Origin of the sequence: Geodermatophilus bullaregiensis, from assembly GCF_016907675.1 — a bacterium.
In the GTDB taxonomy this organism is placed as follows: Bacteria; Actinomycetota; Actinomycetes; order Mycobacteriales; family Geodermatophilaceae; genus Geodermatophilus; species Geodermatophilus bullaregiensis.
In genome coordinates this window covers 631,128-858,582 of sequence record NZ_JAFBCJ010000001.1, presented here as the reverse complement: position 1 = coordinate 858,582, position 227,455 = coordinate 631,128, and the positions used below count along the sequence as shown (strand labels likewise).

At 75.9% G+C, this 227,455-nt stretch carries 212 protein-coding genes, 2 pseudogenes and 3 riboswitches (2 of these 217 only partly in view); of the genes and pseudogenes, 127 read left to right on the top strand and 87 right to left on the bottom strand.

The window, feature by feature from the left end; translation table 11 throughout:
* A protein-coding gene (helR, locus tag JOD57_RS03970) for an RNA polymerase recycling motor ATPase HelR (protein ID WP_204690705.1) crosses the window boundary here: on the top strand, positions 1-1,068 show its 3' portion. Its footprint begins 1,080 nt before the window's first position; the window shows 1,068 of its 2,148 coding nt (coding positions 1,081-2,148); the start codon falls outside the window, past its left edge; its stop codon occupies positions 1,066-1,068.
* 80 nt (positions 1,069-1,148) lie between these two features.
* Here the strand turns inward: helR and JOD57_RS03965 are convergent, their stop codons facing one another.
* Together JOD57_RS03965 and JOD57_RS03960 are read right to left on the bottom strand one after the other, a co-directional pair.
* Positions 1,149-1,583, bottom strand: a complete 435-nt coding sequence (locus tag JOD57_RS03965; protein ID WP_204690704.1) for a nucleotidyltransferase domain-containing protein — start codon at positions 1,581-1,583, stop codon at positions 1,149-1,151.
* A gap of 118 nt (positions 1,584-1,701) precedes the next feature.
* Complete coding sequence (locus tag JOD57_RS03960) at positions 1,702-2,175, bottom strand: SRPBCC domain-containing protein (protein ID WP_204690703.1); 474 nt, start codon at positions 2,173-2,175, stop codon at positions 1,702-1,704.
* A 215-nt stretch (positions 2,176-2,390) separates the two neighbouring features.
* Here JOD57_RS03960 and JOD57_RS03955 point away from each other — a divergent pair, with 215 nt between their 5' ends.
* Positions 2,391-2,876, top strand: a complete 486-nt coding sequence (locus tag JOD57_RS03955) for a hypothetical protein (protein WP_204690702.1) — start codon at positions 2,391-2,393, stop codon at positions 2,874-2,876.
* A 92-nt stretch (positions 2,877-2,968) separates the two neighbouring features.
* On the opposite strand, the gene JOD57_RS03950 is transcribed toward JOD57_RS03955, so the two are convergent.
* The gene (locus JOD57_RS03950) at positions 2,969-3,622 is read right to left on the bottom strand and encodes a hypothetical protein (protein ID WP_204690701.1); all 654 of its coding nucleotides are present in this window, start codon (positions 3,620-3,622) and stop codon (positions 2,969-2,971) included.
* 206 nt (positions 3,623-3,828) lie between these two features.
* Positions 3,829-4,596: a DUF6544 family protein gene (locus tag JOD57_RS03945; protein ID WP_204690700.1), complete on the bottom strand. Its 768-nt coding sequence runs from the start codon at positions 4,594-4,596 to the stop codon at positions 3,829-3,831.
* A 191-nt stretch (positions 4,597-4,787) separates the two neighbouring features.
* Here JOD57_RS03945 and JOD57_RS03940 point away from each other — a divergent pair, with 191 nt between their 5' ends.
* The gene (locus JOD57_RS03940; protein ID WP_204690699.1) at positions 4,788-6,239 is read left to right on the top strand and encodes a 3' terminal RNA ribose 2'-O-methyltransferase Hen1; all 1,452 of its coding nucleotides are present in this window, start codon (positions 4,788-4,790) and stop codon (positions 6,237-6,239) included.
* The gene (locus JOD57_RS03935) at positions 6,236-8,767 is read left to right on the top strand and encodes a polynucleotide kinase-phosphatase (protein ID WP_204690698.1); all 2,532 of its coding nucleotides are present in this window, start codon (positions 6,236-6,238) and stop codon (positions 8,765-8,767) included. The genes JOD57_RS03940 and JOD57_RS03935 overlap by 4 nt, the downstream gene beginning before the upstream one ends.
* Before the next feature lie 317 nt (positions 8,768-9,084).
* Here the strand turns inward: JOD57_RS03935 and JOD57_RS27195 are convergent.
* Positions 9,085-9,276: pseudogene (locus tag JOD57_RS27195) on the bottom strand (hypothetical protein); the annotation flags it as partial.
* Between JOD57_RS27195 and JOD57_RS03930 the strand changes: the two are divergent.
* Positions 9,275-9,436: a hypothetical protein gene (locus JOD57_RS03930; protein WP_204695056.1), complete on the top strand. Its 162-nt coding sequence runs from the start codon at positions 9,275-9,277 to the stop codon at positions 9,434-9,436. The pseudogene JOD57_RS27195 and the gene JOD57_RS03930 overlap by 2 nt on opposite strands.
* Positions 9,437-9,569: 133 nt before the next feature.
* On the opposite strand, the gene JOD57_RS03925 is transcribed toward JOD57_RS03930, so the two are convergent.
* Positions 9,570-10,178, bottom strand: coding sequence for a GPP34 family phosphoprotein (locus JOD57_RS03925; protein ID WP_204690697.1), 609 nt, complete (start codon positions 10,176-10,178; stop codon positions 9,570-9,572).
* Between the two features lie 159 nt (positions 10,179-10,337).
* Here JOD57_RS03925 and JOD57_RS03920 point away from each other — a divergent pair, with 159 nt between their 5' ends.
* From JOD57_RS03920 to JOD57_RS03910, 3 genes are all read left to right on the top strand, one after another.
* Positions 10,338-10,937 (top strand): hypothetical protein, encoded by a 600-nt coding sequence (locus tag JOD57_RS03920; RefSeq protein ID WP_204690696.1) that lies wholly within the window; start codon positions 10,338-10,340, stop codon positions 10,935-10,937.
* A gap of 187 nt (positions 10,938-11,124) precedes the next feature.
* Positions 11,125-11,883: a hypothetical protein gene (locus JOD57_RS03915; RefSeq protein WP_204690695.1), complete on the top strand. Its 759-nt coding sequence runs from the start codon at positions 11,125-11,127 to the stop codon at positions 11,881-11,883.
* Complete coding sequence (locus JOD57_RS03910; protein ID WP_204690694.1) at positions 11,883-12,722, top strand: alpha/beta fold hydrolase; 840 nt, start codon at positions 11,883-11,885, stop codon at positions 12,720-12,722. Before JOD57_RS03915 ends, JOD57_RS03910 begins: the two co-directional genes overlap by 1 nt.
* Positions 12,723-12,803: 81 nt before the next feature.
* On the opposite strand, the gene JOD57_RS03905 is transcribed toward JOD57_RS03910, so the two are convergent.
* Both JOD57_RS03905 and JOD57_RS03900 read right to left on the bottom strand, forming a co-directional pair.
* Complete coding sequence (locus JOD57_RS03905; protein ID WP_204690693.1) at positions 12,804-13,130, bottom strand: hypothetical protein; 327 nt, start codon at positions 13,128-13,130, stop codon at positions 12,804-12,806.
* Positions 13,131-13,150: 20 nt separating this feature from the next.
* Positions 13,151-14,020, bottom strand: coding sequence for an alpha/beta fold hydrolase (locus tag JOD57_RS03900; RefSeq protein WP_204690692.1), 870 nt, complete (start codon positions 14,018-14,020; stop codon positions 13,151-13,153).
* A 240-nt stretch (positions 14,021-14,260) separates the two neighbouring features.
* On the opposite strand from JOD57_RS03900, the gene JOD57_RS03895 reads away from it, so the two are divergent.
* The 9 genes from JOD57_RS03895 (at position 14,261) to JOD57_RS03855 (ending at position 22,081) form a co-directional block, all read left to right on the top strand.
* A complete protein-coding gene (locus JOD57_RS03895) occupies positions 14,261-14,932 on the top strand; it encodes a prepilin peptidase (protein ID WP_204690691.1) in 672 nt (223 codons plus the stop codon).
* A 183-nt stretch (positions 14,933-15,115) separates the two neighbouring features.
* Complete coding sequence (locus JOD57_RS03890; RefSeq protein ID WP_204690690.1) at positions 15,116-15,325, top strand: Flp family type IVb pilin; 210 nt, start codon at positions 15,116-15,118, stop codon at positions 15,323-15,325.
* A 95-nt stretch (positions 15,326-15,420) separates the two neighbouring features.
* The gene (locus tag JOD57_RS03885) at positions 15,421-15,807 is read left to right on the top strand and encodes a TadE/TadG family type IV pilus assembly protein (RefSeq protein ID WP_204690689.1); all 387 of its coding nucleotides are present in this window, start codon (positions 15,421-15,423) and stop codon (positions 15,805-15,807) included.
* Positions 15,795-16,766: a pilus assembly protein TadG-related protein gene (locus JOD57_RS03880; protein ID WP_307824443.1), complete on the top strand. Its 972-nt coding sequence runs from the start codon at positions 15,795-15,797 to the stop codon at positions 16,764-16,766. Before JOD57_RS03885 ends, JOD57_RS03880 begins: the two co-directional genes overlap by 13 nt.
* Before the next feature lie 8 nt (positions 16,767-16,774).
* Complete coding sequence (gene cpaB, locus JOD57_RS03875; protein ID WP_204690688.1) at positions 16,775-17,521, top strand: Flp pilus assembly protein CpaB; 747 nt, start codon at positions 16,775-16,777, stop codon at positions 17,519-17,521.
* Positions 17,518-18,708 carry a CpaE/TadZ family protein gene (locus JOD57_RS03870; RefSeq protein ID WP_204690687.1) on the top strand — a complete coding sequence of 397 codons (1,191 nt, stop codon included), beginning with the start codon at positions 17,518-17,520 and terminating at the stop codon, positions 18,706-18,708. Before cpaB ends, JOD57_RS03870 begins: the two co-directional genes overlap by 4 nt.
* 60 nt (positions 18,709-18,768) lie before the next feature.
* Positions 18,769-20,244, top strand: coding sequence for a TadA family conjugal transfer-associated ATPase (locus tag JOD57_RS03865; RefSeq protein ID WP_204690686.1), 1,476 nt, complete (start codon positions 18,769-18,771; stop codon positions 20,242-20,244).
* Entirely contained in the window at positions 20,241-21,182 is a 942-nt protein-coding gene (locus tag JOD57_RS03860) for a type II secretion system F family protein (protein WP_204690685.1), read from the top strand. Before JOD57_RS03865 ends, JOD57_RS03860 begins: the two co-directional genes overlap by 4 nt.
* On the top strand, positions 21,182-22,081 hold the full coding sequence (locus tag JOD57_RS03855) for a type II secretion system F family protein (protein WP_204690684.1): 900 nt from the start codon (positions 21,182-21,184) through the stop codon (positions 22,079-22,081). The genes JOD57_RS03860 and JOD57_RS03855 overlap by 1 nt, the downstream gene beginning before the upstream one ends.
* A 117-nt stretch (positions 22,082-22,198) precedes the next feature.
* Here JOD57_RS03855 and JOD57_RS03850 read toward each other — a convergent pair whose 3' ends face one another.
* Positions 22,199-22,543: a DUF8129 domain-containing protein gene (locus JOD57_RS03850; protein ID WP_204690683.1), complete on the bottom strand. Its 345-nt coding sequence runs from the start codon at positions 22,541-22,543 to the stop codon at positions 22,199-22,201.
* A gap of 139 nt (positions 22,544-22,682) precedes the next feature.
* Here JOD57_RS03850 and JOD57_RS03845 point away from each other — a divergent pair, with 139 nt between their 5' ends.
* The 6 genes and pseudogenes from JOD57_RS03845 to JOD57_RS03820 all read left to right on the top strand — a co-directional run.
* Positions 22,683-23,816 carry a baeRF2 domain-containing protein gene (locus JOD57_RS03845; protein WP_204690682.1) on the top strand — a complete coding sequence of 378 codons (1,134 nt, stop codon included), beginning with the start codon at positions 22,683-22,685 and terminating at the stop codon, positions 23,814-23,816.
* Positions 23,817-23,829: 13 nt separating this feature from the next.
* A complete protein-coding gene (locus tag JOD57_RS03840) occupies positions 23,830-24,087 on the top strand; it encodes a DUF2795 domain-containing protein (protein WP_204690681.1) in 258 nt (85 codons plus the stop codon).
* Positions 24,088-24,097: 10 nt separating this feature from the next.
* Positions 24,098-24,328 carry a hypothetical protein gene (locus JOD57_RS03835; protein ID WP_204690680.1) on the top strand — a complete coding sequence of 77 codons (231 nt, stop codon included), beginning with the start codon at positions 24,098-24,100 and terminating at the stop codon, positions 24,326-24,328.
* A 44-nt stretch (positions 24,329-24,372) separates the two neighbouring features.
* Entirely contained in the window at positions 24,373-24,732 is a 360-nt protein-coding gene (locus tag JOD57_RS03830; RefSeq protein ID WP_239568108.1) for an acyl-CoA thioesterase, read from the top strand.
* 111 nt (positions 24,733-24,843) lie between these two features.
* On the top strand, positions 24,844-25,404 hold the full coding sequence (locus tag JOD57_RS03825; protein WP_307824442.1) for a ChaB family protein: 561 nt from the start codon (positions 24,844-24,846) through the stop codon (positions 25,402-25,404).
* A 72-nt stretch (positions 25,405-25,476) separates the two neighbouring features.
* Positions 25,477-26,445: pseudogene (locus JOD57_RS03820) on the top strand (SDR family oxidoreductase); the annotation flags it as partial.
* A 1-nt stretch (position 26,446) separates the two neighbouring features.
* Here JOD57_RS03820 and JOD57_RS03815 read toward each other — a convergent pair.
* Together JOD57_RS03815 and JOD57_RS03810 are read right to left on the bottom strand one after the other, a co-directional pair.
* On the bottom strand, positions 26,447-27,763 hold the full coding sequence (locus JOD57_RS03815; protein ID WP_204690678.1) for a M24 family metallopeptidase: 1,317 nt from the start codon (positions 27,761-27,763) through the stop codon (positions 26,447-26,449).
* A gap of 54 nt (positions 27,764-27,817) precedes the next feature.
* Positions 27,818-29,029, bottom strand: coding sequence for a GGDEF domain-containing protein (locus tag JOD57_RS03810; protein ID WP_307824441.1), 1,212 nt, complete (start codon positions 29,027-29,029; stop codon positions 27,818-27,820).
* 149 nt (positions 29,030-29,178) lie between these two features.
* Here JOD57_RS03810 and JOD57_RS03805 point away from each other — a divergent pair, with 149 nt between their 5' ends.
* From JOD57_RS03805 to JOD57_RS03790, 4 genes are all read left to right on the top strand, one after another.
* A complete protein-coding gene (locus JOD57_RS03805; protein WP_204690677.1) occupies positions 29,179-29,649 on the top strand; it encodes a cupin domain-containing protein in 471 nt (156 codons plus the stop codon).
* Between the two features lie 56 nt (positions 29,650-29,705).
* The gene (locus JOD57_RS03800) at positions 29,706-29,891 is read left to right on the top strand and encodes a hypothetical protein (RefSeq protein ID WP_204690676.1); all 186 of its coding nucleotides are present in this window, start codon (positions 29,706-29,708) and stop codon (positions 29,889-29,891) included.
* A gap of 86 nt (positions 29,892-29,977) precedes the next feature.
* The gene (npdG, locus tag JOD57_RS03795) at positions 29,978-30,670 is read left to right on the top strand and encodes an NADPH-dependent F420 reductase (RefSeq protein WP_204690675.1); all 693 of its coding nucleotides are present in this window, start codon (positions 29,978-29,980) and stop codon (positions 30,668-30,670) included.
* Between the two features lie 132 nt (positions 30,671-30,802).
* Positions 30,803-31,195 carry a DUF2784 domain-containing protein gene (locus JOD57_RS03790; protein ID WP_204690674.1) on the top strand — a complete coding sequence of 131 codons (393 nt, stop codon included), beginning with the start codon at positions 30,803-30,805 and terminating at the stop codon, positions 31,193-31,195.
* Between the two features lie 79 nt (positions 31,196-31,274).
* Here JOD57_RS03790 and panB read toward each other — a convergent pair whose 3' ends face one another.
* Together panB and JOD57_RS03780 are read right to left on the bottom strand one after the other, a co-directional pair.
* Positions 31,275-32,105 carry a 3-methyl-2-oxobutanoate hydroxymethyltransferase gene (gene panB / locus JOD57_RS03785; protein WP_204690673.1) on the bottom strand — a complete coding sequence of 277 codons (831 nt, stop codon included), beginning with the start codon at positions 32,103-32,105 and terminating at the stop codon, positions 31,275-31,277.
* Positions 32,102-33,943 (bottom strand): NAD+ synthase, encoded by a 1,842-nt coding sequence (locus tag JOD57_RS03780; RefSeq protein ID WP_204690672.1) that lies wholly within the window; start codon positions 33,941-33,943, stop codon positions 32,102-32,104. The genes panB and JOD57_RS03780 overlap by 4 nt, the downstream gene beginning before the upstream one ends.
* A gap of 82 nt (positions 33,944-34,025) precedes the next feature.
* On the opposite strand from JOD57_RS03780, the gene JOD57_RS03775 reads away from it, so the two are divergent.
* Complete coding sequence (locus JOD57_RS03775; protein ID WP_204690671.1) at positions 34,026-34,445, top strand: DUF4345 family protein; 420 nt, start codon at positions 34,026-34,028, stop codon at positions 34,443-34,445.
* Here JOD57_RS03775 and JOD57_RS03770 read toward each other — a convergent pair.
* Positions 34,435-35,316 carry a slipin family protein gene (locus JOD57_RS03770; protein ID WP_307824440.1) on the bottom strand — a complete coding sequence of 294 codons (882 nt, stop codon included), beginning with the start codon at positions 35,314-35,316 and terminating at the stop codon, positions 34,435-34,437. The two genes, JOD57_RS03775 and JOD57_RS03770, sit on opposite strands and share 11 nt — an antisense overlap.
* 334 nt (positions 35,317-35,650) lie before the next feature.
* Positions 35,651-36,685: a universal stress protein gene (locus JOD57_RS03765; protein ID WP_204690670.1), complete on the bottom strand. Its 1,035-nt coding sequence runs from the start codon at positions 36,683-36,685 to the stop codon at positions 35,651-35,653.
* A gap of 102 nt (positions 36,686-36,787) precedes the next feature.
* Here JOD57_RS03765 and JOD57_RS03760 point away from each other — a divergent pair, with 102 nt between their 5' ends.
* The 5 genes from JOD57_RS03760 (at position 36,788) to JOD57_RS03740 (ending at position 43,036) form a co-directional block, all read left to right on the top strand.
* Positions 36,788-37,240: a MarR family winged helix-turn-helix transcriptional regulator gene (locus tag JOD57_RS03760; protein ID WP_204690669.1), complete on the top strand. Its 453-nt coding sequence runs from the start codon at positions 36,788-36,790 to the stop codon at positions 37,238-37,240.
* Between the two features lie 137 nt (positions 37,241-37,377).
* A complete protein-coding gene (locus JOD57_RS03755; RefSeq protein WP_204690668.1) occupies positions 37,378-38,718 on the top strand; it encodes a glutamine synthetase family protein in 1,341 nt (446 codons plus the stop codon).
* Positions 38,719-38,847: 129 nt separating this feature from the next.
* Positions 38,848-39,585: a type 1 glutamine amidotransferase gene (locus tag JOD57_RS03750; protein WP_204690667.1), complete on the top strand. Its 738-nt coding sequence runs from the start codon at positions 38,848-38,850 to the stop codon at positions 39,583-39,585.
* A gap of 4 nt (positions 39,586-39,589) precedes the next feature.
* Positions 39,590-42,682, top strand: a complete 3,093-nt coding sequence (locus tag JOD57_RS03745) for a bifunctional [glutamine synthetase] adenylyltransferase/[glutamine synthetase]-adenylyl-L-tyrosine phosphorylase (protein WP_204690666.1) — start codon at positions 39,590-39,592, stop codon at positions 42,680-42,682.
* A gap of 42 nt (positions 42,683-42,724) precedes the next feature.
* Positions 42,725-43,036 carry a CDGSH iron-sulfur domain-containing protein gene (locus JOD57_RS03740; protein ID WP_204690665.1) on the top strand — a complete coding sequence of 104 codons (312 nt, stop codon included), beginning with the start codon at positions 42,725-42,727 and terminating at the stop codon, positions 43,034-43,036.
* Between the two features lie 33 nt (positions 43,037-43,069).
* Here JOD57_RS03740 and JOD57_RS03735 read toward each other — a convergent pair whose 3' ends face one another.
* Complete coding sequence (locus JOD57_RS03735; RefSeq protein ID WP_204690664.1) at positions 43,070-44,623, bottom strand: methyl-accepting chemotaxis protein; 1,554 nt, start codon at positions 44,621-44,623, stop codon at positions 43,070-43,072.
* 101 nt (positions 44,624-44,724) lie between these two features.
* The gene (locus tag JOD57_RS03730) at positions 44,725-45,735 is read right to left on the bottom strand and encodes an iron-containing redox enzyme family protein (protein ID WP_204690663.1); all 1,011 of its coding nucleotides are present in this window, start codon (positions 45,733-45,735) and stop codon (positions 44,725-44,727) included.
* 76 nt (positions 45,736-45,811) lie between these two features.
* On the opposite strand from JOD57_RS03730, the gene JOD57_RS03725 reads away from it, so the two are divergent.
* The 5 genes from JOD57_RS03725 to JOD57_RS26670 all read left to right on the top strand — a co-directional run bounded on the left by JOD57_RS03725 (position 45,812) and on the right by JOD57_RS26670 (position 50,965).
* On the top strand, positions 45,812-46,657 hold the full coding sequence (locus JOD57_RS03725) for an SDR family oxidoreductase (protein ID WP_204690662.1): 846 nt from the start codon (positions 45,812-45,814) through the stop codon (positions 46,655-46,657).
* Positions 46,658-46,694: 37 nt separating this feature from the next.
* Positions 46,695-47,258, top strand: coding sequence for a DUF1353 domain-containing protein (locus JOD57_RS03720; protein WP_204690661.1), 564 nt, complete (start codon positions 46,695-46,697; stop codon positions 47,256-47,258).
* Positions 47,251-48,375 carry a 5-methyltetrahydropteroyltriglutamate--homocysteine S-methyltransferase gene (locus tag JOD57_RS03715; RefSeq protein ID WP_204690660.1) on the top strand — a complete coding sequence of 375 codons (1,125 nt, stop codon included), beginning with the start codon at positions 47,251-47,253 and terminating at the stop codon, positions 48,373-48,375. The genes JOD57_RS03720 and JOD57_RS03715 overlap by 8 nt, the downstream gene beginning before the upstream one ends.
* 149 nt (positions 48,376-48,524) lie before the next feature.
* Positions 48,525-50,762, top strand: coding sequence for a carbon starvation CstA family protein (locus JOD57_RS03710; RefSeq protein ID WP_204690659.1), 2,238 nt, complete (start codon positions 48,525-48,527; stop codon positions 50,760-50,762).
* Positions 50,759-50,965 (top strand): CstA-like transporter-associated (seleno)protein, encoded by a 207-nt coding sequence (locus JOD57_RS26670; protein ID WP_204690658.1) that lies wholly within the window; start codon positions 50,759-50,761, stop codon positions 50,963-50,965. Before JOD57_RS03710 ends, JOD57_RS26670 begins: the two co-directional genes overlap by 4 nt.
* A 67-nt stretch (positions 50,966-51,032) precedes the next feature.
* Here JOD57_RS26670 and JOD57_RS26070 read toward each other — a convergent pair whose 3' ends face one another.
* Positions 51,033-52,244, bottom strand: coding sequence for a LysM peptidoglycan-binding domain-containing protein (locus JOD57_RS26070; protein WP_204690657.1), 1,212 nt, complete (start codon positions 52,242-52,244; stop codon positions 51,033-51,035).
* Between the two features lies 1 nt (position 52,245).
* A riboswitch (cyclic di-AMP (ydaO/yuaA leader) is annotated at positions 52,246-52,406 on the bottom strand.
* A 356-nt stretch (positions 52,407-52,762) separates the two neighbouring features.
* On the opposite strand from JOD57_RS26070, the gene JOD57_RS03695 reads away from it, so the two are divergent.
* A complete protein-coding gene (locus tag JOD57_RS03695; RefSeq protein ID WP_239568105.1) occupies positions 52,763-53,146 on the top strand; it encodes a hypothetical protein in 384 nt (127 codons plus the stop codon).
* 37 nt (positions 53,147-53,183) lie between these two features.
* Here the strand turns inward: JOD57_RS03695 and JOD57_RS03690 are convergent, their stop codons facing one another.
* Positions 53,184-55,112, bottom strand: a complete 1,929-nt coding sequence (locus JOD57_RS03690) for a GAF domain-containing SpoIIE family protein phosphatase (protein WP_204690656.1) — start codon at positions 55,110-55,112, stop codon at positions 53,184-53,186.
* Positions 55,113-55,304: 192 nt separating this feature from the next.
* Between JOD57_RS03690 and JOD57_RS03685 the strand changes: the two genes are divergently transcribed.
* Entirely contained in the window at positions 55,305-56,285 is a 981-nt protein-coding gene (locus tag JOD57_RS03685) for an anti-sigma factor RsbA family regulatory protein (RefSeq protein WP_307824439.1), read from the top strand.
* A 27-nt stretch (positions 56,286-56,312) separates the two neighbouring features.
* Here the strand turns inward: JOD57_RS03685 and JOD57_RS03680 are convergent, their stop codons facing one another.
* The 4 genes from JOD57_RS03680 to JOD57_RS03665 all read right to left on the bottom strand — a co-directional run bounded on the left by JOD57_RS03680 (position 56,313) and on the right by JOD57_RS03665 (position 59,614).
* A complete protein-coding gene (locus JOD57_RS03680) occupies positions 56,313-57,065 on the bottom strand; it encodes a GAF and ANTAR domain-containing protein (RefSeq protein ID WP_204690655.1) in 753 nt (250 codons plus the stop codon).
* Between the two features lie 432 nt (positions 57,066-57,497).
* Positions 57,498-58,067 carry a TetR/AcrR family transcriptional regulator gene (locus JOD57_RS03675; RefSeq protein WP_204690654.1) on the bottom strand — a complete coding sequence of 190 codons (570 nt, stop codon included), beginning with the start codon at positions 58,065-58,067 and terminating at the stop codon, positions 57,498-57,500.
* On the bottom strand, positions 58,067-58,393 hold the full coding sequence (locus JOD57_RS26065) for a DMT family transporter (RefSeq protein WP_204690653.1): 327 nt from the start codon (positions 58,391-58,393) through the stop codon (positions 58,067-58,069). The genes JOD57_RS03675 and JOD57_RS26065 overlap by 1 nt, the downstream gene beginning before the upstream one ends.
* Before the next feature lie 171 nt (positions 58,394-58,564).
* On the bottom strand, positions 58,565-59,614 hold the full coding sequence (locus JOD57_RS03665) for a transglycosylase domain-containing protein (RefSeq protein ID WP_239568102.1): 1,050 nt from the start codon (positions 59,612-59,614) through the stop codon (positions 58,565-58,567).
* Between the two features lie 173 nt (positions 59,615-59,787).
* On the opposite strand from JOD57_RS03665, the gene JOD57_RS03660 reads away from it, so the two are divergent.
* From JOD57_RS03660 to JOD57_RS03650, 3 genes are all read left to right on the top strand, one after another.
* Positions 59,788-61,191 carry an MFS transporter gene (locus JOD57_RS03660; protein WP_204690652.1) on the top strand — a complete coding sequence of 468 codons (1,404 nt, stop codon included), beginning with the start codon at positions 59,788-59,790 and terminating at the stop codon, positions 61,189-61,191.
* Between the two features lie 313 nt (positions 61,192-61,504).
* On the top strand, positions 61,505-61,966 hold the full coding sequence (locus JOD57_RS03655; RefSeq protein WP_204690651.1) for an ester cyclase: 462 nt from the start codon (positions 61,505-61,507) through the stop codon (positions 61,964-61,966).
* Positions 61,967-62,343: 377 nt separating this feature from the next.
* On the top strand, positions 62,344-62,793 hold the full coding sequence (locus JOD57_RS03650) for an ester cyclase (RefSeq protein ID WP_204690650.1): 450 nt from the start codon (positions 62,344-62,346) through the stop codon (positions 62,791-62,793).
* Between the two features lie 402 nt (positions 62,794-63,195).
* Here JOD57_RS03650 and JOD57_RS03645 read toward each other — a convergent pair whose 3' ends face one another.
* A complete protein-coding gene (locus tag JOD57_RS03645) occupies positions 63,196-63,999 on the bottom strand; it encodes an IclR family transcriptional regulator (RefSeq protein ID WP_204690649.1) in 804 nt (267 codons plus the stop codon).
* A 71-nt stretch (positions 64,000-64,070) separates the two neighbouring features.
* Here JOD57_RS03645 and JOD57_RS03640 point away from each other — a divergent pair, with 71 nt between their 5' ends.
* Positions 64,071-64,943 carry a hypothetical protein gene (locus tag JOD57_RS03640; RefSeq protein ID WP_204690648.1) on the top strand — a complete coding sequence of 291 codons (873 nt, stop codon included), beginning with the start codon at positions 64,071-64,073 and terminating at the stop codon, positions 64,941-64,943.
* 479 nt (positions 64,944-65,422) lie between these two features.
* On the opposite strand, the gene glnA is transcribed toward JOD57_RS03640, so the two are convergent.
* Positions 65,423-66,856, bottom strand: a complete 1,434-nt coding sequence (glnA, locus tag JOD57_RS03635; RefSeq protein ID WP_204690647.1) for a type I glutamate--ammonia ligase — start codon at positions 66,854-66,856, stop codon at positions 65,423-65,425.
* 168 nt (positions 66,857-67,024) lie between these two features.
* On the opposite strand from glnA, the gene JOD57_RS03630 reads away from it, so the two are divergent.
* On the top strand, positions 67,025-67,447 hold the full coding sequence (locus JOD57_RS03630; RefSeq protein ID WP_204690646.1) for an RDD family protein: 423 nt from the start codon (positions 67,025-67,027) through the stop codon (positions 67,445-67,447).
* Positions 67,448-67,456: 9 nt separating this feature from the next.
* A complete protein-coding gene (locus JOD57_RS03625) occupies positions 67,457-68,014 on the top strand; it encodes a GNAT family N-acetyltransferase (protein ID WP_204690645.1) in 558 nt (185 codons plus the stop codon).
* Positions 68,015-68,131: 117 nt separating this feature from the next.
* Here JOD57_RS03625 and JOD57_RS03620 read toward each other — a convergent pair whose 3' ends face one another.
* From JOD57_RS03620 to JOD57_RS03605, 4 genes are all read right to left on the bottom strand, one after another.
* Positions 68,132-69,043 carry a DUF4191 domain-containing protein gene (locus tag JOD57_RS03620; protein WP_204690644.1) on the bottom strand — a complete coding sequence of 304 codons (912 nt, stop codon included), beginning with the start codon at positions 69,041-69,043 and terminating at the stop codon, positions 68,132-68,134.
* 54 nt (positions 69,044-69,097) lie between these two features.
* Positions 69,098-70,072 (bottom strand): lipoyl synthase, encoded by a 975-nt coding sequence (lipA, locus tag JOD57_RS03615; protein ID WP_204690643.1) that lies wholly within the window; start codon positions 70,070-70,072, stop codon positions 69,098-69,100.
* A gap of 93 nt (positions 70,073-70,165) precedes the next feature.
* A complete protein-coding gene (locus JOD57_RS03610; protein WP_204690642.1) occupies positions 70,166-71,347 on the bottom strand; it encodes a hypothetical protein in 1,182 nt (393 codons plus the stop codon).
* A gap of 123 nt (positions 71,348-71,470) precedes the next feature.
* A complete protein-coding gene (locus JOD57_RS03605) occupies positions 71,471-73,687 on the bottom strand; it encodes a putative bifunctional diguanylate cyclase/phosphodiesterase (RefSeq protein WP_307824437.1) in 2,217 nt (738 codons plus the stop codon).
* A gap of 327 nt (positions 73,688-74,014) precedes the next feature.
* Between JOD57_RS03605 and leuS the strand changes: the two genes are divergently transcribed.
* Complete coding sequence (gene leuS, locus JOD57_RS03600; RefSeq protein ID WP_204690640.1) at positions 74,015-76,906, top strand: leucine--tRNA ligase; 2,892 nt, start codon at positions 74,015-74,017, stop codon at positions 76,904-76,906.
* 35 nt (positions 76,907-76,941) lie between these two features.
* On the opposite strand, the gene JOD57_RS03595 is transcribed toward leuS, so the two are convergent.
* The 4 genes from JOD57_RS03595 to JOD57_RS03580 form a co-directional block, all read right to left on the bottom strand.
* Complete coding sequence (locus JOD57_RS03595) at positions 76,942-77,325, bottom strand: PPOX class F420-dependent oxidoreductase (RefSeq protein WP_204690639.1); 384 nt, start codon at positions 77,323-77,325, stop codon at positions 76,942-76,944.
* A gap of 10 nt (positions 77,326-77,335) precedes the next feature.
* Positions 77,336-77,995: a lipoyl(octanoyl) transferase LipB gene (gene lipB / locus JOD57_RS03590; protein ID WP_204690638.1), complete on the bottom strand. Its 660-nt coding sequence runs from the start codon at positions 77,993-77,995 to the stop codon at positions 77,336-77,338.
* A gap of 75 nt (positions 77,996-78,070) precedes the next feature.
* Positions 78,071-78,805 carry a Type 1 glutamine amidotransferase-like domain-containing protein gene (locus tag JOD57_RS03585; protein WP_204690637.1) on the bottom strand — a complete coding sequence of 245 codons (735 nt, stop codon included), beginning with the start codon at positions 78,803-78,805 and terminating at the stop codon, positions 78,071-78,073.
* Positions 78,805-80,049, bottom strand: a complete 1,245-nt coding sequence (locus JOD57_RS03580; RefSeq protein ID WP_204690636.1) for an NAD(P)/FAD-dependent oxidoreductase — start codon at positions 80,047-80,049, stop codon at positions 78,805-78,807. Before JOD57_RS03580 ends, JOD57_RS03585 begins: the two co-directional genes overlap by 1 nt.
* A 187-nt stretch (positions 80,050-80,236) precedes the next feature.
* Here JOD57_RS03580 and JOD57_RS03575 point away from each other — a divergent pair, with 187 nt between their 5' ends.
* Positions 80,237-82,030, top strand: coding sequence for a serine/threonine-protein kinase (locus JOD57_RS03575; protein WP_204690635.1), 1,794 nt, complete (start codon positions 80,237-80,239; stop codon positions 82,028-82,030).
* Positions 82,031-82,040: 10 nt separating this feature from the next.
* Here JOD57_RS03575 and JOD57_RS03570 read toward each other — a convergent pair whose 3' ends face one another.
* The 4 genes from JOD57_RS03570 to JOD57_RS03555 form a co-directional block, all read right to left on the bottom strand.
* Positions 82,041-82,952, bottom strand: coding sequence for a TIGR01777 family oxidoreductase (locus JOD57_RS03570; protein ID WP_204690634.1), 912 nt, complete (start codon positions 82,950-82,952; stop codon positions 82,041-82,043).
* A gap of 72 nt (positions 82,953-83,024) precedes the next feature.
* Complete coding sequence (gene sucB / locus JOD57_RS03565) at positions 83,025-84,941, bottom strand: 2-oxoglutarate dehydrogenase, E2 component, dihydrolipoamide succinyltransferase (protein WP_204690633.1); 1,917 nt, start codon at positions 84,939-84,941, stop codon at positions 83,025-83,027.
* Between the two features lie 48 nt (positions 84,942-84,989).
* A complete protein-coding gene (lpdA, locus tag JOD57_RS03560; protein WP_307824436.1) occupies positions 84,990-86,369 on the bottom strand; it encodes a dihydrolipoyl dehydrogenase in 1,380 nt (459 codons plus the stop codon).
* Positions 86,370-86,526: 157 nt separating this feature from the next.
* The gene (locus JOD57_RS03555) at positions 86,527-88,038 is read right to left on the bottom strand and encodes a leucyl aminopeptidase (RefSeq protein ID WP_204690631.1); all 1,512 of its coding nucleotides are present in this window, start codon (positions 88,036-88,038) and stop codon (positions 86,527-86,529) included.
* A gap of 130 nt (positions 88,039-88,168) precedes the next feature.
* Here JOD57_RS03555 and gcvT point away from each other — a divergent pair, with 130 nt between their 5' ends.
* A complete protein-coding gene (gene gcvT, locus JOD57_RS03550) occupies positions 88,169-89,278 on the top strand; it encodes a glycine cleavage system aminomethyltransferase GcvT (RefSeq protein WP_204690630.1) in 1,110 nt (369 codons plus the stop codon).
* A 20-nt stretch (positions 89,279-89,298) separates the two neighbouring features.
* Here gcvT and JOD57_RS03545 read toward each other — a convergent pair whose 3' ends face one another.
* Genes JOD57_RS03545 through JOD57_RS03530 form a run of 4 tightly spaced genes read right to left on the bottom strand, consistent with a single transcriptional unit; the run spans position 89,299 to position 91,671 of the window.
* Complete coding sequence (locus JOD57_RS03545; protein WP_204690629.1) at positions 89,299-90,435, bottom strand: YihY/virulence factor BrkB family protein; 1,137 nt, start codon at positions 90,433-90,435, stop codon at positions 89,299-89,301.
* A 32-nt stretch (positions 90,436-90,467) separates the two neighbouring features.
* The gene (locus tag JOD57_RS03540; RefSeq protein WP_204690628.1) at positions 90,468-90,743 is read right to left on the bottom strand and encodes a DUF4235 domain-containing protein; all 276 of its coding nucleotides are present in this window, start codon (positions 90,741-90,743) and stop codon (positions 90,468-90,470) included.
* Complete coding sequence (locus tag JOD57_RS03535) at positions 90,740-91,234, bottom strand: DUF3618 domain-containing protein (RefSeq protein WP_204690627.1); 495 nt, start codon at positions 91,232-91,234, stop codon at positions 90,740-90,742. The genes JOD57_RS03540 and JOD57_RS03535 overlap by 4 nt, the downstream gene beginning before the upstream one ends.
* Positions 91,231-91,671: a phage holin family protein gene (locus JOD57_RS03530; RefSeq protein WP_204690626.1), complete on the bottom strand. Its 441-nt coding sequence runs from the start codon at positions 91,669-91,671 to the stop codon at positions 91,231-91,233. Before JOD57_RS03530 ends, JOD57_RS03535 begins: the two co-directional genes overlap by 4 nt.
* A 139-nt stretch (positions 91,672-91,810) precedes the next feature.
* Between JOD57_RS03530 and JOD57_RS03525 the strand changes: the two genes are divergently transcribed.
* Positions 91,811-92,023 (top strand): hypothetical protein, encoded by a 213-nt coding sequence (locus JOD57_RS03525; protein ID WP_204690625.1) that lies wholly within the window; start codon positions 91,811-91,813, stop codon positions 92,021-92,023.
* Positions 92,024-92,063: 40 nt separating this feature from the next.
* On the opposite strand, the gene JOD57_RS03520 is transcribed toward JOD57_RS03525, so the two are convergent.
* Both JOD57_RS03520 and JOD57_RS03515 read right to left on the bottom strand, forming a co-directional pair.
* On the bottom strand, positions 92,064-93,047 hold the full coding sequence (locus JOD57_RS03520) for an aldo/keto reductase family protein (RefSeq protein ID WP_204690624.1): 984 nt from the start codon (positions 93,045-93,047) through the stop codon (positions 92,064-92,066).
* A 39-nt stretch (positions 93,048-93,086) separates the two neighbouring features.
* On the bottom strand, positions 93,087-93,695 hold the full coding sequence (locus JOD57_RS03515) for a DUF3043 domain-containing protein (RefSeq protein ID WP_204690623.1): 609 nt from the start codon (positions 93,693-93,695) through the stop codon (positions 93,087-93,089).
* A gap of 155 nt (positions 93,696-93,850) precedes the next feature.
* On the opposite strand from JOD57_RS03515, the gene JOD57_RS03510 reads away from it, so the two are divergent.
* On the top strand, positions 93,851-94,207 hold the full coding sequence (locus JOD57_RS03510; RefSeq protein ID WP_204690622.1) for a HesB/IscA family protein: 357 nt from the start codon (positions 93,851-93,853) through the stop codon (positions 94,205-94,207).
* A gap of 122 nt (positions 94,208-94,329) precedes the next feature.
* On the opposite strand, the gene asnB is transcribed toward JOD57_RS03510, so the two are convergent.
* Genes asnB through JOD57_RS03495 form a run of 3 tightly spaced genes read right to left on the bottom strand, consistent with a single transcriptional unit; the run spans position 94,330 to position 97,065 of the window.
* Positions 94,330-96,279, bottom strand: a complete 1,950-nt coding sequence (gene asnB, locus JOD57_RS03505) for an asparagine synthase (glutamine-hydrolyzing) (protein WP_204690621.1) — start codon at positions 96,277-96,279, stop codon at positions 94,330-94,332.
* Positions 96,280-96,335: 56 nt separating this feature from the next.
* Positions 96,336-96,710 (bottom strand): DUF3817 domain-containing protein, encoded by a 375-nt coding sequence (locus JOD57_RS03500; RefSeq protein WP_204690620.1) that lies wholly within the window; start codon positions 96,708-96,710, stop codon positions 96,336-96,338.
* On the bottom strand, positions 96,700-97,065 hold the full coding sequence (locus tag JOD57_RS03495; RefSeq protein ID WP_204690619.1) for a metalloprotease: 366 nt from the start codon (positions 97,063-97,065) through the stop codon (positions 96,700-96,702). The genes JOD57_RS03500 and JOD57_RS03495 overlap by 11 nt, the downstream gene beginning before the upstream one ends.
* Before the next feature lie 381 nt (positions 97,066-97,446).
* On the opposite strand from JOD57_RS03495, the gene ctaC reads away from it, so the two are divergent.
* Both ctaC and JOD57_RS03485 read left to right on the top strand, forming a co-directional pair.
* Complete coding sequence (ctaC, locus tag JOD57_RS03490) at positions 97,447-98,319, top strand: aa3-type cytochrome oxidase subunit II (protein WP_204690618.1); 873 nt, start codon at positions 97,447-97,449, stop codon at positions 98,317-98,319.
* Positions 98,320-98,374: 55 nt separating this feature from the next.
* A complete protein-coding gene (locus JOD57_RS03485) occupies positions 98,375-98,779 on the top strand; it encodes a cytochrome c oxidase subunit 4 (RefSeq protein WP_204690617.1) in 405 nt (134 codons plus the stop codon).
* Positions 98,780-99,541: 762 nt separating this feature from the next.
* Here JOD57_RS03485 and qcrB read toward each other — a convergent pair.
* The 4 genes from qcrB to ctaE are packed head-to-tail and all read right to left on the bottom strand — an operon-like array spanning position 99,542 to position 103,899.
* A complete protein-coding gene (gene qcrB / locus JOD57_RS03480) occupies positions 99,542-101,278 on the bottom strand; it encodes a cytochrome bc1 complex cytochrome b subunit (RefSeq protein WP_204690616.1) in 1,737 nt (578 codons plus the stop codon).
* Positions 101,278-102,390 (bottom strand): cytochrome bc1 complex Rieske iron-sulfur subunit, encoded by a 1,113-nt coding sequence (gene qcrA, locus JOD57_RS03475; RefSeq protein WP_204690615.1) that lies wholly within the window; start codon positions 102,388-102,390, stop codon positions 101,278-101,280. The genes qcrB and qcrA overlap by 1 nt, the downstream gene beginning before the upstream one ends.
* Entirely contained in the window at positions 102,387-103,268 is an 882-nt protein-coding gene (qcrC, locus tag JOD57_RS26060) for a cytochrome bc1 complex diheme cytochrome c subunit (RefSeq protein WP_307824434.1), read from the bottom strand. The genes qcrA and qcrC overlap by 4 nt, the downstream gene beginning before the upstream one ends.
* Positions 103,269-103,275: 7 nt before the next feature.
* Complete coding sequence (gene ctaE, locus JOD57_RS03465) at positions 103,276-103,899, bottom strand: aa3-type cytochrome oxidase subunit III (RefSeq protein ID WP_204690614.1); 624 nt, start codon at positions 103,897-103,899, stop codon at positions 103,276-103,278.
* A 145-nt stretch (positions 103,900-104,044) separates the two neighbouring features.
* Here ctaE and JOD57_RS03460 point away from each other — a divergent pair, with 145 nt between their 5' ends.
* Both JOD57_RS03460 and trpD read left to right on the top strand, forming a co-directional pair.
* Positions 104,045-104,458, top strand: a complete 414-nt coding sequence (locus tag JOD57_RS03460) for a hypothetical protein (RefSeq protein ID WP_204690613.1) — start codon at positions 104,045-104,047, stop codon at positions 104,456-104,458.
* Positions 104,455-105,510, top strand: a complete 1,056-nt coding sequence (gene trpD, locus JOD57_RS03455) for an anthranilate phosphoribosyltransferase (RefSeq protein ID WP_204690612.1) — start codon at positions 104,455-104,457, stop codon at positions 105,508-105,510. Before JOD57_RS03460 ends, trpD begins: the two co-directional genes overlap by 4 nt.
* A 27-nt stretch (positions 105,511-105,537) precedes the next feature.
* Here the strand turns inward: trpD and JOD57_RS03450 are convergent, their stop codons facing one another.
* Both JOD57_RS03450 and JOD57_RS03445 read right to left on the bottom strand, forming a co-directional pair.
* Positions 105,538-105,825 (bottom strand): Lrp/AsnC family transcriptional regulator, encoded by a 288-nt coding sequence (locus JOD57_RS03450; protein ID WP_204690611.1) that lies wholly within the window; start codon positions 105,823-105,825, stop codon positions 105,538-105,540.
* Entirely contained in the window at positions 105,822-107,714 is a 1,893-nt protein-coding gene (locus JOD57_RS03445; protein WP_204690610.1) for a DEDD exonuclease domain-containing protein, read from the bottom strand. Before JOD57_RS03445 ends, JOD57_RS03450 begins: the two co-directional genes overlap by 4 nt.
* 166 nt (positions 107,715-107,880) lie before the next feature.
* On the opposite strand from JOD57_RS03445, the gene JOD57_RS03440 reads away from it, so the two are divergent.
* The 5 genes from JOD57_RS03440 to JOD57_RS26665 all read left to right on the top strand — a co-directional run bounded on the left by JOD57_RS03440 (position 107,881) and on the right by JOD57_RS26665 (position 114,235).
* Positions 107,881-109,623 carry an NlpC/P60 family protein gene (locus JOD57_RS03440; protein ID WP_204690609.1) on the top strand — a complete coding sequence of 581 codons (1,743 nt, stop codon included), beginning with the start codon at positions 107,881-107,883 and terminating at the stop codon, positions 109,621-109,623.
* Positions 109,624-109,733: 110 nt separating this feature from the next.
* Positions 109,734-110,063 carry a hypothetical protein gene (locus JOD57_RS03435; RefSeq protein WP_204690608.1) on the top strand — a complete coding sequence of 110 codons (330 nt, stop codon included), beginning with the start codon at positions 109,734-109,736 and terminating at the stop codon, positions 110,061-110,063.
* A gap of 182 nt (positions 110,064-110,245) precedes the next feature.
* Positions 110,246-110,426: riboswitch (cyclic di-AMP (ydaO/yuaA leader) on the top strand.
* Positions 110,427-110,568: 142 nt separating this feature from the next.
* Complete coding sequence (locus JOD57_RS03430; protein WP_204690607.1) at positions 110,569-111,690, top strand: C40 family peptidase; 1,122 nt, start codon at positions 110,569-110,571, stop codon at positions 111,688-111,690.
* Positions 111,691-111,827: 137 nt separating this feature from the next.
* A complete protein-coding gene (locus JOD57_RS03425) occupies positions 111,828-113,108 on the top strand; it encodes a M48 family metalloprotease (protein ID WP_204690606.1) in 1,281 nt (426 codons plus the stop codon).
* Positions 113,105-114,235, top strand: coding sequence for a glycosyltransferase family 4 protein (locus JOD57_RS26665; RefSeq protein ID WP_204690605.1), 1,131 nt, complete (start codon positions 113,105-113,107; stop codon positions 114,233-114,235). The genes JOD57_RS03425 and JOD57_RS26665 overlap by 4 nt, the downstream gene beginning before the upstream one ends.
* A gap of 58 nt (positions 114,236-114,293) precedes the next feature.
* Here JOD57_RS26665 and JOD57_RS03415 read toward each other — a convergent pair whose 3' ends face one another.
* A complete protein-coding gene (locus tag JOD57_RS03415) occupies positions 114,294-116,087 on the bottom strand; it encodes an AMP-dependent synthetase/ligase (RefSeq protein ID WP_204690604.1) in 1,794 nt (597 codons plus the stop codon).
* A gap of 150 nt (positions 116,088-116,237) precedes the next feature.
* On the opposite strand from JOD57_RS03415, the gene JOD57_RS03410 reads away from it, so the two are divergent.
* From JOD57_RS03410 to JOD57_RS03395, 4 genes are read left to right on the top strand one after another with little or no spacing between them, the layout of a single operon-like run.
* On the top strand, positions 116,238-116,669 hold the full coding sequence (locus JOD57_RS03410) for an SRPBCC family protein (RefSeq protein ID WP_204690603.1): 432 nt from the start codon (positions 116,238-116,240) through the stop codon (positions 116,667-116,669).
* Between the two features lie 7 nt (positions 116,670-116,676).
* Positions 116,677-117,840 carry an ArsA family ATPase gene (locus JOD57_RS03405; protein ID WP_204690602.1) on the top strand — a complete coding sequence of 388 codons (1,164 nt, stop codon included), beginning with the start codon at positions 116,677-116,679 and terminating at the stop codon, positions 117,838-117,840.
* Complete coding sequence (locus tag JOD57_RS03400) at positions 117,837-118,199, top strand: hypothetical protein (RefSeq protein WP_204690601.1); 363 nt, start codon at positions 117,837-117,839, stop codon at positions 118,197-118,199. The genes JOD57_RS03405 and JOD57_RS03400 overlap by 4 nt, the downstream gene beginning before the upstream one ends.
* A complete protein-coding gene (locus JOD57_RS03395; RefSeq protein ID WP_204690600.1) occupies positions 118,200-119,180 on the top strand; it encodes an ROK family glucokinase in 981 nt (326 codons plus the stop codon).
* Between the two features lie 37 nt (positions 119,181-119,217).
* On the opposite strand, the gene JOD57_RS03390 is transcribed toward JOD57_RS03395, so the two are convergent.
* Complete coding sequence (locus JOD57_RS03390; RefSeq protein ID WP_204690599.1) at positions 119,218-119,910, bottom strand: hypothetical protein; 693 nt, start codon at positions 119,908-119,910, stop codon at positions 119,218-119,220.
* 183 nt (positions 119,911-120,093) lie between these two features.
* Between JOD57_RS03390 and JOD57_RS03385 the strand changes: the two genes are divergently transcribed.
* Both JOD57_RS03385 and JOD57_RS03380 read left to right on the top strand, forming a co-directional pair.
* Complete coding sequence (locus JOD57_RS03385) at positions 120,094-120,855, top strand: lysophospholipid acyltransferase family protein (RefSeq protein ID WP_307824432.1); 762 nt, start codon at positions 120,094-120,096, stop codon at positions 120,853-120,855.
* Positions 120,856-120,935: 80 nt separating this feature from the next.
* Complete coding sequence (locus tag JOD57_RS03380; protein WP_204690598.1) at positions 120,936-121,421, top strand: polyadenylate-specific 3'-exoribonuclease AS; 486 nt, start codon at positions 120,936-120,938, stop codon at positions 121,419-121,421.
* 68 nt (positions 121,422-121,489) lie between these two features.
* Here JOD57_RS03380 and JOD57_RS03375 read toward each other — a convergent pair whose 3' ends face one another.
* Positions 121,490-121,894, bottom strand: a complete 405-nt coding sequence (locus JOD57_RS03375; RefSeq protein ID WP_307824431.1) for a PaaI family thioesterase — start codon at positions 121,892-121,894, stop codon at positions 121,490-121,492.
* 18 nt (positions 121,895-121,912) lie between these two features.
* Positions 121,913-122,800 (bottom strand): NmrA family NAD(P)-binding protein, encoded by an 888-nt coding sequence (locus tag JOD57_RS03370; RefSeq protein WP_307824430.1) that lies wholly within the window; start codon positions 122,798-122,800, stop codon positions 121,913-121,915.
* A gap of 88 nt (positions 122,801-122,888) precedes the next feature.
* On the opposite strand from JOD57_RS03370, the gene JOD57_RS03365 reads away from it, so the two are divergent.
* Genes JOD57_RS03365 through JOD57_RS03355 form a run of 3 tightly spaced genes read left to right on the top strand, consistent with a single transcriptional unit; the run spans position 122,889 to position 126,286 of the window.
* Positions 122,889-123,914, top strand: coding sequence for an ATP-dependent 6-phosphofructokinase (locus JOD57_RS03365; RefSeq protein WP_204690596.1), 1,026 nt, complete (start codon positions 122,889-122,891; stop codon positions 123,912-123,914).
* Between the two features lie 22 nt (positions 123,915-123,936).
* On the top strand, positions 123,937-125,268 hold the full coding sequence (locus JOD57_RS03360; protein ID WP_204690595.1) for a class II 3-deoxy-7-phosphoheptulonate synthase: 1,332 nt from the start codon (positions 123,937-123,939) through the stop codon (positions 125,266-125,268).
* A complete protein-coding gene (locus JOD57_RS03355; protein WP_307824429.1) occupies positions 125,261-126,286 on the top strand; it encodes a threonine aldolase family protein in 1,026 nt (341 codons plus the stop codon). The genes JOD57_RS03360 and JOD57_RS03355 overlap by 8 nt, the downstream gene beginning before the upstream one ends.
* Before the next feature lie 74 nt (positions 126,287-126,360).
* Here JOD57_RS03355 and JOD57_RS03350 read toward each other — a convergent pair whose 3' ends face one another.
* The 3 genes from JOD57_RS03350 to JOD57_RS03340 all read right to left on the bottom strand — a co-directional run bounded on the left by JOD57_RS03350 (position 126,361) and on the right by JOD57_RS03340 (position 130,811).
* Positions 126,361-127,251 carry a deoxyribonuclease IV gene (locus tag JOD57_RS03350; protein ID WP_204690594.1) on the bottom strand — a complete coding sequence of 297 codons (891 nt, stop codon included), beginning with the start codon at positions 127,249-127,251 and terminating at the stop codon, positions 126,361-126,363.
* Entirely contained in the window at positions 127,248-129,245 is a 1,998-nt protein-coding gene (gene pknB / locus JOD57_RS03345) for a Stk1 family PASTA domain-containing Ser/Thr kinase (protein WP_204690593.1), read from the bottom strand. Before pknB ends, JOD57_RS03350 begins: the two co-directional genes overlap by 4 nt.
* A 108-nt stretch (positions 129,246-129,353) precedes the next feature.
* A complete protein-coding gene (locus JOD57_RS03340; protein ID WP_204690592.1) occupies positions 129,354-130,811 on the bottom strand; it encodes a glycine hydroxymethyltransferase in 1,458 nt (485 codons plus the stop codon).
* Between the two features lie 37 nt (positions 130,812-130,848).
* A riboswitch (ZMP/ZTP riboswitch) is annotated at positions 130,849-130,931 on the bottom strand.
* A 71-nt stretch (positions 130,932-131,002) separates the two neighbouring features.
* On the opposite strand from JOD57_RS03340, the gene JOD57_RS03335 reads away from it, so the two are divergent.
* Complete coding sequence (locus tag JOD57_RS03335) at positions 131,003-131,353, top strand: Rv2175c family DNA-binding protein (RefSeq protein WP_239568093.1); 351 nt, start codon at positions 131,003-131,005, stop codon at positions 131,351-131,353.
* On the opposite strand, the gene JOD57_RS03330 is transcribed toward JOD57_RS03335, so the two are convergent.
* From JOD57_RS03330 to JOD57_RS03320, 3 genes are read right to left on the bottom strand one after another with little or no spacing between them, the layout of a single operon-like run.
* Positions 131,350-132,267, bottom strand: coding sequence for a phytoene/squalene synthase family protein (locus tag JOD57_RS03330; RefSeq protein ID WP_204690591.1), 918 nt, complete (start codon positions 132,265-132,267; stop codon positions 131,350-131,352). The genes JOD57_RS03335 and JOD57_RS03330 overlap by 4 nt on opposite strands.
* Positions 132,264-133,754, bottom strand: coding sequence for a phytoene desaturase family protein (crtI, locus tag JOD57_RS03325; RefSeq protein WP_204690590.1), 1,491 nt, complete (start codon positions 133,752-133,754; stop codon positions 132,264-132,266). Before crtI ends, JOD57_RS03330 begins: the two co-directional genes overlap by 4 nt.
* Positions 133,755-133,756: 2 nt before the next feature.
* Entirely contained in the window at positions 133,757-134,860 is a 1,104-nt protein-coding gene (locus JOD57_RS03320) for a polyprenyl synthetase family protein (RefSeq protein ID WP_307824428.1), read from the bottom strand.
* A 204-nt stretch (positions 134,861-135,064) separates the two neighbouring features.
* Between JOD57_RS03320 and metF the strand changes: the two genes are divergently transcribed.
* On the top strand, positions 135,065-136,045 hold the full coding sequence (gene metF, locus JOD57_RS03315) for a methylenetetrahydrofolate reductase [NAD(P)H] (RefSeq protein WP_307824427.1): 981 nt from the start codon (positions 135,065-135,067) through the stop codon (positions 136,043-136,045).
* On the opposite strand, the gene JOD57_RS03310 is transcribed toward metF, so the two are convergent.
* The 3 genes from JOD57_RS03310 to JOD57_RS03300 all read right to left on the bottom strand — a co-directional run bounded on the left by JOD57_RS03310 (position 135,994) and on the right by JOD57_RS03300 (position 139,110).
* Entirely contained in the window at positions 135,994-136,872 is an 879-nt protein-coding gene (locus tag JOD57_RS03310; RefSeq protein WP_204690587.1) for a hypothetical protein, read from the bottom strand. The genes metF and JOD57_RS03310 overlap by 52 nt on opposite strands.
* 152 nt (positions 136,873-137,024) lie before the next feature.
* Complete coding sequence (locus JOD57_RS03305) at positions 137,025-137,933, bottom strand: hypothetical protein (RefSeq protein WP_204690586.1); 909 nt, start codon at positions 137,931-137,933, stop codon at positions 137,025-137,027.
* A gap of 538 nt (positions 137,934-138,471) precedes the next feature.
* Positions 138,472-139,110 carry a hypothetical protein gene (locus tag JOD57_RS03300; RefSeq protein WP_204690585.1) on the bottom strand — a complete coding sequence of 213 codons (639 nt, stop codon included), beginning with the start codon at positions 139,108-139,110 and terminating at the stop codon, positions 138,472-138,474.
* A gap of 67 nt (positions 139,111-139,177) precedes the next feature.
* On the opposite strand from JOD57_RS03300, the gene JOD57_RS03295 reads away from it, so the two are divergent.
* The 3 genes from JOD57_RS03295 to JOD57_RS03285 are packed head-to-tail and all read left to right on the top strand — an operon-like array spanning position 139,178 to position 142,007.
* Positions 139,178-140,284: a transcriptional regulator gene (locus tag JOD57_RS03295; RefSeq protein ID WP_204690584.1), complete on the top strand. Its 1,107-nt coding sequence runs from the start codon at positions 139,178-139,180 to the stop codon at positions 140,282-140,284.
* On the top strand, positions 140,281-141,198 hold the full coding sequence (locus tag JOD57_RS03290) for an ABC transporter ATP-binding protein (RefSeq protein WP_204690583.1): 918 nt from the start codon (positions 140,281-140,283) through the stop codon (positions 141,196-141,198). The genes JOD57_RS03295 and JOD57_RS03290 overlap by 4 nt, the downstream gene beginning before the upstream one ends.
* Positions 141,195-142,007 carry an ABC transporter permease gene (locus JOD57_RS03285; protein WP_204690582.1) on the top strand — a complete coding sequence of 271 codons (813 nt, stop codon included), beginning with the start codon at positions 141,195-141,197 and terminating at the stop codon, positions 142,005-142,007. The genes JOD57_RS03290 and JOD57_RS03285 overlap by 4 nt, the downstream gene beginning before the upstream one ends.
* 140 nt (positions 142,008-142,147) lie before the next feature.
* Here JOD57_RS03285 and JOD57_RS03280 read toward each other — a convergent pair whose 3' ends face one another.
* The gene (locus JOD57_RS03280) at positions 142,148-142,957 is read right to left on the bottom strand and encodes a lipase family alpha/beta hydrolase (protein WP_204690581.1); all 810 of its coding nucleotides are present in this window, start codon (positions 142,955-142,957) and stop codon (positions 142,148-142,150) included.
* Positions 142,958-143,025: 68 nt separating this feature from the next.
* On the opposite strand from JOD57_RS03280, the gene JOD57_RS03275 reads away from it, so the two are divergent.
* Together JOD57_RS03275 and JOD57_RS03270 are read left to right on the top strand one after the other, a co-directional pair.
* Positions 143,026-143,709 carry a CDP-alcohol phosphatidyltransferase family protein gene (locus JOD57_RS03275; RefSeq protein WP_204690580.1) on the top strand — a complete coding sequence of 228 codons (684 nt, stop codon included), beginning with the start codon at positions 143,026-143,028 and terminating at the stop codon, positions 143,707-143,709.
* A gap of 152 nt (positions 143,710-143,861) precedes the next feature.
* Positions 143,862-144,839 carry a carbohydrate kinase family protein gene (locus JOD57_RS03270; protein WP_204690579.1) on the top strand — a complete coding sequence of 326 codons (978 nt, stop codon included), beginning with the start codon at positions 143,862-143,864 and terminating at the stop codon, positions 144,837-144,839.
* A gap of 4 nt (positions 144,840-144,843) precedes the next feature.
* On the opposite strand, the gene JOD57_RS03265 is transcribed toward JOD57_RS03270, so the two are convergent.
* The 6 genes from JOD57_RS03265 to JOD57_RS03240 are packed head-to-tail and all read right to left on the bottom strand — an operon-like array spanning position 144,844 to position 150,250.
* Positions 144,844-145,503, bottom strand: a complete 660-nt coding sequence (locus tag JOD57_RS03265; RefSeq protein WP_307824426.1) for a flavin reductase family protein — start codon at positions 145,501-145,503, stop codon at positions 144,844-144,846.
* Between the two features lie 29 nt (positions 145,504-145,532).
* Positions 145,533-146,648, bottom strand: a complete 1,116-nt coding sequence (locus JOD57_RS03260; RefSeq protein WP_204690578.1) for a glycosyltransferase family 2 protein — start codon at positions 146,646-146,648, stop codon at positions 145,533-145,535.
* A complete protein-coding gene (locus JOD57_RS03255) occupies positions 146,645-147,472 on the bottom strand; it encodes a carotenoid biosynthesis protein (protein ID WP_204690577.1) in 828 nt (275 codons plus the stop codon). Before JOD57_RS03255 ends, JOD57_RS03260 begins: the two co-directional genes overlap by 4 nt.
* Positions 147,469-149,121: a phytoene desaturase family protein gene (locus tag JOD57_RS03250; protein WP_204690576.1), complete on the bottom strand. Its 1,653-nt coding sequence runs from the start codon at positions 149,119-149,121 to the stop codon at positions 147,469-147,471. The genes JOD57_RS03255 and JOD57_RS03250 overlap by 4 nt, the downstream gene beginning before the upstream one ends.
* 5 nt (positions 149,122-149,126) lie before the next feature.
* Positions 149,127-149,699, bottom strand: coding sequence for a GNAT family N-acetyltransferase (locus JOD57_RS03245; RefSeq protein WP_204690575.1), 573 nt, complete (start codon positions 149,697-149,699; stop codon positions 149,127-149,129).
* Between the two features lie 14 nt (positions 149,700-149,713).
* On the bottom strand, positions 149,714-150,250 hold the full coding sequence (locus JOD57_RS03240) for a YbaK/EbsC family protein (protein ID WP_204690574.1): 537 nt from the start codon (positions 150,248-150,250) through the stop codon (positions 149,714-149,716).
* Positions 150,251-150,479: 229 nt separating this feature from the next.
* On the opposite strand from JOD57_RS03240, the gene JOD57_RS03235 reads away from it, so the two are divergent.
* From JOD57_RS03235 to JOD57_RS03210, 6 genes are all read left to right on the top strand, one after another.
* Positions 150,480-150,806: a DUF6504 family protein gene (locus tag JOD57_RS03235; protein ID WP_204690573.1), complete on the top strand. Its 327-nt coding sequence runs from the start codon at positions 150,480-150,482 to the stop codon at positions 150,804-150,806.
* On the top strand, positions 150,806-151,285 hold the full coding sequence (locus tag JOD57_RS03230; RefSeq protein ID WP_204690572.1) for an SAV_6107 family HEPN domain-containing protein: 480 nt from the start codon (positions 150,806-150,808) through the stop codon (positions 151,283-151,285). The genes JOD57_RS03235 and JOD57_RS03230 overlap by 1 nt, the downstream gene beginning before the upstream one ends.
* On the top strand, positions 151,282-155,109 hold the full coding sequence (locus JOD57_RS03225) for a DNA polymerase III subunit alpha (RefSeq protein ID WP_204690571.1): 3,828 nt from the start codon (positions 151,282-151,284) through the stop codon (positions 155,107-155,109). The genes JOD57_RS03230 and JOD57_RS03225 overlap by 4 nt, the downstream gene beginning before the upstream one ends.
* A gap of 210 nt (positions 155,110-155,319) precedes the next feature.
* The gene (locus tag JOD57_RS03220) at positions 155,320-155,799 is read left to right on the top strand and encodes a VOC family protein (RefSeq protein WP_204690570.1); all 480 of its coding nucleotides are present in this window, start codon (positions 155,320-155,322) and stop codon (positions 155,797-155,799) included.
* A 168-nt stretch (positions 155,800-155,967) separates the two neighbouring features.
* Complete coding sequence (locus JOD57_RS03215) at positions 155,968-156,735, top strand: class I SAM-dependent methyltransferase (RefSeq protein WP_204690569.1); 768 nt, start codon at positions 155,968-155,970, stop codon at positions 156,733-156,735.
* A complete protein-coding gene (locus JOD57_RS03210; protein ID WP_204690568.1) occupies positions 156,732-157,913 on the top strand; it encodes an alkaline phosphatase family protein in 1,182 nt (393 codons plus the stop codon). The genes JOD57_RS03215 and JOD57_RS03210 overlap by 4 nt, the downstream gene beginning before the upstream one ends.
* Positions 157,914-157,930: 17 nt before the next feature.
* Here the strand turns inward: JOD57_RS03210 and JOD57_RS03205 are convergent, their stop codons facing one another.
* From JOD57_RS03205 to JOD57_RS03190, 4 genes are all read right to left on the bottom strand, one after another.
* A complete protein-coding gene (locus JOD57_RS03205; protein ID WP_204690567.1) occupies positions 157,931-158,845 on the bottom strand; it encodes an IS982 family transposase in 915 nt (304 codons plus the stop codon).
* A 105-nt stretch (positions 158,846-158,950) separates the two neighbouring features.
* Complete coding sequence (locus JOD57_RS03200) at positions 158,951-159,919, bottom strand: ferredoxin family protein (protein WP_307824424.1); 969 nt, start codon at positions 159,917-159,919, stop codon at positions 158,951-158,953.
* 19 nt (positions 159,920-159,938) lie between these two features.
* Entirely contained in the window at positions 159,939-161,324 is a 1,386-nt protein-coding gene (locus tag JOD57_RS03195; protein ID WP_307824423.1) for a cupin domain-containing protein, read from the bottom strand.
* Positions 161,325-161,341: 17 nt separating this feature from the next.
* Positions 161,342-161,665, bottom strand: coding sequence for a hypothetical protein (locus tag JOD57_RS03190; protein WP_204695055.1), 324 nt, complete (start codon positions 161,663-161,665; stop codon positions 161,342-161,344).
* A 207-nt stretch (positions 161,666-161,872) separates the two neighbouring features.
* Here JOD57_RS03190 and dinB point away from each other — a divergent pair, with 207 nt between their 5' ends.
* A complete protein-coding gene (gene dinB, locus JOD57_RS03185) occupies positions 161,873-163,099 on the top strand; it encodes a DNA polymerase IV (RefSeq protein WP_307824422.1) in 1,227 nt (408 codons plus the stop codon).
* Between the two features lie 123 nt (positions 163,100-163,222).
* Positions 163,223-163,624: an SCO2097 family morphological protein gene (locus JOD57_RS03180; RefSeq protein WP_204690565.1), complete on the top strand. Its 402-nt coding sequence runs from the start codon at positions 163,223-163,225 to the stop codon at positions 163,622-163,624.
* A 367-nt stretch (positions 163,625-163,991) separates the two neighbouring features.
* Here JOD57_RS03180 and JOD57_RS03175 read toward each other — a convergent pair whose 3' ends face one another.
* Genes JOD57_RS03175 through JOD57_RS03165 form a run of 3 tightly spaced genes read right to left on the bottom strand, consistent with a single transcriptional unit; the run spans position 163,992 to position 168,837 of the window.
* Positions 163,992-166,448: a transglutaminase TgpA family protein gene (locus tag JOD57_RS03175; protein WP_307824421.1), complete on the bottom strand. Its 2,457-nt coding sequence runs from the start codon at positions 166,446-166,448 to the stop codon at positions 163,992-163,994.
* A complete protein-coding gene (locus JOD57_RS03170; protein WP_204690564.1) occupies positions 166,445-167,848 on the bottom strand; it encodes a DUF58 domain-containing protein in 1,404 nt (467 codons plus the stop codon). Before JOD57_RS03170 ends, JOD57_RS03175 begins: the two co-directional genes overlap by 4 nt.
* A gap of 5 nt (positions 167,849-167,853) precedes the next feature.
* Complete coding sequence (locus tag JOD57_RS03165) at positions 167,854-168,837, bottom strand: AAA family ATPase (protein ID WP_307824420.1); 984 nt, start codon at positions 168,835-168,837, stop codon at positions 167,854-167,856.
* A 314-nt stretch (positions 168,838-169,151) separates the two neighbouring features.
* On the opposite strand from JOD57_RS03165, the gene mraZ reads away from it, so the two are divergent.
* The 18 genes from mraZ to JOD57_RS03075 all read left to right on the top strand — a co-directional run bounded on the left by mraZ (position 169,152) and on the right by JOD57_RS03075 (position 189,059).
* Positions 169,152-169,586 carry a division/cell wall cluster transcriptional repressor MraZ gene (gene mraZ, locus JOD57_RS03160; RefSeq protein ID WP_204690563.1) on the top strand — a complete coding sequence of 145 codons (435 nt, stop codon included), beginning with the start codon at positions 169,152-169,154 and terminating at the stop codon, positions 169,584-169,586.
* Positions 169,587-169,983: 397 nt separating this feature from the next.
* Positions 169,984-171,045: a 16S rRNA (cytosine(1402)-N(4))-methyltransferase RsmH gene (gene rsmH / locus JOD57_RS03155; protein WP_204690562.1), complete on the top strand. Its 1,062-nt coding sequence runs from the start codon at positions 169,984-169,986 to the stop codon at positions 171,043-171,045.
* 73 nt (positions 171,046-171,118) lie between these two features.
* Positions 171,119-171,697: a cell division protein FtsL gene (ftsL, locus tag JOD57_RS03150; RefSeq protein ID WP_204690561.1), complete on the top strand. Its 579-nt coding sequence runs from the start codon at positions 171,119-171,121 to the stop codon at positions 171,695-171,697.
* A 1-nt stretch (position 171,698) separates the two neighbouring features.
* Positions 171,699-173,744 (top strand): peptidoglycan D,D-transpeptidase FtsI family protein, encoded by a 2,046-nt coding sequence (locus tag JOD57_RS03145; protein ID WP_307824419.1) that lies wholly within the window; start codon positions 171,699-171,701, stop codon positions 173,742-173,744.
* A 154-nt stretch (positions 173,745-173,898) separates the two neighbouring features.
* A complete protein-coding gene (locus JOD57_RS03140; RefSeq protein ID WP_204690560.1) occupies positions 173,899-175,449 on the top strand; it encodes a UDP-N-acetylmuramoyl-L-alanyl-D-glutamate--2,6-diaminopimelate ligase in 1,551 nt (516 codons plus the stop codon).
* The gene (locus JOD57_RS03135) at positions 175,446-176,849 is read left to right on the top strand and encodes a UDP-N-acetylmuramoyl-tripeptide--D-alanyl-D-alanine ligase (RefSeq protein ID WP_204690559.1); all 1,404 of its coding nucleotides are present in this window, start codon (positions 175,446-175,448) and stop codon (positions 176,847-176,849) included. The genes JOD57_RS03140 and JOD57_RS03135 overlap by 4 nt, the downstream gene beginning before the upstream one ends.
* Positions 176,846-177,925 (top strand): phospho-N-acetylmuramoyl-pentapeptide-transferase, encoded by a 1,080-nt coding sequence (mraY, locus tag JOD57_RS03130; protein ID WP_204690558.1) that lies wholly within the window; start codon positions 176,846-176,848, stop codon positions 177,923-177,925. The genes JOD57_RS03135 and mraY overlap by 4 nt, the downstream gene beginning before the upstream one ends.
* Positions 177,926-178,005: 80 nt before the next feature.
* On the top strand, positions 178,006-179,553 hold the full coding sequence (gene ftsW, locus JOD57_RS26050) for a putative lipid II flippase FtsW (RefSeq protein ID WP_275582054.1): 1,548 nt from the start codon (positions 178,006-178,008) through the stop codon (positions 179,551-179,553).
* A complete protein-coding gene (murG, locus tag JOD57_RS03120) occupies positions 179,550-180,674 on the top strand; it encodes an undecaprenyldiphospho-muramoylpentapeptide beta-N-acetylglucosaminyltransferase (RefSeq protein ID WP_204690557.1) in 1,125 nt (374 codons plus the stop codon). Before ftsW ends, murG begins: the two co-directional genes overlap by 4 nt.
* A complete protein-coding gene (gene murC, locus JOD57_RS03115; protein WP_204690556.1) occupies positions 180,664-182,136 on the top strand; it encodes a UDP-N-acetylmuramate--L-alanine ligase in 1,473 nt (490 codons plus the stop codon). The genes murG and murC overlap by 11 nt, the downstream gene beginning before the upstream one ends.
* The gene (locus JOD57_RS03110) at positions 182,133-182,921 is read left to right on the top strand and encodes a cell division protein FtsQ/DivIB (protein WP_307824418.1); all 789 of its coding nucleotides are present in this window, start codon (positions 182,133-182,135) and stop codon (positions 182,919-182,921) included. The genes murC and JOD57_RS03110 overlap by 4 nt, the downstream gene beginning before the upstream one ends.
* A gap of 418 nt (positions 182,922-183,339) precedes the next feature.
* Positions 183,340-184,608: a cell division protein FtsZ gene (gene ftsZ, locus JOD57_RS03105; RefSeq protein WP_204690555.1), complete on the top strand. Its 1,269-nt coding sequence runs from the start codon at positions 183,340-183,342 to the stop codon at positions 184,606-184,608.
* A 109-nt stretch (positions 184,609-184,717) separates the two neighbouring features.
* The gene (pgeF, locus tag JOD57_RS03100; protein ID WP_204690554.1) at positions 184,718-185,449 is read left to right on the top strand and encodes a peptidoglycan editing factor PgeF; all 732 of its coding nucleotides are present in this window, start codon (positions 184,718-184,720) and stop codon (positions 185,447-185,449) included.
* A 76-nt stretch (positions 185,450-185,525) separates the two neighbouring features.
* Positions 185,526-186,284, top strand: coding sequence for a YggS family pyridoxal phosphate-dependent enzyme (locus JOD57_RS03095; RefSeq protein ID WP_204690553.1), 759 nt, complete (start codon positions 185,526-185,528; stop codon positions 186,282-186,284).
* A complete protein-coding gene (locus tag JOD57_RS27190; RefSeq protein WP_204690552.1) occupies positions 186,284-187,189 on the top strand; it encodes a cell division protein SepF in 906 nt (301 codons plus the stop codon). Before JOD57_RS03095 ends, JOD57_RS27190 begins: the two co-directional genes overlap by 1 nt.
* A gap of 72 nt (positions 187,190-187,261) precedes the next feature.
* Entirely contained in the window at positions 187,262-187,558 is a 297-nt protein-coding gene (locus JOD57_RS03085; protein WP_204690551.1) for a YggT family protein, read from the top strand.
* Between the two features lie 73 nt (positions 187,559-187,631).
* Positions 187,632-188,351, top strand: coding sequence for a DivIVA domain-containing protein (locus tag JOD57_RS03080; RefSeq protein ID WP_204690550.1), 720 nt, complete (start codon positions 187,632-187,634; stop codon positions 188,349-188,351).
* A 96-nt stretch (positions 188,352-188,447) separates the two neighbouring features.
* Positions 188,448-189,059, top strand: a complete 612-nt coding sequence (locus tag JOD57_RS03075) for a hypothetical protein (protein WP_204690549.1) — start codon at positions 188,448-188,450, stop codon at positions 189,057-189,059.
* A 64-nt stretch (positions 189,060-189,123) separates the two neighbouring features.
* Here the strand turns inward: JOD57_RS03075 and ileS are convergent, their stop codons facing one another.
* Positions 189,124-192,279, bottom strand: coding sequence for an isoleucine--tRNA ligase (gene ileS, locus JOD57_RS03070; protein WP_204690548.1), 3,156 nt, complete (start codon positions 192,277-192,279; stop codon positions 189,124-189,126).
* Positions 192,280-192,415: 136 nt separating this feature from the next.
* Between ileS and JOD57_RS03065 the strand changes: the two genes are divergently transcribed.
* Positions 192,416-193,927 (top strand): potassium/proton antiporter, encoded by a 1,512-nt coding sequence (locus JOD57_RS03065; RefSeq protein ID WP_204690547.1) that lies wholly within the window; start codon positions 192,416-192,418, stop codon positions 193,925-193,927.
* 52 nt (positions 193,928-193,979) lie between these two features.
* Here the strand turns inward: JOD57_RS03065 and mqo are convergent, their stop codons facing one another.
* Complete coding sequence (mqo, locus tag JOD57_RS03060; RefSeq protein WP_204690546.1) at positions 193,980-195,473, bottom strand: malate dehydrogenase (quinone); 1,494 nt, start codon at positions 195,471-195,473, stop codon at positions 193,980-193,982.
* A 122-nt stretch (positions 195,474-195,595) separates the two neighbouring features.
* Between mqo and lspA the strand changes: the two genes are divergently transcribed.
* From lspA to JOD57_RS03035, 5 genes are all read left to right on the top strand, one after another.
* On the top strand, positions 195,596-196,312 hold the full coding sequence (gene lspA / locus JOD57_RS03055; RefSeq protein ID WP_307824417.1) for a signal peptidase II: 717 nt from the start codon (positions 195,596-195,598) through the stop codon (positions 196,310-196,312).
* A 26-nt stretch (positions 196,313-196,338) separates the two neighbouring features.
* Entirely contained in the window at positions 196,339-197,271 is a 933-nt protein-coding gene (locus JOD57_RS03050; protein WP_307824416.1) for an RluA family pseudouridine synthase, read from the top strand.
* Between the two features lie 18 nt (positions 197,272-197,289).
* A complete protein-coding gene (locus tag JOD57_RS26655; protein WP_204690545.1) occupies positions 197,290-198,108 on the top strand; it encodes a CPBP family intramembrane glutamic endopeptidase in 819 nt (272 codons plus the stop codon).
* A gap of 314 nt (positions 198,109-198,422) precedes the next feature.
* Positions 198,423-201,995 (top strand): DNA polymerase III subunit alpha, encoded by a 3,573-nt coding sequence (dnaE, locus tag JOD57_RS03040; protein WP_307824415.1) that lies wholly within the window; start codon positions 198,423-198,425, stop codon positions 201,993-201,995.
* 22 nt (positions 201,996-202,017) lie between these two features.
* Entirely contained in the window at positions 202,018-202,710 is a 693-nt protein-coding gene (locus JOD57_RS03035; RefSeq protein WP_204690544.1) for a hypothetical protein, read from the top strand.
* A gap of 34 nt (positions 202,711-202,744) precedes the next feature.
* On the opposite strand, the gene JOD57_RS03030 is transcribed toward JOD57_RS03035, so the two are convergent.
* Entirely contained in the window at positions 202,745-203,590 is an 846-nt protein-coding gene (locus tag JOD57_RS03030) for an LON peptidase substrate-binding domain-containing protein (RefSeq protein ID WP_204690543.1), read from the bottom strand.
* A 258-nt stretch (positions 203,591-203,848) separates the two neighbouring features.
* On the opposite strand from JOD57_RS03030, the gene hisD reads away from it, so the two are divergent.
* The 5 genes from hisD to JOD57_RS03005 are packed head-to-tail and all read left to right on the top strand — an operon-like array spanning position 203,849 to position 207,611.
* A complete protein-coding gene (gene hisD / locus JOD57_RS03025) occupies positions 203,849-205,153 on the top strand; it encodes a histidinol dehydrogenase (RefSeq protein ID WP_204690542.1) in 1,305 nt (434 codons plus the stop codon).
* Positions 205,150-206,256: a histidinol-phosphate transaminase gene (locus JOD57_RS03020; RefSeq protein ID WP_204690541.1), complete on the top strand. Its 1,107-nt coding sequence runs from the start codon at positions 205,150-205,152 to the stop codon at positions 206,254-206,256. Before hisD ends, JOD57_RS03020 begins: the two co-directional genes overlap by 4 nt.
* Positions 206,257-206,261: 5 nt before the next feature.
* Positions 206,262-206,858, top strand: a complete 597-nt coding sequence (hisB, locus tag JOD57_RS03015; RefSeq protein ID WP_204690540.1) for an imidazoleglycerol-phosphate dehydratase HisB — start codon at positions 206,262-206,264, stop codon at positions 206,856-206,858.
* Positions 206,859-206,862: 4 nt separating this feature from the next.
* Positions 206,863-207,039: a hypothetical protein gene (locus JOD57_RS03010; RefSeq protein WP_204690539.1), complete on the top strand. Its 177-nt coding sequence runs from the start codon at positions 206,863-206,865 to the stop codon at positions 207,037-207,039.
* Complete coding sequence (locus JOD57_RS03005) at positions 207,039-207,611, top strand: nucleotidyltransferase family protein (protein WP_204690538.1); 573 nt, start codon at positions 207,039-207,041, stop codon at positions 207,609-207,611. Before JOD57_RS03010 ends, JOD57_RS03005 begins: the two co-directional genes overlap by 1 nt.
* A gap of 19 nt (positions 207,612-207,630) precedes the next feature.
* Here the strand turns inward: JOD57_RS03005 and JOD57_RS03000 are convergent, their stop codons facing one another.
* Positions 207,631-208,710, bottom strand: a complete 1,080-nt coding sequence (locus JOD57_RS03000; protein WP_204690537.1) for a GGDEF domain-containing protein — start codon at positions 208,708-208,710, stop codon at positions 207,631-207,633.
* 137 nt (positions 208,711-208,847) lie between these two features.
* On the opposite strand from JOD57_RS03000, the gene hisH reads away from it, so the two are divergent.
* A complete protein-coding gene (gene hisH / locus JOD57_RS02995) occupies positions 208,848-209,486 on the top strand; it encodes an imidazole glycerol phosphate synthase subunit HisH (protein WP_307824414.1) in 639 nt (212 codons plus the stop codon).
* Between the two features lies 1 nt (position 209,487).
* Here the strand turns inward: hisH and JOD57_RS02990 are convergent, their stop codons facing one another.
* A complete protein-coding gene (locus JOD57_RS02990; RefSeq protein ID WP_204690536.1) occupies positions 209,488-210,528 on the bottom strand; it encodes a molybdopterin-dependent oxidoreductase in 1,041 nt (346 codons plus the stop codon).
* A gap of 63 nt (positions 210,529-210,591) precedes the next feature.
* On the opposite strand from JOD57_RS02990, the gene JOD57_RS02985 reads away from it, so the two are divergent.
* From JOD57_RS02985 to JOD57_RS02965, 5 genes are all read left to right on the top strand, one after another.
* On the top strand, positions 210,592-212,901 hold the full coding sequence (locus JOD57_RS02985; protein ID WP_239568079.1) for a M20/M25/M40 family metallo-hydrolase: 2,310 nt from the start codon (positions 210,592-210,594) through the stop codon (positions 212,899-212,901).
* Positions 212,902-213,000: 99 nt separating this feature from the next.
* The gene (locus tag JOD57_RS02980) at positions 213,001-213,378 is read left to right on the top strand and encodes a hypothetical protein (RefSeq protein WP_204690535.1); all 378 of its coding nucleotides are present in this window, start codon (positions 213,001-213,003) and stop codon (positions 213,376-213,378) included.
* A gap of 226 nt (positions 213,379-213,604) precedes the next feature.
* Positions 213,605-214,717 carry an HNH endonuclease signature motif containing protein gene (locus JOD57_RS02975; RefSeq protein WP_204690534.1) on the top strand — a complete coding sequence of 371 codons (1,113 nt, stop codon included), beginning with the start codon at positions 213,605-213,607 and terminating at the stop codon, positions 214,715-214,717.
* Between the two features lie 227 nt (positions 214,718-214,944).
* On the top strand, positions 214,945-216,627 hold the full coding sequence (locus JOD57_RS02970) for a sensor histidine kinase (protein WP_239568076.1): 1,683 nt from the start codon (positions 214,945-214,947) through the stop codon (positions 216,625-216,627).
* Positions 216,624-217,286 (top strand): response regulator transcription factor, encoded by a 663-nt coding sequence (locus tag JOD57_RS02965; protein ID WP_204690533.1) that lies wholly within the window; start codon positions 216,624-216,626, stop codon positions 217,284-217,286. Before JOD57_RS02970 ends, JOD57_RS02965 begins: the two co-directional genes overlap by 4 nt.
* A gap of 54 nt (positions 217,287-217,340) precedes the next feature.
* On the opposite strand, the gene JOD57_RS02960 is transcribed toward JOD57_RS02965, so the two are convergent.
* Positions 217,341-218,099, bottom strand: coding sequence for an SDR family NAD(P)-dependent oxidoreductase (locus JOD57_RS02960; RefSeq protein WP_204690532.1), 759 nt, complete (start codon positions 218,097-218,099; stop codon positions 217,341-217,343).
* Between the two features lie 23 nt (positions 218,100-218,122).
* The gene (locus tag JOD57_RS02955) at positions 218,123-218,722 is read right to left on the bottom strand and encodes a nitroreductase family protein (RefSeq protein ID WP_204690531.1); all 600 of its coding nucleotides are present in this window, start codon (positions 218,720-218,722) and stop codon (positions 218,123-218,125) included.
* Positions 218,723-218,781: 59 nt separating this feature from the next.
* On the opposite strand from JOD57_RS02955, the gene priA reads away from it, so the two are divergent.
* The 3 genes from priA to hisF are packed head-to-tail and all read left to right on the top strand — an operon-like array spanning position 218,782 to position 220,693.
* Positions 218,782-219,513 carry a bifunctional 1-(5-phosphoribosyl)-5-((5-phosphoribosylamino)methylideneamino)imidazole-4-carboxamide isomerase/phosphoribosylanthranilate isomerase PriA gene (gene priA / locus JOD57_RS02950; protein WP_204690530.1) on the top strand — a complete coding sequence of 244 codons (732 nt, stop codon included), beginning with the start codon at positions 218,782-218,784 and terminating at the stop codon, positions 219,511-219,513.
* Complete coding sequence (locus JOD57_RS02945; protein ID WP_204690529.1) at positions 219,510-219,902, top strand: RidA family protein; 393 nt, start codon at positions 219,510-219,512, stop codon at positions 219,900-219,902. Before priA ends, JOD57_RS02945 begins: the two co-directional genes overlap by 4 nt.
* Positions 219,899-220,693 (top strand): imidazole glycerol phosphate synthase subunit HisF, encoded by a 795-nt coding sequence (gene hisF, locus JOD57_RS02940; protein ID WP_204690528.1) that lies wholly within the window; start codon positions 219,899-219,901, stop codon positions 220,691-220,693. Before JOD57_RS02945 ends, hisF begins: the two co-directional genes overlap by 4 nt.
* 47 nt (positions 220,694-220,740) lie before the next feature.
* Here the strand turns inward: hisF and JOD57_RS02935 are convergent, their stop codons facing one another.
* Positions 220,741-221,379, bottom strand: a complete 639-nt coding sequence (locus tag JOD57_RS02935; protein ID WP_204690527.1) for a TIGR03085 family metal-binding protein — start codon at positions 221,377-221,379, stop codon at positions 220,741-220,743.
* Positions 221,380-221,510: 131 nt separating this feature from the next.
* On the opposite strand from JOD57_RS02935, the gene JOD57_RS02930 reads away from it, so the two are divergent.
* The 5 genes from JOD57_RS02930 to JOD57_RS02910 form a co-directional block, all read left to right on the top strand.
* Complete coding sequence (locus tag JOD57_RS02930) at positions 221,511-223,286, top strand: ABC transporter ATP-binding protein (protein ID WP_307824412.1); 1,776 nt, start codon at positions 221,511-221,513, stop codon at positions 223,284-223,286.
* On the top strand, positions 223,283-225,097 hold the full coding sequence (locus JOD57_RS02925) for an ABC transporter ATP-binding protein (protein WP_307824411.1): 1,815 nt from the start codon (positions 223,283-223,285) through the stop codon (positions 225,095-225,097). The genes JOD57_RS02930 and JOD57_RS02925 overlap by 4 nt, the downstream gene beginning before the upstream one ends.
* A 130-nt stretch (positions 225,098-225,227) precedes the next feature.
* Complete coding sequence (locus tag JOD57_RS02920) at positions 225,228-225,665, top strand: hypothetical protein (protein ID WP_204690526.1); 438 nt, start codon at positions 225,228-225,230, stop codon at positions 225,663-225,665.
* Positions 225,666-225,706: 41 nt separating this feature from the next.
* A complete protein-coding gene (locus JOD57_RS02915; RefSeq protein WP_204690525.1) occupies positions 225,707-226,240 on the top strand; it encodes a hypothetical protein in 534 nt (177 codons plus the stop codon).
* Positions 226,241-226,326: 86 nt separating this feature from the next.
* Positions 226,327-227,455: the 5' portion of an FAD-binding dehydrogenase gene (locus tag JOD57_RS02910; RefSeq protein ID WP_204690524.1), read on the top strand. The gene runs 524 nt beyond the window's last position; the window shows 1,129 of its 1,653 coding nt (coding positions 1-1,129); its start codon is at positions 226,327-226,329; its stop codon lies beyond the right edge, outside the window.

Here is a 227,455-nt window from a genome sequence, read left to right as displayed (position 1 = left end):
GAGGCGCTGCTCACGATCCTGGTGGACGCGCACGACGACGACGTCGACCCCGACCTGGTCCGCAGGGCGCTGCAGCAGGACCGGCGGCTGCGCGCCACCTTCACCGCCGCGTGGCCGCTGCTGGAGGCGCCCGACGTCGTCGCGGACCTCTGGTCGGTCCCCGCCTACCTGCGGAGGTGCGCTCCATGGCTGGGCGCGGACGACGTCCGGAGGCTCCAGCGGCGGGACGCGCGCGCCTGGACGGTGTCCGACCTGCCGCTGCTGGACGCGGCACGGCAGCGGCTCGGCGACCCCGGGGCGGCCCGACGGCAGCGGCGGCACGACGCCACCGTCGCCGCCGAACGCGAGCGCATGGCCGGCGTCATCGACGAGCTGATCGCGGCCGACGACTCCGAGCTGCTGCTGATGACGAGCCTGCGCCACCAGGACCTCCGCGACGCCCTGGTCGACGAGAGCGCGCTGCCCACCGCGGACCGGGACCCGCTGGCCGGCCCGTTCGCGCACGTCGTCGTGGACGAGGCCCAGGAGCTGACCGACGCGGAGTGGCAGGTGCTGCTGCTGCGCTGCCCGTCGGGGAGCTTCACCGTCGTCGGGGACCGGGCCCAGGCCCGGAGGGGGTTTCCCGAGTCGTGGCAGGAGCGGCTCGGGCGGGTCGGGTTCGACCGGGTCCGCCTGGCCTCACTGGGCATCAACTACCGGACGCCGGAGGAGGTCATGGCGGAGGCCGAGCCGGTCATCCGGGCCGTGCTGCCGGACGCCAACGTGCCGACCTCCATCCGCAGCAGCGGGGTCCCCGTCACCCACGGGTCCGTCCCGGAGCTGCGCCCGGTCCTCGACAGCTGGCTCGCCGAGCACGCCGAGGGGGTCGCGTGCGTCATCGGGGACCCCACGTTCGAGGCGACGTCCCGCGTCCGGTCGCTGACGCCGGAGCTGTCAAAGGGGCTCGAGTTCGACCTGGTCGTCCTCGTCGACCCGGAGTCGTTCGGCACCGGCACCGAGGGAGCGGTCGACCGCTACGTCGCGATGACCCGGGCGACGCAGCGACTCGTCGTCCTCACGAGCTCCTGACGTCGGTTCCGCCTCCGAGCTCGTGCCCCGGCCTGCGACGACCGCGGGCCCGGTGCGGCCCGTCTCCCTGCGCGGCCGACTCAGGGACGCCCCTGCAGCCGAGCGGCGAGCAGCGTCAGCAGCCCGTCGGGGTCGTGGAGCACCCGCATCCCGTCGGAGACGACTCTCCGGGTGCCGCTGTCGACGGGGTCGACCGACGCCCACGCGGGCGTGCCGACGCCGAGGTCGATCTCCAGGCCGCTGCGGACAGCGAATCGCCGTTCCGTGACCGCTCCCCACTCGAGCGTCCTGACGAGTCGGACGCCGCCCAGGTCGGGTGTCCAGTCGTCGCGGTGGACGTAGTGCTCGGGCGCGCCGGTGAGCAGCACGACGTCGACGTCGGAGTCCTGATGCGGCGTGCCGTGGGCCCACGAGCCGACCAGCGCGAGGGCGCGCACGTCCACCCGTCGCCGTGCCCAGCGCGTGAGGTGCTGCAGGACCGCCGCCACCTCGGTGACGCGCTCGGGGCTGACCACCGGAGCACGGTGGGGAACGGCTGGACAGGTCACTGTCCGGTCCGCTGGTGTCGAGGCGGCTGCGTCCGCTGCGCGCAGGCCGGGTGCCGCGGAGCCGGCCCACCAGGGACAGTCCTCCTCACCCGGGACGCGGCTCCGGCGAGCCCTCGACCCGGGCCTTGAGTGCGGCGGTCATGGCGTTGAAGGCGGCCAGCCGGTGACGGTTCAGGGAGCGGATCAGCAGGGGTGCCAGCAGTCCCCGGAACTCGTCCTGCCACCACAGCCGCACACCCCCGTCGTGCTCGGTGATGGTCACGGTGACCTCGACGCTGAAGAGGCCCGGTGTGCGCAGCATGTCCAGACCGCTCCTCACCCGCAGCCGCCGGAGGGGGACCACCTCCAGGACCTTGGGACGCGGTCGCGGCTGCACGAAGGCGTTTACCGGCGGCACGGTGACCGACAGCCGACCTCCGACGACGAACGCCCCGTCGGCCCTGGTGATGAACGGGTTCCACTCCGGATAGGCAGGCAGGTCGGTCAGCACGTGCCACACCCGCTCGGGTGTGGCGTCGATGTCGACGAACGTCCTCAGCTCGGCGGTCATCGACGTCATCTCCTGATGGTGAGCGCACCGTGATCGCTCACCCTAGGACGGCCGGCCCGGTGCGCCCAGCGGCCACGGGCGGACCCGGGCGGTGACCGCCGCGCTGCGCCCCTGCGGGGGGACCGCCGCGGTCGTTGACTCCGCGGCGGTGCCGCGAGGAGCCTCCCCCCTCCGTGCAGGCCCTGGTGAGGGGGCGACGGTGCGCCCCCGGTGAGGAGGACAGCATGCAGCGCACGCGGCGCGTCGTGGCGGTCGGGACCGTGGTGGTGGCCTCAGCCCTGCTCGTCCCCGGGGCCGTGGCCAGTGCCGGCGCGGACGACCCCGGTGGAGGTCACGGCCAGGAGACCACCACCCTGGAGTTCGACGTCGAGTTCAGCCCGTTCACCCTCGTCGACCTGGGGGAGCCCGGCCTCTCGGCCGGTGACGTCATCGTCTTCGACGACGTCCTCCTCCAGGACGGCGAGCAGGTCGGTGACATGGCCGGGAGCTGCGTCGTCATCGACGCGACGCCCCTCGCCAACTGCACCGGTGCCGTCCGGTCGGGCGAGGAGGACACCATCACCTTCGCCTTCCTGAACGCGCCGCCCCCCGAGAAGGTCTTCGCCATCACCGGGGGGTCGGGGACCTACCGGACCGCGCACGGTGACGGTCTGCTCGTCGAGTTCGGGGACGACACCGGGACGCTCACCCTCGACGTGGTCAGCGGCTGAGTCGTCGACCGCCCGGTCGGCGGGGCCGGCAGCCAGGCCGTCGACCCCGCCGGGTGTCAGCGGTCGGAGCCGCTCACGCGGCTGCTGTCACCTCAGGCGTTGGTCCACTTGATGGTGACGTCGTCCTTCACCCGCTCGTCGCGGCAGCCGTTGGCGTCGGCGTCGGCGCACCAGACGACGTACTGGGTGCCCGCCGTGGTGCTGTTGTTGAAGCGGGCGTGGAACTCGAGGTCACCCGCTGCGCCGGTCATCTGGTAGCTGGACTGGAAGCAGAGGTCGTTGCGGCCGTCGCCGTTGGTGTCGCTGAGCCGTGAGTACTCGGGTCCCGCGGCGCCGTCGGGGTCGGGGCAGGCGCTGATGGAGCCGACGCCGGAGCTCTGGAAGGAGGCCGGGCCGTTCACCTTCTGGCCCTGCCGGTCGAGGAAGCAGGCGTCGTTGTGCACGTTGCGGTTCGTGGCGCCGGGGTCGCTGAGCCGCTGCCGGTCCCGCTGGTCGGGGTCGGCGCAGGAGGAGCCGCGGTCGACGTCGGGGTTCTCCGTCGGCGCCCCGGTGTCGCGGTTGACGTAGGAGGCGGCGCGGACGCCGTCGCGGCCGTCGCCGCGGTCGTAGCTGGCGCCGTAGCTCCCCCCGCTGCTGGTGCTGCCGCTGTCGCCGTCGCCGCCGTGGGCGAGTGCGAGCGGGGTCCCCAGGCCCATGGCGGCGATGCTGAAGGTGGCGATTGCTGCGGTGCGGAAGGCGAGTCGCATGACGAACTCCTCTGCTCTCGGCCGGACGGCCGGACCCGGCTGTGCGAGTCACACGGGTGTACGGGGCGCCGGTGCGATCCGTTGAACGGTCCGGGCGGTTGTCCTCGGCCGCCGCGAGCGGGTCCGCACGTCCACCGCGACCTCGGCGGGTCCACGCACGTGGTCCGGCCGGCGGGTGGTCCTGCCGCGGCCGTGCGTCCTGCCGATCAGCGGAACCGGGCTCCGGTGATCCGGGCCCGGAAGAACTCGCCCTCGGGCTGGCGGTCGGTGCCCCACCACCAGCCGGCACGCAACACCGAGCCGATGGTCACGCCACCGAAGGTGTCCTCGGCCTCGATGGCGACGCCGAAGGGATGCCGCCCGAAGGGGACGCCGTCGGGGTCGCCCCAGCGCTGCATCGTGACCTCGAGCAACCGTCCGTCGGGATCCACCCGGAACTCCGCGCGCTCCTCGTGGTCGTCGATGCGCCAGGTCACCACGGTGCGGTCCTCGTCGGCCCCGGCGGTCCAGGTGGCCGCGCGGAAGGTGGTGGGCGCCAGTGCCGTCTCACCGGCCAGGCGCCCCGCGGCACTGCGCGTGACGTCGGAGCCGGTGGCGGTCATGACGGGGACGAGCCCGCCGAGCCGCCAGTCCATCTGCCCGGAACCGGAGCTGTACCGGTCGAAGCCGGTCACCGGCAGGCCGAGGAACCGAGCCCTCGCGGCCCAGACGAACCCGCGGGGCGGAGCGAGGACCTGCCGGGCGGTGAAGGGCCGCCAGGCGCCCAGGCGGATCTCACCCCGCATGGTCAGGACCACCGACCCCCACAGCGGCGTCCCCGGTGTGATCGCGTGCACCAGCCAGCGGCGCGCCGGTTCCGGCAGGTCGGCGACCATCGACGGGTCGAACACCTCCGCCGGCTCGCCGCCGCCCGTCAGCAGCGCCCAGTCCCGGCGGACGCGGCGGGCCGCTCCTGGCACCGGCAGAGGGCTCACCCGTCCCTCCCGACACCCGTCATCCCCCGAACGCTAGTGGCCGACCCCGTCCGCCCCGGTGACACCGCCCGGCGCTCGCGGCCTCGGTCGTGGTGGGCTGGACGCAGGGCCGGGTCGGTCCGGTCGGGGCGGGGGCACCCCGAGGGTCACAACCCGGTCGACCAGCGGCTCCGGGTCGGTGACACTGCGGCGTGCTCGTCACCCTGTCCACCACGCACGTGCCCGCCACCGACCTCGGGTTCCTGCTGCACAAGAACCCCGCGCGGGCGCAGCAGGTGGAGGTCTCGACCGGCACGGCGCACGTCTTCTACCCGGAGGCGACCGACCGGCGGTGCACGGTCGCGCTGCTGCTCGAGGTGGACCCGGTCGGGCTGGTGCGCACCGCCCGCGCCGGCGGGACCGAGGGCGCGGCCCTCGCGCAGTACGTCAACGACCGGCCCTACGCCGCGTCCAGCCTGCTGGCCGTCGCACTCGGCAGGGCCTTCGCCAGCGCCCGCCGCGGCGTCAGCAGGGAGCGGCCCGGGCTGGTCGACGTCGCCCTGCCGCTGGAGGTGCACGTCCCCGCGCTGTCCTGCCGCGGCGGCGCCGAGATGGCGCAGCGCTTCTTCGTCCCGCTCGGCTGGGCGGTCGAGGCGACCCCGGTGCCGCTCGACGACCGGTTCCCCGAGTGGGGCGACTCGCGCTACGTCGACCTGCGGCTGACCGGCGACCTCCGCCTCGCCGACGCGCTCAACCACCTCTACGTCGCCCTGCCCGTGCTCGACGACGCCAAGCACCACTGGATCGGCACCGACGAGGTCGACAAGCTGCTGCGCGCCGGCGGCGGCTGGCTGGCCGGCCACCCGGACCGGGACCTCATCACGAGCCGCTACCTCAAGCACCGCGCCGCGCTGACCCGCCGGGCCATCGAGCGGCTGGCCGAGGTCGACGACGCCGAGCCCGACACCCTGGACGACGCCACCGCCCCGCCCCTCGCGGCCGCCGGCGGGCCGGCTCCCGGGGACGAGGCCACCGACCGGCCGGTGCCCCTCGCGCTGCAGCGGCACGGGGCGGTGCTCGCCGCGCTGCGCTCGGCGGGCGCCCAGCGGGTGATCGACCTCGGCTGCGGCGCCGGCGCGCTGCTGCCCGCCCTGCTGGCCGAGCCGGCGTTCACCGAGGTGCTCGGCGTCGACGTCAGCGCCCGGGCGCTGGAGGTGGCCGCGCGCCGGCTGAGGCTGGACCGCATGCCCGAGCGGCAGCGCGCCCGGGTCCGGCTGCTGCAGAGCGGCCTGACCTACACCGACGCCCGCCTGCGCGGCTACGACGCGGCGGTGCTCGTGGAGGTCGTCGAGCACCTCGACCCCGACCGGCTCCCCGCGCTCGAGCACGCGGTGTTCGGTGCCGCCGCGCCGGCGACCGTCGTCGTCACCACGCCCAACGTCGAGTACAACGTGCGCTTCGAGGGGCTGGCGGCCGGCGTGTTCCGGCACCGCGACCACCGCTTCGAGTGGACCCGCGCGGAGTTCGCCGCGTGGGCCTCCGCGGTGGGGGAGCGGTACGGGTACACCGTCCGGCTGCTCGGCGTCGGCGACGACGACCCCGAGGTCGGCCGGCCGTCGCAGATGGCCGTGTTCACCCGCGGTGCCGCGGAGGTGGCGGCATGACCGGCGCACCCCGCACCCTCGCCGTCCCCGACCTGTCCCTCGTCGTCCTGATCGGGGTGAGCGGCTCGGGCAAGAGCACCTTCGCGCGCCGGCACTTCGCGCCGACCCAGGTGCTCTCCAGTGACTTCTGCCGCGGCCTGGTGGCCGACGACGAGAACGACCAGTCGGCGACCCCGGCCGCCTTCGCGCTGCTGCACCACATCGCCGGGATCCGGCTGCGCGCCGGGCGGCTGACGGTCGTCGACGCCACCAACGTCAAGGCCGAGGACCGCGCGTCGCTGGTGCGGCTGGCGCGCGAGCACGACGTGCTGCCCGTGGCGATCGTCCTCGACGTCCCGGAGGGCGTGTGCCTGGCCCGCAACGCGGAGCGTCCGGACCGCGACCTGCCGCCCGGCGTCGTCCAGCGGCAGCGCGCCGACCTGCGGCGCGGGCTGCGGGGGCTGGGCCGCGAGGGCTTCCGCAAGGTGCACGTCCTCGGCCCGGACGACGTCGAGCGCGCCGTCGTCACCTACGAGAGGCAGTACAACGACCGGCGCGAGGACACCGGCCCGTTCGACGTGGTCGGCGACGTGCACGGCTGCCGCGAGGAGCTCGAGGACCTGCTCGGGGAGCTCGGCTACGCGCTGCGCCGCGACGAGCGGGGCCGCGCGGTCGACGCCGTCCACCCCGGGGGCCGGCGCGCGGTCTTCCTCGGCGACCTCGTCGACCGCGGTCCGGACTCACCCGGCGTGCTGCGCCTGGTCATGGGGATGGTCGCCGCGGGGCACGCGCTGTGCGTCCCCGGCAACCACGAGAACAAGCTGGTCCGCGCCCTGCGCGGCCGCGACGTCCAGGTCACGCACGGCCTGGAGCGCACGCTGGCCCAGCTCGAGGCCGAGGACGAGGACTTCCGCCGGGAGGTCGAGGCCTTCTGCGACGGCCTGGTCAGCCACTACGTGCTCGACGGCGGCGCACTGGTCGTCGCGCACGCGGGGCTCACGGAGTCGCTGCAGGGCCGGTCCAGCGCCCGGGTGCGCAGCTTCGCGCTCTACGGCGACACCACCGGGGAGACCGACGAGTTCGGCCTGCCGGTGCGCCATCCCTGGGCCAGGGAGTACCGCGGCCGCGCGATGGTGCTCTACGGGCACACCCCGGTGCCGACCCCGGAGTGGGTGAACGACACGCTCTGCCTGGACACCGGCTGCGTGTTCGGCGGCCGGCTGACCGCGCTGCGCTACCCGGAGCGGGAGCTGGTCAGCGTCGCGGCGCGGCAGACCCACTACGCGCCGGCCCGCCCGTTCCCGACCGTGGAGGACGCCGCCCCGCCGGCCGGGGCGACCCGTCCGGACGGCGTCCTGGACGTCGACGACGTGCTCGGCAAGCGCGTCGTCGAGACCCGGCTGGCCGGGCGGGTGACCGTGCGGGAGGAGAACGCCGCGGCGGCGATCGAGGTGATGAGCCGCTTCGCCGTCGCACCGGAGCAGCTGCTGTACCTGCCGCCGACGATGAGCCCCTCGGCCACGTCGACCCGGCCCGGACTGCTCGAGCACCCCGCGGAGGCGTTCGCGTACTACCGCGGCGAGGGCGTGGCGGAGGTCGTCTGCCAGGAGAAGCACATGGGCTCCCGGGCGGTGGCGCTGGTGCGGCGGGACGGCTCCGGGGTGCTGCACACCCGCACCGGCCGGTCCTTCCTCGCCGGCGACCTCGCGGCCGCGTTCTCGGCCCGGCTCTCGGCCGCGGCGCAGGAGGCCGGGTTGTTCGACGAGTGCGGCTCCGACTGGCTGCTGCTCGACGCCGAGCTGCTGCCGTGGTCGGCCAAGGCCGGCGACCTGGTCCGCAGCCAGTACGCGGCCGTCGGGGCCGCCGCGCGGACGGCGCTGCCCGCGGCCGTCGCGGCGCTGGAGGCCGCCGCGGCGCGCGGTCTGGACGTGGGGGACCTGCTCGACCGGCAGCGGCGGCGGGCGGACGACGCCGGGTCGTTCACCGAGGTCTACCGGCGCTACTGCTGGCCGACCGACGGGCTCTGCGGCGTCTCGATCGCGCCGTTCCAGGTGCTCGCCACGGCCGGCGCGACGTACGCCGACCGGCCGCACGCCTGGCACCTGTCCCTCGCCGACCGGCTGGCCGAGGCCGATCCCGGGCTGGTCCGCGCGACCCGCTCGCTGGCCGTCGACGTCACCGACCCGGCGAGCGAGGCCGCCGCGACGACGTGGTGGGAGGAGCTGACCGCGGCCGGCGGCGAGGGGATGGTCGTCAAGCCCGCGGCCAACCTCACCCGCGGCACGAAGGGGTACGTGCAGCCCGGGCTCAAGGTGCGCGGCCGCGAGTACCTGCGGCTGGTGTACGGGCCGGACTACACCGAGCCGCGGCACCTCGACCGGCTGCGCGAGCGGTTCCTCGGGCGCAAGCGCGGGCTGGCCCTGCGGGAGTACGCGCTCGGCACGGAGGGGCTGGAGCGGGCGGCCCGCGGTGAGCCGCTGTGGCGGGTGCACGAGTGCGTCTTCGCCGTCCTCGCGCTGGAGTCCGAACCGGTCGACCCGCGCCTGTGAGCCGTCACCCCTCGGCCCGGGTGGTCAGGAGTCCCCGGTGGAGAGCTTGCCGAGGTAGTCGCCGAAGGTGATGACGCCGCCCTCCTGCTGTGCCCGGCCGCGGTCGGGGGGCGGCAGCACGTCCTGCAGCGCGTCGATCCGCTTCCACGCCGGGTAGGGGGCCTCGCCGCCGCGTCGGGCACGTACGGCGAGTCGGCGGCCCGGACGTGCCGGTGGACGTAGCGGCCGCAGTTGTGGAACACCTTCTCGACGGCGGCGCGCACGACCAGGCGGGCGCCGGGCCACGCGGCGAGCAGGTCGTCGTCGGCGGAGACGCGCGCCGTCGCCTGCACCCGGACGCGGTTGGGCGTCTCCAGGTCGATGAACAGCATGCCGATCCTGGCGGAGTCGCTGATGTTGCCCATCGACAGGAACATGCCGTTGCCGTCGTAGTCGGGGAAGGCCAGCGTGCCGGGGTCGACGACCCGCACCAGGCCGGGCGGCCCGCCCTTGTAGGACACGGTCGGCATGCCGGCCGCGTCCACGGTGGCCAGGAAGAAGAAGTCCCGCGAGGCGATGAAGCCGCCGTGGGAGTCGTCGACGTGGTCGGCGACGACGGCCTGCTCGACCCGGTCGGCCAGCGCGACGCTGTCGAAGTGCTCCTGCCAGGCGCGCTGGGAGGGCGTGTAGGAGTCCACGGCTCAGGCTCCCGCACCGACGGGCGGCCCGCCCGGTGTGGCCGGCGAGTGGCGGCAAGGCCGTGTCCGGTCCCGCCGTGGTGGCTTCCCGCGCCGCGTGCACGTCGCGAGGTCCGCCGTGGCGGTCAGCCGGGGGTGCCGTCGGCGAAGGTGACCGCGCCCCGCATGGCCTGCCCGCGGGTGACCGCGCGGTCGACCTCCTCGACCACCAGGTCGACCAGCCAGCGCACCGGCCCGGTCCGGGCGAGCAGCTCCTCGGCGGGCCACTCGCGGGGCGTGCCGAGCAGGCCCAGGGTGCCCGCGATCGCGGCGAGGGCGGCGTCCGCGGGTGTCCAGTCGCGGTCCGGGAGCTCGAGCGCCCGCTCGTCCGCCGCCGTCCGCTCGGCCCGGTGGTCGTCGTAGCGCCGTCCGGGCCACCGCCGGCGCAGGACCCACGAGCCGCGGCGCAGGTGCTCGGCGGCCAGGTCCTGCTGGTCCACCGCACCGTGGCGCAGCAGCTCGGTCAGCGACGGCGCCCACCCGGCGAGGAGCCGGTCGGCCGGCGGGAAGCCGGTGGGTGCGTCGTCGACCTCGACGGCGTCGTCGGTGTCGCTGACCCGCCCCCGCAGGCCGAGGTCGACCAGCAGCGCGCCGCGCACCGCCAGGGCGGTCACCAGGTCGTCGGTCAGCCGGCCGCGGTCCAGCGCCAGGCAGGCCAGGCGCATCGACACCGAGTCGTCCCAGTCGTCGTCCACACCCGGATGGTGCCCGGAGAGCCCGGTGGGCGGGAGTCCCCGGTGACGCGTCGGTGACGGCAGGAGTGATCGACGCGAAGGTGCGGCCACCCGCGCCTACGCTCGTCCCACCGTGGGACGACGGCGTCCCCGGATGCGTCCTCGCGGAGGCGGTCGACCATGTCCCAGGTGCCCGAGGGGTTGCCGGTCCTCGGTCGAGGGAGGCACCGCAGCCCGGCGCGCGGAGCCTGCTTCCTCGAGTACACGGCCCTGCTGGCCGGTGAGCCGTTCAGCGACGCGCCCGCCTGCGTCGACGGCGAGCTCGCCGCCGTCCTGCGGCACGCCAACGACCGGCTGTCCAACGCCGACCGCCGGCGACTGGTGCCCCTCCTGGGGCGCGCCATCGGCCTCGCGGTGCCCGAGCCGCTCGCCGTCCGCCCCCGCGGACGGACCGGGCGGGCGGCGCTGCACTGGGACGTGCGCGCGCTCCCCGGGTACGCCGAGACCGTCGGCACCCTGCGCGAGACGGTCGCGCGCCGGTTCACCGCCGCCCTCGGCGTGGACGTCCCGCCGCGGGAGTGGCGCTGGTACGACTCCGGCAGGGAGCTCGACCGGCTCTTCTGGTCGGTGATGCTCGAGCCGACGCCGGTCACCACGTCCCCGGCCTGGGTGGCCCGGCTGGTGGACCGGCTGGTCCTCCTCCACGAGTGCTACGAGCAGGCGATGGACCAGCTCGGCCTCGCGCGCACGGCTCCGGACGCGGGCCTCGTCCCGTCCTGATCGGCACCCCTGCGCAACGGGCAGGAGAGCGACCGGCCGGCCGTGCCAGGATGGAGGGGTCGGCGCCGGACCCCGCCCGGGGACACCCGCCGGCCCTGGACCCGCGAGTCGGCCTCCGCCCGGCGCCGGCCCGGCAGCCCGCTGCCGGCTCCCCGCCGGAACGGGTGCCGTCCGCGCGAGGACGCGCATGACCAACCCGCCCCGACCTGCCCGGCCACCGTCCCCGTGGTCCGGCTCCCGCCACGAGACCGAGCACCGCTGGCAGCTCGACGGCGTCCGCACCCTGGACGACGTCGTCGCCGCGCTGCGCGGCCTGACCGACGAGCTGCGCGCGGCCGCCGCGGCCGGCTGGACCCTGGCCCAGCCGATGCGCGACGGCCACCTGCTCGCCACCCGGCCGTCCCGGCGGCAGCGGGCCCGCGGCGCCGTGGCCCCGCCCCCACCCGCCGGAGCCCCTCCCGTGCTGCGCTGGCGGGTGCGCCTCGTCGACGAGCCGCCGGTCACCGGCGACGACGTCCTCGACCTCGGCGCGGCCGCGCGGACGCCGGTGCTCGCCTGGACCGGGGGAGTGCTGCGGCAGGTGGACGGCCCGGCGGTGCGGCCGGGACTCCTCGGCGAGCTGGCCCCGCAGGTCTCCGCGGCCGACCTCGGGGCCCGCCGCTGGGGCGTCGCGCCGGCGCGGGTCGGGCCGGGCGCGGACCTCGTCGCCGACGGCAGCGCCCTCCACGTCCACGCCGTCGAGGACGGCGCGCTCGTCCGCACGGTCGAGGCGCTGACCTTCCGGCACGCCGCGGACCGGGCCGGGACGCTGCCCGACGCGGCGGCCGCCTACGAGCGGCTGGCCCGCGCCGCGGAGGCCGTGGCCGCCGCCGGCGGACGGCTGACCGGTGTGGACGACGGCCTGCTGCACGTCGGCTACGGCCGCGCGACGGCGGGACGGCGCTGATGCCGGCGTACCGCGGCGCCGACGGCGCGGCGCTGCACCACGACGTCCTGGGCGCGGACGCGGCGCCACCGCTGGTCGTGCTGGCCGGCGGCGCGGCCGCCCACCCGTCCTACCTCGGCGACCTGGCCGGACTGGGCGAGCGGTACCGCCTGGTCGTGCCGCACCTGCGGGGCGTCGGCCGCTCGGCCGACGCCCCGCTGACCTCGCGGTGGCAGCAGGCCGACGACGTCGACGCCCTGCGCGCCGCCCTCGGGCTCGACCGGTGCACGCTGGTCGCCCACTCGGCCGGCACCCGCCTGGCCGTGGCCTACGCCGCGCGGTACCCGCACCGCCTGGCCGCCCTCGTGCTCCTCACCCCGCCGGCCGACCACCTCGTCGACGTCCCCTCGGACGCGGCGCGGATCGCGGCCGCCCGCTCCGGCGACCCGGCGTTCCGGGCGGCGACGGCGGCGGCCGAGGAGGGCCCGGACCTCGGCAGCGACGGGGCGTTCGCCACCTGGCGCCTCGCCACCGCGGCCCTCGGGTACGCGCGCTGGGACGCGACGACGCAGGCCCACGCCGGTGCGGTGCGGTACTCCCTCGCGGCGGCCCGGGCCTTCCTCGCGGGCGAGGGACCCGCCGACCTCCTCGATCGGCTGCGCGCCGTCCACGCGCCCACGCTCGTCGTCGCGGGCGCGCAGGACGCCGTCACCGGCCTGGCCCCGGTGCTCGCGGTGGCCGACCTGTTCCCGCACGGGCGCGTCGCGGTGATCGACGACTGCGGCCACTTCCCGTGGGTCGAGCAGCCGGCTGCCTTCCGCGCGGCGGTCGACCCGTTCCTCGCCGGGTCGCCGCGGTGACCGCCCACCAGGCCGTGGGGGCGGTGTGGCCGTCAGGGCCGGCCGTGGCGACGGCGACCTCGGACGGCCGACGACCCGGCCTCAGCCGGCGAGCACCAGCCCCACGACGGCGAGCGGCAGCGCCACGAACAGGAAGACGCCCAGCGGGCCCAGCGCCGGCACGAGGTCGGGCTGGTCGGCCTCCGGTCCCAGCCCGAGGAACGCCCGGACGTCGGAGGTCCCCGCCCGGGACACCACCGATCCGCCCAGCAGGGCGAGCAGGCCGCCCACGGCGACGAGGGACAGCCCCAGCTTCGACCGGAACCCGCCGTCGGCCACCGCCGTCCACACACCGGCCGCGGCGACGGCGACGACCGCTCCACCGGCCAGCAGCACCAGCGCCTGACGCAGACCACGGACCACGTGCACGCCCGGGACCGTAGCGGCGCTCAGACCGCGGCGAGGGCCGTGAGCACCTCCCGCGGGCGCGTCCACGGCAGCGCGCCGCCCTCGCCGTCGAGCACGGTCAGCCGCGCGCCGGGGATGCGCCGCCCCAGCGCGCGACCGCGGTCGGGCGAGTGGACGGTGCTGGTGTCGTCGGCGCCGTACCAGAGGTGCACCGGCGTGCGGAGGTCCTCCGGCCGCACCGGCCAGGGCCCCAGCGCGATCCGCAGGTCCCGGGCGTAGCCGGCGGCGCCCTGGCGGAAGCCGTCCTCGAGGGCGGCGCGGACGGCGGCACCGAGCGGCGTCGTCGCGTACAGCGCGCGGTCCCGGGGCGCGGCCGTGGCCTCGATGACCTGCCACAGCCAGGCGGCGTCGGCCCGCTCGGCGACCTCCCGCTCGAAGCCGCCGGGGTCGGCGTCGACCGCGTCGAGCATCGCGGCCACCTCGGGCACCAGCAGGTGCCGCTGGGCGCGCAGGTCGTCCTGCCCGGCCACCAGCGCCACCGCGTCCAGCAGTCCCGCGCCGGCCAGCGCCACCGCGAACGGCGCCCCCTGGGAGAAACCGACGGCGAGCACGTGCCGCAGCCCCTCCGCCCCCACGAGGTGCCCGACGTCGGCGGCCCAGGTCGCGTAGGTCTTCGCCGGGTCGTGCGTGGACCGGCCGAGTCCCGGCCGGTCGAGCGCCAGCACCCGCAACCCCAGCCCGGGCAGGACGTCGGCGCCGAACCCGAGGACGCCGCTCATCCCCGCGCCCGGGCAGAACAGCACCGGCCGGCCCTCCGGCGGGCCCCACTCCGACCAGGCGAGGTCGCGGCCGTCGGGCAGCCGGACCGCGTGCGCGGCCGGGTGTCGGGGTGCCGGGGCCGCGGTGTCCACGTGTCCTCCTTGCCGGTGGCCGTCGGGTCGTCGTCAACCTCGCACCGCCGGCCCCTGCGGGGCAACGGCTCGGGAGCGGTCCTCGCCGGCCGGTGCCTCCGCCGCGCCGCGCGGTGGGGCGCCTGCGCCGTCCGTGACGACCGGGACGACGCGGGGACCGGAGCCCCGCCGGTGGACGGGGCCGGCCCCGGCGCTGTGCCACCGTGCTGGCGTGTCCGCCCGCAGCTCCCGGCCCGCCCCGTGACCGGTCCGGTGCTGGTCGTCGCGGCGGTGCTCGGTGCGGGCGCGGGTGCGCTGGTCGACCGGGCCGCGGCGCGCTTCCCGTGGCCCCGGCCGGCGACCGTCGGCGGCGTCCTCGGCGGCCGCGGGGGAGCGGCACCCCGCGGCGTCCTGGAGGGAGCGACCGCGGCCCTGTTCGTCCTCGCCGCGCTGCGCTTCGGTCCCACCGCGGAGCTGCCGGCCTGGCTGTGGTTCGCGGCCGCCGGCGTCCTGCTCGGCGTCCTCGACCTGCGCGAGCGGGTGCTGCCGAACCGGGTGCTGCTGCCCGCCACCGCCGGGGCGGTCGCGCTGCTCGCCGTCGCCGTCGTGGGGCCGGGGACCTGGCCGGACCTCCTGCGCGCCGTCACCGGGGCGGTGCTGCTCTTCTCCGTCCTCCTCGGCCTGGCGCTGCTCGCGCCGGGCCGGCTCGGCATGGGCGACGTCAAGCTGGGGGCCCTGCTGGGGCTCTACCTCGGCTGGCTGGGCTGGCCGGCCCTGGTGCTCGGGGTGCTCGCCGGGTTCGTCGTCCAGGCGGCCGCGGCCCTGGTGCTGCTCGCGCTGCGCCGGGTCGGCCTGCGCAGCGACCTGCCCTTCGGGCCGGCGCTCCTCGTCGGGACGGCGCTCGCCGCCGGGTGGCCGGCCGTCCTCGTCTGACGTCCTGATCCGGTCACCGTGCGTGACCGCAGCGGGTCCACGGTCGGCCGACGGGGTGGTCCCCGTCCTCCCATGGGGTGGCGGTCCCTCAAGTCGCCGGGCCGTCGTGGCGACAGCGTCAGCACAGCCGCGAGGGCGGGTCAGCCGACCCGTGCCAGCCGGCTCCACCCACAGGGAGTCCTCGTGCAGAACCCGTTCGCCACCCTCGTCACCCTCGTCGCCCTCGCCAAGGACCGCGTCGCGCAGGAGGAGAAGGGTGCCACCGCCGTCGAGTACGGCCTGCTGGTCGGCCTCATCGCGGTCGTGATCATCACCATCGTCGCCACCCTCGGTCAGGAGCTCGGCAGCCTCTTCCAGGACATCGTCGACGAGCTGCCCGGCACCGCCGCCTGACCGCTGCCCGCGACCGAACCGTCCGCTGCCCGGCGCAGCGGCCCCGTTCCGCACGGGGCCGCTGCGCCGGAGCGCACCCAGGGAGGAGGACCGAGATGACGATGCGGGACGAGCGCGGGGCCAGTGCCGTCGAGTTCGCGCTCATCGTGCCGCTGCTGGTCCTCCTGGTGCTCGGCATCGTGGAGTTCGGCCGCGGCTTCCAGGTGCAGGGCACGCTGTCGGCGGCCGCCCGGGAGGGCGTCCGGCTCATGGCGCTGCAGAACGACCCGGCCGCGGCCCGCGACGCCGTCCGCTCGGCCGCCTCGTCACTGGACCCGGCCGTCACCGACGCCCAGATCGTCATCACCCCGGCCAGCTGCCCCCAGGGCACCGGCTCCACGCTGGTCCGGCTGACCGTCGACTACGACATGCCCTTCCTGACCGGCTTCCTCGGCGCCTCCGTCGACCTGACCGGGACGGGGGTCATGCGGTGCGGCGGCTGACGGGGCACCCGCTCCGCCGCCTGCGGGGCCGGCTCGACGACGAGCGCGGGGCCAGCGCGGTGCTGCTGAGCCTGCTCATGGTCCCGATGCTCGGCTTCGCGGCGATCGCGGTCGACGTCGGCGCCGTGTACGCGGAGAAGTCGCGGCTGCAGGTGGCCGCCGACGCCGCCGCGCTGGCCGTGGCCCAGGACTGCGCCCGAGGCGCCTGCGGGGACGTGCGGGCCACCGCCGCCACGCTGGTGGCCGCCAACGCCGGCACGGCCACGGCCGCGCCGCCGGTGCTCTCCAGCCGCCCGACCAGCGTCACGGTCACCGGCAACCAGCCGACCGAGCACTGGTTCGCCCCGGTCCTGGGCATCGACGCGACGGCGGTCTCGGCGACGGCGACGGTGGCCTGGGGCGCTCCGGGCGGGGGGACGGCGGTGCTGCCGCTGACCTTCTCCTGGTGCGAGTTCGCCCAGCAGACCGGCGGGGGACTGCCCTCGGGCACCACCGTGCGCACCATCCGGCTGACCAAGACCTCCGGCACCACCGACTGCACCGGGCCGTCGCGCAACATCGTCCCGGGTGGCTTCGGCTACCTGGTGACCGACCCGGGCCAGTGCCGGGCCAGCAGCGCCGTGGCCGGCCGCTCGACGTCGTCCACCGGCAACAGCCCGCCGGCCGACTGCTCGACCGCGGACTTCACCCGCTGGCTGGGCCGCACCGTGCTGCTGCCGATCTTCGACGAGTTCGGGGACACCGGCAGCAACGCCTGGTACCGCGTCCACGGCTACGCGGCCTTCCGGATCACCGGCTTCCACCTCGGCGGGCAGTTCAGCACCAGCCCGCGGCCCTGCACCGGCAACGACCGCTGCATCACCGGCTACTTCACCCGCTTCGTCGAGCTCTCCGACGACTTCACCCTCGACCCCGACGCCCCCGATCTCGGCTCCGCCGTCCTCCGACTCATCCGATAGGTGTGCCCATGAGACGACTCCTCGCCGCCCTCGGGGCCCTGCTGCTGGCCTTCGTGGGCACCGTCGTGCTGGTCGCCTACGTCCGGGGCGCCGACGCCCGCGCCCTCGAGGGCGTGCAGACCGTGCAGGTCCTCGTGGTGGACCGGCCCATCCCCGCGGGGACGCCGGCCGACGAGGTCGGGGACCTGGTGCGCGCCGAGCTGCTGCCGGCGAAGGCCGCCGCCGAGGGCCGCGTCGAGGACCTCGCGGAGCTGGCCGGCCGGGTCGCCGACGTCGACCTGCAGCCGGGGGAGCAGCTGCTGGCCGCGCGCTTCAGCGACCCCGAGGACCTGCGCGAGCCCGGCACGGTCGCCGTCCCCGGGGGCGCCGAGGAGATCAGCGTCCTGCTGTCCCCCGAGCGGGCCGCCGGCGGGCGGCTGGTCGCCGGCGACACCGTCGGCGTCTACCTCTCCCTGGTCCTCCAGGACGGCACCGCCACCACCCACGCCGTGCTGCACCACGTCCTCGTGACCCGCGTCGCGGGCACCTGGACCGGCGCCACGGCCGACACCGAGAGCGCGAGCACCGACGAGGGCGACGCCGTCCCCACCGGGAGCCTGCTGGTCACCCTGGCGCTGCCCGCCCAGGACGCCGAGACCGTCGTCTTCGGCGCCGAGCACGGGACCCTCTGGCTCTCCCTCGAGCCGGCGACCGCGGACACCGGGGGCACCGGCGTCCTCACCCCGACCGACGTCTACGCCCGGGAGCAGAAGTGAGCCGCATCGTCCTCGCCGCCGCCGACCAGGAGCTGTGCGGCCGCGTGCTGGCCGCCGCCGACGGCGACGTGCACGTCCTGCCGCCCGGCCGCCTGCCGGGTGACCCCGCGCGCCTGTTCGAGCAGCTCTGGGACGGCGAGCTGCCCGACGTCCTCGTGGTGGGGCCGGACGCGGCGGCCGACGAGGCGCTGTCGCTGGCCGCCCGCCTGGACGTGCAGTGCCCGGGCATCAGCGTCGTGCTGGTGGCCCGGCCGGCGCCGGAGCTGTGGCAGGCCGCCATGCGCGCCGGCATCCGCGACCTGCTGGCGCCGGAGGCGGGGGTCGAGGACCTCCGGGCCGCGATCGAGCGGGCCGCGGCCGCCGCCACGGGCCGCCGCCGCGTCCTGCGCCCGGTGGAGGAGACCGCCCGCTACACCGGCCGGGTCATCACCGTGGCCTCGCCGAAGGGCGGCGTCGGCAAGACCACCGTGTCGACCAACCTGGCGATCGGGCTGACCGCGGCCGCGCCGCAGTCGACGGTGCTGGTCGACCTCGACGTCCAGTTCGGCGACGTCGCCTCGGCCCTGGGCCTGACCCCGGAGTACACGCTGCCCGACGCCGTCCACGGCCCGGCCAGCCAGGACACGATGGTGCTCAAGACCTTCCTCACCCAGCACCCCTCGGGCCTCTACGCCGTCTGCGGCGCGGAGTCCCCGGCGGCCGGGGACGCGGTCACCGCCGCCGACGTCAGCCAGCTGCTCGCCTCGCTCGCGCGGGAGTTCCGCTACGTCGTCGTCGACACCGCCCCGGGGCTGTCGGAGCAGACGCTGGCCGCCCTCGACCGCGCCACCGACGTGGTGATGCTCAGCAGCATGGACGTCCCGGGCGTGCGCGGCCTGCGCAAGGAGCTCGACGTCCTGCGGGAGCTGTGCATGATCCCGGCGGGCCGGCACGTGGTCATGAACCTCGCCGACCCCAAGGGCGGCCTGTCGGTGCGCGCCGTGGAGACCACCATCGGCACGGGCGTCGACGTCGTCCTGCCGCGGTCCTCGTCGGTGCCCGCCTCGACGAACCAGGGCGTCCCGCTGCTGCAGAGCGGCGGCCGGGAGCCCGTCGTCAAGGAGCTGCGCCGGCTGGTGTCCCGCTTCGCGGCGACCCCGATCGTGCGGCCCGGCCGCTACCGCGCCAAGCACCGGGCGGCGTCGTGACCTCCGCCTCCGCGCACCGGGCGGCGTCGTGACCTCCGCCTCCGCGCACCGGGCGGCGTCGTGAACCTCACCGCCCGCCTCGACGCCGCCCGCGGCCGGCACTCCGCCCCCGGTCCGGCCGCGGGGCCGGCGGCCGAGCCGCCCGACCCGGCTCCCCGCCCCGCCCTCGCCCTCTCCCGCCCGGCGGTCCCCCCGCCGCGCCCGGCTGCCGCCGGCACCGCGCCGGCCCCGGCCGCCACGGACGCCCTGGCGCGCCTCAAGGACAGGGTCGGCAAGGCGCTGTTCGAGCGCATGGGCAGCCGGATCAACTCTCCCGACCTCGGTGAGGAGCAGCTGCGGACCATCGTCCTCGGCGAGCTCGACGCCGTGGTCGAGGACGAGCGGATCCCGCTCAGTCCCGACGAGCGGCAGCGGCTGACCGCCGAGCTGGCCGACGACGTCCTGGGCTACGGACCGCTGCAGCGCCTCCTCGACGACGCGACGGTCACCGAGATCATGGTCAACGGCCCGGAGATGATCTACGTCGAGCAGCGCGGCAGGCTGGTGCGCAGCACCGCCCGGTTCACCTCCGAGGAACACCTGCGGCGGGTCATCGACCGGATCGTCTCGCGGGTGGGACGGCGCATCGACGAGTCCTCGCCGCTGGTCGACGCCCGGCTGGCCGACGGGTCCCGCGTCAACGCGGTCATCCCGCCGCTGGCCTTCAGCGGGTCGACGCTGACCATCCGCAAGTTCGCCAAGGACCCCTTCACCGTCGACGACCTGATCGGCTTCGGCACCCTCACCCCGGAGATGGCCGAGCTGCTGCGGGCCTGCGTGGAGGCCCGGCTCAACGTCATCGTCTCCGGCGGCACGGGCACCGGGAAGACGACGCTGCTCAACGTGCTGTCCTCCTTCATCCCGGAGGGCGAGCGCATCGTGACCATCGAGGACGCCGTCGAGCTGCAGCTGCAGCAGGACCACGTCGTCCGGCTGGAGTCCCGGCCGCCCAACATCGAGGGCCGGGGCGCCGTCACCATCCGCGACCTGGTGCGCAACTCGCTGCGGATGCGCCCCGACCGGATCGTGGTCGGTGAGTGCCGCGGCGGGGAGAGCCTGGACATGCTCCAGGCGATGAACACCGGCCACGACGGGTCGCTGTCGACGGTGCACGCCAACTCCCCGCGCGACGCCGTCGCCCGCCTGGAGACCCTCGTCCTGATGGCCGGCATGGACCTGCCGCTGCGGGCCATCCGCGAGCAGATCGCCTCGGCCGTCGACCTCGTCGTGCAGCTCACCCGCCTGCGGGACGGCACGCGGCGGGTCACCCACGTCACCGAGGTGCAGGGCATGGAGGGCGAGACGGTCACCCTGCAGGACGCCTTCCTGTTCGACTACTCCGCCGGGGTGGACGCCTCCGGCCGCTTCCTCGGCCGGCCGGTGTCGACCGGGGTGCGGCCGCGGTTCTCCGAGCGCTTCGCCGACCTGGGCATCGCCGTCGACCCCCGGGTCTTCGGCGTGCCGCAGCCGGTCAGGCAGCGGGGCCGGGCCGGATGACGCCGGCCCTGCTCGTCGTCGGGGTGCTCGCCGTCACCGGCGGGCTGCTGCTCCTCGTGCTCGCCGTCGTGCCGGCCGGCACCCGGCAGGTCCCGCTCAGCCGGCTCGACCCGGCGACGGCCCCGCGGGGGTCGGCGCTGGCCGGTGCCGGGGTCGCCGCCGGGGCCGCGGTCGAGCGGGTGCTGGCGCGGCGCGGGCGGCTCGCGTCGGGGACCGCGGCCCTCGAGCGGGCCGGGTCGTCGCTGTCCCTGCCCGACTTCGTCGTGCGCACCGCCCTGGCCGGGATGGGGCTCGGGCTGCTCGGCGGTCTGGCCGGCGGCCCGCTCGCCGGCCTGCTCCTGGCCGCGGCAGCCCCGCTCGGTGCCAAGGCGCTGCTGTCCTGGCGGACCGGACGGCGGCGCGCGGCCTTCGCCGACCAGCTCGACGACTCGCTGCAGCTGATGGCCAGCAGCCTGCGCGCCGGGCACAGCCTCCTGCGCGCCATCGACTCGGTCTCCCAGGAGGCCTCGGCGCCCACGTCGGAGGAGTTCGCCCGGATCGTCAACGAGACCCGGGTGGGCCGTGACCTCTCCGACGCCCTGGACGAGGTCGGTGCCCGGATGGGCAGCGACGACTTCACCTGGGTCGCCCAGGCCATCGCCATCCACCGCGAGGTCGGCGGCAACCTGGCCGAGGTGCTCGACGTGGTCGGCCGGACGATCCGCGAGCGCAACGCCATCCGCCGTCAGGTCAAGGCGCTGGCGGCGGAGGGGAAGCTCTCGGCGGTCGTGCTCATGTCGCTGCCGTTCGGCGTCAGCGGCTTCATCGCGCTGACCAACCCCGGCTACGTGTCCGCGTTCACCGAGACGCCCACCGGCCTCCTCATGCTCGGCGTCTGCGTGCTGCTGCTCGTCGTCGGCGCGTTCTGGCTCAAGAAGATGGTGCGGATCCGGTTCTGATGGACACCCTCCCCACCCCCGTCCTCGCGGCCGCCGCGGCCGTCGCGGTCGCCGTGCCCGTCCTGGGCTGGGCGCTGCTCGCCCGCCCCGGGGCGGCTGCGGCCCAGGTCCGCGATAACCTGCTGCTCGGCCTCGACGGCGCGCCGGCCGGCACCGAGGTCGGGTCGGGCCGCGGGGGCGCCACCCGGCTGGTCCGCGGTCTGACCCCGCGCGGCACCGTCGCCCGGGTCGACCGGCTGCTCGGGACCGCCGGCCGCCCGGCCGCCTGGCCGGTGGAGCGGGTGCTGACCGCGAAGCTGGTGCTCGCCGCCGTCGCCGCCGGCCTGGGGACGCTGATCGCGAGCACGCACCCCGGCGCGCTGCTCGCCCTGGTGATGACGGCCGTGACGGGAACCGCCTACTTCCTCCCGGAGCTGCTGCTGAGCAGCCGCGGCCAGGAGCGGCAGCAGGCCATCGGCCTGGAGCTGGCCGACACCCTCGACCAGATGACCATCGCCGTGGAGGCGGGGCTGGGCTTCGAGTCGGCGCTGGCGCGGGCCGGCCGCACCGGCACGGGCCCGCTGGCCGAGGAGCTGGTGCGCACGCTGCAGGACATCGCGGTCGGGCAACCCCGGCGGGAGGCCTACCTGGCGCTGGCCGAGCGCACCGGGGTCGCCGACCTGCGCCGGTTCATCCGGGCCGTCGTGCAGGCCGACGTCTACGGCGTCTCGATCGCCGACGTGCTGCGCACGCAGGCGGCCGAGATGCGGCTCAAGCGGCGGCAGCGGGCCGAGGAGAAGGCGATGCAGATCCCGGTGAAGGTCATCTTCCCGCTGGTCCTGTGCATCCTCCCGACGCTGTTGATCGTGCTGATGGGCCCCGCCGCGATGGACATCGCCACCTCCTTCGGCGGAGGCTGAGCACGTCGTCGGCCCACCGGCCGACACCGCGGCCAGGTGCCGTCCCCGGCCGGAGCCGAGCCCCACACTCCGGTCCCTGCTCGGGGGAGCCTCCGGCCCCCCGCTCCCAGGGACCGGTCAGCCGGTCGAGCGCGGCTGCGCGGGGTTGGTCGGGTCGCCCTGCGACGGCGGGTTGACCGGCGGGCCGCTGGTCGCCTCGGACACCTTCGAGCCGGTCGAGGCGGCCACCGGGTCGTCGGCGGCCGGGGCCGCCGGGTCGCCGCCGGAGGGCTCGGCACCCGCGCGCAGCGCGGTCAGCCGGTTCTCCATGGCGATGGTCACCTGCAGCCGGTCGGCGTGGGCGCGCTCGTACTCCAGGAGGGTCTGCAGGCCGGTCGCGTCCAGCGTCCGGATGCGCGAGATCAGTCCCTGCACGGGCAGGTGGTCGTAGTCGGGCAGCGGCAGCTGGTCGTGCTCGGTCATGCCGACCCGCCTACCCCCACCCCCTGGATCCGACACGGTGTGTGGCGCCCGGGCCGGTGGGTAGGCGGCCAGCGAGAGCGCGCCCCGCCGCGGGCGCCGTCCCGCTCCGACTGCCGATCGAGGAAGTGGTCCCCTCCCCATGGACGTGTCGTTCCTGGCGCCGGTCTTCGACGCCTCCGGCCCCTACGCCACCGTCTGTGCCGACGTCACCCACGTGACCGAGAGCGCCGACACCGAGCTCGACCTCCGCGTGCGCGCGATCGCCGGGAAGCTCACCGAGCAGGGCGCCCCGGAGGCCGTGGTCGAGGCCGTCCGCAGCCGGCTGCTCGAGGGCAACGAGGGGGGCGAGGCCGGCACCGTCCGCGGTCGCGCGGTCGTCGTCGCCGCGGACGGCGGCGTCGTGCTCGACCAGCAGCTGGCCGACGTCCCACGGCAGGAGGTGGCCGAGTGGGCGCCCACGCCGGACCTGCTGCCGGTCCTGCGCGCCCTGCCCGGACGGGTCCCGCACGTCGTCGTCCTCACCGACCGCACCGGCGCCGACCTCACCCTCGCCACCCTCCCCGGCCAGGCCGAGGAGGAGGAGACGGTGAAGGGCGACACCTTCCAGATCCGCAAGTTCCAGGGCGGCGGGTGGGCGCACCACCGGTACCAGCACAACACCGAGAACAAGTGGGTGCACAACGCCGACGACGTCGCCTCGCACGTCGCCTCGGTCGTCCGCCGGGCGCAGCCGCGCTTCGTGCTGCTGGCCGGGGACGTGCGGGCGCGGCAGATCCTCACCGACCGCGCCAGCGGCCTGTGGTCGGACCTCGTCGTGTCGATGGACGAGGGTGGCCGGGCCGCCGGCGCCGACCGCGAGCCGGTGGAGCGCCGGGCCGCGGAGCTGGTCGCCGAGCACGAGGCGCGCGAGGAGGCCGAGGCCGTCGAGAAGATCAGCTCCGCCGGCGCCCACGGCCTGGCCGTGACCGGCACCGCGCCGGTCGTCGAGGCGCTGCGCAAGGCGCAGGTGGAGACGCTGGTGCTCGCCGACCCGCCGGACGACGAGAAGCTGCTCGTGGGCGCCTCGCCGCTCGAGCTCGGCGTCGACCAGGGCGACATGGACGCCCTCGGCGTCCAGGAGGTGCACTCCGTGCCGGCCGAGCGGGCGCTGGTCGCCGCCGCCGTGGCCAGCACCGCCGGCGTCGTCGTCGTGCCGCGCGCGGCCATGCCAGGGGACATCCCGGTCGCGGCGATCCTGCGCTACACCGACGACTTGACCCCCACCCCCCAGTGACGGAGGCAACACCATGAGCGATCCCCACCAGGAGGGCACCCCGGCCGGCACCAGCCCGGCCGACGTCGACCGCCGTTCCGCCATCGCCGAGGTCCTCGGCAAGGAGGTGTGGCCGGCCGACCGGGACACCCTCGTCTCCCGCGCGCAGGAGTCGAACGCGACCGACCGCGTGCTGGCCGACCTGCGGCGGCTGCCCGCCGGGCAGCAGTTCGACAACGTCCAGGACGTCGCCCGGGCACTGGGCCTGGGCACCGAGCAGCAGCGGTTCTGAGGAGCACCAGGTGACCACCAACAAGGAGCCCAGCCCCGAGGCGCTGGCCAACGTCACCGAGCACAACATCGAGACCCGGGCCGACCTGCTGCCCGAGGAGTCCGGCATGAAGGGCTCGGGCATGGAGGAGGTCGCCGCCGAGATCATCCTCGCCGAGTCGGAGGAGCGGACCGTGCACCCCGACCCGGACGACGCGCAGGGCGCCCACCGGCAGTCCGCGGAGACGGCGGACCTGCCCTGAGCGCGGCGGCTGCCCCGGGCGGGCTGCACGAGCACCCGGTCCAGTTGCGCTGGTCGGACTCCGACCTCTTCGGCCACGTCAACCACGCCCGGGTGCTCGGGCTGCTCGAGGACGCGCGGCTGGCGATGGCGGACTCCTCGCCGGGCGCCGGCATCATCCTGGCGCGGCTGGAGATCGACTACCTGCGGCAGATCCACTACCGGGTGGGCGAGCACCTCACGGTGGCCAGCCGGATCACCCGGCTGGGCCGCAGCTCGATCGGGATGCGCCAGGAGCTCACCCAGGACGGCGAGGTGGCGCTGCGCGCGGAGATGGTGCTGGTCAACTTCGACTACGCCGCCGACGCCGCCCGCCCGCTGACCGAGCAGCAGCGGGCGCACTGGACGCGCTGGCAGGTGGACTGAGCGTGGTGCCGCTGCCGGTCGCGGCCGGGCACACGGTGGTCTGCCCCGACGACCTGCGCGGCTACGGCCGGTCGTCGGGGCCACCGCCCGACGACGGCCACCGTGCGCGCCGTGCTCGAGGACGACCGCGCCGGCCTGACCGTCGACCGCGCCGACGAGGAGGACGACCGCGCCACCTGCGCGGCGCTGGTGTCGTCCTCGCCGCGTGATCACCCGGCGCCGCCTGGGTACCGCCCGGTCATGCCCAAGACGACGAAGAGCGGCGACGCGAAGCAGGACGAGATCCCCAGCACGCTGCAGCGATCGGACGAGAAGGCGCAGCGCACCTGGGCCAAGACGCACGACTCCGCCGTCGAGACCTACGACGGCGACGAGCAGCGGGCGACCCGGGTGGCCTGGGCGGCGGTCAAGCACACCCACGAGAAGGTCGGCGACCACTGGGAGGAGAAGGAGGGCGGCCGCAAGGGACCGTCCGACGCCCAGGCCGCGGGCGGCGCCGACACGAACCGGGAGACCAAGGGCGGCGTCGACGCCAACGCCACCAAGGAGCACCTCATGGACGTCGCCAAGCGGCTCGACGTGCACGGCCGCTCGTCGATGACCAAGGACGAGCTCGTCGACGCCATCCAGAAGGCGAACGACCGGGAGACGCGCCAGGCCCGCGAGGGCTGAGCGCCCGGCGTTCCCCCGCGGGGTGGCGGGGGTAGGCGGACCGGCACGGCTGCTTCCCCACGTCCCGTCCGCGACCAGGTGGTCGTCGTCCTCGGTGCCTCCAGCGGCATCGGCCGGGCGGCGGCGCTGGAGTTCGCGCGGCAGGGCTGCACCCGGATCGTCGTCGCCTCCCGCGGGGAGGAGGCCCTCGGCACCCTGGTCGAGGAGCTGACGCGGAAGGGCGCGGAGGCGGTCGCCGTCCCCACCGACATCACCGACCAGGCCGCCGTCCGGGCGCTGGTCGACACCGCCGAGGCGCGCTTCGGCCGGATCGACACCTTCGTCACCGTGCCCGGCGTCGGCATCTGGGGGTCGGTCGAGCAGATCGACCTCGACGAGTTCCGCCGGGTCACCGAGGTGACCTACATCGGCCACGTGGCCGCCGCGCAGGCCGCCGTCCCGGCGCTCGAGCGCGCCGGTGGCGGCGTGCTGATCGGCATCGGCTCGGTCGAGGGCTACCGCTCCATCCCGCTGCACGCGCCGTACTCCGCGAGCAAGTTCGCGCTGCGCGCGTTCTACGACGCGCTGCGGGTGGAGCTGGCCGAGGAGCGGTCGCCGGTCGAGGTGAGCCAGATCCTGCCCGCCGGCATCGCCACGCCGTTCTTCGAGCACGCCCGCACCAAGCTCGGCGCCATGCCCAAGCCACCCCCGCCGGTGTACGCGCCCGAGCTGGTCGCCGAGGCGATCGTGCGGGCGTCGGTGCACCCGCGGCGGGAGGTCCCGGTCGGCGACGCCGCGCTGGGCTTCATCGCCGGGCAGCGGTTCAGCCCCGCCCTGACCGACGCGCTGCTGTCGCTGACCGGCCGCCAGCTGCAGACCACCGACCGGCCCGACGACGGCACCGACATCCTCGACACCCCGACCCCGGGCCCCGGCCGCGTGCGGGGTGCCTTCGCCGACCAGGTGCTCACCACCAGCCCGGTGACCCGGGTCGCCGGCGCCGTCGTGCGGCCGGGCGAGCTGCTGCTGCGGGCGATCCGCAAGCGCCCGTCGTCGACCTGACTCAGCCGCCGGGGACGAGCAGCAGCTCGCGCTGCGGGCGGCCCAGGGACGACGTCCCCTCCGCGGTGAGGACGACCGCCTCCTCGAGGCCCAGCCGCACGCACTGCCCGTCCCACTCGGGCACCGGCACGCGGACGGCCAGCTCGAGGGCGTAGACGGTGTCGGGGTGCAGCACGCGGTCGCCGTCGCCGGGGACGCCGTGCTGGTCGTCCCACCGGCCGATCGCCGGCCCCGCGCCGTGCCCGTGCACGCCGACCGGGTGGGAGTAGACCTCGGCCTGCAGCCCCTCGGCGGCCGCGGCGGCGCGGGCGTCGGCGAGCACCTCGTTGCCGGTCCGGCCGGCGCGCAGGGCGGCGGCGGTCAGCGCCTGCACCCGCGTCCCGGCCGCCCAGGCGCGCTGCAGCCCCGGCGGGGCGGCGGTCTCACCCGGCCGGAGCAGGTAGGCGCTCCGCTGCAGGTCGGTGGTCAGGCCGAGGCTGGTCAGCCCGGCGTCGCAGGTGACCAGGTCGCCGGGGGCCAGGGGCGCGCGCTGGGGCACCGCCGGGAGCTCGACGCCGCCGTCCCCGTGCGCGCGCAGCGGGACGCCGGCCCGCTGCACGGTGACCCCGGGGTGGAACCAGGGCGGGGTGCCGAGGTCGGCCATCCGCTGGTGCACCGCCCACGCCAGGTCGGCCGCGGTCGTGGCGCCGGCGGTCAGCCCGGTGGGGGAGAGGGCCTCGACCAGGACCCGGTCGGTGAGGCCGTTGAGCGCGTCGAGGGCGGCGACCTCCTCGGGCAGGCGCGTCTCCAGCCAGCCGACGACGAGGTCCTCGGCCGGCACCAGGCGCTGCGCGTAGGGGCCCAGCGCCTCGGTGAGCAGCCCGTGCTCGGCCACCGAGAGCCCGTCGGCCAGGGCACACCGCGCCGAGACGTCGACGCCGATCCGGCGCGGGTCGGCCTGCTCGACGATCCGCCGCACCGCCGCCCACTGCGCCTGCTCGCCGCCGAGGCCGTCGCCGTCCTCCGGGGTCCAGCCGGGGAGGAACTGGCCGACCGGGTAGCGCGAGACCGCGACCGGGGTGACGCCGTCGTCGCTGCGGTGCAGCACCAGGACGACCCGGCGCCGGGCCGACAGCCACGTCGCCGGCAGCAGCGTCGCGAGCACCGGGTCCTCGTTGTTCTCCCGGCCGACGACCACCCACAGGTCGATGCCGGCGCGGTCCATGAGGCCCGGCATCAGGTCGAGCAGGCGCTGGGTCAGCCACCGGTCCCGGACGTCGGCCTGCTGCCGCAGGGGCAGCGGCACCGTCCGCGTCGGGTCGGGGACGACCAGCGTCATGGGGACCAGGGAAGCAGACAACCGCCGATCCCACCGGGTGAGACGGCGGGCCGGTCAGGCGGGGTCGCGGGGCGACGGCCGCGCGCCGGACGTCCCCGGCACCGTCGGCGGGTCGAGGCGCCCGCGCGCCACACCGTCCCGCCCGGACGGGAGGTGCTCCCCGGCCGGGGTGGCGCGCGGGCGGGGCGGGCGGAAGTCGGCCACCCGGTCGCGGCCGGCCTGCTTGGCCTTGTACATGGCCGCGTCGGCGCGGTCGACCAGCCGCCACAGCGCCTCGGTGGCGTCCTCGCCGTCGACCGGGCTGGTCAGCGCGACGCCGATGGAGGCGGTGACCGCGTGCCCGTGCACGCTGCGGCTGCCGGCCACGGCGGACCGGAGGCGCTCGGCCAGGCGGCTCGCCTCGCTGGGGTCGCCGACCAGCCCGAGGACGACGAGCTCCTCGCCGCCGATGCGGGCCAGCAGGTCGCTGGGGCGCACGGTGTCGGCCAGCGCGGTGGCCACCGCCCGCAGGACCGCGTCGCCGGCGGCGTGCCCGTGGACGTCGTTGACCTGCTTGAAGTGATCGAGGTCGAGGACCATCGCGGCCACGCGCACGCCCTCGCGGCGGGCCTGCCGCCACGTGCGCGGCGCCTGGTCGACCAGGTGCCGGCGGTTGGCCAGCCCGGTGAGCGGGTCCCGCTGCGAGAGCGCCTCGGTGGCGGCCAGCAGCCGCTCGACGCGGCGGCGCAGGAGGAAGACGGCGGCGGAGGCCAGGTCCAGCATCCCGGCGTGCACGCCGACCTGGACGGCCAGTCCGAGGACGTCGGGGTAGCTGTCCGCGAGCGCGATCCAGACCGCCACCGGCGTGGCCACCATGTTGACCACGAGCATCCACGGCGCGAGGAACCAGGCCGCGACGAAGGAGGAGAAGAGCAGCATCAGCGGCGTCGCGTGGCGGACCGGGTCCTCGATGCACAGGGCGACCACCACGTAGATGAGGTCCCCGAGCAGCACCAGGCCGAAGGTCTGCCACCGGCCCACCCGTGGGCGCACCACCAGCGGCACGGCGGCCAGCAGGCAGGCGACCATCGTGACGCCGTAGGTCCAGCGCATGACGCCGTCGCGGACGACGCCGTCGATGGCCAGGTTGACCAGTCCCATCGCGCCACCGGCGACGAGCAGGACGGCGAGGGTCAGGGCGGCGACCCGGTGCTCGGGGCCGCCGGTACCGGGGACGCTCAGGGCCGACGCCGGACCGTCGGGTCCGGGGGGCCGGGCGGGGCTCACGCGCGTGAGGATGCCCCATGACCCACCGGGTCCGGGTGCTCCGCCGCGCGGAGGGCGCCCGACCTCCCCCGGGAGGGCGAGACCGCGGCGCCGAGGCGGTGGGGTCCCGGCGCCGTGTCGGCCGGCGCCGACCCTGGCAGGCTGCGGGCATGTCGCACCCCGACCCGGCACTGGTGCAGGTCCGGTCGCTGGCCGACCACCCGATGGTCGACGCCGGCCCCAACGCGCTGCGGATGGTGGCCCCCGGTGCGGTCACCGCCGGCCGCTTCGGGCTGGTCGAGTACCGGCTCGGCCCGCAGGCCTCCGGCGCGGCCCCGCACTACCACCAGACGTTCTCCGAGTCGTTCTACGTCCTCTCCGGCGAGGTCACCCTCTACGCGGGAGGGAGCTGGCAGCCGTACCGGCCCGGTGACTTCGCGCTGGCCCCCGAGTTCGGTGTGCACGGCTTCCGCAACGACTCCGACGAGCCGGCGTCCTTCCTCATCCTGTTCACCCCGGGCATCGCCCGGGAGCAGTTCTTCGCCGAGATGGCCGAGCTGCGCCGCAGCGGCCGCAGGCCCGGCCCGGAGGAGATGACCGCCTTCTACGCCCGGCACGACCAGGTGATGGTCGAGGAGTGACCCGCTCCGTCCCGGGGCACGGGTCGGGGGAACGAGGACGTCGAGGAGGTGCGCCGATGGCGCAGGGACCGTGGTTCTACTGCCTGAAGCACAACACCGTGGAGGACCGGGACGGCTGCGCCGAGCGGCACCGCCTGGGCCCCTACGACACCCGGGAGGAGGCCGAGCGCGCCCTGCAGACCGTGGCCGAGCGCAACGAGCGCCAGGACGCCGAGGACCGGGCCTGGCGGGAGGGCGACTGACCCGCGCGGCATGATCGCCGGGGTGTGCCGGGTCGGCCGGCGCCGGGGGAGGGGGCGGCGTGACCGCGGCAGCTGAGGGACGTCCGGTGGACGAGCTCGTCATCGGGGTGCTCGGCGGGACCGGGCCGCAGGGACGGGGGCTCGCCGTCCGGCTGGCCGCCGTCGGGCAGCGGGTGCTGCTCGGGTCCCGGGACGCCGACCGGGCCGGCGAGGTGGCCGCCCAGGTCGCCGGGCGCGCCACGGCCGCGGCGGGCGGCGAGGTGGCGGTGCAGGGCGGCGTCTCGGTGCAGGGCGGGTCGAACACCGACGTCGCCGGCGCCGCCGACCTGGTGGTCGTGGCCGTCCCGTTCACCGGGCACGCCGCGACGCTGGCCGGGCTGGCGGCGCCGCTGGCCGGCAAGGTCGCCGTCGACTGCGTGGTGCCGATGGGCTTCGACGAGCTGGGCGCCCACGTGCTCGACGTCCCCGAGGGGTCGGTGGCGCAGCAGGCCGCCGCGCTGCTGCCCGACTCGGCCGTCGTCGGCGCGTTCCACCACGTCTCGGCGGTGCTGCTCGAGGACCTGTCGCGGCCCACCCTCGACGGCGACGTCCTGGTGGTCGGCGACGACCGCGCCGCCACCGACACCGTGCAGGCGCTGGCCGGGCGGCTGCCGGGGATGCGCGGGGTCTACGCCGGCCGGCTGCGCAACGCCCGCCAGGTCGAGGCGCTGACGGTCAACCTGGTGTCGGTCAACCGCCGCTACAAGGCGCACGCCGGCATCCGCGTCACCGACGTCTGACCGGCGCTTGCGGTGGCCGGCCCGGACGGCGTGCGTTGAGGCCGCGTCCCGAGGCCCGCGGCGCGGCGTCAGCGCACATCGTCCGCGACCGGGTCCGTGCCCTCGGGCCGCGAGTCGGGGCAGCATGGGCGGGTGCTGCTCGCCAGCGCGGTCGCGGTCCTGCACGCGGCCGTCGTGCTGTTCGTGCTCACCGGCGCCCTGGCGGCGCTCCGGTGGCCGCGGCTGGTGCTGGCGCACGTGCCGGTGGCGCTCGCCGTCCTGGCCGTCAACCTGGCCGGCGCCCCGTGCCCGCTGACCACGCTCGAGCTCGCGCTGCGGGAGCGGGCGGGGGCACCGCCCTACGGCGACGGCTTCCTCGGCCACGTCCTGTTCGGCCCGCTCGGCCTCGACGTCGACGCGACGGGGACGCAGGTCGGCACGTACACCGTGGCGCTCGGCCTGAACGCTGTCGGCTACGGCCTGCTGGCCGCGCGCGCCGTCCGGGCGGCCCGGGACGGTGGCCGCCTCCCGCACGCGCCGCGCTGACGCGGGGACGGGTCGGCTGCTCCGCCCGCGGTGACCTGACACCGGCACCGGTCCGGCGACCGGCCGCGCAGCCGCGGCGCTAGTCGAACGAGTGCTCGGGGCCCGGGAAGACGCCGCTGCGCACCTCGTCGGCGTACTCGCGGGCCGCCCGCAGCAGCTCGCCGCGCAGGTCGGCGTACTTCTTCACGAACTTCGGCACCCGGCCGCCGTTGAGGCCGGCCATGTCCGGCCACACCAGCACCTGGGCGTCGCACTCGACGCCGGCGCCGATGCCGATGGTCGGGATGGCCAGCTCCTTGGTCACCTGCGCGGCGATCTCGGCCGGCACCATCTCCAGGACGACGGCGAACGCGCCGGCGTCCTGCACGGCGTGCGCGTCGGCCAGCAGTTGCTCGGCCCCGGCGCCGCGGCCCTGCACCCGGAACCCGCCGAGGGCGTGCTCGCTCTGCGGCGTGAACCCGACGTGCGCCATCACCGGGACGCCGTTGTCGGCCAGCATCCGGATCTGCGGGGCGACCCGCGCCCCGCCCTCGAGCTTGACCGCCTGCGCCCCGCCCTCCTTCATCATGCGGACGGCGGTGGCGAACGCGTCCTGCGGCCCGGCCTCGTAGCTGCCGAAGGGCAGGTCGGCCACGATCAGCGCCCGCTTCGTCGAGCGGGTGACCGCCTTGGTCATGAGCAGCAGGTCCTCCACGGTCACCGGCACGGTGGAGGTGTGCCCGAGGACGACGTTGCCGGCGGAGTCCCCGACCAGCAGCACCGGGATGCCGGCCTCCTCGAACACCGCGGCCGCGTAGGTGTCGTAGGCGGTGAGCATCGCCCACCGCTCGCCCCGCTCCTTGGCCTGGCGCAGGTGGTGGATGCGCACCCGTGCGGTCGACGTCCCGCCGTACAGCACCGACTCGCTCACTGCGCTGCCCCCTCGCGGACGCTGGGCAGGCTCTCCCGCCAGCGGTTGGTGATCGGGAGGCGCCGGTCGCGGCCGAACGCCTTGAGGCTGATCTTCGTCCCCGGTGCCGACTGCCGGCGCTTGAACTCCGCGACGTCGACCAGCCGCAGCACGCGGGCCACCACCTCGGGGTCGTGGCCGCGCTCGAGCAGCTGGGCCATGCCGAGGTCGCGGTCGACGTAGTCGGCGATGACCGCGTCGAGCTCCTCGTAGGAGGGCAGCGAGTCGCTGTCCTTCTGCCCGGGCGCGAGCTCGGCCGACGGCGGCTTGTCGATCGAGTTCTGCGGGATCGGCTCGGTCTCGCCGCGCTCGCGGGCGTACGCGTTGCGCCAGCGGGCCAGCTCCCACACCAGCGTCTTGGGCACGTCCTTGATCGGGGCGAACCCGCCGGCGGCGTCGCCGTAGAGCGTCGAGTACCCGACGGCGACCTCGCTCTTGTTGCTGGTGGCCAGCAGCAGGTGCCCGTGCTGGTTGGACAGCCCCATGAGCAGCGTGCCGCGCACCCGGGCCTGCAGGTTCTCCGCCGCCGTGCCCGACAGCTGCACCGAGGACTCGAACGCGTCGACCATCGGCGCGATCGGCACGGTCGAGAAGTGCAGGCCCAGGCGGCGGGCGCTGTCCTCGGCGTCGGCGATCGAGTGCTCCGAGGACCACCGCGACGGCAGGGCGACCGCGTGCACCCGGTCGGGCCCGAACGCGTCCACCGACAGCGCGGCCACCAGCGCCGAGTCGATGCCGCCGGACAGGCCGAAGACGACCGAGGGCATGCCGTTCTTGTCGATGAAGTCCCGCAGGCCCAGGACCAGCGCCCGCCAGACCTCCTCCGGGTCGCTCAGCGGCTCGGCGAGGGAGCCCGGCCGCGGCTCGAACGGCGCCACCGGCTCCTCGGAGAGGACGGTCCGGGTGACCGTCATCGGCCCGATCCGGCCCTCGCGCCGCTCCGCCGCCCGCCCGCGGTCGAGGGTGAGGTCGACGCAGAGCAGGTGCTGGACGAACTGCGGCGCGCGGGCCAGCAGCTCGCCGTCGGCGGACACGGCCAGGGAGTCGCCGTCGAAGACCAGCTCGTCCTGCCCGCCCACCTGGTTGCAGTAGACGATCGGCGCCCCGGCCTCGGCCGCGCGGCGGCGCACCAGCGGCAGGCGCAGGTCGTCCTTGGCCCGCTCGTAGGGCGAGGCGTTGGGGGAGACGACGAGGTCGACGCCGGCCTGCCCGGCCACCCCGCACGGGCCGCCCTCGACCCAGAGGTCCTCGCAGATGGTCAGCGCGACGTCGGCGCCGTGCAGCCGCACCACCGGCAGCTCGGTGCCGGGCACGAAGTAGCGCGCCTCGTCGAAGACGCCGTAGTTGGGCAGGTGCCGCTTGGCGTAGCGGGCCACCACCTGCCCGCCGTGCAGCAGGGCGGCGGCGTTGCGGGGCTGGCCGTGGCGGGGGTTGGCGTCGCCGGGCCGGTCGTCGTCGGACCCGTCGGCGGCCGGCGGGGTGTCGACGGGGGCCGGCGCCGGGCCGTGCGTGTGCGCCAGGTACCCGACCACGACGGCGAGGTCCCCGAGGCCCTGCCCGGCGAGCGTGGCCGCCAGGTCGACGAGCGCCTGCTCGCTGGCGGCGGCGAAGGACTCGCGCAGCACCAGGTCCTCGGCCGGGTAGCCGGTGAGCGTCATCTCGGGGAACACCACGAGGTGCGCGCCGTCGCCAGCGGCCCTCCGCGCCCAGTCGACGACGAGCGCGGCGTTGCCCGCCAGGTCGCCCACGCGGGTGTCGACCTGGGCCATCGCCACTCTGAGCTGCACCGGTCCACTCACGCGCCCATCCTCGTCGCCGTGCGTGGTCCCCGGCCAGACGGGACCCTGTCCGCGTGGTCACGCACGGTCCGGCATGCGCCCGATGACCCTCCGCTCCAGCCTGCGCCGGTCCGCGGCAGGGACCTACGCGGCCATCGGCCTGGTCGCCGCCCTCGCACCCACCCGGGTGCCGGCCGTCTTCGGCGGTGCAGCGCGCACGCCGGACGCGCGGACGGAGATCCGGGCGGTCTACGCGGGCATCCCGCTGGCCTTCGCGGCGTCCCTCGCCGCGGCGTCCGGCTCCGGACCCGGCGACGACGCGGTCCTGCGGACGGTGGGCCTCGCGAGCGCCGGCATGGCCGCGGCCCGGCTCGCCGGGTGCGTGGCCGAGCGCCGGCTCACTGCCTGGCCGACCGGCGCCTTCCTGACGCTGGAGACGGCGTTGGCCGTGGCGCTGCGGGCAGCTCGGCGGGCCGGGGCTGCTCCTCCTGAACGCCTCGGCCGGACGAGGGTCAGCCCGTGACCACCGGCGGGGTCGTCGTGCGCGGGGTGGGCAGCCCGTCGGCCGCGGCCGGGGTCCCGGCGTCCGTCTCCGGCGGCGTCGCCCGCTCGAGGAAGCGGAGGAGCTCCACCGGGAACGGCAGGACCAGCGTCGAGTTCTTCTCGGCGGCGACCTCGACGACGGTCTGCAGCAGCCGCAGCTGCAGCGCGGCGGGGTGTGCGGCCATCACCTCGGCGGCCTGGGCGAGCTTCTCCGACGCCTGCAGTTCGCCCTCGGCGGTGATCACCCGTGACCGGCGCTCGCGCTCGGCCTCGGCCTGGCGGGAGATCGACCGCTTCATGGACTCGGGCAGCGCGACGTCCTTGATGTCGACGCGGTCGATGTGCACGCCCCAGTCGACGGCGGGGCTGTCCAGCATCAGCTCCAGGCCCTGGTTGAGCCGCTCGCGGTTGGAGAGCAGGTCGTCGAGGTCGCTCTTGCCGATGATCGACCGCAGCGACGCCTGGGCGACCTGGGCGATCGCCGCCTGGTAGTTCTGCACGTCGACGACGACCCGCACCGGGTCGAACACCCGGTAGTAGACGACCGCGTCGACCGTGACGGTCACGTTGTCCCGGGTGATCCCGTCCTGGGCCGGGACCGGCATGGTCACGACCTGCATGCTCACCTTGTGCATGCGGTCGGCGACCGGGGCGATCAGCGTGAGCCCCGGCGTCCGCGGGTCACCGCGCAGCCGCCCGAAGCGGAGCACCACGCCCCGCTCGAACTGGGTGACGACGCGGACGCTCGCCCCCACCAGGACCAGCAGCCCGGCGAGCACGATCGCCAGGACCACGAGGATGACGTCCATCTGGGCCTCCGTCGTCCCGTCGGGTGCGGTCGGTGCGGGCACGGGGACGACGTGCCCGGCGCCGGGTGGTGCGGCCGGTGGACTCCCGCAGGCGGGACCCGGTCCCGGCTCCTCCCTCGCGACCTGCGGAGGTCCGGGTGGGCGCCGTCCACGGGGCGCGGGTGCACGACCGCGCGTCCCTGCCCGGGGGCGGCGGTTCCTCGTGGAGCGCCTGTGCCACGCGGCGTCCGCCGCGAGGACCTCGGGCTCGACGGGTGGGTGCGCGACGTCGCGCCGAGCACGGAGCTGCGCCGTGGGCCGGCCACGACCCCGAGCGCTGGGAGGAGTTCCGCCGGCGCTGCACCGCGGAGCACGACAGCGCGGTGGTGCTGCGGGACTACCTGCTGGCCCACCGGTGGGCCTCCGGCGGGGACGGCTCGGTCCGGCGGTGCACCACCGCGACCGGGCCCAGGGCCCCGTCCACCACGGCACGGCTCACCGAGCCGAACACCGCGCCCAGCCCCGCCCGCCGGCCCCGCGAGCCGACGACGACGAGCGCGGCGCCCGCGGAGCCGGCGATGAGGGCGGCGGCCGGGTCGCGGCGGACCACCTCGGTGGTGACCGGGACGTGCGGGTACCGCTCCCGCCACCGCGCGACGGCGCCGTCGACGAGCGCGTGTGCCGCGGCCTCGGTGGTGACGAGGGGGGCGGTCACCGCCTCCAGGTCGGCCGGGCAGTCCGCCGACCACGCGTGGACGGCGGTGACGCCGAGGCCCCGCCGGGAGGCGACCCGGAAGGCGAAGCCGGTGGCGGCGTCGGAGTGCCGCATGCCGTCGACGCCCACGACGACCCCCGGCGGGACCGCGTCCCGGGCGACGGCCCCGGACGGCTGCACCACCGCGACGGGGCAGTCGGCGCCGGCCGTGACCTGCAGCGTCAACGAGCCGTGCAGGAGGCGCTGGACGCCCGGCCGCCGGCCCGCGCGCCGTCGGGAACCCAGGACGAGCAGGGAGGCACCCCGGCTCTCGCGGAGGAGGACCCGGCGCGGCGAGCCCCGGATGATGCAGGCGGAGACGTCGACGTCCGCGGCGATCGCGCGCACCCGCGCCAGGGCGCCGTCCACGAGCCGTGCGGCCGCCGCCTGCTGCGTGGGCAGGCTGTCGACCGTGGGGACGAAGCCGAGCGGATCGAGCACCACCGGCGCGGAGAAGGCGTGCACGATCCGCAACGGGCGCCGCTGCCCGGCCGCCTCCGCGACCGCCCACTCCAGGGCCGGGTCCGACCCGCCGCCGGCGGTGACGCCGACGACGACGGGGGCCGACAGCCGCTGGAGTCGGCGCGCGACGGGCAGGACGGCGCGGGTGAAGGCCGGGTCCGACAGCAGTGCGGACTCCAGCTCCCGCAGGGTCCGGCGGTCCGGGTCACTGAGCACGAGCGCCTCCTCGGGGCGGTCCGCACCGGCAGCTGCATCGTAACGCGATACTCACGCCGTGGACCCGCTTCTCGCGCGGCGCATCCGTGGTCGAATGGGCCCGTGGCCCCGGAGGACGACGCGCCGGCCGGTCCGCCGTTGACCAAGCGGGAGTTCGAGGCGCTCGCCGAGTTCCGCTTCGGCATCCGCCGCTACCTGCGCTTCAGCGAGGAGACCGTGCGCCGGCACGGGCTGACGCCGCAGCAGTACCAGCTCCTGCTGGCGCTGAAGGGCTTCCCCGGCCGCGAGTGGGCCACGGTCCGCGAGCTGGCCGAGCGGCTGCAGCTGCGCCACCACAGCGTGGTCGAGCTGGTCGACCGCGCGCAGGGGCAGGACCTCGTCGCGCGGGCGGCGAACCCCGACGACGCCCGCTCCGTCCGGATCCTGCTGACCACGGAGGGCGAGCGGATCCTCGGACGGCTCAGCGCCCTGCACCGGGAGGAGCTGCGCCGTCTCGACACGGCGCTGACGCCGCCGGACTGGGGAGGGCCGGTCGCGGCCGACTCCGAGGTCTGACGGGGGTCCGCCGGGCGACACCGGCCGAGGATCCCGGGGCGACACAGCGCCGCCGGACCGTGTGCCCGGCGCGGCGACCGGGCAGGCTGTGCAGCGACGTCACACCCCGGAAACGAGCGGACCCGATCATGGCCAGCATGGACCGACAGCAGGAGTTCGTCCTGCGCACCCTCGAGGAACGCGACATCCGCTTCGTGCGGCTGTGGTTCACCGACGTCTCGGGCTACCTCAAGGCGGTCGCCGTCGCACCGGCGGAGATCGAGGCGGCCTTCGCCGAGGGCATCGGCTTCGACGGCTCGGCGATCGAGGGCTTCGCGCGCGTCTACGAGTCGGACATGCTCGCCAAGCCCGACCCCGCCACCTTCCAGGTGATGCCGTCGAGCAAGGGGCGGAGCAGCGACACCGCGCGGATGTTCTGCGACATCACGCTGCCGGACGGGTCGCCGTCGTGGGCCGATCCGCGGCACGTGCTGCGCCGGGCGCTGTCGAAGGCCGCCGAGATGGGGTTCACCTTCTACACCCACCCCGAGGTCGAGTTCTTCCTGCTCAAGGACCTGCCCACCGACGGCCGCCCGCCGGAGCCGGCCGACACCGGCGGCTACTTCGACCTGTCGACGCACAACGTGGCGCACGACTTCCGCCGCGAGGCGGTCTTCGCGCTCGAGGCGATGGGCATCTCGGTGGAGTTCAGCCACCACGAGGTGGCGCCCGGCCAGCAGGAGATCGACCTGCGCTACGCCGACGCGCTGTCGATGGCCGACAACGTGATGACGCTGCGGCACGTCGTCCGGGAGGTCGCGCTCGCCCAGGACGTGCACGCCACCTTCATGCCCAAGCCGTTCACCGAGCTGGCCGGCTCGGCGATGCACACCCACGTCTCGCTGTTCGAGGGCGACCGCAACGCCTTCCACGACGCGTCGGACCCCTCGAGGCTGTCGGCGACCGGCCGCCAGTTCGTCGCCGGGCTGCTCACCCACGCCCGCGAGTACACCGCCGTCACCAACCAGACGGTCAACTCCTACCGGCGGCTGCTGGCCGGCACCGAGGCGCCGACGGCGGCCACCTGGGGCCGGGCCAACCGCTCGGCGCTGGTGCGGCTGCCGTCGTACAAGCCGAACAAGGGCCAGTCGGCGCGGGTCGAGGTGCGCTCCCCCGACTCCGCGTGCAACCCCTACCTCACCTTCGCCGTCCTGCTGGCCGCCGGGCTGCGCGGCATCGAGAAGGGCTACGAGCTGCCGCCGGAGGCCGAGGACGACGTCTGGTCGCTCACCGACACCGAACGCCGCGCCGCCGGCTACGAGGACCTGCCGGTGTCCCTCGGCGAGGCGCTGACCGCGATGCAGGGCAGCGAGCTGGTGGCCGAGACGCTGGGCGAGCACGTCTTCGAGTTCTTCCTGCGCAACAAGTGGGAGGAGTTCAACTCCTACCGGCAGAACGTGACGCCCTTCGAGCTCAAGCGCTACCTGCCCGGGCTCTGAGGGAGCCGACGCGCCGCTCCGCGGGCGTTCCTCGTGCGCTGCGGGTGCTGCCGGACCCGCGGCGCACGAGGAACACCCCCGGTGCGGTCGTGCCGGACCGGCTGGCGAGGCGGAACTAGGCTCGGACACGTGCCGGACCGCCCCCGCCTGCTCGTCGTCGTCCCGAGCGACACCGCGCCGCCCGCCCGGCTGGGGGAGTGGCTGACGGCGGCCGGCCTCGAGCTCGACGAGCGGCACCTCGACGCCGGCGACGCCGTCCCCGCCGACCTCGCCGACCACGACGGCCTGCTGGTGACGGGCGGCCCCCAGTCGAGCCTGGACGACAACGCCACCAGCGGGCTGGGCCCGGTGCGGGCGCTGCTCGCCCGGGCGCTGGCCGACGACGCGCCGACCCTGGCCGTCTGCCTCGGTGCCCAGCTGATGGCGCAGGCCGGCGGCGGGCGGGTGCGGGTCGGCAGCGAGGGGCCCGAGGTCGGCGCCGCGCTGGTGGCCCGTCGCGACGCCGCCGAGCGCGACCCGCTGTTCGCCCCGGTCCCGCTGAGCCCGGACGTCGTCCAGTGGCACCACGACGAGATCTCCCAGCTGCCGCCGGGCGCCACCCTGCTGGCCAGCAGCCCGCTGTACGTCCACCAGGCCTTCCGAGTCGGCCGCGCCTGCTACGCGCTGCAGTTCCACGTCGAGACCAGCCCCGACGTCGTCCGCCGCTGGGCGCAGGACGACCCGGTGGGCGTCGCCGCCACCCCGTTCGACGCCGCCACCGTCGCCGAGCGCGCCGCCGCGGTGCACCCCGACGTCGAGGAGGTCTGGGCGCCGTTCGCCGGGCGCTTCGCCGACCTCGTGCGCGCTGCCCGCACGACGCGGGTCTGAGGCCGTGACCGGGACCCGGGAGGTGCCCTACCGGGCGCGGGTGCGGCTGGCCCGCTTCGGCTTCCTCGACGCCGAGAAGGCGGCCCTGCTGCTGTCGGACCCGGTGCTGGGGCTGTGGGACCTCGACCGCAACGAGCCCGCCGACCCCGAGGCCGCCCCGGTCGTCTCCGCGCTGGCCCGCGCCGGCGACCCCGACCTCGCCGTCCGCTCGCTGTCCCGCCTGGTCGAGGCGCTCGACGCCGCCGATCCCACCGGCGCCTCGGCCGCCGCGCTGCTGGCGCGGCTGCGCGGCTCGGGGGCGCTGCGCGGCCGGCTGCTGGCCGTGCTGGGCGCCAGCGCGGGCCTGGCCGACCACCTCGCCGCCCACCCCGGCGACTGGACCGTCCTCGACTCCGAGGGCCGCGGCCCCGTGCGGCCCACCGCGCAGTCGCTGGAGCGGCAGATGCTGGTGGCCGTCGGCGCCGACCCCGACGACCCGCCGTGGGGCGTCCGGCTGGGCAAGGCCGCGCCCGACGCCTCGCCGCAGCGGGTGGCGGCACTGCGGCTGGCCTACCGCCGCGCCGTCCTGTCGCTGGCCGGCCGCGACCTCGGCGAGGGCCTGTCGGCCGAGGACGTCGCCGGGGAGCTCGCCGACGTCGCCGCCGCGGTGCTCACCGCCGGGCTGGCGATCGCCGTCGCCGAGCAGCCCGGGAGCGCCGCCCCCTGCCGGCTGTCGGTGATCGGCCTGGGCAAGTGCGGCGGCCGCGAGCTGAACTACATCAGCGACGTCGACGTCGTCTTCGTCGCCGAGCCGGTCGACCCGAGCGACCCCGAGGCCCCCGCGGTGCAGAGCGCCACCCGCGTGGCCGCCGCGCTCATGCGCATCTGCCGGGAGGCCGCGTGGGAGGTCGACGCGGCGCTGCGGCCCGAGGGCAGGGCCGGCGCGCTGGTGCGCACGCTGGCCAACCACGCCGCCTACTACCGGCAGTGGGCCAGCACCTGGGAGTTCCAGGCGCTGCTCAAGATGCGGCCGGTCGCCGGCGACCCCGACCTCGGCCGGGCCTACGTCGACGAGCTGTTCCCGCTGGTGTGGCAGGCCGGCGAGCGGCCCGGCTTCGTCGGCGAGGTGCAGGCCATGCGCCGCCGCGTGGAGGAGAACATCCCGCCCGCGCAGGCCGAGCGGGAGCTCAAGCTCGGCCGCGGCGGGCTGCGCGACGTCGAGTTCGCCGTCCAGCTGCTGCAGCTGGTGCACGGCCGGGTCGACGTGCGGCTGCGCGTCGGCGGCACGCTGCCGGCGCTGGGCGCGCTGGTCGGCGGCGGCTACGTCGGCCGCGACGACGGCGCCACGCTCATCGCCTCCTACCGCTTCCTGCGCACCGTGGAGCACCGGCTGCAGCTGCTGCGGCTGCGGCGCACCCACCTGCTGCCCACCGACGAGCAGCAGCTGCGCTGGCTGGCCCGCTCGCTGGGCTACAAGCCCGACTCCCGCGGGGGAGCCGTCGACGTGCTGCGCGCCGAGCTCGCGCTGCACACCCGCGAGGTGCGCCGGCTGCACGAGAAGCTCTTCTACCGGCCGCTGCTGTCGGCCGTGGCCAAGGTGCCGCCGGAGGCCGCCTCGCTGGGCAGCAAGGCGGCCGGCGACTGGCTGCGCGCGCTCGGCTTCGCCGACCCCGACGGCGCGCTGCGGCACATGGCGGCGCTGTCCGGCGGGCTGTCGCGGTCGGCGTCGATGCAGAAGTACCTGCTGCCGGTGGTGCTGCAGACCCTCGCCGACTGCGCCGACCCCGACGCGGGGCTGCTGGCCTACCGGCAGGTGAGCGAGGCCCTCGGCGGCAACCAGTGGTACCTGCGGCTGCTGCGCGACGAGGGGCAGGTGGCCGAGCGGCTGGCCCGGCTGCTCGGCTCCAGCCAGTACGTGACCGCGCTGCTGACCCGCACCCCCGAGGCGCTGCGGATCCTCGCCGACGACGACGAGCTCGAGCCGCGCGGCGCCGAGGCCCTGGCCGGCGCGTGGCGGTCGGCCGCCGGGCGGGCGCCGGACCCGCAGGCCGGCATCCGCGTGCTGCGCGCCCTGCGCCGCACCGAGCTGCTGCGGATCGCCGCGGCCGACCTGCTCGGCCGCCTCGACGTCGTCCGGGTGGGGCAGGCGCTCACCGACGTCGCCGTCGCCACGCTGCAGGCCGGTCTCGACGTCGCGGTCTCCGCCTGGGCGCGCGAGGCCGGCACCGCCGTCGCCGACGTGCCCGTGGAGCTGGCCGTCATCGGCATGGGCCGGCTCGGCGGCGGCGAGATGGGCTACGGCTCCGACGCCGACGTGCTGTTCGTCCACCGGGCGCGCGCCGGCGCGGAGGAGGGGCGGGCGGGGCAGGCGGCCAACGCCGTCGCGCACACGCTGCGCCGGCTGCTCGGCGAGCCGGCCCCCGACCCCGCCTTCGAGGTCGACGCCGACCTGCGGCCCGAGGGCCGGCAGGGCGCGCTGGTGCGCAGCCTCGACGCCTTCCGCGAGTACTACGAGCGCTGGGTGTCGGTGTGGGAGGTGCAGGCGCTGCTGCGGGCGACGCCGGTGGCCGGCAGTCCCGGGCTGGGCGCGGACTTCGTCGAGATGGTCGACCAGATCCGCTATCCGGCCGGCGGCCTCACCGACGCGCAGGTCGCCGAGATCCGCCGCATCAAGGCGCGGGTCGAGCGCGAGCGGCTGCCCCGCGGCGCCGACCCCGCCACCCACACCAAGCTCGGCCGCGGCGGACTGGCCGACGTCGAGTGGACCGTCCAGCTCCTGCAGCTCCAGCACGCGGCCGACGTGCCCGCGCTGCGCCGGCCCTCCACCGTCGACGTGCTGGCCGAGCTGTCCGCGCACGGGCTGCTGGCGACCGAGCAGGCCGAGGCGCTGCGCGAGGCGTGGGAGCTGGCCACCCGGGCGCGCAACGCGGTCTTCCTGGTCCGGGGCCGGCCCAGCGACCAGCTGCCCCGGCCGGGCGTGGAGCTGGCCGGCGTGGCCCGGGCCAGCGGCGCCGGCCCCGACGTCGACCCCGGGCAGTTCCTCGACGACTACCGGCGCACCACCCGGCACGCCCGGACGGTGGTCGAGCAGGTCTTCTACGGCCGGCCCGCCGGCTGACGGCCGCGTGTGCGGGTCGCGCGGACGGGGCACGCTGGGGGAGTGAGCCCAGCCCTGCCCGCCGACGACCCGACCGACGAGACGCCGACCGACCCGGCGGCCGACGGCGCCGCCACCATCACGCCCTACCGCGACGGGCCGCTGATCGTGCGCGGCGACTTCCGGCTGGTCGACCAGGACGGCACCGAGATCGACCCCGGGCGCAGGACGGTGGCGCTGTGCCGCTGCGGCAAGTCCGGCATCAAGCCGTTCTGCGACGGCACCCACAAGCGCTCGGGCTTCTCCGCGCCGAGCGCGCCGAGCCGGCCGCGCCCGGCCGCGGCGATCCGCCGGCAGGGCGACCCCCCGGCCTGACGTCGGCCCCGCAGCGGGGGACGGGGTCCTCCCTCAGGTCCGGGCGTCGATGGAGCGGGCCATCCGGACCTGCTCCTCCAGGACATCGTTGATCCGCGCCTGGACGGCGTCGAGCCGGCCGATCACCTCGCTGGTGGCGTGGATGCCGGCGGTGACCTGCTCGCTGCTGGCCTGGATGCCGGCGATCTGGTCCGACACCCGCTGGGTGGCCGCGGCGGTCTCGCGGGCGAGGTCCTTCACCTCGCTGGCGACGACGGCGAACCCGCGGCCGGCCTCACCGGCCCGCGCGGCCTCGATGGTGGCGTTGAGCGCGAGCAGGTTGGTCTGGTCCGCGATGCCGGAGATGATCCGGATGACCTCGCCGATCGCCGTCGACGCCTCGCTGAGCGCCGCCACCTCGGAGGTCATCGTGGACGCCTGGGCGACGGCGTTGTCGGCCACCTGACCGGCCGCCGACGCCGCCTCGCGCAGCCGGGTGACGCTGTCGAGCAGCTCGCGCGAGCGCTGCGCGTCGGCCTCGGCCCGGCGCAGGCCCTCCAGCCGCTGGGAGACCAGCTGGGCCACGTTGCGCAGCGCCGAGGCCCGCGAGTCGGACAGGTCGATGGTCTCGGTGACGAAGAAGTCCATCGTGCCGACCACCTGGCCGCCGGCGGCGACCGGGAAGCAGACCCCGGACCGGACGCCGGCCCGCTGGGCGGCGGGGGCGCGCACGCAGTCGGTCACCTCGGCGAGGTCGCGCACGAACACCAGGTCGCGCTGGCGCCAGGCCCGGCCGGACAGGCCGACGCCCTCGGCGAAGCTGGCGGCCAGCGTCACCCGCCGGAACTCCTCGCCCGCCGAGCCCGACTCGGTCCGGAAGCGCAGCACGCCCTCGGCCTCGTCGAGCGCCCAGAACGAGCCGTAGGCCCAGCCGAAGGCGGTGCGCACGGTCTCCAGCGCGGTCCGCAGGACCGAGGCCTCGTCGGTCGCCTCGCCCAGCCGCTTGACCACGGTGGTGACCGCCTGCCGGTCGTCGACGGTCTCGCGCTGCGCCGCCGTCGCCAGCGCGGCCGCACGCATCGAGGCGAACAGCCGGTGGATGGACTCCCACTTCTCGGTCCGGGAGCCGAAGAACGGCAGCTGCCGGGTCGAGTGGTACTCGACGACCGCGGTGACCACCCCGTCGTCGACCGCGGGGATGAAGCACCCCTCCCGGACGCCGGCCGCCCACGCCGCCTGCCAGCGCGGGTCGGCACCGCGGGCCGCGGGTGCGCTCTGGAGGTGGACGGCGCGCCGCTCGCGCACCGCCTTGCCGCCGGTCGCCTCGGGGAGCCGGTCGGCGCCCGGCCAGCCGGCGCCGGCCGAGGCCGCCAGGGGCCCGGTCTCGAAGGCGAGGGTGAACGAGCCGCTCCCCGTGGGTGCCCACACGGCGCCGTAGTGCAGGCCGCAGGCCTCGGTGATCGTGCGCACCACCGCCACGTGGGCGTCCAGCGGCGTGCGCACCCCCGCGTCGAGGGCGGCGACCACCGCCTCGAGGGTCTCGATGTCGCGCGGCATCGGCGGGGGCGCCACCGCGCTCACGGGAGCCTGGTCGGTGCGCCGCCACATGGGGATCCTCCGGTCGTCGGGGACCGGCGGCGTCCCGCCGACGGTCCTGCACTCCGGTTCTTCGGCAGCGCACGACCGAACTGCAGTCGGGACGTCGTCCCTCAGGCGGCGAGCGGCGCGGTGCCCCGCAGGGCGGAGCGCCCCGCCTCCCACTCGCCCAGCAGGTGGCCGGCGGCCAGCCCGTCGAGGGCCAGCGAGCAGGCGGCGCCGAAGAGCACGTCCGCGGTCAGCGCGGGGTCCTCGGACACCAGCGAGCCGCACATGTCCACCGAGGCGATCTGCTCGTGGACGGCGTCGGCCTCCACGTGCTCGTCGTAGAAGACGGTCGTGGACTCGTCGTGCCCGAGGCGGCGCAGCCCCGCGGAGTAGCGGCGGCTGGGCTCCGACGAGGTCATCTCCACGCAGGCCAGGTGGCCCAGCGCCGCGGCGCGCCAGCGCCGGTGCAGGCCGAACAGCGACATGGTGTTCACCGACGTGAAGGCGACGGCGGGGGCGTCGTCCCACAGGGCGCCGTAGGTGGCGTCCAGGCCGAGGTCGCGCATCATCCCGGCGAACAGCTCGCTGTGCATGCGCCCGGGGGCACCGCCGCCGTACTCGTCGGCCTGGATCTCCACCATCGCCGCCTTGGCCCGGCCGTGCAGCCGCGGGATGGCGAAGGTGTGCGGATCACCCTCCTTGAGGTGGTAGACCGACCGCAGCGTCAGGTACTCGCGCCACTGCTCGGCGGTGCCGTGCCGGGCCATGTGCCGCGACAGCGACGGGCCGTCGTCGGCCGCGATCAGCGCGGTCAGCTGGGCGTCGATCGGCTCGTCCGTCGGGGTCAGGGGACCGGTCAGCTCCTGCAGGGCGGCGGTGTGCAGCCGCTCGAGGTGCGCGCGCAGCGCGAGCAGGGCGGGATCCCACTCGAGCGCGTCGTCGACGTCGTCGAACCCCCGGTAGTGCAGCTCGTAGCAGACCGCGAGCGCGAGCTGCAGGTCGTCGTCGCGCAGGGGGTCGGCGGTGGTCTCCGCCGTGCGGGCGGCCAGGTCGACGGTGGCGGGGGAGACGGCACCGGCGAGGAGGTCGTCGCGGAGGGCCGCGCTCAGGGGGCCCCGGGGCTCGGGCAGACGCATGCCCGGGGCCATGCCCCGTGCCGGCACTTCTGATGCACCGTGCACGATGTGATGCCGCGCCGGGTAAGGGGCGCCCATGGCAGACCTCCGCGACCGCGTCGTCCTCGTCACCGGCGGCAGCGCCGGCATCGGCCGCGCCACCGTGGCCCGCCTCGCCGGCGCCGGCGCGCGGGTGGTCACCTGCGCCCGGGACGGCGGCCGGCTGGCCGAGGCGGTGGCCGGCCTGCCCGGCGTCACGCCGGTGGTCGCCGACGTCGCCGACCGCACCGACCGCGAGCTGCTGGTGCGGCGGGCGGTGGAGGCCCACGGCCGCCTCGACGCCGTCGTCCTCAACGCCGGGCTGGCCCACGCGGCGCTGGTCGAGGACACCCCCGGTGAGGCCGTGGAGCGGATGGTGGCCACCAACCTCACCGGCGTCGTCGAGCTGACCCGCCTGGCGCTGCCGCACCTGCTGCGCCAGGCGGCCGGGAGCGGGCGCGGCGACGTGCTCGTGGTCAGCTCGTCGGCCGGGCTGTCCCAGGTGCCGCCGCTGACGGTCTACTCGGCCACCAAGGCCGGGGTGCAGGGCTTCGTCTCCGGGCTGCGGCGCGAGGTGACCGCGCGCGGCGTCCGCGTGCACACCGTCATGCCGGGGCCGGTGGCCACCGAGTGGATGGCCCGCGGCCACGGCTCCCCACCGGCCACCGACGCCGACGCCCGCGGCCGCCTCACCCCCGGCATCGCGGCCGAGCGGGTGGCCGCGGCGGTCACCGGGTGCCTGACGTCGTACTGGTCGCGGTCGGTGGCGGTCCCGCGCGTCATGGGCCTGGCCCGGCTCGGCGAGGTGTTCCCGGTCAACCGGGTGCTCGACCTCGTGGTGTCGCGGCAGACCGACCGCATCCGGGCGGTCTCGGCGCGCATGGTGGCGGAGCGCACCGGCTGACCGCGCGCGGACCGGCGGCGGACAGGAGGATCCCGGCGTGCCCTTCGACCCACCGTCGGCGGTCCTGCGCACCGCCGGCGCCGACGGCTGGACGCTGGTCGAGCCGCTGTCCTACGTCGGCGAGCGCGACCGCTTCGTCGTCCCCGCGGGCTTCCGCACCGACCTGGCCACCGTGCCGCGGCCGGTGCTGTGGCTGGTCCCCCGGTCGGGCCGCTACACGCTCGCGGCGGTGCTGCACGACTGGCTGTGCACCGTGGGCATCCGCACCCGCGCGGTGACCTCGCGGCAGGCCGACGGGATCTTCCGGCGGGTCATGCGCGAGGCCGGCGTGCCCGTCCTGCTGCGCTGGCTGATGTGGACCGGCGTCCGCTGGGGTGCCCTCGCCGACGCCGAGCGGCGGCCCGGCTGGTGGATCAGCGCGCCCGGCGTGCTGGCCGTCTCGCTGCTGGCCGCGCCGCTGGTGCTGCCGTCGGTGGTGCTGGTGCCCGGGCTGCTGGTCTACGCCGCCGCCGAGCGGCTGGTGTCCGGGGCGGACTGGGGACGGCCCTGGTCACGGGCTGCGCGACGCCCGCCGGACGACGAGGCTGCCGGACATGACTGACGCCTCCGGCCCGCCCTTCCGCGCCGACCACGTCGGCAGCCTGCTGCGCCCGCCCGCGCTGCTCGAGGCGCGCGACCGGCACGCCGCCGGGGAGATCGACGACGCCGAGCTGCGCGGGATCGAGGACGCCGCGATCGCCGACGTCGTCCGGCTGCAGGGCGACGTCGGCCTGCGCACCGCCACCGACGGCGAGTTCCGCCGCGCCTCGTGGCACATGGACTTCATCTACGCCATCGACGGCATCAGCAAGGTGACCGGCCAGGACATCGTCGTCCACTTCAGGAACGCCGACGGGACGATCGACTTCACCCCGGCCGGACTGCACGTGGACGGACCGCTGTCGATCGGGGAGCCGATCTTCGGCCCCGACCTGGCGTACCTGCAGTCGGTGGTGGGGGAGGGGCAGACGGCGAAGCTGACCATCCCCTCGCCGTCGATGGTCCACTACCGCGGCGGTGCCGCGGCGATCGACCCGGCCGTCTACCCCGACGAGGACGCCTTCTGGGACGCGCTGTCGGCCGCCTACGCCGCGCAGGTGCGCGGCGTCGCCGCGATGGGCTGCCGGTACCTGCAGCTCGACGACACCAGCCTGGCCTACCTCAACGACCCGGCCCAGCGCGCGGAGCTGGCCGCGCAGGGCCGCGACGCCGAGCACCAGCACGAGCGCTACATCCGCCAGATCAACGCCGCGCTGGCCGGCCGCCCGGAGAGCCTCACGGTCACCACGCACATGTGCCGGGGCAACTTCCGCTCCTCCTGGGTGGCCGAGGGCGGTTACGACTTCGTCGCCGAGGCGCTGTTCGGCGGCCTGGAGGTCGACGGGTTCTTCCTCGAGTACGACGACGCCCGCTCCGGTGGCTTCGAGCCGCTGCGCTTCGTGCCGCCGGGCAAGCGGGTCGTCCTGGGCCTGGTGACGACGAAGCGGCCGGAGCTGGAGAGCAAGGACGACCTCAAGCGGCGCATCGACGAGGCCGCGCGGTACGTGCCGCTCGAGCAGCTCGCGCTCTCGCCGCAGTGCGGGTTCTCCTCGACCGTCGAGGGCAACGCGCTCACCCGCGACGAGCAGGTCGCCAAGCTGGCGCTGGTGGTCGAGACCGCCCAGGAGGTCTGGGGCTGAGGGAACCCCCGGAGGGGCCGCCGGCGGTCACGGCCCGGTCACGAACGGGCTCCCTGCCGGGCGCTGCGGCCGGGGGCTTTGGCATGCTCCCTGCGTCCACCAGGACAGCGTCGTCCCGGGCGCTGTCCTCGCACGCAGGGAGGGCGCCCGTGTCCACCACCGTCAGAACACCGGACACCGGCGGGCAGCCTCCGGGCCCGACCGGCCGCCGTCGCCCGACGCTGAAGAGCGTCCTCGTCTGGACGGTGGTGGCCGTCGTCGGCGCCGTCGCCTGGACGGTGCTCGCGCTGTCCCGCGGCGAGACGGTCTCGGCGCTGTGGATCCTGTTCGCCGCACTCTGCTCGTACGCGATCGCCTACCGCTTCTACTCCCGGTTCATCGCCTACCGGGTGCTCAGGGTCGACGACCGGCGGGCCACACCGGCGGAGCGGCTGCACAACGGCATCGACTTCGACGTGACCGACCGGCGGGTCCTCTTCGGGCACCACTTCGCCGCGATCGCCGGCGCCGGACCGCTCGTCGGCCCGGTGCTCGCCGCGCAGATGGGTTACCTGCCGGGGACCATCTGGATCGTCGTCGGCGTCATCTTCGCCGGCGCCGTCCAGGACATGGTCGTCATGTTCTTCTCGATGCGCCGCAACGGGAAGAGCCTCGGCCAGATGGTCCGCGAGGAGATCGGGATCGTGGGCGGCATCGCGGCGCTCATCGCCGTCTTCGCCATCATGATCATCATCCTGGCGGTGCTCGCGCTCATCGTCGTCAACGCGCTCGCCGAGTCGCCGTGGGGCGTGTTCTCCATCGCCCTGACCATCCCCATCGCCCTCTTCATGGGTGTCTACCTGCGCACGATCCGTCCGGGACGGGTGTTGGAGGCCACCGCCATCGGCGTCGTCCTCCTGCTGGCGGCGGTCATCGGCGGCGGCTACGTCGAGCAGATGGGACTGGCCGAGACGCTGACGCTGTCGAAGGAGTGGCTGGTCCTCGCCCTCGTCGTCTACGGGTTCGTCGCCTCCGTGCTGCCGGTGTGGCTGCTGCTCACCCCCCGCGACTACCTGTCGACGTTCATGAAGGTCGGCGTGATCGTGCTGCTCGCCATCGGTCTGCTGCTCGCCCGGCCGGTGCTGCAGGCCGAGGCGGTGACCGACTTCGCCCGGGAGGGGACCGGCCCGGTCTTCGCCGGGTCGCTGTTCCCGTTCGTGTTCATCACCATCGCCTGCGGCGCACTGTCCGGCTTCCACGCGCTGATCTCGTCCGGGACGACGCCGAAGATGGTGGCCAAGGAGAGCCAGGTCCGCCTGATCGGCTACGGCGGCATGTTGATGGAGTCCTTCGTCGCCATCAGCGCGCTCATCGCCGCCGTCGTCATCGACCAGGGTCTGTACTTCGCGATGAACGCCCCGGCCGGTGTGACGGGCGGCACCCCGGAGACGGCGGCGGCCTACGTCACCGGGCTCGGGTTCCCCACCTCGGCGGAGGATCTCGCCGCGGCCTCGGCGGCGGTGCAGGAACCGAGCCTGATCTCGCGCACCGGCGGTGCGCCGACCCTGGCCGTGGGCATCGCCAACATCCTGTCCCAGGCGTTCGGCACCGGGATGGCGGCCTTCTGGTACCACTTCGCCATCATGTTCGAGGCGCTGTTCATCCTGACCGCCGTCGACGCCGGCACCCGGGTCGGGCGGTTCATGCTCCAGGACACGATCGGCAACGTCTGGAAGCGCTTCGGTGACCTGTCGTGGCGGCCCGCGAACATCATGGCCAGTGCGGTGGTGGTCGGGCTGTGGGGCTACATCCTCTACGTCGGGGTGACCGACCCCCTCGGCGGCGTCAACCAGCTCTTCCCGCTGTTCGGCATCGCCAACCAGCTGCTGGCCGCGATCGCGCTGACCCTGGTGACGGTGCTGCTGATCAAGCACGGGAAGGTGCGCTACGCCTGGGTCACCGCCATCCCGCTGGCCTGGGACCTCACCGTCACGATGACGGCGAGCTGGCAGAAGGTGTTCTCGGGCGACCCGAGGGTCGGCTACTTCACGCAGCGCCAGCTCTACGCCGATGCCCTGGAGCGAGGCGAACTGCTGGCACCGGCGCAGGACGTCGACCAGATGGAGCAGGTCGTCTACAACTCGACGCTCAACGGGGTGCTGCAGGCGGTGTTCGCGCTGCTGACCCTGGTCGTGGTCGTCAACTCGGTCGTCGTGATCGCCCGCGCCCTGCGGGCCGGCGGGCCGGTCCCCACCACCGAGGAGCCGGCCGTGCCGTCGTCCATCGTGGAGCCGGCGGGGCTGTTCGCCACCGCGGAGGAGAAGCGCGTGATGGCCGAGCAGGAGCGGATGGTCGGTGCGGGTGCGCGGGGCCACGGCACCTTCACGGAGGAGGGTCCGTCCCGGTGACCGCCGCCGGGACCGTCCGCGAGGCCGCCGTCCGGACCTGGCGCGGGGTGCGGTGGTACCTGCGGGAGTGCAGTGGCGAGGCCCGCTGGGACGACCACCTGCGGCACTGCGCCGAGCACGGGCACCAGCCGCTGAGCCGGCGGGAGTTCGAGCGGCGCCGCGCCGACGAGCGGGAGCGCAACCCGGTCAGCCGCTGCTGCTGAGCCGGACGACCGCGGCCCCCTGCCCACGGGTGTGGGCAGGGGGCCGCGGTCACGGAGGCCCGGGGGCTCAGGCCGTGTAGTTCACGTGCACGTGGTCGAAGTGGTTGGCCGTGACGCCGCCGCGGTCCTCCATCGGCTTCCACGAGCCGGTCGGGGAGCTGAGGATCTGCTGCTCCCAGATGAGGTAGTCCACGCCGAGCTCCTCCCAGTGGTCGACGTGGTACCGGACGATCGCGTCACCGAGGGCGGCGTCGGTCAGGACCATGTAGTCCAGCGCCAGCCCGGACGGGTGGCCGTTGGGGTCGACGGCGCTGGCGCGGGTGCCGCCGAGGGTGATCGAGGCGGCGCCGGGCACGGAGGCGACGACGGCGTCCGCGGCGGCCTGGACCTGCGGCTGGACGCTGCCGGCGCTGTTGGTGATGCGCGCGGCGGCGACGGCCGTCTGGGTGAGGGGGGTCGTCGTGGCCGACGGGGCCGACGTGCCGATGGTCGCCGTCGTGGCGGCGGGGGCCGCCTCGGCCGGAGCGGCGGCCCGGGTCGCCGGAGCGGCCTGCTCGGCGCCGGAGGTCGTCAGCACCAGTCCCGGCGTGAGGCGGTCGGGGTTGCTGCCGATGACGTCGACGTTGCGCTGGTACAGCTCGCGCCACGTCTGGCTGTGGGCGGCGGCGATCTCGCGCAGGGTGTCGCCCCGCTCGACCGTGTGGGCGCCCTCCGCGGCGTGGCGGCCGTAGGTGTCGGCGTCGTCCCAGCGGTCCTGGCCGTCCCAGGTGCCGCGGTCGTACCGGTCGCCGCGGTCGTCGTCGTCGTCCTGGCCGGTCGCCGGGGTCTCGGCCGACTGCCCGGCGGCGGTCGCCGGGGCGGCCGGCTGCTCGGCCGCGGGCGCGGCCGTCCCGGCGGCGGCCGGGGTGGTGCCCTCGGTCAGGCGCGTCCCGCACGTGGGCCAGGCGCCGATGCCCTGCCCGGCGAGGACGTTCTCGGCGATGGCGACCTGCTCGGCGGGGGTGGCCAGGTCGGCGCGGGGTGCGAGGGCGGTGCCCCCGTAGCCGGCCCAGGTCGCCTGGCTGAACTGCAGCCCGCCGTAGTAGCCGTTGCCGGTGTTGGTGCTCCAGTTCCCGCCCGACTCGCACTGGGCGACGCCGGTCCAGTCGTGGGTGGTGGCGGCGGCCGCCGCCGGGGAGCCGAGGACGCCGAGACCGACGGCGGTGGCGCCGGCTGCGACCGGGGCCTTGGCGAGGACCTTCTTGGTGCGGACGTAGCGGGGTGCGCGGTGCTTGGGCATGGTGGTCTCCGATCACCGCCGGCGAGGTGAGCTGTCGGGTTCGGGCGATCGGTGCCCGGCCGCGGAACGCGGCTTCACCCCGAGGCGCGCAGGCGTCAGAGCCCTGCCGCGCCGTGGACCTGGGTCCCCCACCCCTGCCCTGGGGATCGGTGGGAGGCAGCCGGTGGGCAGGGTTTGGCGGGCCGGTGCCACGCTCGTGTTTAGCTGAGCGCAGCCAAGAAGCTACGTTCCGTTATGGCACTTGTCGCCGTGACGCCGGTCACACCCGGTCCCCGGGTGCCGCCGGCGGTGCGGCGTGACTGGTCAGCGGCCCGTCGGTGCCCGGGTCCGTGGCGCAGGCCACGTCCGCGTCGGCGGGAGGCCCTGCCGCGCGCCGCCTGTCCGGGTCGCTCCGGGAACGCTTCGTCCCGCGCGCCCCAGGGGTGCCCCGGCGCCCCAGCAGGGGTCAGGGCGGGCGGGCGCGGTGCCGACTCTGAGAGCACGTTCCCGAGGCCTGCGGGCCCGTCCGAGGAGTGCCCATGCCGTCGTCCCACGACCCGAGCCGCCGCCTGACCGAGCTGCGCGCCGGCATGTCCGTCCTGACCAGTGCCGCCGCCGACCTCGGCGTCGGCAGCCAGACCGAGGTCCGCGTGCTGGCCGACGGCCGGCTCTGGCTGGCCGAGCAGCAGGTCGCGGTGAGCGCCGCCGACGTCTACCAGGCCGCCCGCGGGCTGGTCGCCGCCCAGCTCGACGCCATCGCGCAGGTCTCCGCCCGGCCGGTCGAGGACCACGCGCTGGCCTGGCTGGTGACGCTGCAGACCAACGAGGTCATGGTCGGCCTCGAGGACGAGGCCGCCGCGTTCGACGCCGCCCTCGACTCCCCGGCCTTCGGAACCGCTGCGCTGGAGGACGACGCCGCCTGACGCGCTCGCGGCGCCGGCACCCCGGTGGTGCCGGCGCTCAGGTCGGCACGTTGGGTCCGGCGTGCGCCGGGCGCGGCTGCTCCTCGGAGTAGGGGCGGATGGCGATCAGGGCGACGTCGTCGGCCGGCCCGCCCTCGGGGATCAGCGTGGTGACGATGCGGTCGCACAAGCCCTCGAGGTCGAGGTCGGTGCTCTCGGCGAGCAGCGCGGTCAGCCGCGCCATGCCGGTGTCGAGGTCGCGGACGGCCGAGCGTGCCGGCCCGCCGCCGGACCGGGCGGACGGGCCCGGAGCCGGGCCGGGAGCGGGCTCGTGCTGCTCCAGCAGCCCGTCCGTGTAGAGCAGCAGGGTCGAGCGCACCGGCAGGGTCAGGTGGTGCTCGGGGCGGGGCCGGTGCGGGTCGACCCCGAGGGGCAGGCCCACGCGGTCGGTGAGGACGTCGACCGTGCCGTCCGGGTGCAGCAGCAGTGGTGGCGGGTGGCCGGCCGAGCTCCAGGTGATCGAGCGGTCGACGGCGGGGCGGTCGGCGTGGAACCGCTGGACCCGCGCGACCAGCGCGGTGGCGAACACGTGGTGCCCGAGGGTGTCGCTGGCGACGTCGACCGCGGTGAGGACGTCGGCCGGACCGGCCGTCCCGGTGTGGCCGGCCATCCGCAGCATGGTGCGCAGCTGCCCCATCGTGGCCGCGGCCGTGATGTCGTGCCCGGCGACGTCGCCGATGACCAGGCTGGTGGTGCGCGCGGCGTCGAGGTAGGCGTCGTACCAGTCCCCGCCGACCAGCTGCGCGTCCTCCGCGGGCAGGTAGCGGGAGGCCAGCTGCAGGTGGTCGGGCTGGGGGAGCAGCGGCGGCAGCAGCGCGCGCTGCATGGTCTCCGACACGGCCCTCTCGAAGGAGGCGACCCGCGCGGTCTCCACCACCATGCCCGCGCGGGTCATGAGCGTCGCGACCAGCTCGCGCTCCCGCTCGCCGTAGGGCGGCGCGCCCCGCAGGCGGCCGATGGTGAGGACGGCGACCACCTCCCCGCGGCGGATCACCGGCGCGACGAGTGCGCTGCGCACGTCCAGCAGGCGGACCGCGTCCTGCTGGGCGGCGGTCAGGCCCGCCGCCTCCGGCAGGTCGATCAGCTCCACCTGCCCGGTGACCGCGACGTGCCCCGGGCCGGTGGCCTCACCGACGCGGCGGCCGGCGCGGTCGATCCACCCGCGCAGGGTCGGCAGCTCCGCCGGGTCGCGGTGCTGGGAGGCCACCGGCACGAGGCCGCCGTCGCGGCCGACGGTGCACACGTAGGCGAAGTCGCCGAGGTCGGGGACGGCGAGGGCGACCACGGCCTGCCACAGGTGGCCCGGGGCGAGGTCGGCGGTGAGCAGGTCGCTGATGCGGGCCAGCAGACCGGCCCGCTGCGCCTCGGCCCGCGCGGTGGCCCTGGCCTGCTCGGCCTCGAGGGTGGCGAGGCGGAGGGCGACCTCGCGGGAGGCGATCGCGGCCAGCTCGTCGAGCAGCTGGACGTCCTCGGCCGTCCACCGGTGCACCGTGGTGTCGACGACGCAGAAGCTGCCCAGGACTTGCCCGTCGGGCAGCCGGACGGGGAAGCCGGCCCACGCCCGCACGCCCATGCCGGTGATCGACGGGTTGCCGGCGGTGCGTTCGTCGGTGGTGACGTCGGCCAGGGCCAGCGGCTCCCCGTCGAGCACGTACTGGCAGAAGGACTGCTCGACCGCGTTCTCCGTGGGGCTCCCGGGCGGCAGGCCCTGGCTGCTCAGCCAGTAGGAGCGGGCGTCGTCCACCACGGTCATGAAGGCCAGCGGTGCGCCGGTCAGCCGCTGCGCGATCCGTGTGAGCCGGTCGAAGGACTCCTCCGCCCCGGCGTCGAGCAGCTGGGTCAGGCGCACCGCGGCCAGCCGCCCCGGGTCCGCTGCGAGGTCGCGACCCGTGGCAGGTCCACCGTCACGGGCGTCGCGGGCACTCACGCCCCCATCCTGCACGGGGCGGTGGTGGGCGACCCCGGCGCCGCCCGGACGTCCCCCCCAGATGGCCACTCTCGGCCGGTGGCCACCTCTGGCGTAGTCCGGGCCGGGACGGGTACTGAAACCCGACCGTACGGTGACGACGACGGCTCGGTCCACGGCCGGCAGACCGGTGACCACGACGGGGGAGCACGCGTGCACCTGCACGACACCGCCGACGGCGGGCACGACGAGGCCGGTGCTGCGGCGCCGGGCCTGGTGCACGATGCCCTGCTCTACGACACCGTCGAGCAGGTGGCCGCGGTCGCGGCCACCTGGCTCCGGGACGGCCTGGCCGCCGGGGACGCCGCCGTCATCGCCACCGCTCCGGAGACCACCGGTCCGCTGCGCGAGGCCACCGGCGACGACCCGCGCGTGATGGTCGTCGACCGGCACGGCCTGTACCGGTCCCGCACGCCCACGGCGATCGCGACGATCCGCCGCTTCGCCACCGAGCACGCCGCCCCCGGACGGCGCGTCCGCGTCGTCGGGGAGGTGGACTTCGGCACCACGGCCGCCGACTGGCGGGAGTGGCAGGCCTACGAGGCGGTCCTCAACACCGCCTTCGCTCCCTTGCCGCTGTGGGGGCTCTGCCTGTTCAACTCCCGGCTGCCCGAGCCGCTCGTGGCCACCGCCCGGCAGACCCACCCGCGACTGCTCGCCGCGGACGGACTGGTCGCCAACCCCGACTACGTCGACCCGGCCGCCTACCTGCGCGCCCTGCCGGTGCCCGACGAGCCGCTGGAGACGACGCCGCCGGCGCTGGCCGACGACGACGTCGCCGACTTCCCCGGTCTGCGGCACGCCGTCCGGGCGCACCTCGGCACCGTCGACGGGCCGGCCGACGTCCTCGAGGACTTCCTCATGGCCGTGGACGAGATGGTGACCAACGCCGTCCGGCACGGGAGGTCACCCGCCGGGTTGCGGCTGTGGACGGCGCCGGGCCGGGTGGTCTGCACCATCCGCGACTCCGGGCCGGGTCCCGACGACCCGTACGCCGGCTACGGACCGGCGCACGGCGAGGACCTCTCCCACGGCGGCATGGGCCTGTGGCTGGCCCGCCAGCTGTGCGACCACGTCGCCATCCGCCGCGACGAGCGGGGCAGCAGCGTGCGGCTGTCCACCCGGTGGGCCTGACCACGGAGGGCACCCGCGCCGGGTGGCTCACGCGGGCGGCGATCCCCCAGCGCCTCGCCCGTGGCCGCCACTGACGCCGTCGACGATCGCCTGTGCGATGTCCCGCAGCTTCCGGTTGGACCGCTGCGAGGCGCCCGCGAGCAGGGCGAAGGCCTCCGTGGCGTCGCAGCGGCGCTGGCTCATCAGGACGCCCTTGGCCTGTTCGATGACCGCCCGGGTCCGCATGGCGGCGTCCAGGTTCTCGGCCAGCTCGCGGGTGCTCTCGTAGAGCTGCACGTTGTGCACCGCCACGGCCGCGTAGGAGGCGAAGGCCCGGGCGGTCTCCTTGGCGGCGTCGTCGAACGCCGCCGGCCCGACCGCGTAGAGGTTCAGCGCCCCGTGGATGCCCGCCCGCACCGGCACCGGCACGGACACCGAGCTGAGGGCGCCCCGTGCCACGCAGGCCTCGGCGTAGTCGGCCCAGCGCGTCTCCTCCCGGGCGTCGGTGATCTCCCGGACCTCCTCGCCGACGGCGGCCTCCAGGCAGGGGCCGTAGCCGCGGCCGTACTGGGACTCGTCGAGGTCGAGCGCGAGCCGGCCGGTGAAGGCCGCGGTGAGGGCCTTGTCGTTGGCCACGAGGCTGACCGAGGCCTCGGCGACGCCGGGGATCACCTGCTTGGACAGCTCGGCGATCCGCTGCAGCATCGCGTCCATCGACGTGTCCGTGTAGGACAGCCGACCGAGTTCCGCGAGGGCGGCGTTGACGTCGAGGAGGCCGGACGGTCGCTGATCGGCGCTCATGGCGGGTCCGATCCGTCGGGTCCGGCCGGTCGACGGTGGTGCTCGACCCCCGGAGTGGGCCCGCCCTGGAGCGGCCCGCGGTCCGCCGGGTCGCCGTGACCCGCCAGGAGCCGTTGGTGCGGCGTCACCGCCACCGTACCCGCCGGCCCTGCCCGGGAGCGGTCCGTCGGGCGGTCCGTGCACGCCGGTGCGGCTGCAGCAGCAGGCCCGCGGCGCCGCGGCCGCGTCGTGTCCCGAGCGGCGACCGGCTCGGGCGGGTGCAGACCGCGTGCACCACCGCGCGTGGGACCCCGGTGATCGGGGCACAGAACGGGCACGGCGCGGTGAGCCGCCGGCAGCCCGGCGCGCCCAGGTCCGGCGGTTCGACAGCCAGCCGCCGGGCCGCCGGCGGCTGCACCGACCGGGCGGGACGGGACCGGCGGACCGGCGCGGTCAGCTCAGTGCCGCGGTGACCGCCTCCTCCGCGCGCCGGCGCGCCGAGCCGTCTCCCTCGACGAGTGCGGAGACCACCGACCCGTCGACGAGCGCGACCAGCGTGGTCACGTCCGCGCCGGCGTGGCCGCACCGGTCCAGCGTCTCCGTCAGCGCGGCGTCGATCCGGGCGCGGGCGCTCCGGAGGACGGGGCGCAGGGCAGGGTGTCTCCCGCAGGCGAGGAACCGCTCGTAGAGCGAGTGGAGCTCCTCGTCGCCGTGCCGCCCCGGACCCAGGACGACGTCGGCGACGAGCCTGGCCGTGGCGGCGGCCGAGCGCGCCCTCCGGGGGAGGGCGGCGACCGCCTGCTCGGCCTCCGCGACCTCGGCCCGGACCACCTGCTCGACGGCCGCGGTCCGCAGGTCGTCGAGGCTGTCGAAGTAGTAGGTGGTCGCGGCCAGCGGGAGCCCCGACGCGGAGGCGACGGCGCGGTGGGACAGCGCGTCGGGCCCGTCGGTCAGCACCAGCCGTGCGGCCGTCTCGACGATCGCGGCGCGGCGGGCCCGGCCCTTGGCCGTCAGCCCGGTCATCAGTGCGCGGCGGACGGTGCGAGCTGCAGCGCGAGCACCCCGCCGAGGATGAGCAGGATCGCCACGATCCGCACGGTCGTGACCGGGTCGCCGAGGAAGAACATCCCGACGACGGCCGTGCCGCCGGCGCCGATCCCGGTCCACACCGCGTAGGCCGTCCCGACCGGGAGTGTCTTCAGCGCCAGGGACAGGAGCGCGAAGCTGGCCGCGGCGCAGGCGATGAAGGAGACCGTCCACCACAGGCGGGTGAAGTTCTCCGACTGCTTCAACGACACCGCGAAGGCGGTCTCGAAGAGCCCGGCGACGACGACGAGGGCCCAGGCCACGTCCCACCTCCCACACGAGTGACGACCAGTACGACCGTACCAGAAGAATGAGACGGTCGTACCCGTGTCGGCGATGGCGGGAGACGCCGGTGTCCCGACCGGACTGCGACCACCGGCGCTGCCGGCCGCCGTGATCAGCTGCGCGGCCGGGGCCTCACCGGCGCAGGGTGCTCACCGCCCGCCCTCCTCGGCGATGAGCTCGGCGACCTCCTCGGGCCTCTCCGAGCAGTCGTCGTCGGTGTCCGGCTGGTCCTGGGCGAGTCCCTCGATCCCGGCGTCCTCGACCGGCTGGAAGCCCTGCGCCGCGATGTGCCGCGGGACCCGGTTCTGCGCGTTGACCACGTGCGAGCGCGACAGCCAGCCGAGGCCGTCGTCCACCTGGAAGTCCAGCCCGCCGCCGGGCGCCCGCTGGACGTGTCCCGGTGAGGGCAGCAGGCCGACCAGCTGCACGGCCTGGTCGACGGTCAGCGTGGACGGCGGGGTGTCGAAGTAGTACCAGCTGGCCGAGCAGATGCCGTAGACCCGCGGACCGAGCTGCGCGTGGTTGACGTACAGCTCGAGCATGCGACGGTCGTCGAGCACCAGCGCCAGCTCCACCGCCAGGCCGGCCTCGACCGCCTTGCGCCAGGCGCTCATCTCCTGGTTGAGGAAGAGGTTCTTCGCCACCTGCTGGGGGATGGTCGACCCGGACGGGTCCTCCTCGCCGCGCAGGTGTGCCTCGGCGCGGCCGGAGAGCTCGTCCCAGGTGAAGGCGCCGTCGCGGTAGGGGAGCGGCTGGTCCTCGTGTGCGATGACGGCGGCGAGGAAGTTGCGCGACACGTGCTCGACCGGGACCGACTGCTGGATGGCGCCCTGGTCGTTGGCCAGCATGAACGCCGTCGTCGGCGGGTCGATCCAGCGCAGGGACAGCAGGAGCAGCGCCTGCAGCAGGAAGGCGACGACCAGGATGCGGCCCGCGCGGCGCAGCCGGCGACGTCCCCGGCGCTCCGGGACGTCCGGGGGCGGGACGTCGTCCCCACGCCACCGGGTGTCCGGGCGGTGCGGCGCCTGCGGAGGAGGGGTCCCAGGGGTGGGCGGGGGAGCAGCCCACGGGTCCTCGTGGTGCCGGAGCCCGTCGTCGTCGGCCGCCGGCCGCGACGTGCTCCGGGCGGGCGACCGGTCGGTCCACTGCTGCTCGGGCGGGGAGTCGCCGGGCGGGCGGCGACGCGGCGCGAAGGGCATGCGGTGCTGTCCTCCCGGGACCGACGGACCGGGTCCCCAGGGTACGGCGGGGGTGCTCGTCGACGGGCCGGCGCGCGGTCGGCGCGTTCTCGCCAGCGTTTGCCGGCACCGCACCGCACCCATAGCCTGCCAGCGAGGTCGATGGCGCCCCTGCGATGGCGACAGGAACTGCGATGACGACTCAGCGAAGCGAGACCCCTGCGCTCGACCCCCGGTCGCTGCGCAGACTCATGGCCGCGGGGCTCATCGGGAGCTCGATCGAGTGGTACGACTTCTTCATCTACGCCACGGCGGCGGCGTTGGTGTTCGGGGAGCTGTTCTTCCCCAACGCCTCCCCGCTCGTCGGCACGTTGCTGGCCTTCAGCACCTTCTGGGCCGGCTTCATCGCCCGTCCCATCGGCGGTCTGGTGTTCGGCCACTTCGGGGACAAGGTCGGCCGCAAGCCGGCGCTCGTCACGTGCCTGGTCCTGATGGGGTCGGCGACCTTCCTCATCGGCCTGCTGCCCACGGCCGACTCGATCGGCGTGCTCGCACCGATCGCGCTGGTCACGCTGCGCTTCCTGCAGGGCATCGCGGTCGGCGGACAGTGGGGCGGGGTCATCCTCCTGCTCACCGAGAACGCCGGGCGGGACCGCCAGGGGCGGGCGGGCACCTTCGGGCAGATGGGCGTCCCCCTCGGCGTCATCTTGGGCAACGTCGTCTTCCTGGTGGTGAGCGCCACGGTGAGCGCCGAGGCCTTCGTGTCCTGGGGATGGCGCATCCCGTTCCTGGCCAGCGCCGTGCTGCTGCCCGTGGTCATGTTCATCCAGCTGCGGGTCGAGGACACCCCGGTCTTCCGTCAGCTGCAGGAACGCCACGGCCACGCTCCCGAGGCCCAGGTGGCGCAGGCGCCGATCATGGAGGTCGTGCGCAAGCACCGCCGGCCGGTGCTGCTGGGCGCGGGACTGCTGTTCGGCACCAACGCGATCTTCTACATCAGCATCGCCGGAGTGCTCGACTACGCCACCCGCGACCTCGGCGTCGACCGCGACGAGCTGCTCGCCATCACGCTCGCCGCCTCGGCGATCTCCGTCTTCGTCATCTACTTCAGCGGGGTGGCGTCGGACCGGATAGGCCGCCGGCCCCCGATCCTGCTGGGCGCGGCGGTCATCGCCCTCTGGGCGTTCCCGTTCTTCTGGCTCATCGACACCGCGTCGCTGCCCCTGATCTTCCTGGCGCTCGTCGGCGGGCTGATCGGGTCCTCCCTCACCTACGGCCCCCTGGCCGCCTACCTGGCCGAGCTGTTCGAGCCGCGGATCCGCTACTCGGGGGCCTCGTTGGCCTACCAGCTGGCCGCCATCCTCGTGAGCGGGGCCACCCCGTTCCTCATGACCGCGCTGCTGGCGGCCACGGGCACCTCGGCCTCGGTGTCGGCCTACATCTGCCTCATGGGCGTGATCACGTTCGTCTCGGCGTTCGTGCTGCGCGAGACCCGCACCAAGGACGAGATCCGCGGCGGGCCGGGTGCCGGCACGAGCAGGACGGAGTCGACGACCGGGGTGGCCCCGTCCGACCCGCGGCCCAGCGCCGGACGCTGAGGGACGGTCGCGCCGCCCGGCCGGCCGTGACGGGTCACCGCCCGCTGCGGGGACCGTCGGAACGGCTGGACGGCGAGGCGGCTGCACGAGCTACCGGTCCACGGTCCCGCCGTCCCGACCTGACGGCCCTGCAGCGGGGACCACGACCGCCGCTTCGGGCTCGTCCAACCGCGCTCGACGGCACCGTCCCGCTGTCGCGCCTGCGAGGTCCCTGGGCGGCCGGCCCGAGCCGGGGCCGGACGACCCTGGCTCCCCCCGTCGGTCCGAGGGGAGCATGAGGGCGTCGCGGACGCTCGAACGAAGGAGTCGTGCCATGACCCAGAGCACGAGCTCGACGGTCTCGAAGGACCGGGCGCGTGAGGCGATGATCCGCTTCATGGCCGCCTGGGAGCAGGGCGACGTGTCGGCCGTGGACGAGGTCTTCGCCGAGGACGTCACGTACCACGGGCCTCCGTTCCCCGACATGGGCCGGACCGAGCTGCGGGAGTTCATCACCGGGTTCCGCACCGGCTTCACCGAGATCCACGTCCAGGTGCACGAGCACGTCGTCGACGGGACCACCTCGGTGCACCGCTGGACGGCCGAGGCCGTGCTCTCCGGGACGACGCAGCTGCTACCGGGGGTGGACCCGACCGGGAACCGCACGTCCGCCGAGGGCGCGCACGTCCTGCACTGGTCCGGGGACAGGGTGTCCGAGGCCTGGCACCTCGGCGACTGGCTCGGCTGGCTGACGAAGGCCGGCGTGCTGCCACCCATCGCGGGGACGAGCGCCTGAGTGCCGGGTCGTCGCACCGGTGCGTGGGTGGTCGGCGGACGCGGATGAGCGGTGGACCGCAAGCCGGGCCAGCTCGGTCGACAGATCCAGGCCGAGTCCGTACACCCGACGACGGTTGGACACCTGATGGCGCAGGACGACGCGACGACCAATCGTTCCCGGGCCACGAGGTCTGAGCCGCGATGACGCGGTGAGGGTCTCCGAGCCGCTCGACGCCCAGCCGGTCCCGCGGGTGGAGGCGTTATCGCAGCGGCGACGCTGCTGCGGTCACGCTGCTCAGCGGCGCCGACGTCCTACCGGTGGTGGCGTGCTCGAGCCCGATGGCCTCGTGGTGCCCGCGAACTGGCTTGTCGTCTCTCCACGAGAGGTTCGTGATCGTGAACGGTGGCTTCGAGCGGACCAAGGCACTGGTCCAGGGTCTGGAGCAGGCCATGAACACGCGTCAGCTGGACCTCCTCGACGAGGTACTCGCCCCGGACTTCGTGCGCCATTGTGAGGCGACTCCGGATGTCGACGTCAGGACCCTGGAGCAGTTCAAGGACTTCCTCAGACAGAACACGCAGTCCTTTCCGGACAACGTCCAGATCTTCAGGCACGTCGTTGCAGAGGGGGACATGGCAGGCATCTGGGCGACCTACGAGGGCACCCAGACGGGACGACTCGGCCCGTTCCCGCCTTCAGGGAAGAAGGCGGAGTTCAGCTTCGGGGGTGTCCTGCGGGTGGAGAACGGCAAGATCGCCGAGTTGTGGGTGACGTGGGACAACACGACGGTCCTGAGTCAGCTCGGGCACCTTCCTGCCCCACCGAGTGAGCAGGGGTCTGCCTAGGGTGGCGCGGCGCAGGTGTTCGGCGTCGTCCCGCCGTGACGTGCCAGGAGCTCGTGGGCGTCGGGTGCCCCCCTGGCCGAGGTGGCCGTCCAGCACCGGCTACGGCACGGCAGCGCCAAGACGGCGCTCGACACCGACGGGGCACCGCTGGCCGGGCAGCGACGCGTCCTCACGTGCCGGAGTCGCTGCTGTGCTGGCGACCCGTCGTAGTACAGCGCGTTCTCATGCCGTTCGATCTGCTTGCGTCGACCCAGACCATGGGCGCCGAGCGTGAGTCGACCACGGGCTCTCGCCGGTGGACCCGTGGGTCGTCTCCGTGGCAGCTTGCTCTGCGCAGGACGCACGGTCGCGGACCCGGCCAGGTCCCAGATCCCTGGGTGGAACTCTGTCCGGCCCGGTCGTTCAGCCCCATCGGGTGGGGGGACCGGCGGAGTCCAGTTGGCGGCCGATGCCTCGGGCGGCGACCTGCAGCACGGCGACGAGGCGCGGGCGGGAACGGCCGACCGTCGACACCACCACGCCGACCGCGGCGACGACCTCGGGGGACGTCCCGCCACCCGGGGTGCCCGGGCCCGCTCCCCGGACCACGGGAACCGCCACCGAGCACATGCCGAGCGTCATCTCCTCCGACGTCGTCGCGTACCCCTGCTCGCGCACCCGGCGCAGCTGGTCGCGGAGCCGGCCGGCGTGCGTCACGGTGTAGCGGGTCATCCGCGGGAGGTCGCCGAGGACTCGGTCGCGCACGTCGGCCGGCGCGTGGGCCAGCAGGACCTTGCCCGCGCCGGTGGCGTGGAGGGGCAGCTGGCTGCCCGGCTTGCTGACGATCCGCAGCGAGGTGTGACCCGACACGCGGTCGAGATACAGCGCTGACGTCCCGTCGCGGACCGCGAGGTGCACCGTGGCACGGGTGGTCGTGTGGATGTCCTGCAGGAACGGTGCGGCGACGTCGCGGAGACCGGTCTGGACCGGGGCGAGCTGTCCCAACGACCACAGCCGGTGGCCGATGCCGTAACGGTCGACGCGCCGCCTCAGGAGCCCGTGACCGACCAGTTCCGCCAGTAGGCGGTGCGTCGTGGACAGCGGCAGCCCGGCACGCTCGGCGACCTCGGTCGCGGTGAGCTCTCGGTGCGCCTCGTCGAAGGCGCCCACCACCGCCACCGCTCGCGACAGGACCGAACGGCCCGCTTCGATCGCACGACCGGACACCGGCGCCCCGCCTCCCACTGGGTGAGAGGACAGCGTCGACCGTGCGGCTGTGCGCTGTCTAGCGTCCGCGCATGCCCACGCCTGCCATGACGACGACCCGTGACGCAGTGGCTCCACGAGGTCGGCTCCGGGACCAGCACGTCCAGATCGGCGCGGTCTGGGTCAGCCTCATGGAGCCCGATGCCGGTTTCGAAGCCGCGTTCAACCAGTGGTACGGCGACGACCACTTCTACGCCGGCGGGATGAGCCTGCCGTGGATCTTCGCCGGGCGACGCTGGGTCAGCCCGCGCGACCACCAGGCGCTGCGGATCTCGGAGGGGAACGGCACGTTCCAGCCTCCGGAGGCCGGCCGCTTCCTCCACCTCAACTTCTTCAGCCGGGGGCACGTGGACGACGTGGGATCCGCACTCGGCGACACCATCGCCGGCCTGGCCGGTGAGGGGCGGATGTACGTCGACGACATCCCACGCCGTCACGTCTTCAGCAGGATCCAGCCCTACGTCGGCGCCGTCTACGACGCTCCGGACGCCGACGGCCCGCTCGACGTCCACGCGTTGGACTACCCGTTCGGCGGTGTCGTGCTCGAGGTCCTGCGCACACGGCCGGGACACGACCGCGAGCAGCTCGCCGCCTGGCTCGTGCACGACTTCATCCCTGCGCACCTGCGATCGGCCCGTGCCGCCATGTGCCTCGTCTGCCTCGACGCCGACCTGCCGGACGAACTCGCGAACAGGACCCGGCGCATCCCCCGCACCTACGGCGACGACGCCGACCAGCGCCTCACCCTCCTGTGGTTCACCGAGGACGACCCGCGGGACGGCTGGCAGGAGCGCTTCACACCACATCCCGACGTGCTCGACGAAGCAGGCATCGGACGGATGGAGTTCGCGAGCCCGTTCGTCCCGCTGGTGCCCGGGACGAACCGGCACATCGACACGATCTGACAGCGCGCTCCGCCGGTCGGTGAGCCCGAGCCCACACCGCTCGTGACGGCCCCGCTCCACCTGCTGAGGCTGCCGGCCGGCTGCACGCCGGCGACCCCGGTATCCGGCGCTTCTCCCCGACTGCGGTGCGCCGGGCACCAGGGACGACCTCGGGACCCGTCACGACGAGTTCGCCGACGGCACTCGCTTCCACGACCTGCGGCACTCCGACGCCTCGTTGCTGATCGCCTCGGGGCCGGACGTGGAGACGGGGCTGCACCGGCTCCGGCACCGCTCGGCCACCACGACGCAGAACACCCTTGGACACCTGTGGCTAGGGACACCTGTGGCCCGACCGGGACGAGGCGACCCGGTCCGTCGTCGGGGCGGTGCTGCGTGCTCGCTCAGGAATCGGAGATCGACCGCACTGGGAGCAGCTCGCGAGCACGAGGGGCCGGTGACCCGTCGCAGGTCACCGGCCCCTCGTCGTTGCGTCCGACTCAGATGTCGTAGTACATCGCGAACTCGTGCGGGTGCGGGCGGAGGCGGATCGGGTCGATCTCGAACTCCCGCTTGTACTCGATCCACGTCTCGATCAGGTCGGGGGTGAACACCCCGCCGTCGACGAGGTACTCGTGGTCGACCTCGAGCCGGTCGAGGACGGCGTCCAGCGACGCGGGCACCTTCTCGATGCCCAGGGCCTCCTCGGGCGGCAGCTCGTAGAGGTCCTTGTCGACCGGCGCCGGCGGCTCGATCTTGTTCTTGATGCCGTCGAGGCCGGCCATGAGCATCGCCGAGAAGGCGAGGTAGGGGTTGGCCGACGGGTCGGGCACGCGGAACTCGATGCGCTTGGCCTTGGGGCTGTCGCCGGAGATCGGGATGCGGCAGCAGGCCGAGCGGTTGCGCGCGGAGTAGACGAGGTTGATCGGCGCCTCGTAGCCGGGCACCAGGCGGTGGTAGCTGTTGACCGTCGGGTTGGTGAAGGCCAGCAGCGACGGCGCGTGGGCCAGCAGGCCGCCGATGTAGTGGCGGGCGGTGTCGGACAGCCCCGCGTAGCCGGTCTCGGCGTGGAAGAGCGGCTCGCCGTCCTTCCACAGCGACTGGTGGCAGTGCATGCCGGAGCCGTTGTCGCCGAACAGCGGCTTGGGCATGAACGTCGCGGACTTGCCCTCGGCCCAGGCGGTGTTCTTGATGATGTACTTGAACAGCATCAGGCTGTCGGCCGACCGCAGCAGCGTGTCGAACTTGTAGTTGATCTCGGCCTGGCCGCCGGTGCCGACCTCGTGGTGACCGCGCTCGAGCTCCAGCCCGGCCCGGGTCAGGTTGCTCATCATCGTCGAGCGCAGGTCGCTCTGGTGGTCGTAGGGCTCGACCGGGAAGTAGCCGCCCTTGGGCCGGGTCTTGTACCCGAGGTTGGGGCCGCCGTTCTCGCCGGTCAGCGCCCCGGAGTTCCAGGAGCCCTCGACCGCGTCGATGTGGTAGTAGCCCTCGTTGATGCCGGTCGAGTGCCGCACCGAGTCGAAGACGTAGAACTCCGCCTCGGGGCCGAAGTAGGCGGTGTCGGCGATGCCGCTGCTGGCCAGGTACGCCTCGGCCTTCTTCGCCACGTTCCGCGGGTCCCGGCTGTAGGCCTCGCGGGTGATCGGGTCGTGGATGAAGAAGTTGACGTTGAGCGTCTTGTGCCGGCGGAACGGGTCGAGGAACGCGCTGTTGGCGTCCGGCAGCAGCAGCATGTCCGACTCGTTGATCGCCTGGAAACCGCGGATCGAGGAGCCGTCGAAGCCGAGACCGTCGGAGAACGTGTCCTCGCCGAAGGTCGACGCGGGGATCGTGAAGTGCTGCATGACGCCGGGCAGGTCGCAGAAGCGGACGTCGACGTACTCGACGTCGTTGTCGCGGATGTAGGCGGCGACCTCGTCGGGACTGGTGAACATCGATCCTCCGGGAGTGGGCGGACAGCCGTTCAGCACGCTATGGCCGGGGAGTTGCTCCCCGGTGTCCCGCCTGTTTCGCGGCGGTAACAACGGTCGTCGGCGTGTCGCGGACGGTCGTCGCTGCTCGGCCGGGGAGCCGGGCTGCGGGCGGGTCCTACGCTGGTGGACATGGTCAGGGACGCGCAGCCACCCTCTCAGGAGCGCAGGCGGGGCGCCTCCCTGGGCCTCCCGTCCGACGGGGCCGGGTCGCTGGCGCCCTTCAGCACCCGGGTCGGGGCCTTCCTCGTCGACGCGGTCCTCTGCGCGGTGGTGGCCGGCCTGTTCACCGCGCCGAGCCTGCCGGGCAACTGGAGCCTGCTGTCCTTCGCCGTCGTCACGGTGGTGTTCCTCGTCGTGGCCGGGCAGACGCCGGGCATGCGCCTGCTCGGGCTGCGGCTGGCCCACCCGAGCCCGGGCGCACGGCTCGCCCCGTGGCGTGCCGTCGTCCGCACCGGACTGCTGATGCTGCTCGTGCCGGCGCTCGTCGTCGATGCGGACGGTCGTGGGCTGCACGACCGGCTCACCGACACCGCCGTCGTCCGCGACCGCTGAGGGACTCCCGTGCTCCCCACCGCTCGCGAGTTCGCGGCCGGTCCCCGCACGATGGTCGTCCGGCGGGAGCGGCCGGCCGACCACGCGGCCGTCGCCGCCCTGCACCGTGCCGCGTTCGGGCCGCCCGACGGGGAATCGGACGTCGTCGAGGCGCGGCTGGTCGGTGAGCTGCGCGAGGACGCCGGGTTCCTGCCGCACCTGTCCCTGGTCGCCACCGACGGCGACGACGTCATCGGCCACCTCATCGCCACCCGCGGGTGGCTCGAGCCGCTCGGCGCCGCGGCGCTCGGGCTCGGGCCGCTCGGCGTGCGCCCCGAGACGCAGGGCCGGGGCGTCGGGACCGTGCTGGTGCACGCCCTGCTCGCCGTCGCCGAGGCGGCCGGCGAGCACCTGGTGGCGCTGCTGGGGTCGCCCGGCTACTACGGGCGCTTCGGCTTCGTCCGCTCGACCGACCTGGGCGTCGCCCCGCCCGACCCGGCGTGGGGTGTGCACTTCCAGGCCCGCCGGCTGGCCGGCCCGGAGCAGCGCGGCACGTTCCGCTACGCCGACCCCTTCGCCCGGCTGTAGGCCCGCCCGGGCCCGGCGACGATCAGGTGACCTGGTCGTCGAGCGTCCTCCCCGACGTCCCACGGTCAGGGAGGACACCGCACGATCAGGTCCCCTGATCCCGGCGGGTCGGGTCGGTCAGCGGCGGCGGACCTGCCGCGAGCTGACCGTCATCTGCCGCCCGCCCGGCATCGGGCCGCCCGGGACGGGCATCTTGGGACCGCCGAGAGCGGCCATCCGCCGGCCGAGGCTGTTGACCTCCGCGGCGGACAGGTTGCGCGGCAGCTTCATCACGTGCGCGCTGAGCTTGCGCAGGGGCACCTGCCCCTCCTCGTCGCCGACGATGACGTCGTAGATCGGGGTGTCGCCGACCACGCGGGCGATCTTCTTCTTCTCCTGCGCGATCAGGCCGCGGACCCGGGCGGGGGAGCCCTCCCCGACGAGGATGATCCCGGGCCGGCCGAGCACCCGGTGGACGGCGTCGAGCTGGGTGGTGCCGGCGACGCCCGCGGAGACCCGCCAGTCGCCGCGCATGCCCTCCAACACCCAGGCCGCCGCGCCGGGCTGCCCCTCGACCTGCCGGTAGGCCGAGCCCTGCGCCCGCCGGCCGAAGACGATCATCGCGGCCAGCACCCCGAGGACGATCGCGATCGGGATGAAGAGGAACGGGGCGCCGAAGAGGACGGCCAGCAGCTCCACGACGCCGGCCACCGCCACGAAGACGATGAGCATCAGCCAGGGCAGCTTGGGGTCGTTCTTGCGCGTCAGCGAGTAGGCCTGCTTGATCATGCGGGCCTGGTTGCCGATCTTCCTGAGCCGGCCGACCTTCGGCTGCCCGTCCTTGCCGAGCTTGGTCTTACCCGCCTTGCCCGTCTTACCCGCCTTGCCCGTCTTGCCCGGGCCGCCCGCGGCCGTCGCGCCCGAGGCCGTCGCGCCCGAGGCCGTCGCACCGGCCGCAGTCCCCGAGGACCGCCCGCGCCCTGCGGTGCCGGGACCCCGTCCGGCCTTGCCGGTGGGGGCGGGGGAGTCTGTGGGCTTGCTGCGTGCCATGCCCCCAGGATAGGGGCGTGCGCGGCCGGCCCCGGTGGGCCGGCCGCGACGTCCTCAGATCGAGCGGGTCAGCCCGCGGGCCTCGACGGCCTGCTGGTAGAGCCGGCCGGCCCGGTAGGAGCTGCGCACCAGCGGTCCGGCGAGCACGCCGGGGAAGCCGATCTCCTCGGCCTGCTGCTGGAAGCCGACGAACTCGTCGGGCTTGACCCAGCGGACGACGGGGTGGTGCCGCGGCGAGGGCCGCAGGTACTGGGTGATGGTCAGCAGGTCGCAGCCGGCCTCGTGCAGGGCCCGCATGGTCTCGACGACCTCGTGCGGCTCCTCGCCCATGCCCAGGATGAGGTTGGACTTGGTGACCAGGCCGGCCTCGCGGGCGGCGGTGATCACGGCCAGCGAGCGCTCGAAGCGGAAGCCGGGCCGGATCCGCTTGAAGATCCGCGGCACCGTCTCGACGTTGTGCGCCAGGACCTCCGGCCGGGAGGAGAACACCTCGGCCAGCTGCGCCGGGTCGGCGTTGAAGTCGGGGATGAGCAGCTCGACGCCGCAGCCGGGGACGGCGGCGTGGATCTGCCGCACGGTCTCGGCGTAGAGCCACGCGCCGCCGTCGGGCAGGTCGTCGCGCGCGACGCCGGTGACGGTGGCGTAGCGCAGCTGCATGGTGGCCACGCTCTCGGCGACCCGGCGCGGCTCGTCGGCGTCGAAGTCGGCGGGCTTGCCGGTGTCGATCTGGCAGAAGTCGCAGCGCCGGGTGCACTGGTCGCCACCGATGAGGAAGGTGGCCTCCCGGTCCTCCCAGCACTCGTAGATGTTGGGGCAGCCGGCCTCTTCGCAGACGGTGTGCAGGCCCTCACGGCGGACCAGCGACTTCAGCTCGGTGTACTCCGGGCCGGTCTTGAGCCGGGTCTTGATCCACTCCGGCTTGCGCTCGATCGGGACCTGGCTGTTGCGCACCTCCAGGCGCAGCAGCTTGCGGCCCGCGGGGCCGATCGTCGACGGCTCGGAGCTGCTGGTCGTCACCGTCTCGCTCACGATCCCCACGGTACCCCGGTGCTCCGACCGGCCCGGTGACGACGACGGCCCCCGGGCGGGCTGCCCGGGGGCCGTCGTCGCGGCAGGGGAGGGTCAGGCCTTGGCCGGGCCGTCCTGGATGTCGCTGTTGGTCGGGTCGAGGTCGGGGTTCTGCGCCGACCCGGTGTTGGCCTCCGCGATCTGCGGGCTGCCGTCGGGCGAGGCGGTCGCGGTGTCGAGCGCCGGGTCGTTCGCGGTGGCGCTGCCTGCGGCGGGCTGGTCGGTGTCGGTCCGCCAGCCGAGGTCGCTGTCCGGCGGGGTGCCGTCGCCCGAGGTCATCTGGGCGGAGGAGACGGTCTTGCCGGCGTTGTCGTTGCTCGGGGAGCTGGGCACGGGGTCCTCTCGGTAGCTGGGCACTGGCCCGTCACCGGCGGGTGCCGGCGTCCACGGGTCGTCCTTCCTGCGGCGCGCGAGCACCGTCGCCGCGGCGACGGCGGCCACGAGCGCCACCAGCCACGGCCAGCGGCTCGGCGCGGGCTCGACGACGGCCCGGCGCCTGACCAGCGTGGCGGTCCTCGCCGCCGTCCTCTCCAGCCGGGCGCGCTGCCGCGCCGCCTCCCGGCGGGCGTCCCGCGTCGCCCTCGCCGTCGTCCGGCGGACGTCGGCGGTGGCCTTCGTGGTGCCGGACACCAGGTCCGCGCGGCGGTGCTCGAGCTCTACCAGCGCGGTGGCGACACCGGTGGCGAGGGCGCCGCGGGCGCTGTCCAGGACGGGGCCCAGCGCCTCGCGGGCGGCCAGGACGCGCGGGGTGACCTCGTCGGTCAGGGCCCGGCGCGTGGCGACCTGGGCGGACTCGACGTGGGGCGCGAGGTCGGCGGCGGCCTTGGCGGCCGCGGCCCCGGCGGAGGTCAGCGCCGAGCTGACGGCGGGGCCGGCGGTGCTGCGGGCGGTCTCGATGCGCGGGATGAGGGCCTCGACGGCGGCGTCGACCCGGTCGCGGGCCAGCTCCAGCGTCGGGGCGGCGGCGACGCGGGCGGCCTCGACGCGCGGCGTCAGCGCGTCGAGCGCCGAGGTCACGGCGGGGCCGGCGACCGCGGCGGCGGCGGCCATCCTCGGGACGAGCACCTCCCGCGCGGCGTCGAGCACCGGGCCGGCCGCCTCGCGCGCGGCCTCGACACGGGGGACGAGTTGCTCCGCGGCGACCCGGCCGGCCTCGGTGGCGGCAGCACCGAGGTGGCTGAGGCCCTCCTGGAGCTCGGCCCCGATGACCTGACCAGGGGACTGTGTGCGGAACACGGGATCTGAACCTCCGGGTTGATCGACTCCCGGTCATCCTGCCCGGTCCGGCTGGTCGGCACACCCCGGGCGGCTGCGGGCGCCGTCGTCACGGTCCGGTCGTCCCGCCCCGCGGTGCGGTCGTCACACCGGGGTGCGGAGCCGCTCGGTGCGCTCACCGGCCAGCCAGCCCAGGAAGGCCGCGAGCGGCATGGGCCGGGCGATGCCGTACCCCTGGGCGACGTCGCAGCCGAGGTCGGCCAGCCGGCGGCCGGTGGCCAGGTCCTCCACGCCCTCGGCGACCAGGCTCAGGCCCAGGTCGTGGGCGAGGGCCGCGGTGTGCCGCACGATCGCCGCGGCCCGCTCGTCGCGGGCGACGTCGGCGGTGAGGCTGCGGTCGAGCTTGAGCTCGTCGGCCGGCAGGTGCCGCAGGTAGGCCAGCGAGCTGTAGCCGGTGCCGTAGTCGTCGATCGACGTCCGCACGCCGAGCCGGCGCAGCTGGCCGAGCACGGTGCGGCCGCGCTCGGGGTCGGACATGAGGGTGTCCTCGACCAGCTCCAGGGTCAGGGCCTCCGGCGGCAGGCCCCGCTGGGCGAGCTTCGCGGCCACCTTGGCCGGCAGGTCGAGGTCGGCGACGTTGGCCGCGGCCAGGTTGACCGAGACCGGCACCCGGTGCGTGTCCCACCACCGCGCGACCGCGTCGAGGGAGCGATCGAGGACGACGTCGGTCAGCGGGCGCAGCAGCCCGGCCTGCTCGGCGGCGGGCAGCACGACGGCGGGGCTGAGCAGCCCGCGGGTGGGGTGGTTCCAGCGCAGCAGCGCCTCGCAGCCGACGACCCGCCCGTCGTCCATCGAGACCTGCGGCTGCAGGTGGACGTCGAGCTCGCCCTCGACCAGGGCGGTGCGCAGCTCCTCCATCGTCCGCAGCCGCTCTGAGGAGCCGCTGCCCGGGTCGGGCACGTACACCTGCACGCCGCTGCGGTCGGTCTTGGCCGCGTACATCGCCACGTCGGCGCAGCGCAGCAGCTCCTGGACGTCGTCGGCGGGGACGGGCGCGGTCGAGACGCCGATGCTGACGCCCACGTGCAGCCGGATGCCCTCGACGGGGAAGGGCTGGCGCAGCAGCTCGTCGACGACGCCGGCCCGGTCCGCCGCGGTCACCAGGTCGGTCGCGGGCAGCAGGACGGCGAACTCGTCCCCGCCCAGGCGGGCGAGCAGGTCGCCGGGACGCAGCGCCGGGGCCAGCCGCGGGCCCACCTGGCAGAGCAGCTCGTCGCCGGCGCCGTGACCGAGGCTGTCGTTGACCTCCTTGAAGCCGTCGAGGTCGAGCAGCAGCAGGGCGGCCGGGCGGGCCGTGGTGGCCTCGGCGACGACGGCGCGGGCGGCCTCGAGCAGGGCCCGGCGGTTGGGCAGGCCGGTCAGCTCGTCGGTGCGCGCCTCCAGCCGGACCTCGTTGAGGGCCCGCACCTCGCGGAAGGTGACGGTGGTCCGCCCGACACCGGCCAGGACGCAGCCGATCGCGCACCAGGCCGCCCAGGGCGACATCTGGTCGCCCCAGCCGATGCCCAGGACGGCGAGGCTGGCGAGGTTGCAGACCATGGGGACGGCCAGCACGCGCCAGCCGACCTGGGTGTCGGTGTCCCGTGCCGGCGGCGTCCCGCGGTCGCTGCGGTGCGCCGCCACGGCCATCATCACGACGGCGCCCAGCCAGGTGAGGTCGAGGGGACCGCCCTCGACGTAGACGCCCGTGGTGGCCAGGTCGAGGTAGACGATGTCGCCGGCCAGGTTGACCAGGATGCCGCCGCCGACCAGCAGCAGCGTGTGGTCGCGGCGGACACCGAGGATGGCCGACACCGCCACGAGCAGCGCGAGCAGGACGACGTCGGCGAGCGGGTAGGCCAGGTTGGTCACGACCGTGGCGAGGTCGCCCTCGGTCAGGCGCAGGGCGGGCTCGAGCAGCAGGGCGACGGCCACGGCGGTGGCGCCGAGGGCGCCGATGCCCCCGTCGAGCCACATGCTCGTGTGGAAGCGCCCCACCCGGGTGCGGATCAGGCCGATGAGCGCGACGTAGAGCGGCAGGAAGTAGGCGATCCAGAAGGCGTCCGCGACCGAGGGGTAGGGCGGCTCGCCCATCGGGGCGAGGACGAGGGTCCAGGCGAGGTTGCCGCCCACGCTCAGCAGCAGGGCGAGGGCCAGGCTCGCCCAGGCGAGGCGCTCGGCGGCGTGCCGGACCGCGGCGAGGACGCACACCACCGCGCCGCCCACGTAGACGGCGTTGTAGAGGACGAGGTCGTAGGCCGACGCCCACGCCGCGCCGTCCGGGCGGGACCCCACCCCGGTGGTGAACAGTGCGAGGGTCACCCCCGTCAGGACCAGGGCCCACCGGGACGCCAGCCGGTTGCCCCCGCGGGACTCGATCGATCGCACACGACCCTTCTCGGCGGCCCGGGCACCCGGGTGGAGCGGCTCCGGCGGCGGGCTCACCCGCTGGGGGGAGGCGGGGGGTGCCGGCTCGCCCCGGTGTCCGCGCGCGCCCGGCAGGAGCCGCGGAGTAGGCTCGCGCGCGTGATCGGGCAGCTGCTCCTTCGCCGGCCGTGCTGATCTGACCGACGCAGACCAGCACGGCGACCCCTCCTGCGTGAGGGGTTTTTTTCTGCCCGCCGCACGACCGCCGAGGAGATCCCCACCATGAGCCAGACGGTGAGCCGGCCCACCACCGAGCCGGCCGACGAGGGTGTCCCGCCGCACCGTTACACGCCGGCGCTCGCCCAGCGGATCGAGCTGGAGTGGCAGGACCGGTGGGCGCGGGAGGGGACGTTCCACACGCCCAACCCGACGGGCCGGCTGGCGGAGGGCTTCGAGCGGGTCGCCGACCGGCCCAAGTCCTTCATCATGGACATGTTCCCGTACCCCTCGGGCGCGGGCCTGCACGTCGGCCACCCGCTGGGCTACCTGGGCACCGACGTCACCAGCCGGTTCCGCCGGATGGACGGCGACAACGTGCTGCACCCGATGGGCTACGACGCCTTCGGGCTGCCCGCCGAGCAGTACGCCGTCCAGACGGGACAGCACCCGCGGGTCACCACCGAGGCCAACATCGCCGCCATCCGGGCGCAGCTGCGCCGGCTGGGTGTCGACCACGACGAGCGCCGGACCTTCGCGACGATCGACCCGGGCTACTACCGGTGGACCCAGTGGATCTTCCTGAAGATCTTCGGGGCCTGGTTCGACGAGGCGGCCGGGCGGGCCCGCCCGGTCGAGGAGCTGGTGGCCGAGCTGGACGCCGGGACCCGCGAGCCCGCACCGGGCACCAACCCCTCGGGGGTGCCATGGGCGGAGCTGTCCGACGTCGACAAGCGGAAGGTCGTCGACGCTCACCGGCTGGCCTACCGGCACGAGGCACCGGTGAACTGGTGCCCGGGCCTGGGCACGGTGCTGTCCAACGAGGAGGTCACCCCCGACGGCCGTTCCGAGCGGGGCAACTTCCCGGTGTTCCGGCGCCCGCTGACCCAGTGGATGATGCGGATCACCGCCTACGCCGAGCGGCTGCTGGCCGACCTGGACCGGCTGGACTGGTCGGACTCGGTCAAGCAGATGCAGCGCAACTGGATCGGCCGCTCCACCGGTGCGCGCATCCGGTTCGCCGCCGGGAACGAGACCATCGAGGTCTTCACCACCCGGCCCGACACGCTGTTCGGCGCCACCTACGTGGTGCTGGCACCCGAGCACCCCCTGGTCGAGACGCTGACCACCGCCGCGTGGCCCTCGGGCACCGACCCCCGCTGGACCGGCGGCGCGGCCACCCCGGGCGAGGCGGTGCGGGAGTACCAGCGGCAGGCCTCCCGCCGCTCGGAGCTGGACCGCCAGGACGCCGGTCGCGAGAAGACCGGCGTCTGGCTGGGCGTCACCGCCGTCAACCCGGTCAACGGCCGCCAGCTGCCGGTGTTCATCGCCGACTACGTGCTGACCGGCTACGGCACCGGGGCGATCATGGCGGTGCCCGGCGAGGACACCCGCGACTGGGAGTTCGCCGCGGCGTTCGGGCTGCCCGTCGTCCGGACGGTGCAGCCGCCGGCCGACTGGGACGGCGGCGCCTGGACCGGCGCCGGCGAGATGATCAACTCGTCGAACGACGAGGTGTCGCTGGACGGCCTGGACAAGGCGACCGCCATCGCCACGATCACCGACTGGCTGGTGCGCGACGGCTCCGGTGAGGCCACGACCACGTACAAGCTGCGCGACTGGCTGTTCAGCCGGCAGCGCTACTGGGGCGAGCCGTTCCCCATCGTCTACGACGCCGACGGCCTGCCGCGCGCGGTGCCCGAGTCGCTGCTGCCGGTGCTGCTGCCCGAGGTCGACGACTACTCGCCCAAGACCTTCGCCGACGACGACGCCGAGTCCGCTCCGGAGCCGCCGCTGTCGCGGGTGGCCGAGTGGACGACGGTCGAGCTGGACCTGGGTGACGGGCTCAGGCCCTACCGCCGCGAGACCAACACGATGCCCAACTGGGCCGGCTCGTGCTGGTACCACCTGCGCTACCTGGACCCCGCCGACGACGCGCAGATGGTCGACCCGGAGCTGGAGCGCTACTGGCTGGGCCCGCGCTCGCCGGGCGACGTCGGCGGCGTGGACCTCTACGTCGGTGGCATGGAGCACGCCGTCCTGCACCTGCTGTACGCCCGCTTCTGGCACAAGGTGTTGCACGACCTGGGCTACGTCTCCAGCGAGGAGCCGTTCCGCCGGTTGGTCAACCAGGGCTACATCTCGGCCTACGCCTACACCGACGCGCGCGGTTTCTACGTCCCCGCCGCCGACGTGGTCGAGGAGGACGGGCGGTTCCTCTACGAGGGCAGGCCGGTCAACCGCGAGTACGGCAAGATCGGGAAGAGCCTGAAGAACATGGTCACGCCCGACGAGATGATCGGGGCCTACGGGGCCGACACCTTCCGGGTCTACGAGATGTCGACCGGTCCGCTGGAGCAGTCGCGGCCGTGGGACACCAAGGCCGTCGTCGGCTCGCAGCGGCTGCTGCAGCGGATCTGGCGGGTCGTCGTCGACGAGGAGACCGGCGCGGTGCGGGCGTCCGACGACGTCGCGCCGGACGAGGACACGCTGCGGGCGCTGCACCGGGCGATCGCCGGGGTCCGCGACGGCATGACGACGCTGCGGTTCAACATCGCCATCGCCCGGGTGACCGAGCTGACCAACGCGCTGACCGCGACCTATGGCGCCGAGCGGCCCGTGCCGCGGTCGGTGGCCGAGCCGCTGGTGCTGATGGTGGCTCCGCTGGCCCCGCACCTGGGCGAGGAGCTGTGGGCGCGGCTCGGGCACGCCGACTCGCTGGCCTGGGCGCCGTTCCCGGTCGCCGACGAGCGCTGGCTGGTCGAGGACACCGTGCAGGTCGCCGTGCAGGTCAACGGCAAGGTGCGGGCGCAGGTGACCGTGCCGGCCGATGCCGATGCCACGGCGCTGGAGGAGGCGGCACGGGCCGAGGAGAAGGTGGCTGCGCAGCTGGCCGGCAAGACGGTGCGGCGCGTCGTCGCCGTCCCTGGGCGGCTGGTCAACTTCGTCGTCGGGTGAGGACCGCGTCCCCGTCACCGTCGACGGGGGAGGCCTCAGGCGGGGCGGATGCGGATGAGCTCGTGCCGCTCGGCGCCCGGCCTGGTCAGGCGGGTCCACAGCCGGGAGGTCACGTAGCCGAGCCGGAAGCGCAGGCCGTAGGCGCGGCGCAGCGCCGCGAGGGCCCGGGGCCACTCGGCGCGGTCGACGAGACCGGCGGTCGCCTCGACCGCGGGGCCGTGCACCCGGCCACGGATGTCGCACGGCGCCACCGTCACCCGGGCGGTGTGCCGCAGCCGCCTGACCTTGCCGGAGTCGGCGCGGGTCCAGACGACCAGGTCGTCGCCGTCGGGCGCGGCCCACACCGGCGTGGGGACCGGCTCGCCGGTGCGGCGGAAGGTGGTCAGGCTGACGTAGGTGCTGTGCGGCAGCTCGGGCATGCCGGTCCGGTCAGGCGACCGGCGCGAGGGTCAGGACCCGGCGCACCGCCGCCTCCACCGCGTCGACGACCTCGGCGACGGGGACGTCGCGGCCCAGCTCCGCCGACAGCGAGGTCACGCCCGCGTCGACGATGCCGCACGGGACGATGGTGCCGAACGCCGCCAGGTCGGGGTCGCAGTTGAGCGCGAAGCCGTGCATGGTGACGCCGCGCGCGACCCGGACGCCGATCGCGGCGATCTTGCGCTCGGGACGGAACCGGCTCTGCGGCCCGGGCGCGTCGGCGGGGAGCCACACGCCGCTGCGGCCGTCGACCCGCTGGGTCTGCACGCCGAGGCCGGCACAGACCTCCATGAGCGCGTCCTCGAGCCGGCGGACGTGCGCGACGACGTCGACCGGATCGGGCAGCGCGACGATCGGGTAGCCGACCAGCTGGCCGGGACCGTGCCAGGTGATCTTGCCGCCCCGGTCGACGTCGACGACCGGGGTGCCGTCGAGCGGGCGCTCGTGCGGCTCGGTGCGCCGGCCGGCGGTGTAGACCGACGGGTGCTCCAGCAGCAGCAGGGTGTCGGGGCCCTCCCCGGCCACCCGGGCGGCGTGGATCTCGCGCTGGCGCGCCCACGCCTCCTCGTAGGGGACGGTGCCGGCCCGGACGACGCGCAGTTCGCTCACGCCCCCAGCGTAGAGACAAGGACCCCGTCCTCCCCACCTCTCGCGGGCTCGGGCGGGACCCCGGGACGGGGCCACCTAGCGCAGGCGGCGGGGCTCGAGCCGGGTCTCGACCGCGGTGCCGTCGGGCCCGCGCTCCACCCGGTAGGCGGCCTTGCCGGGCCGGTCGGCGACCGCCTCGACCAGGGCGGTGCCGCGGTACACCAGCCCGACGCCGTCGTCGGTGGCGTGCCCGGCCGGCAGCGTCCCGTCGGCGACCAGCCGGTGGTACAGCGGGCGGCGCTGCTCCTCGGAGTCGTGGTGCACGCCGTTGGAGGTGGGGATCAGCCCCAGGCCGTTCGTGACCGGCCGCAGGTCGGGGCCGTAGGAGTCGGTGGTGCCGCCGACGTGCCAGCACAGCGACCCGGCCGACACCCCGCCCAGCACCACGCCGGCCCGCCAGCACTCGGCCAGCACCTCGTCGAGCCCGTGCATACGCCAGACCGCCAGCAGGTTGGCCACGCTGCCGCCGCCGACCCAGACGACGTCCTGGGCCAGGAGGTGGGCCCGCACGTCGGGCACGGTCGGCATGGGGAACAGGCTCAGGTGACTGACCCGCACGGCGCTGCCGGCGAAGGCGCCGTAGACGCCGGCCACCCGGACCGGGTCGTCGCCGGTCGCGGTGCCCAGGTAGCACAGCCGCGGCTGCCCGGGGGCGCCGGCGAGGTCGACGGCCAGGTCGAACACCGGGCCCGGCGCCCAGTCGTAGGGGCCCCGGCCGCGGGAGTCGAAGCCGATGCTGGTGGCCAGGACGGTGGGCGCGGTGGCGGGCATCAGGCGGCTCCGGCTGTCGTCGGCCGCAGGGCGCGCAGGACCGCGGCGGCGGTGCGCCGGCCGCTGGCCATGGCGCCCTGGATCGAGGGGGTGTCGCGGTGGTCGCCGCACACGTACAGGCCGCCGCCGAGGTCGACCGGGCGGCGCAGCTGCAGCGGCGGCAGCGCGGCCGGCTGGGCGCCGGTGACCGTGACGGTGGTCAGGTGCCCGAGGTCGGTCGCGGCGACGTCGTGCAGCCGCGCGACCTCCTCCCGCACGTCGGCCTCGCGGGTCGGCGCCAGCGAGCTGCTGGCCACCAGGGCGCGGCCGTCGGGGGAGTAGGCGGGCTGGGCGTCGGTGAGCACCACGCTGTTGACCAGCCGCCCGCCGGGAGCGCCCAGGACGATGAGCGGCTCGGGCCAGGGGGAGGCCGGCAGCACGTGGTAGTGCGTCGTCACCTGCCGGGGGGCGCTCGTCCGGACGGCGGGCAGGAGCGCGGCCGCGGTGTCGGGGTCGGTGGCCACCACGACGGCGTCGGCGCGGACCTCCCCGGCGTCGCTGGTGACCGACGTCCCGGAGACCCCGGTGACGCGGACGCCGTGGTGCAGCCGCTCCGCGCCGGTGCGGGCGGCCAGCTGCGCGCCCACGGCCTGGATCCCGCGGGCAGGCAGCCCCGTCGCACCCCGGGCGAAGCTGCGCCACAGCAGGTCGAGGTAGCGGCTCGACGTCTCCAGCCGGTCCTCCAGCAGCACGCCGGCGAGGAACGGCCCGAAGAACCGCTCCCGTGCCGTCGTCCCGACCCCGGCCCGGGCCAGGTGCTCGGCCGCGGTCGTCTCCGGGGCGGACAGCAGCCGCGCCACCGGCCAGTACCCCGCCCGCGCGGAGAAGGCCGCGATGGCCACCTTGCGCGGCAGGGACCCGACCGGGGCGCGCAGCGTGTCCGGCAGCGCCGTGGGCCGGCGGCGCGGGTCGGCCACCCGGTGCGCCCGGCCCCCGACCCGCACGACCGCGCCGGGCACGAAGTACCCGAGGTCGAGGGTGTCGAGGTCGAGGTCGGCCGCGCGCGGGTAGCCGGTGTTGAACACCTGGAAGCCGCGGTCGACCACGAACCCGTCGACCCGGTCGGTGGCCAGCCGACCCCCCGCGTGCCCGGCGGCCTCCAGGACGTGGACGTCGCACCCGGCGGCGGCCAGCCGGGTGGCCACGGACAAGCCGGCCAGACCCGCGCCCACGACGACGACCTCGGCACGGGCGGGCAGCGGCATGGCCCCGAACCTAGGCCGAGTCGGGCCCGGCCACCCGTCCGGGGCGGGGGTGTGGACGCCGTGGCGGCCTGTGGACAGCGGGAGCGGCCGGGCGGCCGAGCGCCCTACCGTCCCGGTCGTGCCCGCCTCCCCGGACCCCGACGCCCCGGATCCCGATGCACCGGATCCCGATGCACCGGATCCCGCTGTGTCCGCCGCCGACCGCCCGGGCGACCCGGTGCCGCCGGTCGTCCCCGGCTACCGGCTCGACCGGCTGCTCGGCCGCGGTGGGTCCGGGGAGGTGTGGCGGGCGCGCCCGCGCGCCGGTGGAACGGCCGTGGCGGTCAAGGTCCTCGTCGCCGGCGACACCGAGCGGCAGGCCCGGGAGGCGGCGCTGCTCGGCGCGCTCGACCACCCGCACCTCGTCCGGCTGCACGAGGTCGTCCACCAACCGCGCCGGGGCGGCCCCGCCCGGGTGGCCCTGGTCCTCGACCTGCTGGAGGGCGGGAGCCTGGCCGCGTTGCTGACCCGGCGCGGCCGGCTGCGGCCCGGGGAGGTGGTCACGGCCCTGGCGCCGGTGGCGGCCGCACTGGCCTGCGCCCACGATCGGGGCGTCGTGCACGGCGACCTCTCGCCGGGGAACGTCGTCTTCACCGCCGAGGGGCGGCCGGTGCTCACCGACCTCGGGGTGGCGCGGGTCCTCGGTGAGGACGCCGCCGGTGAGGTGACCCCGGCCTACGTCGACCCCGCGGTCGCCCGCGGAGCGGCGCCCGGTCCGGCGTCGGACGTCTTCGGCGTCGCCGCCGCGGCGTTCCACGCCCTCACCGGGGTGCCGCCCTGGAACGCGGCCGGGCCCGCCGACACGCTCGCCGTCGCCGCCGAGGGGGAGCTGCCCGACCTGGTGGAGCTGGCCCCTGACGCCCCGCCCGAGCTGCTCGAGGTGGTCGCGCGCGGGCTATCGCCGGACCCGCACGACCGGGGCTCGGCGGCGGCGCTCGCCCTCGACCTGCGGCACGCCTGCCGTCCCGAGCCGGTGCGGTTGCCCGTGGCCGGCGTGCCCGACGCCGACCTCGCCCGCACCGGCCGCGGCCCGCGCACCGAGCTCACCCACCAGGTGCCCGGGCGGCACCGGCGACCGGAGCCGCGGGAGGTCCGGCCGGCGCGGCGGACGCCCGCGGCGCGGCTGTCGGGTGCGCTGTCGTCCGGTGCTCTGTCGTCCGGTGCCCCGTCGTCCGGGTCGCTCGTGCGGCGCGGCGCGGCGGCGGTCGGCCTGGTCGCCCTCGTCGTCGGCGCCGTCTGGATCGGCCTGGTGTGGAGCCGGTCGGGTCCGGCAGCGCAGACGGCGGGAGCCGACGCGCCGCTGGGGTCGGCGGCCTCGTCCCCGGCCGCCGCGCCGGGTGCGTCGTCGACCGGGCCGGCTCCGCCACCGGACGCTGCGCCGTCGACGGCGCCGGACTCGCCGGCGTCCGCGTCCCCCGACCCCGGGACACCGACGCCCGCCCGGCCACCGGCTCCGCCAGCGCCCGCCACCGAGCCGGCTCCGCCGGCGCCCGCCACCGAGCCGGCTCTGCCAACGCCCGCCACCGAGACCGCCCCCGCGGCCGGCACCGACTGGACGGCGGTCCTCACCGGCCTCTACGACCGCCGGGCCCAGGCCCTCACCACCGGCTCGCCGGCGGCGCTGGATGAGGTCTACGCCGCCGGCAGCCCGCTCCTGGAGGCCGACCTGGCCTACCTGGCGGGGCTGGCGGCCTCGGGCGAGGTGCTGCGCGGCTTCCGTCCCGCCGTGGTCGAGGTCAGCCTCACCGCGGGTCCCACCGCCGACGGCCGGGCCACGGTGCGGCTGGTCGACGAGTGGCCGGCCTACGAGGTCGTCGCCGCGACGGAGCCCGACGGTCCGGCCCGCCGCACCGAGGCCGGCCGCGGGGAGGTCGCCGTCGCCGTGCAGCTGGTCGACACGGCGACGGGCTGGCGGATCGAGTCGGCGGGGCGGCTGACGTGACCTCGGGCGCTCAGCGCCGGCCGAGCGCCGCGTGCAGCGCCGAGGGGAGGTCGGGGTGCGTAAACCGGTAGCCGGCGGCCTGCAGCCGGGCCGGGACGGCGCGCTGACCGGCGAGGACGCTGGACCGCCCGAACTCGCCCAGCGCGAGCCGGATGGCCACGGCGGGCACTGGGAACACCGCCGGCCGGTGCACGGCCCGGGCGAGGTCCCGGACGAACTCGGCGTTGCGCACCGGCTCGGGGCCGGTGATGTTGACCGGACCGGAGACGTCGTCGGCGGTGAGCAGGAAGCGGATGGCGCCGACCTCGTCGGCCAGGCTCACCCACGGCCAGAACTGCCGGCCGGTGCCCATCCGGCCTCCCAGACCGGCGCGGAACACCGTGCCGAGCACCCTCACCAGCATCGCGCCCCGGTCGATGACCAGCCCGGTGCGCAGGGTGGCCACGCGCACGCCGGCGTCGGCCGCGGGGCGGGTGGCCTCCTCCCACTGCACGCAGACGCGGGCGAGGAAGTCCTCTCCCGGGGGAGCCTGCTCGTCGGCGACCCGGTCACCCGTGTCGCCGTAGTAGCCGACCGCCGAGGCCGACAGCAGCACCCGTGGCCGGGTGGGCTCCTCGGTGACCGCGGCGGCCAGCGCCTCGCTGACGGTCGCGGTGCTGTCCAGGCGGCTGGTCAACAGGGCCTGCCGGTAGCTCTCGGTGAAGGGACGCGGCCGGATCGGCGTGCCGGCGAGGTTGACCACGGCGTCGACGTCACGGAGCACCGCCGGGCCGATCTGCCGGTGGTGGGGGTCCCAGCGGTGCTCGTCGGCGGTCCGCGGAGTGCGGCGGACGAGCCGGACCACCTCGTGGCCGTCGGCGCGCAGGGCCGGGACCAGCGCCGAGCCGATGAGGCCGGAGGCGCCAGTGACCGCGATCTTCATGACCCTCCTCGTTGCCCGCAGCGTGCACGCGGTCGGGCCCCGGCGCGCACGCCGGGGCCCGACCGGGACGGATCAGGCGAGGCCGAGATCGCCCTCGAACTGACCGGCCTCCAGCCGCTCCCTGACCGTGGTGAGGAAGCGCGCCGCGTCGGCGCCGTCCACGATCCGGTGGTCGTAGGTGAGGGCCAGGTAGACCATCGACCGGACCGCGATGACCTCGCCGAGGTCGGGGTCCTGCACGACGACCGGGCGCTTGACCACCGAGCCGGTGCCGAGGATCGCCACCTGCGGCTGGTTGATGATCGGCGTGTCGAACAGGGCGCCCCGGCTGCCGGTGTTGGTCAGCGTGAAGGTGCCGCCACCGAGCTCGTCCGGGGCGACCTTCTTGCCCCGGGTCCGCTCCGCGAGGTCGGCGATCTTGCGCGCCAGACCGGCGATGTTGAGGTCCCCGGCGCCGTGGATCACCGGGACGATCAGCCCCTGCTCGGTGTCCACCGCGATGCCGAGGTTCTCGGCGTCGTGGTAGGTGACCGTGCCGGCCTCCATGTCCACCGACGAGTTCACCGACGGGTAGGCCTTGAGCGCCTCGACCGCCGCCTTGGCGAAGAACGGCAGGAACGAGAGCTTGACGCCCTCGCGGGTCTGGAAGTCCCGCTTGGCCCGGTCGCGGAGCTTGGCGATACGGGTGACGTCGACCTCGACCACCGTGGTCAGCTGGGCGCTGACCGCCAGCGACTCGACCATCCGCTGGGCGATGACCTTGCGCAGCCGCGGCATCTTCTCCGTGCGGCCCCGCAGCGAGGTGTCCTGCTGCGCCGCCGGCGACGGCGTCGCCGGACGGCCGGCGGCGGCCGGTGCGGACGCCGGTGCCGGCGCGGCGGCCGGGGCCTCGGCCGGGGCAGCGGCCTGTTCGGCGACGGCCAGCACGTCCTGCTTGCGGATCCGCCCACCGACGCCGGTGCCGGTGACCGAGTTCAGGTCGACCCCGTGCTCGGCGGCCAGGCGGCGCACCAGCGGGGTGACGTAGGTGCCGGAACCGTCGGCCGGGGCGGGCGCCGGAGCAGCCGGGGCCGGGGACGACGCAGCTGCGGCGGCCGGCGCGGGGGAGGGCTGCGTCGGCGGGGTCTTCTGCTGCTCGGCGACGGTCTCGGCCGCACCGGAGCCGTAGTCGGCACCGGCGGGGACCGAGGGCGGGGCGCCGGGAGGTGCCGAGGGAGCCGGTGCCGCCTGCACGGGCGACTCCTCCTGCCGGGGCGCCTGCTGCTGGGGTGTCTCCTGCGCGGCGGGAGCCGGAGCGGCCGGGGCGGGGGCGCCACCGCCGGCGGCGCCGCTGCCGATGACGGCGAGCTCGGCGCCGACCTCGACCGTCTCGTCCTCGTTGACCGAGATCGACAGCAGGGTGCCCGACACCGGCGCCGGGATCTCGGTGTCGACCTTGTCGGTCGACACCTCGAGCAGCGGCTCGTCGGCGGTGACCTCGTCGCCGACGGCCTTCAGCCAGCGAGTGACGGTGCCCTCGGTGACGCTCTCGCCGAGCGCCGGCATGGTGACCGGCGTCCCCTCGCCGCCGCCCTGACCGCCGCCCTGGTCGCCGCCGCCCTGGCCGCCGTCGCCCGCCGGGGCCGCGGTGGCCGGCTCCGGCTGCTGCTCGTCCGCCGGCCCGGGGGCGGCGTCCTCGACCTGGTCGACCGGGGTCTGCGGCGTCGTCGCGTCGTCGGCGGACGCGGGACCAGCGGCGGCACCGCCGTCGCCGTCGCCACCGATGACGGCGAGCTCGGCGCCGACCTCGACCGTCTCGTCCTCCGAGACGAGGATCTTGCTCAGCACCCCGGCGGCCGGCGAGGGGATCTCGGTGTCGACCTTGTCGGTCGAGACCTCGAGGAGGGGCTCGTCGACCTCGACCTGCTCACCCTCCTGCTTGAGCCATCGGGTGACCGTGCCCTCGGTGACGCTCTCGCCCAGGGCGGGCATGGTGACGGAGGTCGGCATCGGGGGAGGGCTCCTTCTGGCGCGGGGCGGATGGGTGGGGTGCGTCGATCAGCTGTGCGCGTGCAGCGGCTTGCCGGCGAGGGCCAGGTGGGCCTCGCCGAGAGCCTCGCTCTGCGTGGGGTGCGGGTGGATCAGGGCGGCGACCTCGTCGGGCAGGGCCTCCCAGTTGAAGATCAGCTGGGCCTCGGCGATGAGCTCGCCGACGCGGCTGCCGACCATGTGCACGCCGACGACCGGGCCGTCCTTCTGGCGGATCAGCTTGACCGCGCCCTGGGTCTTGAGGATCTGGCTGCGCCCGTTGCCTCCGAGGTCGTAGACCAGCGTCTCGACGTCGCCGTACTTCTCCCGGGCCTGCACCTCGGTGAGGCCCACGGAGGCGACCTCGGGCTCGGAGTAGGTGACCCGCGGGACACCGGCGTAGTCGATCGGCACGACCGGCAGGCCGGCCAGCCGCTCGGCGACGAGGATGCCCTCACCGAAGCCGACGTGGGCGAGCTGCAGGGTGGGGATGAGGTCGCCGACGGCGGAGATGGTCGGCACGTTGGTCCGGCAGTACTCGTCGACCAGCACGTAGCCGCGGTCCATCGCCACGCCGGCCTCCTCGTAGCCCAGCCCCTGGCTGACCGGACCGCGGCCGACGGCGACGAGCACGATCTCGGCCTCGAACTCCTTGCCGTTCTCCATGCTGACCTTGACGCCGTTCTCGGTGTGCGAGACGCCGGACACCCGGCTGCCCAGCTCGAAGGCGATCTTGCGGCGGCGGAAGGCCCGCTCGAGCAGCTTGGAGCTGCTCTCGTCCTCCAGCGGCACCAGGTGCGGCAGCGCCTCCACGATCGTCACGTCGACGCCGAAGGACTTCCAGGCGCTGGCGAACTCGCAGCCGATGACCCCGCCGCCGAGGACGACCGCGGAGGTCGGGACGCGGTCCAGCCTGAGCGCCTGCTCGCTGTCGATGACGCGGGAGCCGTCGAGCTCGATGCCGGGGAGGCTGCGCGAGTAGGAGCCGGTGGCCAGCAGGACGTGGCGGCCCTCGTAGGTCTGCCCGTCCACGGCGACGGCGGTGGGGGAGACCAGCCGGCCCTCACCCTCCACGTAGGTGATCTTGCGGCTCTTGATCAGGCCCTGCAGGCCCTTGTAGAGCCGGCCGACGACGCCGTCCTTGTAGGCGTTGACGCCGTCCATGTCGATGCCGGCCAGGCTGGTCTTGACGCCGAACTGCTCGCCCTCGCGGGCCTGGTCGGCGATCTCGCCGCTGTGCAGCAGGGCCTTGGTGGGGATGCAGCCGCGGTGCAGGCAGGTGCCGCCGACCTTGTCCTTCTCGACCAGGACGACGGACATCCCGAGCTCGGCGGCCCGCAGGGCGGCTGCGTAGCCACCCGAGCCACCACCGAGGATGACCAGGTCGGCGGGGGAGGTGGGTGCGCTCACGACGGGCTCCTCGATGCTCTCGGCCTGCCCCGCTCGTGTGGCGCGGGGGTGGTCCGCGACCATCCTGCCACTCCGCGGAACCGCAGGCCGAGGGCGCCGATCCCGGCGGGGCGCGCCCCCGCGGCCAGACGGCGTGCACGCCCCGGCCGGAGGTGCCTCAGCGGGCGAGCAGGTCCTCGATCGTGGCCAGCAGGGTGCGCACCGGCACCCCGGTGCCGCCCTTGGGCGTGTAGCCCCACGGGGCGCCGGTGTTGTAGCTCGGGCCGGCGATGTCGACGTGCGCCCACGGCAGGCCGGCCGGCACGAACTCGGCGAGGAAGTGCGCCCCGACGAGCATGCCGCCCATCCGGTCGGCGTTGGCGTTGACGAAGTCGGCGACGGGGGAGTCGATGCCCCGGCGCAGCTCCTCGGGCATCGGCATGGCCCACATGGGCTCGCCGCTGCGCCGGCTCGCCGCCACGACGGCGTCGCGCAGGTCGTCGCTGCCCATGACCCCGGCGGTGCGCGAGCCCAGGGCGACCAGCTGGGCCCCGGTCAGCGTCGAGGTCTCGAGCAGCACGTCGGGGGAGTCCTCGGCCGCACGGGCGATGGCGTCGGCCAGGACCACGCGCCCCTCGGCGTCGGTGTTGGTGATCTCGGCCTTCTTGCCGTTGCGGAAGGTGACCACGTCGGCCGGGCGGTAGGCGGTGCCGCTCGGCAGGTTCTCCGCGATCGGGACGGTCGCGGTCACCTCGACCGGCAGGCCCAGCTTCGCCACGAGGCACGCAGTCGCGATCACGGCCGCGGCGCCGGCCATGTCGCTGGTCATGTGGTGCATGTTCTGCGCGGGCTTGATCGACAGACCGCCGCTGTCGAAGGTGATGCCCTTGCCCACCAGCGCGACCTTCTTCTGCGCCTTCTTCCCGCTGTAGGTCAGGCGCAGCAGCCGCGGTCCCCGCGAGGACCCGCTGCCGACCGCCAGGACGCCGCCGTAGCCGCCGGCGGCCAGGGCGTCCTCGTCGAGGACCTCGACCGACAGGCCCGCGGCCCTGCCGGCGGCGGCGCCGCGGGCGGCCAGCTCGGCGGGGTGGAGGTCGTTGGGCGGGGTGTTGACCAGGTCGCGCACGAGCGTGACGGCCTCGACGACCGCCCGCACGCGGGCCAGCGGCGCCTTGGCGGCACCGGCGTCGGGGACGACGACGGTGAACTCGCGCGGCGGCGTCGGGCGGTCCGCGGGCAGGTCGGACTTGTACGCGGTGAACTCGTAGGCACCCAGCAGCGCGCCCTCGCCGACCGCGTGCAGCCGCTCCGCGTCGGGCGTGCCGCCCACGGCGGCGAGCAGCGTGACCACCGAGCGGCGGCCGGACAGCGCGCGGCTCGCGGCACCGGCGGCGCGGCGGACCGCCTCGGTCGTGTACCCGCCGGTGGTCCCGGGTGCGCCGAGCCCCACGGCCGCGACGACCGGGAACGGCCCCTGCCCGAGCGTGGACACCCGGGTCACCTCGTCGTGGGCGCCGCGGGCGCCGAGGTCGGCCAGGGCGGGCAGGAGGCGGCCGCCGAGCAGCCGGTCGACGGCCTCCGCACCCGGCGTCGGCAGCAGGCCGGAGGTGCCCTTCCCGATGCCGACGACGACGGCGTCGGCGGGGGTCTTCTCGAGCGGGCGGTCGGTGGCGGTGATCGTCGGCGGCACCGCTCGATCCTAGAAGTCGAAGGACCCCGTCCTCCTCACCCCTCGCAGGCTCGGGGCGAACCTCTGGACGGGGCCGGTGCGGGCCCCTGCACGGAGGCCGTTCCAGCAGGTCGCCGGATAGCGTGCGGGGGTGACCGCGCGGACCTCGCCCCTGCACGAGCGGCACGTCGTCGCCGGCGCCAAGCTGGCCGACTTCGGCGGCTGGTCGATGCCCATCGAGTACGCCGGGGGAGGGGTGCTGGCCGAGCACGCCGCGGTGCGCGAGGCCGTGGGCCTGTTCGACGTGTCCCACCTGGGCACCGGCACCGTCCGCGGCCCCGGCGCCGCCGCCCTCGTCGACGCCTGCCTGACCAACGACCTCGCGCGCATCCGGCCGGGCCAGGCGCAGTACACGCTGTGCTGCGTTCCCGACGGGGAGCCCGACGCCGGCGGTGTGGTCGACGACCTCATCGTCTACCTGCACGGCCCCGACGACGTCCTGCTGGTGCCGAACGCCGCCAACGCGCAGGAGGTGCTCGCCCGGCTGGCCGCCGCGGCCCCGGCGGGGGTCACGGTGACCGACCGCCACGAGGAGGTCGCCGTCCTGGCGCTGCAGGGGCCGCGCTCGGCCGCCGTCCTCGCCGCGGCCGGGCTGGCCGCCGACCTGTCCTACATGGCCTTCGCCGGCGGGGAGGGCGACGAGGTGACCGTCTGCCGGACCGGCTACACCGGCGAGCACGGCTACGAGCTGCTGGTTGCCGCCGACCGGGCGGGTGCGCTGTGGGACCGGCTGCTGGAGGCGGGGGCGGCCGAGGGGATCCGGCCGTGCGGCCTGGGTGCGCGCGACACCCTGCGGACCGAGATGGGCTACCCCCTGCACGGGCACGAGCTGTCGCGGTCGATCACGCCGAACCAGGCACGCAGCGGCTGGGCCGTCGGCTGGGGCAAGCCGGCGTTCTGGGGCCGCGAGGCGCTCCTGGCCGAGCGGGAGGCCGGCCCCGCCCGTCTGCTGTGGGGGTTGCGGGCTCCGGGCCGCGGCATCCCGCGCCCGGGGATGGCGGTCCTGGACGCCGACGGCACGCGGGTCGGCGAGGTCACCAGCGGCACGTTCTCGCCGACGCTGCGCACCGGCATCGCGCTGGCCCTGCTCGACACCACGGCCGGGGTAGCCGACGGGACGGCGCTCGCCGTCGACGTCCGGGGGCGGCCGCAGCCGGTCGCGGTGGTGCGCCCGCCGTTCGTCCCCTCGCACGTGCGCTGAGGCGCCCCCGGACGGGGGTCTCAGGCCTGCTGCTTCGACTCCTTCGTCGGCTCGGGCGGGTCGGGCAGCTCGTCGGCCATCATGGCGTTGCGCTGGCCCATCGGCACCGGCTCGCCCTCCGTGGTGTCCTGAGCCGTCTGGTGCTCGGCCTCGGAGTTGATCTCCGCGCCGAACAGGATGAGGTAGCAGGTGAGGTACAGCCACAGCATCAGCACGATGACGCCGGCGATGGTGCCGTAGGTCTTGTCGTAGGACCCGAAGTTGTTGACGTAGAAGCTGAAGCCCAGGCTGACCAGCGCCCAGATGACCGTCACGACGATCGCGCCGAGGCTGACCCACTTCAGCTGCGGGGCGTCGCGGTCCGGGGCCACCCGGTACAGCACGGCGAGGGACCCGGCGAAGACCCCGAGCAGCAGGACCCAGCGCAGGACCTGCGCCAGGACCGTCCCGACGACGCCGAGAGGCAGCATGTCGAGCACCGCCGGCACCACGGCGACCAGCGCGAAGGTGATCAGCACGAAGACGATGGCGCCGAGGGTGAGCCCCAGTGCGAGCGCCTTGCGCTTGACGAACGACCGGGTCTCCACCTCGTCGTAGGCGATGTTGACCGCGGAGATGAGGTTCCCCGTGCCGCCCGACGCCGACCACAGCGCACCGAGGACCGAGACGAGCAGGCTCACCGAGAGCGCTCCACCACTGTTCTGCGTGATGGCCGTGAGCTGTTGCCCGATCAGGCTCGCCGCCTCGTCCGGCAGCTGGGCGGAGAGGTCCTCGACCTGGCGGGCGACGGTCTCGGGGCTGGCGACCAGCCCGTAGATCGAGATCGTCGCGATCAGGGCGGGGAAGATCGCCAGGAAGGCGAAGAACGCCACGCCCCCGCCGATGATCGGCATGTTGTCGGCGTTGTGCTCCGCCCACGCCCGCTTGACGATCTGCTTCCAGCCGCGTGCCGGGATCTGCGTGGGCTTCTCGGCGTGAATCCCAGGCAGCTGCTGCGGGGAGGGCCCGCCCGGCGGGACGCGCCCCGGGTCCGGGGAGCCCTCACCGCGGGCGGCCCGCTCCTCGGCCGCCCGCGCGGCCGCACGCCGGGCCGCCTTCTCCTCGACGCGCTCGCGGATCCGGTCGACCGCGCTGTCGCGGTGCCTGGTCCCGGCCATGTCCGTCCCCCTCGCCGTCTCCGTGCGCCGCGTCAGTCGCCCGGCCAGTTGCCGGTCAGCTTGGTGAAGCCGCGGGCGCCGGCGCGGTCGATGGCGGCCTTGGTCGCGGCGAAGATCGCACCCTGGATGGCCGCGGCGAGCACGACCTCGCGCATCCGGTACTCGCTCTGCAGCGCGTCGGGGGCGTCGTCCTCCCCGGACACGCGCTTCCAGATCTGCTTGAACACCGCGCCGGAGACGACACCGGCGAGGATGCCGCCGGCCAGACCGACCGGACGGTAGACCAGCTTGGCGCTCTTGCTGCTCACCTGCGTGCCCTCCTGGCGGTCTTCCGCGTCCTCGTACGGGTCGTGCGCGCGGCGCGCTTCGCGTTCTTCGCGACCGCCCTGCGGGCCTTCTCCGCGTGCCGGGCGGCGTCCCGGCGGGCCCGCCGGGCCTCGGCCCGCGCCTCCAGGACGGCCCGGCTGGTCGCGGCCTCGGCGCTCGCCCGGCGGCGCTTGCGCCGGCGGCGCCACACCAGCAGCCCGACCAGCCCGGCCAGCGCCGCGCCGGCGCCGGCGACGGCCGGCGGGCTCTCGCGGTAGGTCTCGACGGCGGTGTCCTTGGCGCGGGCCGCGCCCTCCTTGGCCCGGGCGGGGACGTCGAGGCGGTGGCTGAGCTCGTCGACGGTGCGGCCGAGCTGCTCGCGGGTCGCCTCGATGTCGGCCTTGATGGCGTCGGGGTCGGTCGGGCCCGCGGCCGCGGCGTCGGGCCGCGCGTCGTCGCCGGACGGCGAGCTGCTCCCGGAGGGGGTGCTCATCGACGTGCACTCTCCTTCACCGCGGCGATGTCGGCCTTGGTGCTCGCGATCGCCTCGGTGGGCACCGGCGGCGTCCCCTTCTGCACGTCCTTCTTGCCCACCAGGGCCAGGACGCCGGCGATCGCGAACAGCACGACCGCGACGATCAGCGCGGCCAGCCAGGCGGGCAGGACCAGGTCGAGCAGCAGCACGAAGGTGGCGACCAGGACGCAGAGCCCGAGGAAGCCGAACAGGCCGGCGCCGCCGAACAGCCCGGCGCCGACGCCGAGGCGCTTGGCCTTCTGCGTCATCTCGGCCTGCGCCAGGCGGGTCTCGTCACGGACGAGCCGGGAGACCTGCTCGGTTAGCTGGCTGACCAGCTGGCCGGTGGAGGTCTCCTCCGTCGAGGGGGGAGGCGGGGCGGCGCGCGAGGCGCCGCCCGTCGTGGGCGTGGTCATCGGTCCTCCGGACGTGACGGGACGGTCGATCACCTGACATGCCCCCGCCGATCACCGTGCTAACCCCGGGGAGGTCACGCCCCGGCCACGACACGGCCGGTCCCGGACCCACCCGGGTCGGCTCACTAGCCTCGCGGACATGAGCTGGACGTGGCGACTGGAGGACTCGAGCGGTGCGACCCTGGACCCGGCCGTGCTGGGCGTCGAGGTGCCGCGGTCGGACAACCAGGGCGACGCCGAGTCCTGGCTGGGGGAGCACTGGCGCGACCTGCTCGGCCGTGGCGTGGCCACCGTGACGCTCCTCGACGGCGACCAGCGGGTCTACGGCCCCATGGCGCTCGCCCCGGCCTGAACCTCGACCTGACGTCGAGGTCCGGGCCGGGGTCCTCCCCTCAGCCTCTCGCGGTCCTGGCGGGGTCGCGCTCGACGACGTCGCCGAGGACCTCGTCGATCCGGGCCAGGACGTCGGCCTCCAGCCGGACGCCGGCCGCCTTCACGTTGTCGTGCACCTGCTCCGGGCGGGTCGCCCCGATGATCGCCGCGGCCACGTTCTCGTTCTGCAGCACCCACGCCACCGCCAGCTGCGCCATCGACAGGCCCAGGTCGTCGGCCACCGGCCGCAGGTCCTGCACCCGGGTGAGGACGTCGTCGGCCATGAACCGGCGGATGAAGCGGCCGGCCTCGGGGTCGGTGGCCCGGCTGCCGGCCGGCGGCTGCTCGCCGGGCCGGTACTTGCCGGTCAGCACGCCCTGCGCCAGCGGCGACCAGACGATCTGCGAGACGCCCTCGCGCTGCGAGGTGGGGACGACCTCGTCCTCGATGACCCGCCACAGCATCGAGTACTGGGGCTGGTTGCTGATGAGCTGGATGCCGAGGTCGCGGGCCAGCGCCGCGCCGGCGGCGATCTCCTCGGCCCGCCACTCCGAGACGCCGACGTAGAGGACCTTGCCGGCGCGCACCAGGTCGGCGAAGGCGGTCATCGTCTCCTCCAGCGGCACCGTCTCGTCGTACCGGTGGGCCTGGTAGAGGTCGATGTGGTCGGTCTGCAGCCGGCGCAGCGAGGCCTCGCAGCTCTCGGTGACGTGCTTGCGCCCCAGGCCGCGGTCGTTGGGGCCGGGACCGGTCGGCCAGTAGACCTTGGTGAAGATCTCCAGCCCCTCGCGGCGCTGGCCGGCCAGCGCGCGCCCCAGCACGGACTCGGCGCGGGTGCCGGCGTAGACGTCGGCGGTGTCGAAGGTCGTGATGCCGGCGTCCAGGGCGGCGCGCACGCAGGACTGCGCGGCGTCCTCCTCGACCTGGCCACCGTGGGTGAGCCAGTTGCCGTAGGCGATCTCGGAGATGGTCAGGCCCGAACGGCCGAGGCGTCGATGCTCCACGTCGCCCGACGCTAGCCCGGCGTCACCGGGCCCACCCGCTCAGACCTCGGCGCCCAGCGCCACCTCGGGCTTCGGGAAGCGCCAGCGGCGGATCATGGTCGCCCGGCTGATGCCGTACCAGACCAGCCCCTTCATGCGGTGCGGCTGGTCGGGGAAGCGCTCGAGGACCTTCTTCTTGATCCGGCGGCCGAGGAACACCGAGTCGCCGGCGATGAGCAGGAAGAAGGCGAACCAGACGAAGACGGTGTAGTTCTGCACCGCCGGGTTCGGGATGAAGTAGCCGACCAGGACGAGCGCGGCCACGCCGAGGAAGAAGCTGCCGGCGTTGCGGCGGGCGTCGACGACGTCGCGCACCAGCTTGCGCACCGGGCCGCGGTCGCGGGCGGGCAGGGACAGCTCGTCGCCGCGGCCCCCGCCGGCCCGGGGGTCGGACCTGCGCAGCGCCTGCTGCTCGCGCATCCGCCGGTAGGCCTCCTTGCGGGTGGTGGGCGGCGGCGGCGGGGGACCGGGACGCCGCCCCTGGGCCTCGTGGCGCCTGGGCGTGGGCCGGCCCTTCCCACCCGCCTTGACCAGCTGCGTGGTCTGGTCGGCGGCGGGGTCGGGGGCGGCCTCGGCGCGGTTGCGGCGCCCGGGCAGGCGGAGCTTCACGGTCCGGGAGTCTACGTCCGTCCGCGCAGGGGACTGACCGTCCCGGCTGCGCGCCGTACAGTGGGCGACGGCCATGGAACAGCGCCGGACACGGCGCTGTTGCTCCGCTGCAGGGAGTGCCGCAGCGGACGCCCTCGGATGTGGGAGGACAGAACATGACGGTGCAGGACACCGAGACCGCCGGCAGCACCGGCGTGCTGCTCAGCGAGCCGGCGGCGGCCAAGGTCAGGGCGCTGCTGGACCAGGAGGGCCGCGACGACCTGCGTCTGCGCATCGCCGTCCAGCCCGGTGGCTGCTCCGGCCTGCGCTACCAGCTCTTCTTCGACGAGCGCTTCCTCGACGGTGACCAGACCTTCGAGTTCGGCGGCGTCGAGGTCATCGTCGACCGGATGAGCGGCCCGTACCTGGGCGGCGCGGTGATCGACTTCGTCGACACCATCGAGAAGCAGGGTTTCACGATCGACAACCCGAACGCGCAGGGCTCCTGCGCGTGCGGCGACTCGTTCCACTGACGTAAGGACCCCGTCGCCCCCCGGGACACGCTCCGCGAGTCCCGGGGCCCCGCGACGGGGCCGCCCCAGCACGTCACCACGACGGCGCCCGTCCCCTCTGGGGGCGGGCGCCGTCGGCGTCCCTACAGCTTGACCGGGTAGACCGTCTCCGGGACGTCGACGACGACCCGCTCCTCGACGAAGATCCCGTGCCACACCATGAAGACCAGCACCGACCACAGCTGGCGGGCGATGCGCTTGCTCGGCACCTCCTCGGCGCGCAGCCGGTCGAGCAGCCCGAGGACGACGTCGCGGTCGAGCCACTCCTGCGTCTGGCTGTCGGTGACGATGCCGCGGGCCCAGTCGTGCAGCGGGCCGGCGAGGAAGTCCGCCGTCGGCACGGGGAAGCCGAGCTTGCGCCGGTTCATGATCCGCGGCGGCACGATCTGCCGCATCGCCTGGCGCAGCGCGTACTTCGTCGCCCTGTCCCTGGCTCCGGGGCCGCGGCGGGGCACCCGCTGCTCGACCGGCAGCGAGCTGGCGATCGCGAACACCTCCGGGTCGAGGAAGGGCACCCGCAGCTCGAGGGAGTTCGCCATGGTCATCTTGTCGGCCTTGACCAGGATGTCGCCGCGCAGCCAGGTGAACAGGTCGACGTACTGCATCGCCGTCACGTCGTCGTAGCCGGCCTCGCGGGTGCGCCGGTAGAGGTCCTCGGTGACCGCGACGTGCGACAGGTCGGGGTCGCGGCCGGGCAGCAGCGCGGCGAGCTCGTCGTCGCGCATGTTGCGGGCGTTGCCGTAGTAGCGCTGCTCGAGCGGGGTGGAGGCGCGGCGCAGCAGGTCTTGGCCGCGCACGCCCTCGGGCAGCAGGTCGGCGATCCGGGCCATCGCCCGGCGGCCGGCCGGCGGCAGCGCCGACGCCCAGGACAGGCTGATCGGCTCACGGTAGATGGTGTAGCCGCCGAACAGCTCGTCGGCGCCCTCGCCGGAGAGCACCACCTTGACGTGCTTGCGGGCCTCGCGGGCCACGAAGTACAGCGGCACGAGTGCGGGGTCGGCGACCGGGTCGTCGAGGTACCAGACCACCTCGGGGATGGCCGCGGCGAACTCCTCGGCGGTGACCTCGACCGGTACGTGCTCGACGCCGAGGATCGACGCGGACTCCGCGGCGATCTCGACCTCCGACTGCGCCTGCCGCTGGAAGCCGACGGTGAAGGTCATGAGGTCGGGGTTGTAGCGGTGGGCCAGTGCGGCGATCGCCGTCGAGTCGATGCCGCTGGAGAGGAACGAGCCCACGGTGACGTCGGCGCGCATGTGCTTGGCCACCGACTCGTCGAGCACCGCCGCGATGCGGTCGTAGAGGTCCTGCTCGCCCCCGGCGGGGACCGGCTGCGGCCGGAAGGACGGGTGGAAGTAGCGGGCCGTGGCCAGCTCCCCGTCGACGACGGTGAAGCTCGTGCCGCTCTCGATCCGGCGGATGCCGCGGTGCAGCGTCGCGGGCTCGGGCACGTACTGCAGCGTCAGGTAGTGCTGCAGCGAGGCCGGGTCGACGCCGCCGGCGGCCTCGCTGCCGCCGAGCAGCTGCAGCAGCGCCTTCTTCTCCGAGCTGAGGACCAGCCCGCCGTCGGCCAGGCGCGCGGTGAACAGCGGCTTGATGCCGAAGGGGTCGCGGGCGCCGAAGGCGGTCCGGGTGTGGGTGTCCCAGATGACGAAGGAGAACATCCCGCGCAGCCGCCGGACGACGTCCTGGCCCCACAGGTGGTAGCCGGCGACGATCGTCTCGGTGTCGCCGTGCGTGGTCAGCTGCGCGCCGGCCGCGGCCAGCTCCTCGCGCAGCTCGACGTAGTTGTAGATCTCGCCGTTGAAGAGGATCCGGTAGCGGTCCGCGGCGTAGGGGAGTGGCTGCGGGCTGCCCTCGACGTCGATGATCGACAACCGGTTGAAGGCGAGGACCACGTTGGGGTCGGCCCAGACGGCGGTGTCGTCGGGCCCGCGGTGGTGCAGGCAGTGCAGCGCCTCGCGGACGCCGTCGACACGGTCGTCGTCGACCCGGGGGGCGTCGGTGGACAGGTAGGCCAGCAGGCCGCACATGAGGCGCAGGTCTCCGGGGGTCGGCTCGAGCCCGGCCGCGGGGGCCGGGACGCAGGTCAGACGCGCTCGCCGGCGCGGGTCTTGCGGGTGGCGATCCGTTCGGCGACGAAGGACAGGACGGGCACGGTGCCCGCCAGGAGCACGAGGACGGTGCCCCGCAGCGTCCAGCGGGCGCGCAGGGCGAGGTCGCAGGCGGTCACGAAGAAGACGGCGTAGAGCCAGCCGTGCGCGGTGCCGATGACGGCGACCGGCTCGTCGACGTCAGCCAGGTACTTGACCGGCACCGCGACCAGGACCAGCGCGATGAGCAGGACGCCCACGACCCAGGCCATGACGCGGTAGCGGAGGAGAGCGGCGGGGACGCCCTGCCCGACCCGGCGGGCGAGCGCGCGCGGCAACCGGCTGCGCTCCGCGGTGCGCTCAGCGGCCATGCGCGCTCTTCTGCCCCAGCGCCCGCTCGTTCAGCTCCGCGAGGTAGGCGTTGTACGCCGCCAGCTCCGGGTCGCCCGTGGTGTCGATCCGCGGCCGCTGGTAGAGGACGACGGCGTTGCCCGGCTCGTCCTCGTCGGGGTCCCGGTGCAGCTCCTCGCGCACCATGCGCACGTAGAACCACAGGCCCATGAAGCCGTACAGCGGCCACTGCAGCGCGTAGCTCCAGTTGACCGCGCCGCCGCCGTCCTCGGCCTTGCTCAGCTGCCAGTAGCCGAGGAAGAAGGTGGCGACGAACAGCGCGGCGACCAGCAGGTGCAGGAGCACCCACCTCCAGGTCAGCAGACGCGTCCACACGTCTCCGACTCTAACCGCCGCGACAGCCGGGGCGGCGCTGCGGTGAGGGGCGTCACCGGCACCCGCGGTCCGCCCGCGGGGACCCGGGCGGACCGGGGCCGCGGCGGCCGGTCCGGGCTCGCCGGGGCCGTGCCGCGGACGTCGTCCCCGGACGTCGTCCCCTCGCACGTCGGGCCCGCGATCCGGCCCGCGGTCGAGCCCGGAGTCCGGCGGCGTGGCGCCAACCCGCCGCCGTCCGTCTCCGGTCGCCGGCCGCCGTGCGGGGTCGGCTAGTCTCGGCCCAGACTGAGGTCGGCGCACGGACCTGCGGGGCTCCCCGCGGGCGGTCGCGCCGGTGGATCCGCCCGTCACCCGGGTGGGGGAACGAGGAGGCAGCGAGCAGTGGCTCGACGCAGCAGGCTCGCGCGGGTCGCCGCGCTCGGTCTCCTGGGGGCGCTCACCCTCACCGGGTGCGACCTGAACAACGAGTTCTGGCGCTTCGGTTTCCCCGAGGGCGTCACCGAACAGTCCGAGGGCGTCCGTCAGCTCTGGACCGGCTCGGTGATCGCGGCGCTCATCGTCGGCTTCATCGTGTGGGGCCTGATCATCTGGTCGGTGCTGTTCCACAAGAAGAAGGGCGACGAGCTCCCGCGGCAGACGGCGTACAACCTGCCGCTCGAGATCGCCTACTCGATCTTCCCGTTCATCATCATCGCGGGTCTGTTCTTCTTCACCGTCGTCGTGCAGAACGACGTGCTCGAGCGCAGCGACGAGCCCGACCGGACGATCGCGGTCAACGCCTTCAAGTGGAACTGGCAGTTCGTCTACCCGGAGACCACCGGTGACGACGGCGAGCCGGTCAACACCGTGGGGACGACCGACGAGATCCCGATCCTGGTCATGCCGACCGACGAGACCGTCCGTTTCGAGGTCGCCTCCGCCGACGTCATCCACTCGTTCTGGGTGCCGGAGTTCCTCTTCAAGCTCGACGTCATCCCGGGTAACGACAACGGCCGGGACAACGTCTTCGAGGTCGTCGTCAACGAGGAGGGCTCCTACGTCGGCCGGTGCGCCGAGCTGTGCGGGAGCTACCACGCGTACATGAACTTCGAGGTGCGGGCCGTCAGCTCCGAGGACTACGAGGCCTACCTCGCCGCCCGCGAGTCCGGCCAGAGCACCTACGAGGCCCTCGAGACCATCGGCCAGGAGGGCGAGGCCACCACGACCCGGCCGTTCCGCGTGGGTGACGGGTACTACCAGCAGGCCGCCGACTGATGACCGAGCCGGCCCACGCACGCGTCGCTGACACCGTTGAGCAGGGAGGACGACCGTGAAGGTCGAAGCGCTGATCTTCAACCTCATCGCGATCTTCTGCGTCGTCGCCGCAGCCGTCTACGGCTTCTGGTCGCGCGAGCCGATCGGCACCACCGCCCTGGTCCTGTCCGCGGGGCTCACCGGGCTCATCGGCGGGTTCTTCTGGTTCGTGTCCCGCCGCATCGACGCCCGCCCCGAGGACCGCAAGGACGCCGAGATCGCCGAGGGCGCCGGTGAGCTCGGCTTCTTCAGCCCGAGCAGCTACTGGCCCTTCGCCATCGCCTCCTCGGCCGCCATCACCGGCCTGGGCCTGGCCTACTGGTACGTGTGGCTGATCCTCATCGGCACCGTCGCGATCCTGATCACCGTGGGCGGGCTGCTGTTCGAGTACTACGTCGGGCAGAACGCACAGTCTAGCTGACCGTCTCGCAGCTCCCGAGGGCCCTCTCCCGCACCGGCGGGGAGGGCCCTCGTGCCGTGGGTGGGTGCGCCGTCGTCGCCCACCGGGGCCCGCTGACGACGGGCGCCACCGTCGACCGGCGGAGCCGTCACCGGTGACGCGGACGGCCGGTCCCGAGGGACGCCCTGTCGCGGACCGGCCGTCCGGGCCGCGTGCCGAGCGCACGTGCGTCCCGGCCGCGGGCTGGTCCGCCGGGTGACACCCCGGTCCTCCACGGGGCCTGACCACGACCCGGGAGTCCGACCGGTGGTCACGGCTCGGTGAGCACCGCGAGCAGGAGCCGCTCCGCCGCGGCCCCTGCGGTCGGTGCCGCTGGTCGCCCCCCACTCGGGGCGGCGGCGTCCGTCTGCGGCCCTGCAGGCCACCGCGGAGCCGCCCTGACCACCGGGCGGTCGGCTGCACGTCTGCGTCGTGCGGCGAGGACGGTGCCTGAGAGGCGCTGTGGCGGCCGACGAGCCGGGGATCCTGCTCCCGGGTGGGGTGGTGCCCGACGGCGTGACAGGGGTCGAGCGGCGCTCCGGACCCCTCGGGACCCGACCCCTGCCGAGCCCGCTCGTAGGGACGGGCGGTCACGCCCGGACGCCGCCGGGATCACGCGGCGCCGTCGCCCCCGTTCCCCGAAGGGCCGGCCGTACGACGGCCGACCTCAGGAGCAGCGGGTCCGGATGCAGCAGGGCCCCGGTGGGAGGTTCCACCGGGGCCCTGCTGGGAGTGCTGTGTGCGTCAGTCGCGCGGCGCCTGCGGCCGCCCACCCTCGGACGGTCGCCCACCCTCGGAGGGACGCCCGCCCTCGGACGGTCGCCCACCCTCGGAGGGCCGTCCGCCCTCGGCCGGACGGCCGCTCGTGGTCAGCTCGCGGTGCGGGTCGGCCGAGGCCAGCCCGCGCTCCTCGCCGCGCTGCTCGAGCTCGACAGCGGCGGGCTCCTCGATGGGCGAGAAGAACCCGCGGATGGCGCGGCGGGCACCGCCCACCTGGTTCATCTTCTTGGGCACCGGAGCACCGCCGTAGGCGAGCTCGCCGTGACCGTGGTGGTCGACCGGGCCGAGCGGCTGGTGGACCTCGATGAACTCACCGTGCGGGAGCCGGCGGATGACACCGGTCTCGATGCCGTGCTCGAGGACCTCGCGGTCGTGCTGCTGCAGACCCAGGCAGATCCGGTAGGTCACCACGTAGGCGATCGGCGGCAGGATGATCAGGCCGATGCGGCCGATCCAGGTCATCGCGTTGAGGCTGATGTCGAACTTGTCGGCGATGACGTCGTTGCCGCCCGACAGCAGCAGCACGAGGTAGAACGACAGCGCCATGACGCCCAGCGAGGTCCGCACGGGGACGTCGCGCGGGCGCTGCAGGAGGTGGTGCGAGGCGGTGTCGCCGGTCAGCTTCCGCTCCAGCATGGGGTAGGCCGCCAGCAGCGTGAAGAGGATTCCGGGCAGGACCAGCGTCGGGAAGAACAGTGCCGGGATGTTGTAGTTGCCCGGCAGGTAGATGTCCCAGGCGGGGAACAGTCGCGTCGACCCGTCGAGGAACATGACGTACCAGTCCGGCTGCGACGCCGCGGACACCTGCGCGGGGTTGTACGGGCCCCACAGCCACACCGGGTTGATCTGGACCAGCCCGCCGAGAGCGGCGACGACACCGAAGACCACGAGCAGCAGCCCGGTCGCCTTGCCGGCGAAGGCCGGGAAGAGCCGGTTGCCGACCACGTTGTGCTCGGTGCGACCCGGGCCGGGGAACTGCGTGTGCTTCTGCTTGACCAGGATCAGCAGGTGCACCGCGATCAGGCCGAGCAGGATCGCCGGGATCAGCAGCACGTGGACGATGTAGAACCGGCCGACGATCAGCTCACCGACGTAGTCGCCGCCGAACACGGCCCAGTGCGCCCACGTCCCGATCACCGGGATCGACAGGATGATCGCGCTGATGATCCGGAGACCGGTGCCGGAGAGCAGGTCGTCGGGCATGGTGTAACCGGTCATGCCCTCGACCAGGGCCAGCACCAGCAGCGCGACACCGATCAGCCAGTTGGTCTCCCGCGGCCGGCGGAAGGCGCCGGTGAAGAAGATCCGCAGCATGTGGACGACGATCGAGGCGACGAAGAGCAGGGCCGCCCAGTGGTGCATCTGCCGGATCAGCAGACCGCCGCGGACGTCGAAGGAGATGTCCAGCGTCGAGGCGTAGGCGATCGACATGTCGACGCCGCGCAGCGGCGCGTACGCACCGTCGTAGACGACCTCGGTCATCGAGGCCTGGAAGAAGAAGGTGAGGTACGTGCCGGTGAGCAGCAGGATGATGAACGAGTAGAGCGCGATCTCGCCGAGCAGGAACGACCAGTGGTCGGGGAAGACCTTGTTGAGCGTCCTGCGCAGGGGGCCGGCGACGATGAGCCGGTCGTCGACCTCGAGAGCGGCCTTGCCGAGGAGCGTCTTCGGCGCCCCCGGCGCGGTGGCGTTACGAGCCATCAGATGCGCTCCCGGTTCCAGTAGGTGGGACCCACAGCCTCAATGTAGTCGCTGCGTGCGACGAAGAACCCCTCGTCGTCGACTGTGATGGGCAGCTGCGGGAGGGACCGGGTGGCAGGGCCGAAGATCGGCTTGGCGCCCTGGGTCACGTCGAACTGCGACTGGTGGCACGGGCAGAGGATGCGGCTGGTCTCCTGCTCGTACAGCGACACCGGGCAGCCGGCGTGCGTGCAGATCTTGGAGTAGGCGACGTAGTCGCCGTAGCCGAAGTCCTCCTGGCCGCTGCGCGGCACGGCCGACTCCTGCTGCGAGGGACGCAGCCGGATGAGCATCGTCGCGGCGTCGGCGAGCCGGTTGCCCTCCGGGACGGCCGGGAAGACCGTCTCCAGGGAGCCGGGCTCCTGGTCGCCGGGGCGGATCGGGGTGCCGTCGTCGCGGAGGAGGCGGACGCCCTCGGCCCACTCCGTGGTGCCCAGCGGGTCGCCCTCGTTGGGGTCCTTGATCAGGCCGCCGAGCGGGGCGACGAGCATGAGGCCCAGCCCGCCGCCCATGAAGGCCAGGGAACGGGTGATGAGCTTGCGGCGGGCCAGACCGCTGTCGTGCAGACCGCCGACGAGGGTGGCGCCGGTGGTCACCCGGTCGAAGTGGGAGCCGTCGTGCTTGTCCTGGACCGCGGTCTCGTGCGGCAGCAGCTTCTTGGTGTAGAGCACCAGCCCCACGCCGACGAAGGTGAAGGCCAGCGCCATGAGCAGCCCCAGCAGCGGCGTGTAGAGCACGCTGAACGAGCTGCTGCCCAGCTCCCACTGCCAGTCGGGCAGGAACCAGCCGGCACCGGCGTAGACGACGACGAACCCGAAGGCGCACAGCCCGGCGAGGCCGAACATGAGCCCGACCTGGCGGACGGCGCGCTTCTCCAGGGTCGAGCCGGGCTCCGGGCCCGGCTCGACGTGCAGGATCTCCACGCCGTCGTAGCGGGCGCCGAGCCGGTCGAGGTCCTCGCGGGGGATGGTCGCGAGCTGCTCGGGGGTGTAGTCGTCGTCCGGGCCGCCGTGCAGCGGGCCGGGGGTGTCCGCGCCACCGGTGGAGCCGGGGCGGGTGTCGTGCGTGCTCACGCCTTGCTCCCCATCCAGAAGATGCCGAACAGCAGCGCCGAGACGCCGACGACCCAGATGACCAGGCCCTCGCTCACCGGGCCGATGCGGCCGATGCCCGCGCCACCCGGGTCGGGCATGTCGGTGATCGTCTGGATGTAGTTGATGATCGACCGCTTCTCCTCCGGGGTGATCTGGTTGTCCCCGAAGACCGGCATGTTCTCCGGCCCGCTGAGCATGGCCGCGTAGATCTCGAGGTCGTTGGAGTCCTCGAGGCTGGGCGCGTACTTGCCGGAGGAGAGGGCGCCGCCCTCGCCGACGAAGTTGTGGCACTGGGCGCAGTTGAGCCGGAAGAGCTCGCCACCGAGGGCCAGGTCGCCGTCGCGCAGGTCACCGGAGGGCAGCGTGGGGCCGCCGCCGTTGGCCTGCACGTAGGCCATCAGCTGGTCGATCTCCTCGTCGGAGAAGATGGCCGGCTTGTCGGGGGCCTGCGCCTCCTGGCGCACCAGCGGCATGCGGCCGGTGTGCACCTGGAAGTAGACGGAGGCCTCGCCGACGCCGATCAGCGAGGGCCCGCGGTTGGGCACGCCCTCGAGGTTCTCGCCGTGGCAGCTGATGCAGCTGCGCTCGTACAGCTCGCGGCCGGCGGCCTCGGCGCTGGACTCGCTGCCCTCGTCGGCGGCCTGGGCCCCCGGGGCGAGGGTCGAGTAGAGGGCGCCGGTCAGGACGAGGCCGGCCATGAGCGCGGCGACGTTGGCGACCCGGCGCCGCTGCTTGGAGCGCCGCCGGGCACGGGCGGCGGCCGCCGGGGTGCCCTCGGCCGGACGCCGCGACCAGCGTGACCGGCGACGCGGCCCCTCGTCGGGCTGGGTGTCGGACTGCGGGTTCGTGGTGGACACCGGTTCCCTAGCGGATCAGGTAGATCGTGGCGAAGAGCCCGACCCACACGACGTCGACGAAGTGCCAGTAGTAGGAGACCACGATGGCCGAGGTCGCCTGTGCCGGCGTGAACCGGCCCATGGTGGACCGGATGAGCACGTAGACGAAGGCCACCAGGCCGCCGATGACGTGCAGCGCGTGGAACCCGGTCGTCAGGTAGAAGACCGAGCCGTAGGTCGAGCTGGAGATGCTGGTCCCGTGCTCGGTGACCAGCACGCGGTACTCGTTGAACTGGGCCAGGACGAACACCAGGCCCATGACGAAGGTGATGGTGAACCACCGGCGCAGGCCGTAGACGTTGCCGCTCTCCGCCGCGAAGACGCCGATCTGGCAGGTGACCGAGGAGGCCACCAGGATCAGCGTGAAGAACAGCGCGTACGGCAGGTTCAGCTCGGTGGGTTCCGGGGGCCAGCCCTCGGTCGCGCGGGCGCGCGCGGTGAAGTACATGGCGAACAGCCCGGCGAAGAACATCAGCTCGCTGGAGAGCCAGATGATCGTGCCGACGCTGACCATGTTCGGTCGGGTCAGGGAGTGCACCCGCGAGGTGTCGAAGGTGCTGCTCGCCACGGGGGCCGTTGTCACGACGCCCATCATGGCACCGGGTTCCGGAACACGACGACCGCGGGTGGGGTGGCGCGGCGGCGCCGTGACCGGCCCGAGACCGTCCCCCGATCGGGGGGCGCCCGCACCGGGCGGCGGGCGCTGCCGTCCCCGGCCTGCCACTAGGCTGCCGCAGGTGAGCGACGCGCCGGCCACCGTCCTGGTCTACAGCTCCCGGCCCGAGGTCCGCGAGGCCGTCCGCACCGCCGTCGGCCGCCGGCCGGCACCCGACGTCGGCCCGCTGACGTGGGTGGAGTGTGCCACCGGCGAGGACGTCGTCGACACCGTGGACGGCGGCGGCGTGGACCTGTGCGTCCTCGACGGCGAGGCCCAGCCCACCGGCGGTCTGGCGCTGTCGCGGCAGATGGTCGTCGAGGTGGCCGACCGGCCGGCGATCTGCGTCCTCATCGCCCGCCAGCCCGACCGGTGGCTGGCGCACTGGTCGCGCGCCGACGGCACGCTGGCCCTGCCGATCGACCCGCTGACCGCGCCGCAGGTCGTCGCCGGGCTGCTCCGCGACCGGTCGGGCCGTCGTCCCGTCTCCCGGTGAGGGCGGGCTCGACCGGGCCCACGTGGCCCGGCCTGCTGACGCGCCTGCTCGCCCGCGAGGACCTCAGCGCCGGGGACACGGCCTGGGCCATGCGCGAGGTGATGAGCGGCGAGGCCACCCCCGCCCAGGTCGCCGCGTTCGCCGTCGCGCTGCGGGCCAAGGGGGAGTCGCCCGAGGAGGTCGCCGGGCTGGCCGCCACCATGGTCGAGCGGGCGACGCCGGTGGACCTGCCGGCGGCCACGGTCGACATCGTCGGCACCGGCGGCGACGGCGCGCACACGGTCAACATCTCCACCATGGCCGCCGTCGTCACCGCGGCAGCCGGTGCCCCGGTCGCCAAGCACGGCAACCGCGCGGCGTCGTCGTCGTCCGGGGCCGCCGACGTCCTGGAGGCCCTCGGCGTCGTCATCGACCTCCCGGCGGCGGCCGTGGCCCGCTGCGTGCAGGAGGCCGGGATCGGGTTCTTCTTCGCGCCGGTCTTCCACCCGGGGTTCCGGCACACCGCCGCGGCGCGGCGGGAGATGGGCATCGGCACGGTCTTCAACTTCCTCGGGCCGCTGACCAACCCGGCCCGGCCGGTGGCCGCCGCGGTCGGGTGCGCCGACGTCCGCATGGCCCCGGTCCTCGCCGCGGTGCTCGCCGCCCGCGGCAGCCGCGCGCTGGTGTTCCGCGGCGACGACGGCCTCGACGAGCTCACCACCGCCACGACGTCGCGGGTGTGGGTCGCCCGGGACGGTGCGGTGACGCCCGTCCGGGTCGACCCGGCCGACCTCGGGATCGCCCCCGCCGGGCCCGACGCACTGCGCGGCGGCGACCCGGCGTTCAACGCCGACGTCTTCCGGCGGGTGGTGGGCGGTGAGCAGGGTCCGGTGCGCGACGCCGTGCTGCTCAACGCCGCGGCCGCGCTGGCCGCCTTCGACGAGCGGGGCGGCGAGCTGACGGCGTCCCTGGCGGCGGGCGTGGCGCGCGCCGCCGCGGCCGTCGACGACGGTCGGGCCGCGGCGCTGCTCGACCGGTGGGTGGCGGTCAGCCGGGCGGCCGCCGGCCGGTGACGCCCCGGGACCCAGCAGCGGAGGCCGTCAGCCGCTGGGTTCGAGGCCGAGGGAGAAGGCCGCCTCGAGGTCGTGCCGCGAGTAGGCGCGGAAGGCGATGTGCGTGTCGGTCTCGAGCACGCCGGGCACCTTGTTGATCCGGCCGGCGATCACCTCGGCGATCTGCTCGAACTCGCGGACCCGCACGATCGCGACGAGGTCGGCGTCGCCGGCGACGGAGTAGACCTCGCTGACCCCCTCGAGGTCGGCGATCGCCTGCGCCACCTCGCCGATCGCGTCGGTGGCCGCGTCGATCATCACGATGGCGGTGATCACGCCCGGGATGCTAGCGGCGCCGCGTCGGGACCGCCGGTCCCCACCGTGCCGGGGGCGAGCCGCTCGGGCCGCGACCGGGTGCCGAGCTGGCGGCCGTCGGCGAACGGGTCGCGCAGCGCGCGGCCGGCCTCCACCCGCGCGAGGAAGCCGCTCAGACCGCCGGTGCCCGGCGCCGGGCAGGCCAGCGTGCCGTGCACCTCGACCAGCCGGCTGCCCGGCTTCTCCATCCACCGCAGCACCAGCTCGGTCTCGTCGACCGAGGCGGCCAGCTCGCCGTCGGGCCCGGTGGGTGTCTCGGCGGTGGCGCGCAGGCCCGCCAGCGCGTCGCGGACCGAGGCCCCGCGCGCGGCGCCGCCGGCCGCCACCAGCCGGCCGCGCCGCACGACCGACAGGTGCCACCCGCCGTCGCCGTCGGGCCGCGCCAGCACCAGCTCGGGGACGCCGGCCAGCGACTCCAGGCGCTGCCGGCGGCGGACGGCACGCACCAGGACGGCGACCCGGTCGCGCAGCAGCGCGGCGTCCTCGAACCGCTCCGCGGCGGCCAGCCGGTCGACGCGGTCGAGCAGCGGGGCGACCAGCGCGTGCGGGTCCCCGGCCACCGCGGCGCGCAGCACGGCGGCGATCCCGGCGTACTCCTCGACCGACTGCGCGCCGGTGCAGGGGGCGCCGCAGCGGCCCATGCCCGCCAGGGCGCAGGCGGCGGTCAGCACCCGCGGGGAGATCCGGGACGTGCACTGCCGCAGCGGCAGCGACTCGTGGATGGCCGCGGCGGCCGCGGCGGCGGCCCGCCGGTCGGCGAACGGGCCGAGGAAGACACCGGCCCCCGGGCGCACCCGCCGCACCGCCGACAGGCGGGGGAAGGGCTCCTCGGTCAGCCGCAGCCACAGCGCCCGCTCGGGGAAGCGCGAGCGGCGGTTGTAGCGCGGCTTGTGCTCGGCGATCAGCCGCAGCTCCCGGACGGCGGCCTCGAGGTCGTGGGCGCAGGGCAGGGCGTCGACCCGCTGCGCCAGCGCGACCATCTCGGTCATCCGGCTGCGCTGCTCGCTGGAGGAGAAGTAGCTGCGCACCCGGGTGCGCAGGTCGTTCGACGTGCCGACGTAGAGGGGCTCGTCGCGGGGGCCGCGGAAGACGTAGACGCCGGGACCGGAGGGCAGGTGCTCGGCGAGGTGCCGCTTGCGGCGGCGCTCGGGGTCGACCTGGCGGGTCAGGCCGGTGAGCTCCTCGAGCGAGGTGACCCCCAGTGGACCGAGCCGTTCGAACAGGCCGTGCAGGACGTCGACGGTCGCGCGGGCGTCGGCCAGCGCCCGGTGGCACGGCGAGGTGGTGGCGGAGAAGAACGGTGCCAGGGTGGCCAGCTTGCAGTTGGGCACCTCGTCGCGGGAGAGCAGCCGGCGGGCGAGGACGGCGGTGTCCACCGACGCGGCCGCGGGCCAGGCGACGCCGTTCTGCGCGCAGGCGGCCCGCAGGAAGCCGAGGTCGAACGGCGCGTTGTGGGCCACCAGCACCGCGCCGCGGGCGAACTCCAGGAACGCGGGCAGCACCGAGCCGATCCGCGGGGCGGTGGCCACCATCGCGGTGGTGATCCCGGTCAGCACGCTGATGTAGGGCGGCACCTCGCAGCCCGGGTCGACCAGCGTCTGGAACTCCCCGACCACCTCCCCGCCGCGCACCTTCACCGCACCGATCTCGGTGATGGCGCAGTCCTTGGGCGAGCCGCCGGTCGTCTCCAGGTCGACGACGACGAACGTGACCCCGGCCAGCGGCGTCCCCAGCTCGTCGATCGTGCCCTGGTGGTGGAGGGGGAGCTCCCGGCCGGGGTGGGCGGAGGCCTGCGCGTGACGGGGCAGCCGGGACCCGGTGCCGCCGGGACGGGCGCTGGGAAGGGGCACGGCGGGACGGTAGGCCGGGGGTCGGACAGTCCCGGGGACGCACGCCCGTGGACCGTGTCTCGCCCGGCCGGGGGGGAGGGTGCGCGGACCTGTGGCGCGAGCCGCGGGCGGTGCGGCACGCTTCCGGTCCGGGCCACGGTGGTCCCGGCCAGGTCGAGGTGGTCCGATGCGCTCCCGCTCCCGGCCGGCCGCTCCCGGGCGGGCGGCGGCGCTGGTGCTCGCGGGCGCGGCGGCCCTGCTGGTGGCCGTCCCCCTGGCCGGCCCGGCGGCGGCGGCGCCCAGCGACCAGCCCGGCGGCACGAGCGGAGTGCTCGACAGCGAGGCGCTCGACCGGCTGCAGCAGCGCGCCGCGGAGGTCCAGGCCGACCTCCAGCGGCGCCAGACCGAGGTGGCCGCGGCCCGGCAGGCGCTGACCGACGCCGAGGCCGAGGTCGAGGCCGCGCGGACCGCGGTGGACGACGCCGAGGCGGAGCTGGCCCGCTACCGGACGGTGGTCGCGCAGTACGCCGCGGCGGCCTACCGCGACGGCGGCTCCCTGACGCCGCTCACCGTCCTGCTCGCCGGCGGGGACCCCGGTGACGTCGTGTCCGCGCTCGGCTACCTCGAGGCGGTCGACGCGCACACCGCCCAGGTCGTGGGCGAGGCCGAGCGGCAGCGGCAGGCGGCGCTGGCCGAGCGGGAGTCCGCTGACGGGGCGCTGGCGCAGGCGCGGGGCCGGGCCGACGAGCTGGCCGCGGAGGTGGCCGACCTGGAGGCGAGCGCGGCCGCGGTCACCGCCGAGCTCGACGCCGCGCTGGCCGAGGTCGACCGGCAGCTGGCCCGGCTGCAGCGGGAGCAGGCCGACGTCAACGTGCAGACGGCGGCCAACTGGCGGGCGCACCTCGGCCGGCTGGCCGCGGCCGGCGTGCAGTCGCCGCCGGCGGCGGCCCTCCTCGACCCGGTGGCCGGCCTGCCGGTCGGGCTGGCGCCGGTCGGCGCGGCCGCCGGGGGCGTCCAGCCGGGTACCGCGCAGCTGCCGCAGCAGCCGACGTCGCTGCTGGTGCTGCCCGCGGAGACGGTCGCGGCGGTCACCGCAGCGATGGACGCCCTGGGCAGGCCGTACGCCCCAGGGACGGCCGGTCCGGACTCCTGGGACTGCGGCTCGCTGGTCTCCTCGGTCTACGGTGCCGCCGGCATCGACCTGCCCGACGACCAGGCGGGGCTCTACGCGGTCACCACGCCGGTCGACCTCGCCGACGTCCTGCCCGGGGACCTGGTGTTCCCCGGCACGCCGGAGGCCGGTCTCGGCCACGTCGGCATCGCCCTGGACCGGCAGACGATGCTGGCCGCCGACGGCCGGGCCGGGGCGGTCGTCGTCCGGCGGCTGCCCGCAGACGAGGTGCTGCACGTCGGCCGGCCGAGCCTCGGGCCGCGGCCGGAGGAGCCGGCGCCCGGGCCGACCGGGGGCGCGCTGCCGGTCGAGTGCGGCAACCCCGTGTACCCGCCGAGCTCCTCCGGCGGCCGATCCTGGGGCGGCTACCCCAACGGGCTGATCCCGCCGAGCGCGCTGTGCCCGCTGGGCGTGTCCGGCCACGCGCTGCGCTGCGACGCGGCGGCGGCCTGGCGGGCGATGAGCGCGGCGTTCGCCGACGTCTTCGGCGAGCCGGTCTGCATCACCGACTCCTACCGCACCTACGCCGGCCAGGTGCGCCTCTACGGCGAGAAGCCGGCGCTCGCGGCGGTCCCCGGCACCAGCAACCACGGCTGGGGCCTGGCGGTGGACCTGTGCGGCGGCATCGAGACCTTCGGCACCCCGCAGTACGCGTGGATGGTCGCCAACGCCGGCCGCTTCGGCTGGCTGCACCCGACGTGGGCCGACCCGGGCAACGGCCGCGAGGAGCCCTGGCACTGGGAGTACGCGGGCGGCTGAGCCGGGACTGTCGGTGGTCGTCCCTAGCGTGCGCAGCAACCGACAGGGAGACCGTCCCGACCGCGGCCCGGCAGCGGGCGGCGCGGCCGGGACACCGGAGGGACACGGCCATGCTCATCGACTGCGACACGTGCACCGCGCGCGGCGTCGGCTGCGCCGACTGCGTCGTCACCGCCCTGCTGGGGGCACCGCCGGGGGAGCGGGACACCGCGCCCGTGCTGCTGCCGGTGCCCCCCGTCCCGGCGGCCCGCGGCACCGGCCCCGACGACGTCGTCCTCCCGCGACCCGGCGTGGTGGTGGAGTTCGACGACGTCGAGCGGCGCGCCGTCCGGGCACTCGCCGAGGGCGGTCTGGTGCCACCCCTGCGTCACCGGCCCTCGACGGCCGGGCGGGAGGAGGCGCGCGGCGGGCGGCCGGCCGGGCGTCGCCGCACCGGCTGAGCCGAGCCGGACGAGGACACACCGGGCGCCGCTGTGGACACCTCGGCACGCACCGGGGTGTCGGGATCGCCCACCGTGGGTGTTCTCACAGTCCCCGGGGGCCCCGTTTGTCACAACTGCATCACGTCCGTACTGTGGCCGCCGTTCGGCCGGGTGGTCGTCACCCGACACGAGGTGGCCTCGGCCGGACACCGCCGAGTCACCGGACGCCGCCCTCGGGCGGTCGCGAGGTGAGCCGGGGACCCACCGCAGCACTGGGGTGAGTTCTCGTGCGCGCCGGACCTCCTCCGGCGTGCGGAGATAGGGCACGTCTTCCCAGCCCGAACCCGTCAGCTAACTCGGTAGGCGGTTGCTGAGGAAGAACGGAGAGCCGCCGCCCGTGGCGACCCCCCGCCCTGCCCTGGGGCATGCGCGCGCACAGTCCACCGACCGCCGTACCGCCGGTCCCGTCACCGGCCCGCACCGCCGCCGCCCGCTGCTCCGCCGTCTCGGCCGGGTCGCGCTCGTGGGCACCACCGCCGGTCTGACGCTGGCCCTGCTGCCCGGCACCGCGACGGCCGACCCCGAGCAGGCCACCAGTCCCGAGCAGGCCGCCCAGCTCGCCGCCGACGCCGGTCACCGGCTCGAGGTCGTCAGCGAGCAGGTCAACGAGGCCCGCGAGGTGCTCGCCCAGCAGCAGACCGAGGCCGACGAGGCCGACCGGGCCGCCGCCGACGCGCAGACCCGGCTCGACGCACTGGACGGTCGGATCCGGCAGGTGGCCCGCACCGCCTACACCGGCGGCGACACCATGCCCGAGCTGGACCTGCTGATGACCAGCGCCTCCGCCGAGGACTTCGTCAGCCGGCTCGCCACGCTCGACCAGCTCGCCGGTCACACCACCGACGTCATGGCCGAGGTCGGCGAGGCCGCCGCCGCGGCGACGCGGGCACAGGCCGACGCCGAGGCCGCCGAGGCCGACGCCGAGCGCACCCTGGAGGACCTGAGCGCCCAGGAGGCGCGGCTCCAGGAGGACATCGCCGACTACCGCGAGCAGGTCGCCGCGCTGACCGCCGCCCAGCAGGAGGCAGCGGCAGCCGCGCAGCGGGCCCTGGCCGCGCAGCAGTCCGCGGGCACGGTCGGCGAGAGCGCCCCGGTGGCCGCGGCCCCGGCGGCGCCGACCGCTCCGGCGGCCCCGGCGGCCCCGGCGGCGCCGGCGGCTCCGGCGGCCCCGGCCGCTCCGGCCGCCGCGGCGGCTCCCGCCGCTCCGGCCCCGGCACCGGCCGGTGGGGGCAGTGCGGCGGCCCAGCGGGCGGTGCAGACGGCGCTGGCGCAGGTCGGCGACGCCTACGTGTGGGGCGCCGGCGGTCCCGACGCGTTCGACTGCTCGGGCCTGACGCAGTACGCCTACGCCGCGGCGGGGATCACCCTGCCGCACTCCAGCAGCATGCAGTCGCGCATGGGCACCGCCGTCTCGCGCGACGCCCTCCAGCCGGGTGACCTGATCTTCTACTACAGCCCGGTCAGCCACGTGTCGATGTACGTCGGCAACGGCCAGATGGTGCACGCCTCGACCTCCAGCGAGCCGGTGAAGGTCGTGTCGGTCGACTCCATGGGCGGCATCACCGCCATGCGCCGCATCGTCTAGCGGACGGCGTCCGGCGACGGCCCCTCCGGACGGAGTCGGGTGCCCGAGGGCCGGCGACCCACCCGGGTCGCCGGCCCTCGCCGCGTCCGCAGCGGGGGAGGACCGGAGCCCGGAGGACGCCGCCTAGGATCGGCCGGGTGAGCGGGGCGGGCCGGGGAGGCGCTCGCGCCGCCCTGCTGGTCGCGGCCGTGCTCGGTGCCGCGCTCGTGGTCGTCATCGCCGTCCGCACGCCGTGGACCCTGCTGCCCGCACCGCCGGGCGGCGCCACACCGGTCAGCGCCGACGCGGGGCTGCCCGCCGAGGCCCTCCGGCGGGCCGAGGCCCTCGCCGCGGACATCCGGCCCGCGTCGCTGGTGGGCCTGCTGCTCGGGCTCACCGCCTCCGCCCTGCTGGGTCTCACCCGGCTGGGCGGCCGGCTGGTGACCGCCGTCGCGCGGCCCCTCGGCGGGCGCTGGGTCTGGCAGGTGCTGCTCGGCACGGTCGCCCTGGTCGTCGTCGGCCGGCTGGCCACGCTGCCGGTGTCGGCCTACGGCGAGGTGGTGCGGCACCGCTACGGCCTGTCCACCCGTTCGTGGCCGCTGTGGCTGCGCGACGTCGCCGTCTCCACGGCCATCGACGCCGCCCTCACCGCGCTCGCCCTGCTCGTGCTCGTCGCACTGGCCCGTCGGGCGCCGCGCGCCTGGTGGGCGTGGGCGGCGGCCGGGGCGGCGGGGCTCGTGGTGGTGGGCTCCTTCCTCTACCCGGTGGTCATCGAGCCGGCGTTCAACAGCTTCGCGCCCCTGCCGGCCGGGCAGCTGCGCACCGACCTGCTGGAGCTGGGCGAGGAGAGCGGCACCCCGGTCGACGACGTGCTCGTCGCCGACGCCTCCCGGCGGACGACGTCGCTCAACGCCTACGTCTCCGGGTTCGGCTCCACCCGCCGCGTCGTCCTGTACGACACGCTGCTGGCCGACGTCCCCGACGACGAGGTCGAGTCGATCGTCGCCCACGAGCTCGGGCACGTGGCCACCGACGACGTCCTCACCGGCACGCTGCTCGGCGCGCTCGGCGCGGCCGCCGCGGTGGCCCTGCTCGGCTGGCTGCTCACCTGGCCGCCGCTGCTGCGGCGGGCGGGGGCGGACTCCCCGGGCGACCCGCGCGTGGTCCCGCTGGTCCTGCTGCTCGTCGCCCTGGGCTCGCTGGTGGGCACCCCGGTGCAGAACCTGGTCTCCCGGCACGTGGAGGCGCGCGCCGACCTGCACGCCCTCGACCTCACCGGGGACGCCGCGGCCTTCATCGAGATGCAGCGCCGGCTGGCCGAGACCAACGTGTCCGACCCGAGCCCGCCGGCACCGTGGCAGTGGTTCTTCGGCTCGCACCCGACGGCGGCCCAGCGGATCGCCCTCGCCGAGGACTGGCTGCGGCTGGACGACCGGTGAGCGCCCGGCGGACCCTCGTCGTCACCAACGACTTCCCGCCCCGGCAGGGCGGCATCCAGACCTTCGTCGCCGCGCTGCTCGCCCGGCGTCCGCCGGACTCCCTGGTGGTGCTGGCCTCCCGCTCGCCCGGCTGGGAGGCCCACGACGCGGCGCTGCCGTACGAGGTGGTGCGTCACCCGACCGGGGTGCTGCTGCCCACCCCGGGCGTGGCCCGCGCGGCGGCCGCCCTCGCCCGGCGGCACGGCTGCGACACCGCCTTCTTCGGCGCCGCGGCGCCCCTGGGCCTGCTCGCGCCGGCGCTCCGCGAGGCCGGGGTGCGCCGGCTGGTCGGCGCCACGCACGGCCACGAGACGGGCTGGGTCGCGCTGCCCGGCGCGCGGCACGTGCTGCGGCGCATCGCCGGCGGGCTGGACGTGCTGACCTACATCAGCGAGTACACCCGCGGCCGCCTGGCGCCGGCGCTCCGCGGGCGGGTGCGGCTGGCCCAGCTCCCGCCGGGGGTCGACGTCGACCGGTTCGCCCCCGCCGTCGACGGGACGGCGGTGCGCCGGCGGCACGGGCTGGGGGAGGGCCCGGTCGTGGTCTGCGTGTCCCGGCTGGTGCCGCGCAAGGGGCAGGACGTGCTGGTCGCGGCCTGGCCGGCGGTGCTGGCCCGGCACCCCGGCGCGCGGCTGCTGCTGGTCGGCGGCGGCCCGGACGAGGCGCGGCTGCGGCGTGCGGTGGCCGACCGCGGGCTGGCCGCCTCGGTGGTGCTCACCGGCCCGGTCGCGCCCGCGCGGCTGCCGGAGCACTACGCCGCGGGCGACGTCTTCGCCATGCCCTGCCGCACCCGCCGCGGCGGCCTGGACGTCGAGGGGCTGGGGATGGTCTACCTGGAGGCCGCCGCGTGCGGGCTGCCGGTGGTGGGCGGCACGTCGGGCGGAGCGCCCGAGGCGGTGCGCGACGGCGAGACCGGGACCGTCGTCCGCGAGCCCCGCTCCCCGGAGGCGGTGGCCGCCGCGGTCACCGCGCTGCTCGACGACCCGGCGCGGGCGCGGGCGATGGGCGCCGCCGGGCGGGCGTGGGTGGAGCAGCGCTGGTCCTGGACGACGATCGCGGCCACCTTCGCCGACCTGCTCGAACCGTGAGCCCCGCGGCGGGCCCCGTGCAGGGCCCGCCGCGATCGCACGAGCGGTGAGGCGGTCCCTACCGGGCGTACAGCGCCTCGACCTCGGGGTCGAACTCCTTCATGACCACCGAGCGCTTGAGCTTCAGGCTCGGGGTGAGCATCCCGTTGTCCTCGGTGAAGTCGGTGGCGAGCACGCGGTACCTCTTGATCGCCTCGGCCTGGGACACGGCCCGGTTGGCCTCGGCGACGGCGGCGTCGAGCTCGGCCCGGACGTCGGGGTCGTCGACCAGTTCCTCCACCGGGGTGTCGGCCGGCCTGCCCTTGGACTCCAGCCACAGCGGCAGCGCCTCGGCGTCCAGGGTGACCAGCGCGGCGATGAAGGGCCGCTGGTCGCCCACGACGATGCACTGGCTGACCAGCCGGTGCGCGCGCAGCCGGTCCTCGAGGACGGCGGGGGCGACGTTCTTGCCACCGGCGGTCACCAGGATCTCCTTCTTGCGCCCGGTGATCCTGATGAAGCCGTCGGTGTCGATCTCGCCGATGTCGCCGGTGTGGAACCAGCCGTCGGGGTCGATCGCCTCGGCGGTGGCCTGCTCGTTCTCCCAGTAGCCGCGCATGACCACACCGCCGCGCAGCAGGATCTCGCCGTCCTCGGCGATCCGGGCGGCGACGCCGGGCAGCGGCCGGCCGACGGTGCCGATGCGCAGCGCGCCGTCGTGGTTGACCGACGCGGCCGCGGTCGTCTCGGTCAGTCCGTAGCCCTCGAAGACGGTGACGCCGATGCCGCGGAAGAAGTGGCCCAGCCGCTCGCCCAGCGGGGCGCCGCCGGAGATCGCGCCGAGGCAGCGGCCGCCGAGCGCGGCGCGCAGCTTGCCGTAGACCAGCCGGTCGAACAGCGCGTGCTGGACGCGCAGCAGCAGGCCGGCGCCGCCGGTGTCCTGGGCGCGGGACCAGTCGATGGCCACCCGCGCGGCCCGGTCGAAGACCCTGCCCTTGCCGTCGCCCTCCGCCTTGGCCTTCGCGGAGTTGTAGACCTTCTCGAACACCCGGGGGACGGCGAGGACGAAGGTCGGCCGGAAGCCGGCGAGGTCCTCGAGCAGGTTCTTCACGTCGGGGGTGTGGCCGATGACCGTGCGGGTCTTGACCGCGCCGACCTGCATCACGCGGGCCAGCACGTGCGCCAGCGGGATGAACAGCAGCAGCGAGCCCTGCGTGTTCATGAACCGGTCGAGCAGGGCCATCCCGTTGCCGACCTCGAACAGGAAGTTCCCGTGCGTCAGCTCGCAGCCCTTGGGCCGGCCGGTGGTGCCGCTGGTGTAGATCAGCGTGGCCAGGCTGTCGGCGCCCAGGGTCGCCCGGCGGGCCTCGAGCTCGCTGTCGGGGACGTCGGCCCCGGCGGCGGTGAGCGTGCCGACGGCGTCGTCCTCGATGACGTAGAGCGGGCCGAGGTCGGGGGCCTGGTCACGCACCGAGTCGACGGCGGCGGCGTGCTCGGCGCGCTCGACGACCGCCGCGGTGGCGCCGGAGTCGGCGAGGATCCAGGCCACCTGGTCGGGGCTGGAGGTCTCGTACACCGGCACGGTCACCGCGCCGGCGGTCCAGATGGCGAAGTCGAGGACGGTCCACTCGTAGCGGGTCCTGGCCTGCAGGGCGACCCGGTCACCGGCCCGGACCCCGGCCGCGACCAGTCCCTTCGCGACGCCGGCGACCTGCTCACCGAACTCCCGCCAGGTGACGTCCTCCCACCGGCCGTCGCGCTGGATGCGCAGGCCCACCTCGTCGCCGTGCTCGGCGACGTTCTCGGCCAGCATGTCGGTGAGCGCCTCGTGCGGGCCCACCTCGGTCGTCGCGGGGACGCTGAACTCGCGCACGCCTCGTCCTTCCTCCCCGCTCGTCCGGGGCGCCGGTGCCCTCGGTCCGGAGCGGGACACGTCCGCCGAATCTACCGGCAGCTTCCTACCGGTGAGTAGCCACCGGATGGCTGGACCTGCGGCCGGATCGGCAGCGGTTAGCCTCTCCGCATGGCCGAGCAGTCCACCCAGTCGATCGTCGTGAGGGCTCCGGCGACCGACGTGATGACGGTCATCGCCGACTTCGCGGCCTATCCGCAGTGGGTGCAGGCGGCCAAGACCGTCGACGTGCTCGAGAGCGGCCCCGACGGGCGTGCCCGGCGGGTGCGCTTCGTCATCGACGCCACCGTCCTCGCCGACGACTACGTCCTCGACTACACGTGGGACGACGACCGGCAGGTCTCCTGGACCCTGGTCAGCAGCCGGATCATGCGGCGTCAGGACGGCTCCTACACGCTGCGCGAGACCGACGGCGGCACCGAGGTGACCTACCGGCTGACCGTGGACACGGCGATCCCGATGATCGGGATGCTCAAGCGCCGGGCGGAGAAGGTCGTCCTCGACACCGCGCTACGGGAGCTCAAGAAGCGCGTCGAGGGCTGACCCGGCCGTGCCGACCCTGCTGTTCACCGGTCCCGGCGGAGCCGGCACCACCACCCTCGCCGCGGCCGCCGCCGTGCGCGCCGCCCGCGCCGGGCACCGCACGGTACTCGTCACCCGCCAGGACCCGCCGCCCGGAGCGGCCACCGAGCCGGGCCTCGACGTCGTCCGGGCGGAGCCGCAGGCCGAGCTCGAGGTGCTGTGGGGCGGCTGGGCCGCCGAGCTCACCGCCACCGTCCCCGACCTCGTCCTGCCGCCGGCCACGTCCGTGGTGCCGGTGCCCGGTGTCGGCGAGCTCGCGGTGCTCGCCGCCCTGGGCCGGGTGGCCGGTGACCGCAGCGGTGCCCCCGCCGACCTCGTCGTCCTCGACGCCGGACCGCTGGAGACGGCGGCCGGGCTGCTGGCCCTGCCCGGCACGCTGCGCTGGTGGCTGGAGCAGGCGGTGCCCACCCGGCTGCGGGTGCTGGCCGCGGTCCGCGCCGCCGCGGTCCGGACCGGCACGCTGCGCCGCGGCGCGGCCGACGTCGCCCTCGGCGCGGTCCCCGCACTGGAGGCGCTCCTGGACCGGGTGACGCTGACCGACCCGGCGCGGACCGCCGTCTGGCTGGTGGCCCCGCCGCGGCCCGGAGCCGTCGCGGGCCTGCACGCCGCGACGACGGCGATGGCGGTGCACGGGCAGTGCCCGGTCGGCGTGCTCGCGCGCGTGCTGCCCGAGGGGGGCACGGGTGCGTGGTGGGCCGCGCGGGCCGCGGAGCAGGAGGCCGCCCTCGTCGCGCTGGCCGGCGTCGCCCCGGTGCGGACGGTCGCCGAGTCGGCGCGCGTCCCCGAGGACGCCGACGCGCTGGCCGCGCTGCTCACCGACCTGCCCGGACCGGCCGGCAGCGCCGAGGTCCCCGCACCCGAGCGCGTCGACGGCGGCTGGCGGCTGACGCTGCCCCTGCCCTTCGCCGAGCGGTCGGGGGTGGCGCTGACCCGCTGGGAGGACGACCTGGTGGTGACGGCGGCCGGCACGCGCCGGTCGCTGCGCCTGGACCCGCTGCTGCGCCGCTGCGTGGTGACCGCGGGCAGCCTCGCCGACCCGGGCACCGCCGCGGCGCGGCTCGAGGTGGGGTTCGCGGCGGATCCGCAGCTGTGGCCGGCCGACCTGCTGGCGGCCGAGGGGAGGACGCGGTGAGCGAGGGGACCGACTGGCTCGACCAGGCGCGGCGGGTGGTCGCCGGCCTGGGGCAGACCTGGAGCGAGGCGTGGACGGAGGTCCGCGAGCAGGCGGGTGACCCGGGTGGCGCCGCCGGTCACGTGCCCGGCGGCGACTGCCGCTGGTGCCCGGTGTGCCAGCTGGCCGCCGTCGCCCGCCGGCCGGAGGTGAGCGCGGCGCTGGCCGACGCCCTGACCACCGCCGCCGCCGCGCTGCGCGCCGTCGCCGACGAGGCGCCGCGCGCCGCGGACCCCGTCGAGCCGGGGCCGCCGGACGACGGCGTCCCCCCGGCACCGACGCCGACGCCGCCGCCGGTGCAGCACATCGAGATCGGCTGAGTGGCCGCCGGGAGCGACCTCGCCGGGCTGCCCGCCCTGGGGGTCGACGTCGGCGGCACCAAGGTGGCCGGCGGCGTCGTCGCGCCCGACGGCACGGTGCTCGAGACGGCCCGGCGGTCGACGCCGACCGCCTCGGTCGGCGAGACCGAGGCCGCCGTCGCCGCGGTGGTCGAGGAGCTCGCCGGCCGGCACGGCGGGCCGCTGGCCGCGGTGGGCGTGGGCGCGGCCGGGTGGTTCGACCGCGCCGGTGACGTCGTGCTGTTCAGCCCGCACCTGGCCTGGCGGCACAGCACGCTGCGCAGGGACCTCGTCGCCCGGCTGCAGCGGCCGGTGTGGGTGGGCAACGACGCCGACGCCGCCGCGTGGGCCGAGTACCGCTTCGGCGCTGCCCGCGGGGCCGAGCTGGCCCTGTGCATCACGCTCGGCACCGGGATCGGCGGCGGCATCGTCGCCGACGGGCGCCTGCAGCGGGGCGCGCACGGCGTCGCGGGGGAGTGGGGCCACATGCGCGTGGTCCCCGACGGCCGGCTGTGCCCGTGCGGCAACCGCGGCTGCTGGGAGCAGTACGCCAGCGGCAGCGCGCTGGGCACGACCGCCCGCCAGGTGGCCACCCGCTCCCCGGCCGCGGCGGCCCGGCTGCTCGACCGGGTGGCCGGGGACGCCGCGCGGCTGACCGGCGAGGACGTCGCGCGGGCCGCCGCGGAGGGGGACCCGGTGGCGCTGAGCCTGGTGAGCGACGTCGGGGAGTGGCTCGGTCAGGGCATCGCCGACCTGGCCGCGGTCCTCGACCCCGACGTCGTGGTCATCGGCGGCGGCGTCAGCGTGCTGGGGGAGATGGTGCTGCGGCCCGCGCGCGAGCGGCTCGACCGGGCGCTGCCCGGCCGCGGCTTCCGGCCGGGCCCGCGGGTGGTGGGCGCCGCGCTGGGCGCGCAGGCCGGCCTGGTCGGCGCCGCGGACCTCGCCCGCCGGGTGGCGCCCTGACCCGAGCTCCTCAGGGCGGGGCAGGAGGGGTCCTCCCCTAGACGACCGCGCCGTCGTCGCCGTCGTCGGTGGAGCGCTCGCGCATCCGCGACAGGAACAGCCCCGCGCTGCCCACGAGGGCGGCCACGCCGAGCACCAGGCCGGTGTCGGTGGTCAGGCCGAGCACGCCCGGCGCGCCGAGCAGCACCGCGCCGGCGGCCGCGAGCAGCACCGCGTACAGCGTGGAGGGCGAGGGCAGCGGGACCGGCGGCGCCGGCGGCGGCTCGTAGTGCTCCTCCGCGAGCGGCTCCTCCTCGGGCACCGCCGCGGCCACGGGCGGCGTGGGCGTCTCGACGACGGTGCGCCCGTGCTCGGCCTCGTAGGCCGCCACGATGCGCGCCCACTCGGCGTCCTCGTCGAGGTCGCGGCGCACCGCCCGCCGCTCGGCCGACGGGCCGCGCACCGCCGGGGCGGGGGCGTGCTCGTCGCCGTGCCGGTCCACCAGGGTGCGGCCCTCGCCCAGCCGCGCCCGGTCGACGAACAGGCGGTCGGCCGGCGGGCTGGGGAAGGTGACCGTGCGCGTGTAGGGCTCGACGTCGGCGGCCGGCTCCAGGTAGGCGGCGATCCCGGCCTCGCGCAGCACGTCGAGCAGGTGCTCCCCGACCCGCGGGTCCACGTCGCGCAGCGGCGCCCACAGCGCGGCGTCCAGGCCGTTGTCGCGACGGCCCCGGCCGCGCCGCGGGCCGGTCACGGACGCGTCCCGGCGGCGGGCGCCCGCCGCCCGGTCGGCCGGTCTCCAGCCACGGTGGTCCTCCTCGGCGTCCGGCGGCGGTGCCGCCCGGCGGGCTGGGGAACGCGCGCGGGCCGCGTGCGTCCGGGGGCCGATTGTCGGCGGGGCACCCGGCTCCCTAGTCTGGCATTTCCCCAGGGAGGCGTGTTGTTCTACTGGTTCCTCAAGTTCGTGGCGATCGGCCCGGTCGCGAAGCTGGTCTTCCGCCCCCGGGTGGAGGGTCGCGAGCACGTGCCGGCGGGCGGTGCGGCGATCCTCGCGAGCAACCACCTGGCGGCGGCCGACTGGATCTTCATGCCGCTGTCGCTGCGGCGGCGGGTCACCTTCCTCGCCAAGGCCGAGTACTTCACCGGCACCGGGCTCAAGGGCCGCCTGCGGCGGGCCTTCTTCTCCGCCGCCGGGCAGGTGCCCATCGACCGCTCCAGCGCCACCGCCGCCGAGGGTGCCATCCGCACCGGTATCGAGATGCTGCACCAGGGCCGCCTGCTCGGCATCTACCCCGAGGGCACCCGCTCGCCCGACGGCCGCCTCTTCCGCGGCAAGACCGGCGTGGCCCGCACGGCGCTGGAGACCGGCGCTCCCGTCGTCCCGGTGGCGATGACGTACACGCCCCGGCGCGGACCCCTGGGGCGCCGGCTGTTCCGGGTCTCGGTGCGCTTCGGCGAGCCCCTCGACTTCTCCCGCTACGAGGGCCTGGCCGGTGACCGCTTCGTCGAGCGGTCGATCACCGACGAGATCATGTACGAGATCATGACGCTGTCGGGCCAGGAGTACGTCGACGTCTACGGCGCGACGGTCAAGAAGGCCATGGACGCCACCGGCGCCAGCGCCGCCGACGTCATCGGCCGGCTGCAGCCCCCGGTCGACGAGGCCGGGGACCGCGCACCGGAGTCGCTGGCCGGCTGAGGAAGGACCCCGTCCTCCTCATCCCTCGCACGCTCGGGACGAGCCTCTGGACGGGGCCGGGGGAGCTTACGGTGGGCCGCGTGCGGCGGTACTTCTACGACACCGAGTTCATCGAGGACGGCACGACGATCGACCTCGTCTCCATCGGCGTCGTGGACGAGACCGGTCGCGAGTTCTACGCGGTGAGCACCGAGTTCGACGAGCGGCGGGCCATCCCGTGGGTGCGCCGCAACGTGCTCGACCAGCTGCCGCCGCCGGCCGACCGGGCCTGGCGCAGCCGGCAGCGCATCCGCGACGACCTGCTGGCCTTCCTCACCGGCCCCGGTGGGGAGGTGGAGCTCTGGGCGTGGTTCGCCGCCTACGACCACGTGGCGCTGTGCCAGCTGTGGGGGCCGATGACGGCGCTGCCGCGGGCGGTGCCCCGGTTCACCCGGGAGCTGCGACAGCGGTGGGACGACGTCGGCCGGCCCGAGCTCCCGCCCAAGCCGGCCGGCACGCACGACGCCCTGGTCGACGCCCGGTACAACCTCGCCCGCTGGAACGCGATGGAGGCCGCCCGCTCCTGACGCGGCGCTGTCCGGGCTCCCCGCTGCCGAGCTCGCCGACGCGGGGAGACACGGGAGAGGCGGGGTGCTCAGGCGGGCGCGGCGAGCACCGCCTGGGTCGCGGTGACCGAGGCGACCGGCCGGCCGTCGTCGTCGGTGACCTCGACCAGCACGACGACGGTCGAGCGGCCGACGTGCAGCGGCCGCGCGGTGGCGTGCGCCGTCCCGCCGCGGACGGCGCGCAGCAGCGACGTGGCGGACGCCAGCGTCGACGTCGAGGCCCCGGGCGGCAGGTTCAGGTACGCGCACACGGCGCCGACGGTGTCGGCCAGCGTCATGAGCGCGCCGCCGTGCAGCACCCCGCCGGCGGTGCACCGCCCGGGCGCCCAGGGCAGCCGGCCGGTCACCTCGCCGGGCGTGGCGCGGTCGAGCTCGACGCCGGTGGCGACGGCGAAGGGCATGAGGGCCAGCAGCGCGGCGGGGTCGGCGGTCACCCGGCGATCCTGCCGCCCTCAGCCGGCCAGCGGCGCCCAGTCCTCCGGGTGCGCCCGGAGGTGCTCGGCCAGCGTGCGGGCGGGGTGCCCGGCAAGTCGCGGGACGGCGTCGCTCACGGTCGCCATCTCGCCGGCGGCGATGGCCAGGTAGCTGCTCACCCAGCCCTCGACCTCCCAGTCGGGGTGGCCGGACGGGCGGCGGGTGGCCCAGGCCTCCTCGACGGTCTGCTGCCGGTACTCGGCCGGCCGGCCGGTGACCTCGGCGAGGACGGCGGCGGCCTCGGCCAGCGACAGCGCCGCGGGGCCGGTGACGTCGAGCGCGCGGCCGTCGAGGTCGCCGGAGTCGTCGAGCAGCACCGCGGCGCCGACGTCGGCCAGGTCGTCGCGGGACACGAAGGCCGCCCGCCCGTCCCCGGCCGGTGCCGCGATCACCGCGCGGCCGTCGGTGACGGTGGCGAAGAACGGCACGAAGTCGGCGTACATGGCGTGCCGCAGCGCCGTCCAGCGGACGCCGGTGGCCGCGATCGCCGCCTCGGTGGCCGCGTGGTGGCGGGCCAGGGTGAACACGGCGTCGTCCGCGGCGCCGGTGAAGGACGTGTAGACGACCCGCGACACCCCGGCGTCCGCGGCGGCGGCCACGGCGGCGAGGTGCTGCCGCACGCGGTCCTCGGCCTCGGCCGCGGAGACCAGGTAGAGCGTGTGCACGCCGTCCAGGGCAGCGGTGAGGCCGGCGCGGTCGCGGTAGCCGCCGGGGTTCTCGACGGCCTCCGCGCCGGGGAGGAACCGGGCGCGGCCGGCGTCCCGCACGACCAGCCGCAGGTCGACGGCGGTGCCGGCCCCGGCACCGGCCACCCGCTCGGCGACCCGGCGGCCGAGCACGCCGGTGGCTCCTGTGACAGCGATCACGCGGCGCATGCGACGTGGACCCCCACCTGCGGCATCATGACGCCGACCAACCACCGAGCAGGCCGGGATCTTCCCTGGAGGCACGACCATGCGGATCGGCATCCTGACCGGCGGGGGCGACTGTCCCGGCCTCAACGCCGTCATCCGCGCCGTCGTCCGCAAGGGCATCGGCGAGCACGGCGACGAGGTCGTCGGCTTCCGGGACGGCTGGCGCGGCCTGCTCGACGACGACGCCGTCCCGCTGGACCTGGCCGCCGTCCGCGGGCTGCTGCCGCGCGGCGGCACGGTGCTCGGGACCTCGCGCACCAACCCGTACGCGCTGGAGGGTGGGCCGGAGCGGGTGCTGGCCACCCTCGCCCGGCACCGCGTCGACGCCCTCGTCCCGGTGGGCGGGGAGGACACCCTCGGCGTCGCCGCGAAGCTGGCCGACGCCGGCGTGCGGGTGGTCGGCGTGCCCAAGACCATCGACAACGACCTCGACGCCACCGACTACACCTTCGGGTTCGACACCGCCGTCGGCGTCGCCATGGAGGCCATCGACCGGCTGCACACCACCGGCGACAGCCACCACCGCACGCTCGTGGTCGAGGTGATGGGCCGCCACGCCGGGTGGATCGCCCTGCACGCCGGGATGGCCGGCGGCGCGAACGTCGTGCTGATCCCCGAGCGCCCGTTCGACGTGGACGCCGTGGTGGCGTACTGCCTGCACCGCTTCGAGTCCGGCTACTCGCCGATCGTCGTCGTCTCCGAGGGTGCCCGGCCGGCCGACGGCGACCTGGTCACCTCGACCGGGCAGACCGACGCCTTCGGCCACGTCCGGCTCGGCGGCGTCGGCCCCGCCCTGGCGGCCGTCATCGAGGAGCGCACCGGCCGGGAGTCCCGTGCCGTGGTCCTGGGGCACATCCAGCGCGGCGGCACACCCTCGGCCTTCGACCGGGTGCTGGCCACCCGCTTCGGCCTGTGCGCCGTCGACGCCGTGCACGCCGGGCTGTCGGGCGTCATGGTGGCGCTGCGGGGCACCGACGTCGTCCCGGTGCCGATCGCCGAGGCCACCGCCCGGCTCAAGCTGGTCCCCCTCGAGCGGTACGCGGAGGTGGAGGTCTTCTTCGGCTGAGGGCCCGCCGTACCCTCGGTGCGTGAACGATCCCGCGCAGCTGGTCCCCGGTCTCGACCGGTGGCGGGAGCTCCCCGCCGCCCAGCAGCCGAGGTGGCCCGACCGCGGCGCTCTCGACGCCGTGCTGTCCACGCTGTCGACCGTGCCGCCCATCGTGGCGCCCAGCGAGGTCGACGAGCTGCGCGGCCGGCTGGCCGACGTGGCGCAGGGGAAGGCGTTCCTGCTGCAGGGCGGGGACTGCGCGGAGACCTTCGACCTCAACACCGAGCCGCACCTGCAGAGCACCACCCGCACGCTGCTGCAGATGGCCGTCGTGCTCACCTACGGCGCCAGCGTGCCGGTGGTCAAGGTCGGCCGGGTGGCCGGGCAGTACGCCAAGCCGCGCTCGTCGGACACCGACGCCCTGGGGCTGCCGTCCTACCGCGGCGACATGGTCAACTCGCTGGAGCCGGTGCCGGAGAAGCGCATCCCCGACCCCGGCCGGCTGGTGCGCGCCTACGCCAACTCGGCGGCGGCGATGAACATGATCCGCGCCTACGCCCGCGGCGGCCTGGCCGACCTGCACGCCGTCCACGACTGGAACAAGGACTTCGTCGCCAGCTCCCCGGCCGGCGTCCGCTACGAGGTCATCGCCCGCGAGATCGACCGCGCGCTGGCGTTCATGAAGGCCTGCGGCGTCGACGACACCGCGCTGCGCGGCGTGGAGCTCTACAACAGCCACGAGGCGCTGATCCTCGACTACGAGCAGGCGCTGCTGCGGGTGCACGAGGGCCGGCCCTACGCCGCCTCGGCGCACTTCGTGTGGATCGGCGAGCGCACCCGCCAGCTCGACGGCGCGCACGTGGAGTTCATGTCGCGGATCGCCAACCCGATCGGCGTCAAGATCGGCCCGACGACGACGCCCGAGCAGGCCACCGAGCTCGTCGAGCGGCTCGACCCCGACGGGATCCCCGGCCGCCTGACGCTGATCAGCCGCATGGGCAACGGGAGGATCCGCGACGTCCTCCCGCCGATCGTCGAGAAGGTCACCGCCGGCGGCCACCAGGTCGTGTGGCAGTGCGACCCGATGCACGGCAACACCCACGAGTCCCCGAGCGGGTACAAGACCCGCCACTTCGACCGCGTCGTCGACGAGGTCCTCGGGTTCTTCGACGTCCACCGGGCGCTGGGCACCTGGCCCGGGGGCATCCACGTCGAGCTCACCGGTGAGGACGTCACCGAGTGCCTCGGCGGGGCCATGGAGATCGGCGACGACGACCTCAACAGCCGGTACGAGACCGCCTGCGACCCGCGGCTGAACACGGGGCAGTCCCTGGAGCTGGCGTTCCTGGTCGCCGAGATGCTGCGTGGCTGACGAAGGGCGGCCCGGCCTCGTCGACCTCCGCTCCGACACCGTCACCAGGCCGACACCCGGCATGCGCCGGGCGATGGCCGAGGCAGAGGTCGGGGACGACGTGTACGGCGAGGACCCGGCCGTCCGCGCGCTCGAGGAGCGGGTCGCGGACCTCTTCGGCCACGAGGCGGCCCTGTTCGTCCCCTCCGGGACGATGGGCAACCAGATCGGCATGCGGCTGGTCTGCGAGCCCGGGCAGGAGGTGCTCTGCGACGCCGACGCGCACGTGGTCACCTACGAGATGGGTGCCGCGGCCGCCGTCTTCGGCATCTCCACCCGCACGGTCGTCAGCGACGGGGGCCTGCTCGACGCCGACGCGCTGCTCGCCCAGGTGCGGCCGCGCGACGACTGGCACCTGACCGCCACCGCCGCGGTCGCGGTGGAGAACACGCACAACCGCGGCGGCGGGCGGGTGCAGCCGCTGGAGCAGCTGCAGCGGCTCTGGGACGCCTCGCGCGGAGCCGGGTTCGCCGTCCACCTCGACGGCGCGCGGATCTGGAACGCCGCCGCGGCCTCCGGGCTGGACCTGGCCACCTACGGGCGGCTGGCCGACACCGCGTCGGTCTGTTTCTCCAAGGGCCTCGGGACGCCGGTCGGCTCCGTCCTCGTGGCGTCGGCCGACCGGATCGCGACCGGCCGGCTGTGGCGCAAGCGGCTCGGCGGCGGGATGCGCCAGGTCGGCGTGCTGGCCGCGGCCTGCCGCTACGCCCTCGACCACCACCTGCCGCGGCTGGCCGAGGACCACGAGCACGCCCGCCTGCTGGCCAAGCGGCTCGGTGTCGACCCCGCCACGGTGCAGACCAACATGGTCGTGCTCGACGACGTCCCCGCGCCCGTGGTCGCCGAGGCCGCCAAGGCCCGCGGCGTGCTGGTGTCGCAGGTGAGCCCGCGGCGGATCCGCCTGGTCACCCACCTCGACGTCGACCGGGCCGCCGTCGACCGCGCCGCCGACGTCCTGGCCGACCTGCTCGACCGCTAGGGACCCGCGGAGGTCGCGCGATCTCGACACACCGGGGCTCCTGGAGCGCCGAGATCCCGTGATCCCGGCGCCGTTCAGGCGGCGGAGGCGTCCTCGGCGGGGTCGCCGTCGCGCAGGGCGCACAGCAGGGCGATGTCGCGGGCGTGGCCGCGGTCGGCGCTCGGCGTCTCGACGACCACCGGCACCCCGGCCACCGACGGGTGGGCCAGCAGCTCCGCGAACGCGCCCACCCCGATCGAGCCCGCGCCGATCGTGGTGTGCCGGTCGCGCCTCGAGCCGCGCTCGTCGAGCGAGTCGTTGGCGTGCACCAGCCCGAGCCGGCCGGGGCCCACGGCGGCCTCCAGCGCGTCCAGCGTCGCCGTCGTCCCGCCGGGGGTGGCCAGGTCGTGCCCGGCCGCCCAGGCGTGGCAGGTGTCGAGGCAGACGCCGACCCCCGGGTGCATGTCGAGGGCGGCGAGGTAGGGACCGAGGTCCTCGACGGTGCCCGCCAGCGACCGGCCGCCGCCCGCGGTCGGCTCGATCAGCAGCCGCGGGCCGTCGTCGGGCAGCGCGTCGAGGACCGGCAGCAGCCGCTCGCGCAGCTGCCGCAGCGCCGCCTCGTAGCGGTCCTCGTCGACGGCCGACCCCGCGTGCACGACGACGCCGCGGACGCCGAGGGCCACCCCGCGGGCGAGGTCGGCGGCGATCGTCTCGATCGAGCGGTCCACCGTCGCCGCGGTGGGGGAGCCGACGTTGACCAGGAACGGCGTGTGCACGAACGACGGGATCCCGCGCTCGGCCAGCCCCTCGACGAAGGCGGCGTCCTGCGCCGGGTCGCCGGGGCTGCGCCGCCAGCCGCGCGGGTTGCCGACGAAGACCTGCACCGCCTGCGCGCCGACGTCGTCGGTGTGGCGCAGCCCGCCGGAGGCCAGGCCGCCGGCGACCTGGACGTGCGCGCCGATCGGGGTGCGGAGCGGCCGGGTCACCCGAAGCTGAGCAGCAGGCTGACCTCGCTGCGCAGGTCGACCACGGTGCCGGCCGCCGGGCTCTGCCGGTAGACGCGGTCGCCGGTGATGAACGTGGAGGTGCTGTAGGTCAGCCCCGCCGCCTCCAGGGCCGCGGACGCCTCGCGGGCGCTCATGCCGGTCACGTCGGGCACGGTGACCTGCGGCAGGCCGAGGGAGACCTGGATGGTCACCTGGCTGCCGTAGGGCGCCTCCCGGCCCGGCGTCGGGCTCACGGCCATGACCTGCCCGGTGCCGACGTCGGCGCTGCGGCCCTCGGTCCGGGTGACGGTGAAGCCCTGCGCCTCGAGGTTGCCCTGGGCGGCGTCGGGGCTCTGCCCGACCACGTCCGGCACCTGGACCGGCGCGCGGCCGCGGCTGACGACCACGGTGACCGGCTGGTCGCGGCGCAGCTCCGTGCCCGGCTCCGGGTCGAAGCCGGTGACCGAGCCGACCGGGACGTCGTCGTCGTACGCCTCGGTGACGGTGACCTGCCAGGGGACCTGCTCGGCGAGCGCCGCCTGCACCGCCTCCAGCGGCCGGCCCACCAGCGCCGGGTCGACGCTGAAGCGCTCGGGCCCCTTGGACACGACCAGCTCGACGTCGGTGCCGCGGATGACCTCGCCGTCGTCGGGGTCGGCCGAGATGACCTCGCCCTCGGGGACGTCCTCGCTGAACTGCTCGGGGGCGAACACCGGGGTCAGCCCCGCGCCCTGCAGCAGGTCGACCGCGGCCGAACGGTCGGAGCCCTCGAGCGAGGGGACCTGCGTCCAGCGGCCCGAGCCCATCCACCAGCCGACCGCGCCGACGGTGACCACCAGCAGCAGGACGACGGCGACGGCCAGCCGGGCGCGGCGGCGCCGGACGTGCTGCGGGACGCCGGGCCGGTGCTGCGCCAGCCCGGGCCGCCGGCCGCCGACGTCGGTGGTGGGGCCGGCGCCCATGCCGGGCAGCATGCTGGTGCCCCGGCCGCGGGAGGCCCGGCCGGCGCCGAGGACCTCGGTGCCCGGCTCGCCGGCCGGGCCGGGGTCGCTCGGGTGGCGCGGCCGGGTGGGCCGGTTGGTCGGGCGGAGCGTTCCGGGCCCGGCGGAGCTGCGGCCGGTGGGCACCGGCACGCGGGCCAGGCCCAGGTCGGTGCGCACGTCCTCGAGGTCGGCGAGGAAGGCGCCGGCGTCGAGCGGGCGGACGGCGGGCTCGCGGCGGGTGGTGCGCGTGACGAGCTCGTCGACCTGCCACGGCACGCCGGGCACCTCCGCCGACGGCACGGGGACGTCGTGGTGCACGTGCTGGTAGGCCACCGCCAGCGGGGTGTCCCCGCCGTAGGGCGGGTGGCCGGTGAGCATCTCGAAGAGCACGAGCCCGGCGGCGTACACGTCGCTGCGGGCGTCGGCGCGGCCGCGCTCGAGCTGCTCGGGGGAGAGGTAGGCGACCGTGCCGATGAGCACGCCGCCGGTGTGGCTGGTCTGCCCGGTGCCGGTGAGCGCCCGGGCCAGGCCGAAGTCGGCGACCTTCACCGAGCCGTCGTGGCCGATGAGCACGTTCTCGGGCTTGACGTCGCGGTGCACGATCCCGGCGCGGTGCGCGGCGGTCAGCCCGGACAGCACGGGCTCGAGGACGGCGAAGGCCTCCGCGACGGTGAGCCGGCCGCGGGCCTGCAGCAGGTCGCGCAGCGTGCGGCCGCGGACGAGCTCCATGACGAGGAAGACCAGGCCCTGGTCGCTGCCCTGGTCGCTGACCGACACGACGTTGGGGTGGCTGAGCATCGCCGCGGCCCGCGCCTCGCGGGTGAACCGGCCGACGAAGGTCGGGTCGTGGGCCAGGTGCTCGGCCATGACCTTGACCGCCACCGTGCGGTGCAGCCGCAGGTCGGTGGCGGCGTAGACGGTGGACATGCCGCCACGCGCCAGCCGCTCCTCGAGGCGGTAGCGCCCCTCGAGGACCAGGCCGACCACGGGGTCGGTCACGGCGGTGTCCACGCGATCGAGTCTAGGAGCGCCCCACGCGGAAGCGACCCGCACACGCGGGCGGACCAGCCCCGCCGGCACCCTCCCGTCACACCGGTCACGGGAGGGCGCAACGGCGCCTCAGGCGAGGTCGAGGCCCGGGTAGAGCGGGTGCGCGGCCACGAGCTCGGCGGCGGCGGCGCGGGTCTTGTCGGCCAGGCCGCCGTCGACGACGTACCGGGCCTTGGACACCCCGCCGTCCTTCGTGGCCGCCGGGTTGGTGTTCGACAGCACCTCGACGATGAGCTCGGCGGTGCGGTCGAACTCGGCGGCGCCGAAGCCGCGCGTGGTCAGCGCGGGCGTGCCCAGCCGGACGCCGGAGGTGTACCAGGCGCCGTTGGGGTCGGCCGGGATCGCGTTGCGGTTGGTGACGATGCCCGCGTCGAGCAGTGCGGACTCCGCCTGCCGGCCGGTCAGCCCGAAGCCGGAGACGTCGAGCAGCACGAGGTGGTTCTCGGTGCCGCCGGTGACCAGCCGCGCGCCGCGGCGCGACAGCCCCTCGGCGAGGGAGACGGCGTTGTCGACGACGGCCTGCGCGTACGTGGCGAACTGCGGACGGCGGGCCTCGGCGAAGGCGACGGCCTTGGCGGCCATGACGTGCGGCAGCGGGCCGCCGAGCACCATCGGGCAGCCGCGGTCGACGGCGTCGGAGTACTCGGGCTGGCTGAGCACGAAGCCGCCGCGCGGGCCGCGCAGCGACTTGTGGCTGGTGCTGGTGACCACGTGGGCGTGCGGCACCGGGTCGAAGTCGCCGGTGAACACCTTCCCGGCGACCAGGCCGGCGAAGTGGCTCATGTCCACGATCAGCGTCGCGCCGACCTCGTCGGCGATCTCGCGCATCCGGGCGAAGTCGACCCTGCGCGGGTAGGCGGAGTAGCCGGCCATGAGGATCAGCGGGCGGAACTCGCGGGCGCGGGCGGCCACGGCGTCGTAGTCGAGCAGCCCGGTCCCGGGGTCGGTGCCGTAGGAGGACTGGGCGAACATCTTGCCGCTGATGTTGGGGCGGAAGCCGTGGGTGAGGTGGCCGCCGGCGTCGAGGCTCATGCCGAGCATCCGCTGGTCGCCGAGGGCGTGGCGCAGCGTCGCCCAGTCCTCGTCGGTGAGGTCGTTGACGTGCCGGGCGCCGGCCCGCTCCAGCGCCGGGGCCTCGACCCGCTGGGCCAGCACCGCCCAGAAGGCGACCAGGTTGGCGTCGATGCCCGAGTGCGGCTGGACGTAGGCGTGGGGGGCGCCGAACAGCTCGCGGGCGTGCTCGGCGGCCAGCGCCTCCACGGTGTCGACGTTCTGGCAGCCGGCGTAGAAGCGGTGCCCGACGGTGCCCTCGGCGTACTTGTCGCTGAACCAGTTGCCCATCGTCAGCAGCACCGCGGGGCTGGCGTAGTTCTCGCTGGCGATGAGCTTGAGCGAGTCGCGCTGGTCGGCGAGCTCGGCGCCGATGGCGTCGGCGACGCGGGGCTCGACCTCGGCGATGACCTGCAGCGCGCTGCGGTAGGCCGTGGAGGCGGCGGTGGCGTCGAAGGCGGGGGTGACGTCGGTCATGGGGGGCTCCTGCGCGGTCGGTCGTCGTCAGCGGTGCCGTCAGTGCCCAGGCGCCCGGCGGAGTCAGCAGGCCGCTCCCCGGTGGTGCCCCACCTCGATGCGCCAGTCACGGCCGCCGCCGATCCTAGCCCGCTCCGGCGGGGTGCTCCCGCGGCGACCGGCACCCGGATCCCGACCTAGGCTCGGACCCCATGGACGCCGATGTCACGAGCGACGCCATGCAGACGCTCACGCCCGCCGAGGTGGCCGCCGCCCTGGGGGTGTCGCCGAACAAGGTCCGGCAGCTGGTCCGCGAGGGCAAGCTGATGGCCGTCCCGGGCAGCGGCAACAGCCGCATCCCGGCCGACTTCCTGCAGGACGGCGCCGTCCTCAAGCACCTGCCCGGCCTGATCACCGTCCTCAGGGACGGCGGGTTCACCGACGCCGAGGTCTTCGACTGGCTGTTCCGGGACGACGAGTCGCTGCCGGGCACGCCGGTGCAGGCGCTGCGCGACGACCGGCACACCGAGGTCACCAGGCGCGCGCAGGCCCTCGCCTTCTAGCGCCTCCCGAGCCGCACGGCCTGGGCGCTGGCCAGGCGCCGGGCGAAGATGCCGAGCCGGCGCGGCTTGGACACCGTCACCCGGCGGTCGAGGACGCGGTGGTCGGCGCGCTCGATCTCGGTGAGGATGCCGCCGTAGAGTGCGGTGGCGGCCCGCACGCAGTCGCGCGACTCCGGCGCGAGCATCGGCGTGCCGGGGGCGGCGTCGTCGTAGCGCCGCCGCACGATCGCCACCATCTCCTGCATGAGCGCGCGGAAGCGGGCGTCGTACCGCTTCTCCTGCAGCTGCTCGCGGGTCACCCCGTGCGCGGCCATGACGTCGGCGGGCAGGTAGACCCGGCCGCGGTCGACGTCCTCGGCGACGTCGCGCAGGAAGTTGGTCAGCTGGAACGCCTCGCCCAGCGCGATCGCGTGCGGTGCGGCCTCCTCGCGGAGGACACCCGGTGCGGTGCCGAGGACGGGGAGCACCTGCAGCCCGATCACCGACGCCGACCCCCACATGTACCGGTCCAGCGCCGCCATGTCGGCGTAGCCGGTGACGTCGAGGTCGCTGGTCATCGCGGCGAGGAAGTCGACGAGGTGCTCGACCGGGATCGCGTAGCGGCGGTAGGTGTGCACCAGCGCCAGCCGCACCGGGTCGTCGCTCCAGCCGGCGTCGAGCTCGTCGAGGACGGCACGCGACCACCCGGCGAGGTCGCCGGCGGGGTCGGCGCCGGGGAGGTCGACCAGGTCGTCGGCGGTGCGCGCGCCGGCGTAGAGCGCGTGGATGGCCGGACGCCGGTCGGCGGTGAGCAGCCGGGTGGCCAGGTGGTAGCTCTTGCCGTGCCGGGCGTTGATCGCCGCGCAGTGCCGGTAGGCGGCGTCCAGCCGGGCCTGCCGCTCGGCCGTCGACAGCGGCCGCTCGGTGGCGGTCACCGGGCCGGCCCGGTGATCCGCTCGGCGGCCAGCCGGCCGCTGATCACGACCATCGGCACACCGACGCCGGGCTGCACCGACGACCCGGCCAGCACCACGTTCTCCGGACCGCGGCGGGGCAGCGTCGGCGTCCGGAACGGGCCGGTCTGGCCGAAGGTGTGGGCCAGGGCGAACGGCGTGCCGGCGGCCATGCCCCGCCGGGCCCAGGTCAGCGGGGTGTCCACGTGCTCCACCTCGATCACGTCGGTCAGGCCCGTCCAGCCGCGGGCCTCCAGGGTGGCCAGCACCTCGGCGCGGTAGCGCGGGGTCAGCGCGTCCCAGTCGATGCCGGGGTTGCCGCCGCTGTGCGGGTCCAGGTTGGGGGCCGGCGCCACCACGCTGAGCACGTGGCCGCCGGGCGGGGCCAGGGAGAGGTCGGTGCGCGAGGGCATGCTCACCAGCAGGCTCGGGTCGCTCATCGGCCGCCCGTCGCGGGTCAGCTCGTCGAACACCTGCTCCCAGGCGGCGCCGAAGCTGATCGTGTGGTGCGCCTGCCCGGGCAGCTCGGCGCGCACGCCGAGGTGCAGGGTCACGCAGGACGGCGAGTACACCGGCCGGCGGCGCCGCGCGAAGCCGGGCACCAGCCGCTCGGGGACGTCGGTGGTGACGACGACGGCGTCGGCGGGCAGCCGCTCACCGCCCTCCAGGCACACGCCGGTGGCCCGCCGGCCGCGGACGTCGAGCTGCTCGACCGTCGCGCCGTACCGGAACACCACGCCGGCGTCGGCCGCGGCGGCGGCCATGGCCCGCGGGACGGCGCCGATCCCGCCGACCGGGTGCCAGACGCCGGCGCCGATGTCGAGCTGGGCGATGACGGCGTAGGCGGCGATCGCGCGGAACGGGCTCACCCCGGCGTAGAGGGCCTGGAAGCTGAACAGCCGGCGCAGCCGGTCGTCGGTGAAGTGCCGCGCCACGTGGGTCGACAGCCGGCCGAAGCCGCCGCGGCGGGCCAGCTGCACCAGCTGGGGGCCGAGCAGGTCCAGCGGGGTGTCGAGGTTGCGGTCGATGAACGTGTCCATCTGCAGCCGGTAGAGCTCGGCGAGGTCGGTGAGGTAGCCGCGCAGCGCCGCCGCCTCGGCCGGGCCGGCCAGCGCCTCGACCTCGGCGGCGAACGCGTCGACGTCGGCGTGCACGTCGAGGTGCGAGCCGTCGGCGAACTGCGCCCGGTAGGTGGTCTCCAGCGGCACCAGCGTCAGGCGGTCCTCCAGCCGCTCGCCGACGGCGGCCAGCGTGTCGGCGACCAGCTCCGGGGCGGTGAAGACCGACGGTCCGGTGTCGAGCACGTAGCCGTCACGCTGCACCACGCCGGCGCGGCCGCCGGGCCCCGCGCCGCGCTCGACGACGGTGACCTCGCGGCCGGCGCCGCGCAGCCGCAGCGCCGTCGCCAGGCCGGCCAGGCCCGCGCCGACGACGACGACCCGGTCGGTCGCCCCGGGGACGGTGCGCACGCTCAGGCCGTGCGGGAGGTCGCGGCGACGGCCAGCGCGTCGAGGGCGGCGCGGGCCTCCCCGGCGATCGGGGCGTCGGCGATGGCGGCGCGGGCGGTGGCGGTGCGCTCGGCGATCCGCTCCTCGACCCGCGCCCGCGCGCCGGTGCGCTCGATGAGGTCGCGCAGCGCCGCGAACTGGTCCTCGCCGGCGTCGGGGTCGCCGAGCGACTCGTGCAGCAGGCGGCGGCCGGCGTCGTCGGCCTCCTCCTCGGCCAGCGCGATGAGCAGGGTCTGCTTGCCCTCGCGCAGGTCGTCGTCGGCGGACTTGCCGGTGACCTCGGGGTCGCCGAACACGCCGAGGACGTCGTCGCGCAGCTGGAAGGCCTCGCCGAGCGGCAGCCCGACGGCGGTGTAGACGTCGGCGGCGCGCGGGCCGGCGCCGCCGATGGCCGCGCCCAGCTGCAGCGGCCGCTGCACGGTGTAGCCGGCGCTCTTGTAGCGGGCGACGGTCAGCGCACCCTGGGCGCCGGGCAGTCCGCCGGCGGCGCGCAGCAGGTCGAGGTACTGGCCGGCGGTGACCTCGGTGCGCATCGTGTCCCACACCGAGCGGGCGCGGGCCAACGACGGAGCGCTGATCCCCGAGCGGCGCAGCAGCTCGTCGGACCACACCAGCGCGAGGTCGCCGACCAGGATCGCCGCGCCGACGCCGAACGCGTCGCCGTCGCCGGACAGGCCGCCGTCGCCGTGGTGGGCGGCGAAGCCGACGTGGGTGGCCGGCCGGCCGCGGCGGGTCAGCGCGCCGTCCATGACGTCGTCGTGGACCAGCGCGCTGGCGTGCACGAACTCCAGCGCGGCGACGGCGCGCAGCACCGCGGCGTCGTCCTCGGCCGGGCCGCTGACGTCCTCGGCGACCCCGCGCCAGCCCCAGTAGGCGAAGGCCGGGCGCAGCCGCTTGCCGCCGTCGGCCAGCGCGCACACCTCGTCGACGACGCGGGTGAGCGCCGGGTCCATGCCCGACAGGGTGGTGCGCTGCTCCTCGAGGAACCCGGTGAGCGCGGCCGAGACCGCGCCGCGGATGCGTCCCAGGTCGGCCGCCGCCAGCGACGGGACGAGGGGACGGACCACGGACCCACGTTGCGCCGTCCCGCTGATCACCCGGCCAGTATCGCCCCATCGAGTGGCGCGCGTCCTGTTCGGGGGGTGGGGGTGCGTGGTCAACGGGGCCTCCCGGCGCTCGACTGCCGTTCCTGGTCCCTTCCGCTGGGGGTGCCGTGACGGATGCAGGCGGACGCGGGGGACCGGTCGGCGGCGCACGTACCCTCGGACCCCGTGACCCCAAGCGTCCGCGAGCTGCTCGCCTCGTCGCGGCCCACCTGGTCCTTCGAGTTCTTCCCGCCCAAGACGCCCGAGGGCGAGGACCAGCTGTGGACGGCGCTGCGGCAGCTGGAGCGGCTGCGCCCGTCGTTCGTGTCGGTCACCTACGGCGCCGGCGGGTCCACCCGCGAGGGCACGGTGGCGGTCACCGAGCGGATCGCCGCCGAGACCACGATGACGCCGCTGGCACACCTGACCGCGGTCGACCACAGCGTCGCCGAGCTGCGGCACGTGGTCAGCCGGCTGGCCGCCGCCGGGGTGCGCAACCTGCTGGCCCTGCGCGGGGACCCGCCGGGCGCCGACCCGCAGGCCGACTGGGTCAGGCACCCGCAGGGCCTGGAGTACGCCTCCGAGCTGGTCGCGCTGATCCGCTCGATGGGCGACTTCTCCGTCGGCGTCGCCGCCTTCCCCGAGCGGCACCCGCGCTCCCCGGACTTCGACACCGACGTCGAGATGTTCGTCCGCAAGTGCCGGGCCGGCGCGGACTTCGCGATCACCCAGATGTTCTTCCGCGTCGAGGACTACCTGCGGCTGCGCGACCGGGTGGTCGCCCGCGGCTGCGACGTCCCGGTGATCGCCGGGGTCATGCCGGTGACCAACGCCAAGCAGATCACCCGGATCGTGCAGCTGTCGGGCCAGGCCTTCCCGGAGGACCTGGCCGCCCGTTTCGCCGAGCTCGACGGCGACTCACCCGGGGACAGGGCGGCGGTGCGGGCCTACGGCGTGGAGGTGGCGACGGCGATGTGCCGGCGCCTGCTGGACGAGGGCGTGCCCGGCATCCACTTCATCACCATGAACCGGTCGACGGCGACGCGGGAGGTCTTCACCAACCTCACCGACGCCGGCACCGGAATGTCGGTGCCCTCCCCGCTGGCCGCCACCTCTCAGCGACCCGGCACCAGGGCTCCCCAGCTGAACTGCGCTCCCGGGGCATAGGCCGCGTCCGAGGGGAGTACCAGCCGGTCGCGACTGAGCTGGTCGAGCGTCCTGACCGGTATGGAGTTCCGACGCATGCTGGCCGAGAAGACGTCCAGCACGTGCCCGTGCGCGGCGAGCGGCTGGTCGCCCGTGTGGAACTCGTACCACCACTGACCGTTCATGTACTTCGGCAGATCGTCTGCGAGCGTGGTGGGGTCGAGTCCGGTCGCATCGGCCACCGCATCGGCGATGCCCAGCGTCTGGATGGCGTGATGGAGGACCTGCCGCGCCGCCATGCCGGGCAGCACCCGCTTGCCGGCGGCTATCGCGGAGTAGGCGATGGGAGACCCGAGCTCCGGGGAGATCCACACGCGCTCGTTGGCGACGTACGCCAGAGGCCTCACCGGACCGTCGACACCCTCGACCCGAACCCCGGGGACGGCGGCCAGTGAGTACATGCCGGAGGTGAGGCCCTCGCTGTCGTTCATCGCCCGGAGCTGGTCGTCGTCGAGCAGGAGCACGAACACGTCCACGGTGGTGTCCCGGACGTACTCACGCGCCAGCAGCAGCTCTCCGTACAGGTAGCCCTGACCGTGCAGCCCGCACGCGACCACGTCGGCTCCTGCCAACCTCCCCCGCAGGACGGGCACCGGGCCGCCGGCCCCGTAGTTCTGCAACTTGATGTGCACTGTCGCAGGGTTCCGGTTCGCTCCGTAGGCAACCACCGGCGTGCGCATCGAGAGGTCGCACGCCCCGTCCGCTCTCAGCAGTTCCTCCAGGGGGCGCCGACCGTCCATGGCGACGTGGTAGGTCGACGAGGATCGGTCCGCCACCACGGGGAGCACGTGCTCGTTCCGCAGGAGGTAGGAGTAGGCCGGGCAGTCCCCCGGATAGCTCTGGGGGAAGAGCCGGGCCGGTCGCCATGACGCAACCGGGGCCTCGCGTGGTGCTCCCGAGTTCGCCGCACCCTGCACCCACACCACCCCTTCTCCGTGCGTTAGGAAGTGCCCGCCCGCGTGCGTGCGGCGTCACCGGGAGCGGTCGCGCCGGCTGCAGGCTGCCAATCCCACTGCAGCCGGTACTTCGCCCGGTGCGGCAAGGAGCCGGCATCGTCCCGGAACACCCGCCAGTACAGACACTGACCGCCATCGAGCACGACGGGGCGGTTGTCCTCCACGCGCGCCCAGTGGTCACGAACGGTGTTCTCCTCGCCGACTGCGCTGACGCACGGGTAGGACGGCGAGAACAGGATGACGAACGTCAAGGACACGGTCGATCGGTCGATGTGCGTCTCGAACGACTCGTGGTCCGCTTGGTCGAACGCCCCCCGGTAGACGATCTGGTTCGTCACCCGTGACACGTGGTCCACGGAGAGGGTGTCGAGGTCCACACCGAGCCCGTAGCACTTCGCCACGAGCCCCTTCTTCAGCGGGGAGTGGGGTTGCAGTTCATCCCACTTCCAGATGTGGTCCTTGCTCGTCACGCCGTCGAAGTCGCCGCTGGTGGCATAGCAGAACACCACGCCGTTCCCCGAGCTCCTCTCCCGCACGATCAGGTGTGAGTCCGTGAGGACTGCGTGTCCACCGCCGGCTCGCCCGCCCAGATCCGGGGAACTGCGGAGATCGAGCACCTTGATGACGTCCAGGGCCGAGAAGGAGTCCTTCTCGGTGATGCCTCTGACGTCGAGGTCGTTTCCCTTGATCTTGCTGCGTCGACGATCGTCCCGCTTCCTGCCCTGGTATCTGGCCGTGATGTAGGCCGACGCCAGTGTGGCGAGGGCTCCGAGCGCGCCCACGCCGATGGCGACCCAGTCCGGGCCCGGCTCCTCCCCGTCCGCGACTGCGACGAGCGTCATCGCGCCGATCACCGTGTCGATCACCGTGTCGATCAGGCCCTCGACACCCATGTGGAGTCACCCCCTGCGGAAACGACGCGTCCTGCTCCACCAGGCTCCGGATCGGGACCGTGGGCGACGTGGCACCGCGAGGTGGCACGGGCGCGGGCCGCGTGTCGGCGACGACGTCCGGGGCCTTCCGGTCCCACCCCGCCCTGCGGTCGCCGCCGCCGCCCGTGCCTGCAGGTGCTCGGCCGACGACCCGGCCGAAACGCCGCAGTCGACGTGGATGGCGGCTCCGTCAGCTCGGTCACCGATCCCGCACCCCCTCAGGCTGGCCGGACACCCCTCCTGGAGCCAGGCGGCGGGTCCTGCCCTCAAGGAGGGCTGCTCGTGCCGACCTGATACCGGACAGGTGCAGCGTCAGTGGCTCACGTCACCACCGCGTCACGAGGGACCGCCCTCGGCCACCACGTCACCGCGACGCCGGCGAACAGGAGCCGGCTGGTCGTGGCCGGTGGTCACACGCGAGGTGCGCGACGACCAGGTCCGTCATCGGCTGCGCCGCGGCAGCCCGCGGCAGGCGACCCCCGGCCCTCGACGCGTCGGCCTACACCGTCACCGGGCCGCTCTCCAGCAGCTCCGCGGTGTGCCGGGCCGCCCGGCGCAGCGCCTCCCGCTCGGCCGCGTAGCCGCCCAGGACGCCGACCACCGGCAGGTTGGCCAGCGCGCGGGCGCCGAGGCGGCCCTTCGGGCGCGCGTCGAGCGCCGCGTCGATGCGGCTGAGCAGCCGGGCGGCGCGCCAGACGGTGCGCGCGGCGCCGCGCAGCCCGGCCCGGTCGTCGCGGGCGCCGAGCGCGGCCTCGGCGTAGGTGCCGCGGACCCGCTCGAGCAGCGGGCGCACCCGCTCGGCGGGCAGGTCGCGGGCCAGCAGCACCCGCGCCAGCAGCGACACCCGCTCGGCGGGGTCGGCGACGCCGTGCTCACCGGCCACGCCGAGGACCACCAGCGACTGCACCGCCGTCCCCACGGTGTTCTGCAGCGGCAGGACGTCGGCGAGCCGGCCGACCAGCCGCGGCAGGCCGCCGGCCACCGCGGCCACCCGGGAGGCCCGGTCGGCCCACCAGTCGTCGCGCTCGGCGGCCGGCAGCTCCGGCGGGCGGCCCAGCCGGGTGACGAGGGGGCCGGTCAGCCGGTCGAGCCGGCGCAGGACGTCGACGACGACGGCGTCGCTGAGGGGAGGGGCCATGACCTGCGCATACCCGCCGCCGGGCCGCCCTCACGTGGGTGTTGCGGGCCGGTCGTAGCGTGGCCGCATGGCCGGACGGGGGCACGGGCGCGCCCGCCGCTGGGCGCTCGTCGTCGCGCTGCTGGCCGTGCTGCTGTCGCTGCCCGCGGTCGTCGGCGCGCTGCCGGCCGAGGACGCCGGCACGACCGCGCCCGACCTCCGCGACGCCGTCCTCGCCAGCGCCGGTGTCGCCTTCTCCGGCTACGCGGTCTCGGCCGGCGGGCTGGCCCTGCCGGTGAGCGACCAGCTGCCCGCCGTCGCCGACCTGCTCAGCGACCGCACGACCCTGCGGGTGTGGTGGCGCGGGCCCGAGGAGCACCGGGTCGACGTCGTCACCGCGGCGGGGGAGACCGGGGTGCACGTCGACCCCGCCGGCACGTGGACCTGGGAGTACGAGTCGGCGACCGCCCGGCGCAGCGACCCGGCGCCGCTCGCGCTGCCCGCGCCGCCGGACCTCGTCCCCGCCGCGCTGGGCCGGCGGCTGCTGTCGGAGGCCGCCGACGACGAGCTCTCCCGCATCGGCGCCCGCCGGGTGGCCGGCCGCGACGCCCTCGGCCTGCGGCTGGTGCCCGCCGCGCCCGCGGCCTCGGTGGCCCGCGTCGACGTCTGGGCCGACGCCGGGACGGGCCTGCCGCTGGCCGTCGAGGTGGTGGCCGACGGCGCGTCGGTCCCGGCCCTCGACACCCGCTTCCTCGACCTGGACCTGACCACCCCGGCGGCCGGCGTCGTCGCGTTCGCCCCGCCGCCCGGCGCCCGCGTGCGGCCCGGCGAGGACACCGACGGGCTGCTGCGGGAGGCCGACCGGCGGCTGGCGGAGGTCGCGCTGCCCGACGTGCTGGCCGGTCTCGCCCGCCGCCCGCTGGCCGGGGCGCCGGGGGCGGTCGGCGTCTACGGCAGCGGGGTGACGCTGCTGGCGGTGGCGCCGGTGCCGGGCCGGTTCGCCGCCGGGCTCCGGCAGGCGCTGGCCGCCGCGCCGGACGCCGTCCGCGACGAGCGCGGCACCCGCGTGGCCGCCGGCCCGCTCGGGCTGATGCTGGTGGAGCCGCCCGGCCGCGGCGCCTACGTCCTCACCGGCACGGTCACCCTCGACGCGCTCGCCGACGCCGCGGGCGCCCTGACCGGGGCGCCGTCGTGACGTCGGTCGTCCTCACCCGCGGCCTGGTCAAGCAGTACGGCCGGGTGCGCGCCGTCGACGGCATCGACCTCGACGTCCGCACCGGTGACGTCTACGGCTTCCTCGGCGCCAACGGCTCGGGCAAGACGACGACGGTGCGCGTGCTGCTGGGCCTGGTGCTGCCCACCCGCGGCGAGGTGGAGCTGCTCGGCGGGCGGATGCCGCGCGCCGGTCGGCGGGTGCTGCCGCGGGTCGGCGCGCTCATCGAGGGCCCGGCGCACCACCGGCACCTGTCCGGCGCGGCGAACCTCTCGCTGCTCGACGCCGCGGGTCCCGGCGGGTCGCGCCGCACCCGGCGGGAGCGGATCGCCGAGGTGCTCGACCAGGTGGGCCTCGGCGGGGTGGGCCGCCGCCCGGTCGGCGCCTACTCGCTCGGCATGCGCCAGCGGCTGGGCCTGGCCGGCGCGCTGCTGCGCCGGCCGGAGCTGCTGGTCCTCGACGAGCCGACCAACGGGCTGGACCCGCAGGGCATCTCCGAGATCCGCGAGCTGCTGCTCGAGCTCAACCGCGGCGGGACGACGGTGTTCCTCTCCAGCCACCTGCTGGCCGAGGTCGAGCAGCTGTGCACCCGCGTGGGCGTGCTCGACCGCGGCCGGCTCGTGCTGCAGGACGACGTGGCCCGGCTCACCGCCCCGACCGGCGCCACCCTCGTCGACACCCCGGCGCCCGAGCGGGTGCGCGCGCTCCTCGACGGGCGGGTGCTCGCCGCCGACGGCGGCCGCCTGGTGGTCCGCGGGGCCGACCCGGCGGAGGTCAACGCGCTGCTGGTGGGCGCCGGGGTGCCGGTGACCGGGCTGGCGCTGCAGCGGCCGACCCTGGAGGAGGTGGTGCTGGCCGCCGCCGGCACCAGCGCGGACCGGGTGGACCGGTCGTGATCGGCGTCGAGCTGCGCAAGATGTTCCGCCGGCCGCGCACCTGGACGACGATCGCCGTCCTCAACGCGCTGCCGGTGCTGGTCGCCGTGCTGCTGCAGCTCACCGACCTCGCGCCGCGGCCGGGGGAGGGGCCGCCGTTCCTGTCGGCGGTGCTCACCAACGGACAGCTGTTCCCGCTGGCGGCGCTGGCGATCGTGCTGCCGCTGTTCCTGCCGATCGCCGTCGCGGTGGTCAGCGGGGACGCCGTCGCCGGGGAGGCCCAGGCCGGCACGCTGCGCTACCTGCTCGCCCGCCCGGCCGGGCGCACCCGGCTGCTGGTGGCCAAGCTGGTCGCGGTGCTGGCCTTCGTCGTCGTCACGGTCGTGGTGGTGGCCGCGGTCGGCTACGTCGTCGGCACGACCCTGTTCGACGCCCAGCCGGTGGCCGGCGGGACGTCGGTGTCGGGGACCTCCCTCACCGCGGAGGAGCTGGCCGGCCGGACGCTGCTGGCCATCGGCTACGTCGCGGTGTCCATGCTCGGCGTCGCCGCGTTCGGGCTGTTCTTCTCCACGCTCACCGACTCGCCGCTGGCCGCCGCCCTCGGTGCGCTGGCGGTGCTGGTGACCTCGTCGCTGCTGTTCACCCTGGACGCCGCCTCGCCGATCGCGCCGTACCTGCCCACGCGGTACTGGCTGGCCTTCGTCGACCTGTTCCGCGACCCGGTCCTGTGGCGCGACGTCGTCCGCGGGCTGGCCCTGCAGGGCGTCTACGTGGGCGTGCTGCTCACCGCGGCGTGGGCGAACTTCACCACCAAGGACATCACCAGCTAGGTCCCGACGGGGACGCCGGGCGGGTGCACGAGCCGGCGGGGCGGAGGCGACGTCCTCCCGCACCGGAGCGCGTCCTCCCGCACCGCCCACGGTCGGGGAGGACACGCGACGACCAGGTCACCTGATCACCGCGCGGGCGGTCAGCCGCCGAGGCGGGCGCAGTCGGCGGGGCCGAGCTCCAGGGGGTCGCCGGGTGCCAGCTCGGCCAGCACGATCGCCTGGACCAGCGGGTCGCCGGGCAGCCGGCCGTGGTCGACCCGCGCGGCGGCGCACACCGACTGCACCTGCACGTTGACCGCGCCGTCGAGGCGGGCAGAGTCCGGCGGGGTCACCGTCTGGTCCTGCGCCGTCCACACCGACACCCACGTCGGCCCGGCCGGCGTCTCGTCGCCGGCGTTGAGGTCGTCGAGCAGCGGGCTGTCGGTGGCCAGCTGCCGGCACGCCTCCGGGCACTGGCCGGGTGCGACGTCGCCGGCCAGGTCGGCCAGCGTGGTGCCGTGGTGCGGAGCGCCGAGGGTGAGCACCCGCCGGGCGACGGCGGCCCCCCCGTCGGCGGCCCACAGCCGGGCGACCACACCCCCCGCCGAGTAGCCGACGACGTCGACGCTGCCGGCGCCCGTGCGCTGCAGGGCGGCCTCGACGGCGGCGTCCAGGGCGTCGGCGGAGGCGGCGAGGTCACCGGTGCCGCCGCCGGGGACGGCGACCACGGTGGCGTCGCGGCCCTCGGCGGTCAGCCGGTCGGCCAGCGACGCCAGCGAGCGGGTCGAGCCGCCGTAACCGGGCACCAGCAGGACCGGTCCGGGCTCTTCCTGCGACACCGGGGCGGCCGGTGCCGGGGCGTCCGCGCGGGCGGACAGCAGCAGCGCCGTCCCGGCGACGGCGGCGGCGACGACCAGGGCGAGCAGCACCAGGACCAGGCGGCGGCGGGCGGGGGCGAGGCCGGCGAGCACGCTCCCACTGTCCCCGGTCTCGCCCGGCGGCGGCGGGGCTGGTGGACTGCGCCGGTGGGAGCGCGACCGTGCTGAGCCGCGAGGAGTACCTCGCCGAGTGGTCGCGCTGGCACGGCGGCACCGACCCGGCGGCCAGCCGGCTCGTGCACGGCTGGCTGTCGCTGGCCTACGCGCTGGCCCGGTCGGTGGCCTGGCTGCCGCCGCTGGCCGCGACCGCCCTGGGGCTGGGAGTGGCGCTGGCCGCGGTCGGCCCGGCGCTCGCCGGCGGGGCGTGGCTCGTCGCGGCGGGCCTGCTGGTCGGGCTCTCGGGGCTGCTGGACTCCCTCGACGGCGCGCTCGCCCTGGCCGGCGGGCGCGCCTCGCGGCGCGGGTACGTCCTCGACTCCGCCGTCGACCGGCTCACCGAGGCCGGGTACGCGCTCACCCTGTGGGTCGCCGGGGCGCCGGGCTGGCTGGCCGCGCTGTTCGGCGCGCTGTGCTGGCTGCCCGACTACCTGCGCGCCCGCGCCGGGCAGGCGGGCGTGGCCGAGACCGGGGCGATCTCGGTGTGGGAGCGGCCCACCCGGGTCGTGATGACCGCCCTCACCGTGGGCGGGGCCGGGATCGTCGCCGCGACCGGGCTGGCGGAGGCGGCCGGGGTCGCCGACGGCCCGGCGGTCGTGGTGACCGCCGGGGCCGCCGCGGGCGCCGTCCTCGGGGTGGTGGGCACCGCCCAGCTCGGGTTCTCGCTGCGGCGGGCGCTGGGCGACTGACCGGTCACCCACCGGGAGGGCGCCCACGCCGGGCGGCGCGCTCCCGGTCGGGCTGCCTAGGGTGGGCCTGCGCCACCGTCCCGGCCGCCGCGCGGCCCTCGCCCCCGCCGCGGGTCCCGCGGCCGTCCGTCCCCACCGTCCGAGGAGCCCCCGTGCCCGTCGTCGTCACCGGCTCCATCGCCACCGACCACCTGATGACCTTCCCGGGCCGGTTCACCGACCAGTTCGTCGAGGGCCAGATGGAGAACGTCTCGCTGTCGTTCCTGGTCGACGACCTCATCCAGCACCGCGGGGGCGCCGGGGCGAACATGGCCTACGGGCTGGGGCTGCTGGGCCTGTCCCCGGTGCTGGTCGGCTCGGTGGGCAGCGACTTCGCCGACTACGACGCCTGGCTGACCCGCCACGGGGTGGACACCCGGGACGTGCGCTGGTCCGAGCTCAAGCACACCGCGCGGTTCGTGTGCACCACCGACGCGGTGAACAACCAGATCGCGTCGTTCTACTCGGGCGCGATGAGCGAGGCCGGCCAGATCGAGCTCGCGCCGGTGTGCGACCGCGTCGGCACCCCCGACCTCGTCGTGATCGGGCCCAACGACCCGACGGCGATGGTGCGCCACACCCGCGAGTGCCGGGAGCGCGGCATCGCCTTCGCCGCCGACCCCAGCCAGCAGCTGGCCTGGGCCGACGGCGAGATGATCCGCGACCTGGTCGACGGCGCCGACCTGCTGTTCACCAACGAGTACGAGTCCGCGCTGCTCATGCAGAAGACCGGCTGGGACGCCGCCGAGATCCTGGGCCGGGTCGGCACCTGGGTGACCACCCGCGCGGCCAACGGCGTGCTCGTCCGCGCGGCCGGGGCCGACCCGATCGAGGTCATCGCCGTCCCCGAGACCAAGCCGGTGGAGCCCACCGGCGGCGGCGACGCGCTGCGGGCCGGGTTCATCGCCGGCCGCACGTGGGGGCTGGGCCTCGAGCGGGCCACCCAGCTCGGCTCGGCGGTGGCCACCGAGGCCGTCGAGGTGGTCGGCACCCAGGAGTACGAGCTGCGCCGCGAGCCGTTCCTCGAGCGGTTCGCCGCGGCCTTCGGCGACGAGGCCGCCGCCGAGGTGGCCGAGCACCTGCCCCGCTGAGCGGTCAGCCGCCGCGGACCTGCTCGCCGATCGCGGGGTCCCCGGCCCACGTCGTGTAGGGGATCCGCGGGATCACCTTCACCTCGCCGACGGTGCACCACTCGTTGCCGCCGAGGCGGGCCAGCGGCCGCAGCTCCTCGATGCGCGGCCGGCCGTCCCGGACGGCGTCGCTGACCACGCTCACCCACTGCACGCGGCCGAAGACGACGGTGCTGTCGCCGAGCCGCAGCGTCGCGTGCAGCGTGCACTCGATGCTCACCGGCGACTGCGCCACCCGCATCGCGGCGACGCGCTCGCTGGGCTCGAGCCGCACACCGGCGTGCTCGGCCTCGCTCTGGTCCGGCGGGAAGTCGGTGCCGGTGGCGTTGGCCTGCTCGAACAGGTCCTCGGGCACCAGGTTGACGGTGAAGTCGCCGGTCGCCTCGACGTTGTTCAGCGAGTCCTTGCGGCCCACCGACGTGAACTGCACGACCGGCGGCTGCACGCACGCCACCGTGTAGAAGGAGTGCGGCGCCAGGTTGTGCACGCCCTCGGCCGAGCGGGTGAGCACCCACGCGATCGGCCGCGGCACCACGATCGAGTTCATCACCCGGTAGAAGTCCGACGGGCGCATCCCCGCCGGGTCGAACGGCGTCCGCGGGCGGCTGCTCTCGGGGGTGGTCACGCCCCCATCCTCGCCCGGCCGCGCACGGCTCACCCGCCGAGGACGCGGCCCCGCCAGGTCAGCGTGCCCCGCCGGTGCCCGGCCACCGACCCGGCCAGCAGCACGTCGAGGGCCAGCAGCGACAGCGGGTGGGCCAGCGCGTCGGGCCAGACCCGCCCACCGGTCGCCGCCGCGCTCACCGCCCGCCCGGCCACTCCGGCCAGGTAGCCGGCCAGCCCGGCCCGGGAGCCGCGCAGCGCGGCCAGGGCCGGCACCACCCCGACGGCGGTCAGCACCGCGGCCGCGGCCACGCCGGCGGCCGGGGAGCCGCCGACCGAGGCCCACAGCGACTTGCCGTAGCCCGCGCGCATCGCCGCCCAGCCGTCGTACATCCGGCACTCGGCCAGCGCGGCGCCGGCGGCCGGGACCGCCCGGCCGCCCGACCGCTTCACCGCGCGGGCCAGGGCGACGTCCTCGACCACCTCGTCGCGCACCGCCGCGTGCCCGCGGGCGCGCAGGTACCCGCGGCGGGTCAGCGCGAGGAACTGGCCGTTGGCCGCGGTCAGCGACGGCCGCGGCGAGCGCTCGGCGGCCCGCAGCGGCAGCGTCGTCATCCACAGCCACGGCGACAGCGGCTGCACCAGCCGCTCGGCGAGGGTGCCGGCCACCGGACGCGGCCACGGCGAGACCAGGTCGAGGCCGTGCGCGTCGAGCAGCCACACCGCCGCGGCCACGGCGTCGGGGGTCAGGCGGACGTCGGCGTCGACGAAGACCAGGACGCCGTCCTCGGTCATCGTCCGCGCGCCCACCCAGCAGGCGTGCGGCTTGCCCAGCCAGCCCGCCGGCGGGGGAGGGGCGGTCACCAGCCGCACCCGCGGGTCCTCGACCGAGCCGACGACGTCGGCGGTGCCGTCGGTGGAGCCGTCGTCGACGACGACCACCCGCAGGCGCGGCACGCCGCGCGAGGCCAGGACCGCGGCCAGGCAGCCGCCGACCTGCGCCTCCTCGTCGCGCACCGGGACGACGACGGTGACCGGCCGGGTCACCTCCGGCGGGTCGGCCGGGGGACGGCGCAGCAGTCGGGCGTTGACCGCGGCGTGCGCGGCGCCGGCGACGGCCAGCCCGGTCAGACCCCGGAGCAGGACCCGCGGCGCCGGACCGCTCACGGACGGCGGGCCTGCACGGCCAGCGTGACCAGCACCGGTACCGACAGGGCCGCACCCCAGGCCGCCGAGCCGGGCAGGTCCAGCCACAGCGCGTGCGCCAGCGCACCGCCGGGCACCATCCACGCGATCACCAGCAGCGGGGCGGCCACGGCGGCCCCGGAGCCGGCGCGCGGACCGCCGGGCAGCGCGGTGCGCGCGACGGCGAGGTCGAGCAGCGACATGAGCACCAGGCCGGCCAGCAGCCAGCCGCCGAGGTTGGTCAGCGGCACGGTGTCGATGCCCGGCAGGCCCGGCTGCGGCTGCGCCCAGGTCCAGTAGCCGGCCTGCACCAGCTGCGGGTCGAGGACGACGTCCCAGCCGGCGAACACCGCGGCGGCCACGACGACCCGCGCGGCCCGCTGCCGGCCGGGCCGGACCCGGCGGGTGAGCACCACGGCCAGGACCCGGCTCGGCCACGCCATCATCAGCCAGGCCAGCGGCACGAGGAACGGGACGCGCAGCAGCGTGGGGCCGAGCGCGTCGCTGTAGGTGTAGGGGCCGTAGGGGACGCCGGTGGCCGTCCCCACCGCCTCGAAGGCCACCGCGGCGACGACGACCAGCCCGAGGACCGCGGCCGCGGTGCGGGCGCCGTGCGCGGCCGCCGCGGAGGTCACCGAGACCGCCGAGCCCACCAGCACGATCGTCCAGGACACCGCGTCGCGGGCGGCGCCGTCGGTGAGGGGGTAGGCGATCGCGGCGAGGACGAGCAGCACGGCCAGCGCGAGCGGGAGCCGGGCCCACGCCGGGGCGCCGGCCCGCCGGAGGTGCGCCGTCGCGGCGCTCACCGGGCGCGGGCCGTGCGCACCAGCCGCCCGACCGTGCCCTGCACGCGGGCCCGGGCGCGGGGGAGCCGGCCGCGGTCGGCCAGCACCACGCGCGCCGCCGTCCGGCCGGAGTTGCCCGAGACCCCGCCGCCGGGGTGGGTGGAGGCGCCGGCCAGGTACAGCCCGCCCAGGCCGGGGACGCGGTAGCCCGACAGCGCCGGCGTCGGCCGGAACGCGAACATGCTGGCCAGGCCCATCTCCACGTGCATGACGTTGCCGCGCAGCAGCGACAGCTCCCGCTCCAGCAGCAGCGGGGTCTGCACGTAGAGCTGCCGCACCGAGCCGGCGAAGCCGGGCGCGAACCGGTCGACCGCCGCGACCAGCCGCTGCGCCTCGGTCTCGGCGAGGGCGTCCCAGTCCCCGCCGTCGGCGAGGGCGTAGGGGTACCACTGCCCCCAGACGGTGACCACGTGCTGCCCGGGCGGGGCGAGGGTGTCGTCGCTCGCGGAGAAGGACATCGCCAGCGGCACCGGCTCGCGCGGCAGCCGGCCGGCCAGCCAGTCGCCGTGCGCGGCGGCCAGCTGCGCCCGGTCGGTGCACAGCAGCTGCAGCCCCTGCGCGGAGACCGCCGGGTCGACGCCGGGATAGGCGGGCAGCGCGTCGGTGAGCGCCCGCAGCACCAGCCCGAACCCGTTGCCGACCGGCGGCGCGGCGTCGGCCAGCGCCGCCGGGGCGTGCTCGCCGGCGAGGTCGCGGGTGGCCAGCACGTGGCAGGCGGCCACGACCACCGGGGCGTGCACCCGCCGTCCCGACGTCGTCTCCACGCCGGTCACCCGGCCGCCGTCGACGAGCAACCGCGCGGCGCCGTCGCCGAGGGTCACCCGGCCGCCGTCGGACTCCAGCCGGGCGCGCAGCGCCGCCGTCAGACCGCCCGAGCCGCCCACCGGGTGGCCCGGCGGGACGTCGTGCAGCAGCGCCACCCAGGCGACCATCGCCGCGGTGCCCGGCTCGGACATCGGCGGGCCGGACTGCGCGCCGAACCAGGCCAGCGCCGCCTTGAGCCGCTCGCTGGTGAACCAGCGGTCGAGCAGCGCGTCGCCGGAGCCGAGGAAGTCGACGGCGAGGTCGCCGCCGGGCGTGCGCGGGGCGTCGCCGGTGGGCGCGCCGAGCGGCCAGAACGCGCGGACCAGGCCCAGCGGGGTGGGCCGGCGGCCGAAGGAGTCGACGACGGCGCGGCTGCGGGGGCCCCACACGCCGACGAAGCGGCGGTAGGCGGCGGCGTCGTCCTCGCCGCAGGCGGCGGCGATCGAGGCGCAGGTGGCGTCGAGGTCGACGGAGAGGACCAGCGGCCGGCCGTCCGGGCCGGGGTCGCCGGGGACCGGCGCGGGGGCGAACCCCCACGGGTCGCAGTCGAGGTAGCGCAGCCCGTGGACGGCGAGGTCGAGCTCCTCGACGACGCCGCTGTGCCGGACGATGACGTGGGCGCTGGAGCCGCGGTCCACGCGGACGCCGGGCCAGCGCTCGACGGTCGACACCGCGCCGCCGAGCACCTCGTCGCGCTCGACCACCTCGACCGAGAGCCCCGCGCGGGCGAGGTAGCAGGCGGCGACCAGCCCGTTGTGGCCCGCGCCGACGACGACGGCGTCGACGCCGCGGTCGGGCTCCGGCACGCCGGTCAGGACGCGCTCGCGCGCAGCGGGAGCCGGGCGCCGAGGATGGCGAACGGGCGGGCGTCGCCGGGGAAGTGGTGGCCGCGGGCGAGGTCGACGAACCCGTCGGCGTGGTACAGCCGGAAGGCCTTGGTGTCGGCGTCGGGCGTGGACAGCAGCGCCGCCGGGGCGGGGACGCCCTCGACCAGCGCGTGCAGCAGCCGGCGGCCCAGGCCGCGGCTCTGCGCCTGGGGGTGCACGTGCAGCTCGCACACCTCGAAGGCGCCGGGCAGCCAGCGCTTGGCGGTGCGCCGGTCCAGCGCGGCGCGCACCTGGTCGTGCCACCACTGGCCGGGGGCGATGAGGTAGCCGTAGCCGAACCCGACCAGCTGCTCGCCGTCGGGGGTGGCGGCGAAGGCGCCGACGGCCCGGAACCCGGGGCGCTCGGTGTGCTGGACGGCGTAGCCGTAGCGGCCGGCCACCACCGAGGCGTCGTAGCCCATCGCCTCGCCGTAGATGGACAGCGCCTCGTGCATGTGGTCGCGCAACCACCCGACGGGGAGCTCGGTCACCCGCGTCGCGGGTGTCGTGCCGGTCACGGTTCCCTCCTCGCTCACGGACCCACCGCCGCGGGGTCCGGGGTGGTCGTGGTGCTCGCGGTCCGCGCCGGCCCGTCGCCGACCTCCGCGGCGGTACCGGCGGTCAGCCGCAGCAGCTCGTCGTAGCTGGTGGGGAAGACCGCGGACGGGTGCCCGGCCGCGGCCCAGACGCGCTCGTGGCGGGCCAGCTCGACGTCGACCAGCGTGCCGATGGGCGCGGGGTGGCCGAGGGGGGCCACCCCGCCGATGGGCTGGCCGGTGTGCGCGCGGACGAAGTCGGCCGAGGCGCGGTCGACGCGGAGGACGCCCAGCAGCGCGGCGACCTTCCCGACGTCGACCCGGTGCGCGCCGCTGGTGAGCACCAGCAGCGGCGCGCCGCCGACGTCGAAGACCAGGCTGTTGGCGATCGCCCCGACCGGGACGCCGAGCGCGGCGGCGGCCTCGGCGGCGGTGTGCGCGCCGGACGGGAGCTCGTGGACCCGCCCGACGGCGCCGGCCCCGGCGAGGAGGTCGGCGAACGCGGCCACCCGGGGGTGGGTGGGGCGGCTCATGGGGTCGATCCTGCCACCGCTGTCGGTGCCTCGCCGTACCGTCCGGCGCGCACGGAGGGGGAGGGAGCGGGTGGTCCTCCTCCCGGGCGGGTCCGGCTTGACGCGATCGGCGGGGTCGGGTGTACTCGACCTGTTCGAACAGGCGTTCGAACGGCCGGCCACCGCTCCCGGGACCTTCCCCGCCCGGGCGGAGGCCGGCCGATCAGGAGCACGGGGTGGGGAGTCGGGCATGAGCCGGGTGCTGGGTGAGGTCGGCGAGCGGGTCGGCGAGGAGGTGCGGGTCGAGCGGGGTCCGCTCGGTCCCGCGCAGTTCTGGCGCGGGCAGTGGCGCTACGTCGTCGGTGAGCTGCTCGACTCGTGGGTGGAGACCGCGCCCTGGTGGCAGCGGCCCGCCGACACCCCCGGCGGCGCCTCGGCCGACCTGGTCGCCCCCCGCGAGGTGTTCCGGGTCGAGGCGGTGCGGGCCGGGCGCTCGCGGATGAGTTTCGCCGGGGTCTACGACCTGTGCTGGGACGCCGCCGACAACCGGTGGTCGCTCGTGCGGGTGCACGACTGATGGGCGCCGCGCACGCCATGGCCGACCAGCTGCCCCTGCCCCCGCCGCTGCCGGCGGCCGCGGCCCAGCTGCTCGACCAGGCCACCCGGGCGCTGGGCGAGGCCGCCCGCGCCACCGACGCGCGGGAGCGCTACGCCACCGCCCACCTGGGTGCGCTCCGGGCGGCCGCGGCGGTGCTCGCCGCCCGCACCCGGCCGGAGAGCGGCCGCCGCCGGCCGCGCAGCGCCTGGGTGCTGCTCGAGCAGGTCGCCCCGGAGCTGGGGGAGTGGGCCACCTTCTTCGCCGCCGGTGCCGCCAAGCGCGCCGCGGCCGAGGCCGGGCTGTCCCGCGCGGTCACCGAGCGCGAGGCCGACGACCTGGTCCGCGACGTCGGCTCCTTCCTCGCCGTGGTCGAGGACCTGCTCGGCCGCACCCCCGAGCCGGCTCCGCGTCCGCGGGTGGTCGGCGGCACCGCCCACCGTCCCGTCCGCGGGCGGTGACCGGCGACCCCTTCGTCCACCTGCACGTCGCCTCCGGGTACTCCCTGCGGTACGGGGCCAACCACCCCGCCGACCTGGTGGCGCGCGCCGCCGAGCACGGCATGACGGCGCTGGCGCTGACCGACCGGGACGGCCTCTACGGTGCGGTGAAGTTCGCGCTCGCCTGCCGGTCGGCGGGGCTGCGGCCGTTGTTCGGAGTCGACCTCGCGGTCGTCCCCGCGGTGGACACCGCCGTGCCGCCGGCCCGGGCGCAGGTGCTGGGCGACGACGACGAGCTGTCCGCGCGCAGGGCGGCGCGCCAGCGCGCAGGTGAGCAGGGCGCGGGCGGACGGGGTGACGCGGGGCGGGCGACCCCTGCCCGGCGCAGCCCGGTGCGCGGTGGGGCCGGCGTGGACCCGCGGCTGCCGCGGGTCACCTTCCTCGCCCGCGACGGCGCCGGCTGGCGCTCGCTGTGCCGGCTGACCAGCGCCACGCACCTGCGCGGCACCCGCGGGGAGCCGGTCGCCTCGCTGGCGATGGCCGCCGAGCACACCCCGGGCCTGGTCGCCGTGCTGGGGCCGGACTCGCCGGTGGGCCGGGCGCTGGCCGCTGGGCGGGCCGACGTCGCCTCCGCCCGGCTGTCGGCCTGGCGCTCGGTGTTCGGTCCCGGCTCGCTGGTGGTCGAGCTGGTGCACCACCGCGGCCGGGGCGACCGCTCCCGCGCGCAGCGGCTGATGCGCTTCGCCGCCGAGGAGGGCGTGCCGGTGGTGCTCACCAACGCCGTCCGGTACGTCGACGCCCTCGACGCGCCGACCGCCGACGTCCTCGACGCCTCCCGGCGGCTGGTCGCCCTCGACTCCCGGCACGTCGACCGGCGCACCGCGGAGGGGTACCTGAAGTCGGGCAAGGAGATGGCCGAGGTCGCCGAGGACCTCGCCGGCCCGGACCGCGACGCGGCGCTGCGGCTGCTCGAGCGCACCGCCCGGCTGGCCGAGCAGTGCGCCGTCGACGTCGCCGGCGACCTCGGCGTGGGGTCGGTCCGCTATCCCGAGCTCGACGTCGTCACCGCGCCCGGCGAGCGGGGGACGAGCCCGTCCCAGGTGCTGCGCGCCCGCTGCGAGGCGGGGCTGGGCCGGCGGGGGGTGGCGCCCACCGGCGAGGTCACCCGGCGGCTGGACGACGAGCTCGCCGTCATCGACGCCCTCGGCTACCCGTCCTACTTCCTCACCGTCGCCGACGTGGTCGACCTCATCAGGGGCCTGCGGGTCCGCGCCGCGGCCCGGGGGTCGGGCGCGGGCAGCCTGGTCACCTACCTGCTCGGCATCTCCGACGTCGACCCGATCCGCTACGGCCTGCTGATGGAGCGGTTTCTCTCCCCGCTGCGCCACCAGCTGCCCGACGTCGACATCGACGTGGAGTCCGCCCGGCGGATGGAGGTCTACGACGCGGTCATCGACCGCTTCGGCGCCCACCGGGTCAGCTGCATCTCGATGATGGACACCTACCGGGTCCGGCACGCCATCCGCGACGTCGGCGCCGCGCTCGGGCTGCCGCCGGCCGAGGTCGACGCCGTCGCCAAGGCCTTCCCGCACATCCGGGCCAACCAGGTGCACGCCGCGCTGCGCGACCTGCCGGAGCTGCGGGCCAGCCGGCTCGGCTCGCGCCGCGGCGGCGGCACCGGCGACCTCGACCTGCTCTTCGACCTCGTCGCCCGGCTCGACGGCCTGCCCCGGCACATCGCGCTGCACCCGTGCGGCGTGCTGCTGTCGGACGCGACGCTGCTCGACCGCACGCCGGTGGAGAGCAGCTACCTCGGCTACCCGATGAGCCAGTTCGACAAGGACGACGTCGAGGAGCTCGGGCTGCTCAAGCTCGACCTGCTGGGCATCCGCATGCAGTCGGCGATCGCGCACGCCCTCGACGAGGTGGCCCGGGTCGACGGCGAGACCGTCGACATCGACGCGATCCCGCGCGACGACCCGACCACCTTCGAGCTGATCCGCAGCACCCGGACCCTCGGCATGTTCCAGATCGAGTCGCCGGGGCAGCGCGAGCTGGTCGGCAAGTTCGGGCCCGAGACGTTCGAGGACATCGTCATCGACATCTCGCTGTTCCGGCCCGGCCCGGTGAAGAGCGACATGGTGACGCCGTTCCTCCTGGCCCGGAACGGCTGGCGGGAGCCGGTCTACCCGCACCCCGACCTCGCGCCGTACCTGCGGGAGACCGCCGGCGTCGTGGTCTTCCACGAGCAGGTGCTGCAGATCGTGGCGCAGATGACCGGCTGCGACCTGGCCCAGGCCGACGAGGTGCGCCGCGCGCTGGGCGACAGGGAGCTGCACCCGGAGGTGCGGGCCTGGTTCATGCCCGTGGCGCTGTCGCGCTATCCGGTCGAGGTGGTCGAGCAGGTGTGGGAGGTGCTCGTCGCCTTCGGCTCCTTCGGCTTCTGCAAGGCCCACGCGGCGGCGTTCGCGCTGCCCACCTACCAGTCGGCGTGGCTGAAGACCCACCACCCCGCCGCCTTCCTCGCCGGGGTGCTCACCCACGACCCGGGCATGTACCCGAAGCGGCTGATCCTCGACGACGCCCGCAACTTCGGCGTCCGGGTGCTGGGGCTCGACGTCAACGCCTCGGCGGGGGTCTACCGGGTGGAGCGGCTGGCCGGGCCCGACCGGCGGGAGGACTGGCGCCCACCGGAGTGGATGCCGCCGGCGATACGCGACCCGTCGGCCTACGGGATCCGGCTCGCCCTCGCCGACGTCAAGGGCATCTCCGAGGAGGAGGTCGAGCGGATCGTCGCCGGGCAGCCGTACCGGTCGCTCCCCGACTTCTGGACGCGGGCGTCGGTGTCCCGCCCGGTGGTCGAGCGGCTGGTGCTGGCCGGCGGCTTCGACTCCCTGTACGGCTTCGGGGTGCGCGACCGCGAGGCCGGCCGGCCCACCCGCGCCCGCGGGTCGGTGACCCGCCGCGACCTGCTGCTGCAGATCAGCGAGCTCGACCGGTGGAGCCGCAGCGGGGCGAGGGCCGGCTCGGTGGGGCAGCTCAGCCTCGACCTGCTCGGTGTCGAGCTGCCCGGGGAGCCCGACGGTGACGGTGACGGCGGCCCGGCCGGGACGGCGCTGTCCTGGAGCGCGGGGTCCGGGCTGCCCGAGTTCACCGACGCCGAGCTGGTGCGGGCCGAGCTGGAGGTGCTCGGGCTGGACGCCAGCCGGCACGTCGTCGACTTCTACCGGCCCTTCCTCGCCGCGGTGGGCGCGGTGCCGGCCGGTGAGCTGCTCGGCAGCCGCAGCGGCGCCGAGGTGCTGGTCGCCGGGGTCAAGGTGGCCACCCAGACCCCGCCGATCCGGTCGGGGCGCCGGGTGGTCTTCGTGACCCTCGACGACGGCACCGGCTGCACCGACTCGACCTTCTTCGAGGACGTGCAGGGACCCTACGCCGCGACGGTGTTCCACTCCTGGCTGCTGGTCGTCCGCGGGGTGCTGCGGCGCACCGGCCCGCGCGGGGTGTCGATCCGGGCGACCGGGGCGTGGGAGCTGCCGGCGCTGCACGAGGCGTGGGAGACCGGTGGGCCGGCGGCGGTGGCCGAGCACATGGCCGCGCCGGGGGAGTACACCGAGCAGGCCATCACCGGGGCGGCGGCCTCGCACGGGTCCCGGCCGGTGGTGGTCAGACCGGTGCTCGTGCACCCGACCGGCTTCCGCATGTCGCCCTACGCCGACATCAAACCCGCCGGCGACGACGCCGCGACCGCGATCCGGCGGGCCGCCGCGCAGCAGGGGACGACGGCGCGGGACGCGTCGGCACCGCGGAAGCTGTGGCACTCCAGCCCCGGCAGCCCGGGCCACTGAGCACGAGGACCGCCCCGCCCCCGGCGCCTCGCACGCTCGGCCCGGGACCCCGCAGGGGTCACCGCGGTGGTGTGCGCCCGTGGCGCACTCCCGCCGCCGGACACGCCACAGCTGCACATCGCCTGGTCGCACACCGATGACTGCGGCGGCACGACGCGGTCTACTCCTCGACGCCGGCATCCGCCCGGCCCCCCACGAGGAGGACCCGCCATGCCGAAGCAGATCCCGTGCCTGTGGTTCGACGGCCGCGCCGAGGAGGCCGCGGAGTTCTACACGTCGATCTTCCCGAACTCCTCGATCGACCAGGTCGCCCGCTACGGCCCCGACATGCCGGCGCCCGAGGGCAGCGCCATGACGGTCGGCTTCACCCTCGACGGCCAGGCCTACGTCGGCCTCAACGGCGGCCCGCAGTTCCCCTTCACCGAGGCGATCTCCTTCCAGATCCACTGCGCCGACCAGGACGAGGTCGACCACTACTGGTCCCGGCTCACCGACGGCGGCGAGGAGGGGCAGTGCGGCTGGCTCAAGGACCGCTTCGGCGTCTCCTGGCAGGTCGTCCCCGTCGAGATGTTCTCGCTGCTCGGCGACCCCGACCCGGGTCGCGCCCAGCGGGCCACCGAGGCGATGCTGCGGATGCGCCGGATCGACGTCGCCACCATCCGGGAGGCCGCCGACCGCGTCCCCGCCTGACGAAGGACCCCGCTGCCCCCCACCACTCGCTCCGCTCGCGGCGGGGCCCTGCAGCGGGGCCGCTCCAGCACCTCACCACCCTCACCGCTCGCTCGCTCGCGGCGGGGCCCTGCAGCGGGCCGGGCGTGTGCCCGGTGGGCCCGGCCGCCCGCCACTAGGCTCCGACGGGTGCCGCCGACTGCCCCCGCTCCGTCCTCCGGCGAGCAGCTGCCCGTCCGCACCGCCGCGGTCTGGGTCGCGCTCGACGCGGTCGTCGGCGCGGGGACGCCGCTGCGGGTGCTCGACGTCGGCGGCGGCAGCGGCGTGTTCGCCGTCCCGCTGGCCCGCCTCGGCCACGAGGTCACCGTCGTCGACCCCAGCGCCGACGCCCTGGCCACCCTCCAGCGGCGCGCCCAGACCGCCGGCGTCGGCGACCGCGTGCGGGGCCTGCAGGGCGACGGCGACCTGCTGCACGAGCTCCCCCTCGGCAGCGGCGTGCCGGGGACGGACGACGGCGGCGGCTACGACCTCGCGCTGTGCCACTCGGTGCTCGAGGTCGTCGACGACCCCTCGACCACCCTCGGCGAGATCACCCGCGCGCTGCGCCCCGGCGGCCAGGTGAGCGTCGCGACCGTCAACCGCGCCGGCGCCGTCCTCGCCCGCGCGCTCGGCGGCCACCCCAAGGAGGCGCTGGCCCTGCTCGAGGACCGCGACCCCGCGCCCGGCCGCACCCGCCCGGCCCGCCGCCGCTTCGGTCCCGACGACCTGCTCGCCCTCGTCACCGCGGCCGGGCTGCGGCCGGGGGAGTGGCGCGGCGTCGCCGTCGTGAGCGACCTGCTCGACGCCGCCTCCGGCGCCGACCCCGAGGCCGTGCGCCGCCTCGAGCTCGCGCTGGCCGGCACCTCGCCCTACCGCGACGTCGCCACCGGCCTGCACGTCCTGGCCACCCGGCCGTGACCGCCGCGGGCTCGCTGCCGCCCGGCCTCACCCGCCCCGCCTACGGCACCGCCACCCTCGCCGACGTCCTGCCCGGGGTGGCCGCCGCCCTCGGCGCCCCCGTCGACCGCGGGGACCTGCCGCCCGACCCGCTCGGCCTCACCGCGGCCCTGTCCGGCGCCCGCCGGGTCGCCGTCCTGCTCGTCGACGGGCTCGGCGCCCACCTGCTGCGCGCGCACGCCGCGCACGCCCCGGTGCTGGCCGGCCTCGCCACCCCCGTCGGCGACCTCGCCGCCCCCTGCCCGAGCACCACCCCGGTCAGCCTCACCACCCTGGGCACCGGCGTCCCGCCGGGCGGGCACGGCGTGCTCGGCTTCGTCACCGCCGTCCCGGGCGAGGACCGCACCCTCAACCACGTGCAGTGGGCCGACGACCCCGACCCCGCGCTGTGGCAGTCCCGGCCGACGGTCTTCGAGCAGCTCGCGGTCGCCGGCGTGCCGGTCACCGCCGTCGCGCCCTACGCCTACCGGGGCTCGGGCCTGAGCACGGCGGCCTACCGCGGCGCCGGCTACTCCGGCACCGTCGGCGCCGGCGACCTCGCCGCCCTCGTCCTGCAGTCCCTGGCGGCGGCCCCCACGGGCCTGGTCTACGGCTACACCCCCGAGCTCGACCTGACCGGGCACGTCCGCGGCGTCGACTCCGAGAGCTGGCGGCTGCAGCTGGCGCTGGCCGACCGGCTCGTCGAGCAGGTGGTCGCCGGCCTGCCCGGCGACGCCGCCCTGCTGGTCACCGCCGACCACGGCATGCTCGACGTCCCCCCGTACACCCGCGTCGACCTCGACGAGGAGCCCGAGCTGCTCGACGGCGTCGCGCTGCTGGCCGGTGAGCCGCGGGCGCGCTACGTGCACGCCGTCCCCGGCGCCGCCGACGACGTCCTCGACGCCTGGCGCGGCGTGCTCGGCGACCGCGCGTGGGTCACCAGCCGCGAGGAGGCGGTGGCCAGCGGCGTCTTCGGCGCCGTCGACGACGGCCTGGCCGCCCGCATCGGCGACGTCGTCGCCCTGGCCCGCGGCCCGTGGGCCATGACCGCCGGCGTCTCCGAGCCCGGCCCGAGCCGGCTGGTCGGCTACCACGGCTCGCTCACCGACGCGGAGCTGGCGATCCCGCTGCTGCTCGCCCGCGGGTCGGCGCTGCACTAGATGACTGATTCCAAGGGTCAGTGGTCGTAGGCGATCAGTGATCGTGGGGTCGGTGCGCCGATGTGGTCGTTGTGCCAGATGACGACGGTGAGGGCCAGGACGCGTTGCAGGACGCGGACCCAGACCCCGAGCGGGGTGTGCCCGCCGTGGTGTTCGAGGTCGAGCTGGCCTTTGAAGGTGTCGTTGATCGACTCGATCACCTGCCGCAGCGGCTTGAACAGGCGGGCTCCGGGCCGTTTGGGCTCGCCGGTGCGGGCGGGGCGCAGCAGCGCGATGCCGTGGCCGTGCAGCGTGGCTTCGAACTGGCGGCCGTAGTAGTGCCGGTCGGCGATCACCGTCTGTCCGGCTCGGCTGGCAGTCAGCGCGGGGTCGGCGTCGAGGATGCCCAGCAGCACCTCGCGCTCGTCGGCCTTGGCGCCGGAGAGCGCGAAGCCGACCGGTAGTCCGTGCAGCGTGCAGAGCAGATGCAGCCGTAGTCCCCAGAAGTAGCGGGAGTGGCTGGCGCAGTAGCCGTACTCGGCCCAGCCGGCCAGCGCCGAGCGGTGCGCGGCCTCGCGGGAGCGGGCGCACTCCACCGGGGTGGAGTCGACCACCCACACGTCGTCAGACCACAGATGCGTGTCCCGGGCCAGCACCGCGATCAGCCAGCGCAGCGTGTCGGCCAGGGCGCGCAGCCGCTTGTTGTAGCCCGGCTGCTGGGGCAGATACGGAAACAGGTGCCGCAGCTGGGCGTGGGCGAACCGCAGCCAGCGAGCCTCGCTGGTGCGCCCCAGCAGCGCCTGCATCACCGCCAGGGTGACCAATTCGGCGTCGGTGATCCGCGGTGCGATCCCGACCGCCGGACGAGCCGGGGCACGACCGGGCGAGGCCTTCAGCAGATCGTCGGTGCGTACATAGAGTGCCGTGGCGAGGGTGTCCAGATCGGCGTCCACGAGGACCTCCGAGGTTCGACGTTGGGTCAGCAACGCCGAGCCTGGGCACCCTCGCCCATCAGCTCATCAAGGCTCGCCGAACTCGGACCCCTTGGAATCAGTCATCTAGCCGGCCGGCGACACCGACAGCGCCGTCCACACCCGGGAGTGCGCCGGGTGCAGCGCCCGGCAGGTCAGCTGCGCCGCCTCGTCGGAGGGCCGGCTCTCCACCCGGACGACCACGTCGCCGTCCGGGCCGGCCAGCACCACCTCGAACCGCTCCACGCCGGCGGTCTCCTCGGCGTCCGAGCCGGGCAGCCGGTGCGAGGAGCGCAGCGGCAGGTCGTCGACGCCGAGCAGCCCCAGGTCCTCGCGGGCGGCTCCCTGCGCCGCCTGCGCCGGCATGGGCAGGCCGGCCCGCCCGCGCAGCCACGGCAGGGCCACCTGCCCGCGGGAGTGCGCGGCGACCAGGTCGGTGCCGTCGCCGGGGACCTGCCCGTAGGCGAAGCCGTGCGGCAGGACGAGCACGTTGCCGGCGAACCGGCAGCCGCCCAGGTGGCTGCACTCCCAGACGTCGGCCGGGCCCGGCGCGGGCAGCGCGCGGGCCAGCGGCCGGCCGCGGAGCGCGCAGCAGGCGTCGTGCTGGCCGTGCGTGCACACCAGGTAGGCGGGGCCGTGCGCCCGCTCGCCGACCGACCCGTCCCACGGGGCGTCGAGCAGGTCGGCGTCCTCGCCGCGCACCGACCACCACAGCCCCTCGTGGCCGGGGCGGCCGTCGGCGTAGGCCCAGCGGCGGCCGGAGTCGGCCAGCCGGTCGCCGGGACGGCGGACCAGCAGCACCCGCACGCCCTCCGCCCGCGCCCGGGAGGCCAGGCCGGCGGCCACACCGGGGTCGAAGCGGGACTGGGCCAGCGCGTCGCGGCCCCACGGCCCCGGCTGCTCGACCAGCAGCCAGCGCTGCGCCGGCCCGGCCGTCGCCTCGGGGGAGTCGCCCCGCGTCAGGGCCGTGACCGAGCAGCGGGTCGCGTCCAGCCGGCCCACCCGGGCGGCGGGCGGCACCGCACCGCCGGACCGTTCGGCCGGTGCGGTGCTCACCCGAGGCAGGGCGGCGGGCTCACGACCCGGTCCCGAGGGCGTCGGCACGCTCCCCATCGTCCCCGCCGGCGCCCGGCACCGGGGCGCCGGGACCGGACGGGCCCGGCGCCGGCGCGGTCGCGGGGACGCCGTCGACGCCGCCGTGCCCGCCGGGGAGGGCGGCGTCGGCCACCACCGCGACCGACTCGGTGACCAGCCGCCGGGCGAGGGTGAGCCGGTCGTCGGGGTCGAGCCCCGGCAGGTCGGCCACCTCGAGCTCCCCGGCGGCCAGCAGCTCGGCCAGCGCGGGCCGGGCCGAGGCGGGGAACTCGTGCCGGCGGCGGCCGCCGAGCAGGACCACCCGGTGGCCCTCGGCCTCCCGGAGGGTGCAGCGCAGCCGGCGGCGCAGCCGCAGCACGGTGTCGGGGGTGAGCGCGGCGGCCGCGGTCGCCTGGGCCAGCGGGGCGACCGGCTCGGGGCGCACCTGCCCCCAGGTCCGCTCGCGCAGCCGGTCGGCCACCTGGTCGGGGTCGACCCGGTCGAGCCACTCCCGGAGGGCGCCGACCACGGTCGCCACGTCGTCGCGCAGGGCCGCGGGGTCGGCGAGGTCCAGGCCCACCGGCAGCGAGCGCCGCAGCTCCCGGTCGTCGGCGGCCAGCACCCGCACCAGGTCCAGCGCCTGCTCCGCGGCCGCCCACCGGGTGACCGGGTGGACGCCGACGGTCAGGTGCGCGCTGGTCTGCCCCAGCGCCACCGCCGAGTGCAGGTAGCCGCGGGGGAGGTAGAGGGCGTCACCGGGGCGCAGGACGGCGTCGACGACCGGCTCGCGCTCCGCGGCGGCGGCCACCGCGGCCGCGCGGTCGTTCCACGGCTGGGTGCGCAGCGGGTCGGGCAGCACCGGCTCGTGGATGCGCCAGTGCTTCTCGCCGGCCACCTGCAGCACGAACACGTCGTGGACGTCGTAGTGCGGGCTGAACCCGCGCGAGGACGGCGGCGTGACGTAGGCGTTGACCTGCGTGGGGTGTCCCAGATCCGCGGCCAGGGCGTCGGCGAACTCGATCAGCGGCGGCCAGAGCCGGTGCAGGCCCTGCAGGACGACGGTGCTGCCGTCGGCGAACAGCCGCAGCACGGCGTCGGAGGAGACCTGGTCGGCGATCTCGGCGCCGGCGCCACCGGCGGTGGTGAACCGCTTCGGGTCGACGACGGCGCCGTCCTTGGCGATGCGGATGAACGGGGTCCGCAGCCCGCGGCGCGACAGCAGCTCGTCGACGTCGGCCAGGGTGAGCAGGTCGGAGAAGGACTCCCCGGTGTCCTCGGCGCGGGCCAGCAGCGGGCGGCGCGACCAGTGCTCCGCGGCGAAGACCTCGGGGTCGAGGTGCGTGCACCGGCGCAGGGCCGGGCGGAGGTCACCCCCGCCCGGCCCCACGGCGGTCGGGCCCTGGCTCAGGCCGAACCGTCCGCGCCGCCGTCGGCACCACCGTCGGCGCCGCCGTCCGAGCCGCCACCGGCCGCACCGCCGTCGGCCGGGCCGTGACCCGCGCCGCCGTCGGCACCGCCGTCGGCCCCGCCGTCGGCGCCGCCGTCCGCCCCACCGTCGGCCCCACCGTCCGAGCCGCCGCCCGCGGCACCGCCGTCGGCCGGGCCGTGACCCGCGCCGCCGTCGGCACCGCCGTCCGCGCCGCCGTCCTGGTGGCCCGGTGTGCCCTCGCCCGCGCCGCTGTCGGCCGGACCCTCCACGCTGGTCATGTCGTCGTCGTCGAGCGCCATCGAGCTCCTCCGGATCCGGATGGGGACCGTCCGCCGGACGGCGGTCGGTCGTGTCCCACCTACCTCGATCGGCGCTGCGCCACACATGCCCCGACCAGCCGTTTCGGGACACGCCCCGGCACCCGCCCCGACGACGCGCCGGGTGCCCGCGCGGGCCGCTACCCTCCTCCGGTCGGTCCGAACACGTGTTCGAGGAGAGGGGTGGGCGTGACGCCGTCGCGGGGGCGGGCGGAGGGGTGCAGCGTGCTGCACGTCGACATGGACGCCTTCTTCGCCAGCGTGGAGGTGCGGCGGCGCCCCGAGCTGGCCGGCACCCCGGTCGTCGTCGGCGGCGCCGGCAACCGCGGGGTGGTCACCTCGGCCACGTACGAGGCCCGGGCGTACGGCGTGCACGCCGCGATGCCCACGGCCCGGGCGCTGCGGCTGTGCCCGACCGCGACCGTGCTGCCGGGGGACATGGCGCTCTACGCCGAGGTCTCCCGGTCGGTCATGGCGCTGTTCCGGTCGGTGACCCCGCTGGTCGAGCCGCTGTCGCTGGACGAGGCGTTCCTCGACGTCGCCGGGGCCGGCCGGCGGCTGGGCGATGCCGCGCAGATCGGCGAGTACCTGCGCGCCCGGGTCTACGACGAGCAGGGCATCACCTGCTCGGTCGGGGTGGCCGGCACCAAGTTCGTCGCCAAGCTCGCCTCCACCCGCGCCAAGCCCGACGGGATGCTCGTCGTCCGCCCGGCCGAGGTCATCGACTTCCTGCACCCGCTGCCGGTCGGCGCGCTGTGGGGCGTGGGCGCCAGGACCGAGGAGGTGCTGCTGCGGCTGGGGCTGCGCACCGTCGGCGACCTCGCGCACGTCCCGGCCCGCACGCTGCAGCGCGCGGTGGGGCTCGCCGCGGGCAGCCACCTGCACGAGCTGGCCTGGGGCCGCGACCCCCGCCGGGTGGTGCCCGACGAGCCGGAGCGGTCGGCCGGGCACGAGGAGACCTTCGGCACCGACGTCGACGACCCCGCCGTGATCCACCGGGAGCTGCTGCGGCTGGCCGAGCGGACGGCGGGCCGGCTGCGTGCGGGCGGCTGGCTGGCCCGCACGGTGAGCATCAAGGTCCGCTTCGCCGACTTCACCACGATCACCCGCAGCCGCACCCTCGGCGTCCCCACCGACGTCGGGCAGGAGCTGTACGAGACCGCCCGTGCCCTCTTCGACGCACTCGGCCTGGACCGGGCGCGGATCCGGCTCGTCGGCGTGCGCGCCGAGCGCCTGGTGGAGGCGGGGTCGGCACCCCGCCAGCTCGAGCTCGGCGCCCGCGAGCACGGCCGCCGCGACGCCGAGCTCGCCGCCGACCGGGCGGCCCGCCGGTTCGGTGCCGGCGCCGTCCGCCCGGCCACCCTCCTGCACCGCGACGGCGACCGCCGGGTGCGCGACGCCCCCCCGCGAGGGTGATCACGAGGGCCTCCCGGCGGGTCGCGGCGCACTCGCCTTTCGCACCCTGCAATCGGCTCGTATCCTCGATGTCACCGCCGGGTAGAGACCGGCGGTATTGGCTCCGCCCACCTGGAGGTCTCGGTGCCGCTCTCCGAGCACGAGCAGCGACTACTGGAGCAGATCGAGCGCGCCCTCGTCGACGACGATCCCAAGTTCGCCTCCTCCGTCCGCACGGGTGACCGCAGGCTCAAGGCCCGGCGGAAGTTGCAACTCGGCGCGCTGCTGGTGCTGGTGGGCCTGGCCGTCCTCGTCGGCGGCGCGGTCGCCCCGTCCGTCCCGCTGGGGGTCCTCGGCTTCCTGGTGATGTTCGGCGGTGCCGCGCTCGGCGTCCTGAACTACCGCTCCGCCACCGGCGCCGTCGAGCCCGGCCCGGCCGGCCCGCGCGGTGGCAGCACCGCGGCCCGCGGCCGGGGTGGCAAGCCCCGCCGCCAGCCGCTGAAGAACCGGCTCGAGGAGCGCTTCCGCCGCCGCTACGACCAGTAGCCGCACACCCGTCGCCGACGGCCGCCGTCCCCACCGGGACGGCGGCCGTCGGCGTTCCCGGGGTGGCCCGGGCGGGGCGGCGACGGGTGTGCGCCCACCGGGGGCATCGGCCCCTCCCGGGCCCGGGCCGCGGGGCGTGCACGCAGCGCGGCCGGACGGGCGCCGCGACCGCGACGGGTGCACACGGCGCCGGTGCGGCCCCGGGCTCGCACGCTGGCGGGCGCTGGTGCCGGTCGGCTGACCCCGGTAGGAGGGGTGACCTGCAGCAATGTGCGCCTACGGCGCATGTCGGTCTGCAGGACGAGCCCTCGGCGCACGCCACCGCCGGCGTCGGAGGCCACGGCCGCAACCCATCGGCACATCGCCGTCAGGCGGTCCGGCGGCGGCGCGGGACCCGGGCGGTCACCGCGGCGGAGACGGCGTCGCCCAGCGAGGCCGGCCACAGCAGGGCCCGCAGCCGGGCCCGCGGCGCGACCGCCGCGGCCAGCCCCCGCCGGGCCGTGGGCAGCGCCGTGGCCAGCGTCGACCGCAGCGCCGGGTCCCCGGTCCCGCCGGGGCGGCCGTAGCTGGCCGACTCCTCCGCGCGGGCCAGGCGCTCGATCGCGTCGGCCGCACCGGTCGCGCCGGCGCGGTGCGCGCCGCCGCCCTGCCCGCGGGGGACCGCGCCGTCCACCGCTCGCACCAGCACCGCCGCCTGCTGCCGGGGGGTGTGCGCGGGGTCCCAGGGCAGGCCGAGGTCGCGGGCGGTCGCCGCCAGCTCGTCCCACACCGCGGCCGGGCCGCCGTCGGCCAGCCGGCGACGCCGCTGCAGCGCGCGGGCGGCGGCCGGGGCGGCCAGCAGCACCCCCAGCCCGAGCAGCACCCCGGCGCCCACGAGCACCGGGCGCGCCGCCGACGTCCCCTCCGCCGCGGACTGCCCCTGCGGCACGCCACCGGCCGCCCGGTCCACCTGCGGAGCCGGTGCGATCGGCGCCGGGGTCGGCACGGTCGGCACGTCGGTCGGGCGCTCGAGGATCTCCTGGTCGGCCGGCCGCGGCGCCCACGGCAGCTCGACGGCGCGCTCGGTGTCGATCGGCGTGGGGTCGAACGGGATCCAGCCCAGGTCGTCGAAGTAGACCTCGACCCAGGCGTGCGCGTCGTCGCTGGTGACCAGCCGCCCGCCACCGGGCTGGACCCGGCCGGGCGTGTAGCCCAGCGCCACCCGGGCGGGGATGCCCGCGGCGCGGACCATCGCGGCCATGGCACCGGCGTACTGCTCGCAGTACCCCTGCTTGAGGCGCAGGAAGTCGGCGAGGTCGTCGTCGCCGGTGCCCGGGGCGGTGGAGAGGCTGTAGACGAAGCCGTTCTCCCGGTCGAAGTGGTCGTGGATGGCGCGCACCGCGTCGTACGGCGTGGCCGCGCCGGCGGTCAGCGCGGCCACCAGGTCCGTGACGCCGGGGTCCAGGACCGGCAGGGCGGTGTCGCGCTCGGCGATCGGCGTCCGGGGGAGGACCGGCCCGGCCGCGCGCAGCTCCTCCTCGCTGGGCTGCGGCTCCACGGCCGTCACCCGGTAACTGCGGCCGGCGGTGGTGGCGTCGCGGCCGAACACCGTGCCGGTGTCCGGGTCGAACCGCCACGCCTCGGGGTCGTCGATGGCCACCGACAGGGGAGAGGTGGGCACCGGCAGGAACCGGTCGTCGTGGCCGACGGCGGTGATCGTCGCCTCGACCCGGCGGCCCTCGCGGCGGCCCGGCAGCGGTGCGAGCTCCTCGCCCTGGGCCACCGACGCCTCGCCGTTCAGGTTGCCCACCGTCCAGCCCTCCTCGGCGTCGTAGACGTCGAGGGTCACCACCCGCAGGTAGCCCGGGTCGAGCACCGAGCTGTCCAGGCGCAGCAGGTCGACCGGCTCGGGCAGGGTCAGCTGGCCCTGCAGCGCCGCGGCCGGGTCGAGCGCGGTGCCGGTGGACCCGCCGCCGCCCCCGCCCGGGCCGAAGCCGGCGGCCAGCCGGCCCTCCGGCAGCGTCGGGACCAGGCTGCCGACCACCAGCCCCGTCGCCAGCGCCAGGGCGGCGGTGCCGACGGCGGCCGGTGTCCCCGCGCCGCGCCCGGTCCCGGTGCCCCCGCGGGCGGCCAGCCGGCGGGACTGGTCGGCCCACAGCAGCAGCGCCAGCCCGGCCGCCGGCGCGGCGAGGGCCAGCAGCCCGACGCTGCCGGTGACCGTGCTGACCGGGACGCAGAACAGGACCAGCAGACCCAGCCCGGCCAGCGCCGGCTGCCGCCCGCCCACGGCGACCAGGTCGACGGTCACCGCGACCAGGCCCACCAGCAGGACGGTGAGCGCGAGCAGCCCGGTGAGCGGCAGGGCCGGCGTCGACTGCTCGCGGATCTCGGCCGAGCCGTCGAGCAGCACCCCGGCGAGGGCGTCGAGCGAGCTCGGGGTGGGCAGCCAGCCGCCGACGGCCGCGTCCGGGGCGAACTGGGCGGTCATCAGGCAGGTGAGCAGCAGCAGCTGGCCGAGGGGCACCAGCGGGACGCCGGCGGCGGCGAGCCGGGCCGGGACCGCCCGGCCGCCGGAGGCCCAGTCCCACAGCGCCGTGCCGGCCGCGCGCAGCAGCAGCCCGCCGGCGGCGACGACGGCGACGGCGGACAGCGCCGGCAGCACCCAGGCCGGGCGGACGAAGACCGGCGCGAGCGAGCAGGCGCCCAGGGCGGTGGCCACCGCGGCGGCCAGCGTCGTGCCGCCCTCGCGGCGCAGCGTGCCGGGCGGGCGGGGGTCGGCCGGCGGCGGTACGGCGGCCCGGGCGGGCGCGCCGGTGCGCACCGGGGGCGGGGCGAACGTCGTCACGCCGGCACCCCCAGGCCGCTCGCTGCGCGCGTCCCCGCTCCGTGCGTGTGGCCCAGCTCGGCCCACACCGCCTCCACCGTGCGGCCGGCCGAGGCGACCACGACCTGCCAGCCGGCGCCGCGCAGCAGTGCCGCGGACTCCTCGAGCTGGGCGGTCAGCGAGGCGCGGGCCGCTCCCGACAGCGCCCGCCGGCCACGGCCGGCCTCCGCCCAGCTGCCCACGTCGAGCAGGACGGCGACGTCGGAGGCCGGCCCCGAGCGGGCGGCGACCAGCTCTGGGAGGTCCTCGGGGCTGACGGCGCCCAGCAGCGCCACCACCGGGCCGTCGCCGGCCACCCGGGCGAGCAGGTGCGCCGCCGGGGTCAGGCGCGCCCCACGGGAGGGCACCAGCGCGGCCATCCGGTCGAGCAGTTCGCCGGGACCCAGACCGCCGCGGCCCCGGCCGCCGTGCCCGTCGGAGGGGCCGAGCTCGCCGGCCTCGGTGACCACGTGCACCACCGCCCCGCGACGGGCCAGGTGCGTGCCGATGCTCGCCGCGGCCTCCACCAGCCACTCGAAGCTGTCCGGCGGCGGCGACGGGTCGCCGGGCGGACCGGGGACGGCGGTCCCGGCGGCCGCACCGGGCGCGGTCGCGCGGCTGAGCAGGTGGGCGCGGACCCGGGTGTCCAGCAGCAGCGCCGCCTGGGCCCGCCACGGCCGCTCCTCCATCCGCACCATGAGCTCCCCGGTCCGCGCGGTCGCCCGCCAGTGCACCTTGCGCAGGTCGTCGCCGTGCCGATACGCGCGGGTGCTCACGTCGTCCTCGCCGTGCACCGCGATCGACCGGCGGGCGCCCTCGCCGCCGCCGCCCTGCCCACCGGCCGGGCCGCCCGGCCCCAGCTGCCGCACCCGCGGCACCACGAGCAGCGGGGCGTCATCGGTGCCGCTGGTGGTGCGCTGGACCAGCCCGAAGGGGTCGACCAGCCGCAGCCGCAGCGGACCGAGCCGGAAGCGGCCGCGGCGGCTCCCGTGCACGCGGTAGCGCAGCGCGGTGGTGTCGCCGCCGGCCAGCCGCTCGACGACGAAGCGGGGCGAGGGCCCGAGCTCGGGGGGCAGCTGCTCGGTCAGCAGCCACAGCCGACCGGTGCGCCGCTCGGCGTTGGTGAGCTCGAGCCGCACCTCGGCGTCCTCCCCGCGCGGCACCCGCGTGGGCGACACGGTGCGGCGGGCGGCGACGCGGACCCGCTGCCGGGCCACGGCCAGGGCCGACAGCAGCGGCAGGGCCAGCACGAAGACGGCGAGCTGGGCCAGGGGCCGCTCACCGAGCAGCGCGCCGAGCCCGAGGAGGGTGAGCCCCGCGGCGACCAGGCAGCGGCCGCGCAGGGTGAGCGACGTGAGCGCGGTCCGCAGCGGGCCGGTCACGGCGCTCAGCGCCCTCGCAGGACGGGGACGGCGGCCAGCAGCCCGGACACGACCTGCTCGGGCGTGCGCCGGGCGGCCGCGGCATCGGGGGTGAGCAGCAGGCGGTGGGCGAGCACCGGCGTGGCCATCGCCTGGACGTCGTCGGGCAGGACGTGGTCGCGGCCGGCCAGCGCGGCGCTGGCGCGGGCGGTGCGCAGCAGCTGCAGGCCGGCTCGCGGGGAGGCGCCCAGGCGCAGCTCGGGGGAGCGGCGGCTGGCCTCGACGAGGGCGACGACGTAGCGGCGGACGGCGTCGGAGACGTGCAGCGCCTGCACCGCGGTCACCATCGCCCGGACGGCGGCGGCGTCGGCGACCGGGGCCAGCGTGGCCAGCGGGTCGGTGGTGCCGCGGTCGTCGAGCATGGCGACCTCGGCCTCCCGGTCGGGGTAGCCCATGGAGACGCGCGCGGTGAACCGGTCGCGCTGGGCCTCGGGGAGGGGATAGGTGCCCTCCATCTCCACCGGGTTCTGCGTGGCGACGACGAGGAAGGGGCGGGCCAGCTCGTAGCTGACGCCGTCGACGGTGACCTGCCGCTCCTCCATGCACTCCAGCAGCGCCGACTGCGTCTTGGGCGAGGCCCGGTTGATCTCGTCGGCGACGACCACGTTGGCGAAGACCGCGCCCGGCTTGAACTCGAAGGCGCGGCTCTCCTGGTCGTAGACCGACACCCCGGTCACGTCGCTGGGCAGCAGGTCGGGCGTGAACTGGATGCGGCGCACGCTGGCGTCGATCGAGGCCGCCAGCGCCTTGGCCAGCGTCGTCTTGCCGACCCCGGGCACGTCCTCGACGAGCAGGTGTCCCTCGGCCAGCAGGACCACGAGCGCCAGGTGCACCACGCCGGGCTTGCCCTGCACGACCCGGGAGACGTTGGCGGCGATCCGCGCGCCCTCCGTGGCGACGTCGACCGGGAGACCGGCCGTCCCGTCCGCCGCACGCATGGTGTCGGTCACCCGGCCCACGGTACGTGGCGCGCGGGCCCCGCGACCCTCCCGCGACCCCTCCCGCGACCCCCACCACGGACCCCTCCGCGGGGGCTCCCGTCCCACCCGACCCCACCACCTGCCCCACCCGTCCCCACCCCGGCCCCCCGGACCTCCCCCGTGCCCCTGACCTGCACGGCAGGCAGTGGGAGCGCCCGGTCACGACATGGTGTCGAGTGGTGTTCGGTGGGGCGTAGTGGGTTAGGGTGTGGCGCGGTGGGGAGCCAGGGCCCGTCCCGGGTCCGCAGACGGACACGAGGAGGACCGATGGGGGAGGTGATCCGGTGTTCGTCGGCAGCTACACGTTGCGCCTCGACGAGAAGGGCCGGCTCGCACTCCCGGTCCGGTTCCGCGAGCAGGTGGCCGGCGGCATGGTGATCAAGAAGGGCCAGGAGCGCTGCATCTACGGCCTCACCATGGCCCGGGTCGCCGAGCAGAGCAGCGCCGCCGCCTCGATGGCCCCCGCCGACACCGCCGAGGCCCGCATGCGCGCGCGCATGAGCTTCGGGTCGATGGTCGAGGTCGAGCCGGACAAGACCGGCCGCATCACCATCCCCGCCGACCTGCGGCAGTACGCCCACCTCGACCGCGACGTGGTCGTGGTCGGCGTCGACACGCGCTTCGAGATCTGGGACCAGGCCACGTGGGACTCCTACGTGGAAGAGCAGGAGGCGGCCTTCGCCGCCATGGAGAGCGAGGGGATGCCCACGCTGTCCTGATCCCGTCCCGCCGGTCGCCCCGACCGCCGCGCACCCGTCCGCGAGCCGTCTTCCCCGCGGCTCGACCCGGGTCCGGCCCGAACCGCCTTCCCCGCGGCTCGGTCCACGCGCGCAGTGCGGCGCACCTGCGCCGCCGGCCGGACCGGCCACCGGCACCGGGCACCCCCGCCCTCGCGGTCGCCTCCTGACGCACTTCCCCGGCGCCAGGCGGACCGCGGGGGCGGGGGTCCCACCCCCGTCCCCACCGCCCCTCGAGCGGCACCTCTCCCGGCACGCCCGTCCGACGTGCCTCTCCCGTCGCACGGCACGCCCGCCGAGCTCCCCCTGCCGACCCGCTGCCCGCGCCACCATGAGGACGTCCTCCCCGCGCGGGGAGCCCGACCCGAGGAGAGCGACGATGGACAGCCCCGAGGCCGTGCCGCCCGCGGCGCAGGACTCGGCGCTCCCGGTCCCGGCGCAGGACTCGGCGCACTCGCTCCCGGCGCTCCCGGTCCCGGCGCCCTCGACCCCCGCGCACGTGCCCGTCCTGCTCGAGCGGGTCACCGAGCTGCTCGGCCCCGCCTGCGCCGCCGACGGCGCCGTGCTCGTCGACGCCACCCTCGGCCTGGCCGGTCACGCCCTGGCCCTCCTCGACGCCCACCCCGGACTGCGCCTCGTCGGCCTGGACCGCGACCCGCAGGCACGCGCCGAGGCCGCCGCCCGCATCGCCGCCGCCGGCCACACCGGGCGCGCCACCCTGGTGCCCGCCGTCTTCGACGAGCTGCCCGACGTGCTCGACCGGCTGGGGCTGACCGAGGTGCAGGCGGTGCTGTTCGACCTCGGCGTCTCCTCGCTGCAGCTGGACCGCCCCGAGCGCGGCTTCAGCTACGCCGGCGACGGGCCGCTCGACATGCGGATGGACCCCGGCGCCCCCCGCACCGCCGCCGACGTCGTCAACACCTACCCGGCCGCGGACCTGGCCCGGGTGCTGCGGGTGTACGGCGAGGAGCGCTTCGCCTCGCGGATCGCGTCGGCGATCGTCCGCGAGCGGTCGCGCGCGCCGTTCACGAACACCGAGCGGCTGGCGCACCTGGTGCGCGAGTCGATCCCCGCGGCCACCCGGCGCACCGGCGGGCACCCCGCCAAGCGGACCTTCCAGGCCCTGCGCATCGAGGTCAACGACGAGCTGGGCGCCCTCCGGCGGGCACTCCCGGCGGCGCTGGACGCCCTCGCCGTCGGGGGCCGGCTGGCCGTCATCACCTTCCACTCCCTCGAGGACCGGATCGTGAAGCAGGCCCTGGCCGCCGGCGCCACCGACCGCACGCCGCCGGAGCTGCCGGTCCGGCTGCCCGAGTACGGGCCGGTCCTGCGGCTGCTCACCCGCGGCGGCGAGGCGCCGTCGGAGGCCGAGGTGGCCGCCAACCCGCGTGCGGCCTCGGCCCGCGTCCGCGCCGCCGAGCGCACCCGGCGGGCCGCGTGAGCGGGCCGGCGAGCTCACGGGTGGGCACGACAGCGCCGCGGACGCGGCCGACGAGCGCCGGCGAGGAGGGCTCGTGAGCGCCGCCGCCCGCGCGCCCCGCGACGGCGCCGCCGTCCGGGCTCCGCGGGCCACCGCACCCGCCGAGCCGCCGCGCACCGGCGCGGCGGCCGCGCGCCCGCTGCGGGCGCTGCCCTCCCGGCCGGTGCGCGCCGTCCCCTCCCGGCCGGTGCGGTCGCGGTCGACCGGTCCCGTCCCGGAGCTGCGGCTGGTGACCGGTGCCACGGCCGGCCGCGCCCGGCGGACGGCGGACGGCCGCCGGCGGGCGCCGTTCGTGCTGCTCGTCGTCGGCCTGCTGGTCGCCACCACGCTGGGGCTGCTCGTCCTCAACACCGCCATCGCGGTCAACTCGCTCAAGGCCACCGAGCTGCGCACCGCCAACGCCGAGAAGGCCGAGGACGTCCAGCGGCTCGAGGAGCAGGTGGTCGCCGGGGGCACGCCCGCCCAGCTCGCCGCGGCCGCCGTCGCCGCCGGGCTGGTGCCGGCCGGCACGGCCGGTCACCTCGTCGTCGCCCCGGACGGCAGCGCCACGCTGCGCGGCACCCCGGAGCCGGCGCCGGTGCCCGGCGCCCCCGAGCCGGGGACCGGGGGCTGACGTGCCGCTCCCTCCCCGCGACCCCGAGCCGGGCCGCCGCGCGGCTCCCCGCACGGTCGCCCGGGGCGCCCGCTCCGGTGCGCCGCTGCGTCCCGCCGCACCACCGCGCCCGGCCGCGTCCCGGCCGGCCGTCCCGCGCGGCTCCCGCGACCCGGGCCCGCGCGACCCCGGCTCCCGCTCCGGCGGGCCGCACGCCGGCGCCAGCCGCGCCGGCGCCTTCGCCCCCCGCCGTGCCCCGGGCAGCCGGCGCGGCGGGCGGCCGCTGACCTCGGGGCCGCGCCGGCTGTGGTGGGGCCTGGTGCTCGTCGTCGTCCCGCTGCTGGTGGTGACCGGCAAGCTGGTGCTGCTGCAGGGCGTCGACGGCGGCGCCTACGCCAACGCCGCCGAGCAGGACCGGTTGCAGACCCACCCGATCGCGGCGCTGCGCGGGGCCGTCGTCGACCGCGACGGCAACCCGTTCGCCTACACCGTCGAGGCGTCCCGGGTGGTCGCCGACCCGACCGTCGTCGACGACCCGGAGCGCACCGCGCTGGCGCTGAGCGCGCTGCTCGACGTCCCCGTCGACGAGCTCACCGAGCGGCTCACCGCCGAGGGCCGCTACGTCGTCCTGGCCCGGCAGGTGCCGCCGGAGACCACCGACGCCGTCGACGAGCTCGGCCTGGCCGGCGTCTCCTTCGAGGACGACCCGGTGCGGCTCTACCCGGCCGGCGCCGTCGGGGGTCAGGTCGTGGGCTGGGTCGGCCGCGACGGCGCGGGCCTGGGCGGTGTGGAGCTGCGCTTCGAGGACGCCCTGGCCGGCACCGACGGGCAGCGGCGGGTCGAGGTCGGCAGCGGCGGCAACCCGATCCCGTCGGGCATCGACGAGTCGACCCCGGCCACCGACGGCAGCACCGTCGAGCTGACCGTCGACCAGGACGTCCAGTTCACGATGGAGCAGCGGCTGGCGCAGGCCTGCGCCGACGGCGCCACCACCCGCGCCTCGGCGGTCGTCCTCGACGTGCACACCGGCGAGGTGGTGGCCATGGGCTCCTGCCCGGGCTACGACCCCGCCCGGGCCGGCAGCACCGACCCCGACCTGCTGGGCAACCCGGTGGTCTCCGACGTCTTCGAGCCCGGCTCGGTCATGAAGGCGGTGACCCTGGCCGCCGCGATCGAGGAGGGCAGGGCCGCCCCGGACACCGTGCTCACCGTCGACGGCCACATCCAGGCCGGCGACGTCGTGGTCACCGACGCCCACGACCACGCGCCGGTCGACTGGACGGTGACCGGCATCCTCGCCAAGTCCAGCAACGTCGGCACGATCATGCTGGCCCGCGAGGTGGGCGACGCGACGCTCGAGCGGTACCTGCGCGCCTTCGGCGTGGGGGAGGAGACCGGCATCGAGCTGCCCGGCGAGAGCGCCGGCATCCTCGAGAGCTCCGCCGACTGGACCGAGAGCCGCGCGGCCAACGTGCCGATCGGCCAGGGCCTGTCGGTGACGACGCTGCAGATGGCCTCGGTCTTCCAGGCCATCGCCAACGACGGCGTCCGCGTCCCGCCGCGGCTGGTCGAGTCGGTGACCGCTCCCGACGGGACGACGTCGACCCCCGAGGCCCCCGAGGCCACCCGCGTGATCGGCGAGGACACCGCTGAGGACCTGGCGTACGTGCTCGAGGCGGTCGTCGGCCCCGGCGGCACCGCCCCGCTGGGCGAGGTCGACGGCTACCGGGTGGCGGGCAAGACCGGGACGGCGCAGCGGGCCAACCCCGAGTGCGGCTGCTACGAGGGCGGCGGCTACGTGACGACGTTCGTCGGGTTCGCCCCGGCCGACGACCCGCAGTACGTCGTCGCCGTCGACCTCGAGCGGCCCACCAGCTCCGCGGAGGGCGGCCAGGTCGCCGCGCCCGTCTTCGCCGACGTCATGCGCTACGTGCTCACCAACGGCGGGGTGGTGCCCTCGGGCACGGCGCGGCCGGACTTCGCGCTCACCGGCGCGGACCTCGCCGCCGCCAGGCCGGGCGGCGACGGCGGCGGCACGGGGACGGGCACCCCCGCCGCGGGCGACTGAGGAAGGACCCCGCTGCCCCCCACGACTCGCCGGCTCGCCGCGGGCCCCTGCAGTCGCGCCGGCGGTGCACCTCCGCGGAGGCGCGCGACCGGGACACCGCCGAGTGCCCGTGGGTGCGTGGGGCGGGACGGGTCCGCCGGTAGATTGGCCCGACGTGAGCCCGACCGGACCCGGGTCGGTGCCCCGGCCAGCGGGGAACCGCCCGCTCGCCCTCCGTGCCCTCGCCGACCTCGTCGGCGACCCCGTGCAGGGCGACCCCGCCACCGCCGTCACCGGCGTCACGCTGGCCTCGACGGAGGTGCGGCCCGGTGACCTCTACGCCGCGCTGCCCGGCGCCCGGACCCACGGCGCCCGCTTCGCCACCGACGCCGCCGCCCGCGGCGCCGTCGCCGTCCTCACCGACCCGGCCGGCCGCGAGCAGGCGGCCGCGACCGGCCTGCCGGTCTGCGTGGTCGACGACCCCCGCGACCGCCTCGGCGACGTCGCCGCCCGCGTCTACGGCGAGCCCGCGGCGCGGCTGCCGGTCATCGGCATCACCGGCACCAACGGCAAGACGACGACGAGCTACCTGGTCGAGGCCGGCCTGGCCGCCGCCGGCCGCGCCACCGGCCTCATCGGCACCGTGCAGTCGCGCACCCGCGGCCGCGACGGCACCGAGGTCGCCCTCCCCAGCGTCCGCACCACCCCCGAGGCCCCGGTGCTGCACGCGCTGCTGGCCACCATGGCCGAGTCCGGCGTCGACGCCGTGGTCATGGAGGTCTCCAGCCACGCGCTGGTGCAGGGCCGGGTCGGCGGGGTGGCCTTCGCCGCCGCCGGGTTCACCAACCTCAGCCAGGACCACCTCGACTTCCACCGCGACCTGGAGGACTACTTCCGGGCCAAGGCGCTGCTCTTCGACGGCCGTGCCGCCCGCGAGGTCGTCGTGGTCGACGACGAGCACGGCCGCCGCCTGGCCGGGATGCTCGGCCGCCGCGCGGTGACCGTGTCCGCCGAGGGCGCAGCCGCGGACTGGACGGCGACCGGCGTCACCACCGCCTCCGACGGAGGCTCGGCGTTCACCCTGACCGGGCCCCGCGGCAGCCGGCCGGCCCGCGTCCGGCTGCCCGGGCGGTTCAACGTCACCAACGCCGTCCTCGCCGCCGCGCTGCTCGACGCGATCGGCGTGCCGGTGGACGCCGCGCTCGAGGGCATCGCCACCACGGTCGTCCCGGGGCGGATGGAGCCGGTCGACGCCGGACAGCCGTTCACCGCGGTCGTCGACTACGCGCACACCCCCGACGCCGTCGCCACCGCCCTCGCCGCGCTGCGGAGCGCGACCCGGGGCAGGCTGATCACCGTGCTCGGCTGTGGCGGTGACCGTGACCCCGGCAAGCGCCCGGCGATGGGCGCCGCCGCGGCCCTCGGCAGCGACCTGCTCGTCGTCACCGACGACAACCCCCGCTCGGAGGACCCCGCCGCCATCCGCGCCGCGATGACCGCCGGGGTGCCGGCCGACCGGCGCGGCGCCGTGGAGGAGGTCGGCGACCGGCGCGCGGCGATCGCCCGCGCGGTGCAGCTGGCCCGGCCCGGCGACACGGTGCTCGTCGCCGGCAAGGGACACGAGACGGGTCAGGAGGTCGCCGGCACCGTGACGCCGTTCGACGACCGCGCCGTGCTGCGCGAGGTGCTCGCCGCGCTGTCGCCCGCCGGGGCGGCCCGCCGGTGATCGCCCTGACCCTCGCCGAGGTCGCGGAGGCCGTCGGCGCAGCGTTGCCGCACGCCGCCGAGGGGACCGTCACCGGTGTGACCCTCGACTCGCGCGGCGTCTCCGCCGGCGACCTGTTCATCGCCGTGGCCGGCGAGCGCGTCGACGGCCACGACTACCTGGACGCCGCCGCGGCCGCCGGCGCCGTCGCCGCGCTGACCAGCCGTCCCGGTGGGCCGCTGCCGGCGCTCGTCGTCGAGGACACCGTCGCCGCCCTCGGCCGGCTGGCCGCGCTGGTGCACGGCCGGCTCACCGGGGGTGGGCTGGTCACGCTCGGCATCACCGGCTCGTCGGGCAAGACCTCGACCAAGGACCTGCTCGGCCAGGTGCTGGCCACCACCGGGCCCACGGTCAGCCCGCCCGGCTCGTACAACAACGACATCGGCCTGCCGCTCACCGTGCTCTCGGCCGACGCGGACACCCGCTACCTCGTGCTGGAGATGGGCGCGCGCGGGATCGGGCACATCGCCCGGCTGTGCGCCGTCGCCCGGCCCGACGTCGGCGTGGTCCTCAACGTCGGCTCGGCGCACCTGGGGGAGTTCGGCTCGGCCGACGTCATCGCGCAGGCCAAGGGCGAGCTGGTCGAGGCGCTGCCGGAGCCGGGCACCGCCGTCCTCAACGCCGACGACCCGCGGGTGGCCGGCATGGCGCCGCGGACCCGCGCCCGGGTGGTCACCACCGGCCGCTCCGCCGGTGCCGACGTCCGGGCCACCGCCGTGACGCTGGACGACGCCGCCCGCGCCCGGTTCACCCTCGTGGCCCGCGGCCCCGCCGGTGTGGAGGAGCACCCGGTGGCGCTGCAGGTGGTGGGGGAGCACCAGGTCGCCAACGCGCTGTCGGCCGCCGGCGCCGCGCTGGCCGCCGGCCTGACCCCGGCCGCCGTCGCCGCCGCCCTGTCCGCGGCGCAGCCGCGCAGCCGCTGGCGCATGGAGGTCACCCGCCGCGCCGACGGCGTCACGGTGGTCAACGACGCCTACAACGCCAACCCCGAGTCGATGCGGGCCGCCCTGGCCGCGCTCGCGGGGCTGGCCGGCACCCGCCGGGTGGCCGTCCTCGGCGGCATGGCCGAGCTGGGTCCCGACGCCGTCCCCGAGCACGAGCGGCTGGGCCGCGACGCCGTCGCCGCGGGTGTGGACCTCGTCGTGGCCGTCGGACCCGATGCGGTAGGGATAGCGACGGGTGCCACGGCCGCCGGTGCCCGCGAGGGGGAGGGCGTGGTGTCCGTGCCCGACCGGGTGGCCGCCCGCGAACTGCTGTCGGAGGTGCTGGTGCCCGGTGACGTCGTGCTGGTGAAGGCCAGCCGGTCCCACGGGCTGGAACTGCTCGCCGCCGACCTGCTCGCCGCCGAGGCAGGCGCGTGAAGTCCGTCCTCGTCGCCGCGTCCCTCGGGCTGATCATCTCGATCCTCGCCACGCCGCTGGCCGTGCGCACCTTCCGGCGCCGCGGCTTCGGCCAGGAGATCCGCGACGACGGCCCCGAGTCGCACCTGTCGAAGAAGGGCACGCCCACGATGGGCGGCACCGTCATCGTCGGGGCGACCGTCGGCGGCTACCTGATCGCCCACCTCTTCCTGATCGGCCAGCCCGGCCGCGGCGTCACCGCCACCGGCCTGCTGCTGCTGTTCCTCATGGTGGGGCTGGGCACCGTCGGGTTCCTCGACGACTACCTGAAGATCCGCCACCGGCGCAGCCTGGGCCTGAACAAGACGGCGAAGCTGGTCGGCCAGCTGGTCGTGGGGGTGGGCTTCGCCGTCCTCGGGCTCAACTTCCCCGACGAGGGCGGGATCACCCCGGCGTCGGAGTCGGTCTCCTACGTCCGCGACATCGAGCCGCTGTTCCTCGGCTCGGTCGGCTTCGTCGTCCTGGCGTACCTGTTCATCGCCGGGTTCTCCAACGCGGTCAACCTCACCGACGGCCTCGACGGGCTGGCGGCCGGCTGCTCGGCGATGGTGTTCGGCGCCTACGTCGTCATGAGCTTCTGGCAGTTCACGCACGACTGCGTCGCCGCCGCGGTCGACGGCTGCTACCAGGTGCGCGACCCGCTCGACGTCACCCTGGTCGCGGCCGCGGCCATGGGGGCGTGCCTGGGCTTCCTGTGGTGGAACACCAGCCCGGCGCGGATCTTCATGGGCGACACCGGCTCGCTGGCCCTCGGCGGCCTGATGGCCGGCATCGCCGTCGTCACCCGCACCGAGCTGCTGCTCGTCGTCCTCGGCGGCCTGTTCGTCGCGGTCACGCTGTCGGTGGTCATCCAGGTGGCGTTCTTCCGCGCCACCCGCCGCCGGGTCTTCCGCATGGCGCCGCTGCACCACCACTTCGAGCTGGCCGGGTGGGCGGAGAACACGGTGATCGTGCGGTTCTGGCTCGTGACCGGGATGGCCGTGGCCTTCGGTCTGGGGCTGTTCTACGCCGACTGGCTGACCGTCACCGGCCTGTGAGCGGGCCGGCCCGCGTCCGCCCGGCGCGACACGCCCCGACCCTGACCCGGCGTGGCCCGATGAGCGGCGACGATGGCGGGATGGACAGCCGGACCGCTCCGTCCCGAGGCGGCACCCGCCGCACCCCCGGCCGGGCCGCTCCGGGAGTGCGGCCGCGCCTGCGCGGGCCGGCGTGGCTCGACGGCCCGATGACCAGCTGCCACCTGGTCATCGGCGCGGCCGGGCTGCTGCTGGCCATCGGGCTGGTCATGGTCTTCTCCGCGTCGGCGATCGAGGCGGCGCTCAACGACGAGCCGGCGTGGCGGCCGGGGCTCGACCAGCTCGTCTTCGCCGCCCTCGGGCTGGTCGCGCTGGTGGTGGCGGTGCGGCTGCCGGTCGGGCTGCTGCGGCGCTGGTCCCCGGTGGCCCTGATCGCCGTCACCGTCCTGCTCGTGGCCGTCCTCGTGCCCGGCATCGGCACCACCTACAACGGCTCGCGGGCCTGGATCAGCCTCGGGTTCACCGACTTCCAGCCCTCGGAGCTGTCCAAGCTCGTCCTCGCGCTGTGGGGCGCGCACGTCCTGGCCCTGCGCGGCCGGCACCTGACGGTCAGGACGCTGCTGCTGCCGCTGGTCCCGGTCTTCCTCGTCCTCTCCGTCCTGCTCGTCCGCGAGCCGGACTTCGGCGCGGCGGTGAGCCTCGCACTGGTGCTGGTCGGGCTGTTGCACGCCGGCGGCGCGCCGTGGCGGGTCTGGGCCGTCATCGGGGCGAGCGGCGTCACCGCCGTCGTCCTGCTGGTGGTGAGCGCGCCCTACCGGCTGGAGCGGATCACCGCGTTCCTGGACCCCTTCGCCGATCCGACCGACACCGGCTTCCAGGCCATCCGCGGCTTCTACGCGCTGGCCACCGGCGGCCTGTGGGGCGTGGGCCTGGGCAACAGCGCGATGAAGTGGAACCTGCTGCCCGAGGCCGAGTCGGACTACATCTTCGCGATCATCGGCGAGGAGCTCGGCTTCCTCGGCTGCCTGGTCGTCGTCACCCTCTACGCGGTGCTGGCCTACGCCGGCTTCCGCATCGCCCACCGCTCGGCCGACCGGTTCGTCCAGCTGGCCAGCGTGGCGATCACCGTCTGGCTGGTCGGCCAGGCGGCCATGAACACGGGCTACGTGGTCGGCCTGCTCCCGGTCACCGGGGTCACGCTGCCGCTGGTGTCCGCCGGTGGCACCTCGCTGGTGCTCACCCTCTTCGTCGTGGGGATCCTCATCCGCTTCGCCCGCTCCGAGCCCGAGGCCATCGAGCACGCCCGCCGCGCCGAGCGCGGCCGCCTGGCCCGCTGGCTGCTGCCGGTGCCCGCGCACGCCGTCGACCCGGTCCGGCCCCGCCGGCCGCGTCCCGCGCCGCGCCCGGGCGCCGGGGGCGTCTCGCGGGCCGGGGCCCGCCTCGCCGCGCAGCTCGACCCCCAGCTCGACCCGCAGCTCGACCCCCAGCCGGCCCGGTCCGGCCCGCTGCCCCGCCGCCCGGTCGACGCCCACCCGGTCCGCCGGCCCACCGACGGGCCCCGGCCCGACCGGCGGGGCGCGCCGCCGGCCGGCCGCCGTCCCGAGCGGGTGCCCGGCCGCCCCGCGGACCGCCCGGGGCGGTCCCGGTGAGCGCCGGCGGGACGGCGACCAGCGTCGTCCTGGCCGGCGGCGGCACCGGCGGCCACATCGAGCCGATGCTCGCGCTGGCCGACGCGCTGCGCCGCCGGGAGCCGGGGCTGCGCATCACCTGCCTGGGCACCGCCCGCGGCATGGAGACCCGGCTGGTGCCCGCGCGCGGCTACGACCTGCGGCTGATCCCGCCCGTGCCGCTGCCGCGCAGGCCCACGCCGGACCTGCTGCGGGTGCCGGGCCGGGTGCGCCGCTCGGTGGCCGAGACCCGCGCGCTGCTCGACGAGCTCGGCGCCGACGTCGTCGTCGGGTTCGGCGGCTACGTCGCCCTGCCGGCCTACCTCGCCGCGCGGCGGAGCAGGCGGGGGCGGGCGGGGATCCCGATCGTGGTGCACGAGCAGAACGCGCTGCCGGGCCTGGCCAACCGGGTCGGCGCCCGGCTGGCCGCCCGCGTCGCGGTGACCGTGCCGGGGACGCCGCTGCGGCGCGGCGAGCACGTCGGGATGCCGCTGCGCTCGGCGATCACCACGCTCGACCGCGCCGGCCGCCGCGCCGAGGCCCGCGCCGCCTTCGGCCTGGACGACGACCGGCCCACGCTGCTGGTCTTCGGCGGGTCGCAGGGCGCGGCCTCGCTGAACCGGGCGGCGACCGCGGCGGCCGACGCGCTGACCGCGGCGGGCATCCAGGTGCTGCACGCCCGCGGCCCGAAGAACACCGACGTGACCGTGCCGGCCCGCCCGGCCGGCGCCGCGCCCTACGTCGTCGTCGACTACCTCGAGCGGATGGACCTCGCCTACGCCGCCGCCGACCTCGCCCTGTGCCGGTCCGGCGCGGTCACCGTGGCGGAGCTGTCGGCGGTCGGGCTGCCCGCGGCGTTCGTCCCGCTGCCCATCGGCAACGGCGAGCAGCGCCGCAACGCGCTGCCGGTCGTGGAGGCCGGCGGCGGGCTGCTCGTGGAGGACGCCGAGCTGTCCGCCGCCTGGATCCAGGCGACCCTCGTGCCGCTGCTCACCGACCCGGCCGCGCTCTCTGGGTACGCCGCGCACGCCGCCGCGGCCGGGGTCCCCGACGCCGACGAGCGGCTGGCCGACATCGTCCTGGAGGTGGCCCGTGACCGCTGACGCGACCGCCGCGTGGACCGCGCCGGTGCCCTCGCTGGAGGAGCTCGGCGCCGTCCACTTCATCGGGATCGGCGGTGCCGGCATGAGCGGCATCGCCCGCATCCTGCTGGCCCGCGGGGTGACCGTCTCCGGCAGCGACCGGCGCGACACCCCGACCCTGCTGGCGCTGCGCGCCCTCGGCGCGCGCGTGTCCCTCGGGCACGACGCGGCGGCCCTCGGCGACGCCGACTCGGTGGTCGTCTCCTCGGCCATCCGCGAGGACAACCCCGAGCTCGCCGGGGCCCGCGCCCGCGGGCTGCGGGTGCTGCCGCGGGCGGTGGCGCTGGCCGCGGTCATGGCCGGACGGCGCAGCGTCGCCGTCGCCGGCACCCACGGCAAGACCTCGACCACCTCGATGCTGACCGTGGCCGTGCAGGCCTGCGGCGTCGACCCGTCGTTCGCGATCGGGGGCGACCTCAACGAGTCGGGCAGCAACGCGCACGCGGGGCAGGGCGACGTCTTCGTCGCCGAGGCCGACGAGAGCGACCGCTCCTTCCTGCTGCTGGCGCCCCACGGCGCGATCGTCACCAACGTCGAGGCCGACCACCTGGACAACTACGGCGACCTGGCCGCCGTGGAGGCCGCCTTCGACCGGTTCCTCGGCACGGTCGCCCCCGAGGGCTTCGTCGTCCTGTGCGCCGACGACCCGGGCTCCGCGCGGCTGCGCGACGTCCCCACCCCGGCCCGGGTGCGCACCTACGGCACCGCCGGCGACGCCGACCTGCGCCTGGCCGACCTCGAGGTCGGCCGCGAGGCCACCAGCTGGACCGCCGTCCTCGACGGCACCGAGCTCGGCCGGGTCCGCATCCGCGTGCCCGGGGAGCACATGGCCCGCAACAGCGCCGCCGCCCTCCTGGCCGGGCTGGAGCTGGGCCTGCCCGCCGCGGGGCTGATCGCCGGGCTCGAGCGCTTCGGCGGCGTGCACCGCCGCTTCGAGCTCAAGGGCTCCGCCGCGGGCGTGCGGGTCTACGACGACTACGCCCACCACCCCACCGAGGTGACCGCCCAGCTGCGCGCCGCCCGCGCGGTGGCCGGCGAGGGGCGCGTCGTGGTCGCCTTCCAGCCGCACCTCTACAGCCGGACCCGCGAGTTCGCCGCCGCCTTCGGCGAGGCACTCGGCCTGGCCGACGAGGTGGTGGTCATGGACGTCTACGGCGCCCGCGAGGACCCGGTACCCGGCATCACCGGCGCCATGGTCGCCGACGCCGTCCCGCTGCCCGGCGACCGGGTGCACTTCGAGCCCTCCTGGTCGGCGGCCGCCCCGGCGCTGGCCGCCCGTGCCCGACCCGGCGACCTGGTGATCACCATGGGCGCCGGCAACGTGTCCATGGTGGGGCCGGAGGTGCTCACCGCCCTCGCCGGCGACGGGACGGCCGGCGGCGCGACCCCCACCGGCGGCGGCTGCGCGGACCCCGACCGGTGAGCCGCTCCGGTCTGACGACCGCCGACCGGGAGCGCGGTGTCCCGGTCGAGGTCGCCCGGCCGGCCCGCCGCCGCGTGCGCCCCGACACCCCTTCCGAGCGCCGCCGGCGCCGGGTCGTGCGCGCCGCCCTGGCGCTCGCCGTGGTCGCGGCCGTGTGGTGGGCGCTGTGGTACAGCCCGCTGCTGGCCGTGCGAACGGTCCGGGTCGACGGCGCCACGACGCTGACGGCCGACCAGGTCCGCACCGCCGCCGGCGTCCCCGGGGGCACACCGCTGCTGCGGGTGGACGTCGACGCCGCCGCCGCCCGCGTGGCCCGGCTCCCGCAGGTGGCCTCGGTCGAGGTGACCCGCGGCTGGCCGCGCAGCGTCGTCGTCACCGTGGTCGAGCGGCGGCCGGTCGCCGTCGTCGAGCGGGTCGGCACCCGGTCGCTGGTCGACGCCGACGGCATCCTGTTCGACACCGTCACCGGCGACGCGCCCGACGGCGTCGTGCCCCTGGACGTGGCCACCCCCGGCCCGGACGACCCGGCCACCCGCGCGGCACTCGGCGCCCTGGTGTCCCTGCCGCGCGAGGTCCGCGCCGCGGTGGCCGGCGCCCGGGCCGGCAGCGGCGAGGACGTCACGCTGACCCTCACCGACGGCACCACCGTCGTGTGGGGCGGGGCCGACGACGCCGCGGACAAGTCCGACGTGCTCGTCGCGCTGCTCGACCAGGTGGCGGCCGGGAACCTCGAGCCGGCCGGGACGATCGACGTGAGCGCGCCCGGCGCCGTCGTCCTCCGCTGAGGCGAGGACGTCCCTGCCCCCACCACTCGCAGGCTCGCGGCGGGACCCGGGACGGGGCCGCCGTTGCTCGCACAGCGTGGTCCCGTGGGCGCGGACGGCAGCCGGGACCCCGCGAGCCGACACGCCGGACGCCGCGACACGCCCGACACGGCAGATGAGTTGTGCGCGTTCCCGCACCGGCCCTCGGACCGTGTCTCGACCCGGGGATGAGACCTGCGGCAGGCGGGTCGTCACCGAGGGTGGTGCAGATGTGACCAGCGGGTCGCCGGAGGCCGGTGAGGTCCCGGTCTGCCGACACGCCGGGCCGGGGAGGGTGCTTGTAGGCCCCGTCGCGGCCCACCTAACTTCGTCCCGTCGACCCAGTTGACATAACTATAAGGCTTTACTTGAGGATGAGGGTCGAGGTCGGGAGCCCCACATGACACCTCCGCACAACTACCTCGCGGTCATCAAGGTCGTCGGCATCGGCGGCGGCGGTGTGAACGCGGTCAACCGGATGATCGAGGTCGGTCTGAAGGGGGTGGAGTTCATCGCCATCAACACCGACGCCCAGGCGCTGTTGATGAGCGACGCCGACGTCAAGCTCGACGTCGGCCGCGAGCTGACCCGCGGCCTCGGCGCCGGCGCGCAGCCCGACGTCGGCCGGCAGGCCGCCGAGGACCACCGCGAGGAGATCGAGGAGGTGCTCAAGGGCGCCGACATGGTCTTCGTGACCGCCGGCGAGGGCGGCGGCACCGGCACCGGTGGCGCGCCCGTGGTGGCCTCGATCGCCCGCAAGCTCGGCGCGCTGACCATCGGCGTGGTCACCCGGCCGTTCTCCTTCGAGGGCAAGCGCCGCGCGGTGCAGGCCGAGTCGGGGATCGAGGAGCTGCGCAACGAGTGCGACACGCTCATCGTCATCCCCAACGACCGGCTGCTGCAGCTGGGCGACCGCAACGTCAGCGTGATGGACGCCTTCCGCACCGCCGACCAGGTGCTGCTCTCCGGTGTCCAGGGCATCACCGACCTGATCACCACGCCCGGCCTGATCAACCTGGACTTCGCCGACGTCAAGTCGGTCATGTCCGGCGCCGGGTCGGCGCTCATGGGCATCGGCAGCGCGCGCGGGGACAACCGGGCGCTGCTGGCCGCCGAGCAGGCGATCGCCAGCCCGCTGCTGGAGGCGTCGATGGAGGGCGCCCACGGCGTGCTGCTGTCGATCTCCGGTGGCTCGGACCTCGGCCTGTTCGAGATCAACGAGGCCGCCTCGCTGGTGTCGGACGCCGCGCACGCCGACGCCAACATCATCTTCGGCGCGGTCATCGACGACGCCCTCGGTGACGAGGTGCGGGTGACCGTCATCGCCGCCGGCTTCGACGGCGGGCGTCCCTCGGCGCGCAAGGACGGCGGCGTCGCCGCGGTCCCGGCGGCCCCGGCCGCCCCGCCGGCGCTGCCCCGGGTCGCCCCGCCGCCGCTGGCCCCGGCGGCACCGCGGGCCACCGGTGAGCGGCTGGTGGGCCAGGTCCCGCCGGCGCAGGCCGTGCCCCCGGCGCCCGTCCGGCCCGCGGCACCCGCCGGCGGTGGCATCACCGTCCCGCCGCTGCCGCCGGTGCAGAACGCCGCACCCGGCACCGCCGCCGGGCGCCGTCCGCTGGGCAACGAGGACTTCGAGGAGGAGCTCGACATCCCGGAGTTCCTCCGCCAGTGAAAGGACCCCCTCGCCCCCCACGCCTCGCTCCGCTCGGCGCGGGTCCCTGCGAGGGGGCCGTTCCAGCACCTCACCAGCTCGCGGCGGGCCTCTGCACGGGGGCCGCTCGGTGAGCGCGACCTCGGCCGCCCCGCCGGCGGTGCGCCCTCGACGGGTGGTCACCGACCGGCGGGGCGGCCGCTCACGTCCGCCCTACGACACCTTCGACCTCGGCGACCACGTCGGCGACGACCCGGCCGACGTCGCGGCCAACCGCGCCCGGCTGGCCCGCGAGCTCGGCGTACCCGGCGACCGGCTGGTCTGGATGGAGCAGGTGCACGGCACCGGCGTCACCGTCGTCGACGGCCCGGTCCAGGGTCCGCTGCCCGCGACCGACGCCGTCGTCACCCGCACGCCCGGCCTGGTGCTGTGCGTGCTGGTCGCCGACTGCGTGCCGGTGCTGCTGGCCGACCCCGTCGCCGGGGTGGTCGCCGCCGTCCACGCCGGCCGCGAGGGCGTCCGGCAGGGCGTGGTCGCCGCCACGCTGGCCGCGATGGCCCGGCTGGGCAGCCGTCCCGCCGACACCACCGCGCTGCTCGGGCCGGCCGTCTGCGGCTCCTGCTACGAGGTGCCCCGCGCCATGCAGGCCGAGGTCGCCCGGGTCGCCCCCGCGGCCGCGGTGCGCACCCGCGCGGGGACGCCGGGGCTGGACCTGCGCGCCGGCCTCGCCGAGCTGATGACCCGCGCCGGGCTGGCGCAGGTCGTGCACGACCCGCGCTGCACCGTCGAGGACCGCCGGCTGTTCAGCCACCGCCGCGACGGCGTCACCGGGCGCCAGGCCGGCGTCACCTGGCTGGGGTGAGGACCCCCTGCCCCACCGCTCGCAGGCTCGCGGCGGGACCCTGCAGGGGGGCCACGACCAGCGGGATGATCGCCGCATGAGCGCACCGGCGACACCCGCGGCCCGGCGCCTCGCCGCCGTCCGGGAGCGGATCGCCGCGGCCGCCCGGGCCGCCGGGCGCGACCCGGCCTCGGTCGCGCTGCTGGCCGTGAGCAAGACCTGGCCGGCCGACGACGTCCGGACGCTGGTCGCGCTCGGGCAGACGGCGTTCGGCGAGAACCGCGCCCAGGAGCTCACCGGCAAGGCCGCGGCGCTGGCCGACCTGCCGATCGAGTGGCACTTCGTCGGCCAGCTCCAGCGCAACAAGGCCGCCGCCGTGGCCCGCACCGGCGCGGTCGTCCACTCCGTCGACCGGCTGCCGCTGGCCCGGGCGCTGTCCCGGGCGGGGGAGGAGACCGGCCACCCGGTCGGTGTGTTCCTCCAGGTCGACCTCGGCGGCGCCGCGGGGGAGCTGGCCGAGCGCGGCGGCGCCGACCCCGCGGACGTCCCCGCCCTCGCCGATGACGTCGCCGCGCTGCCCGGCGTGCGGCTGCGCGGCCTCATGGCCGTCGCCCCGCGCGGGGAGGAGCCCGGTCCGGCCTTCGTCCGTCTGGCCGCGCTCGCCGAGCGGCTGCGCGCCGACCACCCCGAGGCCGCGGAGGTCTCCGCCGGGATGAGCGCCGACCTCGAGGAGGCGGTCGCGGCGGGCGCCACGCTGGTGCGTGTCGGAACCGCGCTGTTCGGCCCCCGGCCTCTAGCCTCGCCCGGAGTCACACCAGTCACAGGGGCCCCACCGAGGTCCCCGGAGGAGGTCTGATGGCCGGGGCCATGCGGAAGATGGGCATCTACCTCGGGCTCGTCGAGGACGACGACGCCCGCGCCTACGGGCGCTACGACGCCCGTCAGGCCGACCCGGCCGGCCACTACGAGCCCGACCGGTACGACGGCGAGCGCTACGACGGCGACCGCTACGACGAGCGCCGCCGTCCCGAGGGGCGCTACGAGGGCCGCTACGAGGACCGCTACGCCGCCGACCCGCACGGTGCCGAGGCCCCCTACGGCTCCTTCGACTCCTACGGCGGCGAGTACGACCGCTACGACGACCGTCGCTACGACGACGAGCGCGACGGTGGACGGGGCCTCGACCGCGCCCCGGGCCGCGGCGTCGAGCTGGCACCCGCGCCCGATCCCGAGCCGGTCGCGCTGCGCCGCGGCGGGGCGACCCGCCTGGGCCTGGCGCAGCCGGCGTCCGCCGGTGCCGGCGGCATCTCCGCGCCCGCTGCCTCCGGGCCGTCCCGGATCGGCTCCGTGGGCGGCGGCCTGGGTGGTGGCGTGGGTGGTGGCATCGGTGTCGGCGGGGGTCTCGCCGGCGCCGCCGCCGGCCTGGCCGCCCGCGAGCCGGTCGCCGCGGTGCCCGAGCCGGCCCCCGCGCCGGTGCGCGAGCCCTACCGCATCACCACGCTGCACCCGAAGACGTACAACGAGGCCCGCGCGATCGGCGAGGCGTTCCGGGACGGCAGCCCGGTCATCATGAACCTCACCGAGCTCGACCACGCCGACGCGCGGCGGCTCGTCGACTTCGCAGCGGGGCTGATCTTCGGGCTGCGCGGTAGCATCGAGCCCGTCACGGCCAAGGTGTTCCTGCTCTCCCCGCAGGACGTCGACGTGACGGCCGAGGACAAGGCCAAGATCCGCGAGGGCGGGTTCTTCGACCAGTCCTGAGGTCGTCCGTCCGGCCGGGGCGTGCAGGCAGGTCGGCACGGCACCGCGGGTGCCCCGGGACGAACGAGGACAGTGACTCTCTTCTGGCAGATCGTCTCGTCGATCCTGCTCGTCTTCCTCATCCTGCTGTTCGCGCGTTTCGTCGTGGACTGGGTGATGGTCCTGGCGCGCAGCTGGCGCCCGTCCGGGCTGGTGGCCGCGGGGCTCGAGGTCGTCTACGCGACGACCGACCCGCCGCTGAAGGCGATCCGGAAGGTGATCCCACCGCTGAACCTGGGGTCCATCAGGCTGGACCTCGCGTTTATGGTGCTCCTGATCGCCGTCTACATCCTGCGGGGCATCACCCAGTCGCTGGCCATCGCCGCGTGACCTCAGGTCCGCACGAGGGACCGAGCGCCGCCCCGACCGACCCCCACCCGCCGTCCGACCCGAGGTGAGCCCCTTGCCACTCACGCCAGCCGACGTGCACAACGTCGTCTTCAAGAAGCCGCCGATCGGGAAGCGCGGCTACGACGAGGACGAGGTGGACGCGTTCCTCGACGTGGTGGAGGCCGAGCTCGCCCGGCTGATCGAGGAGAACAACGAGCTGCGCTCGGGCTCGAGCACCGGCCGGGTCACCGCCCAGCCCGTCGCCCCCGAGCCGACCCCGGCACCCGCGCCGCCGCCGCCGCAGCCCGCCGCGCGCGAGGACGACACCGCGCGCGCCTCCCGCATGCTGGCCCTGGCGTCGGAGACCGCCGACCGCTACGTCAACGAGGCGAAGACCCAGGCCGACCAGATGGTGGCGTCGGCGAAGACCGACAGCGAGCGGATGCTGGCCGAGGCCCGCGCCAAGAGCGAGCAGATGGTCAACGACGCCAAGCTGCGCGCCGACTCGATGATCAACGACGCCCGCACCCGCGCCGACACGATGGAGCGCGAGGCCCGCGCCAAGGCCGCCGCCCTCGACCAGGACGCCGAGCGCCGGCACCGCGAGGTCATGGGCCCGCTGGAGGAGAAGCGCGCCGGCCTCGAGCGCAAGATCGAGGAGCTGCGGACCTTCGAGCGCGAGTACCGCACGCGCTTCCGCTCCTACCTCGAGTCGCACCTGCGCGACCTCGACACCCGCGGCTCCGCCGAGCCGTCCTCGGCCAGCCGGCAGAACCAGCACGCCCCCGCCTGAACCCGCCGCGACAGGGCCCCCGGACGACCGTCCGGGGGCCCTGTCGCGTTCCCGGGGCGCCACTCGCCGTGAGCGCAGCGCCGTTACAGTCGCCTCGTGGTCCTGCTCGCCGGCCTGCTCGTCCTCGCGGGCCTCGGTCTGTTCGTCACCGGCGTCCTGACCGACGTCGCCACCTGGTACTGGGCCTGCGTGGCCACCTGCGGCCTCGCCGCGGTGCTGCTGCTCGTCGCCCGGCTCCGGACGCCGGCGGGGGACCGGTCACCGGTCCCGGACACCCCGGCCCGCCCGGTCCCGCCCGCGACGGACCACGGGCCGACCCGCGGTGACACCCCCCGGGCTCCGGCGCAGCCGACCGCCGACCGGCACGGGGCCCCGGCCACCCGGAGCCCGGAGGACGGCGCCCGTCCGGCCGCGCCGCCGGCCACCCGGTCGGCGCCCGGGGGACCACCGGCCGCCGGCGAGCCCGCGGAGGAGGACGTCGAGGTCACCGACCTGCTGCTGGTGGTCGACCTGACCGACGAGGTGCTCGTCGTCGACGAGCACCCGCGCTACCACCTCGGCGGCTGCCGCTGGCTGGCCGGCCGGGAGATCGTCCCGCTGCCGGTCGGCGAGGCGCGCACCGACGGGTTCACCCCGTGCGCCGTGTGCGGCCCCGACGCGCACCTGGCGGGGGTCGAGCGCGCCCGCCGGGCCGCCCGCCGCGCCTGACCGACGGCCTGCCTGCAGGGTCCCGCCGCGGGCTCGCGAGCGACGGGGGCAGGCAGGCCCTCCGTCAGGCGCGGGCGACCCAGAAGCGCGAGCCCTGCGGCCCCTCGACCCCGGGGCCCTCGCCGGCGGCGCCGGCGTGCACCGCCACGGCGAGCACCTCGCCGGCGACCTGCTCGCCGTGCTCGGTGAGCGCCTCGGCGAGGGCGCCCCCGGCGGTCCACCACAGCTCGATGCGGTCGCTGACGGCCAGGCCGCTGGTCTTGCGGGCCTCCTGCACCAGCCGCACCGCCTCGCGGACCAGGCCGGCGCGCTCCAGCTCAGGGGTCAGCTCGAGGTCGAGCGCGACGGTCAGCCCGCCGCCGCTGGCCACGGTCCAGCCCTCGCGCGGTGTCTCGGTGACCACCAGGTCGCCGTCCTCGAGGGGCACGCTCGCGCCGTCGACCTCGACCGACGCCGTCCCGGCCCGGTAGGCGGCCACCAGCGCGGCCGGGTCGGCCGCGGCGACGGCCCTGGCCACCGCCTGCACCTGCCCGCCCAGCCTCCGCCCGACGGCGCGGAAGTCGACCTTGACGCGCACGTCGACCAGGTCGCCGCCGACGGCGGAGAGGTCGGCCAGCTCGGTGACGTTGAGCTCGTCGGCCACCTCCGCCACCAGGTCGCGGGGCAGGGACGCCCAGCCGGGCGCGGCGACGACGGCCCGCGCCAGCGGCTGCCGGGTGCGCACCTTCGCCGACGTCCGCGCGGAGCGGCCGAGCTCCACCAGTCGCCGGACCAGGTCCACCTGCGCCAGGAGCTGCGGGTCGCGGGCGGCCTCGTCGACGGCCGGCCAGGAGGCCAGGTGCACCGAGTCGGGGGCGTCCGCGCCGAGGCCGGGCGCCACGACCGCCGTCCACACGGAGTCGGTGAGGAACGGGGTGAACGGCGCCATGAGCCGGGTCAGCCCGTCGAGCACCTCGTGCAGCGTGCCCAGCGCCGCCGGGTCGCCGTCCCAGAAGCGACGGCGGGAGCGGCGCACGTACCAGTTGGACAGGTCGTCGACGAACTGGGCGAGCAGCCGCCCGGCGCCCTGGGTGTCGAAGGCCTCGAGGGCGTCGGTGACGCCCTCGGTGACCGCGGCCAGCTGCGCCAGTGCCCAGCGGTCGAGCAGCGGTCGCTCCTCGCGCGGCGGCACACGGTCGCCGTCCCGCCCGCCCGCCGGGTCCCAGCCGTTGGTCTCGGCGTAGAGGGTGAGGAAGCTGGCGGTGTTCCAGTAGGTCAGCAGGACCTTGCGGACCACCTCGGACAGGGTCTCGTGGCCCACCCGGCGGGCCGACCACGGCGATCCGCCGGCCAGCATGAACCAGCGGACGGCGTCGGCACCGTGCCGGTCCATCAGCGGGATCGGCTCGAGGATGTTGCCCAGGTGCTTGCTCATCTTGCGGCCGTCCTCGGCGAGGATGTGGCCCAGGCACAGCACGTTCTCGTAGGAGCTCCTGCCGAACACCAGCGTGCCCACGGCCATGAGCGTGTAGAACCAGCCGCGCGTCTGGTCGATGGCCTCGCAGATGAACTGTGCCGGGTAGGCGGCCTCGAACTCCTCGCGGTTGCGGTGCGGCGCGCCCCACTGCGCGAAGGGCATCGAGCCCGAGTCGTACCAGGCGTCGATGACCGGCCGGACCCGCCGGTAGGTGCCCTCCTCGCCGGGACGGGTGAAGGTCACCTCGTCGATGAAGGGCCGGTGCGGGTCGAGGTCGGCGAGGTCCCGTCCGGTCAGCTCCGACAGCTCGGCCAGCGAGCCGACGGCGACCATCCGGCTCGGGTCGGCGTCGTTGCGCCAGATGGGCAGCGGTGTGCCCCAGTAGCGGTCGCGCGAGAGCGCCCAGTCGACGTTGTTGTTCAGCCAGTCGCCGTAGCGGCCCCACTGGATGGTCTCCGGGTGCCAGTGGGTCTTCTCGTTCTCGGCGAGCAGCTGGTCCTTGACCGCGCTGGTGCGGATGTACCAGGACGGCTGCGCGTAGTACATGAGCGGCGTGTGGCAGCGCCAGCAGTGCGGGTAGCTGTGCTCGTAGCGCTGCTCGCGCCACAGCACGCCGCGGGACTGCAGGTCGACGACGAGGGCGTCGTCGGCGGCCTTGAAGAAGTGCCCGCCCACCAGCGGCAGCTCCGGCAGGAAGTGGCCGGACGAGTCGATCGGGTTGACCACCGGCAGGCCGTAGGAGCGGCAGACGGCGAGGTCGTCGGCGCCGAACGCGGGGGACTGGTGGACCAGCCCGGTGCCGTCGTCGGTGGTGACGTAGTCGGCGAGGACGACGAAGTGGGTGTCCTCGCCCTCGGGGAAGTCGACCAGCTCGAAGGGCCGCCGGTAGTGCACCCGCTCCCAGTCGCGGCCGGTGGTGCGCGCGAGCACCTCGACGTCGTCGGGATCGCCGAAGACGGCGCCCAGCAGCGGCTCGGCGACGACGAGGGTGTCCTCGCCGCGCCTCGCGACGAGGTAGGTGACGTCCGGGTGGACCGCCACGGCGGTGTTGCTCGGCAGCGTCCACGGCGTCGTCGTCCAGACCAGCAGGTCGGCCTTCCCGGCCCACTCGCCGTCGGTGACCGGCAGGCGGACGTAGACCGAGGGGTCGGTGATCGACTCGTAGCCCTGGGCGACCTCGTGGTCGGACAGGCCGGTGCCGCAGCGCGGGCAGTAGGGGGCGACGCGGTGGTCCTCGACCAGCAGGCCCTTGTCGAAGACCTGCTTGAGCGACCACCACACGCTCTCGATGTAGGCCGGGTCCATCGTCCAGTAGGCGGTGGACATGTCGACCCAGTAGCCCATGCGGCGGGTGAGGTCGCTGAACGAGTCGACGTGGCGCATGACCGACTCGCGGCAGCGGGCGTTGAACTCGGCGATGCCGTAGCGCTCGATGTCGGGCTTGCCGGCGAAGCCGAGCTCCTGCTCGACGGCGATCTCCACGGGCAGGCCGTGGCAGTCCCAGCCGGCGCGGCGGGGCACGTGCCAGCCCTGCATGGTCTTGAAGCGGGGGAAGACGTCCTTGAACGCGCGGGCCTCGATGTGGTGGGTGCCGGGGCGGCCGTTGGCGGTGGGCGGCCCCTCGTAGAAGACCCACTGCGGGCGGCCCTCGGTCGCCTCCAGGGAGCGGGCGAACACGCCGCGGTCCTCCCAGCGCCGCAGCACGTCCTGCTCGAGCGCGGGCAGGTCGACCTGGGGCGGCAGCGCACGGAACGGAGAACTCACGGCTCCATCATCCCCGAGGCGTCGAGCGGGATCGCCGCCGAGGCACCGGGTGCCCGGGGGCGTCGAGCGTGCCCCGGTGCCGGGGCGACGGCCCCCGTCCCGGGGTACGGGAGGATGCGGCCATGGGCGGGGCGCGGTGAACACCACGGTCACCGTCGCCCTGGCCGTCGGGGCGCTGGTCGTGCTCGTCGCCGCGATCGCCCTGCGCCTGTCCGACCGCCTCGGCCTGCCCAGCCTGCTGCTGTACCTGGCGCTCGGCGTGGCGCTGGGGGAGAGCGGCGTCGGCATCGAGTTCGAGGACGTCGCGCTCACCCAGACCCTCGGCGTCGCCGCGCTCGTCGTCATCCTCGCCGAGGGTGGTCTGACCACCCGCTGGGCCGACGTCCGGCGGGCGGTCGGCCCGGGCCTGGCGCTGTCGACCGTCGGGGTGCTGGTGAGCGTGGCGACGACGGCCGCGATCGCCGTCGCGCTGCTCGGCCTGGACTGGACCTTCGCGCTCCTGCTCGGCGCCGTCGTCAGCTCCACCGACGCCGCCGCGGTGTTCGCCAACCTGCGCCGGCTGCCGCTGCCCCGGCGGATGGCCGCCGCGCTGGAGGTGGAGAGCGGCCTCAACGACGCGCCGGTCATCCTGCTGGTCATCGCGCTGGCCGACACCCTCACCGGCGAGGCGACGGCGGTCTGGTGGGTGACCGCGCTCGTGGTGGTCGCCGAGCTGGCCGGCGGGTCGGTCATCGGCATCGTGCTGGGCGCCGGCGGGGCGTGGCTGCTGCGGCGCTCGGCGCTGCCGCTGTCGGGCTTCTACCCGCTGGCCACCCTCGCGCTGTGCGTGCTGGCCTTCGCCTCGGCATCGCTGGCGCACACCTCGGGGTTCGTCGCCGTCTACCTGTGCGGGCTGGTGCTGGGCAACGCGGCGCTGCCGCACCGGTCGGCCACGATCGGCTTCGCCGAGGGGATGGCCTCCCTCGCGCAGATCGGGCTGTTCGTGCTGCTGGGGCTGCTGGTCTCACCCGGCCGGCTGCCCGGCGCGATCGGCCCGGCGCTGGTGGTCGGCCTGGCGCTGCTGCTGGTCGCGCGCCCGCTGTCGGTGGCCGCCAGCCTGGTCTGGTTCCGCATGCCGTGGGCGCAGCAGGTGTTCATCTCGTGGGCGGGCCTGCGCGGCGCGGTGCCCATCGTGCTGGCCACCTTCCCGCTGACCGCGCAGGTGCCCGAGGCCGCGCGCGTCTTCGACACGGTGTTCGTGCTCGTCGTCGTCTTCACCCTCGTGCAGGGCTGGTCGCTGCCGTGGGTGGCCCGCCGGCTCGGTATCGCCACGCCGCTGACCCCGCGCGAGGTCGAGGTGGAGTCCGCCCCGCTGGAGGAGCTCGACGCCGAGCTGATGCAGATGCGGGTGCCTGAGGGCTCCCGGCTGCACGGCGTCTACCTGCCCGAGCTGCGGCTGCCCGAGGACGCCGCGGTGGTGCTCATCGTCCGCGACGGCCGCTCGTTCGTGCCGGACGCGACCACCCGGCTCATGCGCGGGGACCAGGCGCTGCTCGTCTCGGCCCGCCGCTCCCGCCCCGAGGCCGAGCGCCGGCTGCGGGCGATCAGCCGCGCCGGCCGGCTGGCCGCCTGGCGGGGTGAGGAGGGCGCGGTCACCGAGGTGGACTGACCGATGCCCCGCCACTCGCGAGCTCGCGGCGGGACCTGCAGCGGGGCCGAGGTCAGCCGTTGAGCTCGAGGGTCTGCGTGGTCTCCTCGCGGACGGCGGCCAGCAGGGCCGGGTCGGAGGAGAGGTCGCGGCCGTAGGAGGGGATGGCCTCCTCCAGCGCACCGCGGCGGACGGCGACCCGGTCGGGGAAGCAGCGCTCGACCAGCGTGAGCATCGCCGAGACGGCGGTCGAGGCACCCGGCGAGGCGCCCAGCAGGCCGGCGATGGACCCGTCGGAGCCGACGATCAGCTCGGTGCCGAACTGCAGCACGCCGCGGCCGGTCGTGGCGTCCTGCTTGATGACCTGCACCCGCTGGCCGGCGGTGACCATCTCCCAGTCGGCCTGCTCGGCGAGCGGCACGAAGGCGGTCAGCGTGCGGTGCCGGGCGCTGCGCGACTGCAGCAGCTCGGTGACCAGGTACTTCGTCAGCGCCATCTCGGTGCGCGCGACGCCGAGCATCGAGCCGAGGTTGTCCGGCTTGACGCTCAGCGGCAGGTCGAACACCGAGCCCGCCTTGAGGAACCTCGGCGAGAAGCCGGCGTAGGGGCCGAACAGCAGCGAGTACTCGCCGTCGACCAGGCGCAGGTCCAGGTGCGGCACCGACATCGGCGGCGCGCCGACGGCGGCCTGGCCGTAGACCTTGGCCTGGTGCCTGGTCACCAGCTCGGGGGAGCGGGTGCGGAGGAACAGGCCGCTGACCGGGAAGCCGCCGAAGCCGCGGATCTCGGGGATGGCGGCCTTCTGCAGCAGCGGCAGCGCGCCGCCACCGGCGCCCACGAAGACGAAGCGGGTGCGCACCGAGCGCTCCTCGCCGCTGCGCCGGTCGGTGACGGTGACCCGCCAGCGGCCGTCGTCCAGGCGCTCGAGGCCGGTGACCCGCTGGTGGGTGTGCACCTGCACGCCGCGCTCCTCGCCCTGGGCGAGCAGCAGCCGGGTGAGCGCGCCGAAGTTGACGTCGGTGCCGGCGACCGAGCGGGTCGCGGCGACCGGCTGCCGGGGGTCGCGGCCGTCCATCACCAGCGGCACCCAGCGCGCCAGCTCGGCCGGGTCGTCGGTGTGCTCCAGGCCCGCGAACAGAGGCTCGGCCGACAGCGCGGCGTACCGGTTGCGCATGTACGCCCGGCCGGCCTCGCCGGTGACGAAGCCGACGTGCGGGACCGGGGTGATGAAGTCCTTGGGGGAGCCGGTCAGCCCCGTGCGGACCAGGTGCGACCAGAACTGGCGCGAGACCTGGAACTGCTCGTTGATCGTCCGGGCCTTGGTGGCGTCCACCCGGCCGTCGGGACCGGCGGGGGTGTAGTTGAGCTCGCACAGCGCGGCGTGGCCGGTGCCGGCGTTGTTCCACGCGTCCGAGCTCTCCCCGGCGACGTCGGCCGCGGACTCGAAGACGGTGACGCTCCACTCGGGAGCGAGGACACCCAGCAGCGACGCCAGGGTCGCGCTCATGATGCCGCCCCCGACGAGGACCACGTCGGGATCGGTGGCTGAACCGAGGTCGGTGGACACGACTGCCTCTCTGCCGTGGACGTGTGCCACTAGCGACAATCGGCCGACCGGCGCGTGAACACGAACCCCGGCGGGTGTGAGATGCGCCCGTTCCGGTATGAGGTTCCTCACCCGTCACTCGAGTGGCGCGGGCCACCGCGCCTCCGGCAGCAGCGGCGCAGGCCGGCGGCCGGGCGCGGCTATCGTCGGGCACGACCGACCGGCCCACCACCAGCCAGGAGCCCGCCCTGACCGACGAGCCCGAGCAGCCCGGCGCCGCGACGTCCGGGGACGCGACCCCCGGTGAGGGGACCACACCGGGGACGGCGGTCCGCCGTCCCCGCACCCGGCTGCTCCTCCTGCTCGCCGCGCTGGTGCTCCTCGCCGACCTCGGCAGCAAGCTGCTCGTCGTCGCCACGATCGACCGCGGGGAGGACCTGCGGGTCCTCGGCGGGCTGCTCTACCTCACGCACGCGCGCAACACCGGCGCGGCGTTCTCCTTCGCCGAGGGCTTCACGGTCGTGTTCACGCTGATCGCCGTCGCCGTCGCGGCGGTCATCGTGCGGACGGCGCGGCGGCTGGCCTCCCTCGGCTGGGCGGTCGCGCTGGGCCTGGTCCTCGGCGGCGCGGTGGGCAACCTCGTCGACCGGGTGTTCCGCGAGCCGGGGTTCCTGCGCGGCGGCGTCGTCGACTTCCTCTCCGTCTTCGCGCCGGACGGCGAGGTGTACCCGATCTTCAACGTCGCCGACTCGGCGATCGTCTGCGGCGGCGTGCTCGGTGCGGTGCTGGCGCTGCGCGGCATCGAGTTCGACGGCAGCCGCAGCCGCGACCACGGCGACGACGCGGTCTCCCGCGGCTGACCGACCCCACCTGACACGATGGCGGCGTGACCTCCGGCCTGCACCGTGCGCTGCCGGTGCCCGACGGCCTGGAGGGCCAGCGGGTCGACCAGGCGCTCGCCCGGCTGTTCGGGCTGTCCCGGGCCGTCGCCGCCGAGCTGGCCGACACCGAGCGGGTCCGGGTCGACGGCCGGGTGCGCGGCAAGGGCGACCGGCTGACCGGTGGCAGCTGGCTCGAGGTCGAGCTGCCCCCGCCGCCCGGGGAGCCGCCCGCGCCCGGGCCGGTGGCCGGGCTGACCGTCGTCCACGACGACGACGACGTCGTGGTCGTCGACAAGCCGGTCGGCGTCGCCGCCCACCCCAGCCCCGGCTGGGACGGCCCGACCGTCATCGGTGGGCTGGCCGCGGCCGGCTACCGCGTCTCCACCTCCGGCGCCGCCGAGCGGCAGGGGGTGGTGCACCGGCTCGACGCCGCGACGACGGGGCTGATGGTCGTGGCCAAGAGCGAGCGCGCCTACACCGCGCTCAAGGCGGCGTTCAGGGAGCGCACGGTCGACAAGGGCTACTCCGCGCTCGTGCAGGGGCACCCCGACCCGTCGCGCGGCACGATCGACGCCCCGATCGACCGGCACCCCCGCCACGACTGGAAGTTCGCCGTCGTCACCGGCGGGCGGCCGTCGGTGACGCACTACGAGGTCGTCGAGGCCTTCCCGGCGGCCAGCCTGGTCGACGTCCACCTCGAGACCGGGCGCACCCACCAGATCCGCGTGCACTTCTCGGCGATGCGCCACCCCTGCGTCGGCGACACCACCTACGGCGCCGACCCGACGCTGGCCGCCCGGCTCGGCGTCGAGCGGCAGTGGCTGCACGCGGTGCGGCTCGGCTTCGCCCACCCGGCCGACGGGCGCTGGGTGGAGTTCACCAGCCCCTACCCGCCCGACCTCGCCGGCGCCCTGACGATCCTGCGCGCCGAGTCCTGAGGCCGTGCGCCCCGGACCGTGACCGAGCCGCCCGCCTCCCTCGCCGCCTTCGGGCCGGCGACGCTCTCGGTCGTCGTCGTGGCCGTCTACCTGGTGCTCGGCGAGCCGGTCGTCGGGTACGTGCTGCACCGCCGGTTCGAGGCCCGGCTGCGCACCGACCCCGCCGCCCGGCGCTCGTTCTACCGGCGGCTGCTGGTCCTCGAGTGGGGCCTGGCGCTGCTCGCCGTCGTCCTGTGGCTGTCCTCGCCCGGGGTGGACGCCGCGGCCGTCGGGCTGGCCTGGCCCACCGGCTGGCCCGGCCCGGTCACGGGGACGGCGACGGTGCTGGTGCTGGTGCTCTCGCTGGTCTCGGTGCGGGCCCTGCGCGGCGGCGCACTGGTGCGGGCGGGCGCGCCGCGCCGGCCGGCCGCCCCGCCCGGACAGGGGCGGCACGCCGAGCCCGAGGGCGCCGCCACCCTGGCGGTGCTGCCCCGCACCCGGCTCGAGCGGCGGCTGTTCGCCGTCGTCGGCGTGACCGCCGGCGTGTGCGAGGAGTGGCTCTACCGCGGCTTCTTCCTCGCCGTGGTGGCCGCGGTGGGCGCGGGACTGCCGGTGCCGGTGCTGGTGCTCCTCGGCGCGGTCGCCTTCGGCCTGGCGCACGCCTACCAGGGCGTCCCCGGGATCGTGCTCACCGGCGTCCTCGGCGGGGTCTTCGCCGCGCTCTACCTCGACACCGGGTCGCTGCTGCTGCCGGTGCTGCTGCACGCCGCGGTGGACCTGCGGTTCCTGCTCGTGCCGGCGTCGGCGCTGCCCGAGGTGCTGCCCGCGCCGCGCCCGGCCGGAGGAGCGACGGGGTGACCGCGCCCGTCGGGACGGTGGCCACCGTCCCGCACCGCCGGGGGCGGTGAGCACGCCGGGCCCGGCGTCGCGCACGTCACCGTGCGCCGTGCGCTCCGAGAGGGGCGTGTGACGGGCCGGTCCCGCCGCGCCGAGACACGTCCTGTCAGACCCTCGGCGTAGACAGTCGCCGGTGCGAGGATCGGAGGGCCGGCCCGGGCCTGCGACGGTCCCTCGCCCGAGGAGCACCGCACCGCCCCGGTCTTCCCCGCCGGTCGCCCGCCGGAGCACCCGCCGGCCGGGCCAGCACGACCTGTGAGGAGCGCCGCACCGCCGTGAGCAGTCCGACCCGTGGACCTGGGACCGACTCGTTCGTGCACCTGCACGTGCACACCGAGTACTCGATGCTCGACGGGGCGGCGAAGCTGCCCGAGGTCACGAAGGCCGCCGCCGAGTACGGCATGCCGGCCTTGGCGATGACCGACCACGGCAACGTCTTCGGCGCCTACGACTTCTACAAGCAGGCCAGGGCCGCCGGCGTGAAGCCGATCATCGGCATGGAGGGCTACTACACGCCCGGGTCGCGCTTCGACCGCGCGCCCTTCGACTTCGGCGACAACCTCATCGACGAGGACGGCGAGGGCGGCTCCTCGCGCGGCAAGGCCGCCTACACGCACATGACGCTGCTGGCGCGCACCACCGAGGGGATGCACAACCTCTTCCGCATCTCCTCGATGGCCAGCCTGGAGGGCCAGTACCGCAAGCCCCGCTTCGACCGCGACCTGCTCGAGCGCCACGGCACGGGCCTCATCGCCACCACCGGCTGCCCCTCCGGTGAGGTCAACATGTGGCTGCGGGCCGGCAAGGTCGACCGCGCCCGGCAGGCCGCCGCCGACTTCCAGGACATCTTCGGCAAGGAGAACTTCTACGCCGAGGTGATGGACCACGGGCTGGCCATCGAGAAGAGGACCCGCCCGGCGCTGCTGGAGATCGCCAGGGACCTCGGCATCCCGCTGCTGGGCACCAACGACCTGCACTACACGCACCGCGAGGACGCCGAGGCGCACGACGCGCTGCTGTGCATCCAGACCGGGTCGCGTCTCAACGAGACCAACCGCTTCAAGTTCAACGGCGACGGCTACTACCTCAAGTCCGCCGCGGAGATGCGGGCGCTGTTCAGCGAGCTGCCCGAGGCGTGCGACAACACGCTGCTGGTCGCCGAGCAGTGCGAGGTGTCCTTCACCGAGGGCGCCGACCTCATGCCCCGCTTCCCGCTGCCGCCGGGGGAGGACGAGACCTCCTGGTTCGTCAAGGAGGTCGAGCGCGGCCTGCACAAGCGCTACCCGAACGGCATCCCCGACCACGTGCGCAAGCAGGCCGACTACGAGGTCGGGATCATCACCCAGATGGGCTTCCCGGGGTACTTCCTCGTGGTCGCCGACTTCATCAACTGGGCCAAGGACAACGGGATCCGCGTCGGCCCCGGCCGTGGCTCGGCGGCGGGCTCGCTGGCCGCCTACGCCATGGGGATCACCGACCTCGACCCGCTGGCGCACGGGTTGATCTTCGAGCGGTTCCTCAACCCCGAGCGCGTCTCGATGCCCGACGTCGACATCGACTTCGACGACCGCCGCCGCGGCGAGGTCATCCAGTACGTCTCGCAGAAGTACGGCGAGGAGCGGGTCAGCCAGATCGTCACCTACGGGACGATCAAGGCGAAGGCCGCGATCAAGGACGCCGCCCGCGTGCTCGACCGGCCCTACTCGGTGGGCGACGAGCTGACCAAGCTGATGCCCCCGGACGTGATGGGCAAGGGCATCCCGCTGTCGGGGGTCTTCGACCCGGCGCACCCGCGCTACAAGGAGGCCGCGGAGTTCCGTGCGCGCTACGAGTCCGACCCGGGCGCGGCCGAGGTGGTCGACCAGGCCCGCAAGCTGGAGGGGCTCAAGCGCCAGTGGGGCGTGCACGCCGCCGGCGTCATCATCGGCCGCTACCCGCTGATCGACTCCATCCCGATCATGCGGCGCGAGGCCGACGGCGCCGTCATCACACAGTTCGACTACCCGACCTGCGAGACGCTCGGCCTGCTGAAGATGGACTTCCTGGGGCTGCGCAACCTCACGGTCATCGACGACGCGCTGCGCAACATCGTCGCCAACGGCAAGGAGCCGATCGACCTCGACGAGATCAGCAAGGACCTCACCGACCCGGACACCTACGCGCTGCTGGCCCGCGGCGACACCCTCGGCGTCTTCCAGTTCGACGGCGGGCCGATGCGCTCGCTGCTGCGGCTCATGCGGCCGGACAACTTCGAGGACATCTCCGCCGTCGGCGCGCTGTACCGGCCCGGGCCGATGGGTGCGAACTCGCACACCAACTACGCGTTGCGCAAGAACGGCCAGCAGGAGATCACGCCGATCCACCCCGAGCTGGCCGAGCCGCTCGAGGAGATCCTCGGCCAGACCTACGGCCTGATCGTGTACCAGGAGCAGGTCATGGCGATCGCGCAGAAGGTCGCCGGGTACTCCCTCGGCAAGGCCGACCTGCTGCGCCGCGCGATGGGCAAGAAGAAGAAGTCGGTCCTGGACGCGGAGTTCGTCGGCTTCGAGGCCGGCATGAAGGAGCGCGGCTACTCCGACGCCGCGATCAAGACGCTGTGGGACATCCTCGTCCCGTTCGCCGACTACGCGTTCAACAAGGCGCACTCGGCCGCCTACGGCCTGGTCAGCTACTGGACGGCGTACCTCAAGGCGAACTACCCGGCCGAGTACATGGCCGGGCTGCTCACCAGCGTCGGCGACGACAAGGACCGCCGTCCGGTCTACCTCGCCGAGTGCCGCCGGATGGGCATCAAGGTGCTCCCCCCGGACGTCAACGAGTCCTCGTGGGACTTCACCGCCGTCGGGACCGACATCCGCTTCGGCCTGGCGTCGGTGCGCAACGTCGGGCACAACGTCGTCGACTCGATCGTCCGGGCGCGGGAGGAGAAGGGGGCGTTCAAGGACTTCCCCGACTTCATGCGCAAGATCGACACGGTCGCGTGCAACAAGAAGGTCATCGAGTCGCTGGCCAAGGCCGGCGCGTTCGACTCGATGGGCCACTCCCGGCAGGGCATCGCCGCCGTCCACGCCCAGGCGGTCGACTCCGCGATGGCGCTCAAGCGCAAGGAGGCCGAGGGGCAGTTCGACCTGTTCGGCAGCTTCGGTGAGGGCGCGGGGGAGGACGACCCGTTCGGCGGGGCCCTGGACATCGCGCTCCCGACGGCGGACTGGTCGAAGTCCGAGCGGCTGGTCTTCGAGCGCGACATGCTCGGTCTCTACGTCTCCGACCACCCGCTGCACGGTGTGGAGCACGTGCTCGCGGCGAACGCGGACACCCCGATCGCCGAGATCAACGCCGGCGGCGTCGAGGACGGCGCCAACGTGACGATCGCCGGCATCCTCACCTCGGTCTCGCCGCGCACGAACAAGCAGGGCGCGCCCTGGGCCATCGCGACGCTGGAGGACCTCGAGTCCGGCATCGAGGTGCTCTTCTTCCCGAAGACCTGGGCGGAGGTCTCGGAGAAGATCGTCCGCGACCAGATCGTCGCGGTGAAGGGGCGGATCAGCCGGCGCGACGACCAGCCGTCGCTGTTCGGCTCCGAGGTGACCATCCCCGAGCTCAGCGAGGGTCCCCGCGGCCCGGTGCTGGTGTCGATGGCGGCCGCCCGCTGCACCCCGCCGGTGGTGGAGCGGTTGCGCGAGGTCCTCGGCAGCCACCCCGGGACGACCGAGGTGCAGCTCAAGCTGATCAACGGTGGCCGGGAGACGGTGCTGCGGCTCGACCAGGGGCTGCGGGTGCGCCCGAGCACGGCGCTGATGGGCGACATCAAGGCGCTGCTGGGTCCCACCAGCGTCGCCCTGCTCTGATCGGCGAGGTTCACTGGGAGCCGTGAGCAGCCCCTCCCCGGTCCCCGACGGCCCGTCGGTCCCCGGCGGTCCGGGCGTGCCCGGCCGGTCGGCCGTCCCCGGCCGCCCGACCGTCCCCACGATGGTGGCGGCCGCGCCGGCCCGGCGGGCCGGCGCGCCGGTCCTGCCCGAGCTGCGGTCGGACCTGCGCGGCGCCGTCGTCTGGGCCGGTCTGCTGGGGCTGAGCGGACTGCTGGTCGGGCTGCTGTGGGCCCGGCTGGCGCCGCGTGCCCGGTTCGAGGTCGTCGAGGGCGGCGCGGTACCGCTCGGCCGCCCGTCGGCGGAGCTGCTGGTCGCCGACGACGCGGTCCTCGTGCTGCTGCTCGCGGGCCTGGGGCTGCTGGCCGGGGGAGCGGCGTGGGCGGTGCGCCGCCGCCGCGGGGTGGCCTGGCTGCTCGGCACCGCGCTCGGGACGGGCGTCGCCGGGGTGCTGGCCTGGCAGCTGGGCGAGGCGCTGGCTCCCGGGCCGACCGCGGCGCAGCTGGTCGACGTCGGTGCCCGGGTGACCACCGGGCTGCAGTTGTCCTCGCCGCAGGCGCTGGCCGTGGCGCCGTTCACCGCGCTGCTGGTCTACGTCGTGGCGGCGCTGTTCGCCGCGTCGGACGACCTCGGCCGCGGGGAGCCCGGCCGCGGGTCCTCCCCGGTCGCGGCGCCCCCGCCCTCGGCCCCGCACTGAGCCTGCGCGGTGGGGGACCGGGAGGCCCGTCCGTCTAGTTCAGGCTGGTCGGCCCGGCGAACTGGTGCAGCGGTGCGGGCACGGCGCCGACGGTCTCCAGCAGGGTCAGCTCCCGGCGCAGCATCCGGCTCTCGGCCACCAGCCGCCGCCGGGTCGCCGACTCGGCCAGCAGCGCCTGCCGGTCCTCGGTGGTGAGCAGCGCCGCCGAGGCCACCAGGTAGGACAGCGCCCGGGAGTCGTCGCCGACGGCCTGCAGCAACGCCCCCACACCGGTCGGGTCGAGGTCGCCGTCGGCCAGCTCGGCCGCCGCCTCGCCCACCTCGTCCTGCCCGAGGCCCGCCTGCAACCCCGCGACGGCGGCGACGTAGCGGGTGAACAGGCCGCCGACACCGCGCTGCAGCACGTCGAGCGAGCTGCTGGCCACCTCCCGCACCAGCCCCTCGTCGAGGTCCGCCCCGCCGGCGGGGGAGCCCAGAACCTCCTCCTGGTCGCCGGCGGCCTCCTCGGCGGCCTCCTCCTCGGAGAGCCACTCGACCTCGGCCTGCAGGTAGGGCGGGTCCTCACGGACGACGACGTCGAGCAGCCGGAACCGGTCGCCGCCGACGGTGACGACGGCGAAGCCGCCGTCGGGCTGCGGCCGCACCGCCTGCACCACCGCGCTGCAGCCGACGTCGTAGAGCGCCTCGGCCGGTGCCACCTGCTCGACCTCCCAGCCCTGCCGGATCGCGACCACGCCGAAGAAGCGCCGGCCGCTGCCCTCGGGCAGGGCCTGCAGGTCACGCACCAGCGCCCGGTATCGGGGCTCGAACACGTGCAGCGGCAGGACGATCCCGGGGAACAGCGGCGACCCGAGCGGGAACAGCGGGATGAGGTCGCCCACACCGCCGAGCCTACGGGCACCGGCGGCGCACAACCGTCTTCTCCGGCGTGGTCGTGGTGCGCGCCACCCGATGGCGTCCCACCGACCTCCCGGGGGGGCGACGTGCCCCTCACCCCGACCGGCGCGGTCGAGGAGGGCTGCGAGCTCGGCGGACGGGGGCTGCGCACCGTGGGGCCGGCGACCTGGCCGCTCCTGGTCCCGGAGGACGGACGGCGCTGACTACCCTGGGGGATCCCCGTCGTCCCCCCGGAGGTCCCCGTGCTCGCCCGCATCGACCTGCGCGGTTCCGCGCTGCCGGGGGTCCGCGACCTGGCCGGCCTGCTGCCGCGTGCCGCCACCGACATCGACTCGGTGATGGCCACCGTCCGCCCGCTGTGCGAGGACGTCCGGATCCGCGGCGCCCAGGCGGTCCGCGAGATCACCGCCCGCCTCGACGGTGTCGACGCCGAGGACTTCACCGTCCCGCCCGCGGCGCTGCAGGCGGCCCTCGACGGCCTCGACCCCGCCGTCCGCGCCGCGCTGGAGGAGTCGATCGCCCGCGTCCGGCGGGTGCACGCCGACCAGGCCCGCACCGACGTCACCACCCAGGTCGTCCGCGGCGGCACGGTCACCGAGCGCTGGGTGCCGGTGCGCCGCGTGGGCCTCTACGTCCCCGGCGGCCTGGCGCCGCTGCTGTCCAGCGTGGTCATGAACGTCGTCCCGGCGCAGATCGCCGGCGTCGAGTCGATCGCCGTGGCCTCCCCGCCGCAGCGCGACAACGGCGGCCTGCCCGACCCCGGCGTCCTGGCCGCGTGCGCGCTGCTGGGCGTCACCGAGGTGCACGCCGTCGGCGGCGCCCAGGCGATCGCCGTCTTCGGCCACGGCGCGGGCTCCTGCGAGCCGGTGGACCTGGTCACCGGGCCCGGCAACGTCTACGTCACCGCCGCCAAGCGGCTGCTGCGCGGCCTGATCGGCATCGACTCCGAGGCCGGCCCCACCGAGGTCGCCGTCCTCGCCGACGACACCGCCGACCCGGTGCACGTCGCCGCGGACCTGATCAGCCAGGCCGAGCACGACCCGCTGGCCGGTGCGGTGCTGGTGACGACGAGCGAGGCGCTGGCGAACGCCGTGCTCGACCTGGTCCCCGCCCAGGTCGCGGCCACCAAGCACTCCGACCGGATCACCGCCGCGCTCGAGGGCAGCCAGTCGGGCGTCGTCCTGGTCGACGACGTCGACGCCGGCCTCGCGGTGGTCGACGCCTACGCCGCCGAGCACCTGGAGATCCACACCCGCGATGCCCGCGCGGTGGCGCTGCGGGTGCGCAACGCCGGCGCGGTGTTCGTCGGCGCCTGGTCCCCGGTCTCGCTGGGCGACTACATCGCCGGGTCCAACCACGTGCTGCCCACCGGCGGCTGCGCGCGGCACTCCAGCGGTCTGTCGGTGCAGTCGTTCCTGCGCGGCGTCCACGTGGTCGAGTACGACGAGCGGGCGCTGGCCGAGGTGGCCGGGCACGTCGACGCCCTCGCGCACGCCGAGGACCTGCCCGCGCACGCGGCCGCCGTCCGGGCCCGGCAGCGCGCATGACCCCGCTCGACGAGCTCCCGCTGCGGCCGGAGCTGCGCGGGCGCACGCCCTACGGCGCCCCGCAGCTGCAGGTGCGGTACCGGCTCAACACCAACGAGAACCCGCACCCGCTGCCGGCCGAGCTGCTGGCCACCCTCGGCGAGGCCCTGGGGCACGCGGCGCTGGAGCTCAACCGCTACCCCGACCGGGACGCCGTCGCGTTGCGCACCGACCTCGCCGCGTACCTGAGCCGCACCGGCGGGCAGGCGGTCGAGCCGGCCCAGGTGTGGGCGGCCAACGGCAGCAACGAGGTGCTCCAGCAGCTGCTGCAGGCCTTCGGCGGCGCCGGGCGGACGGCGCTGGGGTTCACCCCGTCGTACTCGATGCACCCGATCATCTCCGCCGGCACCGGCACCGCGTGGGTCGACGGGCACCGCCGCGAGGACTTCACCATCGACGCGGCGCAGGCGGCCGCCCAGGTGCGCGAGGTCGGGCCCGACGTCGTCTTCGTCACCAGCCCGAACAACCCGACCGGCACCGCGGTCGCGCTGGAGACGATCACCGAGATCCACGACGCGACCACCGGGGTGGTGGTCGTCGACGAGGCCTACGCCGAGTTCGCCCGCGCCGGGACGCCCTCGGCGCTGACCCTGCTGCCCGGCCGCCCGCGGCTGGTGGTCAGCCGGACCATGAGCAAGGCGTTCGGGATGGCGGGGCTGAGGCTGGGCTACCTCGCCGCCGACCCCGCCGTCGTCGACGCGGTGCAGCTGGTGCGGCTGCCCTACCACCTGTCCTCGCTGACCCAGGCCGCCGCACGGGCCGCCCTGGCGCACACCGACGCGCTGCTGGCCACCGTCGACGCGGTCAAGGACCAGCGCGACCGGATCGTCGCGGCCCTGCCCGCCCTGGGCCTGACCAGCGTGCCCAGCGACGCGAACTTCGTCCTCTTCGGCCGGTTCGCCGACGCGCCGGCCGCCTGGCGGGCGCTGCTCGAGCGCGACGTGCTCGTCCGCGACGTCGGGCTGCCCGGCTGGCTGCGGGTCACCGCCGGGACCCCCGAGGAGTCCGACGCGTTCCTCACCGCCCTGGGTGAGGTCGCCCCCGACCACCGCCTGGGAGACTGAGACCCATGAGCCGCACAGCACGCGTCGAGCGGGCGACCAGCGAGACCAAGCTCGTCGTCGAGCTCGACCTCGACGGCACCGGGAAGAGCTCGATCAGCACCGGCGTCGGCTTCTACGACCACATGCTCACCGCGCTGTCCAAGCACAGCGGCATCGACCTCACCGTCCAGGCAGACGGCGACCTGCACATCGACGCCCACCACACCGTCGAGGACGTCGCGATCGCGCTCGGCCAGGCCTTCGCCGAGGCGCTCGGGGACAAGAGGGGCATCACCCGATACGGCGACGCCACGATCCCCATGGACGAGGTGCTCGTGCAGGCCGCCGTCGACCTCTCCGGCCGGCCGTACCTCGTGCACGTCGAGCCCGAGACGATGACGCCGATGATCGGGCCGGACTACCCGACGTCGCTGACCAAGCACGTGCTGGAGTCCTTCGCGTTCAACGCCCGGATCACCCTGCACGTGCGGGTGCTCGACGCCGGCCGCGACGCCCACCACATCGTCGAGGGCCAGTTCAAGGCGCTGGCCCGCGCGCTGCGGACGGCGGTCGCGATCGACCCGCGGGTCGCCGACGTCCCCTCCACCAAGGGCGCGCTGTAGCCGGATGAGCTCGGGCGTCGTCCTCGTGGTGTTCGGGGGCTTCCTCATCGGCGGTGCGTGGAGCATCTGGAAGGCCGACCACGACACCAAGGGCCGCACCGGCCCGCAGGTCGCCTTCGCCGTCGTCCTGCTGGTCGCCGCCCTGCTCGCGACGGTCGCGGGGATCCTCCGCCTCGTCTGATGGGCGAGGAGCGCTTCCTCGGCCTGGTCCTCGGCGACCCGGTCGTCGCCGCGGTGCTCGACCGGGCGCCGTCGCTCGGGGTCGGCGAGTGGTGGCTCACCGCCGGGGTGCTGTTCCAGACGGCCTGGAACGGCCTCACCGGACGTCCGCCGGGCACGGGGATCCGCGACGCCGACCTCTTCTACTGGGACGACGACACCTCCTGGGACGCCGAGGACGCCGTCATCCGCCGCGGTGCGGAGCTGTTCGCCGGCCTGCCGGTGCCGGTGGAGATCCGCAACGAGGCCCGGGTCCACCTGTGGTACGCTAACAGGTTTGGCGTCCCGGCGCCGGCGCCGTTCCGCGACTGCACCGAGGCGATCGACTCCTTCGCGGCGGTCTGCTGCGCCGTCGGCGTGACGGGTGGGGACGACGGCCCGCGGGTGTACGCGCCCCTCGGCCTCGACGACCTGCTCGGCCTGGTCGTGCGGCCCAACCGGCGGAGCCCGGCACCGCGCCACGTGTACGAGGCCAAGGCCGCCCGCTGGCAGGCGGTGTGGCCGGAGCTGACCGTGCTGCCCTGGGACGACTGACGGTCCGGGGGACCGGTCCTCAGGACGCGCTGAGCGCGGGCTCGGTGGCGGGCTCGGTCCCCGGCTCGGTGGCGGCGACGACGCGGTCGCGGCCGCCGCGCTTGGCGCGGTAGGCAGCGGCGTCGGCGGCGGCGTGCAGGGCGGTGACGTCCGGGGAGGTGGCGGTGGCCACGCCGACGCTGACGGTCGCGCCGAAGTCCGCGGCGGTGGTGCGGACCCGCTCGCGCAGCCGCTCGGCGACCGCGGTGGCCTCCGGCAGCGCGGTGCCCGGCAGGAGGAGCGCGAACTCGTCACCGCCGAGTCGGCCGGCCGAGTCCCCGGGGCGGGTGAGGCCGGTCAGGGAGGCGCCCACCATCTGCAGGACGCCGTCCCCGGCGGGGTGGCCGAAGGTGTCGTTGACGGTCTTGAACGAGTCGACGTCGACGATGAGCAGGCTGACCGGGTTGTCGGCTGCCGCGCGGCGCACCTCCGCCTGCAGCCGCTCGTGGAAGGCCCGGTGGTTGAGCGTCCCGGTGAGGCCGTCGCGCCGGGCCAGCGTGGCGATCTCCTGCGCGTAGGCGGCGGTGCGCTCGTAGGCGCGGACGTGGTTGGCCGAGGCGAAGGCGCAGGTCCCGGTGGCGACGGTCAGCGCCAGGACGCCGACGAACAGGTCGGACGGGCGGAGGCTGCCGTCCACCAGCCCCATCGTCAGGTAGCCGGCGACGATGGTCGTCCCCGCGAGGCCCACCCCGATCGGGGGGTAGGCGAGCGCGGCGTGCGCCAGCAGCACGAACAGGAACAGCACGTAGGGACTCGACGTCCCCCCGTCCAGCAGGCAGAGCACGATCACCAGCGCGATGCCGGCGGCCTCCCACGTGTCGTAGAACAGCCGTCCGCGCGGGTGACGGACCAGCCGCTCGACCGGGACCAGCAGCAGCAGGGGCGCCGGGATCGCGACCGCCGCGGCGATCGGGAGGATCCACTCGGTGTTCGGCACGTCGGGGGAGATCCAGGTGCGCAGCGCGACGATCGCGGGCAGCACGACGCACAGCACGACACCGCCGATCGTGTGCCGGCGCCAGAAGGTGACGCGCTCCTCGTCCTGTGCCAGTGGTCGCATGACCGGCACATCGCCCGATCCCGCGGGGGCCTTGAGCCGGAGCCGTCCCGGCGGTCACCCCGGGGGGTGAGCGCGCTCCGGGCAGGTGACCGGGAACACGGCCGAGTGCGCCGGTGCTGCTCGGTACCGTGGCAGCCGTGAAGAAGAGGGTGACGGTCCTCGACTACGGGTCCGGGAACCTGCGCTCGGCCGAGCGGGCCCTCGCGCGCGTCGGCGCGGAGGTCACCGTGACCGCCGACCGGGACGTGGCGCTCGACGCCGACGGCCTCGTCGTCCCCGGGGTCGGCGCCTTCGCGCACTGCATGGCCGGGCTGCGCGCCGTCGACGGGCCGCGCACGATCGGCCGCCGGTTGGCCGGGGGCCGACCGGTGCTCGGCATCTGCGTGGGCATGCAGGTGCTCTTCGAGCGCGGCGTCGAGCACGGGCTCGACGCCGAGGGGTGCGGCGAGTGGCCCGGCGTCGTCGAGCAGCTCGAGGCCCCGGTGCTGCCGCACATGGGCTGGAACACCGTCGTGGCACCCGCGGACACCGTCCTGTTCGACGGGCTGGCCGACGAGCGCTTCTACTTCGTGCACTCCTACGGCGTGCGCGAGTTCTCCCTCGGTCAGGACGGCCGCCCCGGGCCGCTGGCCCCGCCGAAGGTGACCTGGGCCGAGCACGGCGACCGGTTCGTCGCCGGGGTGGAGAACGGCGCGCTGTCGGCCACCCAGTTCCACCCCGAGAAGAGCGGCGACGCCGGCGCCCACCTGCTCACCAACTGGCTGGCCACCCTCTGAGTCACTGCAGGGGGAACGGCGGCTGCAGCCACCACGGCGCGTCGACCACCTCCACCCGCCGCACCCACTTCACCCACCAGAACCCGCGCCGGCCCGGCGCCACGAGGCGCACCGGCGCCCCGTGCCCGGCCGACAGCGGCCGGCCGGCGGCGTGCGTGGCCAGCAGCAGCGACCCGGCGTCGGCCAGGGGCAGCCGCCGCCGGTAGCCGGTCACCGAGACGACGTCGACGCTGCCACCGCCGGGCAGGTCCAGCCCGGCCAGCAGCCGGTCCAGCCGCACCCCGCGCCACTCCTGCTCGGCGTACCAGCCGCCGGTGCAGTCGAGGACGGCGCTCGCGGTGTCGCCGCGGTCGAGGTCGCGTGCGCGCAGGCGGGTGGTGCGGCCGCCGGCGACGAGCTCGAGGACGCCGTCCGTGCCGTCCGGGACGGCGTCGGTGAACCACTGGGTGACCGGCATGGCGGCCGGGTCGCCGGTGCCCCGCTCGTGCGAGCCGGTGCCCAGCCGCCGTCCGCCCGGCACGCCGGTCAGCCGCAGGCCGCCCTCGACCGCCGCCCACAGGGCGGCCGCGCCCACGGCCAGCCCGCCGGTCTGCAGCAGCGCCCGGCGCGACGCGTCGCTGCGCCGCGGCCGCTGCCGGCTGCCGACGACGTGCAGGAGCAGCAGCGCGCCCGTCCCGACGCCCACGCCGACGTGCACCTGCAGCACGGCGACCCCCGCGGCGGCGATCGCGGGGCCGGCGACGGTGTGCAGCACGCCGGTGACCACGGTCAGCGCGACGAGCCCGGCCAGGGCCCACGCGGAGGCGGGGTCGCGGCGGCCGCGGGTGCGGGTCCGCGACCGCCGGACGACGACGGCCTTCCAGGGCACGAGCAGCAGCAGACCGAGCCCCGCGGCCCCGTGCGCGGCGACCACGAGGCGCGACGGCAGGGGCGTGCCGACGCCGAAGGCCAGCACCCCGGTGCCGCCGGCGACCAGGAGGAGGGCGAGCAGGCCGAGGTTGGTCCGGCGCCCGGCGCGGCGGGGGAGCGGAACGGCCGGCATCCCCGGAGTGTCCTCCCGCCGCACCTAGGGTGACCCGGTCCCGGCCCGGTCGAGGAGGACCCGTTGCCCGCATCGCGCCCCGCTGTCCCCGCGCGGGGGCTGCTCGCGCCGCTGGTCGTCCTGGCGCTGCTGGCCGGGCTGACGGCGTGGAGCGTGCTGGCCCTGCAGCCGCCGGCGCCGGCGCCGGCCGACGCCCCCGCGACGTCCTTCAGCGCCGCGCGGGCGTTCGGTCACGTGGCGGAGATCGCCGCGGAGACGCACGTGGCCGGCAGCGAGGCGCACGCCCGCGTCGTCGACGGTCTGGTCACCACCCTGACCGGGCTGGGGCTCGACACCCGCGTGCAGAACGCCGTCGGCACGTGGCAGTCGTCGCCGGGCGCGGCCGAGATGGCGCGGGTGCGCAACGTCGTCGCCGTCCTGCCGGGCACCGGCTCGACGGGGCGACTGTTCCTGGTGGCGCACACCGACTCCGTCGAGACCGGGCCCGGCGCGAGCGACGACGCCGCCGGGGTGGCCACGCTGCTCGAGACGGTGCGGGCGCTGCGCGAGGGCGAGCCGCTGCGCAACGACGTCGTCGTGGTGCTCACCGACGCCGAGGAGGCGTGCCTGTGCGGCGCCGAGGCGTTCGCGGCCAGCCACCCGCTGGCGACCCAGGGCGGTGTCGTGCTCAACCTCGAGGCCCGCGGCACCACCGGCCCGCCGATCACGTTCGAGACGTCGCCGGGCAACGCCGGGCTGGCGCAGCGGTACGCCGACGCGGCGCCGCACCCGGTGGCCAGCAGCTTCGCCGTCGAGGTCTACCGGACGCTGCCCAACGACACCGACTTCAGCGTGCTGCTCGCCGACGGGGACTTCACCGGCCTCAACACCGCCTTCATCGACGGCAACGCGGCCTACCACACCCCGCAGGACACCCCGTCGCGCCTCGACCAGGGGACCCTGCAGGCGCTCGGGGACAACACGCTGGCCCTCACCCGGCAGCTGGGCGACGCCGACCTGGGCGACCTCGCCCGGCCCGGCGACGGCGACGCCACCTACTTCCCCCTGCTGTGGGGGCTGGTGCGCCACCCCGGGTCGCTGGTGTGGCCGCTGGCGGCTGCGGCCGTGCTCGGCGTGGTCGGGCTGGCGGTCGTGGACCGGCGGCGCGGGTCGTCGCTGCCGCGGACCCTGCTGGGTGCCCTGTCGGCGGTCGTGCCGCTGGTGCTCGCGCCGCTGGCGGTGGTCGGGCTGTGGCGGCTGCTGGTGCTCGTGCGGCCGGGGTACGCGTCGATGCTCGACCCGTGGCGGCCGGGCTGGTTCCGGCTGGCGGCGGTCGCCGTCGTGCTCGCGGTCGTGCTGGCCTGGTACGCGCTGCTGCGGCGGCGCGTCGGGCCCGCGGCGCTGCGCACCGGGGCGCTCGCGGTGCTCGCGGTGCTCGCCGTCGTCCTGGCGGCACTGGCGCCGGGTGGGTCCTACCTCGCCGCGCTGCCGGCGCTGGCCGGGGTCCTCGCGGGGCTGCTGCCCGAGCGGCTGCGGCTCCTGGGCGGCCTGGTGGCCGGGGCGGTCGCCGTCGTCGTGCTGGCGCCGACCGTGGCGCTGTTCTTCCCGGCGCTCGGGCTGGCCGGCGGTGCCGCGCCGGCGGCGGTGGCGACCCTGCTCGGGCTGGCGCTGCTGCCGGTGGTGGAGGAGCTGTTCGCGCCGCCGTCCCAGCCGGGCGGACGGCGGTCGGTCGCGGTGCCCGCGCTCGCCGTGGGGCTGGTGGTCGTGCTGACCGCGGTGGGGATCGCCGTGGACCGCTTCGACCAGCAGCACCCGGTGCCCAGCCAGCTCGTCTACGCGCTGGAGGCCGACACCGGCGAGGCATGGTGGGCGAGCACCGAGGCCGATCCCGGGGAGTACACCGCCCGGTACGTCGGCGGCGCGCAGGAGCTGCCGCACGACTACCCGTACCTGGCCGGCCGCTCGGTGGCCGCCGGCCCCGCGGAGGTCGCCGACCTGCCGGCGGCGGCCGTGCAGGTGCTCGACGACCGCACCGCCGACGGCCGCCGGACGGTGACCGTCCGGGTGACGCCGCAGCGGGACGTGCGGCTGGTCGTGCTCGACCTCCGGGCCGACGGCGGGTCGGTCGTGGCGGCGCGGGTCGAGGCGCGGGACGCGCCGGCCGACGCGCTGGGGGAGGACCGGCTGTGGCTGACCTTCCACGCGCCGCCGCGCGAGGGCGTCGAGGCGACCTTCACCGTCGAGGGCGACGGGCCGCTGAGCCTGCGGGTGGTCGACGGCAGCGACGGGTTGTCCGGGCTGCCGGGCTTCGAGCCGCGGCCGGCCGGGGTCGACGCGGCCGGCACGCACAGCTCGGACCTGGTGGTCGTGGGAGCGACGACGGACCTGGGCTGACCGCGCTACGGATCTGTGGACAGCGTCCTGACCTGGGGATCCGGGTGGAGTGCCGGGTCGTCGTCCGTCAGGGTCGAACACGCGTTCGAGTGAGCCGAGGTGTGCGCCGACGGGACGGTCCGGTCCCTCGGCTGCTTCGCCGACGACGGCAGTCCGGTGTCCCGCGCGGAGCTGTGCGCCGCCGTCGGCGAGCTGCCGTCCACCGACGAGTTCATGGCGGCGACGTGCCCGCCGGGCAGCGCGGAGCGGCGAGCGCTGCCCGACCACTGGGTGGTCCGGCTCGTCGCACTGGTCGAGCGGAGGGTGGCCGCCCTGGTCGCCGAGCGGGCCGAGCTGGTGACCCAGCTGGCCGACCAGCGCCCGGCCGTCGAGGACGGTGGCCGGCCCGTGCCCGAGGTGATGGGCGTCAGCGAGAGTGGCTGCCCTGCGAGCTGGGGCTGGTCCACCCCTACGGCGAGCGGCGGGCCGGCCGCGTGATCCGCACGTCGCTCGCGCTGACCTCGCGCTTCCCGGCCACGCTCCATGTCCTGGCGCGCGGGGAGATCGACGAGGCCCGCGCCGACGCCGTGGTCGACCTGCTCGAACCGCTCGACGAGCAGCTGGCCGCCCGGGTCGAGACCCTCGTGGTGCCCGGAGCGCCCGAGCAGACGCCGACGGACTGCGGGCGAGCATCCGCCGGTGCATCGACCGGCTCGACCCCGAGGTGTGCGAGCGGCGGCACCGGCAGGCGCAGGCGGACGCCGACGTGCGCTGGTGGGCCACCGAGGACGGGATGGCCCGCACGGCCGCGGACCTGACGCTCCCGGCGGCGGCCGCCTGCGGCGAGGTGATCGACGGCCTGGCCCGGCAGCTGCGCGACGGCGGGGACGAGCGCCCGATCGGCCGGCTCCGGGCCGAGGTCTTCCAGGACCTCGTCCTGCGGCCGTGGGCCGAGCGGCCGAGCGTGGGCGTCTCCCTGGTCGTGCACGCCGCCCTGTCGACGCTCGCCGGTGGTGACGAGCCGGCCGACGTCGACGGGCACCCGGTGAGTGCCGCGCAGTGCCGGGAGCTGCTCGGCCGGGCGGGTGCCCTGGACCTGCACCGACCCGACGGCGGCACGCTCGAGCTCGCGGTGCACGACGACGCGGGGGAGCTGGTCGCGGTGGCCACCCGCCGGGGGCTCGAGCGAGGGGCGCGGCGAGCCGGGCTCCGGCCGCCACCGCCGACGACGGCCTACCGGCCGAAGCAGGGGCACCGCCGGTTCGGGCAGGTCCGCGACCGCCGGTGCCGACACCCGCACCGCAACCGCCGGGTCGGCCGGACCGACCTCGACCACGTCCGGCCGTGGCCGCACGGCCGCACCGCCTGCGACGACCTCTGCTGCCTGTGCCGCCGGCACCACCGGCTGAAGACCCACGCGCGAGGCTGGCGCTTCCGGCTGCTGGCCGGAGGGCGGCTCGAGGTGACCACGCCGTCGGGGATCACCCGCGTCACCGACCCACCGCGCGTCCTGCCCGGAGCGGGGTCCGCGGTACCGCTGCGGCCCGGCGCGCCACCGGGAACGGCCGGCGACCGGGGGACCGCCCCGCGCAGCGGCGACGACCCGCCCGACCCGGCCGACCCGCCCGACCCGGCCGACCGCCCGTCCTTAGCCGGGTCCGGGGGGTGCGCCCGGATGAGAGGCCTCTCATGCGGATCTCACCGGTCCGTCACGGGCGTGACCGACGGTCTGTGGCGTGCGCAGCCGACTGTTGTCCGCCGTGGTGTCCGGCCTCGCCGTCGTCCTGCTCGCGGGCGGGACGGCGTGGGCGCTGCTCGGTCCCGCCGGCGTCGGTGAACCGTCGGTGCCCGCGCCGATCGACGTCCCCGCACGCGGGACGCCGACCGCCCCCGAGACCTCGCCCGGCCGGCCGTCCGACGCACCCGGCAGCACGTCGCCGAGCGGGCCCTCCGACCCGTCCGGCCCGCCGGCGTCACCGCCGGCCCCCGCGCCCGCCCCCGCACCCGTCCCTGCACCGGAGCCCACCGACGTCGTCCCACCACCACCCCTGCCCGACGACGACGATGACGGCGGGGACGACGACGGCGGGGACGACGGTGGTGCAGACGATGACGACGACGGTGACGACTGAGGAGCGCAGGTCGACCGGGTGGCTCGACCGCGCCCGGCACCGGCTCGCGCCCCGGGCTGCCCGGACCCGGATCATCGGGTGGGTCCTGCTCATGGTCCTGCTGGCGCTGGCGATCGTCACGCTGGTCACCTGGCAGCTGCTCGTCCGCGCCACCAACGAGCGCATGGACGTCGCGCTCGGGGCCGAGGTCGAGGAGTTCCGGCGGATCCTCGAGGGCGACGTCGACCCGCGCAGCGGTGAGCCGTTCGGCTCGGTCGCCGACGTCCTGCAGACGATGATCACCTACAACCTCGCCCGGCCGAACGAGAAGTTCCTCGGCTACGTCGACGGCGAGTACCGCTACCAGAGCCGCATCGAGGCCCCGGTGCTGCTGAGCGAGGACGCCGCGTTCACCGAGCTGGTCGCCTCCGTGACCGGGACGACGTCCGGTCGCCACCCCAGCGGCGCGGGGGAGGTCCGCTACCTCGCCGTCCCCGTGACCCTGGAGGGCGACCCCTCGCGCGGGGTGGCCGTGGTCGCCTACTTCGCCGACCAGGAGCGCCAGGCCGCCGACGACACCGCCAAGCTCATGCTCGGCGTCGGCGGGGTCACCCTGCTGATCGCCGCCGCGGGCGCCTGGGTGGTCGCCGGCCGTGTGCTGGCGCCGGTCCGCGCCGTCGCCACCACCGCCCAGGGCATCACCGAGACCGACCTCTCCGGCCGCATCCCCGTTGACGACCGGCCCGCCGACGAGCTCACCGACCTCGCCGTCGCCGTCAACGCCATGCTCGACCGGGTCGAGGGCGGGGTCGCCGCCCAGCGGCGCTTCCTCGACGACGCCGGCCACGAGCTGCGCACGCCGATCACCATCGTCCGCGGGCACCTCGACGTGCTCGACCCCGCCGACCCCGACGACGTCCGGCAGACCGTCGCCCTCGTCGACGACGAGCTCGAGCGGATGAACCGCATGGTCTCCGAGCTCCTGCTCCTGGCCCGCGCCGAGCAGCCGGCGTTCGTCCGCCCGCAGCCGGTCGACGTCGCCGAGCTGACCACCGAGGTGTTCGGCAAGGTGCGGCAGCTCGGCAGTCGCGTGTGGCAGCTGGGTGGCACCGCCCGCGCCGACCTCCTCCTCGACCCCCAGCGCCTGACCCAGGCCCTCGTCGCGCTGGCCGACAACGCCGTCCGCTACACCCGCGACGGCGACCGCATCGTCGTCGGCAGCCGGCTGACCGCCGGGCAGCTCCTGGTCTGGGTCGACGACGACGGCCCCGGGATCGCCGAGGCCGACCAGGCGCGCGTGTTCGAGCGCTTCGCCCGCGGGACCTCCGGCGCCCGGCGCAGCGACGGCGCGGGCCTGGGCCTGTCGATCGTGCAGGCCATCGCCGCCGCGCACGGCGGCCGCGTCGAGCTGCACAGCCGCCCCGGTGAGGGCGCGACGTTCACCCTCGTCCTCCCCGCCCGCCCGGCACCGCCGCGGGCGGGCTGGACGGACACCGCCGTCGACGACGCCGGACCCGACGTCGTCCCCGCCGCCGACACCGTCGACGACTCGCTCGCGACCCCGCCCCTGGCCGTCGGCCCCGGGGCGTCCGCGGCCGGGACGTCGGCCGCCCCGACCGAGGGAGGACCCCGGTGAGCCGAGTGCTGATCGCCGAGGACGAGCCGCGCATCGCCGCGTTCGTCGAGAAGGGCCTGCGGGCCAACGGCTTCGCCACCGCCGTGGTCGGCGACGGGCTCACCGCCCTCGACCGGGCCCGCAGCGGCGTGTTCGACCTCGTCGTCCTGGACATCGGGCTGCCCGTGCTCGACGGGTTCGCCGTCCTCCGGGCGCTGCGCGCCGAGCGCTGCGGGGTGCCGGTCATCGTGCTGACCGCCCGCGACAGCGTGCAGGACACCGTGGCCGGCCTCGAGGGCGGCGCGGACGACTACATGCCCAAGCCCTTCCGCTTCGAGGAGCTGCTCGCCCGGGTGCGGCTGCGGCTGGCCGGCGCCCGCCAGGGCGAGGTCACGGTGCTCTCCGTCGGCGACCTCTCGCTCGACCTGCGCACGCGCCGGGCCAGCGTCGGCGGGCGCACCGTCGACCTGTCGGCCCGCGAGTTCGCCCTCGCCGAGACCTTCCTGCGCCACCCCGGCCAGGTGCTGGCCCGGGAGCAGCTGCTCAGCCACGTGTGGGGCTACGACTTCGACCCCGGCTCCAACGTCGTCGACGTCTACGTCCGCTACCTGCGCAGGAAGCTCGGCCCCGAGCGCATCGAGACGGTGCGCGGCATGGGCTACCGCCTCGCCGCCGCCTGACCCGCGCCGGGCCGCGAGCCGGGGCCTCGGCCCACGGCGGCTGACGGGGAGCGCTCAGCTGCGCAGGTAGGACGCCCCGTTCACGTCCACGATCGTCCCGGTGCTGAACCGCGCCTCCGGCGAGGCCAGCCACACCACCGCCGAGGCCACCTCCTCCGGCCGCGCCACCCGGCCGAGCGGCGACTGCGCGCGGACGGCGTCCCCGCCGGGGCCGTCGAGGACCTCGCGCGCCATCTCGGTCTGCACGAAGCCCGGCGCCACGCAGGTCACCGAGATGCCCAGCGGCGCCAGCGCGAGCGCCATCGACTGCGCGAACGCGTTCATGCCGGCCTTCGACGCGCCGTAGGCCGGGTTGTCGGGCTCACCCCGGAACGCACCGCGGCTGGACACGTTCACCACCGCGCCGCCCCCGGCGGCCCGCAGGTGCGGCACGGCGCGGAAGGTCGCGTTGGCCGCACCCACCAGGTTCACCGCGAGCGTCTGCGCCCAGACCTCCTGCCACTCCCCGTACGACGACGTCAGCGGCGGGGAGGCCACGAAGACGCCGGCGTTGTTGACCAGCACGTCCAGCCCGCCGAGCGCGCCGGCGGCGGCGTCGACCATCGCCCCCACGGACCCGGCGTCGGCCATGTCGGCCTGCACCAGCACGTGACCCGCCCCGGGCAGCCCGCCGAGGACCGCCTCGGCCCGCTCCCGGGAGGTCCCCCAGTGGATCGCCACCCGGTCGCCCCGGTCGGCGAAGGCCCGGGCGATCGCCCGGCCGATGCCGCGGGAGCCACCGGTGACGAGGACGGCGCGCGAGGAGTCAGCCACGGGCGGGCAGTCAACCAGCCCGGTCACCAGCGCCCGCGGTGCACGACCTCGTCCACGCCCCGCCGACCGCGCCGGAGCGACGGCGAGCGCCGGTCCCCGTCGCCCGGGTACCCGACGGACACGACGCCGACCGGCCGGTGTGACGAGGGGACCCCGAACGCGGACCGGAAGGCGTCCACCCGCTCGGCGGGGATGCCGAACAGGCACGCGCCCAGCCCCTCGTCGACGGCGGTCAGCAGCACCATCAGCGCGGCCATCCCGGCGTCGACGTCCCAGTAGGGCACCGGCCAGCGGGCCTCGTCGCGGTCGGTCCAGCCCTTGTCCGGCTCGGCGTAGCGGTCGAGGTAGGCGTCCTTCGACGACAGCGGCACCACCAGCAGCGGCGCCCGCCGCATCCGGGTGAGCCAGGCGTCGGGCGCCCCCTCGCCCGCGGTCACCGACCAGAACAGGTCGCGCTCCCCGGCCGACTCGAGCACCAGGAACGCCCAGCCCTGCGTGAAGCCGGCCGACGGCGCCCGGATCGCGTGCTCGAGCAGCCGCTCCCGCACCTCCGCCGGCACCGTCCGGTCGGGGTCGTAGTCGCGCACCATGCGGCGCCTGCGGACGACGTCGGCGAACTCCACGCCCCGCAGCCTGCCCCGGGCCGGTCGGGCTCCCGGAGGCCGGTCCCTACGCTGTCGCCGTGCCGATCCTGCAACTGCTCCCCGCCGTCGACGTCGCCGACGGCCAGGCCGTCCGGCTCGTGCAGGGGGAGGCCGGCAGCGAGACCGCCTACGGCGACCCGCTCGACGCCGCCCTGCAGTGGCAGCGCGACGGCGCCGAGTGGGTGCACCTGGTCGACCTCGACGCCGCCTTCGGCCGGGGCAGCAACCGCGAGCTGCTGGCCCGCGTCGTCGGCGAGCTCGACGTCGACGTGGAGCTGTCCGGCGGCATCCGCGACGACGAGAGCCTCGCCGCGGCCCTGGCCACCGGCTGCCGCCGGGTCAACCTCGGCACCGCGGCGCTGGAGTCGCCCGAGTGGTGCGCCCGCGCCATCGCCGAGCACGGTGACCGCATCGCCGTCGGCCTCGACGTGCGCGGCACCCGGCTCGCCGCCCGCGGCTGGACCCGCGAGGGCGGCGAGCTCTACGAGACCCTCGCCCGGCTCGACGCCGAGGGCTGCGCCCGCTACGTGGTCACCGACATCACCAAGGACGGCACGCTGCGCGGCCCCAACCTCGAGCTGCTGCGCGAGGTGTGCGCCGCCACACCGCGGCCGGTGGTCGCCTCCGGCGGGGTCAGCTCGCTCGACGACGTCCGCGCGCTGGCCGGGCTGACCGAGGTCGGCGTCGAGGGCGCCATCGTCGGCAAGGCCCTCTACGCCGGCGCCTTCACCCTCCCCGAGGCGCTGGCGGTCACCCGGGAGCGCGCGTGACCGCGCTGCGGCTGGGCTCCGGCGGCCCCTGGGAGGACGTCGTCGGCTACAGCCGGGTCGTCGCGGTCGGGGACGCCGCGTGGGTGAGCGGCTGCACCGCCACCGTCGACGGCGCGGTGGTGCACCCCGGGGACGCCGGCGCCCAGGCGCGGGTCGCCTTCGGCGTGCTCATCGCCGCGCTGGAGAGCGCCGGCTTCACCGCGGCCGACGTCGTCCGCACCCGGATGTACGTCACCGACACCGGCCGCTGGGAGGAGGTGGGCCGGGTGCACGGCGAGGTGTTCGGCGCCGTCCGGCCGGCCACCGCGATGATCGGCGTGGCGTCCCTCCTGCACCCGGACATGCTGGTCGAGGTGGAGGCCGACGCGGTGCGGGGAGCGGGCACGTGAGCATCGCCGTCCGGGTGATCCCGTGCCTCGACGTCGACGCCGGCCGGGTGGTCAAGGGCGTCAACTTCGTCGACCTGCGCGACGCCGGCGACCCGGTGGAGATGGCCCGCGTCTACGACGCCGAGGGCGCCGACGAGCTCACCTTCCTCGACATCACCGCCAGCTCCGGCGACCGCGAGACCACCTACGACGTCGTCCGCCGCACCGCCGAGAGCGTGTTCATCCCGCTCACCGTCGGCGGGGGCGTGCGCAGCCCCGACGACGTCGACCGGCTGCTGCGGGCCGGCGCGGACAAGGTCGCGGTCAACACCGCCGCCGTCGCCCGGCCGGAGCTGATCAGCGAGATCGCCGACCGCTTCGGCAACCAGGTGCTCGTGCTCTCCCTCGACGCCCGCCGCGTCCGCGACGGCGCGGTCACCGACTCCGGCTTCGAGATCACCACCCACGGCGGCCGCCGCGGCACCGGCCGCGACGCCGTCGAGTGGGTGGTGCAGGCCGCCGCGCTCGGGGTGGGGGAGGTGCTGCTCAACTCGATGGACGCCGACGGCACCCGCGCCGGCTTCGACACCGAACTCATCCGCGCCGTCCGCCGCGAGGTCGGCGTCCCGGTGATCGCCAGCGGGGGAGCGGGCGCGGTCGAGCACTTCCCGCCCGCGGTCGAGGCCGGCGCCGACGCGGTGCTGGCGGCCAGCGTCTTCCACTTCGGCACGCTGCGCATCGGCGAGGTGAAGGCGGGTCTCGCGCGGGCCGGCGTCCCCGTGCGGACCGCCGCGGACACGCCACTGCGCTAGGCGCCCGAGCAGGGCGGGGGTGCAGATCCGCGGAGGTGCACGGGAACTCAGGTGGCCGGCGCGCCGCCCCGCACGGCCACCCGGGCGACGTCGCGCCGCCCGCTGGCCCAGAGCAGGACCTCCAGGGGCTCGCCCTCGACGGTGGTCACGGCGTCGCCGGAGCGGATCCGCTTCGGGGGCCCGGGCACGTCGCTGCGCTGCAGCACCAGCCCGCCGGGCAGGCCGCCCGCGGCGCGGCGGGCGAAGAAGGACGCGGCCGTCCACAGCCGGTCGGCGTCGGCCAGGGGCAGGTGCCGCGGCTGCCAGCCGGGCTGGGCCCGGCGGGCGTCCTCGTGGTGGATCGCGAACTCGGGCCCGTCGACCAGCTGTGCCGGTGCCCAGGCGCCCGGCAGCCAGGGCGGGGGACCCTGCCGGACCCGCGCCACCACCTCGGGATAGGGCGTCGAGGTGCGCAGCCGGTCCTCCACCGCGGCCGCGTGCGCGTGCAGCGGCCCGCCCAGCGGCGTCGTCTCCAGCGCGTAGCCGGGCATCGCGTCGGGACGCCGGTCGCGGGTGACCAGGTGCGCGGCCAGGTGCGCCGTCGTCCAGCCCGCGCAGCAGGTCGGCGCGTCGGGGCCGAGCTCGTCGAGCAGGTCGGCGAGAGCCGCCCGCTCGCGCGCGGCGAGGGAGCGGGAAGAGGGAGTCACCGCGCGAGGTTATCGACGGTGCCCAGCCCGACGCCCCACCGGAAACCGGCAGGCCCCCCGGCCGGCAGGTGGTTAGCCTGGCTGACGACGTGCGGGAGCGCCCGCGGTCGACCGCACCCCCGAGGAGATCCGTGCCCCGCCGCCGAGACGCCGTGGTCCGGCGCGGACTGCGCCACGTCGGCCGCGCCATCACCGAGCAGCGGGGGATGTTCACCCTCGCCCTGCTGGCCAGCAGCCTCTACGGGGCCATGACCGTGGCCAGCGCCTACGTGATCGGCGGGATCACCGACCGGGTGATCCTGCCGGCGTTCGACGCCGGCGACACCACGGCCGGGGCGCTCACCCTGGCCGTCGCCGTCGTGCTCGGGGTCGCCCTGCTCAAGATCCTCGGCATCCTCGGCCGGCGGCTGTTCGCCGGGATCATGGCCTACCGCCTGCAGGCCGACTACCGGCGCCGGGTCACCGGCCAGTACCTGCGGCTGCCGCTGTCGTGGCACATGCGCCACCCGACCGGCCAGCTGCTGTCCAACGCCAACTCCGACGTCGAGGCCGCCTGGTTCTTCGTCTCGCCGCTGCCCTTCGCCTGCGGTGCGCTCGTGATGATCGCCATCACCGTGGTCGCGCTGCTGGTCACCGACCCGCTGCTGGCGGTGGTCGGGCTGGTCGTCTTCCCGCTGGTCTTCGCCGTCAACGTCGTCTACTCGCAGGTGATGAGCCCGCGGATGCAGCGGGCCCAGCAGTTGCGCGCCGAGGTCAGCGAGATCGCCCACGAGAGCTTCGACGCCGCGCTCGTGGTCAAGACGCTCGGCCGGGAGGACGTCGAGAGCGCCCGGTTCACCGAGCGGGCGGGGGAGCTGCGCGACGGGCTGGTCGCCGTCGGCCGGGTGCGCGGCCTGTTCGACCCGATGATGGAGGCGCTGCCCAACCTGGGCACGCTGGCCGTGCTGCTGGTGGGCGCGGGCCGGGTGGCCTCCGGGGACACCGACCCCGGGGAGCTGGTCAGCATCGCCTACCTGTTCACCGTGCTGGCGCTGCCCATCCGCGCGATCGGCTGGGTGCTGGCCGACCTCCCGCGCGCGCTGGCCGGGTTCGACCGGGTCACCCCGGTGCTCGACGCGACCGGCGAGACGCCGCACGGCCCGGAGGCCGCCGCCGGGGGTGCGGGCGGGGCGGGGCTGGGCCTGCGCGCGGTCGACCACGTCTTCGACGGCTCGGCCCGGCCGACGCTGTCGGGGGTCACCTTCGACGTCGCGGCCGGGAGCACGGTCGCCGTCGTCGGGCCGACCGGCTCGGGCAAGTCCACGCTGGCCGGGCTGCTGGTCCGCCTGGTCGACCCCGCGAGCGGGCACGTGCTGCTCGACGGCGTCGACGTGCGCCGGCTGCGCGAGGGCGAGGTCAGCGCCCAGGCCGCCTTCGTCCCGCAGGGCACCTTCCTCTTCGACGACACCGTGCGCGGCAACGTCACCCTCGGCGGCGACTTCTCCGACGACGAGGTCCGGGCCGCGCTGCGGGTCGCCGCCGCCGACGACTTCGTCGACCGGCTCCCCGACGGCCTCGACACCCGCGTCGGCGAGCGCGGCGCCTCGCTGTCCGGCGGGCAGCGGCAGCGGCTGGCGCTGGCCCGCGCCGTCGTCCGCCGTTCCCGGCTGCTGGTCCTCGACGACGCCACCAGCGCCGTCGACCCCGCCGTCGAGGCGCGCATCCTCGACGCGCTGCGCTCGGCCGAGCGGCCCTCCACCGTGGTCGTCGTGGCCTACCGGCAGGCCACCATCGCGCTGGCCGACGAGGTGGTCTGGCTCGAGGACGGCCGGGTCACCGCCCGCGGCAGCCACGAGCACCTGCTCGCCGAGGTGCCCGGCTACGCCGCCCTGGTGCGCGCGTACTCGCAGGCGGAGGTCGCGGCGTGAGCGAGCCCCGCGAGGGCGCCGTCGCGACGCTGCGCCGCGGGCTGCGCGCCATGCCGGAGTTCCGCCGCGGCCTGCCCGCCACCTTCGCCCTGGCCCTGCTCGCCACCGCCGGCCGGGTGGTGGTGCCCATCGCCGTCCAGCAGGTCATCGACCGCGGCCTGCTCGCCCCCGGCGGCCCCGACCTCGGTCTCGTCCGCACGCTGGTGCTCGCCTGCGCCGTCGTCGTCCTGCTGACCGCCGTCGCGGTCTACCGGATGAACGTCCGGCTGTTCCGCACCACCGAGACCGCGCTGGCCGGGCTGCGCTCGCGCGCCTTCCGGCACGTGCACGACCTCTCCGTGCTGCACCAGCAGGGCCAGCGCCGCGGCTCCCTGGTCTCGCGGGTCACCAGCGACGTCGACCAGCTCTCGACCTTCATGCAGTGGGGCGGCGTCCTCGGCGTCGTCAGCCTCGGCCAGCTGGTCGTGGCCACCGTGGTCATGTTCGTCTACTCCTGGCAGCTGACCCTGCTGGTGCTGGCCTGCTTCGTGCCGCTGGCGGTCGCGGTGCGCTTCTTCGCCCGGCGGCTGGCCGTCGTCTACGGCGTCGTCCGCGAGCGGGTCGGCGACGTGCTCGCCGCCGTCTCGGAGTCCGTCGTCGGCGCCCCGACGGTGCGCGCCTACGGCATCCGCGAGCGCACGGCGGCCCGCCTCGACCGCGCCGTCGACCGGCACTACCGCGCCCAGGTCGACGCGCAGAAGGTCACCGCCGCGGTGTTCGTCAGCGGCGAGTTCGTGGCCGCCGTCGCCAACGCCGCCGTCGTCGTGGTCGGCGTCCTGCTCGGACTGGCTGGGCAGGTCAGCGCCGGCACGCTCGTGGCCTTCCTCTTCCTCGTCACGCTGTTCGTCGCGCCGGTGCAGACCGCCAGCGAGGTCCTCAACGAGGCGCAGAACGCCCTCGCCGGGTTCCGCCGGGTGCTCGACGTCCTCGACACCGAGCCCGACGTCCGCGACCCCGCCGTCGCCACGCCCGGGCGGGCCCGCGAGCTGCCGCCCGGCCCGCTCGGCGTCCGCCTCGAGCACGTCGGCTTCCGCTACGCGCCGGACGCGCGTCCGGCGCTCGAGGACGTCGACCTCACCCTCGCCCCGCGCCGCCGGGTCGCCGTCGTGGGGGAGACCGGGTCGGGCAAGACGACGCTGGCCAAGCTGGTCACCCGCCTCATGGACCCGACGGAGGGCCGCGTCCTGCTCGGCTCCGAGGGGTCCGGCTGGGTGCCGCTGGCCGACGTCGCCTTCTCCTCGCTGCGCCGGCGGGTCGGCATGGTGCCCCAGGACGGGTTCCTGTTCGACGCCACGGTCGCCGACAACGTCCGCTACGGCCGCCCCGGCCTCACCGACGAGCAGGTGACCGCGGCGTTCGAGGAGCTCGGCCTGGGCGCGTGGCTGGCCGCCCTGGCCGACGGCGTGCGCACCCCCGTGGGCCAGCGCGGGGACTCGATGTCGGCGGGGGAGCGGCAGCTGGTCGCCATCGCCCGCGCGCACGTGGCCGCGCCCGACCTGCTCATGCTCGACGAGGCCACCAGCGCCGTCGACCCCGCCACCGAGCAGCGGCTCACCCACGCTCTCGACCGGCTCACCGACGGGCGGACGACGGTGACCATCGCGCACCGCCTGTCCACCGCCGAGCGCGCCGACGAGGTGCTGGTCGTCGACGCCGGCCGGGTGGTGCAGCGCGGCACGCACGCGGAGCTGGTGGGCGTCGTCGGCCCCTACGCCCGGCTGCACGCCTCCTGGCGCCGCTCGTCGGCCGGCGAGCCGTCGCCGGTGGCCTGAGCGCGGCACCGGCCCTCCTGCGCGGGCCCGCCGCGAGCCGGTGACGTGCTGGAACGGCCCTCCTGCAGGGACCCGCCGCGAGCCTGCGAGCGGTGGGGGGCAGGAGGGTCCTTCTCCTAGGCTGCCGGGCGTGACGACGCCGTCCTCGATGCCGTCCCGGATGCCCGGCCTCGCCATCGCCGCCGCCGCGCTGGGCGCCGTCGGCGTGCTCCCGCTGGCGATCGTCGCCGTCCTGGGCTTCGCCCTCGGCGGCGTGCTGGCCGACGCCGAGGGCAGCCGGGCCTGGTGGACCCTCGCCCTGCTGCTCATGCCGCTGCTCCAGCTGTTCGCCGTCTTCTGGCTGGTCGCCCGCCGGGGCCGGTGGCCGCTGGTGCTGGGCGCCGCGGTCTCCCTGGCGTTCGCCGGGCTGGTGATCGGGGTCGCCGCCTCCGTCGGCGAGGACGTCGGCATCGGGCCGTTCGTGGTGGCCGTCTGCCCGCTGCTCGCCGCCACCCTCGCGTTCAGCCCCCAGGTGACCGCCTGGCTGGCCGGGCGCCCCCGCCGGGCGCGGGGCGGGGAGCCGGCCTGACACGGCCGCGGCTCCCCGCCGGCGTCCCTACGCTGCTCGCCATGCCGTCGTCGCCACCCCGCCGGACGACGACCCGTCGCTCCCCGCGGGCGGCGGCACCGCCGTCCGGCGCCCGCCGCGCCGCCCCGCCGGCCGCACCCGGGCGCCCGCTGACCGCCCCGTTCGCCGCGGTGTTCGGCCTGCTGCTGGCCGCCGAGGACGTCTTCCTCGCCTGGCTGGTCGAGTCCCCGGAACCCGGCTGGACCTGGGACCGGCTCGTGTCCGGCGTGCTCGCGCTGGCGTTCCTGGCCCTGGCCGGCGCCGTCCTGGTGTTCCTCGGCCGCGGCCGCGGGTGGGCGGTCCTCGCGCTGGCCGCCGCGGTCACGGCCCTGCTCCTGCTCGGGACCACCGTGCTGTTCGCCGCCGCCCTCGGCAGCGGCGAGCTCACCGGCTGGGCCCTGCTCCTGCTGCCCGGCCCGCTCGGGGCGTTCGCGCTCTGCGTGCGCCGCCCGATCCGGGACTGGACCCGCCCCCGGCGGGGGAACCGGCCGGCCCGCCCGGCCGCGCACGGCCGCGGGAGACCCCGCGGCCGCTAGCGTGCCGTCGGTGACCGGGCTCGCCAGGTCACGCAGGGGCAGAGCACCGCCGGGCACGCCGGCGACCGGCGCCAGCGAGGAGAAGCGTGATCGACACGGACGTCGTCGTGGTGGGGTCCGGCCTGGCCGGGCTGGTGGCCACCGCCGAGCTGGCCGACGCCGGCCGGCGCGTGGTGCTGCTCGAGCAGGAGCCGGAGGCGTCCTTCGGCGGGCAGGCCTGGTGGTCCTTCGGCGGGCTGTTCCTCGTGGACTCCCCCGAGCAGCGCCGGCTGCGGGTGCGCGACTCCCTGGAGCTGGCCCGCCAGGACTGGTTCGGCACCGCCGCCTTCGACCGCGCCGAGGACCACTGGCCGCGGCAGTGGGCGGAGGCCTACCTGGACTTCGCCGCGGGGGAGAAGCGCGCGTGGCTGCGCGAGCAGGGCGTCGGCTTCTTCCCCGTCGTGGGCTGGGCCGAGCGGGGCGGCTACACCGCCACCGGGCACGGCAACTCCGTGCCGCGCTTCCACATCGTCTGGGGCACCGGACCCGGCATCGTCGAGCCCTTCGCCCGCCGGGTGCGCGCCGCCGTCGACCGCGGCCTGGTGGAGCTGCGCTTCCGGCACCGGGTCACCGGGCTCGTGGTGGACGACGGCGCGGTCACCGGTGTGCGCGGGTCGGTGCTGGCGCCCAGCGACGCCGCCCGCGGGGAGGCCAGCTCCCGCGAGGAGCTGGCGCCGTTCGAGATCGCCGCGCAGGCCGTCGTCGTCACCTCCGGCGGCATCGGCGGCAACCACGAGCTGGTCCGCCGCAACTGGCCCGCCCGGCTCGGCCCCGCGCCGCAGCGGCTGCTCTCCGGCGTCCCCGCCCACGTCGACGGGCTGATGCTCGAGGCCACCGAGGCCGCCGGCGGCCACGTGGTCAACCGCGACCGCATGTGGCACTACACCGAGGGCATCGCCAACCACTCGCCCGTCTGGGCGCGGCACGGCATCCGCATCCTGCCGGGGCCCTCGTCGCTGTGGCTCGACGCCACCGGCACCCGGCTGCCCGTCCCGCTGTTCCCCGGTTTCGACACCCTCGGGACGCTGGCGCACATCGGGCAGACCGGCCACGAGCACACCTGGTTCCTCGCCACGAAGAAGATCGTCGAGAAGGAGTTCGCGCTGTCGGGCTCCGAGCAGAACCCCGACCTGACCGGCAGGGACCTCGGACTGCTGCTCGACCGGGTCAAGGCCG

Excerpts from the sequence above, each read along its gene's own strand:
- JOD57_RS03960 (WP_204690703.1), bottom strand. The coding sequence starts at position 2,175 with ATGACGTCGATGACCGCCGAGCTGAGGACGTTCGTCGACATCGACGCC.
- JOD57_RS03955 (WP_204690702.1), top strand. The coding sequence starts at position 2,391 with ATGCAGCGCACGCGGCGCGTCGTGGCGGTCGGGACCGTGGTGGTGGCC.
- JOD57_RS03950 (WP_204690701.1), bottom strand. The coding sequence starts at position 3,622 with ATGCGACTCGCCTTCCGCACCGCAGCAATCGCCACCTTCAGCATCGCC.
- JOD57_RS03935 (WP_204690698.1), top strand. The coding sequence starts at position 6,236 with ATGACCGGCGCACCCCGCACCCTCGCCGTCCCCGACCTGTCCCTCGTC.
- JOD57_RS03930 (WP_204695056.1), top strand. The coding sequence starts at position 9,275 with ATGCCGGCCGCGTCCACGGTGGCCAGGAAGAAGAAGTCCCGCGAGGCG.
- JOD57_RS03920 (WP_204690696.1), top strand. The coding sequence starts at position 10,338 with ATGTCCCAGGTGCCCGAGGGGTTGCCGGTCCTCGGTCGAGGGAGGCAC.
- JOD57_RS03915 (WP_204690695.1), top strand. The coding sequence starts at position 11,125 with ATGACCAACCCGCCCCGACCTGCCCGGCCACCGTCCCCGTGGTCCGGC.
- JOD57_RS03910 (WP_204690694.1), top strand. The coding sequence starts at position 11,883 with ATGCCGGCGTACCGCGGCGCCGACGGCGCGGCGCTGCACCACGACGTC.
- JOD57_RS03885 (WP_204690689.1), top strand. The coding sequence starts at position 15,421 with ATGACGATGCGGGACGAGCGCGGGGCCAGTGCCGTCGAGTTCGCGCTC.
- cpaB (WP_204690688.1), top strand. The coding sequence starts at position 16,775 with ATGAGACGACTCCTCGCCGCCCTCGGGGCCCTGCTGCTGGCCTTCGTG.
- JOD57_RS03860 (WP_204690685.1), top strand. The coding sequence starts at position 20,241 with ATGACGCCGGCCCTGCTCGTCGTCGGGGTGCTCGCCGTCACCGGCGGG.
- JOD57_RS03855 (WP_204690684.1), top strand. The coding sequence starts at position 21,182 with ATGGACACCCTCCCCACCCCCGTCCTCGCGGCCGCCGCGGCCGTCGCG.
- JOD57_RS03850 (WP_204690683.1), bottom strand. The coding sequence starts at position 22,543 with ATGACCGAGCACGACCAGCTGCCGCTGCCCGACTACGACCACCTGCCC.
- JOD57_RS03845 (WP_204690682.1), top strand. The coding sequence starts at position 22,683 with ATGGACGTGTCGTTCCTGGCGCCGGTCTTCGACGCCTCCGGCCCCTAC.
- JOD57_RS03840 (WP_204690681.1), top strand. The coding sequence starts at position 23,830 with ATGAGCGATCCCCACCAGGAGGGCACCCCGGCCGGCACCAGCCCGGCC.
- JOD57_RS03815 (WP_204690678.1), bottom strand. The coding sequence starts at position 27,763 with ATGACGCTGGTCGTCCCCGACCCGACGCGGACGGTGCCGCTGCCCCTG.
- JOD57_RS03805 (WP_204690677.1), top strand. The coding sequence starts at position 29,179 with ATGTCGCACCCCGACCCGGCACTGGTGCAGGTCCGGTCGCTGGCCGAC.
- JOD57_RS03800 (WP_204690676.1), top strand. The coding sequence starts at position 29,706 with ATGGCGCAGGGACCGTGGTTCTACTGCCTGAAGCACAACACCGTGGAG.
- JOD57_RS03775 (WP_204690671.1), top strand. The coding sequence starts at position 34,026 with ATGACCCTCCGCTCCAGCCTGCGCCGGTCCGCGGCAGGGACCTACGCG.
- JOD57_RS03755 (WP_204690668.1), top strand. The coding sequence starts at position 37,378 with ATGGACCGACAGCAGGAGTTCGTCCTGCGCACCCTCGAGGAACGCGAC.
- JOD57_RS03735 (WP_204690664.1), bottom strand. The coding sequence starts at position 44,623 with ATGTGGCGGCGCACCGACCAGGCTCCCGTGAGCGCGGTGGCGCCCCCG.
- JOD57_RS03730 (WP_204690663.1), bottom strand. The coding sequence starts at position 45,735 with ATGCGTCTGCCCGAGCCCCGGGGCCCCCTGAGCGCGGCCCTCCGCGAC.
- JOD57_RS03725 (WP_204690662.1), top strand. The coding sequence starts at position 45,812 with ATGGCAGACCTCCGCGACCGCGTCGTCCTCGTCACCGGCGGCAGCGCC.
- JOD57_RS03715 (WP_204690660.1), top strand. The coding sequence starts at position 47,251 with ATGACTGACGCCTCCGGCCCGCCCTTCCGCGCCGACCACGTCGGCAGC.
- JOD57_RS26070 (WP_204690657.1), bottom strand. The coding sequence starts at position 52,244 with ATGCCCAAGCACCGCGCACCCCGCTACGTCCGCACCAAGAAGGTCCTC.
- JOD57_RS03695 (WP_239568105.1), top strand. The coding sequence starts at position 52,763 with ATGCCGTCGTCCCACGACCCGAGCCGCCGCCTGACCGAGCTGCGCGCC.
- JOD57_RS03680 (WP_204690655.1), bottom strand. The coding sequence starts at position 57,065 with ATGAGCGCCGATCAGCGACCGTCCGGCCTCCTCGACGTCAACGCCGCC.
- JOD57_RS03675 (WP_204690654.1), bottom strand. The coding sequence starts at position 58,067 with ATGACCGGGCTGACGGCCAAGGGCCGGGCCCGCCGCGCCGCGATCGTC.
- JOD57_RS03665 (WP_239568102.1), bottom strand. The coding sequence starts at position 59,614 with ATGCCCTTCGCGCCGCGTCGCCGCCCGCCCGGCGACTCCCCGCCCGAG.
- JOD57_RS03660 (WP_204690652.1), top strand. The coding sequence starts at position 59,788 with ATGACGACTCAGCGAAGCGAGACCCCTGCGCTCGACCCCCGGTCGCTG.
- JOD57_RS03655 (WP_204690651.1), top strand. The coding sequence starts at position 61,505 with ATGACCCAGAGCACGAGCTCGACGGTCTCGAAGGACCGGGCGCGTGAG.
- JOD57_RS03640 (WP_204690648.1), top strand. The coding sequence starts at position 64,071 with ATGCCCACGCCTGCCATGACGACGACCCGTGACGCAGTGGCTCCACGA.
- glnA (WP_204690647.1), bottom strand. The coding sequence starts at position 66,856 with ATGTTCACCAGTCCCGACGAGGTCGCCGCCTACATCCGCGACAACGAC.
- JOD57_RS03630 (WP_204690646.1), top strand. The coding sequence starts at position 67,025 with ATGGTCAGGGACGCGCAGCCACCCTCTCAGGAGCGCAGGCGGGGCGCC.
- JOD57_RS03620 (WP_204690644.1), bottom strand. The coding sequence starts at position 69,043 with ATGGCACGCAGCAAGCCCACAGACTCCCCCGCCCCCACCGGCAAGGCC.
- leuS (WP_204690640.1), top strand. The coding sequence starts at position 74,015 with ATGAGCCAGACGGTGAGCCGGCCCACCACCGAGCCGGCCGACGAGGGT.
- JOD57_RS03595 (WP_204690639.1), bottom strand. The coding sequence starts at position 77,325 with ATGCCCGAGCTGCCGCACAGCACCTACGTCAGCCTGACCACCTTCCGC.
- JOD57_RS03585 (WP_204690637.1), bottom strand. The coding sequence starts at position 78,805 with ATGCCCGCCACCGCGCCCACCGTCCTGGCCACCAGCATCGGCTTCGAC.
- JOD57_RS03580 (WP_204690636.1), bottom strand. The coding sequence starts at position 80,049 with ATGCCGCTGCCCGCCCGTGCCGAGGTCGTCGTCGTGGGCGCGGGTCTG.
- JOD57_RS03570 (WP_204690634.1), bottom strand. The coding sequence starts at position 82,952 with ATGAAGATCGCGGTCACTGGCGCCTCCGGCCTCATCGGCTCGGCGCTG.
- sucB (WP_204690633.1), bottom strand. The coding sequence starts at position 84,941 with ATGCCGACCTCCGTCACCATGCCCGCCCTGGGCGAGAGCGTCACCGAG.
- JOD57_RS03545 (WP_204690629.1), bottom strand. The coding sequence starts at position 90,435 with ATGGCCGGGACCAGGCACCGCGACAGCGCGGTCGACCGGATCCGCGAG.
- JOD57_RS03535 (WP_204690627.1), bottom strand. The coding sequence starts at position 91,234 with ATGAGCACCCCCTCCGGGAGCAGCTCGCCGTCCGGCGACGACGCGCGG.
- JOD57_RS03530 (WP_204690626.1), bottom strand. The coding sequence starts at position 91,671 with ATGACCACGCCCACGACGGGCGGCGCCTCGCGCGCCGCCCCGCCTCCC.
- JOD57_RS03525 (WP_204690625.1), top strand. The coding sequence starts at position 91,811 with ATGAGCTGGACGTGGCGACTGGAGGACTCGAGCGGTGCGACCCTGGAC.
- JOD57_RS03510 (WP_204690622.1), top strand. The coding sequence starts at position 93,851 with ATGACGGTGCAGGACACCGAGACCGCCGGCAGCACCGGCGTGCTGCTC.
- asnB (WP_204690621.1), bottom strand. The coding sequence starts at position 96,279 with ATGTGCGGCCTGCTGGCCTACCTGTCCACCGACGCCCCCCGGGTCGAC.
- JOD57_RS03500 (WP_204690620.1), bottom strand. The coding sequence starts at position 96,710 with ATGGCCGCTGAGCGCACCGCGGAGCGCAGCCGGTTGCCGCGCGCGCTC.
- qcrB (WP_204690616.1), bottom strand. The coding sequence starts at position 101,278 with ATGGCTCGTAACGCCACCGCGCCGGGGGCGCCGAAGACGCTCCTCGGC.
- ctaE (WP_204690614.1), bottom strand. The coding sequence starts at position 103,899 with ATGGGCGTCGTGACAACGGCCCCCGTGGCGAGCAGCACCTTCGACACC.
- JOD57_RS03440 (WP_204690609.1), top strand. The coding sequence starts at position 107,881 with ATGCGCTCCCGCTCCCGGCCGGCCGCTCCCGGGCGGGCGGCGGCGCTG.
- JOD57_RS03435 (WP_204690608.1), top strand. The coding sequence starts at position 109,734 with ATGCTCATCGACTGCGACACGTGCACCGCGCGCGGCGTCGGCTGCGCC.
- JOD57_RS03410 (WP_204690603.1), top strand. The coding sequence starts at position 116,238 with ATGGCCGAGCAGTCCACCCAGTCGATCGTCGTGAGGGCTCCGGCGACC.
- JOD57_RS03365 (WP_204690596.1), top strand. The coding sequence starts at position 122,889 with ATGCGGATCGGCATCCTGACCGGCGGGGGCGACTGTCCCGGCCTCAAC.
- JOD57_RS03340 (WP_204690592.1), bottom strand. The coding sequence starts at position 130,811 with ATGACCGACGTCACCCCCGCCTTCGACGCCACCGCCGCCTCCACGGCC.
- JOD57_RS03335 (WP_239568093.1), top strand. The coding sequence starts at position 131,003 with ATGGACGCCGATGTCACGAGCGACGCCATGCAGACGCTCACGCCCGCC.
- JOD57_RS03305 (WP_204690586.1), bottom strand. The coding sequence starts at position 137,933 with ATGGGTGTCGAGGGCCTGATCGACACGGTGATCGACACGGTGATCGGC.
- JOD57_RS03300 (WP_204690585.1), bottom strand. The coding sequence starts at position 139,110 with ATGGCCCCTCCCCTCAGCGACGCCGTCGTCGTCGACGTCCTGCGCCGG.
- JOD57_RS03295 (WP_204690584.1), top strand. The coding sequence starts at position 139,178 with ATGGCCGGACGGGGGCACGGGCGCGCCCGCCGCTGGGCGCTCGTCGTC.
- JOD57_RS03240 (WP_204690574.1), bottom strand. The coding sequence starts at position 150,250 with ATGAGCCGCCCCACCCACCCCCGGGTGGCCGCGTTCGCCGACCTCCTC.
- JOD57_RS03235 (WP_204690573.1), top strand. The coding sequence starts at position 150,480 with ATGAGCCGGGTGCTGGGTGAGGTCGGCGAGCGGGTCGGCGAGGAGGTG.
- JOD57_RS03230 (WP_204690572.1), top strand. The coding sequence starts at position 150,806 with ATGGGCGCCGCGCACGCCATGGCCGACCAGCTGCCCCTGCCCCCGCCG.
- JOD57_RS03220 (WP_204690570.1), top strand. The coding sequence starts at position 155,320 with ATGCCGAAGCAGATCCCGTGCCTGTGGTTCGACGGCCGCGCCGAGGAG.
- JOD57_RS03190 (WP_204695055.1), bottom strand. The coding sequence starts at position 161,665 with ATGGCGCTCGACGACGACGACATGACCAGCGTGGAGGGTCCGGCCGAC.
- rsmH (WP_204690562.1), top strand. The coding sequence starts at position 169,984 with ATGGACAGCCCCGAGGCCGTGCCGCCCGCGGCGCAGGACTCGGCGCTC.
- ftsW (WP_275582054.1), top strand. The coding sequence starts at position 178,006 with ATGGACAGCCGGACCGCTCCGTCCCGAGGCGGCACCCGCCGCACCCCC.
- ftsZ (WP_204690555.1), top strand. The coding sequence starts at position 183,340 with ATGACACCTCCGCACAACTACCTCGCGGTCATCAAGGTCGTCGGCATC.
- JOD57_RS03095 (WP_204690553.1), top strand. The coding sequence starts at position 185,526 with ATGAGCGCACCGGCGACACCCGCGGCCCGGCGCCTCGCCGCCGTCCGG.
- JOD57_RS27190 (WP_204690552.1), top strand. The coding sequence starts at position 186,284 with ATGGCCGGGGCCATGCGGAAGATGGGCATCTACCTCGGGCTCGTCGAG.
- JOD57_RS03020 (WP_204690541.1), top strand. The coding sequence starts at position 205,150 with ATGACCCCGCTCGACGAGCTCCCGCTGCGGCCGGAGCTGCGCGGGCGC.
- hisB (WP_204690540.1), top strand. The coding sequence starts at position 206,262 with ATGAGCCGCACAGCACGCGTCGAGCGGGCGACCAGCGAGACCAAGCTC.
- JOD57_RS03010 (WP_204690539.1), top strand. The coding sequence starts at position 206,863 with ATGAGCTCGGGCGTCGTCCTCGTGGTGTTCGGGGGCTTCCTCATCGGC.
- JOD57_RS03005 (WP_204690538.1), top strand. The coding sequence starts at position 207,039 with ATGGGCGAGGAGCGCTTCCTCGGCCTGGTCCTCGGCGACCCGGTCGTC.
- JOD57_RS03000 (WP_204690537.1), bottom strand. The coding sequence starts at position 208,710 with ATGCGACCACTGGCACAGGACGAGGAGCGCGTCACCTTCTGGCGCCGG.
- JOD57_RS02990 (WP_204690536.1), bottom strand. The coding sequence starts at position 210,528 with ATGCCGGCCGTTCCGCTCCCCCGCCGCGCCGGGCGCCGGACCAACCTC.
- JOD57_RS02970 (WP_239568076.1), top strand. The coding sequence starts at position 214,945 with ATGACGGCGGGGACGACGACGGCGGGGACGACGGTGGTGCAGACGATG.
- JOD57_RS02915 (WP_204690525.1), top strand. The coding sequence starts at position 225,707 with ATGCCGTCGTCGCCACCCCGCCGGACGACGACCCGTCGCTCCCCGCGG.